Genomic DNA, 230,686 nt, shown 5'->3' on the forward strand with positions numbered 1-230,686 from the left:
GGGAGGCCGACGCCTGCCGCGCCTGGCTTGACATGGCCGTCAGGGTCACCGGCGCCGTCCAGGGACTGCCGGGGCCCGCGGTGAATCCGGAGAGCTCCATCCCCGTCAGCGAGTTCCAACGGGACCTGCGCGTGCTGTGCGAGCCGCGCAGGGCGGTCAACCCGCTGCTCGCCAGGTTCGTCGCGGGCCGTCCCCCGCACACGGACCCGGCCGCCGAGCTGGTCGGCCAGCCGGAGCTGGCCCGCGCCGTCCGCGACGTGGTCGAAGCGCGGTGGCGCGGCGAGAGGGAACCGGCACGGCTGCTGCTGGCCGGCCCCGGCAGCACGGGACGCATGACGGCGGTCGACATCCTGCGGCGCGCGCTCGCCGGAGGCGGCGACCCGCCCGGGGTGGTCCACCTGTCCGACCAGGTCTTCGCCAACATGAACGCCAGCGAGGCCGCGCTGCACGTGCTGTCGCGGACGCACGACCTCGACGCCGGCGATCTGCTGGTGCTGCAGGGACTCGACCGGATCATCGATCACAACCGCTGCGGCGCGGTCGCGCTGGAGGAGCTCCGGTGGCTGCTGCGCCGGCAGCCCGGCCTGCACGTGGTGGCGATCTGCGGGGCGGGCGGCGACCTCAGGCTCACCCGGGCCAACCCCGCCCTGCACAGCGACTTCCGCGTCGTGCGCACCCGCGAGTTCACCGAGGCCGAGCGGGCGGAGCTGTTCCTGCGGGCGATCGCCCGGCGGGGCGCCACGGCCCTCGACGACGCGGCGCGCTCGGCGGCGCGGCTGGCAGGCGTCGGCAACCTCCGCGGCGCCCGCCTCATGGAGCACCTCGCGCAGCACGCCGTCGCCTCCGCCCGGGCTCGCGACGCCGTCCAGGTGGCCGGCGCCGACCTGCCCGTTCATCCCGGACGGCCGCGGGCCGAGCTGGACGCGTGCCTCGGGCTGGAGCAGGTCAAGGCGGAGATCGCGCTCATCACCGCCGAGGCGCGCGCGGCGAAGCTGCGGCGTGACGCCGGGATGTCCGCGCACTCGCGGCCGGCGCACCTGGTGTTCACCGGCCGGCCCGGCACGGGGAAGACGATGGTGGCAGGTGTGCTCGGCCGGATGTTCGCCGATCTCGGGTTGCTCTCCTCGGGGCACCTCGTCACCGTCGACCGCGCCGACCTGGCGGGGCAGCGCGTCGGGGACGCCTCGATCAACGTCGGACGCGCGATCGACCGCGCGCTCGGCGGCGTGCTCTGCGTCGAGGACGCGGGGAACCTCGCCCGCCCCGGCATCGACATCGACAAGGCCCACAGCCGCGACGTCGTCGACGCGCTGCTCGCCGGAGTCCAGGCGCACCAGGAGGATCTGCTCGTCGTCCTGTGCGGGCCGGAGGGAGCGATGAACGGCCTGCTGAAGTCCGCCCCCGAGCTGTCGGCACACTTCCCGAAGATCATGCGCTTCCCCGACCTCACCGGCGACCAGGTCGTCACCCTCTACGAGACCAAGGCCACCGAGGCCGGGTTCACGCTGCGGCCGGGGGTGCTGGCCAAGGTCGGCGAGCTCGTCCGGTCGGCGCGGCCCGACGCGGTGGGCGCCCGCCTGGCGCTCAGCCTGCTGGAGCGGTCGGTGGCCATGCAGTCGCGCCGCGTGCTGGCCGACGGCGTCCTCGACGAGGGCGAGTCGCTGGACGAGATCCTCGTCGAGGACGTGCCCGACACCGTCCGCGCCGCCGTGCGCACCCAGCAGGCGGACGATCCGCTCGCCGCGATCGACGGGCTGATCGGGCTGGAATCGGTCAAGCGCGAGGTACGGCTGCTGGTGGCCGAGGCCGACGCCGACCGGTTGCGCAGGTCGGCGGGCCTGCCGATCGCCTCACCCACCCGGCATCTGGTGTTCACCGGCAACCCGGGCACGGCCAAGACGACCGTCGCCCGGCTGATCGCCTCGGTGTACGCGCGGCTCGGCCTGCTGTCGTCCGGCCACCTGGTCGAGGTCTCCCACGCCGACCTGATCGCGGAGTACATCGGCCAGACCGCGCCCAAGGTACGGGCCGCGGTCGAGAGCGCGCTCGGCGGCGTGCTGTTCGTCGACGAGGCGTACGCGCTCACGCCGGGCGGCTCGCACAACTCGTACGGTCCCGAGGCGATCGCCGAACTGCTGCGGCTGATGGAGGAGCACCGGGACGACCTGGTGGTGATCGTCGCCGGATACGAGAACAGGATGGCGGACTTCCTCGCGGCCAATCCCGGCCTGGCGTCGCGGTTCCCGACCACGGTGCGCTTCTCCGACTACACCGAGGAGGAGCTCGTCGCGATCTTCGAGAGCATGGCGTCGGCCGCCGGGCTCGTCCTGCGCGACGGCGTCCGCGACGAGGTGCGCCGCGCGGTACGGGCGGCCCCGCGTGGAGATTCCTTCGGCAACGGCCGGTTCGTCCGCAACCTCCTCGACCGGGCGATGGCGCTCCAGGCCGAACGCCTGCTGAGCCGGCCCGACCCGGCGAGGGAGGACGTCCGGACGCTGGTGCCGTCGGACATCGCGCCCGGCCCGTCGCCCGAGCCGGAGGAGGGTGGCACCGGTCAGTACCTGTGAAGGTCCGGGCGATTCGCGAACTTTGTGGCGACGCGGCACATCCAAGATCCCGTGACACTAGTTGCTGGAGATCCGCTGCGGATCGGGGATTACTGGCTGGCCGGACGGCTGGGCGCGGGCGGCCAGGGCGTGGTCTACGAGGCGTACGACCAGACCGGGCGCCGGGTGGCGATCAAGATGCTGCACGGCGTCGACGTGGGCCTGCTCCAGCGCGAGGCCACCGCGGCCCAGCGGGTCTCCTCCTTCTGCACGGCGGCCGTGATCGAGGCCGATCTCACCGGGCCCCGGCCGTACCTGGTCAGTGAGTACGTGGAGGGGCCCAGCCTGGGCGCCGCCGTACGCAACGGCAGGAGCTTCACCGCGGGAGAGCTGCACCGGCTGGCGACCGGCGTCGCCACCGCGCTGACCGCGATCCACGACGCGGGCGTGATCCACAGGGACATGAAACCGGACAACGTCCTGCTCGGCCCCGACGGCCCCCGAGTGATCGACTTCGGGCTCGCGCGGACACTGGAGATGTCGCTGACCGCGACCGGGCTGATCTCGGGGACGCCCACGTACATGGCGCCGGAGGTGTTCACCGGCGAGCGGGCCGGGGCGCCCGCCGACGTGTTCGCGTGGGGCGGGATCATGCTGTTCGCCGCGACCGGCAGGGACCCGTTCAAGGCCGAGACGCTCGGCGCGGTCATGCACCAGGTCATGTCGGTCGAACCGGACCTCACCTGCCTGCCGGAGTCGCTCCGCCCGCTGGTCCACGCCGCGCTGCGCAAGGACCCACTGGAGCGGCCGACGGCCCGCGCCCTGCTGCTCGCCCTGATCAGCGGCGACGGGCAGCTCGACACGGCCAGGCTGCTCGCCGAAGGCGGCCGGGCGGCACACCTCACGACGGAGGCGCACGACCCCGGCCTCGGCCCGCTCGCGGAGGAGGCCTACGGCATGCTCGGCCCGGCCGACCGCGAGCTGGCCGCGCAGGTGTTCCTGCGCCTGGTGACGGTGGACGAGGACGGCGAGCTGTCCATCAGGCGGGCCCGCCTGAGCGAGTTCGCCGAAGCGCAGGGCGTGCTGCGGGTCTTCGGCTACCTCCTGGAGATCAGCGGCGACGAGGTACGGCTGGCCCGGCCGGCCCTGCCGCACGCGTGGCCCCGGCTGCGCCGCTGGATCGAGAGCAACAGGGACGGCCTGGCCGCGCACCGGGACATCCTGGCGGCGGCTCGGCGGTGGGACGAGCGCGGCCGGCGGGACGGCGACCTGTTCGCCGGGCACTCGCTGGAGAACGCGCTGCAGTGGGCCGCCACCGGCCGCAAGGACATCACGCTGGCCGGCTTCGAACGCGACTTCCTGGACGCGGGCGCCGCGCTGGGCCGCCGCAGGGCGCGCAGGACCCGGCTGGCGTCGATGAGCCTGGCCGTCCTGCTGGTCGTCTCGCTGGCCGCGACCGGCGTGGCGGTGTGGCAGGGCAAGGTGGCAGACGACCGGTTCCGCGCCGCCGAGGCGGCCAGGATCGCGGCGGCCGCGGGGGCGATCCGCGCCACCGATCCCGGACTCGGCGGGCTGCTGAGCGTCGCCGCCTGGCGGCTCAACCCGACCGCGCAGACCCGCAAGGCCATGAACGACTCCCTCGCCAAACGCGAGACCGGCGTGTTCCAGGATCCGGCGGCCGAACCCGGCACGATCCGCACGCTCAGCGCCGACAGCCGGACCCTGGTCAGCGTCAGCGGCAACGAGGCGCGCCTGTGGGACGTGGTCGGCCGCCGCCAGGTCGGGAAACTGAAGCTGGACGTCAAGGGCACGCCGATCGACATGGCGCTGAGCCCGTCCGGCGCGGTGCTCGTGCTCCTGACCAGCAGGGGCGTGCACGCCTGGGAGGTGAAGACGGGCAAGGTCAGACGCGTTTGGCGATTCCGCAGCCCCATCGGTGGCGAGCAGGTCGACCGAGCCGCCATCAGCTTCGGCACGGTCGATCGCTATGTGCTGCTGGAACGGGAGGCCTTCACCCTCTGGGACCTCGAGACAGGGCGCACCGCGCGGCTCCCCGGCTACTGGAACGGCGCGATGACCCCGGACGGTTCGGCGGTCTACATGCAGTACCGAAACACCAAGAGAATCGGCAGATTCGCGTTGCCCAGCCTGAAACTCACCGGCACCAGGCCGGCACAGGGCTCCTGTGACTCCTGCCCCGACCCGCTGGCCGTCACCAAGGACGGATGGTTGCTCGAAGCGCTGCCGGGACGGCGGCTCGGCGGGGCCGACCTGAAGGACTCGACAGGGTTCGCGATCGCCGAGTGGATCGGCATCGGCCCGGACCCATGGAATCAGGGAAGCCTGGTCTTCAGCCACGACGAGAAGCTGCTCGCTTCGGCGACAGACGACCAGATCCAGCTCTGGGGTGACGGCATGCTCCTCACCACGCTCACCGTCAGCTCCCCGCCCGGCCCCTACCGATGGGCGGCCACGGTGATGTCGCCGCAACCGCGATTCGACCCGGACGGGAAGACGCTGCGCTACCTCACCGAGGACCGCGTCTTCTCCCTCGACTTCTCGGCGCTCACCGCACCGGCCGACCTCGAGTCCGACACGGCGGCCATCAGCCCGGACGGCACGCTCAGCGTGGACCAGCTCAGCACCGACTCGAGCACGGGCGCCGCCTACGTGCGGACTACGAAGAAACGAGAGCTGCTGCTGCGTGGCCGAGCCAGAGGACAATTCTCCCTCACCGGCGCCGCCTTCAGCCCGGACGGCAAGCTGATCGCGCTGACCACTTTCGAGATCTACGACAAGTCGCCCGACGACGTCGAGAACATCAGCCGCCTGCGGATCCACGACACCGCGACCAGGAAGGAGATCAAGCGCCTCACCCTGAGCGACAGCGGTGAGGCGTTCATTCGCGGCGTCAGCCCCGACGGCACCAAGGTCGCGGTGGAGCTCCGGCTATCGGACGACTCGACGAAGTCCACGCTCCAGCTCTGGGACTGGAAGGCCGGCCGCGCGCTGTGGTCGGCCCAGCTGAACAGCCTGACCGACGTCGCCTTTACCGCCGATGGGGCTCGGCTCGCCGTGCTGGCGCAGGAGCCGGGCCTGCTGGACGCCGCGACGGGCAAGCGCATCGGCCCGGCGCTGCGCGCCACCGGCCGGGCGACCAGCCTTGCCTACGGCGCGTTCACCCGGGCCGGACTGCTCGTCACCGCGGACAGCCGGGGACGCCTGACCGTCTGGAACCAGGACGGCTCACCCAGGACGGTCATCGGAGGCACGCCCGGCACGCCCACGACGCTCGCCGTCTCGCCGGCGGAGGACCTGGCCGCCCTGGTGGGCGGCGACGGCCGGGTCCGCCTCTACGACCTGACGCTGGGACAGTCGGTCGGCGCGGTTCCGGACGACGATCGGGGGGCCGTCCAGCGGGTGGCCTTCACTCCGGACGGCGCCCGCCTGATCACCTTCGACCAGTTGGGCGCGCGGCACGAGTACCCCGTGGCGCCGTCGGCCGTGGCCGACGCCCTGTGCGGCCGATCCGGCCGGACGCTCACCGAGCAGGAGTGGGCGGCCCACCTGCCGGACGTTCCCTCGGTGGAGGTGTGCGGGTGACGTTCAGGGGACCCCTCATTTAGGGGTGGCACGGCAGGGCGAAGCTCGTCACCGTTCGGCGACGCGTCGCCCTGGGACCTGCCCGACGACATCTGGACCAGGCGGCATTGACACCGAGCCTTCGGAGCGCAAACGTGTTCCGTATGCGGAACAACTCACGCTTCGCCCAGGTGCGGTCGTTCGACATCGACCGGGTCGCCGCGGCCGCCGGATCCGACCCCGACGTCCTGCGGATGGAGAACCTCGACACCGACGTGCCGCCGCCGCCCGCCGCCGTGGAGGCGACCGTCCACGCGCTGACCACCGGGCAGGGCAACAGCTGGCTGCCGTTCAGCGGGCTGCCCGTGCTGCGCGAGGCGATCGCCGCCGACCTGCGCCTGCGGACCGGTCTCGACTTCGACCCGGTCCGGCAGATCGTCGTCACCTCCGGCGGCACCTCGGCGGTCATGCCGGTGCTGCTCGCCACCACCGAGCCGGGCGAGCGCGTGGTGCTCACCGACCCCACGTACGCCGGTCTCTTCCAGCGCGTACGGCTGGCGGGCGCGCAGCCGTCCCTCGTGCCCCTCCGGGTCCGCGACGGGTTGTGGCGGCTCGACAGGGACGCGCTCCTGCGGGTGTCCGACGCGGCGGCGCTGCTGCTGATGAGCCCGTCGATGCCGTCGGGCGTCGTCCTCGACCAGGAGGACTGGGCGGCGGTCGCCCAGGTCTGCGAGCGGACCGGCGCGTACCTGATCTACGACGCGGCCATGGAGCGCATCGTCTTCGACGGGCACCCGCGTATCAACCCGTGCCGGGTCGACGGGCTGGCCGAGCGGACGATCGTGATCGGGTCGATGTCCAAGGAGTACCGGATGATCGGCTGGCGGATCGGCTGGGTGGCCGGGCCGCCGGACATCATGGCCCGCGTCATCGTGGCGGTCACCTACAACACGACGGTCTCCAGCGGGTTCGCGCAGCTCGGCGCCGCCGCGGCGCTCGCCGGGCCGAGTGGCGTCGAGGAGGCGGTGGCCGAGTACCAACTCCGCCACGACACCGTCATCAGGGAGCTGGACGGGCTGCCGGTGGTGCGGGCGGCGGGCGGCTGGTCGTGCCTGGTCGACGCGGAGGCTCTGGGGCTGGGCGCGCCGGAGCTGTCGGCGCGGCTGCTGGAGCGTGGGCGTATCGCCGCCACCCCGATGACCGCCTGGGGCGAGGCCGTCGCGGGCCGGTACGTCCGGCTGGTCTACAGCAACGAGCCGGTCAAGCGGCTGACCGAACTCCGCGACCGCTTCACCGCCGCCCTCGCCTGAGGGTCGGTCCTCACCCGACGGTCGCCCTCGCGGGCGGGCCGTAACCCTCGTCCGACCGCCCTCGTCCTCCGCGGGTGTGAGTCCGAAGGTCCGGCGAAGCCAGAGGAGGTAGTCCTGGCGGGCGGGGGAGGGGCGCTGTCCTCATCCTCGACGGTCATCGTGGCGAGGTAGGCACTGGCGTATTCTAGCTTTTAGTGCTCATTTGACTACCAATTGTGATGGCTGGGAGTGACGGATGGACGCACTGCTCGAGCGGGTACTCGACGCCCATGGCGGGCTCGACCGCTGGAAGAACCTCTCGGCCCTGAGCGCGAGGGTCACGTACGGGGGCCCGTTCTGGGAGTTCAAGGGGCACCCCGACTTCGCCGACACCAACCTCGTCGAGGCGAGCCTCCAGGAGCAGCACGTCCGTCAGATCCAGGAGTCGATCGGCCGTACGGTCGACTTCGACAAAAAAGCCGACCGGGTCATCGTCACCGGCGCGGACGGCGCCGTCATCGATGCCCTGGACCGCCCACGGACGACCTTCGACGGCTACACCCCGGACACGCGGTGGAGCATCGCGCAGATCGCCTACTTCCGCGCCTACGACACCTGGCACCACCTGGCCGAGCCGTACGTCTTCACCTGGCCGGGCGTCGAGGCGCACGAGGTGGAGCCGTGGACGGAGGACGGACAGGAGTGGCGCGTCCTCAGCGTGACGTTCCCCGGCTCGGTCGACACCCACAGCGCGACCCAGCTCTACTACTTCGACGCCGCCGGTCTGCTGCGCCGGATGGACTACGAGCCGGACGTCAACGGCCGGACGCCGGTCGCCCACTACATCCGCGAGGAGCAGACGTTCGACGGGATCGTGGTGCCGACCAGACGGCACGTCCACGCCCGCAACGAGGACCGGACGCCGGACCTGTCCTGGACCCCGATCACGCTGGACATCACCGACGTCACGTTCAGCTGACGGCCCGGCGCGACACCAGATGGGACATCACCACGTATGCGCTCAAACGCCTTCAGGTCCGCGGCTCGTTGCTCGTCGTCCGTCCTCGATGAGGTCGCGGCCGAGGCGGCTGCTCATGCTTGCGTGGCGGCGCGGGCCCGTTTCACCGTCCACCACAACGGAACCGCGGCCAGGCAGATCACCAGAGCGGAGAGGATGGCGGTCTCGTAGCCGAGGTCGTATGCCCGGAGGCCGATCTCGCCCCCCGCCACCGATCCCGCGCTGACCGCAGAGAGCAGCAGCGGCGCGGCCAGGTGCCTGCCGGCCCCCGCCAGCGTGATGAGGCTGTGCAGCACGGACGGCCCCAGCGCGCGCAGCGCGAGCTCCCACACCACCACACACGCGATCGCGATCGCCATCCCCATCGACAGCATCGTGACGGCGTTGGCCACGAAGAGCAGGGCCAGCGTGAGCGCCAGGATCGCGTTGGCGATCATCATGGCGCGCACGGCGTCGCGGTCCGCCGCCCAGCCGCCGGCGAACGTCGCGATCACGATGCCGACCACCAGCGCCACCAGGATGACGGTGAGCTGCGTGATCGACAACTCGCCCAGGTCGCCCAGCATGGGGACGACGGCCGGAACCATGGCGGCCTGCGCACCCATGAGAAGTGCGGCGACGCCCAGCACGGCCAGCACGCGAGGCGTGAACGCCGGCCGGAACCTCCCGCCCTCCTCCCGCGCGACGACGACGGTCGGGAGGAGCAGCCACAGGAACGGCAGAGAGACCAGGCCGACGACGGCGATCGCGAGCAGAGCGAGGCGCCCGGACAGGACCTCCGCCGTCCACGCGCCCAGTGTCGGACTCAGCACAGCCGCCGCCGCGCTGGCGCCGAGCAGGGCGGCGACCGCTCTGCCCAGCCACGCGGCCGGCACCGTCGAGGCCGCCATGACGCAGGAGGCCCCGAAGAACAGGCCGTACAGGGCGCCGGCGGCGACCGTACCCACCAGAAGCACGCCCGTGCCGGACGCCAGCGCCATGGCCGCGATGACCAGCACGGCCGCCCCCATGGTCAGGAGCAGCAACAGCCGGCGGCCGAGCCGAAGGCTCGCGGCGGTCAGCAGCGGCCCGCCGACGGCCAGCCCCAGGAGGTACGCGGTTCCGGTCGGCGCGAGCGGTGTCCCCTCGTCGGTGGCGAGCTGGGGCAGCACTCCGGCCACGAGCCCCTGGACACTGGCCAACAGGAAGGTGCCAAGGGATAACACGGCCAGGGCGGCGACAGTTCTCGGCCGGGAGGGGTGGTTCACGTTGAGCTCCATCCATCGGTGCGTCCGGGCGCGCGGGACCGTCGTTGGCCGAGACCCCGCAGTCGATCAGTCTGCTGGACGCCACCGACGTTTCTCACCGGAAGAACACTCGGACGGCGCGCCCTGTCTCTCCGGCTCAGCACTCCCCGGCGGCCTGGCACAGCCGGGCAGCCATCGCCCGGGCGTCGGCCAGCAGCCTGGTGAAGTCGTGCTTGCCGATCTTGCCATACGCCGTGAACTCGCTGTACACGAGCACGGCGCTGCCCTTCCTGACCACCACGGCACGCTCGGCGCCGCCGAGGCTCTGCTTCGAGACGTTCTGGGCGCTGACGGTGAGGGCCTCATCCCCCAGCTTCACGACCGGCGCGGTCTTGACGGCCAGCTCCTTCGTGGCGCACGACGCGGCCCCGGTCCGCAACCCCTTCATGACCTGCTGCGCGGCCGCGGGGCTGGGCATGATGACCACCTGCTCGGCATAGCGGTAGTCGCTGTCGCCACTGGCGTTGACCGTGCGGGAGTCCTCGGCCTTCCGCACGCTAGGCCGCTTCGCCGGGCAGTCGGTCAGCAGGGCGAGGGGCTGGGCCTTGTCGGTGACCTCCCAGGTCATGTACTTGTCCTGGGCCTTCTTGTGCTCGTACTTCAGAAAGCCCTTGGGGATCTCGCGCGGGGCGGCGGCGAAGGCGGGGGCGGTGGCGCCGAAGACGAGCACGGCACCGGCGACACCGGAGAGGATCAGCTTGATCATGGGGGATTGCCGCTTTCTTGATCAGTGAGTGTGCAACATCCCCTTTGATGCGATCAAGAAGCCGGAGGTTCGCGTCCGATGCGGCGGATTTTCGTCAGGAGGCGTCCCCTCGCCGGCCCTCCTCGGTTCCGAAGCCGTCGAGCGACTCGCGCTCCTCGAGGCTGCGCAGTTCCTGGAACACCGAGATGTGCAGGCCGGCGGGCGCGTCGAACCTCGCGTTCAGCGACTGCCACGGCGTGACCGTGGGCGGCGCGACCTCCTCGGCGCCGGCCGAGAGCAGCCGGTCGGTGGCGGCTCGAGCGTCGTCGACCTCGAACGCGACCCGGATCTTGGGTGCCACCTGGCGGCCCACCTCGACATCGTCGATCATCCTCTTCTGCGCGGGATTCGCGATTTCGAGCGTGGCCCGCCCGGCGTCGAGGATCGCCACGTGCGCGCCGTCTCCACCGGAGAAGGCGGCCTGCTCGGGCAGGCCCAGGGCGTCCCGGTAGAAGGCGAGGGCGGCCTCGTAGTCCTCCGCCTCGACCACCAGCCGGAGTTGGCGGACGGCCGGCGGCTTCCCGTTCTCGGCGGCGTCCTGGGAAAGGGTCATGGGATCTTCTCCTCAGCGTGAGTGATCGGCAGGACGAGCTTTTGTCACAACGGGACCGGCCTGCCGGTTATGCCATCCGATCGGCCACAGCCCCAGGCCGGCAGCCACGCGTCATCGAGCACGCGGCCGAACTGCACGTCGGCGAAGTGGTTGCCGACTTGCCCGCGTCGTCGAGGTACTCGGGATGCCCGGCCCAGAACTCGTCGGTCGTGGTCGGCAGCCAGGAGCGGCCGGGCAGCTGCACGTGCCCGTCGGGGACGTAGCTGATCGTGAGCCGGCCGAGCTGGATCGTGCGGATGCCGGCCGGGCGGGTCAGGCGGGGGTCGATGGTGGCGCTCGTCATGGCTGTCCTCATAAGTTCCTGACCACGCGCTCGCCCTTGGCGGGGCTGTCGCCGCAGGAGCAGGACAGTCTGCGCGACCTGCTCCTGCGCGCCGCCTCAGCCGCCGACGAGCGCTGACGCGAGCGCTGACGGGGCGCGTCGCCGCTCAGCGGGTGGTGTAGCCGCCGTTGACGAAGAAGGTCTGGCCGTTGGCCCACCAGCCGTCGGTGAGCAGGAACCGCACCCACGGCACGATGTCCTCGATCTTGGTGAGCTCGCCGTTCATCGCCGACGACTTGTGGTAGGCGATGGAGTCGTCGGTTTCGGCCGGGTAGAAGAACCCGGTGTCCATCGGCCCTGGCGCGATGTTGTTGACCGAGATGTTGCGGCCGAACAGCTCCTTCGACAGCGCACGGGTGTAGTGCTCGACCGGCGACTTGCTGCCCGCGTAGATCGAGTACAGGCCGGTGTAGGCGGCCAGCAGCGAGGTCACGATCGTGATGATCTTCCCGCCGTCCTCGACGCGGCGCGCGGCCTCCTGCATGACGAAGTAGGCGCACTTGGCGTTGACCGCCACCATCCGGTCGTAGTCCTCTTCGGTGGTGTCGAGCAGCGGCTTCTTGATGACCATGCCCGCGGTGTTGACGCTGGCGTACAGCGAGCCGTACTGCTTGAGGGTCTCGTCGAAGACCCGCCTGATCTCGGGGACCCGCGTCAGGTCACCCTGGATGGCGAAGGCGTCGCCGCCCGCGCCCTTGCACGCCTGTACGGTCTCCTCCGCGTCGCCCTTGGAGGAGTTGCTGTTGTAGTGCACGACCAGTTTCGCGCCATCCGCGGCCATCGTCCGGCAGATCAGGCTGCCCAGATTCCTGGACGCGCCGCCGACGAAGACCACCTTGCCGTTGAGTGAGCGATCCGGCATCGCGATCAATCCCCCTGAAGCTGTGATACGTGTTCGGGGGGAGTCGGTGGACACCATTACGGACATTACGGGCCTGAATGTCAGTGCGGGCCAAACCCCGGGTCAAAGCACGGCGGCCGCGTTGAGCCCCGGGCCCAGGCCCCGTAGCAGGGTGTCGACCAGGCGGGTGGCCAGGGTGTCGGCGTCGCCGTCGTGGTGCTGCGCCGCCTCGTGGATCAGCGCGTAGTACACGCGCCTCGCCCAGTCGACGTCGACGTCCGCACGGAGCACCCCCGCCGCCTGAGCCCGCCGGAAGAGCCGGTCGCACGAGGCCTCGACCTCCGCGTGCACCCTGCTCACCTCGGGGTCGGCGGACAGCGCCCGGCTCATCGCGAACCCCCAGTCGATCTTCACCCGCAGCACGTTCGCCGTGACCTGATAGAGCGCGACCAGCGGCGGCGTGGTCTCGGGATGCGCGGCCGCCACGGCCGCGGCGAACTGCCTGGTCGCCCAGCCCGCCATCGCGTCCACCAGCGCCTCGCGGGAGGCGAAGCGCCGGTGCACGGTCGTGCGCGCCACCCCGGCCGCCTCCGCGATCTGCTCCATGCTTGCCGCCGGATTCCTGCTCAGCACCCGCTCGGCCGCCTCCAGGATCGTCCGTACGGTGCGCTCGGCGTCGGACCGCCGCGCCCGCGTCGTCTCACTCACGCCACAGAGGATACGGCATCGTGCCGATTCAAGCCTGAGTTGCGTCATCAGTGTTGCAAGTCCTATGGTCAAGGCATCGTCATTGACGCACCTAAGAGGGGAAAGACCGCCATGGACATGCGACTCACCGGCAAGACCGCCGTCGTCACCGGCGCGAGCAGGGGCCTCGGCCTGGCCATCGTCAAGGCGCTGACCGGCGAGGGGATGCGGGTCGTGGCCGCCGCGAGAACCATCTCGCCGGCGCTCAAGGAGAGCGGGGCGAGCGTCGTGGCGGCGGACCTGTCCACCGCGCAGGGCCCCGCCGAACTGATCGACCAGGCGCTGGCCGAACTGGGTGAGATCGACCTGCTGGTCAACAACGTGGGCGGCGGCGACGGCGGCGAGGGGCAGCTCGGCGGCTTCCTCGGCTTCGGCGACGAGCAGTGGCACCAGGCCTACGACCTGAACTTCCTCAGCGCCGTGCGCGCCACCAGGGCCGCCATGCCCAGCCTGCTGCGTCAGCGCGGCGCGGTGATCAACATCTCCTCCAACGGCGCCCGCATGCCGCACGCGGGCCCGATCACCTACACCACGGCCAAGGCGGCGCTGACCGCGTTCGGCAAGGCCCTGGCCGAGGAGTTCGGCCCGCGCGGGGTGCGGGTCAACACGATCTCGCCCGGCGCGGCGCGCACCTCGATGTGGGAGGACCCCAACGGCTACGGCGCCGCACTCGCCGCCTCCCTGGGCGTCGAACACGAGCAGCTCCTGGCCGGGCTGCCGGCGAACATGGGAATGACGACCGGCAGATTCGTCGAACCGGAGGAGGTCGCCGCCCTGGTGACGTACCTGGCATCACCCCACGCCGGCAGCGTCAACGGCGCCGACCACATCATCGACGGCGGAGCCGTCAAAACAGTCTGACACCGCCTCCCCAAGGACACGGGTTCTCCCTGATCGCGCCGTTGACAGTGTGAATCAGGAAATCGTCAAGTGCTGGCCCCGCCCCGCCGTACGGCCGAACCTCCCGAGGCCCAGGGAACGGTGGGGTCGTGGTGTGACGATCACGTGGCGAGCGGCCTCTCCAAAACCGCTCGCCACGTGATCGTCGTGACGACGACCGGCGATTGGAGCGCCGACAAGCTCGCGCCGCCTTCTCAGCCGGTGCCGGCGGGTGGCTTCGTCGCGCGGAGTGAGTAGATCAGCGGGACTCTGGGCCGGCCGGCGGGGAAGCGGCGCTCGTCCCAGTTGGCGCGGTTGGCCGCACGCCAGTCGGTGGAGGTCCGGTGCGTTGTCACGACGGGCCACGGTAGTCAAGGGCGCTCGTGGGGCTCAAACCGTTTAACCGAGGTGCCAGTGCGAGGTCCGATTGTCGCCGTCGCCGCGGCCGGGCCATGGGGAGAATCTGGCGACATGTCTTTCTGGTGGGAAATCGCCCCATGACGACCGGCATCGGCATTCCGCCGTCCGACGGCCTAGCATCGCGCCCGAATCCGCCGACGGCCCGCCGCGACTTCGGCCTGCTCTGGGCCGGCCAGTCGCTCTCGCTCTTCGGCGACCAGTTCATGGCGCTGGCCCTGCCCCTCCTGGCCGTGACCGTGCTGGGTTCCTCCCCGGCTCAGGCGGCGCTGCTGCCGTTCGCGCTGTTCGTGCCGTTCCTGCCGCTGGGCCTGCCGGCCGGGGCCATCGTCGACCGGCTGCCCCGCCGTACCGTCATGCTGGTCTGCGACGGCGTGCAGGTGGTCGCGTTCGGCGGGATCTGCGTGCTGGCCGCCACCGGTGACCTGACGTTTCCGCTGCTGTTCGGGCTGATCCTGCTCAGCGGGTGCGCGGTGGTGTTCTTCCAGGTCGCCTACACCTCCTACCTGCCCAGCCTGTACGGCGACGCCGAGCAGCTGCATCGCGGCAACACCCGCCTGGCCCTGTCGGAGTCGACGTCCAAGGCGCTGGGCCCGATGGCCGCCGGTCCGCTCATCGGCGCACTGGGCCTGATCGGCGCGCTCGCGGCCAACGCGCTCAGCTTCGCGGCCTCGCTCGTCTCGCTGGCCCTGATCCGGCACAGGGAGCCCAGCCGGCCCGCCACCGTACGCCGGCGCGGCTGGCTGCGCCGCGACATCGCCATGGGCCTGCGCTTCGCGCTCCGTCACCCGATCCTCGAGCCTATCCTGTCGTGCGGCACCGTCTACGTGCTGTTCCTGTCCATGGTGGAGACGAGCCTGGTGCTCTACTGCCGTGACGTCCTCGGCCTGTCGCCGTCCTGGATCGGCGTCGTGATCGGCGCCGCCGCGGCCGGCTACCCGATCGGCAACCTGATGTCGGCCCGCCTGAAGCGCCGCCTCGGCGCGCCCCGGACGCTCGCGGCCGCCGCCACGGTGTCCGTCCTGGGCATCGTGAGCATGCCCGCGCTCGGCTCCCTCGGTGGCGTCGCGGGCACGGCCGGGCTGGTGGCGGGGAGCGTCGTCCACTGCGTCGGCGAGGGCGCCTTCAGCCCGACCTCGCTCACCCTCCGCCAGACGCAGACCCCCGCGGACCTGCTGGGCCGGGTCGGCGCGGTACAGAGGTTCCTGCTCTGGGGCGCGATCGCGCTCGGCAGCCTTGCGGCGGCCGGGACCACCGCCCTCGCGGGCCTCTCGGCCTCGGTGTGGATCGGCGCCCTCGGCACCGTCCTGTGCCTGCCCGCCCTGCTGAGAGGCGGTATCCGAGCAGCTGTGAGACGGGGCGCGTGAGCGGCGGCCTATCCCGCCTGGTCGTCCTCAAGAGCCGCGAGGTCGGCCGGCATCTGGTCGGCGCGGCATGGATCCTCCAGCGGTGGCGGACCTGGCTCCTGCATGGCCGCAGGGGGGTGGTCCGCCCGCGGGCGTCCCGGACGGAACGGCCACGGCGGGCGGATCGCCGGGGTGGTCGGTTCTCGGCCGTCAGCAGGTGGACTGGTCCGTCGCCGTGCCGGACTCGCAGGCCGAACGCTGCGCGCGAGCGCGGAGCTGGGCCAGCGTGGGGACGCCGGCGGACCTGACCTGCGGGTCACCGCCGAGAAGCTGTGCGGCGCGCTCCTCTTCCGCGAGCGGGGCGATCAGTGCCGCGCCGGGTGTCTCCTCAATGAACACGCCCTGGCCGATCGGGAGGTGCACGACCTCCTGGTACGCCTGGGCCGCCGGCGCGGGAGGCCGCCGCTTGGCCCTGTTCAGGGCGTTGTCGACGTAGAACAGGCCCTTGCCTGCCGTACCGAGTGACTGGCGCAGCCCGTCGAGGGTCGTGCCGGCGGGCTGCTCCACCCTGAGCCGGATCTGTCCCGCGTCGTAACCGCGGCCGAGCCTCCCTGCGAGGATCTTGTCGACCCTGATCACGACGCTGGCCCAGCGGATCACCGCCTGCTCGCTGTCATACGGCACGACCTGCGGGGTGACCGAGTCGTCGCCCGAGGCGTAGGCGATTCCCGGCTCGACGCCGACCACCGTCCCCTCGACGAGGGCGGCGGCCGGGCGGAACGAGCCGGACGGCTTGGCGCCGGGGGTGATGTCGTCGACGGAGTCGAACAGGTACTCTCCCGTCCCGCTGTCGGCGTGGAGCTGGGACCAGAATGAGGCGGGGGCGGCCTTGGCGGCGGGCTCCTGGGCGCAGCCAGTGAGGACGGCGAAGGCGGCGACGGCCGTGAAGAGCTTGATGTGTCTCATCGCCGGACTCCTAGTAGCGGCCGTTGATGTGGGCGACATCGTGCGAGCTGTACTTGATGGTGGTGTGGGCTCCGGTCCGCAGGCAAGACGACGACTCGGAGGAGTGGCTGAGGCCGACGGTGTGCCCCACCTCGTGGCACGCCAGGGCCTGCCGCTTGGTGGTGGTCATCCAGTCGATGTCGGCCAGGTCGTAGCGGACCTCGTACTGGTCGCAGCGCCACGGCTGGGTGCTGTCGGCGGGGGCGATGTTCTTCACGCACTTGGCGTAGGCGTACAGGTTGTAGCCCGTGCTCGAGCCGTCCCAGTCCAGGTCCCAGTGGTCGACGTAGTAGCGGTCATAGGACTCGACGTCGGTGCTGGGGTCCGGGGTGGTGTCGGGGGCCACGGTCATGTCGGTCTGGGCGTCGAGGTTGAGCAGCGCCGCCTTGACCGCGGTTCTCGTGCGGGTCTCCAGCGACGCGTAGTTGTACCAGTGCTTGGCGTTGTCGGCGAAGGGGCAGCAGCCGTCGGCGGAGCCGAAACCGTTGGCGCCGGCGGGGGAGGCGGTCGTGACGACCGTTGCCGCGAGGATGATCGCTGGCAGGAGCTTGCGATAGGACATGGGATCCATAAATGTCGGGAAAAGGACGACCGAATAGGCTGCCGGTAAGTTGAGCAGAAGATCAATGGGTATGTCCAACCGCTCCTCGGTCCCGCGTGGACAACCGGCGAGGTCGTCCGGATCCGGGGCGGACCTTCACGGGGCTTGTTCAGTGGCGGGTGGCGGAGTCGGCGCCTCTTCGCGGGCCCCGATTCCCGGGTTCTGCGGCCGCTCCCGCTCCCTCCAGCGGTCCGCGCCCGCCGTCCCGCTGCCCATCGGGGTCAGGTGTCGAGCGGGCCGGTGTTGAGGCGGCGGGCGTTGGCCAGCACCTTTCTGAGGGCCGAGGTCAACCCCGTCAGCTCCTCGTCGGACAGCCCGGCGGTGATCCGGCTCTCCAGGAACTCCCGGTCGGCCGTGACGGGTTCCCGCAGCGCCTGGCCCTTCTCGGTGAGATAGAGCCGGACCAGGCGATGGTCCTTCTCGTCGCGCCGCCGGGTCAGCAGGCCGGCCGTGGCCATCCGCGTGGCCGGTGAAAGCGGGAACGACGGGGCGGGGCCTTCCGGTAGGCGGTGGTGGCGGGCCTGGGTGGGCGGCCCCGCTCCGAGCCGTACTCAGAGGGCGTGCGCCTTCGCTCCCCGGGCCGTACCTCCGAGCGCGTGCGGCCTCGCTTCTCGGGCGTCCGCTGAGAGTGGGCGGCCGTGCCTCCGACGGCGCGGCCTCGCCCCCCGGGCCGCGCCGTCGGAGATCCGGAGGGGAGCGGGTCCTCGGTCAGAGGAAGAAGCTGTCGTGGCGGAGGAAGAACTCCGCCCGTTCCTCGTCGTCGAGTTCGGCGAGCCGGGTGATCCCTTCGAAGTACTCCTCGCGCGGGGCGCCGGGCGCGAACAGCATCAGCATGGACGCCGGCTCGCCCGACTCGTTGCGGAAGGCGTGCAGTCCGCCGACCGGGACGTACAGATAGTCTCCGGCGGTCGCGTCGACCCAGTGCGCACCGTCGAACAGCCGCATGGTGCCGGACAGGATGAAGAACGACTCCGACATCGCCTTGTGGAAGTGGGTGCTCGGGCCGCCGAACTCAGGGCCCATGTCCACGCGGTACAGGCCGTACTCCCCGCCGGTGGACGCGGTGGTGGACAGGTAGTGGTACGAGGTTCCCCTGCCGACGGTGGGGCCGGACGAGGTCACGGGTGTCGAGACGAAGTCGGGTGCGGTGGTGGCGGGCCGGAAGACCGCGTTGACCTCGCCGTCGCTGCCGAAATAGCGCGGATCTGGATAGGACATCTTTCGCTCCTGGGGTTGTAGGGCCTGACGACCTAGGCGGCCGCGGGGGCGGGCTCGTCGAGGAAGTCGCGGGTGAGGGCGATCAGCCGGGTGGGGTCGGCGAACCAGTCCATGTGTCCCTCGTCGATCTCGACCAGCCGGCTCCCGGGGATGGCGGCGTGCAGTTGCCGGGAGCCCTCCAGCGGGATCATGTTGTCGCCCGCGAACCCGACGACCAGGGTGGGAGCCGTGATCGAGGGCAGCAGCGCGCGGATGTCCACCTGCGCGCCCAGGTCGATCTGACGGCCGATGCCGGGCGGCGGCCACGCGTCGTCCAGTGACTGGGCGAGCCCCTGGTGGCCGAAGGAGTCCAGGGCGGCGGGGCTGAAGCCGGTCAGTGCCGAGAACCGCTTGAACAGGTCGCGGTCGGTGTCGAGCAGCTTGCGCGAGGTCTCGAAGTAGAACGTGTCGCGGGGACCGGTCGAGTGTGCCCAGCCGCCGACCAGGATGAGCCTGCGCACCAGGTCGGGATGGGTGGCCGCGACGGCTGCGGCGGCGACCGCGCCGAGTGAGAAGCCGAGCAGGTCGACCGGGCCGCGCACCGCTTCCCTGGTGGCCGTGGCGACCTGCTCGGCGATCAGGTCGACGCTCAACTCGGCGCCGTCGTCTACGGTCTGCCCGCTGCCGCTGAAGTTGGGCCGGACGACGGTCCTGGTCGCGGTGAAGTGGTGCACGACGTTGCCGAAGACCTTGTCGGCATCGCCGCCGGTGCCGTGGACCAGCACCAGTCCAGGGCCCTGGCCCTCGACTTCGTAGTGGACGTCGGTGTCACGTACTGAGGTGAAAGGCATGGTGACCGCCACTCATAGGGAGATAAGATGAGCGCTAAGATAATCAGCACTTGTGTGAGTGTCAACTAAATGAGCGCTCACCTAATTCCCTGGAGGACTCATGGCCGACGCGGTGGCAGCGGTGCTGGAGCAGTGGCGCCGTGAGCGTCCTGACATCGACAGCCAGCCGATCGGCGTCGTCGGCCGGATCATGCGGATCTCCCGCATGTGGGACAAGGAGATCAAGGACTTCCTGTCCGGGCACGGACTCGAGCCCGGCGAGTTCGACGTGCTGTCCACCCTGCGGCGATCGGGCGCGCCCTACGAGCTGACCGCGGGCGCGTTCCTCAAGGCGTCCCTGGTCACCACGGGTGCGATCACCCTGCGCGTGGACCGGATGGAGGAGAAGGGGCTGGTCACCAGGGTCCGCGACACGGCCGACCGCCGCTCGGTCAAGATCCGCCTCACCGACCACGGGCTCGAGGTCATCGACCGGGTGCTCCCGCTGCACGTGGCCAACGAGGCTCGCCTCCTCGAAGCCCTCGACGACGAGGACTGCCAGAGCCTCGCCGCGACCCTGGCCACCCTGCTGGAGTCGTACGGCGACACGCCGAGCAATGGACCCGAAGCCCGATAGGGATCCCGAGGCCCGAGGAGGGCCCCGCCGCGCATGGCGTGGCGGGGCCGGGTGGGTGCTGCCTCGGATCAGACGCCGAACGGCGGCGCGTAGACGATGGTGCCGCTCGGCACCGCGAGCGTCTGGTCGAACACCAGGGCCATCATCGCCTCGTCAGGCACCTCGAAGGACGGCCGGATGCCGTACCGGGAGGCCGGCACGAACCCGAACCGGGGGTAGTACTCCGGGTGGCCGAGGACGAGAACGAGGTTCTCGCCCAGGTCACGCGCGGCCTGTAGCCCCGCGCGAATGGCCGCCGAGCCCGCCCCTCGCTTCTGGTGGCGGGGCAGCACGGCGCAGGGGCCGAGGGCCAGTGCCGGGGCGTCGCCGACGTGGCAGCGGGTGAGCAGCGCGTATCCGGCGATCGTGCCGTCCGCGTCCTCGGCGACGATGGACAGGCCGGGCAGCCACGCCGGGTCGGCGCGCAGCGCCTCGACGAGGTCGGCCTCCAGCGGCGTGGGGAAGGCGCCGAGGTTGACCTCGCGGATCGCGGGGATGTCCCGATCGGTCTCCGGGCGGGTGGTCCAGGTCTGCGACATGGTGGTGCTCTCTTTCGTGAAGTCGGTGGTGGGGGTGGCCGCGACTCGCAGGACGTAGCCGGTGTATCCGTAGTCCGCGCCGTGTTCGCGCCGCAGTTCGATCTCCCGCCGTTCGGCGGCGACGGCCGCGGCCATGCCGGGTACGGCCGGGTCGGCGGCGGCGATCCGCTCAGCGATAGGGGTGTAGTACTCCTCGAACCAGTCGCTGTCCGAGCCCGGCCCCTGCCGGGGCAGGCCGCGGTGCAGGAGGTGGAAGGCGTCGAGCTCGCTCATGAGCGCCGCTGCCTCTCGCGGAAGGCATAGGTCTGGCGCAGAGAGCGGGTGATCGCCTTCTTGACGTCCTCCCGCTGGGCGCGCGCGTCGCTGCGGGAGGTCGCCCACGCGTTCTCCCGCAGCAACTTGCGGTAGCTGGCCAGGCGCCGTTCGTCCAGCTCTCCGGCGGCGATCGCCGCCCGCACGGCACAGCCGGGCTCGCGGTCGTGGGAGCAGTCGGCGAAGCGGCAGTCGAGGGCGAGTTCCTCGATCTCGGCGAACGCCTGCTGCAGGCCCTCGTCCGCGTCCACGAGGCCGATCCCGCGCAGGCCGGGGGTGTCGATGAGGACGCCTCCGCCCGGCAGCGGGACCATCTCGCGGCGGACGGTGGTGTGGCGGCCCTTGCCGTCCTGGGCCCGTACCGCCCCGGTGGCGAGCACCTCGGCGCCCAGCAGCGCGTTGCCCAGCGTCGACTTGCCCGCGCCGGAGGACCCGAGCAGGACCACGGTTCCGGTCAGCACGGACGCCAGCGCGTCGAGCCCTTCCCCGGTCGCCGCGCTGGTGGTGATCACGGTCACGCCTGGGGCCAGCCGTTCCGCCTCGGCCGCCGACTGCGCGGGGTCAGGCGCCGCGTCGGCCTTGGTCAGCACCAGGACCGGCACGGCGCCGCTCTCCCATGCGAGGGCGATCAGCCGCTCGACGCGGCCGGGATTCGGCGCGGTGGCGAGTGAGGCGAGTACCGCGACCGTGTCCACGTTGGCCGCCAGCGCCTGGCCGTACGACCTGCGCGAAGGCGACGAGCGGACGATGACGCTGCGGCGCGGCAGCAGCGCCGTGACCTGGGGTGCGCCGCCAGGCCGCACCGCGGCCCAGTCGCCGGTGCACGGGGCCGACACCGGGTCGGCCGCCCCGACCAGCGAGGTGCCGGCCCGCAGCGGGCCGGTTTCGGTCACCGCGTCGCACTGGCCGCGGTCGACGGCGGCGATGCGCGCGGGGACCAGACCCGCGGCGCGGTGGGGGGCGAAGGCTCGTTCGAGCTCCTCGCCCCAGCCATAGGCGGACAGACCGCCTGGAAGAGAGGTGAAGGAAGACAACAGTCTGGAACCCTTTGCCAGAAGGGCCCCCGGCGAAACGGCACGCGCGCCCGTGACGGGCAGCGGCTAGTGAAGGGTCAGCCGAGGACCAGGGACGTAAGGATGGACCTGGCGCTGCTCGAAGCAGTCATCGCCACGACGGTCATCAACCTCACCTCCCTCACTGGTTCCCGCTACCTGTTGCCGCCCAGAACCTATCACATCGACGTGCGCCGCCCTTGGCGGGCAGGGGTGCCGCAGGCGACACCCCTGCCCCACGTCACCGGGCCAGCGCGTGCCGATCTTCCTCCTCCTGGAGTTCGTCCAGGTCGGTGCTGATCACCGCCGACGGCAGGACGTCCGGCAGCTCGTCCTCGATGAGCCGCAGCCGCCTGATCCGCAGCCCGGCGACGCCCCACAGCGTGAGCAGCACGCCGGAGACGCCGAGGAGCACGCCGATCGACGGGCCCGTCGCGGCCCCGGTCAGCGACTCCGACCACGAGGTGAGCGGCGCGGCGGTGAGGTAGCCGATCGGGGTCATCGTGGTGGCCAGCATCTGGTTGGTGGACAGCACCCTGCCCTGCAGCTCGACCCTGACCTTGAGCTGGATGATCGACAGCCAGTGGGCGTTGATCACGCTGCTCGCGCCCCAGCGCAGCGCCAGCCCGACGGCGACCAGCGGGATCACCGCCAGCGCGCCGGCCAGCCCGACCGCCACGGTCGCCAGGCCCGCGAGGGCCACGAACCCGACCATCCCGTCGGCCAGCCGCCGGGTGCCGCCCCAGATCATCATGACGACGCTGCCGAGCACCGCGCCGAGGCCGCCCACGGCCGTCACCACGCCGAGATCGGTGGCGTCCCCGAGCGACAGCACCATGGGCGAGACCACGGCGAGCGTCAGGGCGGTGAAGTAGTTGACGACCATGAAGTACCCGGCCATCACCATCAGCGGGGGCCGCCGGACGAAGAAGCGCCAGCCGCCGGCCACCGAAGCGCGGAACGACTCCTCCCTGCGCCGGAATCCCCTGTTGGGGATCCGTACGGCGAGCAGCGAGAAGAACGCGATCGCGAACGTCACCACGTCGGCGCCGACCACGATGGGCAGCCCGGCCAGGGCCACGAGCGCGCCGCCCGCCAGCGGGGCGACCAGGTTGCCCAGGCCGAGGCCCGCCTGCGCCAGCGCGTTCGCCTGCGGCAGGTACGGCTTGGGCACCAGCTGGGCGATCGCCGCCAGGTAGGCCGGCCGATGGAAGGCCGTCACCACCGACGTGAGCGTCACGATCGCGCAGACCGCGACGAAGTCGAGCCGGTCCAGCCACAGCAGCAGCGCCACGGCGGCCATGCCGAGCCCGTTGAGCGCGTCGCAGACCAGCATGATCCGCCGCCGGTCGTACCGGTCGGCGACCGCGCCGCCCACCGGCCCCGCCAGCACGGACGGCAGCAGCGCCAGCATCGTGACCAGCGCGAAGTCGAAGACCGCGCCGCTGCGCTGGAAGGTCCACACGCCGAGGCCGAACGAGCTGAGGGAGCTGCCGACCATCGACACGAGCTGGCCGAACGCCACGGTGTAGAAACCACGCAGCTCGCGAGGGCCGGGCGCGGCCGACGCCACCTCCGCGGCAGCCGCGGGAGCGGCCTCCCGCTCCCCGTCCGGCGCCGCCCAGCGGCGCAGCGCCGCGGCCAGGTGGTCGGCGAGCTGGTCGGCCTGGTGCCGCAGGAAGTAGTGCCCCGCGTTCGGGATCACGGCGAGCTCCACCTGGTCGGCGAAGGCCGTCCACTCGCGGTAGCGCTCCTCGTACAGCTCCGTGGCCCGGTCGGCGCCGCCGATGACGACCAGCACCGGCGCGCGCAGCCTGGCGCGCGCCGGGTCGGCGAGCCGGCGGGTGAACCACGCCTGTGCCTGGCGGGCATCGTGCCTGAGCGCCTTGACGGCGGTCTCGACCGCGGCGCCCTCCAGGTCCTCGGGCAGGCCGCCCATCGCCCGCAGGACGTCACGGTAGGCGCGGTCGGACAGCCAGCGGTCGGCGGGCAGGTGCCGGTTGAACCACGCGGACAGCTTCCCCGGCAGCCGTGCCGTGGGGAAGCTGCCGCCCAGGAAGACGCCGGTGACCTGGACGCCCGCCGCCTCCAGGCCCAGGGCCAGGGCGGTGGCGAGCGCGGTGCCGACGCAGTGGCCGTACACCGAGATCGGGCCGCTCTCGCGCGCGGCGAGTTCGGCCACGCACCGCTCGACCACCTCCTCGAGGGGTTGCGGTTCCTCGTCGGGCCGGGCCGGATCGTGGCCGGGCAGTTCGAGCGCGAGCAACTCCACCCCGTCCGGCAGCGCCTCGGCGAGCGGCCGGTAGACGGCCGCCGAGCCGCCGCCGTACGGCACGCAGACCACGGTGGCGGTCGCCTTCGCGCCCGCCTTCGGCCCGCCGAGCCGGTGCAACAGCCCGCCCGGGCCGCCGCCGGAGCGGCCGTCGAGGTGGGCGCCGAGCTCGCGCACGGTCGGGTTGGTGAACAGGTCGATGACCCGCAGTCCCTCGTCGATCTCGTGCACGGCCTTGACGGCGGTGAAGGAGTCGCCGCCGAGCGCGAAGAAGTCGTCGGTCGCCCCGACGGACTCCACGCCGAGCAGCCGCGCCCAGATCTCCGCGATCCGCCGTTCGGTGTCGGTCGCGGGCGCCACCTGCTCGCCCACGCTGACCGCGGCCAGCTCGGCGACCAGGCGGGTACGGTCCACCTTGCCGTTGGCGTTCAGCGGGAAGGCGTCCATCAGCGTGATCACCGACGGCACCATGTAGTCGGGAAGGGCGTCCCGCAGCGCCGCGCGGACCTCGTCCACGGTCGGCGCCGCGCTCGACGGCGCGGGGACCAGCCAGGCCGCCAGCCGCCGTCCGGTGCCCTCGCCCACAGGGAGGACCACGGCCTCCGCGACGCCGGGCAGCGCCCGGCAGGTGGCGGCGACCTCGCCGGGTTCGACCCGGTAGCCCCGGATCTTCACCTGGTCGTCGATCCGGCCGAGGAATTCGACGAACCCCTCGGAGGTGATCCTGGCCCGGTCGCCCGACCGGTACCAGCGGCCGTCGTCCCTGGTCACGTAGCGCGGGTCGGCCGGATGGCCCAGATAACCCCGCGCCACCTGCGGGCCGCCGATCCACAGCTCGCCCGCCACGCCGTACGGCAGCGCCCGCCCCGCCTGGTCGGCCACGAAGCAGCGCGCTTGCGGCAGCGGAAGGCCCAGCGGGACGTTGGCGGTCGCGCGCGGCGCGGTCTTGGCGGAGCAGCCGAGGACGGCGACGGTCGTCTCGGTCGGGCCGTAGTGGACCTGGACCTCCAGATCGGGCCGCACCTCCGCGATCCGGTCCACCAGCGTCCACGGGACGGCCTCGCCCGCCAGGACCAGCAGGCGGCGCGGCAGCACCGCCGACAGGTCGCCGTGCGAGGCCAGCAGCTCGAGGTGGCTGGGCACGCACTTGAGGAAGTCGACGGCGTGCCCGCTCATGTGCGCGGCGAAGGCCGGCGGATCGGTCGCCGTGTCCCTGTCGAGCAGGTGGAGCGCGGCTCCCGTGGTCAGCGCGCCGAAGACGTTGAGTATGCCGAGGTCGGCGGCGGCCGTGGAGGCCAGCGCCCACGACTCGAGCGGTCCGGCGGGCTCGAGGCGGGACAGGATCCCGTCGAGGTAGGCCGTGATGTTGCGGTGCTCGACCGCCACGCCCTTCGGGGTGCCGGTCGAGCCGGAGGTGAAGATCACGTAGGCGAGATCCTCAGGCTCGACCACGACGGCCTCCCCTGGCGAGGGGGCCGCCTCCGGCGACCAGGGCGGAAGGGCGGTGACGTCCTCCGGCACCCGGACGGCCAGGTCGGGCGCGCAGACCGCGACGCGCGCCCCCGCGGTGGCCAGCACCGCCGCGATCCGGTCGGCGGGCGCCGCGTCGTCGATCGGGACGTAGCCCGCCCCCGCCTTCAGCACGCCCAGCATGGCCACCGGCAGGTCCCTGGTCCGCTCCATCAGGACGGCGACCCGGTCCCCGCGCCCGACCCCCGCCTGGCGCAGCCGGTGGGCGAGCAGGGTCGCGCGCTCCTCCAGCTCCGCGTAGGTGAGCGTGCCGTCCGCGGCGACCACGGCCGGCGCCGACGGGGTGCGGACCGCGTGGGCGGAGATCCGCCCGTGCAGCGTCGGCCCGCCGGCGGACGTGCCCTGCGGCCCGGTCAGCAGCGCGTCCTGGCCAGGATCGAGGTCCAGGTCGCCGATCCGGCGGTCGGGATCGGCGGTGAGGTGGTCCAGGACCGCCACGAAGAACCCGGCGATGCGCCGCGCCGTCGCCTCGTCGAACAGCTCGGGACGGTAGGCCAGGCCACCCCACAGCCCGGTACGGGTGTCCTGCACGGTCCAGCTGAGGTCGAACTTCGCCGTGACCGGCTTCATCTCCACGGCATGCGCCTCGAGGCCGGGGAAGCCGGTGATCGGGCCTGGCGCGTCGTAGACGTTGAGCAGGACGTGCGGAGCGGCCGAGCCCATCGGCTCGCCCGCGTGCGCGAAGGCGTCGAGCGCCTCCGCGCGGGCCCGCTCGACCAGCTCCCGTCCGGTGAGATCGTCCTCCACCGCGGTCCTGATGACCAGGGTCTGGAGGAAACAGCCGATGAGGCGCTCGGCCTCGGGATACCGGCGTCCGGACTCCGGCACGCCCACGGCGATGTCGGAGCCGCCCGACACCCGCGCGAGCATGGCCTGCAAGGCCGCCAGCAGGACCATGAACACCGTCGCGCCGCTCGCGGCGGCGAGCGCCCGCACCCGCGCGGCCAGCTCGTCCGGCAGGTCCAGGTCGAGCAGGCCCACGCCGGATCCGGGCGTGGCGGGCCGCACCCGGTCGGCGGGAAGCGCGATCTCGGCCGGCAGGCCGTCCAGCTTGGCCGCCCACCAGCCGGGATCCGCGGCCGCGGCGGCCAGCCGCTGCCACTCCACCACGTCCGCGAACTGCCGGTCGAGCGGAGCGGGCGCGGGCCCCGCCCCCGTACGCGCCGCGTACAGGCCGGCGAGATCCTCCAGGAGGACGCCGCGGGACCAGGCGTCGCTGGCGAGGTGGTGGAGCACGAGGGCGAGCACGTGCTCGCGCGGGCCCGTGGCGAGGATCGTCGCCCGCAGCGGATACTCCTCCGCCAGCCGGAACGGCCTGGTCGCCAGCTCGGCGAGCCGCCCTTCCAGCGACTCGTGACCGCCCTCCAGGTCCGTGACCAGGTCCACCAGGATCCCGGACGCGGGTCCCGTCACCGTGTACGGCTCCGCGTCGCGGACCTCGACGGTCGAGCGCAGCACCTCGTGCCGCTCGGCCAGATCCACGATGGCCAGTCGCAGCGCCGCCACGTCCAGCTCGCCGACGAGCCGGAGCACGACCGGCACGTTGTAGGCCGCGCTGTCCGGATCCACCTCGCCCGCCAGCCACATCTGGCGCTGGACGGGGGAGAGCGGAACCGGCCCGGTGCCCGCCCGGCGAGGAATCGCGACGGCCGCGGGAGCGGTCTCGTTGCCCGGCAGCGCGTCCAGCTCGGCGGCCAGCGCGGAGAGCACGGGATGCTCGAAGAGCAGCCGCAGCGGGACCGTGACGCCGAGCCCGGCGGTGAGCCGCCCGGCCACGCGCACCGCGGTGAAGGAGTCGCCGCCCAGCGCGAAGAAGTCACTGGTGACCCCGATCGGTCCGGCTCCGAGCAGCTCCGCCCAGATCTCCGCGATCAGCCGCTCGGTGTCGGTCTCGGGCGCGGGCCCCTCGCCACCGGCGGGAACACCGCCGGACGGGTCGGCGGCGAGCAGGCCGAGGAGTCTGGCCCGGTCCACCTTGCCGTTGGCGTTCAGCGGTAACGCGTCCAGCAGGGTGATCGCCGAAGGCACCATGTAGTCGGGCAGCGCGCGGCGCAGGGCCGCGCGGACGCCGTCGACGGCGACCGGGTCCCCGGTCGCCTCCCCGTGAGTATGCGGGACCAGCCACGCGGCCAGCCGCCGTGCCGTGCCCTCGCCCACCGGGAGGACCACGGCCTCCGCGACGCCGGGCAGGTCTCTGCAGGCGGCGGCCACCTCGCCCGGTTCGACCCGGTAGCCCCGGATCTTCACCTGGTCGTCGACCCGGCCCAGGAACTCCACGAACCCGTCCCGGGTGATCCGGACGCGGTCCCCCGAACGGTAGTGGCGGCCGTCGGCGCGCTCCACGTACCGCGCGTCGCCGGGTGCGCCCAGATATCCCCTGGCGACCTGCGGGCCGCCGATCCACAGCTCGCCCGCCACGCCGTGCGGCAGGGGGCGGCCGGCGGAGTCGGCGACGAAACAGCGGACGCCGGGGAAGGGCGTGCCGAGCGGCACGAAGGGTCCGGTTCGTGGGGTCGATCGGGCCACGCAGCCGAGCACCGAGACCGTGGTCTCCGTCGGACCGTAGTGGATCTGGACCTCCAGGTCGGGACGGACGTCCGCGATCCGGTCGACCAGGGACCACGGCGTGGCCTCGCCCGCGAGCACGAGCAGGCGACGGGGCAGCACCGCGGCGAGATCCCCGTGCGACGCCAGGAGTTCGAGCTGGCTGGGCACGCACTTCACCGCGTCCACCTCGTGCCGGCGCAACCAGTCGGCGTACGCCGCCGGGTCCACCGCCGTCTCCCTGCCGAGCAGGTGCAGCGCCGCGCCCGTGGTCAGCGCGCCGAAGACGTTCAGCAGGCCGAGGTCGGCGGCGATCGTCGACACCAGCGCGTACGAACGGGCGTCCGCTCCGACCCGGGGGAGCACCGCGTCGAGATACGCGATCACCTGACGATGCTCGACCGCCACGCCCTTCGGCGTGCCCGTCGAGCCGGAGGTGAAGATCACGTAGGCGAGGTCGTCCGGGCCTGCCGCGCCGCCGCTGGCGTCCGTGCCGCCGTCCGGCTGGTCGCCGGGAAGGATCACGGTGACGCCGGCGGGCAGGCGGCCGGCGAGCTCCGGCGCGCAGATCGCGACGCGGACCCCGCCACCGGCCACGACGGCGGCGATCCGGTCGGCGGGCGTGGCGTCGTCGATCGGGACGTAGGCCGCCCCTGCCTTGAGCACGCCCAGCAGGGCGACGGGCAGGTCGCGGGTCCGCTCCATCAGGAGGGCGACCCGGTCCCCGCGCTCGACTCCTGTCTCGCCGAGCCGGTGGGCGAGCAGGGTCGCGCGCTCCTCCAGCTCCGCGTAGGTGAGCGTGCCGTCCGCCGCCACGACGGCCGTGGCCGAAGGCGTCAGGGCCGCCTGGGCGCTGATCCGCCCGTGCAGGGTCGGCTCGCCGAGGACGGGCGGCTCCGGCGCGATGAGGACGGGGTCGGCGCCGGGCTCGAGCTCCAGCTCGCCGACCGGGCGGTCCAGCTCGGTCACGAGCTGGGCCAGCAGGGCGCCGAACCAGCCCGCCAGGCGGGCCGCCGTGTCGGGCTCGTACAGATCGGCCCGGTAGGTGAGCTCACCGTGCAGCGCGGTGCCGTCGTCGCGGAAGGCCCAGGTCTGGTCGAACTTCGCGGCGAACGGCGACACCTCGACCGTCTCGGCCGTCAGTCCGGGGAAGCCGGTGACCTCCGCCGGGGCGTCGTAGACGTTGAGCAGCACGTCGAACAGCGGCGCCGCCGTACCGGACCGGTGCGGGCGGACCCGCTCCACCACGCGGTCGAACGGCACGTCGGCGTGGCCGAAGACGTCGAGAGCCAAGGTACGCGCCCGCTCCACCAGCTCCCTGCCGGTGCGCTCGCCGTCGACCGAGCCGCGCATGACCAGGGTCTCGACCAGGCAGCCCACCATGGACTCGGTGTCCTGGTGCGTCCGTCCCGACTCCGGCACGCCCACGGTCACGTCCACGCCGTCGCCGCCGGCGCCGGACACGCGGGCCAGCGTCGCCTGGAGCGCCGCCAGCAGCACCATGAACATGGTCGCGCCGCTCTCGGCGGCCAGCGTGCGCACGCGGGCGACGGTCTCGGGGGCGAGGGCGACGTCCACCGCCGCGCCGCGCCATCCCGGCGCCGCGCCTGCCGCCTGACCAGCCGCCGGACGGTCCGGCGTCAGGCCAGGGACGGGTTCCAGCCCGGCCAGCCGCTCCTCCCACCAGTCGAGCAGCTGGTCGGTGCGAGGGGAGGCGGCACGGGCGTTCCCCCACGCGGCCACGTCGGAGTAGCGCAGGGCCGGCGGGGCGAGCTCGGGCCCGGTCCCGACCCTGAAGCGGTACAGCGCCGCGAGGTCGTCGAGGAGCAGCGGCTGCGCCCACGCGTCGATCGCGATGTGGTGCATGAGCAGGACCAGCACGTGATCGTGCGGGCCGGCGGCGAGGACGGCCGCGCGCAGCGGATACTCCTCCGCCAGCCGGAACGGCCGCAGCGCCAGCTCGTTGATCCGGTCGGCCACCGCCTCGGGCGCGACCTCCTCCACCGTGACGGAGATCGGTTCCACGCCGCCCGTGACCGCGTACGGCTCGCCGTCACGGACCTCCACGGTCGAGCGGAGCACCTCGTGCCGCTCCGCCACGTCGACCACGGCCTGCCGCAGCGCGGCCACGTCGAGCTCGCCGCGCAGCCGCAGCACCAGCGGCACGTTGTAGGCGGGGCTGTCGGCGTCCACCTCGGACGCGAGCCACATCCGCCGCTGCACGGGGGAAAGGCGCCAGGGGCCGTCGTCCGCACGGCGCGGGATGGCCGCAGGCGCCGTCTTGCGGGCCTGTTCGATGCGCCGGCTGAGCAGTTCGCGCAGCCGGTCGTCGCCGGATACGACGGTCATGAGTGAGTCTCCTGCCCGGCCATCTCGGCGATGGCCAGTCGTTCCGCCGCGGCGGCGTAGTCGGCGAGTACGGGATGGTCGAACAGCAGGCGCACGGGCAGGTCGCAGGCGAGCGCCTCGCGCAATCGGACCGTCAGCCGGGTGGCCAGCAGTGACGTGCCGCCGAGCGCGAAGAAGTCGTCACGCGCGCCGACCAGCGGGACCCGCAGCACCTCCTGCCAGAGCTCGGCCGTGAACTCCTGCATGGGGCCTTCCGGCGCGGTGTGCGGCGCGGCCGCCGGCTCGACGCCCTCCAGGGCCCGCCGGTCGAGCTTGCCGCTCACCGTGCGGGGGAGCGCCTCGTGCGCGGCCCATCGGCGCGGCACCATGTAGCCGGGCAGCCGGTCGCCGGCGTACTCCTCCAGCTCGGCGGTCCGCGCCTCGCCCCGCCAGACGACGTGCCCGATCAGATGGGCGTCGGGACCGGTCGTGGCGACGACCGCGGCGTCGGCGACGGCGGGGTGCTCGCGCAGCACGCCGTCGATCTCGCCGAGCTCGACGCGGTAGCCGCGCACCTTCACCTGGCCGTCCCTGCGGCCGACGAAGTCGAGCACCAGCCCGCCCGTGCTGTCAGGGACCCAGCGCACGATGTCGCCGGAGCGGTAGCGCCGCGCCGGAGCCGCGACGGCGCCGGTCTCGTGGCCGGGGCACCCGGTCTCGGGGTCGGGGACGAACGCGGCGGCGGACAGCTCGGGACGCCCTCGATACCCCCGCGCCACGCCGTGGCCGCCCAGCCACAGCTCGCCGGGCACGCCGGGCGGGAGCAGCCGGCCGAGCGGATCGACGACGTAGAAGCGCTCGCCGGGGATCGGGTGCCCGATGGGCACGCTGTCCGCGACCGGCCCTGCCACCGGATGGACGCTGGAGGCCACGGTCGCCTCGGCCGGGCCGTACGCGTTCCAGAGCGTCGCGACCCGGGTCTGGAGCTCGCGCGCCAGCGCGGGATCGAGCGGCTCGCCGCCGACCATGAGCCGCATCCCCTGACGGCCCCGCCAGCCCGCCTCCATCATGAGCCGCATCCGGCTCGGCGTGGTGAGCGCCAGTGTGACGCCCGCCGAGTCGCAGAGCTCGACGAGGGCGTGGCCGTCGAAGGCCGTCGCGGTGTCGGCCATGACCACGCGCGCCCCGGCGGTCAGCGTGGCCCACAGGTCGAACGCGGAGACGTCGAACACCATCGGGGCGACGGCGAGCACGGCGTCGTCCCTGCCCAGGCCCGGATCGGCCTGGATGGCGGCGACGAACGCGGCCAGCCCGCGATGGCCGATCTCGATGCCCTTGGGACGCCCTGTCGAGCCCGACGTGAAGATCACATAGGCCAGTCCCTCGGGGTCCGCCTCCGGGATCTCGCCGCGGGGCACCGCCATCAGCGTCGCGGCGTCGAGGACCGTCACGCCGCCGACCGGCGCGACCGCCTCGTGCGCCTGCTCGCCGAGCGCGAGCACCCGCCGTACGCCGCCGTCCTCGGCGATCGCCGCCAGCCGTCCGGCCGGCAGGTCGGGGTCCATCGGCACGTAAGCGCCGCCCGCCCGCAGCACGCCGAGCAGGACGGCCGGCAGGTGGTGGTCGCGGGGCAGGCACACCCCGACCGGCTCGTCCGCCGTGACGCCCTCGGCGACGAGTCCCGTGGCGACCCTGGCGGAGAGCTCCTCCAACTCGCCGTAGGTCAGCCGGCTCCCCGCCGCCTCGACCGCGATCCTGCTCGCGTCCTGAGCGAGGATCGCCTCCACGATCGTGGTGGGCGGGTGGACGTCCGCGCCGGTCCCCACCGCGAGCAGCGCCTTCCGCTCCTCCGCCGAGACCAGCCGCAGCGCCGAGATCGGCGCGCACGGGTCGTCCAGGCCGCGTTCGAGCGTGCGGAACAGCGCGTCGGCGACCCGTTCCGCGTCCGCCGCGGCGAACCGCGAGGTGGCGTACTCGACCAGCAGCTCGGGCCCGTCGGCCCCGGTGTTCACCAGGACGGACAGCTCCGCCATCGCGCCGCCGCAGTCCAGCTCGCCGACCAGCTCGATCCTGACCTTCCCGCCTCCGCCGGCCCCGTGACCGGCTGGCCCGCCGGGTTCCGGCGCGACCTCGAGGACGGCGGGCACGTCCTCCGGCTGCACCGACAGCACGACCGGCGTGGGCGCCGCCCCCAGCGGGCGGGGCAGCACGCCGGAGACCGCCGACCCGACCAGCTCCTGGTGGGCGAGTGCCCCGGTGATCGCCGCGCCCGCCGCGGTCACCAGGTCCCCGAACGCCGGATCGTCGCCGAAGCGCAAGGGGATCGGGAGCACGCCGAGCAGCGGCCCCATGACCCGGTCGAGGCCGGGCCGGTCCCGCTCGGCCGCGGCCAGGCCGATCAGCGTCTCGGCGCGCGCGGACAGGCCGCCCGTGACAGTGGCGAGCGCGGCCAGATGAACCGCCGCGGGGGTGACGCCGAGGCGGGCGGCGAGCCGCCTGATCCCCGTTTCGAGCGCGGGGTCGATCGGCCGCCTGAGCCTGCGCCCCTCGTGCGTCGCCGGCCGCTCCGCTCCCAGGAGGTCGTCGGGCACGGCGGCGTCGGCCAGCGCCTCCCGCCAGTGGGCGCCCTCGCGGTCCAGCGCCGCCGCCCTGCGCTGCTCCTCGTCCAGCGCGACGTCCCCGAGCTGGAGGGCGGGATCGGGCACCGGCAGGCCCGCGAGCCCGGCCGCGAGCTCGTCGATCAGGATCCGCGACGACCAGCCGTCGGAGGCGAGGTGGTCCGTGACGACGATCAGCTCGGCCGCCGCCGTACCTGTCCAGGCCAGGACGGCGCGCAGCAGCGGCACGTCCGCGGTCAGGTCGAACGGCGTCGCCGCGCGGTCGGCGAGGCGCAGGATCTCGGCCTCGCGCGCCGCCGGCTCCAGCTCGCGAAGGTCGTGCTCGTCCACGCGCACCGGCGCGGCGGCGCGCACGCGGACCACCGGCTCACCGTCGTGCTGCTCGATCACGCCGCGCAGCGACTCGTGGCGGCCGACGATGTCGTCGAGAGCGGCCCTGAAGCTGCCGGCGCTCACGGCGCCGTGCACGCGCAGCCGCAGGGCGATCGTCGTGGCGCGGGTCCCCGGCTCGATCTGCCGCAGGGCCCAGAGCTGGCGTTGCATGTCGGTGAGCGGGTAGCGGTCGCGGCCGGCGTGCCTGACCAGGGGAGCGCGCCCGGCGAAGCCGGAGCGCACCCGCCCGGCCAGCGCCGCCACCGTGGGCGCGGCGAGGAACTCGTGCAGCGGAACCTCGGTCCCGAGATCGGCGGCCGCCATCGCCACGACGCGGGCCGCCGCGAGGGAGTGCCCGCCGAGATCGGGGAACCGGTCGTCCACGCCAACCTGCGCGGCGTCGACGCCCAGCACCTCCGCCACGATCGCGGCGAGCCGGCGTTCGACGTCGTCGCGGGGCGCCACCGTGGCCTCGCGCGCGGCGGCCCGTACAGCGCCGAGGGCCTGTCGGTCGATCTTGCCGTTCGGGCTCAGCGGGAGGCGGTCGAGCAGGGCCAGGCGGTCCGGCACCATGTACCCGGGCAGCCGCTCGCGCAGGAAGTCCAGCAGCGCCCGCTCGTCCGTGCCGGCGGCCTGGGCGTAGCCCGCGAGCCGCCGCGTGCCGTCCGCGTCGGGCAGTGCCAGGACGGCGGCGGCCGTCACGCGGGGGTGGGCGGCGAGGACGCGCTCGATCTCGCCCAGCTCCACCCGATGGCCGCGGATCTTGACCTGGTCGTCGGCCCGTCCGGCGAAGTGGTAGACCTCGCCGTCGAACCTGACCAGGTCACCGGTCCGGTAGGTGCGCCCGCCCCCGGGGTGGTCGACGAACCGGTCCTCGGCGGGCCGGTTCAGGTAGCCGCGCGCCACCACGGGACCGCTCACCCACAGCTCGCCGATCTCTCCCTCGGCGACCTCGGCGCCGTCGCCGTCCCTGACGCTCAGCAGCGCGCCCGCGATGGGCCGGCCGATCGGCGGAACGCCGGTCGCCCCACGCGGGATCTCGTGCGCGAGGCACTGGATCGTGCACTCGGTCGGCCCGTACAGGTTGAAGACCCGCTCCACCTGCGGATTCCGGTGGATCGCCGCGATCAGTTCGGCCGACGCGGCCTCCGCGCCCGAGTGCACCAGGCGCGTACGGCCGGGCAGCGGCCCGGAGCGCAGCAGCGCGGCCAGCACGGAGGGCGGGCCGCCGAGGGTCGTCACCTCGTCGCGCGCGGGCAGGTGCGGCAGCGCGAGCAGGTTGTCGGCCAGGATGACCGTCCCGCCCGTCAGCAACGGCGAGAAGATCTCCATCACCGAGGGGTCGAAGCAGATCGACGCGGCGGCCAGCATGCCGGTCAGCGCCTCAGGCCGCCACGTCTCGATGATCCAGTCCAACTGGTTCAGCACGCTGCGGTGTTCGACGGCCACGCCCTTGGGCCGGCCGGTCGAGCCCGAGGTGTAGATGACGTAGGCCAGGTGGTCCGGCGACACCGCCATGCCGGGGTCGGTCTCGGGAGCCGCCGCGTCGTCGGTCCCCGCGAGGATCGGGCGGGTCTCCAGCATTCCGTCGAGCCCGGGAAGCGTGATCACTGTCTTCAGGCCGCTGTCGGCGGCGATGAGCCGGATCCGGTCCGGAGGGTAGGCGGGATCCAGCGGCACGTAGGCCGCTCCCGCCTTCATGACACCGAGCAGTGCCGGGATCAGGTGCTCGCCCCGGTCCAGGAGCACCCCGACCGGCTCTTCGGGGGCCACGCCGCCGCGTAGCAGAGTGTGCGCGATCCGGTTCGCGCGCCGATCCATCTCCTGATAGGAGATTCGCAGTTCACCGGCCACGTAGGCGATCGCGTCGGGTTTGCGCGTCGCCTGGGCCGTCACCGCCGCATGAATGGTCACGGCCGCTGACCCTAGACAGTAATGATCATCGGGCGGGCGGCGTGTCACATGTTCGCTGCCAAAACGGTATAAAACCGCATGTATTCCAATATTGCGGACAGTGAGGGATGGTCACCCGCCGTCCGCCGTGGCCATCTGACGGCGTTCCTCGCGGGTGGCGATGAGCCCGGCAGGCGCGAGGAGCTTCGACTCCTCGAACGGAGCCTCGGTGTCCGGCAGCGGCTGCTTGGCCGTGATCGCCTTCAGCCATATCCGGACGGCGTCCAGGATCACGATGATGATCAGAATGGCGAACAGCGCGGCGAGGATCCCGTCGACGGTGGAGTTGACCACGATCTGCCGCATCGCGTCCATGGTCTTGGCCGGAGCCAGGATCTGGCCCTGATCCAGCGCCGCCTGGAAGCGGTTGCGCTGCGCGAAGAAGCCGAGCGTCGGATCGCTGGAGAAGACCTTCTGATAGCTCGCGGTCAGCGTGACCGCGGCGTCCCAGGCGAGCGGTATCGCGGTCACCCACGCCCACTTGAGCCGCCCGCTCTTGATCAGCAGCGTGGTGGCGACGGTGAGCGCCACGGCGGCGAGCAGCTGGTTGGCGATGCCGAAGAGCGGGAAGAGCTGGTTGATGCCGCCGAGCGGGTCGTTGACACCCTGGTAGAGGAAGTATCCCCAGGCGCCGACGACCACCGCGCTGACCGCCGTCAGACCCGGCCACCAGCTCACCCTGCCGATCGGCTTCCACAGGTTGCCCAGCGTGTCCTGGAGCATGAAGCGGCCCACCCTGGTCCCGGCGTCCACCGTGGTGAGGATGAAGAGCGCCTCGAACATGATCGCGAAGTGGTACCAGAACGCCTGCAGCGCGGCGCCCCCGAGGAAGCCGGAGAAGATCTGCGAGATGCCGACGGCGAGCGTCGGCGCGCCCCCGGTCCGCGCGATCAGCGTCTCCTCCTGTACGGCCTGCGCCGCCGCCCGCAACTCCTCGGGCGTGATGACGAAGCCCATGTTACTGACGGCCTGCGCGGCGGACTCGACCGTGGTGCCGACGACCCCCGCCGGAGAGTTCATCGCGAAGTACAGCCCGGGGCTCAGCAGGCAGGCCGCGGTGATGGCCATGACGGCGACGAACGACTCCATGAGCATGGCGCCGTAGCCGATCATCCGGACCTGGGTCTCCTTCTGGATCATCTTGGGCGTGGTGCCCGAGGCGATCAGCGAGTGGAATCCGGACAGCGCTCCGCAGGCGATGATGATGAAGACGAACGGGAACAGCGAGCCCGCGAAGACCGGCCCCTTGCCGGTGAAGGCGAACTCGGTGAACGCGGTGTTCTGCAGCGAGGGCAGGGTGATGGCCACGCCGATGGCGAGCAGCACGATCGTGCCGATCTTCATGAACGTCGACAGGTAGTCGCGGGGCGCGAGCAGCATCCACACGGGCAGCACGGCGGCGCAGAAGCCGTAGGCGATCAGCCAGAGCGCCAGCGCCGACGGGCTCAGCGTGAAGGTGGCCGCCCAGCTCGACTCCTGGACCCAGCCGCCGGCCACGATCGCCAGGACCAGCAGCCCGACGCCGATCAGGGTGGTCTCCACCACCCGGCCAGGCCGGATCGTGCGCAGGTAGAACCCCATGAACAGGGCGATCGGGATGGTCATCGCGATGGAGAAGACGCCCCAGGGAGATTGGGCCAGAGCGCCCACCACGACCAGCGCCAGCACGGCCAGCAGGATGATCATGATGGCGAAGACGGCGACGAGCGCCGCCGCGCCGCCCACCGGGCCGATCTCCTCGCGCGCCATCTGCCCCAGGCTCTTGCCGTTCCGCCGCATGGAGAAGAACAGGATCACCATGTCCTGGACGGCCCCGGCGAAGATCACGCCGGCGACGATCCAGATGGTGCCGGGCAGGTAGCCCATCTGGGCCGCCAGCACCGGTCCCACCAGCGGCCCGGCTCCGGCGATGGCGGCGAAGTGGTGGCCGAACAGGATCCGGCGGTCCGTCGGGTGGTAGTCGATGGCGTTGTTGAGCCGCTCGGCGGGCGTGGCCCTGCGGCTGTCCGCGCCCAGCACCCTGTGCAGGATGAACCGGGCGTAGAAGCGGTAGGCGATGGCGTAGGAACCGAGCGCCGCGGCCAGCAGCCAGACCGCGTTGACGTTCTCGCCTCTGGACAGGGCGAGCACGCCCCACCCCGCGGCGCCGACGGCGGCGACCACCGACCAGATGATGATGGAGCGGGCTTTCACCGGTTACCTCCCCTGACGGGCCGGCCCAGGCAGCAGCGCAGCCCCGCGTCCGGTGGCAGATCGGTCGTGAAGCGCCGCCAGCGCCACAGCGGGCGGCAGTCGACCGTGACCGGCAGTTCGGCGAGGTGCACCCAGGCGATGGGATGGGCGTACACCGGCTCCGCCCCCAGCGGGCGGGCCCGCCGCGGCAGACTGGACCGTCGCAGCGGCCGGACCGAGAACTCCCCGGCGTCCGCGCAGCACAGGCCGGTGACATGCCAGTCGAAGAAGACCACTTCATCGGCGCGCAACGCCTCGCGGGCGGCGGTGGTGAGTGTGATCCTGGACATCCGCGGCTCCTGCATCCCAGGTAGCCCCAGCCGCTACCCGGGCACAGATGCCTGAAACACCACGCTGACATGCGGGAACGCATCTCCGCGTGGTGGATGCCTGGAGTCGGATCGGGGGTTCACGGCGGTCGTGAGGAGGCCCGTGCGGCGGCGTGCCGCCGCCCCACGGGCCGGGGGGTTCAGGCGCTCTCCGCCGCCTTCTTCAGGCGGTCGAGCCAGGCGGTCAGCGAGCCCTCGAGGGCGGCCCGCATGCCTTCGACGTCGGCGCGGACCGGCTCGCCGTCCCAGGACTCCTCGGTGTGCACGTGCACCACGCCGTCCTCCTCGGCGAACGTCCACTGGTGGATGCCGTCGATGCCGTGCGCGGGGCCGCCCCAGAGGATGCGGTGCGGCGCTTCGACGGCGTGGACGGTCGAGGCGATGTCCATGCCGAAGGTGGTCCAGTGGAAGACCGCGCCGGGAACCAGCGGACCATCGGCGCTCGCGGCGGTGATGTCACTCTGCCAGGAGGGCCAGGAGGAGACGTCGGTGTGCAGGTCCCAGACCCGCCGCAAGGGGGCGGCGACGGTGATGTGGCGGCGGACGATGACGGCCGCGGCGGTGTCGATTCCGATGATCACTTGGGGTCCTCGATCCAGTGGCCGTGGATGCCGGCGGGCACCCTGCGGGGGAGTTCGACGGTGGCGATGGGGTCGTTCTCGATGTTCGTGGCGTCGAGCACGAGCAGTTGGGAGGCGTCGGCCTTGAGGTCGCTGACGATGGTGAGCAGGTAGCCGTCGTCCTCCGCCGTCCCGCCGAGAGCGGGGACGAACACGGCCTCGCCTGGCATGCGGTGCTCGCCGTGGGACAGCAGCTGCTGACGGCCGGTGGCGGTGTCGAACTTGATGGTGTGGTAGCCGGACAGGCCCGCCCCGGGGAAGGCGATGGCGTAGCTGTAGCGGTTGGCCAGGCCGGTGTGGGCGTCGTTGATCGAGGGGAACTCGGTGGCCAGGCCGTCCAGGGGCTCGTCGGTGGCCTTGCCGGTGGCCGGGTCCAGGATCCAGCGGTGGAAGGTCGATCCGGCGTCGGGGCTGGTGCCGTAGCCGGGGGCGCCGACCCACCACTTCCAGGAGTTCTCCCAGGAGGCCCGGTCGTAGCGGGGACCCTCCAGGACGACGCGCCCCTGCTGGTCGACGTAGGAGTTGGTGACGTGCAGGAGCGCGCCCTGCTCCACCTCGAACCAGGTCACGCGGGCGGGGCCGGTGCGCGGAAGCACACCGATCCGGAACGGCACGTCGTCGTGCCAGCGGTAGGGAATGCCCGAGTGCTCGGAGTGATCGAAGACCACCGGTGAGTTGAGGAAGACCGCGTGCCGGTCGGTGATGGCGAAGTCGTGCATGAGCGACGGGCCCGAGCCGTCGACGACCTCCGAGCGGATGATGTCCCCCGAGGGTGCGGCGACGTGGTAGGTCAGGTAGGGCGGGAACGGGCTGTAGCTGAAGAAGTGCAGCTCGCCGGTGACCGGGTCCTCCTTGGGGTGGGCGGTCATCGCGCTGGTGAGCTTGCCGCCGAAGTCGTAGGGGCCGATGGTGTCGAGCTCGGCGCTGACCTCCCAGGGCAGGTTCGCCTCCTGCAGCGCCAGGTAGCGGCCGCCGTGGAAGACGATGTTGGTGGCCGCCGCGCTGACCTCCAGCTCGGTCCCGGTGAAGGGCACGCCGTCCAGGAACGGGGTGCGCACCCAGCGGTTGCGGTACCACTCGGCGCGGCCGTCGCTCAGGCGCACGCCGTGGATCATGCCCTCGCCCCTGAACCAGTGGCTGGGTGTGATGCCCGGCTTGGGGTTGTGGCCGTTGCGGAAGTAGCGGCCGTTCAGCTCCGGCGGCAGCGTGCCGTGCACGGTCAGCTCGCGGGCGGTGATCTCGTCGGCGACTGGGGTGAAATGGCCGGTGAGGTACGGCTTCGCCAGTTCGGTCATCAGAACGATCCCTTTCGAATGGAGAGGAGGGCGATCAGCAGGGTGAGCGCGGCGCAGGCGAGGAAGGCTGCGCCGTACCCGTTGAGGAGGGTCAGGAAGGACAGGCCGACGGCTCCGCCGACCTGCCGGGTGGCGTTGACCAGGCCCCCGGCCAGCCCGCTGTCGGCGGCCGGCACCCCGGCGGACGCCAGCGCGGTGAGCCGGACGAAGGCCACACCCAGCCCGGCGCCGATCAGCAGCGACGGCCCGAGCAGGTCGACGAGGAAGGCGCCGTCGGCCGGCGTCCGCGACAGCCAGGCCAGTCCTGCGGCCAGCGCGAGCAGGCCCCCTGGCAGGACGGCCCGGCCGGACAGCCTCCCGGTGGCCCACGACGAGACAGTGATCATGAGAGCGAGCGGCAGCTGGGTCAGGCCCGCCGCCATGGGTGTGTAACCGAGGACGCGTTGCTGGTAGAGCGGCAGGAAGTAGAACAACCCGAGCCAGACCGCGCCGAGCAGCGCCATGAGGACGTTGGCCCTCGCCACCGAACCGGTGGAGAGGAGCCGTCCCGGCACCAGCGGGTCGGGGGAGCGGCGCTGGAATACCACGAACAGGCCGAGCAGCACCAGCCCCGCGACCACGGCGGGCCAGGAGCCGGAGAGCCCGTAGGTGAGCGCGACCAGCCCGGCCGTCACCGTCACCGCCCCCGGGACATCGATGCGGCCCCCGCGCGGCCGGTCGGCGGTGACCATCACCCAGGCGGCCACCAGGACGGCGAGCGCGAAGGGAACCAGGACGAAGAACACCGCCCGCCAGCCGTACAGGCCGGTGAGCAGGCCGCCGAGCAGCACGCCCGCCGCCCCGCCCGCGCCGGAGACCGCGCCCCACACCCCGAGCGCGGCGCCGCGCCCCTTTCCGCTCGGGAACAGGGTCAGTACCAGGGCCAGCGCGGTCGGCGCCAGCAGCGCGGCGCCCACCCCCTGGACGGCTCTGGCCGCGATCAGCACGCTTGCGGTGCCCGCGAGCCCGGCGGCCAGGGAGGAGAGCGCGAACAGGGCGGTGCCGGCCAGGAAGACGCGGCGCAGGCCGTACACGTCGCCGGAGCGTCCGCCGAGCAGGAGCAGCGCGCCGAAGGCCAGCACGTAGGCGTTGACCACCCAGGTCAGTCCGGCGGGGGTGAGCCCGAGACCGGTGCGGATCTCCGACAGCGCGACGTTCACGATCGAGGTGCTCAGCACGACGAGGAACTGGGCCGTGGCCAGGACCGCCAGCGGTGTCCAGGCGGTCCTGGCGAGGGGGACGCTGCTCATGCCGACCACGGTCGCAGCGGCCCGCGGTCGCTCGCGTCGGTGGTTCTTACCTATCCGCCGGGGTCGGTCGTCACTTACGTACGGCATCCGGCATGATCGGGACATATATGGACATGTCGCTGGTAGGACGAAGAGATGAGATGGGGCGCGTCGGCGCGCTGATCGACGACGCCCGGCGAGGACGGGGCGGCGCCCTGGTGCTGCGCGGTGAGCCCGGCATCGGCAAGACCGCGCTGCTGAGACACGCCGAGGAGAGCGCGACCGGCTTCCTGGTCATGCAGGCCTCCGGCGCGGAGTTCGAGATGGAGTTGCCGTTCGCCGCCCTGCACCAGCTGTGCGCGCCGGTCCTGGACAACGTCACGGCGCTCCCCCCGCCGCACCGCAAGGCCCTGGAGGTCGCCTTCGGCCTGGACACCGGCACGCCCGATCCCTTCCTCGTCGGCATCGCGACCCTGGGCCTGCTGGTCGAGACGGTGCGCGAGCGGCCGCTGCTGTGCCTGGTCGACGACGCGCAGTGGCTCGACCACGCCTCGGCCAGGGCACTGGCCTTCCTGGCCCGCAGGGTCGCCGCGGAACGGGTGGCCGTGGTGTTCTCCCTGCGGGAACCCAGCCGGCTGCCCGAACTCGACGAGCTACCCGGCCTGACTCTCCAGGGTCTGGGGGAGACGGACGCCCGCGCGCTGCTGGCCGCCGCGATCCGCGCCCCGCTGGACGAGCGCGTGCGCGACCGCGTCCTGGCCGAGGCGCGCGGCAACCCGCTGGCGCTGCTGGAGCTGCCCAGGAGCGCGGGCCTGGCCGAGATGGCCGGCGGCTTCGCGCTTCCCTCCTCCGTGCCGGGCGTGATCGAGCAGAGCTTCCGCGCCCGGCTGGAACTGCTGCCGCCGCAGGCCCGGCTGCTGCTGACCGTCGCGGCGGCCGACCCGGTCGGCGACCCCGGCCTGCTGTGGCAGGCGGTCGACCTGCTGGGCATCGAGCCGTCCGCGACCGCCGCGGCCGCCTCGCTGGTCGACTTCGGCACCAGGATCCGCTTCAGCCACCCCCTCGCGCGGTCGGCGGTCTACCGGGCCGCCTCCTCGGCTGAGCGGCAGCGGGCGCACGAGGCGCTGGCCGCGGTGACCGACCCCGTCGCCGACCCCGATCGGCTGGCCTGGCACCGCGCGCAGGCCAGCGTGGGCCCCGACGAGGAGGTCGCGGCCGAGCTCGAACGGTCCGCCGCCCGTGCCCAGGCAAGGGGCGGCGTGGCCGCCGCCGCGGCCTTCCTCGAACGTTCGGCGGCGCTCACGCTCACTCCCGGCCTGCGGGTCGAGCGGGTACTCGCCGCGGCCCAGGCCAAGCTCTCGGTCGGCGCGTTCGACGTGGCGGCCGACCTGCTCACCACCGCCGAGACCGCCTCGCTCGGGGAGCGCCATCTGGCCAGGATCGACCTGCTGCGCGGGAAGCTCTCGTTCGTCCGCCGCCGGGGCGGCGAGGGACCCACGACCTACCTGCTGCGCGCGGCCGACCGGCTGGCCGGCGCCGATCCGGCGTGGTCACGGGCCTGCTACCTGGACGCGATGGAGATGGGCATCCTGATCGGCGGCCTCGACCCGGTGGTGGCGGCCGCCCGTCAGGCCCCGCCCGCTCCGCAGCCGCCCTCCAGCGCGGACGCGGTCCTGGACGGCCTGGTCAGCCTGGCCACCGACGGGCACCTGGCCGCGGCCGCCGTCCTGCGGCCGATCGTCGGGGAGGTCGACGACGAGGTGTGGACCCGGCGGCCGTCGCTGGGCTTCATGCTGGCCGCGGAACTGTGGGACTACGACGCCCTGCACGGCATCGCCGCCCGTATCGTGGCGGCCGGCCGCGAGTCCGGATCGTTCCACATGCTGCCGATCGGCCTGGCCATGCTGGCCACCGCCGCCGTCCACGCGGGCGACTTCGGCGCCGCCATGGAGATGATCTCGGAGGAGGAGGCGATCGCCGCGGCCACCGGCGCGTCGCCGCTGGTCTACCCGCGCATCCACCTGGCCGCCCTGCGTGGCCGCCGCAGGGAGGCCGTCGCGCTGTTCGAGGAGGTGCTCTCGGCGAGCCAGCGGATGAGCCTCAGCGTCCAGTGGGCGACCGCCGTCCTCAACAACGGCCTGGCCGACTACCCGGCGGCGCTGAACGCCGCCCGGCAGGCCGTCGCGCGCGGCGATCTGGGCCTGTCCGGGCTGGCGTTGCCCGAGCTCGTCGAGGCGGCCGTCCGCTGCGGCGAACCCGAGCTGGCCGGTACGGCGCTGCGCACGCTGGCCGAGCACACCCAGGCCGGGCAGCAGGCGTGGGGGCTGGGGGTCGAGGCCTATTCGCGGGCGTTGGTCACCGGTGACGAGGACGCCTACCGTGAAGCCGTCGATCACCTCGACGGCAGCCGGGTGGCGATCTACCGGGCCAGGGCGCACCTGCTGTACGGGGAGTGGCTGCGGCGGCAGGGACGGCGGCGCGATGCCCGCGAACGCCTGCGCACGGCGCACGAGCTGCTGTCCGACCTCGGCGCCGAGGCGTTCGCCGACCGTGCGGCCGGAGAGCTGCGGGCCACGGGCGAGCATGCCAGGAGCCGTTCGTCTCAGGCGTCGGACCAGCTGACGCTGCAGGAGGTGCACATCGCCCGTCTGGTCGCCGACGGCGGCAGCTCCAAGGAGGTGGCCGCCAAGCTCTTCCTCAGCCCCCGCACGGTCGACGCGCACCTGCGCAACATCTTCAGGAAGCTCGGTCTCACCTCACGCAGGCAGCTCAGGGACCTCCCCGACATCCGCTAGCCGCATCGTGGTCCCGGCGGCCTCGGGCGCGGTCATCGTCGCCACCGGGCCGGGCCAGGCCAGCGCGTACTTCGCCCGGTAGCCCGCGGAGACCCGGTGGACCAGCGCCGGCTCGTCCACCGGTTCCAGCCGCACGGGCAGGATCACCCCGCCCAGGTCGACCTCCGTCGCCGCGTGCGCGAGGACCCTGCGGTACCACGCGCCGCGGTGGCCGAAGGCGGAGCGGACATAGGCGTCGCCGTCGACCACCACCACCCAGACCGGTCTGGCCGACCACCTGCCGTCCGGGTGCCGTACCCGCATCACGATCTCCACGACGTCTGCGAAAGCGTTCATGGGCCCACGTTCTCGGACCGGGTCTCCTGACCGCGTCGGCGGTTCTCACCTATCTGGGACAGCGGGCCGGGCGCCGATAGGCGACTTTCACCGACGCGAGCCCCTCGCCATCGCGGCCAGGCTGAGCGTCATGACGAACACCCAGACGACCACGACCGCAACCCTTGAGACCCCCGACACCCCGGAGACTCCGCACGAGGTTTTCGGTGCGGCCCCGCACGAGAAGCGCGGGAAGGCGAAGAAGAGCAAGGCCAAGCGGCGCGTGGCGAAGGGGCTGGCCTGGTTCGCGCTGCTCTTCACCGCCGTGCTCGTGCTGGCCGAGCCGTGGCTGCTGGTCCCGGTGGCCGCCATGCTCGCGGCGATCGCCCTGGAGGACTGAGAGGCGATGTTCGAACCCCTCTTCCTCACCGACATGCTGCTGGCCTTCGCCGTCATGGCCGCCGCGGCGACCCTTGGCTGGACGGCCGGGCGGCGCCGCTGGGTCCTGTACGGCACGGCCGCCCTCGTCCTGGCCCGCCTCGTCGTGGCCGGCCTGCTGCTGACCGGCGGCCTGCCGCTGGCCGACACGCGCCTCTTCATCCAGATCCCACTCGCCGTCGTCCCCCTGGCCCTGGCCTTCCACCGGCCCGAGGCCCGGCGTCCCGCCGCGGTGGGCGTGGGCCTGTCCGCGCTGTGGCTGTTCTTCCCGTACGCCCAGCACGAAACGCTCTTCACACTGGCAGTCTCCCTGCTGGCGATGGGGGTGACGTTCCGGCTGACCCGCCGGCGAGGTCCCTGGGCGACGCTCGGTTTCCTGGCCGCGCCCGCCGTCCTCCTCATCCTGGCCTACCAGGGCAACGTGGCGGCGGCGGTCGGGCACCACGCCGTGCCCATGGCCTGGGACGGCGGCGCCGCACACGGCGGCCACGCGAGCGCGAGCCGGCCCGGGAGCGTCAGCGTCACCGAGCTCACCGGACCCAGAGACCAGACCCCGGACGTGCGGGTCACGCTGACCGCCGCGCACGGCAAGGTCACCCTGGCCTCGGGCCGCGAGATCGACGCGCTCACCTTCAACGGCCAGGCTCCGGGCCCGCAGATTCGGGTACGGAAAGGCCAGCTGCTCGAGGTGACCCTGCTCAACGCCGACGTCAAGGAGGGCGTGACGCTGCACTGGCACGGCATCGACGTGCCCAACGCCGAGGACGGCGTGCCCGGCGTCACCCAGGAAGCCGTCCTGCCCGGCGGGAAGCACGTCTACCGATTCGTGCCCGACAGGACCGGCACCTTCTGGTACCACACCCACCGCGACTCGTCCCTGACCGTCGAGCGCGGCCTGTTCGGCTCCCTGATCGTCGAGGACGGCCAGCAGGGCGTGGAGAAGACCGTCTTCACTCACCTGTGGCCCGGCGCGGACGACCCGATCGCCGCCTTCGGCACCGCCGACCAGCCGGTCAAGCAGGCCATCGGCGCGGGCAGGCCGGTCCTGCTGCGACTGGTCAACAGCTCGGAGGAGCCGCACCGCCTGCACATCGGCGGCACGCCGTACACCGTGACCGCCATCGACGGGAACCCGGTCCAGGGTGCGACACCGGTGGCGCAGGGCACCGACCTGCTGCTGGCCGCGGGAGGGCGCTTCGACGTCACGTTCACCATGCCGTCGAGCGCCGTCACCCTGTCCATCGACGTCAACGAAATCCCCAACACCGCCGCCCTGGCCTTCAGCCCCGACGGCGGCGCCCCGCCCGCGCCCGCGGCGACCGGCCCGCTGTTCGACCCTCTGACGTACGGCGCGGCGGCGCCGGTCAAGGCCGAGGCCTACGACCGCACCTTCGACCTCAGACTGGACGACGGCTTCGGATTCGCGCTCGGCTCGTTCACCTACGTGAGCAGCTCGATGAACGGCCGCCTCTACCCGTCGGTGCCCATGCTCATGGTCGCCGAGGGCGACAGGGTCAGGATGCGCATCGTCAACCGCAGCCTCATCGACCACCCGATGCACCTGCACGGCCACCGCGTCCGCGTGTTGTCCCGCAACGGCGTGGCCGCCACCGGCAGCACCTGGTGGACCGACACGCTCAACGTCGCGCCGGGCGAGATCTTCGAGGTCGACTTCACCGCCGACAACCCGGGCATCTGGATGGACCACTGCCACAACTTCAAGCACGGCTCCGAAGGCATGATCATGCACCTGGGCTACGCCGGCGTGACCACCCCGTTCACGGAAGACCACATCCCCGAATGACCGAGACCACGCCGCTGCCGGGGCAGCGTTCACAGGCCGGGCGGTGCAAGCCCGCGAGCACGCGCTACTTCAGCCCCCTGATGCCGCTGGGCCCCACGTGCCTTCCTGACCACCTCGAGTGTGGCCGCCAGCTCGGATTCGGGGACGAAGTGGCCGAAGGTGTCATTGGCGAAGAAGGAGACACCGGCCACGGACGCGGCGTGCGCGGCCAGAACCTCCCGCTGGTAGAGATAGGTGCGCCGGTCGTCAAGATAGGTGCGGTACCAGTACCAGGGGTCGACGAAGTCCAGGCCCAGCAGCGGGCGCGGCCCGCCCAGTGCGGCCTTGCTCAGCAGGTTGGGCACGATCTCGGTCCGCTCGACCAGTACGGCGAACGTGCTGACCAGAATCGCGTCGAGGGTCAGGTAGGCGGTGTCGGTCATGCCCCACGCCGCCCGTTCCACCTCGGCCCGCCAGTAGGTGTCCATCCAGTAGACGAGGCGCTCGCCCATGGCCTCGCGCAGCCGCAGGAAGAACCGCTCGACCCCGGCCGACCGCTCCGCGGTGAGCGGTGGCGCGTTGTCCGGGTGCCAGAAACCGACCAGGCCGAACTGGTTGCCGAGCATGACGCCGTCCAGCCCGAAGTCGGCCGCGAAAGCGGCCGTCTGGGCGGCGACGAAGTCTCCGGCCGGCAGCCCGGACGGAATGCCGGCCGGAAAGGCGGCGTACGGGCGGGAGTCGGCCACGAGCGGGGCCGTCACGTCGATCACGCCGGGGATCAGGTGGCCTCCGGCGTCGGCGGTCCCGGCGGCCGCCTCCGGGTGCCGTACGGTCTTCCACTCGCTGCGGCAGAACTCCGGGCCCGGCTCCAGGTACTCGAGGAGATTGACCCGCAGCCCGCGCCGCTCCGCCTCGGCCCGCACGGCCGAGTAGATCCCGGCCAGCGTCCGGTAGTCCATGGGCTGCTCGGAGACGGTGAACATCGGTCCCGCCGAGTACGGGTTGGCCGAGCGCTCGCCGCCGTCGCGCACCCTGGCCAGCCAGTCACGGTTGTGCTCCCTGCTGATGGCGGCAGGCCCGCCGGGGCCGAGCGCGAAGCAGTTGTAGCGGGCCCAGTCGAAGCGGTCGGCCCACGCCCGGCGGCCCGCGTAGTTGAGCACATGATCGCCGTTGCCCGCGCAGAAGACCACCGTGACCGGCCGGTCGGCCAGCCAGGCGGCGTGGTGGTCGAAGAACGCGGCCACCCCGGGTGCCGGGTCACGCAGGTCGTCGAAGATCTTGGGCGTGATCCACAGGCACGCCTCCATGGTCTGCTCCATCGCGGTCGTCACCGGGCGGGCGAGGGGTCGCCGGCCGCGCGGGCCGCGGGCCCCTGGCCCGCTCCCGCCTCGATCCCGTGCCCGCCGAGGTGCTGGTCGCGCGCGCCGAGCGGCGTCACGGGGAGGGGCGGGATTCCGTCGAACGTCATGGTGTCCTTCGTGGGTGGGGGGGCGGATCTAGTTGGCGGCGCCGAAGGCCTTGTCCATCCGGGCGAGCACGGCGGGCACGTCCACCGTCCCGTTGAACAGCTCCTGGATCGAGGTCAGGTGCTCCTGCTGGACCTTCGGGTTGGGCCAGGCCTGGTCCGGGTAGAGCGTGGACCGGCCGGCCTCGACCGCGTCGAGCACCGGCTGCTGCAGCGCGTCGGCCTTGAAGGACGGGCTGCTCAGCGCGGGGCTGCTGCCCGAGGCCGTGGCGTACAGGGCCTGGCCCTCGGGAGAGGCGAGGAACTGCATGAACTTCCTGGCCAGCGCCGGGTTCTTGGCCTTGGCGTTGACGCCGTAGACGATGCCCACCGACACCGGCACGTAGGTGCCGTCGGCGCTGTCGGTCGCGGGGAACGGGGACATGGAGAAGGTGGTGCCCTTCGGGGCGAACTCGAGCGCCGACTGCACCGCCGACAGCACGTGCACCACGCCGAGGGCCTTGCCCTGGCCGAACATCTGCATCTGCTCGTCGTAGCCGACGCCGTTGGGGCTGTCGTTGAAGCAGCCCTTCTCGCGCATCCGCAGGTACTTCTCCAGCGCCTGCTTCCACTGCGAGCCGGCGAAGGTGGCCGTGCCGTCCTTCTGCCGCTGGGTGAAGCCGGGGTCGGGGCCGTAGACGAGGGAGGCGGTCAGCGCGTACGGCACGAGCTGGGTCACCCAGGCGGACTTCAGGCCGAGCGCGAACGGCACGACGCCCTTGGCCTTGGCGTCCTCGCAGAACCGCAGGACCTCCGGCCACGTCGTCGGCTTGCTCAGCCCGCTGGCCCGGAGCGCCTGGTCGTTCCATACCGCGCCGATGGCGCCGATCGTCACCGGGACGGCTACCACCTTGCCGGACGGGTCGCTGGTCACGGACTTGAGGTCGGCGCTCAGGCCGCCGGCCCAGCCCTCGCCGGACAGGTCCATGAGCATGCCGTCTTCGCCCAGGTCCCGCACGGCCATCGTGTTGCCGCCACCAGGCCACATGCGGAACACGTCAGGCGCGGTCCCCGAGGCGAGCTGGGTGCGGAGCTGCTGCTGGTAGGAGGCGTCGTCCTCGGTGAAGCTCGTCTTCACGGTGACGCCGGGGTTGGCCTTCTCGAACGCCGCCACCGCGGCCTTGGCCGGGCCCTGGCCCGCGGCGGCCAGTGTCAGCACCTGGTCGGACGAGGCGGCGCCGGTGGTGCCGCCGCCCGAGGTGGAGCAGGCGGTGGCCGCCAGAGCCAGGCAGGCCAACGTCTTGATCATCTTCATGTCAGACTCCTCAGAATGGGGGGCTAGCCTTTGAGGCCGCCGGCGAAGCCCTTGATGATGTGCTTCTGCAGCGCGAAGTAGACGACCAGGATCGGGATGACGCTGATCACCAGGCCGGCGAAGATGAGCGGCCACTGGGAGACGTACTGGCTGACGAAGCCGTAGATGGCGACCGGAGCCGTGGTGTTGTCGCTGCCGCCCAGGTAGAGCAGCGGCGTGAAGAACTCGTTCCAGATGCCGACGGTGTTGAGGATCACCACGGTGCCGGTGACCGGCCGCAGCAGGGGGAACACGACGGTGACGAACGAGCGCAGCGGTCCGCACCCGTCGAGCAGGGCCGCCTCCTCGTAGTCGAGCGGCAGCTCGCGCAGGAACATCGTGTAGAGGAAGACCGAGAACGGCATCTGCTGCCCGACGTTGATCAGGATCACCGACCAGAGCGAGCCGAGCAGGCCGAGGTCCCGCATGGTCGCGTACAACGGGAGCAGCGCGAGCTGGCCGGGGATGAGCAGCCCGCCGATGACGAAGGAGAAGGTGTAGCGCGACCAGCCGCGGGTCACGCGGGCCAGCGGGTAGGCGGCCATCGCCGAGAAGGCGATGATCAGGACGACGCTGATGCCGGTGATGGCGAAGCTGTTGGCCAGCGCCGCGCCCAGGCTGGCCTGGTTCCACGCCTGCGCGTAGTTGTCGAGGGTCGGCGGGAAGTCGAAGGCCAGCGCGCTGGTCTGGCTGTCCTGCGACTTCAGCGACACGTTGAGCAGGCCGACGAGCGGGACGAGGAACAGCAAAGCGAGCAGGATCAGGGTCGCCTCGCGGGTGAGCGTCCGCCAGGTGTAGCGCGCGTACATCAGGAGCTCTTCCTCTGCGTCAGGCGGAACTGGATGCCGGCCAGCACCGCGATGACCACGGTCATGACGACCGCCAGCGCGATCGAGAACGGGAAGTCGCCCAGCGAGAAGGCGCTCTTGTAGATGGTCGTGGAGATCGTCTCGGTCGCGGTGCCAGGGCCGCCGCCGGTCATGGCCATCACCTGGTCGAACTGTTTGAGCCCGCCGATCAGGCAGAGCATCACGTTGATCACGACCGCGCCGTTGAGCAGCGGCAGCACGACGCGGCGGAACTTGCTCCACGCGCCCGCCCCGTCGATGGTCGCCGCCTCCAGCACCTCCGACGGGATCGCCTGCAACCCGGCCAGGTAGATGACCATCGAGTAGCCGGCGAACTGCCAGACGATCTCGGCGACGATCGCGTACAGCGCCGTGTCCGGGTCGCCGAGCCAGTCGTGGGCCAGCGTGCCCAGGCCGACGGCGCGCAGCGCGTCGTTGACGGCACCGTTGGGCGAGAGCAGGAAGCTCCACACGTAGCCCGCGACCAGCGGCGTGAGCACCACGGGCGCGAAGAAGATCACGCGGAGCAGGTACCGGCTCTTGACCATGCTGTTGACGCCGAGGGCCAGCAGCAGCCCGACGACGTTCTGGACCACGGTCGCCGCCGCGGCCAGGAGCAGCGTGTTGACCAGCGCGTCGCGGGCGGTCCTGTCCGCGAAGACCGCGGCGTAGTTGTCCAGGCCGACGAGCGACCAGCCGGGACGCAGTCCGTTCCAGTCGGTGAAGGAGAACAGCGCGCCGTTGACGCTGGGGACGACGACGATGAAGAGGTAGACCGCGATCGCCGGGACGACGAACCACCACGGGGCGCGCACGCCCACCTTGCGGCGGGTCCGTCCGGCCACGGCGGCTTCCCGCGCCACAGGCGGTGTCGTCGTCGCATGCGGCAAGGCCACGGGTGACTCCTCTCGCAGATGTCAGGAACGGCGCGCACGGTGTGAAGAGCCAGGACGGCGGTGGCACCCGGAGCTGTGAATCGATTCACAGCGTTTCGGGCAGGTTACGTGTCGCCCGGAGCGGTGTCAATGACTCCATCGTGAATCGATTCACGACTGCGCTAGGCTGGGAGACAACCCTTGATCGACTTCCGGCGGGCAGGACAGTGAGGAGCCCGATGACCTCTCAACCGGCGGCCAGGCGCGCCCAGGCCGAGGATTCCGCCGCCACGGTCGGCGATGTCGCGGCTCGCGCCGGGGTTTCGCGCGCGACCGTCTCCTACACCTTCACCCAGCCGAACCGGGTCTCGCGCGAGCTGCGCCAGCGCGTCCTCGCGGCCGCCGACGAGCTCGGCTATGTCGGCAACGACGCGGCGCGGAGGCTGCGGGTCGGCCACAGTCTCGCGCTCGGGTTGCTCGTCTCCAGCGCGCGTAACCCCGTCTACGCGGAGATCGCGGCGGGCGCCGAGGCGGAGGCCGCCGCGCACGGCCGCTTCGTCCTGGTCGCCAACAGTGACGAGAGCCCCGAACGTGAGCGCGCCTACCTCAACTTCTTCGAGTCCCAGCAGGTGAGCGGCATCGTCGCCGCTCCGGTCGGTGACGTCCCCGCCGAACTGCTCGGGCTGGAGAAGCGGGGGACGCCGTTCGTCCTGGTCGGCATGGCCCCCGGCCCGCACAGCTACCCGGCGATCTCCGGCGACAACGAGCGGGGCGGCTACCTCGCAGCCGCCCACCTGCTCGCCCAGGGCCGGCGGCGGCTGCTCTTCGTGGGCGGTGCGCACCCCCACGTCGACCTGCGGCTGGCGGGGGTGCGGCGGGCGGCCGCCGAGTCCATGACGCCGGCCTCGCTCGAGGTCATCCGCGTGCAGGTCCAGACCGCCAAGGTCGGCGAGGAGGTCTCCAGGACCCTTCTCGATCGGCCGGCGTCCGACTTTCCCGACGGGATCGTCGCCGGCAACGACCTGCTCGCCCTCGGTCTCCTGCACGGGCTCATCGTGGCAGGGGTCCGCGTGCCGGAGGATCTCTCCCTCGTCGGCTACGACGACATAGAGTTCGCCGACTTCGCGATCGTGCCGCTCACGACCATCCGGCATCCCTCCGCGGCACTCGGCGCCGGCGCCGTCCGGATCCTGCTCGGCCTCGAGGACGAGGCGGACATGCGGGGCCGGTTCGACCCCGATCTGGTGATCCGGGCGACGTCCCTCCCTCTCGTGGGATGCGACCGCGCGTAATGCGCTGTTGACATGGCCGCGCCGTCATCACTAGCCTCGCGCCACAGCTGCTGTGAATCGATTCACACTAGGAGGCAGGCCCATGAGAGCGAGTCGACTCGGCGAGGGCCCTCGCGCCCGCCGTACCACCGCAGTGGTCGTCACCGCCGCGCTGGCGCTGACCCCGGCCGCGCAGGCGGCCGCGGCGATGTCGCCGCGGCCGGACGAGGGGCCGGCGATCGTCTCGGGGCCGCTGCCCGAAGTCGCCGCCCTCGACCCGAGCACGATCGACCTGGCCGACTTCACGGGCCTGGAACAGCAGATCGCGCCCTATCTCGGCAACCTCGCGCGTCTGGCCAACAGCGTCAACGACGACAGCGCCACGAACTACGGATACATCACCTGCAACTGCTGGCGTACCGGGCAGGGGCCGAGCGACGCGCGCATCATGGAGAACGTCCTGACGCTCGCCTACTTCCTCACCGCCAACCGCCCGTGGAACCCCTACTACCGGGACGAGGCCCTGCGCAGGCGCCTCGAGGCCGCCCTGCGGTTCATGCTCAGCACCCAGAACGCCGACGGATCGTTCCCGCAGGGCGGCGGCGACGTGCGGTCGCGGGCCGCGACGGGCTTCGCGCTCGAACTGTACGCGATCATGCTGGAGCTCTTCGACGCCGACGGCACGATCGACCCGGCGCTGGTCTCCGCCGTGACCGAGGCCATGAGGCGGGCCACCCGGTGGTTCCTGGAGGACCAGGAGGTCTGGGGACCGCGCGGCTCGCAGTTCGCCAACCAGGTCGCGGGCGGGCTGGTCGGCATCTCCCGCCTCCTCGGCCGCCTGGACGACGCGGCGTTACGCGCGCGCTTCGAGCAGCGCCTCGCCGAGCACGAGAGGATCTCCCAGAGCGAAGCCGGGTTCTACCGCGACGGTACGGTCGCCCACCGCTACAGCCTCGAAGTGGAGGCGGAAGACCTCGCCGGCTGGGCCGACCCCGCGACCCAGGCCACGATCGACCGGATGCAGGCGCGCTACCTGGACTGGGCCCAGTACAACCTGCTCTACGACCGGCGACTCGACGGCTACTTCATCAACACGGCGATCGACTCGCGCCACCGCGGCTGGAACTACGCGGACGAGCTGCCGATCGGCTCCAACAACCTCTGGGGCTCGACGATCCCGCAGGCGCGCGCCTATCCGGCCACCCGGGAGGAGATCCAGGAGCGCCGCGCCGCCTTCGCCGAGGCGGGCTGGCAGACCTCGGTCGCGCCGCTCATCGCGCCGACATGGGCCTATCTCGATCCCTCGATCATCCGCGATGTCGCGCTGAAGCGGGAGTACTACCCGACCGCCGCCGAGCGCCAGGCGGCCATCGACACGCTCCGGCCCTACGCGGGCGCGCCGTACACCGAGTACCGCGCGGACTCGGTCACCGGACAGCGGTTCGTCTTCGCCAAGCGCCCCGCCTACGTCGTCGGCACGGGCTTCGGCAAGCACGTCAGCACGCAGTACGGCTTCTGGGACAACCAGCGCTTCGGACTCAGCTACCTCTACGACCCGAAGCTCGGCGTGGTCATCCAGGGCCAGAACGCCCCCCAGATCGGCGCTCCGCGCACCCGTCCGCTGGATGCCGAGCTGTCCTGGGGCACCGGCTGGCTCGCGGCGGACGGCGTGCACGTCGACGCCTACGACCAGCCGGTCCCCACGTTCTTCCTCGATGGTTCCCCTGTCGACCCTGCGACAGTGGACGACCTCGCTGCCCTGGAGATCCGCTACGCGGCGGCGGGCAGTCCGGTGGCCAAGTCCGTCACGCTCGGCGACAGTCTCGAGGTGCGGGTCGAGGGCGCGGGCGACTTCTTCGAACGCATTCCGCTCGTGCTGGAAGCGGGCGACACGCTCCAGTGGATCGGCGGCGGCTCCGTCAAGGTCGGTTCCAGGGCCGCCGCGGAGGGCGTCTCCGGAGTCGTCGTCAACCGCGACGGGCGGAGCGTGGAGATCCGCTGGACCGGCGCCGGCACGGCGACCCTGTGGCCCTCGGCCTTCCCCGTGGCGGGCGGCGACCGGACCCTCCAGGTCCTCGACCTCAAGGCCACTGGCACGCTGAGCTACGACATCCGCGTGGTCGACGACGCCTGCGCCGGCTCCGACGAGCGGGCGAACGTCCGCATCGGCGACCAGGACACCGGAGTCGCCAACGCCGACGACGGCACCGGCTGCACGGTCGCCGACCTGCTCAGGGCCGGCGAACAGTGGGAGAGCCACGGCGCCTTCGTCTCCCACGTCGCGAAGACGTCGGCGGCGCTCTCCCGCGCGCAGGTCCTGAGCCGCCGCGACGCCGCCCGTCTCGTCGCCGCCGCGGCCCGCTCCGACGTCGGCCGCGACCTGGTCACGGCCACGCTGGATCCCGCGAGCGGCGTGGCAGGGCACGAGCTCACCGTGCGGGTCTCGGGACGGAGCATCGGCCAGGTGACCGTCTCGGGGCCGTGCCTCACCGGCGACGTCACCGCCTCGGGCCCCGCCGACCTGAAGGTCACCGTCCGGGAGACGACGCTTCCCGGATCGTGCCGGCTCCGCGCCGAGACGCTGCGCACCACAGGGACGACCGAGATCGACACACTCGACCTGCGCATCGTGCCGGACGCCCAGGGCGTCGTCTTTCGCGACAGCTTCTCCTCGGCGGCGGCGACGTCCGAGGCGTGGAGCGCCGTCGACGGCACCTGGGCGGTCGTCGACGGCGTCTACCGCCAGCAGGACACGACCCGCACGGGCTGGAAATCCGTCGTGGACGATGTGGCGGTCGCCGACGGGTTCGTCGAGGCCACCGTCGACTTCCGTACGCTCGCGACCGCGACGGCCTTCGGCGGCGTCCAGGTACGGACGGCCAAGCCGGGCGACGCCTACACGCAGTCCGGATACCTGGTCTATCTCCGTCCCAACGGCACGGTCGACGTCTTCAGGGCCGGCACGGGCGTCATCGCGACGGGGACGGGCACGCGGGTCACGGGGCCGACGACGCTCCGCGTCGAGCTGCGCGGCGCCGAGATCCGCGCCTTCGTCGGCGGGGAGGCGACGCCGCGCGTCACCGTCACCGACCCGAACCCGATCACCGGGCCAGGGTCCGTGCAGCTCGTCACGGGCCGCGCGGCCGTCGACTTCGACAACGTGCGCGTGGCGACCGCGCTCGGGTGACTCCGGCGGCGGCTTTCGACGCGTGACACGCGCTACCGGGTGGCGATGATCCGGGCGGCCGCCGCGAGCGCAGAAGCTTTCTTGTAGCTTCACTACAAGAAAGCTGGCAGCCACCGCCCGGCCGAGTCCGTTAAAGGGCTCGGTAAGCCTCCGTAAGACTCGTGCCACGCGGCGAAAGCCCAGGCAGGGCCGGACCCCGTGCCGATGGTAGGCCGAGAGCATGAGGAAAGCACTGGCCGCACTGTCGGTAACGATCGCCGCTCTCGTCGCGACCACCGGGTGTGGCGGCGACCGCACCGAGGGCGCCACCCCACCCACCACACCTGCCCCCATGACGCCCGGCGAGACCGGCAACGGCACCCCCGCCGGGCGCGCGGAAGTCAAGGTCGGCGACACGAAGCTCGGCAAGATCCTGGTCGACGCCGAGGGGCGCACGCTCTACCTGTTCGAGAAGGACAAGGACCGGAAGTCGGACTGCTACGACGCGTGCGCGAAGGCATGGCCGCCCTACCTCACCACGGGCAAGCCCGAGGCCGGTGAAGGGGCAAAGGCCGACCTGCTCTCCACCACGACGCGCGACGACGGGTCCAAGCAGGTCGTCTACGGCAAGTGGCCGCTGTACTACTACCAGAACGACAAGAACCCGGGTGACACCACCGGACACGACATCGAGGGGTTCGGCGCCGAGTGGTACGCGCTCACCCCGGCGGGCAAGAAGGCGTCCGGTTAGGACGGGCACCGCCTTGACGACGAGTTAGCACCCGCCACACGAAGATCCTCAATCGTCGACGCGATGGGGCGTACCTGCTCGGACAGGTGCTCCCCACGCGTTCCCCCGACGAAGGGATCACTGCTGTGAATCGTGCGACTGCGGCTCGTGTCGCCGCTCTGGCCTGCGCGACGCTGATGCTCGGCGGCGCCGTACCCGCCGCTGCCGCCCCGCCCCGCCCGCCCGCGCCGGGTGATGTGCAACAGGCGCTGGAGGCCCTGGCGAAGACCGACGGAGTGGTGGGCGCCATCGGAGAGGTGTACGTCGACGGCAGGCGCGTCGGCCGGGGTTCGGCCGGCTCCCGTCTGCTCGACGGCAAGGGCGGGCGGATCCCGTCCGACGCCCGCTACCGCGTCGGGTCACAGACCAAGGCGATGACGGCCACGGTGCTGCTGCAACTGGTCGACGAGGGCAGGATCGGCCTGGAGGACAAGCTCGGCGACGTGCTGCCTGAGGTGGTCGAGAAGGACCTGGTGGAGCGGGCCGGCGAGATCACCGTACGGCAGCTGATCCGGCACACCTCCGGCATCCCCGAGTGGTTCAGGCTCGACCTCATCGACATCTTCGACACCACGACCTACTACCGCCCCCTCGACCTGGTGAAGATCTCACGCGGCCAACCCAGGACGCAGGAGCCGGGAGAGAAGTTCTCCTACTCCAGCACCAACTACACCCTCCTCGGCCTGATCATCGAGAAGCTGACCGGCCGGACGCTGGCCGCCGAGTTCACCCGGCGTCTTTTCGCTCCTCTGGGGATGAACCGCACCTACCTGCCCAGCGAACCCCCCGAGGGGATCAAGGGCCCGCACGGGCACGGCTACGCCCCGGGCCCCGACGGCAGGCCGCGCGACATGGACCGGCTGAACGCCAGCTACGGACACGGGGCCGGTGGGGTGATCTCCACTGCGCATGACATGAGCGCCTTCCGAAGCGCGTTCGTCCGGGGCAGGCTGCTGCCGCCGGCGCTGCAACGGGTGATCACCGACCCGCCGGAGGGCGCACCGCAACCGCCCGCACCCCCGTGCGGCGGCGCGCTGGCACAGCCGAGCAACGGCGGCGCGCCCGGCTTCACCGCCGCGACCTTCACCTCGCCCGATGGCCGCCGCCAGTTCGCCGTCTCCACCACCCTGAACCTCGAGCAGTCCCTCACCGTTCTCAGAGCCATCACCCGGACGGCCGAAGCGGTGCTCTGCCCCAAGTCGCCGGCGGCTGGACCACCATCTGCGTAGGCAGGGGGATGGGTCGCGTCTGCCTCCACATCCGGCCGGACGTGCTTCTCGGGCGCGATCCCTTCGGGCCAGGCGCTCTCGGCAACGTCACCGGGGTCAGCCGGACACGGCGTACCGCCGCTGCTCGACAGGGCGGCGCCGGCGCACGGTCACCGAGGCGCCGGCCGTACTCGGCGGATTCCGGGGGTGCGGGTTGGCGTCGAGCCGATCACGAGAAGGGTCGGGTTGTGCCTGGATGTGGAGGTGGGAGTCGAGCTCGAGCACGGCGAGCAGCCTCAGCACGGGCCGGCTGGGCTCCTTGAGCACCAGGCGGCCGCCGCGTTCGCGCATCTGGTTGTCGGCCCAGATGAGGAGACGGAGCCCGTAACAGTCGATGAAGGTCACCCCGGACAGATCCAGGGTGAGCTGTCGCGGCTGATGCCGGTTCAGCGCGTCCTTCAGCCAGCCCTGCAGCCGGCCGTGGCTGACGAGGTCGAGGTCACCGGTGACCGCGGCCTGGAGGGTCTGTGCCGATCTCGACATCCATATCTTCGCAGTCATCGGGGTTCCTGGTCGCTTCTCGGGGCTGATGGTTCTGCGAGGTGAAAAGAGGCCCCCGTGATCTCGGGCCGGCCGGCCCGAGATCACGGGGGATCGGGTATCAGGCGTGCACGGACCTGTGTCCCCGTGCCTGTGGCAGGGCGACCCAGAGTCCGGCGACGACGGCCACGGCGCCGGCGATCCACGCGGTCCACGCGGCTTCGGCCCACCCAGTCCTGCCAGCGGACCCACTTCCTGTCCATGGGTACCTCCTGTGTTACCTCTTCCTTGCGGTCTCTCGTGACACGCGGCGGTCACTTCGACACGCGGCCCGCTACTGCGGTTGGGGCGGGTGGGCGCGGGCCCGCTCCAGCTCGTGTCGCAGCTGCCTGACTTCCTGCTCCAGTTCGAGGATGCGGCGGATGGCGATGAGGGTCATGCCCTCATCGGTCATCCGGGTCACGTGTTGCACGGTCATGATGTCCCGGCGGGAGTAGCGTCGCTGTCCGCCGGGCGACCGGCTCGGGCTGACCACGTTGTGCTGGTCCAGACGGCGTAGGAACGCGTGCTGGACCCGCAGCATGTCGGCGACCTGGCCGAGCGAGTACAGCGGGGCGTGGTCGTCGTCGAAGGGCAGTGTCATGGGCGGCCTCCGAGTGGCGGGGGCGGGCCACGGGACCATGCGCGAAGCTCGCGCCATGGCCCGCCCCCGCCGGCGGGTCAGGCGTTGATGGCTTTGTTCTCGCCGCGGCTGATCTCCACCTTGCGAGGCTTGGCCCGCTCCGTCACCGGGATACGCACGGTGAGAACGCCGTTGTGGTACCCGGCGTCGATCTTGTCGCTGTCGAGGTGCTCGGAGAGGTAGATGCGGCGGGTGAAGGCGCCCATCACCCGTTCGCGGACGAAGACGCGTTCGTCCTCGCCGTACTCCTCCTCGCGGCGCGCTGTCACCGACAGCACCCCTCGGTCGACGGTGACCTCGATGGAGTCGGGGTCGATACCCGGCAGGTCGAACCGCAGCACCACGTCATCGGCGCGGCGGATTCCGTCCATGGGCATCACCGCTCCGCCGCCCTCGGCGGCGGCCTGGCGGGTCAGCCGGTCGAACTGACGCTCGAACTCCTGTACGAACGGGTCGATCGACGTCAGCAGCATCGTGCTTCACCTCCGAAGATCTCCGGGAGCCGGTGGCACCCGGAATGCCTGTCCTGCTACAAGAGGAAACCTCTAACTCAGATTATAGGTATCCTCCGTTTCGAGATGTCAACTCTTCGGGTGCCGATCCTCCGGCGGGCGTTCGCCGCCGCCGCGTCCGGGGCGGCCTCCAGGCGGTGTGCCGCTCCCTGGGCCGGTCGAGGCGCGCGCGAGCCACTGCCGGTTCGACCTCCAGTGAAGCAAGGCGGAAGCCAGGGGATGCCGAACAGCTCCCGGGTGCGGATCACGAACGGCAATTGTCGGCGGCCGTAGCGGCGCTGCCCGCCGGCCGAGCGGTCCGGCCGCACCGCGCCTGCGGCGTCCAGGCGGCGCAGGAACGCCTGCTGTGCGCCGAGCAGCTGGGCGGCCTGGCCGGTGGTGTCGTCGAGCTGTCCAACCGGCGTGATCACTTCCTGATGCGGTGGTCGCTCACATGGAGAAGGGGTTGACAGATTTCTGCAGTAGCGGGTATAGAAAAACTGTATCGGTCGATGACCTGGCGGCGCTACCAAAGGTTTCCGGGGAGGGATCGAGATGCAGGACCTGGCCACGCGGCGCGTGGACGGCGAGTTCGCAGAGCTGATCTGCGCCGACGACCAGTGGCTGCGCGACACGTTCGACGCCCTGATCGCGGCGAGCTATGGGCCGCCCCCCGCCCGCCCCGGGCCACCTGCCCCTCCTCGGACCCCGCCCTCCTGGCCATCCGGCCGACCTCTCCACACCTGGTGCCAGAAGCGGACGCCGGACGGGGTCCCGCTGGTGAAGCCGCCACGCATCCGGCGTGGACGCGCACCTCCGAGCCCGACATGACCTCGAAGGGGAACTCACGCGCGGGACAGAAAGGGGGGAGCGAACACACCCGAAGATCTACCCATACCTCGCTCACAACCTCATGTCACCAGGCCGGCGGGCCGGAGCTCCCTCCTCCCCGCCGGCCTCTTCCAGGCAACGGCGCCGGCCGCTGCCCCTGGAACGGTCGGGCGACCCTGCAGGCCGCGGCGCGATCGCAGGGAACGACGAGCCGTGAACGGCGAGCATGCCGCAGGCTGACCTGCCGTACGAAGATTCACCCCAGGTCGGCGGGGTCGACGGCGTGGGCCATCGCGCGGTAGCCGGCGTCGTTCAGGTGCAGATGGTCGCCGGAGTCGTAGGCGGGATCGAGCCGGTCCTCGTCGTCAGGCGCGGCGAGGGTGCGATCCAGATCGACCACCGCGTCGTACGCGCCGGACGTGCGGATCCAGGCGTTGACCGCATCGCGCTTGGCCTCGCTGCGGGCCGTGTGGTAGCGCGAGCCCTTCATCGGCGGGATCGTGGCGCCGATGGCCCGCACGCCCTTGGCGTGCGCCTGACGGATCAGCTCGCGGTGCCCCTCGATGATCTCCTCGGCGGAGACGTCCGTGGGCGGCGCGCCGATGGGGGAGGGGGCCTCGCTCATCCCGATGTCGTTGATGCCCTCCAGGATGATGACCGACCGCACGCCGGGCTGGCCCAGGACGTCACGCCGGAAGCGGGACGTCGCCTTGTCGCCGAGCCACGTCGAGTCGACCGTCACCCGGTTGCCGCCGATGCCCTGGTTCAGCACGGCGCGCGGCCGGCCGGTCGCGGCCAGTCGCTCGGCCAGCTCGTCGGGGTAGCGGTTGTCGGCGCCCGGGCTGGAGCCGTACCCGTCGGTGAGGGAGTCGCCGAAGGCGACCACGGCGCCCGGGCGGGAGGCGCTGCCGATGACGTCCACCCCGCTCAGGTAGTACCAGGACAGCGAGGTCTGGTCGAAGGCGCCGGCCCCGCTGTCGGCGCGGTGGTCCCCGGCGGCCCGGTAACTGGCCGCCATGGCCTGCGCGTGATAGGTCGCGGGACCGGTCGGCGCGGCGAGGTAGAGCGTGACCGTCACGGAGTCGAGATCGGCCAGGCCCAGCTTCACGGGGTCGGTGGCGAGTTCGGCGCCGGCGGGGATGGTGAACGCCCGGGCCCGCTTGACGGTGAGCTGCCGCAGCGAGGCCGGCTGTACGGCGGCGCCGCGCGCGGTACGGGCGATGGTGGCGCCGGCGACCTTCAGCGGAGCGGTGCCGTAGACGTTGGACAGCCGGATCCTGGCCAGCGCGCCGCCGGCGCTGACGCGGACCACCTGGCGGATCGTCTGGTCGGAGAAGCCCTGCTCGGACCAGTTGGGCGTGAAGTTCGCGCCGGGGCGCTGGGGCGACGCGGTCCAGGTGGCGGTCCAGGCCCGCGCCGGCGCCGGGATCTGCGCGACCGCCGTCCCCGAGCCGGCCAGGAGCGTGGCGAACGTGAGGGCGAGAAGGGACGGCAGCCGTCGTGGTACGGCGTTCATGGGGTGTCTCCTGACAGGGGAAGGCGGGGTGTCATACGGCGGGAACCCTCGACTTCAGGAGCCGATCACCCGCGACGACCACCACGACGACGAGGACGAACGCGACGAAGGCGGCGCTGGTCCGCACGACGTGGAACATCTCCCATCGCTGCAGGATCGCCGCGTGGTCCGCGGGGACGGGCCCGACGGCCCACCGCTTGATCAGGCCGTTGATGGGGACGTTGCCGAACCGGGTGACCAGGAACGAGGTCAGCGCCAGCACCGCCGCGCCCGCGGCCAGCAGCCGGGGAAGCCGGCGCGAAACGACGGCGAGCACGATCGAGGTGAGGATCGCCAACGCCATCGTCGTCTGCATGACGACCCCGTTGACCTGCATCAGCGCCGTATGGAAGGTGAAGCGCACGTCGAGGGGCACGACCCTGAACGCGTAGGCCACGTTCACGGCTCCGTAGCCGAAGGCCCCCGAGAGCAGGCCCGTGGACAGCAGCGCGCACGCTTGGACAACTGGCCGCAGCACGATGAGGTCTCCTGAAAGGGAAGGGGGTAACGGGAGAATCGTCGTCGCTCCGGCGATCGATGATCGTCCTCCGTACGTGCCCTCTTCTGCTACGTCAGGAGGCGCACGGGCATCTGTTTTCCCGTACGCCAGGGGGCGCACGGGTGTCCGTCCCGTACGCCAAGGGGCGCACGGTTTCCTTACGCCAGGGGGCGCAGGTTCGGCGGGACTACCGCCGGGGAGACCGGGCCAATGCGCTGTCCGCCTCCGGCACCGAGCCGCCATGGGGTGGGTGGGCACGGCGGGGAGAGCGAGCCGGAGCGCACCGCGTGGATTGCCGCGTCGGGACCCGGCGTGCCCGGCGACCCGCCCGCCGCGCTGGAGCAGGCCGACGTGCACGCGCACGTGCTGTTCGCCCTGGGCATCGCGCCGCGGCCGGAGTGGGCGCTGGCCGGGCGCCCGTTCTCGGCGCGCTCGCGCGTCGCTCATTGATCCGAAGAGGAGACATCGTGTCGTTGTCGATTCCGCTGGCCGACGGGTGGACCGTCCGCGCGGATTCACCCAGTCCGCTGCCGGCCGGGACCTTGGTGGCCGCCCAGGTGCCGGGGTGCGTGCACACCGATCTGATGGCGGCGGGGCGGTTGCCGGATCCGTTCCTGGACGACAACGAGCTGAAGGTCGCCTGGGTGGGACGGACCGACTGGCGGTACGAGACGCGGCTGCCGGAGCTGGACGACTCCTACGAGCGGACCGACCTCGTCTTCGACGGCCTGGACACGGTGGCCGAGATCCGGCTGGGAGATGCCTGCGCGTGACCCCCACCGAGACCGGCTGCGAGGTCACCGTCACGGCCCACGCCCTGATCCGCGACCTCTACCTGCATGCCGACCGGCTCCACCCGCGGGCCGGCACCGACACCGGACTGACCACGCTGCTCCCCGGCGACCGCCTCAGCATCGCCGTCCACGGCCGGCAGGGCGAGCAGGCGGAGGTGGCGGCGCGCTGCGCTGCGTCAACGGCAGCTGACGGGGACCACCGTGACCAGTCCCGATCGACGGGGAGCTTGTGTGCTTGTGCTCGACATCGCCTTCGCCGGGAGCTTCACCACGTCCACCGAGTACACCCCGGCCACCGGTGAACGCGGCCTGCTCGTCCGCATCACCGGGCTGGAGGCGATCCATCCGTGCCGGGGCCTGCTGCTGGCCGACCCGGCGCACGGGGTGCGCCTTCCGGTGGTGCCCGAGGAGCGGGGCGTGGCCGTCCGAGCCGTCTTCCTGCCCGAGGCGGGTACGGCGGAGGGCGAGTTGCTGCTCGTCCGGGAGCACGGCGGAGAGGCGGCCGCCGAGGGGATCGCCGTCGACGGGGCGGAGATCGTCATCAGCGGGCTGCGCGGCACGCTGCGGCGGGTGACGGTGACCGCCTTCGACGGCCCGTACCGGCCCGAGCCGAACGCGCCGGGCCGCACCGGGCACAGCGACGGACACAGCGGCGGAAACGCCCTGACGGACGGCGACCCGGCCAGCCCCTGGGCCTCGGCGGCCGGCGGGGTGACCTTCCCCGGCGAGTTCGTCGTGGACTACGGCAACGCGCGGCAGATCGCCACGGTCACTCTGCACACCGCCTGGGCCAAGGGCCAGGGGATCACCGATGTGTCGCTGGAGACCTGGGACGGCTCGGCCTGGGTGCCGCAGGTCGCCCACCACCTGATCGACTGGCGGGAGAGCAGTGCGAAGGTCGAGACCAGCACCGTCACCCTGCCCAAGCCGGTCACCACGCAGAAGCTGCGCCTGACCGTGCACAAGGCGAACCTCCAGTGGGGCAACCTCGCCCTCTACGAGATCGCCACGACCGCCCCTTGATCGGCACCGCGTAGGCGGCCCCGCCGTTCAGCTTGCTGTTCACGCCCCGTGCTGCCGGCGGTAGCCACCTTTTTGTGGGTACTTGTCGGCAGGCCGGGGCGGCCCGAAGCTTGGTCGTGGGCGGTCCGAGGGCCGTCGGATCCAGGGGAGAAGGGGAGGTCGGCGGTGTGTCAGGAGACCGAGCGGGACGCGGCCAGCTTCTCCAGACGGCGATGGCCCCAGTCGGAAAGGGGCCCCAACGCCTCTGAGAGTTCGCGGCCGAACGGGGTCAGGGAGTACACGGTCTTCAGTGGCAGCACATCGTGCACCTCCCTGTGCACCAGTCCGTCGGCCTCCATCTCGCGGAGCGTCTGAGTCAGCACCTTCTCGCTGAGGCCCGGCAGCCGCCGGCGCAGCTCGCCCGGGCGATGCGGACCGGCTTCCAGCATCCAGAGCAGCGTGGTCTTCCACTTGCCGTCGATCACGGCGATCGCGGCGGTGACTCCGCACACATTCGGGTCCTGGGCTCGGCTGCGCGTCATCTTCACCCCATTCGTAGCTCATTGCTGATTTTATTGAGGAGTTGAGGCATGACCTCGCACACCGAACAGTCTGCCGTCACCGTGCTCGGCCTGGGGCCGATGGGCCGGGCTCTGGCCGGCGCCTTCCTGGACGCCGGCGTGCGGACCACGGTCTGGAACCGGACACCGGGCAAGGATCGGGAGCTGGTCGAGCGGGGCGCGATCGCCGCCCCCTCGCCCGAAGCGGCGGTCGCCGCCGGCGGGTTGACCGTGATCTGCGTGGTGAACTACGACGCCGCGGACGCCATCGTGCGGCGCGACGCGGTCACCGACGCGCTCAAGGGGCGCACGGTCGTGAACCTGACCGCCGACACCCCCGACCGGGCCCGGGACCTCGCCGCCTGGGCGGCCGAGCACGGCATCGGGTACCTGGACGGCGCGATCATGACGCCGACCACCACCATCGGAACACCGGCCGCGGTATTCCTCCACAGCGGGCCCGAGGAGCTCTACCAGGAGCACCGCCCGGTGCTGGACGCCCTGGGCGGCACCCACACCCACCTCGGCACGGACATCGGCCGGGCGGCCGCATACGACATCGCACTGCTCGACATCTTCTGGACCGCGATGGCCGGCTACGCGCACGCACTGGCCGTGGCGAGAGCGGAAGGCGTCACCGCGCGGGAGCTGGCGCCGTTCGCCAAGGGCATCGGCGCGATCCTTCCGCCGATCTTCGAGGAGATGGCTGAGGACGTGGACAGCGGTACCTTCTCCGGGGAGGGCAACCCGATCACGTCGGCGGTGTCGTCCATGGCCCACATCGTCCACACCTCCGAGGCTCACGGCATCGACGCGGGCGTGATGCGTGCGGCCGAAGGCCTGGCGCGCCGCGCCATCGGACTGGGTCACGAGACAGACGGGTTCATGCGGGTCACCGAGATCCTGAACCCCCGCTGAGGAGGCGGCCCTCAGCACGCGCGCCCCGGGTTCTGTCGGAGCGCCGAGGTTGTGGGGGGTGAAACCGGCCTCGTCTGAGGCCGACCTCGGGTGCGGCCATCCGCAGCTGTGGCCACACCCGAGATCGCTCCGGAACGGTATCGCTACCACTCGCGATTGTCGGGCCCGGGGTCGCTGGTTATGCGCACGCTGTCGAACGAGGGCAACCCGAGATGGGTCCAGTCATTGAAGACGTTGCCCACCACGCTCAGCCCGAACGAACTCACGCCCTGTGTGACGAAGGCGACGATGTTCCTGAAGGGCGTCCTTGCAGTCGCCTCCCTGACGTCGCATCGCTGCATGGCGCGTCCGGCATGGAGTCGCGGTGCTGTTCATCGGGATCTCCTTGGGGCGCAGTCGCTGGGGAGGCCGGCATGAAGGGGCGGTCGGAGTGTGGCACCCCGCGTTCCGCGATTGCTTGAACAACCTTGCACGTGGCCGTCCGGCAGGGCCGTTGGCTCTCAGCCCGGCAGGAGGTGAACGGCGGCCTGTTCCTGGGACCACGAGGAGAGCGATAGCCACACGGCCTGGGCGCCGACGCCTGAGGCCTCAGCCGACGAACTCGACGACCGTGCGGGTGAACAGGTCAGGCTGCTCGAGGTTCCAGATGTGACCGGCTTCCGGGACCACCCGGAGCGTGGCGCCTGCGATGCCCCCGGCGATCTCCTCGGCGTGTGACAGGTTGGCCTTGTCCTTGGCCCCGTTGAGCACGAGCGTCGGCGCCTTGATCTCGCCGAGCCTGTCGCTCAGATCGAGCCTGCCCAGCTCCGCCAGTCCGGTGAGCACGGTGGCCTTCCCCGCGCGGCGCAGGTCCTGGACGGCCTGGTCCAGATGCTCGGCCTTGCCCCCGGAGTACATGCCCTTGAGGATGTTCACGATCATCCCCTCCGGCATGAGCCGCATCATCACCCGTTGTACGGCGTCGCCGCGCCGGCCGCGTGCCGTGCCCCCTGACAAGATCAGCCCCGCGACCCGGTCCGGCTCGGCGAGCGCGGTCAGGAGCGCCACGATGACCGACCCGGAGATGGCCACGAGGTGGACGGGCTCGGGCTCGTCCTGGATCAGCTCACGCACGGACGCGACCGCCCGCTCCAGCGAGAACGGCCCAGGCGTCGCGCCGTGACCGGGTAGATCAGGGGCCAGCGCGCGATGCCTGTCGCCGAGTTGGAGGATCTGCGGCTGCCATGCGCGGCCACTGGACCCGAACGCATGCAAGAACACGATTGCGGCCATCTCTCAATTCCTTGTCCGGGGCGGTGCGGGGGCGACCCACTGCTCTGCTGAGACAGCCGGCGGCTCGGCACGGGGTGCCACGTCCCGATCGTAGGCCAGAGCCACGACATACCCCCGACCGGCCAGGTCGAGGCGGGTCCGCACGGTCTGGAGAGACCGGGGTGAACGCCGCCCGGACGCTCAACGATCAAACGGCCGTGTCGGCCGCTCTGGGCCCCCGGGCAGGACGGCTGGGCGGCCTGCTCTCGCCCGGCGCATCCTCGCCGTGCAGATGCCGCGCGGCCATTACCACCTGGCCACGATGACGCGGCCGGGTGCCATGGTCATCTCATTCCCGGCCGGGTGAAGCCTATGGGGGTGCCACCGTACTCGGCGATCTTGACATGGGAGCCCGTCCTGGGCGCGTGGATCATCGTGCCCTCCTTGGGGTCGAGCACGATGCCCACGTGATCAGCGGTGCCGTCACCGTTGTTGTCGAAGAAGACGAGGTCGCCTGCCTGCGCATTGCCGTCGGGAATGCGCGGTCCGCTCATCCACTGGTCGTGGGCGACACGGGGGATGGTGGTCCCCGCCGATTCGTACGCGCGCAACGTCAGCCCGGAGCAGTCGAAGGAACTCGGCCCTGTCGCCCCCCATATGTACGGGTCGCCGATCTGCTTGAGGGCGTAGTCGATGACCGCCTGGGCGCGGGGGTTGGGCGCCAGGCTGTGGGCGTTCGGCGGGACGGCGAGCGAGGGTGCGCCCGCACCGCCGCCGCCACCACCCCCGGCACCGCCGCCTGACCCGTACGTGCCGTACCCGTTGCCGCCGGTCGGCGCGCCGTTCCCGGTGTAGGACGCCAGCTGGGTCTTCGTGGTGCGGGGCTGGAAGTCGGGGTCGGGGACCCAGCGCATCGCGGGGTTGTTGCCCGGGAAGAAGCCCCGGTCGCCGGGAGCGAGGATGCTGGTGAAGAACTTATCGCCGAGGTACTTGTCGATCTCGTCGGTCGCCTGCTTGAGGGCCTCGGTCGCCTGGCCTGTCGGCACCTTGGCCCGCGCGAGGGCATCGGACACCTGGGACCTGATGCTCGTCATGGAGATCGTGGTGGTGTCGGGGTCGTTGCGCTGCTCGTCCAGCCAGGCGCGTTTCTCGCGGTAGAGGGCTTGAACCTGCCCCTTGGCCGTTTCCAGCGCGGTCCCGGCGTCGTCCAGCTTGCCGGCGCAGCTGGTCAGGGCGTTGCTCAGTGCCGTACCGGACGTGGGGTACTGGGCCATGTAGGTGGCGAAGTCTTCGGCGGCGCGGCCGTTCCACGCGTTGTTCACCGTGTTGACCGCGCGTCTGATGGCACCGGTCTCCGTGGTGATGTCGGTGGCCAGCGCCCGCCAGCGCTTCGAGATCTTCGAGATCTCGGCCTGGTCGCCGCTCAGGTCGTCGATGACGCGCTGGATCGGGCTGAGGTATCGGTCCCAGATATCACTCACGCCCGCTCCGTCCGGGGAACGACGGGGAGGTCGGCCTTGCGGACGTTGGCGACGACCTGATGGAGGGCCGCCTCGACCTTGGTCAGGTTCTGATCGGCGTGGCGTGTCTCGGCGTCGATCTTCGCCTCGAGGGCGTTGACGGCCTTGACGAGCTTGTCGGAGAAGCCCTCGAGATCACCGAAACAGGTGGTGCCGACGCTCGCGGGAGTCTCGTCGGCCATGCCCTTGAACTGGTTCGCGACTAACTTGGCCTTGGTCGCGCACTCTTCGAGCGCGTCAAAGTAGATCTCGAACCCTGCCACGCGAGTCACGCCTCTCGTGTCACACCAACATCATTTCGCCCCGACAATCTAACACTCTTGGTCATTTATCGGCTGGGTTCGCCCGACCGTCCCGTCCGGCAGGACGCCCCCCGCTGGGAGCGCCGGCCGGCCGGTGGCTGCGCCCGCTGAGCGCCCGCACGGTGCGGCCGGCGTCGAGCAGGAGCGGCGTGACGAGACGTCCGAGTGTGCCCGTGCCACCGGCGAGTGGTCAGGCCACGGCGTACATGCGGATGGCGACGACACCGGTCTCCGCCTCGCGGGCGAGACCGACGAAGACGGTTTCGGCGAGCCACCGATGCGCGGGCCGGAAGGCAGGCGAGGTGCGGTAGTACACGCCGGCCTTGGACACCTGGAGGTCGCCGTCGTACTGGTCGGGGCTCGGCCCGCCTTCGTGGTAGTACCCCCGGTTGACGACGTCGATGACCGCGCCGTCCTCCGTTTGGAGGAGGTAGCGGGCGTCGAGTTCGCAGACCCGGCCGCGCGTGTTCGACCAGTCGCCGCCGCCGGGCAGGACGACCCCGCGCAGCCACGGGCCGTCGACCGTGCCGCCGATGATGGGGGTGAACTCGGTTTTCTCGCCGTCTCCGTGTCCGACGTGCAGGGTGGGGGAGAGGTGCGCGCGGATCTCGAAGGCGAAGGTCAGGGCGGGGGCGTCGGACATGGTGATCTCCTTGTGAAGGTGCGGAATCCTTGGGGCGGCTCAGTTGCCGCGTGCCTGCCGGAGCTGTTCGGGCTGCCACCTGCCGATGCGCAGGCACGAGGACGGGGAGCCGCCCACGGCGATCGCTCTGGTGGCCGGCTCGCCGGGCGGGCTCGTCCATGGATCGGCTCCGGCGGGGGCTTCGGTGACGAAGTCCAGGAAGTCACTGCTCATGATGTCGAGCCGCGAGGCGATGTGGGGCGCGCAGCCGGTAGGCGACGCTCTGCAGGTCTACGACGGCTCCCGCCCCGGACAGGGGCGCGTCGAGCCGCAGCTGGCCCTTGGCGATGAGGAACGCGCTGCCGTCGGGCGCCAGGTCGAGCAGCCGGGCGTGGACGTTCGCTCCGGCGGGGGCCGACAGGCGCAGCAGCAGGGTCACGGCGCCGACCAGGTCGGTGTCCTCGGGGGTGGCGGGCCCGGTGAAGCGGAGCACGTCCTCGCGCCGCCCGATGGAGCGCAGGTCCGAGCGGTCGACGGCCCGCATGGCCTACGAGGGCCTCACCACGCACGCCGCCATCGCCGCCGGCCGGGCCGCGACCCGGGCCGCGTCACCCCGGGCTACGAGGCCGACTTCACGATCTTCGGCGAGAATCCGCTGAGGCTCACCCCCGAACGGCAGGCCGCGAATCCCGTGATCGCCACGGTCGTCGACGGCCGCGTGCAGCACACCATCTCGACGAAAGCACTATGAAGGAAGAGATGAACACCGAAAGGCTCCACATCGCCGTGAGCGCCACCGCGCCCTTCGAGCGCGGCAAGGAACGCGGCGAGCAGCTTCGCAACACCCTCCCCGGCGGGCTCGAGCTCTACTCCGAGCTCTTCCGCCTGGCCGGTCTGACCGAGGATCGCGTTCGCGAAGACGCGCTCCGCACGGCGGACGTGATCGGCGCGTTCCGCCCGCGCGTGCGGGAGGAGCTGGACGGCGTCGCCGCGGGCGCCGGGCTCGACCTGTGGCAGGTGTCGGCGCTCAACGCGCGCACCGAGATCCTCGCGCAGAGCGGCGCGGGCCGTCCAGGCGAGTGCTCGACCATTGTCCGGCGCCTCGAGCCCGGCGCGAGCGGGCCGCGCACGTTCGGCGCGCAGACCTGGGACTGGCACGTGGAGCTCGCGCCGTACTGGCACACGCACGAGGTACGCGGCGGCCGGTACGACCTGGTCGGGATCACGGAGCACGGCATCCTCGGCAAGGTCGGCGTCAACAGTGCCGGGCTCGCGCTGCACTTCAACATCCTCGGGCATCGCGAGGACGGCGTCGGCGGCGTTCCCGTGCATCTCCTCGCCGCGACCGTGCTCGAGGAGGCCGGATCGGTCGCGGAGGCGCTCGACCTCGTGCGGTCGGCGCCGATCAGCGCGTCGAGCTCGTTCACCCTCTTCGACCGGGAGTCGGCCGTCACCACCGACGTCACCCCTGTCGGGGTGTTCGTCGTCGAGCCGGTCGACGGGACCGTCATCCGCACCAACCACTTCCTCTCCCCGGTGCCCCGCGCGGGCGAGAAGAAGGAGCTCTACCAGCCGGATTCGGGGGAGCGTTACGACCTGGTGGCCTCCCGCTTCGCGCGCCGTCCGGCACCGCGAAGCGCGTCCGGTCTGCTCGGCTTCCTCTACTCCGACCCGGGGGAGCCCGGGCTGTGCTGCGTGCCGGACATGACACTGCCGCTCGGTCAGCGCTGGGCGACCCTCTCCACGATCATGCTCGAACCCGCCGGCCGGTCGGCGCGAATCGCCGAAGGCTCACCGCTCGACGCCCGCGACCAGCCGTGGCGGACACTCGTGGCCTGACATGAACGGCGGCCGACGTTCCGGCTCGCCTGGCACCACGCGGTCCTCGGTCTCCATGCCGTCATGCTCGCGGGCGGCCACCGGATGAATCCTCCGCCATGTGGCGGTCAGTTCGCCCGGTTCATGCGACGATCGGCGCCATGGAAGCAGCCAGGCCTGCCGGGCCCGTTCGACGCACTGCTGCTGGACCGGCTCGCCCTCCGCTTCACCAGCCCGCGCGAGCCGGTCGTCCGTTACGCGGACCTGGGGGCGCTGGCCCTGCTGGCGGAGGCGCCCCGCGACGCCGCCGACCTCCTGCACCTGCACCACAGCACCGTCGCCCGCCGGCTCGAACAGATCGGGACGAGCCTCGGCGGCTGCCTCACCGAACCGGCCGGGCTGGTGCGCGCCAGGCTCGCCCTCGCCGCGTGGCGACTGCTCACCGGCTGACGGCCGGGCGGCGGCCGCGTCACACTGTCAGGACAGTCTGCAGGTGGCCTCCGGGGTGAACCCGTTGGCCGGCTGCTCTCCCACCGCGTTGGCGTAGGCCGGGTACTTCCACCGGCACAGGAGCGTCGGGTTGAGCACCAGGTCCGACTGGAAGCACCGCATGTCCATCCAGTTTCCAGACGCCATGGTGTATCCCTGCTCCTTGCAGTACGCGTGGCCGTCGTTCCAGGAGACCGTGCCCGTGGAGGGCGCGGGAGCCGGCCGGCCGGTGGGCTCCTCGCCGGAGGGCGGCTTGGGCGTCGACTTGTACGTCGGCTTGGGCTTGGGCGTCGACCCGGCCATCGTCTTGGACACGGTGGTGGGCTTCCTGCTCGGCGCCGGATCCGGGTCGCGCGTCGAGGTCGTGGTCTTGCGGGGCGCCCTGGTCTGGGGCGCCGCGGGGCTCTGGACGGGGTTGGCCTTCTTGCCCGGCGCCGCCGTAGCGGACTGCTTGCTCTTGGTGACGCTCGGCGTCGGGGTGTTCGAGATCATGGGCGAGGACGCCGGCGCCGAGACGGACGCGGTCGGCGTCGGTCCCGCCGCCGCCTGCTGCTGGGCGGTGGCGGGCGACAGGGCGTACAAGCCGACCCCGGCGGTGGTGAGCAGCGCCGCGGCCACCGAGACCCCGGCGAGCACCCGCCGGCTGACGGGTCGCCGAGCCGGGCCGGCCTGCCAGGCGGGGGCGGGCAGCACGCGGAGCCGTTCGACCACCTGGGCGGCGGTGGGCCGGCGAGCCGGATCCTTGGACAGGCACTCCTGCAGCAGCCGCCGGAACCGCCCCTCCAGCTGACCCAGGTCGGGTTCGTTCCGCAGGACCGCGTGCAAGGTGGCGGGGATGGTGTCCCCGCCGAAGGCCCGCCGGCCGGTGGCCGCGTAGGCCATGGTCGCGGCCCAGGCGAACAGGTCGACGGCCGGCCCGATCTCGCCGCCCGCGATCTGCTCGGGCGCCATGTAGGCGGGGCTGCCGATCGGCTGGCTGGTGACGACCGACTGGCTGAGGTCGAGGGCTCTGGCGATCCCGAAGTCGATCACTACCGGGCCGTCGGGGCCGAGCAGCACGTTGCCCGGCTTGAAGTCCCTGTGCACCACCCCGGCCGCGTGGATCGCCGCCAGCGCCGTCGCGGTGTTGACGGCCAGCCGCTGCAACGCCGCCGCCCCGCGCGGCCCGCCGTCCCTGACCGATTCCTGCAGGGAGGGCCCGTCCACGAACTCACTGACGATGTACGGCCTGGCGCCGGCGAAGCCGGAGTCGAGCATCTGCGCCGTGCAGAACGGCGCGACCCGCTTGGCCGTCCCGACCTCGCGCAGGAAGCGGACGCGCGCCTCGTTGTCGGCGATCAGGTGCGGATGCAGCAGCTTGACCGCCACGAGCACGCCGTTGGGGCCGCGGCCCGCGTACACAGCGCCCTGCCCACCCGTCCCGAGCCGGCCCTCAAGACGGTACGGCCCGGCCGTACTGGGGTCGTCATGGAGCAGAGCCATCAACTCGGGCACAAAGCCTCCAGTCAGTCAAGTCGGCCAAGATCGTACCAAGACCCTTGGCCGCTCACGGCCCATCACGACATTCGGTCCTGGCCGAGATCACCCCTGCTGGTCAGGGCTGTTGGCCTTGGCGGATGTCCACGAGGTGCGGTTACCTGCAGGGACTTAGGTACATGCATGTACGTATGTTAGATTCCGTCTTAGGTGCCGCCACGATGGCGCTCGCTCGAGAAGGAGGCAGGGAAATGAAGGCCAACCCAGGAACCGGCTCGGTGAAGAACGAGTCCGTGCTGCCCGTCTTCCAGCAGCACGACGTTCCCGAGGCGATCCGCGGGCTCAGCGCGATCGCCGACTCCGACTACGTCGACGTCTTCACGCTCGTGACGAGTGATGCCTCGGCCAGGACGCCGGAGCAGTGGGCCCGCGCGGCGTTCGAAGACGCCGCGGCCCTCCAGGGGCAGTTCGTCTGGCGGGTACTGCTCGGCCTGCGTCTCCAGCGGCGGCCGTCACGCGTGGCGGGATGGAAGATCGCTGATCGCGGTGGTGACTGGATCAGGCTCGAGGCCCGCTCCTGGATGCTCACCGGCCATCTCGTCATCCTCGTCGAAGACGAACAGGTGTCGCTGGCCACGGCCGTGCGCTACGACCGGCCGACGGCGGCACGCGTCTGGACACCGCTGTCCGCCATTCACCGGCGGTTGGCGCCGAGCCTGCTGCGCGACGCGTACAAGGCGGTTCGGCAGGCCGGGCCGCGCTGATCGTCCCGAGCGGCAGCGCTCGGCGCTCCGTGGTGAGCCCCCGGCTGACCGTCCGCCGGCCGCCGGGCGGCCTGGCGCAGCCGGTGCCGGCGACCGTCACCTGGTGGTCGTGGTCAGGCCGAGCGCCGGCCGTACGTCGATGACCCGCATGCCTGCGGCAAGCGCGGCGGCGGCCCCCTCATCGGTGTCCTCGTAGGCCACGCAGCCGACGGGGTCGACCTCCAGCCGCTCGGCGGCGAGCAGGTAGACGTCAGGAGAGGGCTTGCCGTACCGCACGTCGTCGCGGGTGACGACCGCGTCGAACAGCGGGCGCAGACCGGTGGCCCGCAGACTCTCCTCCACCCCCCGCCGCGAGCCGCCCGACGCCACCGCCAGCGGCACCCGCCCGTGGTGTGCCCTGGCGACGGCCACCACGGGCGCGTGCGGCTCCACGGTTCCGACCAGCCGGCTGTAGGCGTCGAGCGCGGCGGCGCGCACGGCGGCGCGGTCGAACCTCCGCCCTGTCTCCGCCGTCAGCTCGGCCATCAGGGCGTCGGCGGGCAGGCCGGTGCGGGCGCGGTACCACCCGGGGTCGAGTTCGACGTCCCACTCCGCCAGTGCGGTACGCCAGGCGCTCTCGTTGGCAGCGGTCGTGTCGATGAGGGTGCCGTCGCAGTCGAAGATCAGCGCAGCGTACGGCGGGGCGGGATGGAGCGGTGAGTCGAGCATGGGCGTCTTCCGGCAACGGGGGACACAAGGGCCCGCCCCAGCTTACGGCCGAGGATTCCCGTCCATGTCGCCGTGTATCGGGCAAGATCACCCTATGCGCTTGACTCGCGACCCCCGCACCCTGCTTTTCACCGGGGCCATCGGACTTGCCTCGCTCCTGACGCTCCTCGAGGCGAGCACTCCCGGCCTCACCTACTGGGCAGTGGCACTGGCGCTGTACTGGCTGGTGCTCGCCATCATCTGGTTCACACGGTTGTTCGCCCCAGGCGCCGGCAAGCGGGCGTGGGAGCCCTGGATGTTCGTCCCAGCCGTGCTGGTGCTGGGCACCGTGCCGCCGCGATCGCGACGGCACGACAGGCGCGGCTGCCTGTCAGGACCCAACTCGTGCGCATCTGGCGAATCGCAAGCGTGGCGTTTGCCGGGATCTGTCGTTTTAACGACATGGCAGACAAACGGCAGGTCTGAGTGCTGGCGGGCAGGGGCCGCCGGCACCCACTCTCGTGATCACTAGTTGTTGAGCCGAGAGGTTTGCCCCCATGCACTGGTCCGCACATGTGGCGGCGGTAGGAGTGTCCGCCGCCGCCCTGCTGAGCCCCCCGTTGCCCGCGGCCGCGCCGTCCGCCGCTTCCGGTGTCCACCGCGTCACCTTGATCACCGGTGACGTGGTGACCGTCAGGGAGGTGGAGCGGGGCAGGCGCGCGGTAGAGGTGAAGCCGGGGCCCGGCCGCGACCGGATGGGCTTCCACACCACCGAGGAGGATGGCGAGCTGCGGGTCCTGCCGGCCGACATGGTGCCCTACCTGGCGGCCAAGCGGCTGGATCCGAGCCTGTTCTCCGTCACCGACCTGATCGAGCAGGGCTACGACGACGCGACGACGGACCGGCTGCCGCTGCTGTTCGTCTACGACGCCACGGCCACCGGGACCGCGGCCGCGCTGGAGCTGGAGAGCGTCAACGGGCGGGCCGTCTCGGCGGACAAGAAGACGATAGGCCGGCTGTGGAAGTCTCTGGACGAGGAGCGGGCGAGCCTGGCCCAGGGTGTGGCGAAGATCTGGCTCGACGCCAAGGTCAAGGTCTCGCTCGATCACAGCGTGCCGCAGGTGGGCGCGCCTGAGGCGTGGCAGGCCGGGTTCGACGGCAAGGGCGTCAAGGTCGCCGTCCTCGACACAGGAGTGGACGCGGCCCACCGGGATCTCGTGGGCCGGGTGAAGCAGACCAAGGTGTTCACCGGCGACGAGAGCGTGAACGACGCCCACGGGCACGGCACCCACGTGGCAGCCACCATCGCGGGCGGAGCAGGAAAGAAGGGCGTCGCCCCGGGCGCGGAGCTGATCATCGGCAAGGTGCTCGGCGACGACGGGTCCGGCACCCTGTCCGGCGTCATCGAGGGCATGGAATGGGCCGCCGCCGAGGGCGCATCGGTGATCAACATGAGCCTCGGCGGTGACGTCACCGATGGCACCGACCCGCTCAGTGTCGCCGTCGACAATCTCACCGAGCGGACCGGCGCGCTCTTCGTGGTCGCGGCGGGCAACGACGGCGCGGCCTACTCCGTGGGCAGCCCGGGAGCGGCCACGTCCGCGCTGACCGTCGGCGCCGTGGACGGCAAGGACGCCATCGCGGACTTCTCCAGCAGGGGTCCGCGCCTGGACGACGCGCCCAAGCCGGACCTCACGGCGCCGGGTGTGGGCATCGTCGCGGCCAGGGCGACGGGCACCGGCATGGGGCAGCCCGTCGACGAGCACTACACGGCCGCGTCGGGCACCTCCATGGCCACTCCGCACGTGGCGGGGGCCGCCGCGATCCTCAAGCAGCGCCATCCGGAGTGGACGGCGGGGCAGATCAAGGACGCCCTGGTGGGCTCGGCCAGGACGGTGGCCGGCCAGCAGGTCGACGACGCGGGCGCGGGCCGGCTCGACGTGGCGCGCGCCCTGCGCCAGGGCGTGACCGCCACGGGCGTGGTCAACCTCGGCAGTCACCAGAAGGGTGAGGGGACGGGCACGGCCGAGGGCGTGATCACCTACACCAACGGCACGGCCGCGCCGGTCACGCTGGAGCTCTCCAGCACTCTTGAAGGCGCCGCGCTCAGCGCGCGGAACGTCACGGTCGCGGCCGGTGGCACCGCCGAGGTCCAGGTCCGCGTGGACTTGGCCAAGCTGTCCTTCGGCAGGTACGGCGGGCAGGTCATCGCCACCGCGGGAACGGAGAGCGTGCACACCACGCTGGCACTGACCTGGAAGGGGCCCCAGCACACCGTCCGTTTCACCGCCGTGGACGCGGCGGGCAGGCCCACCAGCACCGACACCCTGTCGATGTACGGCGCGTCGCAGCAGGACGACGTCTTCACCTGGGTGCCCGAGCAGGGACTGACCGTGGAGGTCTCCGAGGGCACGTACATGACGCAGGCGATCAACCTGGCGAGTGGCTGGGGCCGCATGCACCCGCGCGACGGGCTCGTCGTCATTCCGGAGCTCAAGGTCGACCGCGACCTGGAGGTGGTCCTCGACTACCGCAAGACCAGCCCCGTCACCGTCAAGGTGAGCGAGCCGGTGGAGCAGGTGGGCATCTTCACCTACTTCACCCACCGCGCCTTCGGCTCGCGCAAGATCTCCCAGGGCGTCATGAACTTCGACGTCGTCGAGGGGCTCAACGTCTCCCCGACGCGGCCGGTCAGCGAGGGCACGTTCGAGTTCGCCTCCCGCTGGCAGCTGGTCGCTCCGAAGATCACCGCGCGAGTGGCGGGTTCCCCGTACCCGATGGGCTTCCTGGGCGGCTCGCCCGGCGTGGAAGGCCGACACCTCTGGCGGCTCACGGAGGGGGCGGGCAACGCTCGCGGCAAGGTCGCCGTCATGAGCGACCCGTCCGTGCAGTGGGAAGACGCCGCCGAGGCGGCGGTGAAGGCGGGCGCGGTCGCCGCGATCATCGTGATGACTCCCGACGACGCGCTCGGGCGTGGCTGGAACCCGGTCAACGTGTCGCTGCCCATCCCGGTCCTGCTGATCGCCAACGATCACGGGCAGCGGCTGCTCGAACGGGTGAGGAAGGGGCACGCCCTGCTGGACATCAGCGGGACGATGGCGTCGCCGTACCTTTATGACGTCATGCAGGTCTCCGGCGGGCACGTGCCGGACACGATCCTGCACGAGGTGAGCAACCGCAACACCGCGCGGGTGGATACGAAATATCAGGACACGGGCGGGTTCGCATGGGCCAAGGAGCAGCGGTTCGGCTGGCGGCCCTGGCAGGCCTACTCCCTGGGCAACCAGATGGAGACGCAGCGGATCGTGAAGACGCCGTCGCGGCGGGCCGAGTACGTCAGCGCGGACGGCTCCTTCTGGCAGCACATCGTCAACCACCAGTTCACCTGGGATGACATGAACCGGTTGCAGGACGGGCTGACCGAGCCGCCCCGCACCTACCAGCCCGGTCAGCGGGTCAGCGAGAGCTGGCACGCGCCCGTCGTACGGCCGGCCATCCCCGACTGGCTGGCACCCTCCATCCGCACGGGTGACACCCTGGAGATCCGCGTCCCCGAGTTCGTCGACGCCTCCGGCCACGTCTCTCGCGCGGGGGTCGACAACGACAGCGCCTCGGCCAGGTTCCTGAGGGACGGCACGCTCGTGGAGGAACGCGACGCCGCGTGGGGCGCCTTCCCCGCCGTGCCGGAGGAGGCCGAGTACCGGCTCGAGCTGTCCACCACGCGCACCTCCGAGGAGTGGACGACGGCGATCGCGACCGAGACGGCCTGGACGTTCAGGTCGAAGCAGGGCCAGCAGGTGCTGCCGCTGCTGCAGATCGACTACGACGTGCGGCCCGGCCTGCTCGGCTTCGCCGTACGGCACCAGAAGGGCGTGAGCGGGCTGACCGCCAAGGACCTGCGGCTGGAGCTGTCCTACGACGACGGCGCGACCTGGCGCAGGCAGCCGGTTCTCTCGCTCGGCGACGGTCGCTACAGCGCGGTCGCCCTGCGTCCGCATCCGTCGCTGCGCGTCACCGCCACCGATTCCGGCGGCAACCAGGTCAGGCAGACGGTGATCAGGGCGTACTGACCGTCACAGCCAGTTCTCGCGGGCGGCGTGCCAGGCCAGCTGCATTCTGGTCTGGGCGCCGGCCTGCTCCATCAGGTGGGTGATCCGGCGCTGGACGGTCCGCTGCGACACCTTCAGCTGCGTGGCGATCGACTTGTCAGGCACGCCCGCCACCAGCAGCGACAGCAGGTAGAGGTGGTCGGAGTCGAGCGGGCTGCCCGGCGTCGTGAGACTGATGGGGGTGGCCCGCTCCCAGAGGCTCTCGAACAGTGCCTTGAGCGCGTCGAGCAGGCTGCTCGGCCTGATCAGCGCCGCGGTGAGCTGGGTCAGCCCGCCGGTGTGCTGGATCAGCGGGAGCACGCCCAGCTCGCCGTCCGCGATGATCATCCGTACCGGCAGGGTGGGCAGGGCACGCGCCTGCTCACCCAGCTCGATCCCGTCGGCGAGGTTGACCAGCATGCCCGGCTCCTCCAGCAGGGCGCGCTCGTACAGGACGCGGTAGCCCACCCCGCGTCGCAGCGCGGCCAGCTCCTCGGTGTTCTCCTGCGAGGTCATCGCCACGTGCCCGGCCCGGCAGAGGCTGACGACCTCATGGCGGGCGTTGTCCTGCAGCAGGCGCAACTGCTCGCGCAGCGCCGTCCTGCTGGTGATCACCTCGATCAGCCGGGCGGCCTCGCGGCGCCGCGAATGGGCAAGATACTCCGCTGTGAGCTGCTCCACGGCCTGCCTGGCCCGGTCCACCTCCTCCTGCCGCCGGTGCAGCCGGGCCGCGAGCGCCACGTCGGGCGCGACGGCGGCGAACCTGTCGGGCTCTCCTGGTACGGCTCGTGCCAGACCCTTGGCGAGCAGGGAGCCGAGCGCCCGCCGTGCCGCCTCGCTGTCGACGCCGAGCTCTTCTGCCAGCTCGGCGGGCTCGACCCCGGCGGTTCTGACCAGGAGCCGGTAGGCGGCCTCCTCCTCGGCGCTCAGCCCTGCGGCGCTCAGCACGTCATTCGGGAGATCCGGTCGAGGATCTCCGAGTCGAGTCGCCCGTGGTTCTCGCCGCCCTGGCCGGACGGCACGCAGTCGCCGACCGGCACCCTGGCCTCGTGCTCCAACTGCTCGGCCACGCCCGGCCGCCGAGGTCCGGCCAGGCTCCGCTCCTCGAATCGCCGGGAGTCGCTGTCGGGCGGCATCGGGACGGGCAGGTCCGGGCGGTCCATGTCGGCGACCCAGTCGGGAACCACGTCCGGGCCTACATCAGCCCACGTCACACCGTCACGTGGTGCTGTGAGGTCATTTACCCGGAATGCGTAATTCACCTGGCCATTGTAGGGAGGCCGTCGCCGGTCCAGAGGGCGGCGATGGCGCTACCGCACTGCACTTCGGTGGACACCTGGCGCTGAAGGCCGGTGCCGTCGCCGTGTCGTTGTCGGCCAGCGCGCCAGGCCGAGCGAGTCCTACGAGAACGTCACGCATGTACATGAGGGCGGCGCGGTCGTCGATGTGGCGCACGGATGCCGGTGCCGGATCTGAGCTGTGTCGGACGCTGGCAGCGATCTTGTCGGCGGCTTCGGTGACGAGAGTCCGGGCGGCCAGGGCGCCGAAGTCGTTGGCCGCCTCAAGATATCCGAGCATGCGGGCCGCCTCGGCGATCCGGTCGATCGCGGCCATCATGTTGATGAATTCGATGCAGATGACGCTGGCGGCGATCACGTTGTCGGTCTCGATCAGATCGTCGATGTGCGACCGGAGGAGTTGGAAGGCTCGCAGCCGGTCGCCTCGCCGGAACGCGGACCGGGCTTCGGTGGTCTTGTTGGCCGACAGTGCGCCCGCGGGGACGTCGACGCGGGCCGCCTCGTCGAAATACCGATCGGCCTCGTCGTGCCGGCCCTGGAACGAGGCGGAGTAGCCGAGGGTCTGCAGCGCCCAGTGCAGGAGGGTCGGCGGGCCGTGGAGCCGATACCGATCCGCCAGGGCCGAGACCGACGTATCGACCTGCTCGAAACGCCCGATGCCCAGCAACGTCCCCGCCGACGTCATGTCGAGGAACGCCGCCAGATACTGCTCATCCTGGCGGCGTAGATCGGCCATGGCCTCCGGCAGGTACCGCCGCAGGGCCTCGCCGTCGCCGGCTGCATACGCGTGCGCATAGCGGCTCAGCGGCCGGCCCGGTTCGCCGCACCGGTCCGCCACGTCACGGTAGCCCGCGGGGTTGGCGTTCTGGGTGTAGCGCTCGGCGACCCAGACGAGCCAGAAGGCCCGCAGGTCCTGATCCGCCGCCGACGTCGAGGCCAGGATGTGCTCGGCCCAGCCGCCGATTTCCTGCCGCCCCCGCAGGGGGAGTTCCGTGACGACCGGCCGGACCAGCGCGTCGGCCAGCCGCGGGTCTCCGGCCGCACACGCCCACGTGACGGCCGCACGCAGATTCGCCCAGAGGTCACCGAGGCGAGCGACGCCCTCGATCTCGGCCGGACCCGTGAGCAGGCGGTGGATGTGGGTGACTTCGCGCAGACACCAACGCGCGTGGCGTCCGGCGGCCAGGTCGGTGTGCCCATGCTCACGCAGGTGTTCGGCGGCGAACTGGCGCATGGTCTCCAGCAGCCGGAAACGCCGGCCCGACGGGCCGAAGGCGACGGTGACCATCGACCGCTCGACCAGGTCGCCCAGAAGGTCGTCGACGTCCTGCTCGTCGGCGACGGCCTCCGCCGCGCTGAGGTCGAACGGTGCGGTGAAGACGGACAGGCGTTGGAACAGTGTCTGCTCGGCGGGCGTGAGCAGGTCGTAGGACCATTGGATGGCGGCCCGCAGCGTGCGGTGCCGTGCGGCGCCGGTCCGGCGGCCACCGGTCACCCGGAGACGATCGTCGAGCCGGGCGACGAGGTCGACCGGCCGGTGGCTGATCGTCCGAGCGGCGGCCAACTCGATGGCCAGCGGTATGCCATCGAGCCGCCGGCAGATCTCCTCGACGTGGCGATGATGCGCACGCGCATCGTAGGTCCGGTCGGCGGCGAGCGCGCGGGCATGGAACAGCTCGGCGCCGGCGGCCGGATCCAGTGGTTCCACGACCAGCACCTGTTCGCCTGCGACGGCGAGACGTTCCCGTGCGGTGGCCAGCACGCGCACCTGCGGGCAGCCCGCCACGATGGCCTGTACGAGCTCGGCCGCGCCGTCAAGGACGTGTTCGCAGTTGTCGATGATCAACAATGCCCGGCGTGACCGCAGGACCGCGACGATCGATTGGGTCAGCGTGTGTCCCGGACGCTGCGCGACTCCCAGCACGTCGGCAACCGCGCGGGGCACGTCGGCCGGCGATGTGATCTCCGCCAGCTCGATCAGCCACCCGTCCCACCCGTGACCGGCTGCCGCCGTGCGGGCCGCCGCCAGCGCGAGCCGGGACTTGCCGATCCCTCCCGGTCCCACCAAGGTCACGACCGGGGACCGCACGAGCGCGTCGGCGGCGGCCCGCAGGTCCCCGTCGCGGCCGATGAGGCGGCCGACGCGAAGGGGAAGGTAACCCCGCCGGATCCCGGTCAGCCGTATCGGTGCGTACTCGCCCTCGCCGATCTGGACGATGCGCTGGTCGCCCGGAACGCCGTCCAGGCGGAAGCATCCGAGATCGTGCAGGTCGCTTCGTTCCAGCAGGCCGGCCGTCGCCCCGGACGCCAGGGTCTGTCCACCATGGCCGGCGGCAGCGATCCGCGCGGCCAGATCCACCGTGGCGCCGACGTACCCCGTGGCCGCTTCCTCGAGCTCCGCGGACTCGCCGGTGTGCAGGCCGATCCGCACGCCTGGCTCGGCGCCGTCCGGCCGGCGCTCGCCGGCAGCCGCCCGCTGCAGCCGTACCGCCCACGCGGCGGCGTCATCGGCTCGGTGGAAGGCCACCGCGACGGACTCGGCGCCGGCAGCGAAGACGTAGCCACCGTGCCGGTCCGCCGCCGCCCGGACGAGATGGTCCAGGTGGGCCATCGCCGAGCCGGTCGCCGGGTGGACAATCTGCGCGACGCCGAAGGTCACCGTCCCGCTCGGACGGCGTGGCGGCGCGTGCTCCGGTACGGCACGCCCGCGCAGCCGCTCGTCGTGGCCGAGGATGCGCGACTCCAGCTCGCGCAACGTCGGCCCAGGTTCGACACCGAGCTCGGTGACGAGATGGTGCCGGGCCCGCCGGAAGGCCGCGAGGGCGTCGGCCTGGCGGCCCACCTGGTACAGAGCCGTCATCAGCAGGGCACAGAAACCTTCGCGGAGGGGATAACGCTCCGCGAGCTCCGCCAATGAACCGATGACCTCCCGCGGGTCGGACTCGACACGGCGTTCAAGGTCGGCCTCGACAGCGCTCAGCCACTGTTCGGTCAGACCGGCCACCGCCGCCGCGAGGCCGGGCGCATCCAGACCGGCCAGGGGAGTTCCGCCCCACTGCGCGAGCGCCGCAGCGAGATCACCCTCGCGCACGTGCCGCTGAAAGCGCGTCACGTCGACCGCGTCAGGCGCTACGTCGAGGCGGTACGCGGCACCGACCCGCACGATCGTCGCGGAACCAAGGCCCTTGCGCAGTCGCGCCACGTGCCACTGCAGAGTCTTGTGCGCCGTTCGCGGGGGCGCGTCACCCCAAACGAGCTCCACCAGGCGCGACACCGCCAGCGGTGTCCCGGGCGACAAAGCCAGCGCCGCGAGCACCGTCTGTGACTTCGCCGGGCCGATGTCGATCTGCCGGCCGTCTTCGGTCGCGGCGCGGACACCACCGAGCAGACCGATCCGCACCACAGGGCTGCTCCAGGACGTTGACCTACGCCGAGACTGCCACAGGCCCAAAGACCGGGCAAGCCCGCCCCCACCCGCCGCACACCGGGAACCCACCGTCCGCACACCGGTGTCAGCGACCATCGGAGCGGCGGCCACGACAGGCCAACGGCTCCACGGCTTGCCGGCGTCCCCGGACGGCGGACCGGCCCGATCGTGCCGGGAAGAAACATCGAACTGACGGAGCGAGAGAATGCACAGGCAGACAACGGCACGGGTGGCGGGTTCTCTTTTCCTCACCGCGACGGCCGCGGGAGTGCTCAGCGCGGTCCTTCTCGGGCCGCTCGATACCCTGCACTCACCCCAGTCCATTGCCGACAGGGCGCAGAGAATATCGGCGGGCGCCCTCATGGTGCTGGTCATGACCGTCGCGATCGCGATGATCCCACCGACGCTGTTCCCGGTTCTCAAGAAACACGGCGAGGCACCCGCGCTCAGCTACGTCGCCGCCAGGATCATCGAGGTCGTCCTCCTGCTTCCCGCCGCCATCGGTCCCCTCATGATGGTGGCGACAAGCACCACCCAAGCGGCGCACCTGGACACCGTCCGGACACTGACACAGACATACGACCTCTGGGGCCACCCCAGCAGCCTGGTCTTCTTCTGCCTCAGCGCCCTGCTCCTCAATTATCTGCTGTACCGGTCAAGACTCGTCCCCCGATGGATATCCGGCTGGGCGCTCGTCGCGGTGATGCCGTACCTGGCCGATGCCTTCCTCGTCATGTTCGGCCTGCTCGCCCCGTCCTCGGCGCTCCATGCCGTTCTTGTCCTCCCGCTGGCGCTGAACGAGATGGTGTTGGCGGTTTGGCTGCTGGTAAGAGGATTCAGGGCACCGCAGTCGGCGCTCACGGCTCATGTCGCGGCCAGGCGGGGTGGGATCGACCACGCATGACAGCGAATCCCTCGGCGCGCGGCCCCCTGTCGGTGGAGCGGTTCAGACCAGGAGCGGTTGCTGAGCGGGCGGGCAGGGCGGTCATCGGTCCAACCCGCCCCCGGCCTCAAGGCCGCGAAGTCGCCGAGCTGATGGAACGTCTCGTACAGCAGGTCCTAGGCCCACGAGATCGACGTCCCATGCTGGACGCTTCGCCAATGGCTGTTCCGTTGTTCCCCGAGGCCGTTGTCGCGCCTGGCGGGCGCCGCCCTGATCACGTTTTCAGGGGACTTCATCATCCTTCGCGATGATCGCGCCTAGGATGTCGCCCCATGAAGATCATGACCCTCGCAACAATTGTCGCTGCCGCTGCGGTTGTCTCCCTCACTCCCGGTGTCGCGAACGCCGAGCCTATCCCGTCCGGATGCACGAGTGGGAACGGCTACCCCTCCGCCGGAAAGTACTACTACACCTGGGCCAAGTGCACGGTCGGGGGCGGATACGTCCAGGCTGTCGCGACATGCACCAACGGACGGGTCACCACAAAGGCTCGAGGCCCCTGGGTGTATGTCGGCTCGTACTCGACGGCTCACTGCCCCGACACTCACCAGAGGGCCATCGGCCACGCCTACACAATCAAGAAGTACTGACTGACAGCACCCTGAGGGCGACCTCATGCCCGCAGGGTGGCTTTCCCACGGGGATCGCGCCGAAGTCTTGATCACCGCGGGCGCCCCATGGCCCGCCTCGTCATTGGGGCCAGTTCGCGATGATTTCGGGCGTGATGGCGTCGACGTGGCAGTTGAAGGTCTTGCGCAAACCGAGGTCGTAGAGGCAGACCTTGACGTCCACCCGGTTGATCTCTCCGTCCGAGGTGAGCCGGAAGGAACTCCTGGCCGAGCAGGTCGAGCGGGGCCGGCTCCATCCGGTGCCACCGCCCACGTAGTGGAAGCGGGCACGGATAGAGGCACAGTGACCGCGATGCGTGTCGCGGTCATAGAGCTTGCCGTGCACGGTGAATGTCTCGGCACTGAAGTCGCTGATCCAGACGTCGGCCTTGGCGTGGCCGGAGTGTCCCGCTGACGACGTGACGGGGCCCCAATGGATGGGGGAGGCCGTTGTCGCCTGCGCCGAGGCCGGGACGCCTACGCCGATCACGAAGGCGAGGACCCCACCGATGGCATGTGTTTTTCCCATGACCAGGACGGTAGGGGACGCGACTTGGAGAGATCTTGCATCCGGCTGGGGTCTCCCAACCGACGTCCTGGCCCCGACCACCCGTGCCTCGAAACAGGCCTCCAGCGTCCGCCTGAGGGGGCCGTCACGCCTTACCGCCGACTGGCGACCATCGCGAAGGCCGCGTCCTCCTCGGCATGCTGCTGTGCCCGCTCCAGCAGCCATTGCCGCCGCGCACCGAGCAGCAGGACCAGCTGTCCGTGTTCGGTCAAGAGCCGTGGGCGCAGCAGGCGCCAGCCCGATCGAGTCCGGCTTGGTCTTGCCGACCTCGGCTGAGCTGATGGAGCAGGAGCGCCCCGAAGTCGGGATCGTATCGGGCTGATCACCGCCCCAGAGACCAAACTCCACCGCCTGACCACGCTCCTGACGAGAACCTGACAAGTCGTGATCTCGTCAGTGCTTGACGGTTCGCGACATGTGGATTCTCTGAGATCTTTGCCGCGATCACCCGACTCCCCCCTCAGGAGGCCCCCCATGTCACTGCGGACGCGCCTTGGCGTGTCGGCGCTGGCCATGGCCGCGCTCATCCCGATGGCCGGACCCGCCGCCGCGGCCCCGGCCTCCCCCGCCGCCGCCGTACCCGGGCTCCAGGGCCACGACGCGAGCACCGCCAGCGTCACCCTGATCACCGGCGACCGTGCCGAGCTCACCACCGGAGCCGACGGCAAGACCGCCGTGCACCTGTACACCGACGAGCCCTACGCCACCCGCCAGGACGGCGACGACCTCTACGTGGTGCCGCGCAGCGCCGCCCGGCTGATCGCCGCCGGACGGCTCGACGAGCGCCTGTTCAACATCAGCGGCCTGGTCCGGCAGGGCTACGACGACGCCCGTACGACCAAGGTGCCGCTCATCATCCAGGGCGCCGCCGCACTGCACCGCTCGGCCGTGGCGACCCCCCTCGGTTCGGGGGCGGCAGCCGTACAGGTCGAAAAGAAGGAGACAGGGGCGTTCTTCGCCGCCCTGACCGCCGCCCGCTCGCAGTACAAGATCTGGCTCGACGGCAAGGTCGCCGGCTTCGACTTAGACCCGGGCACCGGCGTCGGTCAGACCGGGGCCGAGCAGGCGTGGGCCGCCGGCTTCGACGGCAACGGGACGACTGTCGCCGTGCTCGACTCCGGCCACGACCCCGAGCACCCCGACCTGCGCGGGCGGCTGGCCGGGGAGCAGGACTTCACCGGCCTCGGCAGCGCCGCCGACGAGAACGGCCACGGCACCCACGTCGCCTCCACCATCCTGGGCACCGGCGCCGCCGACGCCACGCGCAAGGGCATGGCTCCCGGCGCGAAGCTGCTGGCCGGGCGCGTGCTCAACAGTGGCGGCTACGGCCAGGAGTCGTGGATCATCGCGGGCATGGAGTGGGCGGTCGCCCAGGGCGCCGACGTCGTCAACATGAGCCTGGGCAGCAGCGAGATCACTGACTGCACCGACCCGCTGGGCGCCACCGCGCAGCGGCTGTCCCGGCAGACCAAGACGCTCTTCGTCGTCGCCGCCGGCAACCAGGGACTGCGCCGGACGGTCTCCTCGCCCGGCTGCGCCGAGGGGGTGCTGACCGTGGGCGCCCTGGACGCCGAGGGCAAGACCGCCGCCTTCTCCAGCCGCGGCCCGGCCTCCGACGCCGCGCACCTGATCAAGCCCGAGATCGCCGCACCCGGCGTGGAGATCGTGGGCGCCGCGCTCGGCAGCGTGGCCGGCCTGCACTACACCCGGATGTCCGGCACGTCGATGGCCGCCCCGCACGTCGCCGGAGCCGCCGCGCTGCTGCGCCAGGCACACCCCGACTGGAGCGCCCAGCAGCTCAAGGCCGCCTTGATCTCCGGCGTCAAGTCGCGTGCCAAGGACGGCGTCTACGCCCAGGGCGCGGGTGAGCTGTCGGTGCCCGGCGCGCTGGCCGCGACCGTCCAGGGCCCCGGCACGGTCAGCCTGGGCGCGCTGGCCTGGCCGCACCCCCGGGGCCAGCGGGCGTCCAAGGAGATCGTCTACACCAATCTCGGCGACCGCCCGGTCCGCCTCCAGCTCCGCATCGACGACGTCGCGGGCAAGGGCGGCCACCGCGTGCCGTCCCGCGCCTTCAAGCTCGGCGCCCACCAGGTCGTCGTGCCCGCGCACGGCACCGCGAGCGTCGAGGTGACCGGCGACGCCGGGGTCCCCGTCCAGGACAAGGCGTACGGGGAGATCGGCGCGCGCGTGCTGGCCACCGGCCGCGGCGTCTCCGTCACCACCGCGGTCGGCTTCTGGGCCGAGCCCGAGCAGGTCACCCTGACCGTCAAGGCCACCGGCCGGGACGGCGGCGCCCCCGAGGCCCCGAGCTACCTCGACGTCATCGCGCTCGACGAGGTCGCCGCCGTCCGTTCCTACCTCGACGGCACCGGCGAGCAGAGCTACACCCTGCCGGTCGGCCGCTACGCGCTCAGCGCCTTCGTCTACGGCGGCGACACGCTGAGCTACCTGGGCGACCCTGAACTGGAGCTGTCGAAGGACACGACCGTCGTCTTCGACGCGCGCACCGCCCAGCGCATCACCGCGGCCACCGACCGGCCCAGTACCGTGGTGGCCGGAACCCTGCAGTACGGCCGCTGGTGGGACCGCTACCAGATCGGCGGCGGCGCGGTCGCCGGCCAGGCCGAGTACTACGCCGCGCCCACCAGCAGGGCCCGCACCGGCGGCTTCGAGCTGGTCGAGCACCTGCGCGCCACCTTCGACGGCGGCGTCTACAACCTCGCCTTCACCGAGGAGGGTGGGGTCGGCCGCTCGCAGGCCCGCGTCGTGCGCGACCGCGACCTCGCCGCGGTCAAGGAGACCTGGTACGGCAGGGCGGCCGACGAGCCCGGCGGCGATCTCCTGCACCTGTACCGCCCCTGGTCGGACGCCGCCTTCGGCACCTACGACGTGGACGCGAAGGTGCCCGGCGAGCGTCTGTCGCTCTACTCTCCCGGTCAGACCTTCCGCCAGATCACCTACCGCGGAGCCCACGTGTTGTTCCGCGAGACCTGGTACGACCTGCCGCGCGTCTACACCCGTGGGCAGCGGCGCGAGACCACCTGGTTCCGCATGGTCTCGATGAACGGCGTCTTCCCCGCCACCGACCAGGCCGGGACACGCATCGCCGAACGCCAGGCAGGCCTGATCGGGTACGCCGCGGCCACCTGGAAGGACGCCGAGCCAGGCCACTTCGGCTCGGGCGCCTACTTCGGCGACGTGGGCAACCTCGTGCTGCTGCGCGACGGGCAGCAGGTCGGGTCCAGCGCGTGGCCCTTCGGCCAGTTCCTGGTCGAGGACGGCGCCTACGAGCTGCGCAGCACCATGATGCGCTTTCGCGCCGAGACCACCGGCGAGCAGGGCGCGCTGGTCCGCACGTGCTACCGCTTCAGCACCACCAGGCCGCCTGGCGAGGAGGTCGCGGCCCTGCCGTTCCTCACCGTCCGCTACGACGCCGAGGTCGACGCCCGCAACTCCGCCGCACCCGTCACCGGCTTCCCGGTCACGCTCGACGTGCGCGGGCAGGTGGACTACGACCCGGGCAGCATCGCCAAGGTGCGGGCCTGGACCGCCACCGACGACCAGGCGGTCTGGAAGGACGACCCGGCCGCCTGGACCGAGGTGCCGGTCGCGCTGGAGAACGGCAGGTGGGTCGCCCGGGTGGACAACTCCGCGGCGACCGGCAAGCACGTCTCCATCCGCGTCGACGCGGTGGACGCGCACGGCAACGGCCTGACGCAGGTCGTCTCGCGGCTGTACGCGGTCAGGTAGCCGATTCGTTACGGGCGCCGGGCATACTCGGCGCCCGTGACCCAGAAGGAAGTTCGCGACGACGTGGATCTCCGAGCGCTCGGCCTCGACCGGGCCGAGGAACGCGCCTACCGGGCGCTGATCGATCTGGGCGCCGCCGCGCCTGAGGTGCTCGCCGACCGGCTGAGGCTGGCCGAGGGCGAGACGCGCAGCCTGCTGCGCCGCCTGGAGGCACTCGGGCTGGCCTCGCCGTCCGGGGCCGATCTCGACCGGTACGTCGCCTCCGCTCCCGACGTGGCGCTGCGCGCGATGCTCGTGCAGCGCCACGACGAGCTCCGCCGTACCGAACTGGCGGTCTCCGAGCTGACCGAGCTCTATCGGCGCGCCGCCGGCGGGCGCACGGTCAGCGACCTGGTCGAGGTGGTCACCGGAGCCGGGGCCACCCGGCAGCGTTTCGAGCAGCTCCAGCGCGGCGCGGAGCACGAGGTGCTGGCCTTCGTCACCCAGGGCCCCGTGGTGATGTCGGCCGAGGAGAACCTCGCCGAAGACGCCGCAGTACGGCGGGGCGTGCGCTACCGCGTGATCATCGAGCGCGCCGTGCTCGACCAGCCAGGGGGCCTGCGCCGCGCCGAACTGGCCACCGCCCAGGGCGAGGAGATCGCGGTAGTGGACTCGCTGCCGATGAAGCTCGTCATCGCCGACCGGTCGGTGGCGCTGGTGCCGCTCACCTCCGCCGGGCAGGAGCCCGGCGCGGTCGTCGTGCACGCCAGCGGCCTGCTCGACGCGCTCATCAGCCTCTTCAACTGGGCGTGGGACCGGGCCGGGGCGCTCCACCTCGCGCCCGGCGAGAAGCCGGGCGGGATCGCCGCCTCCGACGCCAGGATCCTCGCCCTGCTGTTCGCCGGGCTGACCGACGAGGCCGTGGCCAAGCAGCTCGGCCTGTCCCCGCGCACCGTGCAGCGCCGCGTGCGCCACCTCATGGATCTGTCTGGCGCCGGCACCCGCCTCCAGCTCGGACGGCACGCGACCGAGCGCGGCTGGGTCTGAGATCTGGTGGTTTGTGGTCGGTGGCCGGGTCTATGGCCTGCTCCATGAGCGACGTGCTGCTCCGCGGCGGCCTCAAGACCGGTACTCGCTACAGCGAGACGACCGCCTGGGCCCACTCGCTGGCACACGCCGCTTGACGCCAATACCCCTGGGATGTCTTTCTGCACTGTTCCGGCCGCACCCGCTGATCTCCCAGAGTTCATGCGAACTGAGGGGCTTTCAGGCTGAACCCAGGGATGTTCAGGGTCTATTGGGTGGTTCTGACCCTTGGGCTCGTGGGAATTGGCGGGATGGACCAACCAAAAGGAGACCGTAAGATGCAGGCGACCCACAAGCCACGCCACCACAGCCTCGACGTGGACGGACTCGAGGTCTTCTACCGAGAGGCCGGCGCGGCGGACAAGCCCTGCGTACTGCTGCTGCACGGCTTCCCGAGCTCCTCGCACACCTTCCGGCACGTGCTCTCGCCGCTGGCCGAGGTGAGCCGGGTCATCGCCCCGGACCTGCCGGGCTTCGGGTTCTCCTCCGCGCCCCGGGTCGACGAGTACGAGTACACGTTCGCCAACCTGGCCGACACCGTCGAGGCGTTCCTGGAGCAGATCGGCGTCGACGAGTTCTTCGTCTACCTGCACGACTTCGGCGCCCCGGTCGGCTACCACCTCGCCACCCGGCGTCCCGAGCGCATCCTCGGGCTCATCGTGCAGAACGGCAACGCCCACGAGGATGGCCTGGGTAGCCAGTGGGACAGCGCACGGGCCTTCTGGGCCGATCCTTCAGAGGCCAACCGTGCCCGGCTGCCCGAGTGGCTGAACTTCGAGGGCACTCGCGAGCAGTACCTGAGCGGGCTGCCGGAGCGGGTGCGCTTCCTCCCCCCGCCCGAGACATGGCACCTGGACTGGGAGCGGATGTCGCGGCCGGGCAACATCGAAGCCCAGTTCCAGTTGTTCTGCGACTACGCCAGCCACGTCGCCCGCTTCGGCGAGCTGGCCGACTACCACCAGACCCGCCAGCCGCCGTGCCTGCTGCTCTGGGGCCGCCACGACGTGTACTTCGACCTGCCCGAGATCATGGGCTACGCGCGAGCGCTCGACCGGCTCGAGATGCATGTCTACGACGGCGGCCACCTCCTGCTCGAGACCCACGCGCCCGAGTGCGCCGCGGCAATCAGGGCCTTCATCACCGATGTCACCGCCGAGCGCGCCATGGCTGACGATGTCACCAGTCGTCGGCGCTGACGTACGGCCGCGTCCACACGGTCATGTGCAGCATTGCCTTGATTCACGCGGCGTGCATCCGCTCCGGTGTCCGCCACCACCAGCATCCGGACTGCGAACGCAAGCTAGATGCCGAGACGCCCAGGGATCGTCGGCCATGAGAGCTGCAAACCCACCTGATCTGATGGCGAAGAAGACCAAGGCCAAAGCCGCGAGCCCCCCGGGGATGACCGTTAACGCTGTGTCGCGCACCACCCGCGACGGGGGCGGCACCACGACGCTCCGGCTCAGCCTGGTCCGCGCGCCACGATGCCCCAACCCCGAGGCTGACCAGGGCCTCCACGGGATGCGATACGCGCTGGTCGCCGGCGCTCAGGTGCGGGAGGTGCTCCCATAGGCCACCGTCCGTTGAAAAGACCATGGATGGCGGCCGATCTGGCCAGGCAAGCCCTAACGGGCGCAGTAGCCCGCGGTGAGCCCGCCGAGGAGCGCGGCGGGTCACGTGCCGCCACCCGCGCCCACTACGTAGGTACCTACCTGTAGCTAATAGGTACTCATACGGGGGTTTATCCCGTCTCGCTCGTATCGCCACCGGGGCAGGCTGAGTGTCTAGACATGAGCTCAGCAGAGCCACGGTCATAAAGAGAAGGGTACGAGCCATGTGCCAGCATCAACCACAGTGTCCGTCGGCGGACGCTTCGGATCACGATTCGGCCCGGATGGTTGCCTTTCACCCGGAACAGGGGTGGGGACTGCTCTGCAACGGTGTCGTCATCTTCGATGACGCCGGTGAACTCCTGCCGGACGGCCGGAGCATCTTCACCGGACCTGTGTGCACCGGGAATGCGGCATGAAACTCATGATCCCTAATCGGCTCTTGGCCTTCGCCGACGGCCTGCTCGCTCGCGTCCGGCCGGCCGGCGGCGACCGGACGGTCTCCTGGGCGCTCTCGCCCGAGCCTTCCGCCGAGCCCAGCGCACGGCGCATCGCCCGCAACCGCCTGGTGCAATGGGGACTTCAGGACCAGGCGCCGGTCGCGGACCTGCTTGTCGGCGAGCTGGTAACCAACGCCCTGCGTCACAGCTGTGACAGGATCCAGCTCACGCTCACCGCCGAGGACGGACTGCTGCGCTGCGAGGTCGAGCACGCAGATCCCTCGCGAGCCAGGCATCGCGTGGGCCGCGAACACCTCCTGCTCGCCGACTTGGCCTGCTGCTGGGGCACCGCCCATACCTGCGAGGGGAAGGTCATCTGGTTCGAGCTTCCCGCGCCCGGACTCGTCTGAAGGAAAGTGTCACGTGCGAAGGATCCGGATCCGTAAGGGCGGGAGGCCGACCGGCCCCCACGCCCAGGACCTGCGGACGCCGTCTGGGCGGCCGCTGCCCTATTGAACGCCGATGTCAGGTGGGGGGCTCGTCGTCGGCTGTGCGCGCCTGCTCGCCGACCCAGACGGCGATCTGGGCGCGTGAGTGGTAGCCGAGCTTGCTCAAGATGTGTTCGATGTGCCCCTCGGCGGTCCGCTGAGAGATCACCAGGGAGGCGGCGATCTCCCTGTTGGTCAGGCCCTGGGCGACGAGATCGGCGATCTCCGTCTCCCGCGGGGTCAGCGGCGACGCCTTCTTCTCGGCGGGCTGCTCGTCGACGTGCTTGTCCTCACGGAGCGCGTAGGCGAGCGCTTCGTCGTAGGTGAGCCGGGCGCCCCGCTTGTACGCGGTATCGAAGGCCGAATCGCCGAGCGCCTGGCGAGTGTGTTGCATGCATTCGTCGTGATAGTGGGAAAGATGGCCAAATCCCGACAGTGGCGCTCCGATCGCCTGCCAGACCGTTTCCAGGATGCCCAGCAGCCGGGCCGCTCGCTGGTACTGCTTCTCGGTGGCGGCGATCCAGGCCAGCACCTCCAGATTGACCCCGACCCCCAGCGGGTCGTCGAGCGCGCGGTTGAAGGTCAGGCTCTTCGTCTCGAGCTCGGTCGCGCGCCCGGCGTCGCCCTGCCGCCAGACCTCCACACCGAGCGCCATCATCATGTACGCCTTGTGCCAGCCTTCCCCGTGGGCGTCGGCCAGGGCAAGGCATTCATCGCCCAGCGAGATGGCCGCCGCCGAGTCGCCGCAGAAGGAGTACGCGAGGGACAGCCGGATGAGGGCCAGAGCCGTTCCCACGGGGTCACCGGTGGCCCGGTGCCCGGCCAGCGCCTCCTGGTAGAGCGTGATGGCGGACTCGGCATCGCCCTCGCACATGGCGATCATCCCGGAGAAGAGCGCGACGTAGGCGAGGACCGGGTCCAGCTCCAGCCGTTCCCCGATGGACCGGCTCTCCTCCAGCATCGCCGTGGCGGAGGTGAGGTCAGCCTGGATGATGGCCAGCCAGCTGTTGGCCCACAGTGCCCGGGCACGTGCCTCGCTCGGTTCGGTGTCAGCGGCGAGTCCCCGGTCCAGCCAGCGGCGGCCCTCTCCCAAGTAGTAGCCGCTGATCCAGTGGTAGAGCAGGTCGGCGGCCATGTCGAGGTCGCCGGCGACCTCCGAGGGATCGTCGAAGCAGTGCTCCAGTGCGGTGTGCAGGTTGGCGTGCTCGAGCCGCAGCCTGGCGAACCACGCCATCTGCGACGGCCCGAACAGCTCTGCTCGTGCCCGCGCCGACAGCGCGCGGTAGTAGTCGCGGTGCCGCCGTCGCAGCGTGGCCGCCTCGCCCGTGGCGACGAGCTTCTCCATGCCGTACTGACGGATGATCTCCAGCAACCGGTAGCGCGCCTGTGACCCGTGCTCCTCCCGGATCAGGATGGACTTGTCCACCAGGCCGCACACCAGGTCGAGGATCTCCTCGCGGGCCATTCCGTCGCCGGAGCAGACAGCCTCGGCCGCTTCCAGATCCAGGCTGCCGGCGAACACCGACACGCGTGCCCACAGCACCTGCTCCTTCTCGGAGCAGAGGGCATAGCTCCAGTCGATCAGCGCGCGGAGCGTCTGGTGACGCGGTAGTACGGCCCGCGAGCCGGCGGTCAGCAGCCGGAACCGGTCGTCCAGGCGCTCGTGCAGCTGCTGGACGGACAGCGCGCGCAACCTGACGGCGGCGAGCTCGATCCCGAGCGGCAGGCCGTCCAGCTGCCGGCAGATCCGGACGACGACGTCCCGATTGTCCTCAGTGACGGCGAACGACGGGAGGACGGCCCTGGCCCGCTCGGTGAACAGGCAAACGGCGTCGCACTTGGCGAGCGACTCGGTGGACACCCGCGCGCCGTCGACGTCTGGCAACGGAAGCGTGGGCACAGGTAGCGTCTGCTCACCCGCGAAGCCGAGGGCCTCCCGGCTGGTGGCGAGGATGCGCAGCTCGGGGGCGGAGCGCAGCAGCACCTCGGCCAGGACGGCGCACTCGTGCACCAGATGCTCGCAGTTGTCGAGGATCATCAGTGCCTGCTTGTCCCGCAGATACTCGGTGAGCACCTCCACTGGCGAGCTGAGGCTGTGGTCACGGATCTCCAAAGCCTCGACAACTGTCTGGGCGAGCATGTCCGGATTTTCCACCGCGGCCAATTCCACGAACCACACCCCGCCGCGGAAGTCTCGCGCGACGTCGAGCGCGACCCGGAGGGCCAGCCGTGTCTTGCCGACGCCGCCGACGCCGGTCAAGGTCACCGCACGTGAGATGGGCAGGCGTCGTTTGACCTCGGCCACTTCGTGCCTGCGGCCTACGAAGCTGGTCACCTCGGCCGGCAGTCGCGCCTTCTGCTGCCGCTTGGAGGCGCTGGTCCTCAGCGCTGTCATCGATTACCTCGCCAGGCTTGGTCACCGACGGAACAACCAAGCCGCGTTGTTCAGGTTATGCGCAGATCCCCACACGTCTGCAACCTCGGGATCCTTGTGGCAATTCCTTACAAAACGGTAAAACCTGGCGGCCACGGTCCAGGCGTAATCTGGATTTCATCGGCTCGGTCCCGATGGCAAGGGTGTCACGAGGGACTGCGCGGGTGGAGCGCTCATGGGGGTGGCGTCGAGGGGTTCGGAGATCCGTGGGTTGCCGGCCGAGCTGACCAGCTTCGTGGGCCGTCGGCGTGAGATAGCCGAGGTCAAGCGGCTGTTGGCCGGCTCCAGGCTGGTGACCCTCGTCGGCGTGGGCGGTGTCGGCAAGACCCGGTTGGCCCTCCGGGTCGCGGCCGACGTGCGGCGCGCGTTCCGTGACGGCGTGTGCCTGGTCGAGCTCGCGGGGCTCGAACGCCCGAACCTGCTCGTCCAGGCGGTGGTCGAGGCCCTGGAGATCGCGGACCTGTCCACGAGGCCCCTGCTCCAGGTACTTGCCGACCACCTGCGCGACAGGCAGACGCTGGTGGTCCTGGACAACTGCGAGCACCTGCTGCATGACTGCGCCGTCGTGGCCGAGACGCTGGTGCGCTCCGCGCCCGACCTGCGGATTCTCGCGACCAGCCGGCAGGTGCTCGGCGTCGCGGGCGAGCAGACGATGGTCGTGCCGCCATTGCCGCTGCCGGACGGCGACATGTCGCGGCTGTCCAGGGAGTCGTTGGAGCAGTCCGACGCGGTGCGGTTGTTCGCCGAGCGGGCCGGGGCCGTGCTGCCCGGTTTCGCGGTCACCGACAACAACCGGGAAGCCGTGGTACGGATCTGCCGGAGCCTGGACGGCATTCCACTGGCGATCGAGCTGGCGGCCGCCAGGCTGCGAGCAATCTCCGTTGAACAGTTGCTGGCCCGGCTGGAGGATCGGTTCCGGCTGCTCACAATGGGATCAAAGGTGGTGCTGCCCCGCCAGCGGACGTTGCGGGCGTTGATCGACTGGAGCTACATCCTGTGCACCCCGCAGGAGCAGCTGCTCTGGGTGCGCCTGTCGGTGTTCTCCGACAGCCTCGACCTCGAGGGGGCCGAGCATGTGTGCTCCGGCGACGGCATCGACACCGAGGAGATCCTCGACCTGGTGATCGGCCTGGTGGACAAGTCCATCCTCGTCAGGGAGGAGCATCAGTCGAAGGTGCGATTCCGGTTGCTGGAGACCATCCGCCAGTACGGCCGAGACCGGCTGCGCGAGTCCGGCCAGGAAGAGAAGCTGCGGCGTCGGCATCGCGACTGGTATCAGGACCTGGTGCTCCGCGCGCAGCAAGATTGGTTCGGACCGGATCAGGTGACCTGGTACGCGCGCCTGCGCACCGAGCACGGCAATCTCCGAACCGCCCTCGACTACTGCGTCGTGGTGCCGGGAGAGGCCGAGTGCGGCCTGATCATCGCCTCGGCGCTCCGGTTCTACTGGATCGCGGCCGACTCCCCGCACGAGGGCAGGAGCTGGTGCAACCGCCTGCTCGCCGCCGATGGGCGGCCGACTCCCGCCCGCGCCTGGGCTCTCTGCGTCGAGGCGCGGCTCGCGGTCCTGCAGAGCGACTTCACGGCGGCCGCGACCTTGCTGGACGAGTGCAGAGAGCTGGCCCGCCGGTTCGACGACCTGGCGATCACAGGGACCGCCACGTACGTCGCCGGCTTCGCGGCCCTGCTCCAGCAGGATCTCTCCAGGGCACTGACCCTCCTCAGCAAGGCGCTGGACTACAGCCGCACGGCGGACGACCAGATCGGCGTCGTCAACTCGTTGATCTATCTCGCCACCACGCGGTCGCTTCTCGGCCAGTCCGACCAGGCCGTCGAGCAGTTCGAGGAATGCCTGGCGATCTGCGAGCCGCGCCACGAGAACTGGTTCCGGTCATACACGCTGTGGACGTACGGGATCGAGGTGTGGAAGCGAGGGGACACGCAGCGGGCGGTCGAGATGGAACGCGAGGCCGTACGGCTGAAGGAGCCCTTCGACGACCACCTGGGCATCGCCCTGTGCATCGAGGCTCTGGCGTGGATGAGCTGCGGGGAAGGCGAAGGCGAGCGCGCGGCCCTGCTCCTCGGCGCCCTGCAGGAGATCTGGCGGTCCTTCGGCGGCCCCCTGTTCGGCTACCTGGCCGAACATCATGACGCGTGCGAGCTGGCGGCCAGGAGAATGCTCGGCGCCAGGGGGTTCGAGGCCGCCTTCCGCAAGGGCATGGGTCTCACCCTGGCCGAGGCGCTGGAGTACGCGATGCGGGAGGACATGCCGGAGACCGAGCCGCAGGAGAAGCCTTCACCGCTGACCCGCAGGGAGATGGAGATCGCCCGGTTGGTCGCGCAGGGCATGAGCAACAAGGCGATCGCGGCCGCGCTGGTGATCGCGCAGCGCACCGCCGAGGGGCACGTCGAGCACATCCTCGGCAAGCTCGGGTTCAGCTCGCGCGTCCAGATCGCCGCCTGGGTCAGCCGGCAGGAGCAGCCGGGGGATGACCAGAGCACTTCCGGAGGTGCGCCGTGAGCCGGACCGAGCGCGGTCCTGTGGCCAGGACCGAGCCGCCGATGGAGGTGTCCACGTTCGTCGGGCGCCGCCGCGAGGTGTCGGAGGCCAGGCGGATGCTGTCCCGCACGCGGCTGCTGACCTTGACCGGAGTGGGGGGTGTCGGCAAGACACGGCTGGCGGTCAGGGTCGCCGAGACGCTCGGGCGCACCTACAAGGACGGCGTGGAGACGGTCGAGCTGGCCACCCTGGAAGCCGGTGACCTGCTGGCGCCGACCGTCGCCGCGGCGCTGGGCCTGCGGGACGCGGGACCCGACCCCCTGACCATGCTGGCGGACTACCTGGCGGACAAGCGGATGCTGCTCGTGCTGGACAACTGCGAGCACCTGCTCGAGGACTGCGCCCGCCTCGTGGACCAGCTGCTGCGGCGCGCGCCCAGGCTGCGGATCCTGGCGACCAGCCGGCAGACCCTGGGGGTGAGCGGAGAGCAGGTGCTGGCGGTCCCGTCACTGCCCGTCCCAGATGACGGCCACCGGCCACGCGACATCGCCCGGCACGATTCGATACGGCTGTTCGTGGACCGCGCGGCGAGCGTGTGGCCGGGCTTCTCCCTTCACGCGAAGAACGCGGCGTGTCTGGCGAGGCTGGCCCAGCGCCTGGAGGGGATCCCGCTGGCGATCGAGCTGGCCGCGGTGCGGCTGCGCACGGTGCCGTTGGAGCAGCTCACCCAGGAGGTGGAGGAGCGCTTCGACGTGCTGGCGCGCGAGAGCCCGACCGGGCTGCCCCGCCATCGGACGCTGCGCGCGACCATGGACTGGAGTTTCGATCTCTGCTCGCCGGCGGAACAGCGGCTGTGGGCCCGTCTGTCGATGTTCCCCGGCGGGGCCGACCTCGACACCGCCGAGGCGGTGTGCGCCGGTGACGGGATCGACCGCGCCGATGTCATCGACCTGCTGACCGGGCTGGTGGACAAGTCGGTCCTGGTGGGTGAGCACGGGGAGTCCGGAGTCAGGTACCGCATGCTGGAGAGCGTCCGCGCGTACGGATGCGAGCGGCTGGAGTCTTCGGAAGCGCGGGCACTGCGCGGGCGGTACATCGACCACTACCGGGATGTGGTGGAGAGACACCGGATCGACCGGATCGTTCCGGACCAGCTCGAGCGCTACCGGCTCCTGCGACGGGAGCTGCCCAACGTGCGCGCGGCGCTGGCGATGTGCCTGAGCGAGCCGAGCACCGTTGTCGAAGGGCTGGAGATCGCGACGGCGATGTGGCTCTACTGGCTCCTCGCCGGTTCCCTCACAGAGGGCCGGTACTGGCTGGAGCGCGGTCTGGACCTGGTGCCCGGCGCGGTTGGCGCCCGGGCGATGGCGCTCTGGGTGGACAGCACGCTCGCCCTCCGCCAGGGCGACCTCGCCGTGGCGATGCCGAGACTGGAGGAATGTCACACCATGGCACGGCAGGCAGGCAACGAGGGTGTCCTGCCGTTCGCCATCCGGACCTCCGGTCTCGCCGCGTTCTCCACCGGGGACGCGCCACGCGGCCTCGCGCTCCTGGAGGAGTCACTCGCCCTCCACCGCGCCACCGGAGACATCGACAGCGTCGCCTTCAACCTCTACTACGCGGCCGCCTACGGCTCGATGGAGGACCCCGCGCGAGCCGCCAGGTTCGGTGAGGAATTGCTGGCGCTGTGCGAGACTCATCACGCTTCGATGTCACGCAGCCACGCCCAGCTGTCGCTCGGCATCGCCGTGTGGAACCTGGGTGATTGCCGCCGTGCCGAGGCGCTGGTGAGCGAGGTGGCCGAGTTCGCCCAAGAGATCAACGATCGGTGGACCCTCACGCAGTGCCTGGAGGTGCTGGCGTGGACGGCCGGCGCCAGGGGGGACCACGAACGGGCCGCCCGGATGCTGGGCGCCGCTCACGCGTTGTGGCAGGCGGTGGGCACCTCGCCGGCCCGGCTGGGGTACCACGCGAGGTGGCACGAGCGCTGCGCGGAGCAGTCCCGCCAGAAGTTGGGAGAGCGGGCGTTCACGGCGGCCTTCCGTGACGGGGCGAGGCACGGCCTGGAGCCGGCGAACGGCCGCGGCAGGTAGACGACCGGGTGAAGACCCGGTGATCAGGAAACGTTGTCCCTGTCGGGCTCAAGAACTCGATTCACTTCCAGCGCAGAGCCCTTCGTCCCATGGGCGGAAAGGCTGAGGGGTACCGAGCGGCTGGTCTGGGTCGCCTGGGATCCATCGCGGCACTCTTGCACCTGATACCCCGCCGCCAATGGGAGAAGATCTTCCCGATTACCCCATCTGCTCGGCGTCACCGCAAGCCCCACGGGCCCGTAGTGGGATGTCCCGGCGCGACAGCAGCCGGTGCAGCGTGGTCTTGGCGACGGCGCGGGTCTCGTCGGGGACCTCTTTGCGGCGTTCGGCCTCAGCCGACACCGACGGCGATCGCGGTGTGTGTGTGGCAGAGATGGTGCTGCTGGCAGTCCACCGCATGCGCCCCCGCCGGCTGTTATCGGTCTAGCTTGCCTGCCCTGTCCCGCAGGTAGCGCTGTTCGGGAAGGCTCGTGGTACGCCGGGCCGCCAGCCGGTAGTTCTCTCGCGCGGCAGCGTACTCGCCGGCCAGCTCCTGCAGGTGGGCGCGCACGGCGTACAGGCGGTGGTGACGGGCGATCCGGGGGTCGCCGTCCAGGCTCTCCAGCAGTTTGAGTCCGGCCTGGGGCCCGCGGGTCATCGCGACCGCGACGGCGTGATTGAGCGTGACCATCGGGTTCGGCGCGATCCGAGTGAGGATTCCGTACAGAATGCGGATCTGTTCCCAGTCGGTGTCCCCGGCCCGCGGCGCCTGGACGTGCAGCGCAGCGATCGCCGCCTGGAGCTGGTAAGGACCGAGGGGTGAGGCGGACATGGCGTCGGTGACCAGCGCGCTGCCCTCTTCGATCAGAGCGGTGTCCCACCGGTTACGGTCCTGCTCGGCCAGTGGCACGAGGGCGCCGTCCGGGCCGGTGCGGGCCGCGCGGCGGGCCTCGGTCAGCAGCATCAGCGCCAGAAGCGCGGCGACTTCACCGTCATCCGGCAAGGACCGGTGCACCATACGGGTGAGCCGGATCGCCTCTGCGGTCAGATCGCCGCGGTGCAGGTCGGGTCCGGAGCTGGCGGTGTAGCCCTCGTTGAAGATCAGGTAGAGCACGTGCAGGACGACGTCCAGCCGCTCGGCCCACTCCTGGGCGGTCGGCATCGCGAACGACGCGCCGACGGCCTTGATCCGCTGCTTGGCACGGCTGATCCGCGGCGCCATGGTGGCCTCCGGCACGAGGAACGCGCGCGCCACCTCGGCGGTGGTGAGCCCGCCGACGGCACGCAGCGTGAGCGCCACCTGAGAGGCGGGCGTCAGCGCCGGATGGCAGCACAGGAACAGCAGCGCGAGGGTGTCGTCGTGGTCGCCAGAGCTTTCGTCGCCGGGCGCCGGCGCGAGGCCGGCGTCCGGCGCCTCCCGTACCGCCGCGGTGGCCTCCCGGCGGCGGCGTGCCTGCTCGCTACGCACCTGGTCGACCAGGCGGCGGGATGCGACGGTCACCAGCCAGGACCGCGGGCTTTCCGGGACGCCCTGGGCAGGCCACTGCATCGCCGCCGCAAGCAACGCCTCCTGCACCGCGTCCTCGCACTCCTCGAACCCGCCGTACCGGTGCAGGAGCACGCCGAGGACCTGCGGCGCCAGTTCACGCAGCAGGTCCCCGAGGCGTTCGGACGCGCTCACATCTCCATCCCGGCCGAGTCCATCACAGGCCGCACCTCCACGCCGCCGACCTGACCACTCGATATCAGGGCGGCCAGTTCCACGGCGCGCTCCCGGCTCTCGCAGTCGACCACGTACTGGCCGGCGACGTGATCCGAGGCCGGCAGGTAGGGGCCCTCGGCCACCGTCACCACGCCGCCCCTGACCCTTATGGCGGCGCTAATGGAAGGATCGGCGAAAACGTGACCGCTGACCAGTTCCCCTGCTTGCCCGGCCGCGGCCAGGAACTCCTCATGGGCGAACCCTTCCCCCGGCAGGGCCGCGGCGCTCAGGTAGACATTCAGCAGGAACTTCACGGGTCATCAGCCGTCGGCCGTGCCCGCGAAGACGACCGGCCGCACCTCGATGCCGAGGCCCTCGACACCGGCGTCCGGAATGAGCGCGGCCAACTCCAGGGCACGTTCCCTGCTGTCGCACTCCACCAGGTAGTAGCCGCCGAGATACTCCTTGGCCTCAAGGTAGGGCCCGTCCGTCACCGCCGGGACGCCGCCCCGGACGCGGACCACAGCGCTCTGCGAGGGGTCGGCCAGCGCAGCGGTGCTGATCATCTCCCCGGACTTCTTGACGGTTTCCATGAACACGCCGTGGCCGCTCATCACCTCGGTGCGCTCCTCCTCGGTCAGCGCATCCCAGATCTGCGGGTTGCTGTGCATGATCAACAAGAATTTCATGTCGTCTCCTTCGATGGTCAGGCGGCACCCCTGAGGCGCCGTTCACCATGGAGTCGGAACCGGTGCCGCATTCTTGCGGGTCGGACCGCAAGAATCTCCCCACTGTTCCGACTACCTCCCCGAAGGGGCGCCTGGCCTGGGCGTTCCGTCAGAAGTTGCTTGTCAGCTCCCCAAGGAGGATGCATGTCGCAGCTGTTGAGGGTGCAGTGCTTCAACGTGTCGCGGGACGGGTTCGGTGCCGGTGAGGGGCAGAGCTTGGACCGGCCCTTCGGCCACGCAGACCCCACGCCCCTTTGGTCCTGGGCGGGCGCCACCGCCAGCTGGGTGAACCGCACCGACCCCGGCGGCACTCGCGGCCTGGACGACTACCTGACCCGCGACCACACCCGCAACATAGGAGCGGAGATCATGGGGCGTAACAAGTTCGGCCCCCAGCGTGGCCCCTGGGAGAACCACGAGTGGCAGGGATGGTGGGGAGACACCCCACCGTTCCACACACCGGTCTTCGTGCTCACCCACCACGAACGCCCATCCTTCACCCTGTCCGACACCACCTTCCATTTCCTCAACGCGACGCCAGCCGAGGCGCTGGCACGCGCGAAGCAGGCCGCCGACGGGCGGGACGTGCGCCTCGGCGGCGGAGTCGCCACCGTCCGCGAGTTCATCGAGGCCGACCTGGTCGACACCATGCACATCGCCGTCGCGCCCGTCGACCTCGGTCGAGGCGAACGACTGTGGGGGAGCCACACCGACCTGCTCGACCGCTTCCACCTTGAGACAGTACCGAGCCCCAGCGGAGTCACTCACCTCCTGTTCTGGAGACGATGACCACTGACCCCGCACGATCGCACGCACATGCCGCGATGAGGGCAGGTCATCAGTCCCGCTGGGCCATCCTGCCCGTGCAGGGCGAGCCCCGGGGATCAGGCGGCGCTGGGGTCGACGGGCAGGTACGCGTCCGTGAACACCGGAGCGGCCTGGCCTGCCCCAAGGAGGGGGCGATCCCCGGGGCAGGTCATCATCTTCGCCTGCCCGACTGCTGGCCTGCCGACTCGCGCCTCCCGGCGTTCTGGGAAGTCCGCGATGCCGCTCGCAGGCGTGAAACCAACGTGAAATTACTTCACGTAACTATATCGTCACTTTATGCTTCCGTGGTGCGGCGAGCGCGGTCCTCGGACGGAGCGTGGGGCCTGCCCCGAGGAGAGAGCTTCGGGGGCCGCTCGGGTCAGGTTTGCTCACCGGCGGGGGACGCTGTTCGACCAGCGCCCTGGATCACGCGTGTACATCGGCCAGCGCGTGCTCGGCGTCAGCCACCGTCAAATAGCAACGAAAGACCCGGTCCAGGCCGGTCCGGTGCAGGATCCGCGCGACCATGCCCTGCACTCCGACCAGCGCCAGCGGCCGACCGGCCGCCATCATCCGCTTGCGGATGCCGATCAACGCGCCCAGCCCGGAAGAGTCGCAGAAGCTCAGCTCCGACAGATCCACGACGACGCCCGGCGGGTACGCCTGCGAGGGGGACAGCACCTCATCCAGCTCGCCGAACAGCAGCGCCTTGGTGTACAGGTCCAGCTCCCCGTGCAGGGAGAGCACCACAGCCGCACAACCGCGGCGCACCCCGACGCGCAGCGGCTGCTTCAGTGTCCCCGGCATGTCCAGCAAGCTCATCACGGCCCACCCCCATCAGGGCACTTCCCCCACAACCAGGAAGAACTCCTCTGCGCGCGCGTGCGCCCTTGGGTAGAGCGAAAATGGGCGCGGGTTTATCCCGCTGGGGGTGACGGCGAGCCGCGGCTGTGCTGGCCTGCCAGAAAGACACATTCCCGAGTAGCCCTGGTGAGGCCGTGGATCCATCCGGAGATGCGTTGCAGCGGCTGGACGTCAGCGTGGAGATCGAGACCCGGCGCACCGTGGTGCGCGTGCGCGGTGAGGTCGACGTGGCCAGCGCCGAGCTGCTGGGAGCCGTGCTCGACGAGATCGCCGCGGTGGGCGGTCCCTGGGTCGAGGTGAATATGGGGCAGGTGCCGTTCATGGACTGCTCCGGGCTGCGCGTGCTCTTTCGAGCCAAGCAGCGCCTCCAGGAGCGGGGCGGCACGCTCACCGTGTTCGGCCTTCGCCCCCAGGTCGAGCGGCTGCTGTGCGCCGCCGGTCTCGATCATCGGCTGGATGAGTCATGGCGGCCGGCGCGTGGGCCGGTGACGCCGAGACGCAGCGCGGATGCCTGAGGCCCGGGGCGGCCTGGTGGGAGCCGATCAGTGGGAGCGGATCAGCTCGGTGTGCGCGGGCGAGACAGCACCACCAGCGTGATCAGCGCCGCGACGGCGACTGCCAGGACGACTAGCTTTGATCACGGCGCTGCTCGCAATCTGTGCCTTTCAGTGACTAAGAGTTATGGCGGGCATTGTCTCCGGCGCTCTCGCGGCGAAAACCCGCCCCAGGCCGGTCTCGCCCAGGCAAACATAGCCGCCTGGGCGCCGCCGGCCCGATCGTAAGGGAGTCAACCGAGACGGACCAGGCGTCCCCGCCTCCAACCTCCACGAGCCTGGAGGTATGGATTCAGCGGGTCTGCGGCTGGCCGGGGCCAGAGCTTCGACAACCACGCCCCCGCCAGGACCTGCCCGCCTCGCCGACTCCGACGACCCGCCTCACGCCGCACCGTGATGGAGCTACCGCATCTCCGACGAGACAGCAGTGCCGCACCCCCCAGCGCGACGGTCCTTCGAGCGGCGCAAGAGGCTGGTTGACGCCTCTCTCCGCCTTACGTACGGACTACCGCCACAGCGCAGCGAGCGTTGTGCAGAACGCCGCGGCTGACCGAGCCGAGCAGCATCGAAAGGATGGCACCGCGTCCGTGCGAGCCGACCACGATCAGGTCGCAATGCATGGAGGCGTCGGCGAGAGCCTCGACTGGGTCGGCGCAGCGCACATCCTCCACGTTGGGCACCTCCGGGTACCGCTTGCGCCACGGGGCGAGCCGGTCCGCCGCGACCTGGGTCCTGGAGGCGCGGACCTCGTTCATGTCGTAGGAGATTCCGGAGGCATGAACCGGCAGTTGCCAGGCGTGGACCGCGCGCAGTCGGCTACCGCGCAGCCTGCCCTGCTCGAACCCGTAGCCGAGTGCGGCGTCGTCGGCTTCGGAGTCCTCGATGCCCACCACGATCTCCCGGTGCGGGACATTCTGTTCTGGGCGCACCACCACGACCGGGCAGTGCGCGTGCCCGGCCACGTGGAGGGGTACCGAACCGAGCACCGCGCCGGCGTGCCCGCCGAGCCCTCTGCTGCCGAGGACGATCTCGGTGGCGTCGTTGGCCTGCTCGCGCAACACCGCCACGGGGTTGCCTTCGATGAGCTGGGTGGTGACCTCGACGTCCGGTTGCCGGGAACGCACGGTAGCCTCGGCCTCCGCCAGGAATTCGCCCCCGGCCTTGGCCAAGGCATCGTGCAAGTCGGGGGCAGCGAACCTCGAAGCGTCATCCGGCTGGCGATGGACCGCCGTAACGATACGCAGCGGCGCACGCATCCTGAAGGCGTCATCGGCGGCCCACGCCACCGCGGCGGTGGCGCTCGTCGAGCCGTCGGTACCTACAACGATCAGTCCAGACATGGTGACCCCCCTTCATCCCCATTTGACCTCCCCTGGGCGCGATATCCCAGGTTCACAGGTCCTGAATGGCCCGCGTGAGGCCGCGGCTGAGGAGGGACGTGCGGCTGGCCGGGGCCAGACCTTCGACGACCACGCCCCCGCCAGGCCCTGCCCGCCTCGCCGACTCCGACGGCCCGCCTCACGCCGCACCGTGATGGAGCAGAAGTGGCTGGTTGCCGCCTCTGCCCGCCGTAGACCCGACGAGGGCAGGCCCAAGACGGACGCCTCCATGCGCATCATCGCCCTGGATGCCGAAACGATCGCGATCCTGCGTGCCCACCGGCGGCGTCAGCGCGCGAAGAACGGCTCGCGGTGGGGGAGGCGTGGAAGGGAGCCGGCTTCGGGTCGATCCACGTATGTTCTGTGACGTGCCACGATTAATGTCGCTGTTTTTGCCGCACTTTTGTCGTGGTGGTTCAGATGCTGGTTGATGGATTGGTGGGCCATATGAAGGCCGTTGCCCGGCCCCCGAGTCCTCGGGCCGGGCAACGGCCTTTTGCGTGATGTGGTGGGGTGGTGAGCGACTTCTGGGTGGGTGTGCTTGGTGTGGGGTGGTCACATCGAGCCGATGACGAGGTTCTTGCGGGCGGCTTCGACGACTTCTTTGGTGACGGTGGACATGTTGTTGATTTTCAGGACGCGTTCGATCTGGCCGACGAGGCGGACGGTGAGGCGGAAGTTGCCGCTGGTGATGCGAGTGATGGCGGCGAGAGCTTCGGTGGTGGCGTAGTCATCGGCGTCGCCGAGGCTGAGGTGGGGCCAGGATCTGGCCAGGACGAAGGCTTGTTCATCGGCAGACATCGGCTTGTAGTGGTGAACGAACCCGACACGGGAGTAGAGCTGGGGGTAGCGGGCCAGGCGCTTTTCGATGCCGGGCATGCCGATCAGGATGAGTCCGATGCCGGTGCGGTCGTGGTGGTCGCGCAGCTGTTCCAGGGCGCCGACTTTCAGTCTGTCAGCTTCGTCCACGATGAGAAGTTCGGCGTGGGTGCTGGTGTTGAGCCTGCCGTGTTCATCGATGCCGCGGCCGGGGTTGAGCATGAGTTCGACGTTCCAGCCGAGCCGATCGCACAGGAACGAGATCTCTTTGTCGAGGTTGTGCGGGGTGTTGTGGACCTTGGGGGTGTACATGACGGTGCGGGCGGCCAGGATCTGCCCGGCGGAGGCCTCGCCGGCGACGCCGACGGGGCGGGTGCCGTCGAGGTGGCCGGCGAGCTGGTCCCATTGGGAGTAGTAGCGGGCCGACTGTGTCTTGCCCGCACCCGGGGCGCCGAAGCAGAGGCCGACGTAGCGCTCGCGCCGTACGCGTCGGCGAATTCGATGAAGAGCCGGTGCTCCTTGGTGATCACGATGGGGATGGTGACAGGCCGGTGCCCGTTGCCGCCCGCCGGCTGGCCGGGCGAAGAGCCAGGTCCGGGAGGTGCGGGCCGGTCGACAAGGTCGGGGCGGCCGTCAAGACGGTTGGGACTGTCGCGATCGTCGGGGCGAGCCTCGGCGGTTGGGCCACTCGCGGGATCGCGAGTGTCATCGCTCGGGGCGTCGGAGGGAGTTGCTGGCTCGGGGGTGTCGTCTGCTTTCACCTCTATCCGGGGCTCGGATGGCTCACTCATTCCAGTAGCGTTTGAGTCGCGGGCCGTCGCTGTGGGTAGTGGCGGTGTCCGTGCCCGTCGCTGGCTCGGTGCTGAGGCCGGGACTGTCCTGGGTGGTGAGAGCGCCGTCACCATCACCATCACCGTCGGGTCGGGTGAGGGTTGCCCAGTTGGCCAGGTCGGCGCTGGCCAGGGAGGCGGGCAGGGGTTCGCTGTGGGCGGCCAGCAGTCGTCGACGACGGCGTCGCGGCTGGTCAGGTGGCCGCGTAGCTGCTTGCGGCGAGCGTTGCGGGCGGCGGTGATCTCTTTGAGACTGATGGTGGCGCCCGAGAGTTCAGGGCAGATCGCCCGGCACAGGAATTCCTCGACGCCGTCGGGGAGGCGCAGGTAGACGCGGATCTCGGTGATGTCGCGGGGGTCGTAGCGGATGGTGGCCTGCTCCCGGATGTAGAAGGCCAGGACGGGGTCGAGGTAGCGCAGGTTCAGGAAGTGGATCCCGTCGGTGTGGATGACGCGGGGTTTGGCGACGGTGAGCAGCAGCAGGTCGAGTTGTTCGAGCGAGTCGGGCATGCGCGGGATGAACCCGCCGGCCTCCCAGCGGGCCTGCGGGGGTGTCTTGGTCTCGCTGTGGGTGCGCAGGTTGTAGACCTCGTGGATGAACCGGCCGACCGCGGCGTCCAGCTCGGTCAGGGTCAGCGTGGCCTGGCTGGCGCGGTCGGGGGTGCCCCGGGGCGCGTAGCCGGGCAGGTGGGCCAGGCACATCTGGTTGATCGTCTCGATCAGTCGCTCGATTTTCCCGTGGCCGTGCGGCTGGCCCTTGAGTGAGAAGACGGGCCGGACCCTCAGGTCTGCCATGACCTGTTCCAGATGCGCCGATGTGAAGTCGGAGCCGTGGTCGAGGTGGAACACCGACGGGATGCCGCACACGTGCCAGTCCGGTTCGACTTTGCGCCAGATCGCGTGCCGGAAGGCCAGCGCAGTGGTCAACGCCGAGGGTGCTTCCAGGTTGACGGCGTATCCGGCGATGGCGCGGGAGTGGTCGTCCTCGATAGCGGTCAGCCACGGCCGGGCCGCTCGGCCCTTGTCGTCGAGCACCCAGATGTCCAGTTCGGTGTGGTCGGCCTGCCAGATCTCGTTCGGAGCCTTGGCTTCGCGCCGGTAGACCAGGTCGTAGGTTTCCCGGTATTTCTTGGTGCCCTCAAGGCCGAGGGTGACCAGCGCGGGGTCCAGGTCGGCGACGATGCGGGCCACGGTCCGGTAGGCGGGCAACGGCCAGCGGCGCGCCTTGGCGATGCTTTCGGCCTGCCGGTGGATGACGGCCGCGCTGGGGCGAGGCGTGCGCAGGGCCAGCCCTTCGATGAACGCCACGAGCTCGTCGGGAAACCGGCGCAGCCCCTTGTCGCGGCGGCCCGGCCGCATCAAGGCGTCCAGACCGCCTTTCCGGTAGTCGGCCAGCCACCGCTGCAGCGTCCGGTAGGAGACGCCGCCGTCGTCCTGGGCGGCGGCCAGCTGCGCCAGCGGTACTCCCTCGTGCAGGTGCGGCGCGAGCATCTCGTACCGGCTCATGGCCAGGGCGCGCCCGGCTGCGTGACCGGACGCGCTGCCGGGGCTCCCGCTGCCCGGCCTGGCTTGTGCGTGGTGTTCGCTCGCGGTGCTCACCCCGTTATCGTCCGTCCCCACGATGACCGCCACCACACCCGCGGGTGCCGCGGTTGCGACAACCCGCGAAAGCGGTGACGCTGCCGAGCCGATTCCCGGCATTGCGGGACCCGGGGCTCGGGCGCCAGTCAAGCGACGAGGACGGTGGCGATCATCGTCGGTCGTTCCGGTCTCGCGGACGTGGCACAGCGCTGCCGTTCAACTGGTGCGCTCCCAGGTCAGCAGCTTGAAGGGGCCTTCTTTTCGCTCCCGGACGACGGGGGCGTCGTTCGTCAGGTGGAATCCCGCGGAGGCGGCGACCGCCTGGCTGCCTTCATTCGCGGGCTCGATGCGGAGAAGGATCCGGGTCATGCTCAGGTCCTGGAAAGCGTGAAGAGTCATCAGCTCAACAGCTCGCTTGGCCAGCCCCTGCCGTCTGTACTGGGAGCCGATCCCGTACGCGATCTCTGCTTCACCGGGGGTTCCCGTGTCGCGGAGAAGGACCTCTCCTCGTGGCCGATCTTCCTGGACGGTGATGGCCAGGTTGATGCCACAATTCTCCGCCCTGACCTGTTGGGCTTTGGCCAAGTACGCCGTGGCGGCGGCCAGGTCGAAGGGGGAGCGGAGTGGCGTCCAACGATCCATCTCCGGATCGTCGAAAAGCTCAACCATGACCGGTAGGTCCTCGTCCGTCCACTCACGTAACCGGAGGCCGAGCCCCCGCAGTTCAAGTGATCGCCGCGTCGGCGGGCTGGTGTCGGGCATGTATGTTCCTTTGGATATTGCGACAGAGGCGCACAAATCTAGGGGGACTTTACCGGGGTTAGGTATCTGTCGGAGTCGGCTGGACCGCGGTTTTCGGGGAGGGTCAGCGGTGCGGGGCGACGGTTCAGGAGTGGCGGTCTTGCGGGACGTGGCGTTTTCCGCCTTGGTGCGATTAGCTGGGCTGGGAGAAGTCGAGGAACTGCGGGAAGAAGTGCGCCACTTGGAAACGGAGCGGTAGGTCCTGAAAAGGGCGGCGGCGTGGTTTGGCCCCGCCTGCCCCCTGATGGCCGGCGAGACCCGGCCGTGTCAGCGGGCGTCCGGGACGCCGGTCATCTGTGGCTTTCCGGACGGTGCAAGGACCAGCGAGACCGCCGCGGCCACGGCGGCGACGACGGTGAACATGGTGTAGACGTTGGTGAACCCCTCGATCGAGGGTGTGCTGGTGAGACCCGAAGCGGCAACAGTGGAGCCCACCGCGACAAAGATGGCGGAACCGGTTGACCATACCCAATACCAACCCGGCCTCGTTCTGAGTGACTCGGCCGAGGGCAGCAGTGGTCGCGGCGACGAACACCGGGGCGCCACCCAGCGCGAACAAAACGGCGCCGGGAAGGGCTTGGGCGTAGACGTTGCCGTTTGGCCGACAAGCCGATGAGCAGCCCGTTGCCGATGGCGACCAGGGCCAGGCCGGCGACGCCGACGGGGCGGGTGCCGATGGTGCCGACCAGGCGACCGCCCACGATGGCACCGACCATGGTGGACAGGGCCGTGGGCAGGAAGAACAGGCCGGTCTCCAGCGCGCTGTAACCGCGAAGGTGCTGCAGATACTGCGAAGTGATGAACAGGTCCGCGACGGTCACGCCGGCCGCGATGAGCATGAGAAAGGCGCCGGTCGCGACCGGACGACGCACCAGCATGTCCGGGCGCATCAGGGGATTCTGCACTTTGCGTTCGACGACCGTGAACACCACGTACAAGACGACGGCGGCAGCGATGGACACCAGCGTGCCGGGATCCGCCCAGCCATGGTCACCGGCGTTGATCATGCCGTAGATGAACGAACCGGTGGCGGCGGTGACGATCACCGCGCCCAGCACGTCGATGCGCCGGTTGGCGTCCTCTGTCCGGCGCTCCGGCACCAGGGCCCGGATGGCGACCAGAGCGACGACGCCGATCGGAATGTTGATGAAAAAGACCCAGCGCCAGCCAGGGCCGCTGGTAAGCAGCCCACCAGCGAACACCCCGACGGCGAAGCCGATGCCCCAGAGGGAGGACCACACGCCCAGCGCCTTGTTGCGTTCGGTGCTGTGGAAGATGCCGGTGAGGGCCCGCAACGCGGCCGGGGACAGCACCGCGGCCCCGACGCCCTGACAGAGGCGGCCACCGATCAGCAGGGCCTCGTCTTGCGCCAAGCCACTGGCCAGCGAGGCGAGGATGAAGACCACCAGACCGGTCAGGATCATAGAACGCGCGCCGAAGACGTCGGCGAGCCGGCCGCCGAGCAGCAGCAGCCCGCCGAGGAACAGCACGTAGACGCTGACCACCCAGGTGAAGGCCCCACGGCTCAGACCCAGGTCGGCGCCGAGGTCAGGCAGGGCGACGTTGATCACGGTGAGGTCCAGCATCAACATGAGCTGCGCCGTGCATATCACCGCCAGCGCCTTCCAGCGGCGGGGGGTCCGCGGGCTCCCGCCGCTCGCGCGGCTTATCCGCGTCACGCACCGGATCTTGACGTTTGTGCATCATGTTGTTCCTTTCATAATCGTCGTCATAGCGGTCGGTCGGCTGCACGCCGTACCGCGCAGCACCGCGCCCGTAAGCGTGATCTTCTGTTGTTGGAGAAGCTCAGATGGATGGTGGGCAAACGGACGCGTCCTTCGCGCCCTCATCCGCGGCGGAGACAGCAGATCGCTATCCCTGCGCGGCGACGACGAACATCGGCACCGCGACGAAGATCCGGTTCGTGCGGGCGCGTTCGGCCTGCTCGGCAAGCCAGCCCTCCTCGTCGGTGATCCGGTGCAGCAGGGCGAGCGCGGTGTCATCGGTGAACACACTGGTGCGCACCTCGACGACCGGGTCGGTGAACCCGGCGTCGAGCAGCAGGTTGCGGTACCTGCGGGCGATGCGCGGCGACGGGAGCGAGTCCGCCTTCGCGTGGACCAGCCGGCGGGTGGTCTCCGGCTCGTCCGAGTCGATGACGAACGTGTCCCAGTCCTGGCCGAGCAGCACGGCCCGCCCGCCTGGCGCGAGCACCCGGCGGGCCTCGGCCACGGCTCGCGCCGGGTCGGAGAGCGTGTGCAACACCTTGTCCGCGCGGTAGCCGGCAACCGACCCGGACTCCAACGGCAGCTCGCAGGCATCGCCGACGTGGAACTCGCCGGCCGGCCAGCGCTCCCGGGCCACGGCGATCATCTCGGGGTCGAGGTCGACGCCGACCGCGCGGGCCCCGCGCTCGGCCAGCTCCGCGACCGCGCGGCCACCGCCGCAGCCGACGTCGACCAGGGTTCGGCCGGTGAGGTCGCCGAGCAACTCGTAGGAACGTGCGCGCAGCTCGACGGACATAGGCTGCGCGTCGACGGCATCGAGGACAGCAAGCAGATTGGACATGCCCGCCATGGTGGTACTTAATGTCGGCATGAAGTCAAACTCGATGACAATCGGCCAGGTGGCCGACCACTTCGGCCTGCCGACACACGTACTGCGGCACTGGGAGTCGGTGGGCCTGCTCTCCCCCGACCGCGTCGCTGGCGACCGCCGCCGCTACACCCGCGACGACCTGTTCCGGGTGGCGTCGATCGTGATAGCGAAGCAGGCCGGCCTGCCGCTGCCGGACATCCGGGAGTTCCTCGCCGCGCGCGACCCAGCCGCCCGCAAGGACGTGCTGCGCCACAACCAGCGCGCGCTGCAGGCCAGGATGGCGGCCCTTCGCTCAGCACTCGATCTCCTCGAAGCCGGAATGAACTGCTCGCACGAGGACATCACGACGTGCCCGAACTACCGGGCCCACCTCGCGGGGACGGTACTGGCAGAGGCCAATGATGAGGCCGAGGCACTGGCCGACGCGATCCTCCACGGCATCGTTCAAGCCGGGCTGCCCGAGAACCCGTTCCACGACGGCAGCGCACCACCGCCCGCTTCCTGACCGCTCAGCGGGTCATGGCGGTCTCCCGATCCACGCGCGACAGCTTCTCGGGATTACGCACGTGGTACGTGCCGGTGACGTAGCCGTTCTCCACGCGTACCGCCACCACTCCGTCGATCTCCCCGTCGATTCGCACGAGCAGCCCAGGGCCGCCGTTGATCTGAACCAGCTCGACCGACCTTTTCCCGTCACGCTTCCACCAGCCGGTGGCCAGCAGGCGAGCCACCTTGTCGACCCCCACAACGGGCCGCAGCAGGGCATGCTTGACTCCCCCGCCGTCGCTCAGGTAGACGACGTCGGGTGCGAGGACGTCGAGCAGGCTCTGCAACTCGCCGGTTTCGACCGCTCGCTGGAAGGCCTGGAGTGCGGCTCGGGTCTCGGCCGCGGAGGCGGTGCCGCGTGGCCGGCGCGCGGCGACGTGGGCCCGCGCCCGGTAGGCGAGCTGGCGGCCCGCGGCCGGGCTCTTGTCGACGACGTCGGCGATCTCGTCGTAGTCCAGCGAGAACATCTCGCGCAGCACGAACACCGCCCGCTCGATCGGCTGAAGCGTCTCCAGCACCAGCAGCATCGCCATCGAGACGCTTTCGGCGAGCTCGACGTCCTCGGCGACGTCAGGCGCGGTCAGCAACGGCTCGGGCAACCATGGCCCGACGTAGGACTCCTTGCGCCGACCGAGCGCACGCAGCCGGTCCAGCGCCTGCCGGGTGACGATCCGCACCAGGTACGCGCGCTCCTCCCGCACGCCGACGAACTCGATCAGACACCCCAGCGGTGATCCGTCTGGATCATGACTCCGGGATCCCGGTGAACTCCCCGCGTTTTCAGTTCTCACCAACCGAACTCACGTGTGTTCCCGATGAATGTGCTTCAGTCTGGCTGAACTCACGGCAGACGTGTCGGTAAGACTCGTGCAACCAGGTACACGCGATTGAGTCCGCCCAGGTCAGCGGTGCCCTACTGATCGGTGGGGAGGTGGCTGACGGCGTCTTCGAGGTCGGCGTGGGTGGGCAAGGTGTACCGGGCGTGGCCGAGGAGTTCGGCGACGACGACGATATCGACGCCCGCGCGCAGGAGGTTGGTCGCCAAGGTGTGCCGCAGAATGTGGGCGGACAGGGCGAGGGTGCCCGCGTCGTTGAGGATGTCGGCGTCGGTGGCGAGTTCGTCCATGAGCTGGTCGACCGCCCGGGTCGACAGACGCCCGCCGCGGCGGTTGAGGAACAGCGCCGGGGTGTCGGCACCGGGCCAGGCGGCGCGGTCGGTGCGCCACTCGGTGATGGAGGTCCGGGCGGTGCCGTCCAGGAGCGGATCTCGCGGGAGGTCTCGCCCTTGCTGGAGCGGACGATGACCTTGCCCTTGCACGCCGAGAGCGGGACGTCGTCGTGGTTCGCTGCTCAGGTGCGTCTATTCGAGCCGCTCAGCCATGACGAGGGCGGACGGCCATTTGGCCGACTTCAGCCAAATTTCGATCACGTCCTCTGTCGCGTTTCCTCTCGACGTTGAACGGTGCGTGATCATCTAACGGTAACCAGTCAAGGCGAACAGGTCGACGGCGTCGGCCATGGCCTGATAGCCGGCCGGGCTCGGGTGCAGGCGGTCACCGCTGTCGTAGGCGGGCAGGAGTTCACCAGCGTGGCCAGGATCGGGGTTGGCCAGGGCCCGGTCGAATTCCCTTGAACGGAGGCAAGGTTCCGCCGATCATCCGCACCCCGCGTGATCGGGCGGCGTGGATCAGAGCGCGGTGCCCGGCTATCAGCTCTTCCGCGCTCACCTGCGGGTTCGGTATGGCGCAGGCGGCGGTGTTCTTCGGGAACATGATGTCGTTGATGCCCTCCAGGACGATCACAGTGCGCACGCCTGGCTGGGCGAGCGCGTCGCGCTGGAAGCGGGCGGTGGCCTTCTCACCGAAGCATGCGGAGTCGTTGAGCACCCGGTTGCCGCCGATTCCGGCGTTCAGCACAGGCACCCCCGATGCGGCCAGGCGTTCAGCGAGCCGGTCGGGGTAGCGGTCGTCGGCGTCGTTGGTAGCGCCGTATCCGTCGGTGATGGAGTCGCCGAAGGTGACGACCGTGTTCTTCCTGCCGGAGACGTCGAGCCCGGACAGGTAGTAGCGCGACAGGCTGGTCTCGGTGAAGGAGCCGGCGTCGGCGTCGCGCAGATGGTCGCCCTTGGCGCGGTAGGTGGTGGCCATGGCGATGCTGTGGAAGGTGGCCGGGCCGGTGGTTCCCCGGAAGTACAGCGTCACCGTGAGCTGCTCCAGCGCGCGAACCGGGAGCCGGACGGCGTCGCTCACCGCCTGTCCGCCCGCGGGCACGGTCACCGAAGCCGAGCGGGCGAAGGTCAGCGGCCGGACCGTTCCCGGACGCACCGCCGCGCCGGTCTTGGGCTTGGCGATGCTGGCTCCGGTGAGCCGGAGTGGAGTCGTGCCGTAGGCGTTCGACAACCGGATACGCAGGTGTGTGCCGCCGACCGAGGTTCTGATCACTTGGCGGACGGAGTGGTTGTCGAAGCCCTGCTGCGACCAGTTGGGAAACCAGGTGGCGGTGGGCTGCTGGACGGCTGTCGCCCACCCGCCGCCCCACCTGCCGCCATCCGCGGTGGCGGGCAACGGTGCGGTGGCCAGGGGCAGCGCGGCCAGGAGAGCGATCAGGAAGGGTTTGACTCTCATGAGATTCTTCTTTCGTGACGCTGCGGTGCCCGAAGTCACTCCAGACATGGGAGCACACACGCCCGGGGCAGGAGCTTGCTCCCCGGGCCCCACCCGGCCGAGGCGTACGCCGGGCGGGCCGTTGTCTTGGTCGGAGGGGGTGGCGCGACCGGCGCCTCTCCGGCAGGCCGTCGCCGGTTCAGGCGACCGGGGCCGCGGAGGTGTGTCCGTGTGCCTGCGCTGACAGATCCTGCCAGTCGGCCCAGGTCTTGAGCCGGTCGGCGTAGACCTGGGGGACCACCTGGTTGCCCAGGATGCCGAAGAACACGCGCAGGGGCGGGTTGTCCGCGTCAGCGATCTTGAGGATGGCCTGGCCCGCAGCGGCCGGGTCGCCGAGATCGAGTGTCGGGGCGAACTCGGCGAAGCTCGCTCGCAGCTCGTCATACAGCGGGTTGGGCTCGGCGTTCACGCCGCCGGCGGCTTCGGTGGCGTAACCTGCGGTGGCGTAGGAGCCGGGCTCGACCAGGGTCACTTTGATACCGAACGCGGCGACTTCTTGGGCAAGGGTTTCACTCAGGCCTTCCAGAGCCCACTTGGAAGCGGCGTATCCGCCGCCGAGCGGGAACACGGTGAGGCCGGCGAGCGAGGAGATCTGAATGATGTGCCCGCCGCCCTGCTGGCGCAGATGGGGCAGGGCAGCCTGGACGACCCAGAGCGGGCCGATCAGGTTGGTCTCCATCTGGTCGCGCAGTTGCTGCTCGGTCAGCTCTTCCACAGCGCCGAACAGGCCATAGGCCGCGTTGTTCACGATGACGTCGAGACGACCGAAGTGTTCCTTGGCCCGCTTCACCCGGTCGAAGACGGCGGCCTTGTCGGTCACGTCCAGCGCGAGCGGAAGCACCGCGTCGCCGTAGGCGGCGACGAGCTCGTCAAGATGCTGGGGGTTGCGGGCGGTGGCGGCCACCTTGTCGCCGCGCGACAGGGCGGCCTCGACGAAGTTGCGGCCCAAGCCGCGGGACGAACCAGTAACGAACCAGACCTTGCTCATGATGTCGTTCCATTCTTCGGTAGTCGGGGTGGAGATTCGCCGCTTACCTCCAGGCCACGAACGAGCGCCCGCCCGGGGGACAACCCGAATCAGAGACTTTCGAGCCCATCGGGCCGAGGCGCGGCAGACGATTTCGGCGTCCGTCGAAGGCTTACAGCGGGCGGATGTTGTGGTTCCTGGAGAACAGGTTGCCGGGATCGTATTGACGCTTGACCGCCGCCAGCCGCTGGTACGTGCGCGGCGGATAGATCGCGGCGACGTCCTCCTCGGTAGCGGAGGCGAGGAAGTTGGCGTAGGCACCGCTGACATGAGGCGCGAGTCTGACCCAGATCGCTTCCAGGGCCGGACGAGCAGTCTCGATGGCCGGCGGCGGGCCCACGGTGGTGGTCACGAACATCAGCTCCGCCTGGCGGTGCGCGTAGGCGGTGGCGTCGTCGGGAAGCCTCGACACCGCGCCGCCCACACTGCGGACGGAGATCTTCGGCGCGGACGCCGATGCCCCGACCTCGGAAAGGATCCGGAGAACCCCGGGCACCGATGCGGTGTCGACGAACGCGCTTCTGGTGACCAACTGGATGCCGGGCGGCGGCGGCGCGAAGTCCACGAGCACGTCCGCGTACGGCTTGAACACGACATCGTCGCCGACCACCGTACCGAGCCGACGGATCGGATCGAGGACCCGGGCGGCGAGCTCAGGGTCATCGCCGTCGAAGGCGACCTGGATCTCGACGGGTGCATCGGATCCGCCAGCGAAGGGATTGGCGAGGTCCACGATGGAGGTGAGCTCTTCGGGCGCGGAGCGCAGGTAATCCGCCCAGCCCTGGAGCACGGTGGCCGCCTCCGAGGCGGGGAAGGTGATCGTGCCGAAGAAGACGTCCGTCGTCGGGTGCGCGACGAACTCGAAGGCGGTCACGATCCCGAAATTGCCGCCCCCGCCGCGAAGCGCCCAGAACAGCTCCGGGTTCTCGGCCGCGCTTGCCCGCAGCAACTCGCCGTTGGCGGTGACCACCTCCGCGGCGACCACGTTGTCCAGGGCCAGGCCATACTTCCTGACCTTCCACCCGATGCCGCCGGTCAACGTCAGCCCGCCGACACCGACGGTCCTGGTATCGCCCGCCGAGATCGCCAGGCCATGCGGAGCCAGCGCGTCGGCGACCTGACCCCAGGTGGCGCCGCCGCCGATCCGCACCAGGTGACGTTCCTTGTCGATGATCTCCACGCTCGCGAGCTCGCCGAGGTCGAGTACGACGCCGCCGTCGTTGGTGCCGAAGCCCGCGAAGCCATGGCCGCCGCCTCGCACGGACAGCACCAGCCCCGTGCTGACGGCGAACCTGACACCGGCCTGCACGTCCGCGACGCTCGCGGGCCGCAGGACATAGGCTGGACTACCAGAAACCAGCATCGAACGGCTGGCCGATTCGTAGCCGGCCGAGCCCGGTTCGATGATGTCCCCGCGGAAGTCACGGCGAGGGGATTCAAACGCTGAACTCATGATGTTCCCTTCACAGGATCAGTTGGTCCTGCCGGCGAAGATGCCGGGTTCAAAGAAGCGCACGGGTTGCTGACGGCGTCGGCGCAGGCCATGCCGGACACCGGGGCGGTGAGCTCTGAGCAGTTCCTGAGGCAGGAGCGTGGCTCTACCAGGCGTAGGGGCCGAATCGGGCCCAGGCGACGAACGCCGCCAGCACGAACAAGACAGCCGTGACCGTGAGGCCGGAGGTCTCCTTGCGGCGGATGTGCATGGTCGCCGCAAGTGCCGTCAGGATCGCCAGTCCTGTCGCGGCGATCGGCGTCAGGATCGGTGCGATCCCGGTGGCGGCGGGTACGATCAGGCCGAGCGCGCCGAGCAGTTCCGGCACGGCGATCAACCGCACCACCGCCTGGGGATAATGCCCCATCCACGGGTATTTCCTGGTCAGCTTGTCCCAGGGCTGGGAAGCCTTCTCCAAGCCGGACATGGCGAACATGACGGCCAGCAGGATCTGGAGAACCCACAGGAAGACGTTCATCGCAGGTGGTCTCCCGTGGTCGCCTGGCGGTCCGGCTCGAGGTCGGTCATGCCCTTGCCGCTCTGGACGTCGAGCGGCACCGAGACCTGGTCGTGCGTGATCCACCAGCTGCCGTCGATCTTCCGGAAGCCGTAGGAGACCCTCACCCACATGCCGCTCGTGACCGGTCCGCCCTTCAGCGTGCCGCTGAGCCGGCCGAAGGCATGCCCGAAGGCCACCTCATCGCCCACGGTGAGTGTCAGGTCGCGGATCTCGTAGTTCACGCTCTCGAAAAGAGAGAACACCTTCGCCCAATTCTTGAGCTTCGCCTCAAGCCCCACATCCTGGAGCTGCGAATCGATGTCGAAGGACACGATGTCGGTGGCGTAAACCAGCTTCAATCCCTCGAGATCCCTGGCGCGGAGGCTTTCGATGATCTTGTCGATCTGCCCGCGGATCTCGGCCTCATCCATCTCGCGCTGCGTTGGCATCGCTACCCCTCCTTGATGGTGGAAGTTCGTCGCTTACATCCAGGCGACGAACGAGGACCCTGCGGGGGGACAACCCGGATCAGAGATTTTCGAGCCGCTGGTTCAGGAATCGCCGCTCGGGCGTCGAGGTAGCCAGTTCCAGCGCCTTGCCGTACGCCGCTCTGGCCTCGTCCGTTCGGCCGAGCCGCCGCAGCAGCTCGGCGCGGGTGGAGTGGAAGTAGAGGTAGTCGTGCAGGTCAAGGGTGTCGACAGCGCGCAGCGCGGCGGCAGGGTCGCCGGCCTGGGCGAGCGCCGCCGCGCGGTTGAGCTCGACCACCGGCGAACCAGTGAGTTCCACCAGACGCCGGTACATCTCGGCGATCTGTCGCCAGTTGATTCGCTCGTGGGTCTGCAGGGATGCGATCACGGCCTGGACGACGTAGGCGCCGCGCCCGCCGAGCACGAGCGCCTGATCGAGCACCGCCCGTCCGTCTTCGATCTGGCGCATGTCCCAGAGCGAGCGGTCCTGATCGTCGAGCAGCACGAGATCTTCGCCGGAGAACCGGGCCCGCCGCCGGGCGTGGTGGATCATCATCAGCGCGAGCAGCCCGTGCGCCTCGGGTTCGTCCGGCAGGAGCCTGATGAGCAATCGGCCCAGGCGGATGGCCTCGGCACCGAGATCGACGCGGCCGCTGTAGCCCTCGTTGTAGATCAGGTAGATGACGGTCAGCACCGCGTCGAGGCGCTCGGGAAGCTGGCGGGCATCGGGTACCGCGAACGGCATCCCGGCTGCCTTGATTTTGCTCTTGGCTCGGGACAAGCGGCGTTTCATGGTCTCCTCGGAGACCAGGAACGCCCTGGCGATCTCGGCGATCTGCAGGCCGCCAAGGGCGCGCAGGGTGAGTGCCACCTGTCCTTCCAGCGGCAGCGCGGGATGGCAACACATGTAGATCAGCTCGAGCCGTTCGTCCTTGATCACGCTTTCGTCGAGCTCGTCCATGACGGCCTCCGGCACGGGCAGCAGGGGAATCTTCTCCGCCAGGGTTCGCTCGCGGCGGATCCGGTCGATCGCCCGGTTGCGAGCCGTGGTCACCAGCCACGCGCCCGGGTTGGGCGGCATGCCCGATACGGGCCAGCGCTCCGCCGCGATCGCGAACGCCTCCTGCGCGGCTTCCTCGGCCTTGTCGAAATCCCCGAGATAGCTGACCAGCGAGGCCAGCACCTTGCCCCATTCGTCCCGGAAAACCGCGTCGAGCGGCATCAGCGCTGCACCAGCGGCCTGACCTCGACTACGGCACCGAGCCGGACAGCCGGGATGCGGGCCGCCAGGTCGAGCGCCTCCTGCAGGTCGGCCGCCTCGATCAGGCAGAGGCCGCCGAGGACCTCCTTGGTGTCGGCGAAGGGGCCGTCGGTCGTCAGCCTCCGGCCGTCGACGACCCGTACAGTGGTCGCCGTCTCGACGGGCTGCAGTTGCGCGCCGGCGCTGTAGCGAGCATCGTCGGCCAGCGCGAAATACTCCGCGTAGGCCTCCTCGCGCTCCACATCGGACAACGCCTCGTGAAAGCCCTGCTGAGTGTAGATCAAGAGGGCGTACTGCATCGCGACCTCCGGGGTTATGGGTCTGCACGTGCGCGACGAGCGGGCATACGTACCTGGGACGCTGTCGGAATATCCGGCAATTTCAGGACACCCGAAATCCTAGCTCCTGGGCCAGGGCCGAAGCGTTCTCGACCGGTGAGACAGTCACACCGCTGGGACGGACGGGCAGTTGAGGGCGCCGGGAGCGGCGGGACCACATCCGCACCAGTGCACGCAGCGCCCCGCTCATCGCCCCCGCCTTCGCCAGCAGCCACCCCGGGGATGCCGGGCGTGTCAATCCCCTGAAATCGTGGAGACTTGGTTATGCGGCGACGGTCTCCTGAAGCCTCTCCCTGGCCGCTATACGAGCGGTCATGATCTGCTGTTCGTAGACGATCGGGGGGAGCCCGTCAGCGGCGCTGTGTCGGCGGCGGGCGTTGTAGAAGTCGGCGATCCACGTCGCGATCTTCAGACGGGCTTCGGCCCGGGTGTGGAAGCGGTGCCGGCGGACGTATTCGATCTTAAGGGTGGAGTTGAATGCCTCAGCGGCGGCGTTGTCGAGCGCGCAGCCGACCCGGCCCATCGACTGGATGACGCCCCAGTGCCGGCACGCGGCCTGGAAGCGGGCGGCGGTGTATTCGCTGCCGCGGTCGGTGTGGAAGATCACCCCGTCGACGTTCCCGCCGCGGGTGACGGCGGCCATCTGCAGGGAGGCGATGGTCAACGCCGCGTCGTGATGCTCCGACATCGCGTAGCCGAGCATCCTGCGGGAGAACAGATCCTCGACGGTGGCCAGGTACAGTGTGCTCGTCCGTGACGATCTCGGTCACATCGCCGCACCACAGCACGTCCGGTGCGATCGCGGTGAACGTGCGCCGTACCAGGTCGGTGGCGGCGGGCCGTTTGCCCTGCCGGGTCAGCGACCGGCGTTTCTTCGGCGCTCTGCCGGCTAAGCCAAGCTCGGCCATGCGCCTGGCGACGGTGTTCTCCGAGATCCGCCATCCTGTTCGTGCAGGTCACGGGTGATGCGTGGGCTGCCGTAGGTGCCGCCCGAGGCGGTGAACTTCGCCTCGATCACCGCGTCCAGATCCGCGCGGCGCTGCTGACGGGCCGTCGGCGCCCGATCGCGCCACTTGTAGTACCACACCTGCGAGACGCCCAAGGCCCGGCAGGTCAACGCGTGGGGCACGCCGTAGTCGGTCTTCTGGGAGCTGATGAAGGCCGCCACGTCTACCGGCCCATCGCCTCTCGAACCCACAAGACCACCGAGCGTTTGAGGACATCCCGCTCCATCTCCAGCTCGGCGCGTTCCTTGGCCCATTCGGTCCGCTGCCTGCGCAGTCTGGCGAGTTCCTCCCGCTCGGATTCGGCCAGCTCCCTGGGTCTCCCCGGCCCGCCCGCCGCACCCGGCGTGCGCGTCTCCACGCACCGGGCGCTCCACGTGCCTTGCCCGTTGGTCAGCCGCCGGTGGCGGCTGCCGGTGTCGGGGTCCACGGGGTCGCGATGTTGCCAACGTTCGCTCACAGCGATCGTAATTATGTAAGTAGTCCTTGGGAGTGACCCTCTCAGGGGTGATGCGATCCAGGTCAGACAGCTCGTAGGCTGGTCCGGTGATCTCGGCCGTCTTGAACGCCCTCTGGGACACGCTGGCCCGGGGCGACGCGGACCCGCCGACTCCTCGCTCCCCCCGCCTGCGCTGGCCCATGCCCCGGTGGGCGGGGCCGCTGCCCTTCCGGACGATCGACGTGGTCCGGGTCGGGGACCTCGTCCTGGCCGGTCTCTTCTTCGGCTCGACGCTCTCGGAGTTCCTCAGCGCCAACGAGCTGCTCTGGGCCACCCGCCCGCTGGTGGGGTTGGAGGTGCCCCCCCTGCTGGTCTACGTGGCCGCTCTGGCCTTCTCCGTGCCGCTGGCCCTGCGCGACCGATGGCCGCTGGCGGCCTGGCGGACCGCCGCACTGTCCTACCCGTTCGCGATCTACGTCACGACGCGGCTCAACCCCGACGATCTGCCGTACTCCACCCCGGCGGCGATCACCTATCTGCTCGTGCTCTACGCCGTGGGCCTCCGCGCGAAACCCGCGGTCTCCCTGGTCGTGTGGTTCCTCACCGTCCTCACCCTGTGGGTGGGCAACCCCGACACGGGCGTGGTGATCGAGATGATCGTCGTGACCGTCGCAGTCCTGTTCGGCTACAACGTGCGCGTACGGCGCAGCGCCACGGCCAAGCTGGTGGAGGGGGAGCGGCGCACCGAGCTCGCCGAGGGGGCGCAGGCCGTGCTCGCCGAGCGGACGCGCATCGCCCGCGAGCTGCACGACGTGGTCGCCCACCACATGTCGGTGGTCGCGATCCAGGCCGAGGCCGTCCCGCTGGAGGCGCGGGGCGACCCCGAGCTGCTGGAGAAGGGCCTGGCGCAGATCCGAGGGCTGTCACTGGAGGCGATGGCGGAGCTGCGGCAGGTGCTGGGCGTCCTGCGTGATGAGGAGGGTCGCACCGACACCGCGCCGCAACCCGGCCTGGACCGGCTGGAGGACCTGGTCGCGACCACCCGCGCGGCCGGGATCGCGGTCACGGTCAAGCGCTCGGGCCCACTGGAGGGACTGCCCTCGGCGGTGGAGCTGGCGGTCTACCGGATCACCCAGGAGTCGCTGAGCAACGCGATGCGGCACGCGCCGGGTTCGGCCGTAGCGGTGGAGATCACGCGGACCGCCCAGGAGGTACGGCTGCGCGTCGTGAACGGGCCGGGCGGCGCGTCCCCGGGACCCACGGGGGCCGGGCACGGCCTGCTCGGCATGCGCGAACGCGCCACCCTGCTGGGCGGCACGCTGGAGGCGGGACCGCTGGCGGGCGGCGGGTTCGAGGTGCGGGCGGTCCTGCCCGTGCCGGACGAGGGAGAGGTGCGATCGTGATCCGGGCGCTCATCGCGGACGATCAGGGGATGGTGCGGACCGGGTTCACGGTGTTCCTGAGCAGCCAGCCGGACATCGAGGTGATCGGGGAGGCGGCGAACGGACGGGAGGCCGTCGAGCGGGCGGCGCTGCTGAAGCCGGACGTGATCCTCATGGACGTGCGGATGCCGGAGACGGACGGCCTGCAAGCGACCCGCCAGATCCTGACTTCTGGCGATTTTTTACCAAAAATCTTGATCTTGACCACTTTCGATCTGGACGACTACGTCTACGAGGCGTTGCGGGCCGGGGCGAGCGGGTTCCTGCTCAAGGACGCCTCCGCCCTGCAGCTCGCCGAAGCCGTCCGGGTGGTCGCGGCGGGTGAGGCGTTGATCGCCCCGGCGATCACCAAGCGGCTCATCACCGAGTTCGCCCGGCTGGGCGGCCCCCGCGCGCCGACGGTGCGGCGGCTGGCCGAGCTGACCGAGCGGGAGACCGAGGTGCTGACGCTGATCGCGCAGGGCCTGTCCAACCAGGAGATCGCCACCCGGCTCATCGTCTCGGAGCAGACCGTCAAGACGCACGTGGGCCGGGTGCTGGGCAAACTCGACCTGCGCGACCGCGCCCAGGCGATCGTCTACGCCTACGAGACCGGACTGGTGCGGCCGGGTGAGTGAGTCCCGCTGGCATGTGTCGCCGCTGATGCTTCAGCTCATCGACGTGGCCGTGGCCGTGACGCTGTTCTTCGTCGCCCTGGACGGGCTGATGGACGCCCAGGCCCAGAACTACCTGCGATCTCCCCAGCCCTACCTCGGCTGGCACCCCCAGGACAACGGGCTCCTGTCCCTGGCGGCCGCAGCCACGACCCTGCCTGTGATCCTCCGACGGCGTTGGCCGCTGCCCGCCTGGGCCCTCACGACACTCGGCCAGGTCTACTCCATGGGCCCGGTGCTCCACATTCAGGATTCCGGGCTCACGATCGGCGGCCTCGCCGCCTATCTGCTCTGCCTCTACACCGTGAGCGCCCGCCACGGCTGGACGGTGTCGATCGTCGTGGGGGCGGCGTCGACGGTGTGGGCCGCGGCGCATGCCGACGCTGACATCGTCCTGCCGCTCCTGGTGCCCGCGGTGGTCGCCGTTGGGCGGTTCGCGCAGGCGCGCCGCCGTACTCTGGCGCGGCTGGAGACCCAGGCCGAGCAGGCTCTGGCCGCGCAGGCGGTGGCGGAGGAGCGGTTGAGGATCGCCCGGGAGTTGCACGACGTGGTGGCCCACCACATGTCGGCGATCGCCATCCAGGCCGAGGCCGTGCGCATTCAGGCCGACGGCGACGCCGTGCTGCTGGCGGCCGGTCTGGCCGACGTGCGGGCGGTGTCGCTGGAGGCGCTGAGCGACATGCGGCAGATCGTCGGCGCCCTGCGTGAGGCGGCCCCGCCCGGCCTGGAGCGCCTGGCGGAGTTGGTGGAGTCCGCCCGCGCGGCCGGGCTCACGGTCGAGGTGTCGGGGCCGCCGGACGGGATCGCGGCCGAGACGGGAGCCGCCGCGTACCGGATCGTGCAGGAGGCGCTGAGCAACGCGATGCGGCACGCGCCGGGCTCGGCGGTGTCGGTGAAGGTGCGGCGGACGGACGCGGCCCTGCTCGTCCACGTGGCCAACCGGCCGCCCGCCCGTCCCCCGACCTCCGGCGGGGAGGGAGGTCACGGGCTGAAGGGCATGCGGGAGCGCGTCACGCTGCTCGGCGGCACGCTGGAGGCCGGTCCCACACCCGAGGGCGGCTTCGCGGTCACCGCCAGCCTGCCTGACCGCCGTACCCCCTGAGAGTGACGCGCGAAGACCACTCCATCCGGCGACGCGGACGACCAGGCCTGATTCGTAGCTTCAGGTCCCTCATCCACAGAGGGACAGGAGGATCCGATGATCAGGCAACTCATCGCGGCGGGCGTGGTGGTCCTGGGGGCGACGGGAGCGGCGCAGCCCCCGGCGGGCGAACGGCTCGTCAAGGTCTACGGCGATCTCGCCACGGCCGAGCGGGTGGCGATCATCGTGCCCGGCTCGGACACCACGGCCGCCACGTTCGAGAACAGCACCCACCGTCCAGGCGGCGCCGCGCGGGCCCTGCTCGCCGAGGCCCGCCGCCTGGACCCCGGCGCCCGCGTGGCGGTGGTGGCGTGGCTGGGCTACGACAGCCCGGCCACGTGGAGCACCGATGTCCTGACCGAGGGCGCGGCCGACGACGGCGCGCGGGCCCTGCGGCAGGAGGTCACCGGCCTGCGCGCCCGCACGAGTGCCCCGATCAGCCTGCTGTGCCACAGCTACGGCTCGGTGGTCTGCGCGAAGGCCACCCCCGGCCTGCCCCTCGCCGACGTGGCGCTCTTCGGCAGCCCCGGCACCACCCGGCCCACCGCCGCCGCCCTGACCTCCGGACCCGCCGACCCTTCCGGACCCGCCGACGCCTCCGGCGGCTCCTGGTCCTCCGGTGGTGAGGCGCCCCGGGTGTGGGCGGGGCGGGGGGACCGCGACTGGGTGTCGTACGTGCCCGATCTGAAGCTCGGCCCCTTCGGCTTCGGCGGCGACCCGATGGACCCGGCCTTCGGCGCCCGCCTCTTCGCCACCGGCCCCGGCGGGCACAGCGACTACTTCACCCCCGGCACCGCCTCCCTGCGCAACCTGGCTCTCATCACCCTCGGCAGGGCGGCGGAGGTATCGCATGGCGGAGCCGCTCGCGCGCCGGCCGCTGGGCCTGGCACGTGGAGAGGATGTCCACCTACCCGGTCTCGGCGCCCTGTCCTGGATCTTCCAGGCGCTGGCCCTGTTCTTCTTCGTGATTCGCGCTGCTGACCGCGTGCAGCCCTCTCCTCCTGCGGGTACGGCCCGGCGTCGCCGTCGCCGCGATGGTCGCCACGGTGGCGGTCGTCGACGTGGCCCGCTTCGTCCTCGGCGCTCCCCGAGCAGGTCGGCTGGCTGAACCTGCTCGCCGGGTGGCTGCCCTGCTGCTGCGCGAGCCGCTGGCCGCCCTGATGCGGCGGCCCCGGCTCTGGGCGGATGAGACGGGGATCCGCTGCCTGGCCTACGTCGAGGACCGGCGGCGGGACTCGGCATGGTCGGCACCCCGCATCCGGCCTTGATCGGTGCCGCCAGGACGACTAGCCTGATCGCCGTGCTGCCGGAAGGCGGGGCCGAGGCGATCGCGTCACGCGGGAAGAGCCCCGACCACGACGAGCTGCTCGACCACGCCGCCATGGAGTTTGGGACCGACTGACGATGAGCGCGGAAGAGGATTTCAAGCAGGTCGGCGCCGAGCTGGCCGACCTGGGTGTACGGATCTCCAGGATGATGGGGAGTCCCGCGCTCAAAGATCAGGCGGGGAAGGTGTTCGCGAGCCTGCAGCGCGACGGCGCGATGGTGTTCCGGCTGGTCAGGGACACCCCCGAACACACAGCCGCGCTCCAGCTGGCCGGGGCGTCCCTGTTTGACCCCTCGGGGCAGGGCAGGGCGATAAAGGACTGGGTGGTCGTGCCCCACTCCTCGGCCGAGAAATGGACGGATCTGGCCGAGGCCGCCCTCAGCCGCCCACGCTGATCAGTAGGCCACGTCGACGGTGTGGCGGTGGGTGCCTGAGTCGGGCAGAACGCGGAGCACGGCGTCGGCGAGGTCGGCGCGGGCGATGGTGGAGCCGCCGCGCACCGCGTCGTCGATCCGCGTGCGGTAGTCGCCGCGCGCGGGGCGGTGTCGAGCAGGCGCGGCAGGCGCACGATCGTCCAGTCGAGCGGGGCAAAAGACCAGGTCAGCGGCTAGATGACCTGGTCTGGGTAGCGCCCTGCAGGATTCGAACCTGCGACCGTCGGATGAGAAGCAAGATCGTTTGCTGATTCGTGGTGTCAGTCAGTGTCGGTCCGTCCCGCGCTGGGTTGATTTCAGTGTCCGACCGCGACGGGACCTGTCAGTACGTTCCGGGGCGGACGAGCACGGGCCGAGCACGGCTGACCCACCGGTGCACATCACGCGTCCGTGTCACTGATGTGTACGAGCAACATGGCCAACGCCGTGAAGTATCAGGTCAGCTCTGTGTGATGAGTTTTGATGCGGTACAAGGTGAAGCCACCTCCGTTCCGCAGGAGCGGCCGCGACCCGTGCCGCTGGGGACAATCGATGGAGCGTCATCAGCCGGTGGCGCGACAGGGAGGGTAAGAGAGTCATCCTGCGCAAGGAGTAACCGAGCGATGACCCGCTCCGATCCCGGCCATGTCTCCAGCGTCCTCGCGCTGCTGGATGATCTGGCGGCCTTACAGCGAAGCAACGCCGACGGCGTGATCTTCAGCGAGATCGTCTTTACCGAGCCCGGAGCGGTCATCACCGCACGTTGGCCTGACGGCTAGACGAGTAAGTCCTAAGTCGGGTTAGTGGTCATAGGCGATCAGTGACCGGGTGACGGGCTGGCCGGTAGCGCGGTTGTGCCAGATAGCGGCGGTCAACGCCAAGATGCGCTGGGCGATGCGCGCGCCGACCCCCTCAGGGCTGCGTCCGCCGTGGAGTTCCAGGTCGAGTTGGCCTTTGAGGGTGTCGTTGACCGATTCGATGAGCTGGCGGATGGGTTTGAGGAGCTGCTCGCCCGGGCGGGGTGTGCGGTTGCGGTAGGACGGCCGCAGCAGCCGCACGCCCCGTTCGGCCAGGTAGTGGTCCAGTTCGGCCGAGACGTAGCCCTTGTCGGCGATGATCAGCAGCCCGGGTCGGGTGGCGAGCAGATGCGGGTCGTGGTCCAAGACGGCCATCAGCACCTGCCGTTCGTCGATCTTCGGGGTGGCCAGGGCCCAGGTGATCGGCAGTCCGGCCGGGGTGCAGACCAGGTGCAGCCGCAGACCCCAAAACCAGCGGGAGTGGGAGCGGCAGTAGCCGTAGCCGGCCCAGCCGGCCAGGTCCGAGCGCTGCGTGGTGGGGCGGGAGCGGCCGCATTCGACCGGGGTGGAGTCGACCACCCAGACCGGGTCGGCCCACAGATCGGTGTCGAGGGCCAGGGCCCGGATGGCGCGCTGGAGCAGGGGCAGGGCCGCGCGGAGCCGTTTGTTGTAGCCGGATTGGCCGGGCAGGTAGGGGAAGGCGCCGGGCAGGTGCCGGGGGACGAACCGCAGCCAGCGGGCCTCGGAGCCGATCCCGAGCAGGACTTGGGCGACCGCTAAGGTCAGCAGTTCGGCGTCGGTCAGCTTGGGTGGGCGGCCGAGGCGGGGCGCTTTGCCGAGCCAGTCGTCGATCTTCACGTACAGTGCGGTGAGAAGGGTGTTGAGGTCTGTCGTCACAAACGGATCATCAACACCCTTCGTCGTTCCCGCAGCCGAAACGACTTAGGACTTACTCGTCTAGGTGCGCAGCGCCACTGTGAACCTGGACGTCAGCCGTGAGCAACTGCGATCGGCCTTTCTGCCTCACGCACTGCGCCCTGAGTTCGATCATCACAATGACACGTTCTGGGTACCGCAGGACAGTGACCCACCCGCACTTCACTACGCATGGATGCTCGCCGACATCGCCGCCTACCCAGATGCGTGGCAGGGCTATCAGGTCGGTCGGGCCAATCGAGTATTCCTGGCCCGCATCACCACCGACGGCCTTCGACGAGCCCACGTTCTTGTGCGCGTCAACGGTGGAGACGGCCACGAGGAGGAAATCGACATCGCCTGCGGCGCAGAACCCGATGTCGGGCTTGGGTACAGCATCGTCGATCGTGCAAGCCGGTCGAGTTCGTAGTCGTCGCTGCGCTTGCCGCCGTGGTGCGCCCCAGACCGTCAGCAGGCGTCAGTTCCATGGCCGGAATTCTCCGTATCTCGGCTGGACCCGAGGCCAGGCTCCCTGCGCTTAGGGGCCTGTTCAGAAGTGGATCAAGGTCTATCGACGAGCTTGATGAGGTGTCGGGCGGTGCCGATAGGGTCGACGATCTGAACTCGACCGCGTGGGCGCAGGTAGACACGGTTGGCGCGGGAGCCGTTGGGCGTTCACGGTGGCCTTCCGCGACGGGGCGAGGCGCGGCCTGGAGCCTGGCGTCATCTCCGCGATCGGCGCATGACCGGGCGCCGATCGGGGTGAACGGGACGCTGACCAACTCCGCCACCTTCTACCCGTTCGGGCCGTTCGAGAGCGGGAAACGCGGCCAAGCCCCCAGCCGTCTGGGTCGATTCACCCGCCGCACATCCGCCGGCCACCGCGAGGGCGACCTAAGGTGAAGGGAGACGGTGCATCAGCACCGCCGGGCGAAACGGGGTGGCGGGCATGGAGCTACGCCAACTCCGTTAACTTCGTGACGCTGGCCTGACAGCAACCGGCTCTGACGAAAGGAGCCGACCGTGCTTGACAAAACCGTACTGATCATTCGATTTCACTCGCTGGGCGGTGAAGACATCTCCATGATCAGTGGAGATTTCGACGGAGAACAAGGGGCGTTGGAAGTGATCGCTCGCGCTCTTGACGAGCGGCGCAGCCTGGTGTTGACCCGGGCCCGGTACGACCGTGAGACCGAGATGAATGGCGTGGTCATCAACCTGGCCAACGTGGTGTTGGTACGAGTGTCGAAGACGGACAGCGCCGAGGCGGGGCAGTACCTGTAGCGGGAAAACCCTTAGCGGACCGATCATCATGCAAGCCCTGCAGGTTGCCTGTCAGTCCAAGCGCCGCTGAGCGACTACAGCAGGATGCGTTTGCGCCTTGCCTGCCTGGGATGGAGCTGGACTCTGGCGAGTTCGTGCAGGGCTCGCAAGGCACCGGTCTGCCTGGCCAGGACAAGAGCCTGACGGGCCGTTTCGACCGCCCGCTCGCGCTCGTGGGCATCGGCGTACGCATGGGCCATGCGAGCCATGGCATAGGCGGTAGCGTAAGTCGACAGCGCCTTCGGCGGTTCCTGTTCCAGGATCTCGATCGCGCTCCGGGCGTAGCCGAGGTCGACGAGACACCCGACGCACAGCGTGTTGTGGGCTTCGATGGAACAGTCGAACCGGTAGCGCGTGTCGTCGCCCGGTTCCGCGAGTGACTGAGCGGACTCCTCCAGGCGCCGGCGGCACATGTCCCGGTCCCCGGCGAGGGCGTGACCTTGCGCTTCATGATGCCGGGACAGTGCGTCCATCCGCGGGGGGAGGTTGACGCGTTCACGGGCGGCGACGGCGAGGTCGACGATCTGTCCGGGATCATCGGCGGTGTCGGAAAGACCGCCCCGCTGGGCGAGTGTGTAGGCCTCGAGCAACGTGTCCGCTGCTTCACGAGCGTCGCGTATGGCCTCATCCGACCACACCAATGCCCCGCCCGGGTCGCCGGCCTCGTGGTGCATGCGACTGATCAGCTCCGCGTTCTCCGCAGCGAGCAGCAGAAACGCACGCCGTACAGGCGAACTGGCATCACGGTGGAATTCCTCGATCCCCTCGAAGACAGGCCGCAGGACGTTGATCACGTCGGCAGGTCGGAGATCGGTTCGGGTGTAGGCGTCAAGGACCGCTTTGAAGTAGCTGATCGTTCCGTCGTCGGCCCGCTGGGGGGCCTCGATCGCTCGGCCGGTACGTTCCTCCTCTTCGGCGGTGAACATCCCCGACAGCAGTGGAATGCCTGTCAGATAGTGCCACAGGGTGGTGCCAGCCGCGTCTCCGACGAACAACTCCGCCTCGTCCACGCCGAACGCCCGGCAGAGCAGCTCCGAATACCGCTCGTCGGGCCGCCGCTCTCCAGCCTCCCAGAGCCGGATCAGCCAGGTGAGCGTCTCAAGGGTGGGCAGCCGATCACGCGTCGCCTCGTCCGCCGCATCGGCCAGCCGTTTCCCGAGCTCCCTGCGGCTCCACAGCCGCGCGCGGCGCAAAACTTGCAGACGGGCAGACCATATCGGAACATCGATGGCAACCATTGGTATTTCTCCCACCGTCCGAGCGGGTCAGCGACAACCCCCTCGTAGGCATTTGTTCCCATTATCCGCTTTCTGGAGCCGCCTCGATAACCCCGAACCTGAAGATGCGCCGAACAGTGTCATACGCCCCGCGGCGCCTTCCGGAGAAGGTCAGCCTGCCGCACCATCAGGCATGCGAGTCTCGCCGGGTTGCGTCCACGGAGGCCCAGGACCGGCGCGTTGGCTCTCACGGTTAGCTTCCCCATGCGTCTCAGGAAAGCAGCAGGCCGCCCCGCTCTACGTGGGAACTGCCGGACTGGTCGGCGTGTCGCCCAGTCAGGTGTCACCTGCCACTCGCCGATCGCCGTCACCCTGACCCTGCGCATCCCTGTCTGCGCCCGCCGATCAGGTGCGTGGCGAGTTTGTCGCCGTTCCAGGAGGCGAGTTCGGTGCGGACCTCGTCGACGAGTGAGGGTCCTACCGTCGCTCACCAGCGAGCCCTTGGGCCGACGGCGGAGTGGTGTAGCCGCCGGTTGTGGTCAGAGGGCGATGGAGCCACGGAACTGGAAGGAGAGCAGTCGCCGACGATATGGGCGAGCCGTCGCCCGATGAACGCAGGCGCAACACACCGTGCCCGGATCTCCCCGGGGAGAGCAACCTGGGCTCGTAGGTTGTGAGCAGGCACGATGTCGAGCCGAGGAGTACGACAGATGACCAGCACGCCTTCATCCGAGCTCGCGCAGGACACCATCCGCTCGGGGCTGTGGTTGCCGCTTTTCGATGAACTCGCCGATCCACTCGTCGTCGCCCGGCTGGCGGCGGAGGCCGAGGAAGTCGGGTGGCATGGAGTGTTCGTGTGGGACCACCTGCGCTGGAGTGAGCCCGTCGAGGAAATCGCGGATCCGTGGATCACGCTCGCGGCGGTCGCCACCGCCACCGAGAACGTGCGGATCGGGCCGATGGTCACACCGCTCCCTCGTCGCAGGCCCGCCAAGGTGGCCAAGGAGACGGTGACCCTCGACCAGCTCTGCAATGGCCGCCTGACGCTCGGCGTCGGCCTCGGCAGCGACCGCTATGGCCGCGAACTGTCGATGATGGGAGAGGAACTGGACGACCGGGTGCGAGGCCGGATGCTCGACGAGTCGCTCAGCGTGCTGGCGGCCGCGTGGTCGGGTGAACCGGTGTATCACAGGGGCGAGCACTACAAGCTCGACGGCATCAGGCTGCTGCCCAGGCCGGTGCAGCGACCGGGGATCCCCGTGTGGGTCGCGGCGCTGCCGGGGAACTCCAGGCCGTTGCGGCGGGCCGCCCGTCACGACGGGTTCTTCCCGGTATTGGTGGCCGGTGTCGACCAGTTCGCGGAGATGGTGGGCAGCGTCAGAGAACTGCGCGCGGCCGAGGGTAAGGACCCCGCGGCGCCGTACGACATCGTGGCGGCCCTGGTGCCCGGCACCGATCCCGCGCCGTACGCAAGGGAGGGTGCGACCTGGTGGATGACCGAGTTTCCGATGGGCGCGGTGTCCTTGGACATGGTGCGCGGCGTCCTGCGCGAGGGCCCCGTAGGGCGGTGACCCACAGCACAGGTCCCCTGCAAGCAGTGCGGAAACGGATTCTGGCCAAGGCGCCAGATCGGGACCTCGGAATAATGTGAAGCACTACCCAGCCGCTCCGAAGCCATGATCGACCTCATGACCCGCCGCCTCGCCGGAGAAACCACTCCCACCTGGCGCGACACCTGAACCTAGGATCAGGCAGGACGAAACACCCTTTGAGAACACATTTGGTCAATCCAGCGGTCTGGCGTAGATAATCGTCACCCGATGGGCGGAAGCGAGCAGGAGGAGCGCGTACCGGTGGGGGATCGCCCGGACCCGGATCTGGTGGCGAGGTCCCTGGGCGAGGCTGAGCCCGGAAGCGTCGCCAGCACTCCGAACCGGACGGGGTCGGGGCCGGGGGTGGCCGAGCGAGAGCTCAACCGGGCGGCCGTGCGTTACGCGGTGTGGCTGCGTTCGGCGGTGATCGTGCCCTGCGTGGTTTTCGGGATCCTCGCGACACCGGACGAGCACAGATTGGCGACGCTCTCGATGGGGGCCGTCGCGATCGTGTGGTGCGCGCTCCGCCTGGTCTGGACGCGGAATCGGACGCTCCCGCGCTCGTGGGTCCCGGTAGCGGTCGACGCGACCGTCCTCGTGGCGGTGGGGCTCGGCCAGGCGGTGACCGGCGCCGGGGACCCGGGCGGCTGGGTGGTGGCGCTGGTCTCGATCACAGCCGTGACGTGTCCGTACGAGTGGCCCACCCGGCCGCTGGTGGGGTGCGGCCTGGGCCTGCTCGGGGCCGGTGCCTTCGTCGCGGGGGCCTTCGCTCACTCGGGCCAGTGGTCGCCGGTCGCGCTGGCCGGGGCGCGCGTGCTGCTGGAACTTATGCTGTCCCGGCTGTCTTATGTGCTCGTCCGCGCCCAGGCGCGCTCGGCGGACCGGCTCACCGAGCGGGTGGCGGCCCGGCGCCGGCACGCCGCCGTCGCCGCGGCCAGGCGCTCGAGCGAGCGGGAATACCTCGCGACCCTGCACGACACGGCGAGCACCACGCTACTGATGGTCGCGGTGGGAGCTCGCGACGGAACCCGGTGGGTGCCCGAGCGCGCCCGCCACGATCTGGAGGAGCTCGCCAAGGTGCCGGGATCGGGCGACGGCCGCATCGAGTTGGGGCCGCTGCTGAGCACCGCGACCCACCACCCCGCCGTCCGTGTCGAGGTGGAGATCGACGCTCTGCCTCCGCTGCCCGCGTCGCCGGCACTCGCGATCTTCCACGGCGTACGGGAGGCGCTGACGAATGTGGAGCGGCACGCGGGGGTTCCGGAGGCGTCCCTGCGGGCGGGGCTCGACGAGAGCGGAAGGATCGTGGTCGAGCTGCGGGACCGGGGCCGCGGTTTCGACCCGCGGCATGTCGCCCCGCACCGTCGCGGCCTCTCCGGTTCGATCGTGGAGCGGATGACCAGGGCGGGCGGCCGGGTGCTGGTCGCCTCGCGGCCGGGCGCCGGCACCACGCTGAGATGGACGTGGCCGGATGACGCAGACTGCTGAGCGCCGCCGCGGCAGGTCGGCCGTCCGCGTCGAGGAATTGCTCCTGCGCGGCGCCCGCGCGTCGGTTCTGGCCGTCACGGTGGCCGTTCAGTTCGGCCTGTGCCTACCCACGCTCATCGAGCACAGCCGGCGCTACGAGCCGCTGTGGCTAGAGATCGCCGGATTTGTCCTGATGGCCGGCGTCGCGGCCGGCGCGGCCGTGTGCCTGGCTCGATACGGCGGGATCCCGCCGCCCGTACGGCGCGCCGGCGCGGGGCTGGTGCTGCTCGCGGCGGGCGCGGCGGCGGTCGCCGCGCCGCCGGGCAACTATCTGGATCGGGCCCACTGGTACTTCGGTATGGTCGGCTGGTACGGCGTTCTGTTGCTGTTCGACCGGCCGCCCGCGCGACTGGCCCTCTTCCTCGGCGCGAACCTTGTCGTCGCCCTCGCCAAGGCCATCGTGTCCGGGTCGCCCGACCCGCGGGCATGGGCCGCGATGGCGGTGTCCGTGGTGTCCGTCTACGGGTTCCAGCTCGCGCTGAGCCTGGTGATCCGGGAGGTGTGGCGCGTCGCCGCGCGGGCGAGGGCGGCGGCGGAGGAAGAGGAGCAGTTCAGAACGGCGGAGGCGGTGGCCGAGCACGTCCACCGCGATCATCAGCAGCGCTACGTCGCGCTGCTGGGCACCGCCGTCCCGCTGCTGGCCGGGCTCGGCTACGGCTCGCTCGACCCGTCGGATCCTGACGTCCGGCGCCGCTGCGCGCACGAGGCGGCCAGGATACGGCGCCTGTTCGCGGAGAAAGACGACGTGTCCGACCGATTGGTGCACGAGTTGCGGGCGGTCATCGAGGTCGCCGAGCGAAGCGGGATCACCGTCCAGTTCGCGGCGCGGGGCGAGCCGCGGGAACTCTCCAAGGACGTGCGGCGCGAGCTGATCGACCCAGTGTCGGCCGTGCTCGCCGCGGCGGCGTCCAGCACCCGGGTCACGGTGGTCCGCACGCCCCACCGGGTCCGGGTCAGCGCCCTCGGCGACGGGCCGGGACCGCTGCGCCTGGAGTTCGGATCGCGGCACGTGGAGGTGCAGGGTGTGGTTGCGGAGAATCGACTGTGGGTGGAGGCGGTGTGGCCACAAGGGACGCCATCACGGTGACGCTGATCGACGACCATCCGGCGGTCCTGGCCGGGATGGAGTACTGGTACTCGACGGCGGATCCGCCGATCAAGGTCGTGGCCTCCGGCGCCACCGTGCAGACCGCGTGGGCGCCGCCAGGTGACGCGGCCGCGGTCGTCGTGCTCGACCTGCAACTGGGTGGCCGCCCGCCCGCCTACGACGACCTGCGACGGCTGGTCGACGCGGGCCGGCAGGTCATCGTCTACACCATGCGCGACGACGAGAAGACCGCGCTGACCTGCATGGACCTCGGGGCCTTCACCTTCCTCACCAAAGCCGAGGGAGAGGAGCACCTGACCGCGGCCACGGTCGCGGCCGCGCACGACCTGCCCTACACGCCGCCGGCGCTGGCCGGGGCGTTCGGCGCGGACACTGCGCCCGATCGGCCGAATCTCTCTCTGCGGGAGGAGGAGGTGCTGATCGAGTGGTTCCAGTGCGAGTCGAAGGAGCTCGTCGCGCGGAAACTCGGCATCACGCCGCGGACGGTCAACTCTTATCTCGACCGGGTCCGGATCAAGTACGCGAACGTGGGGCGGGAGGCCCGGACCAAGGCGAACCTGGTCGCGCGAGCGATCCAGGACGGACTGATCGACGTGGACGATCTGTGATCACATGATCACGGTGTGCATTGCGGGTCGAACGACCGTCACTCAGGACAGGTCCGGTTCCCTAGGGTGGTCGCCGCGTCACCGAGGCGGCCTTGGCACGCGCCTTTCGAGGCGTCGGCGGGGCGGTGCACCGGCGCGTATGCGCCCGGTCGATGCCGCTGAGGTCGCCGAGTGCCGAGCGCATCGGACGGTGACGGACTCGAACAGGCAATCACAAGAAGATTCGGGAGTTTGTGTCGTGAGGCGAGTTCGAAGGCGTTCATTCAAACGGGCGACCGTGCGCGGGGCAGGAGTGTGTGCGATCCTCGCGGCGGCGGTGGCGTTGCCGCTGTCGCCTACGGCTCACGCGGTCACCGCCGACAAGACGGACGACAAGCTGACCGCCGGCGAGATTCTCAAGCCGAATGAGTCGGTGAAGTCCGAGAACGGCCAGTACAAGCTGATCCAGCAGGTCCAGGGCAACCTCGTGCTGTACGGCCCCGGAAACAAGGCCCTCTGGGGGACGCCCACGTCGGGCACCACCGCGTACGCGACCATGCAGCGCGAGGGCAACCTCGTCATCTACAACGCCTCGAACCAGCCGCTGTGGGGAACCAACACCGCCGGCAACCCCGGCGCTTACCTCGAGGTGCAGGACGACGGCAACCTCGTCATCTACTCAGCGAGCAACGAGTTCCTCTGGTCGCGGCACGCCTACGTCGGGTCGCTCCCGTCCGGCCACACACTCAAGACCGGACAGTGGGTCCAGTCACGGAACGGCGAGTACAGGCTGCTCATGCAGAAGGAAGGCAACCTCGTCCTCTACAACCGGGCCGACAAGGGCCTGTGGACGACCCCCACAGGCGACAGGCCGGGGGCCTATGCCGCGATGCAGAGGGAAGGCAATCTGGTGATCTACAGCTCGTCGAACAAGGGCGTGTGGACCACTAAGACCGCGGGCAACTCCGGCGCGTATCTGGCAGTGCAGAACCAGGGCAAGGTCGTGATCTACTCCAAGGACGACCGGCCCCTCTGGTCGGTGAACTAGCGCTCTCGCCGTGACGCCGGGATCGCCTGCGGTGGCCGGGCGATCCGCGGCGTCACCCCCCTCATGCCGGAGGTCCGCGGGGCCAGAAGCAGTCGGCCCTCCTGTACACGGCGCGCGGATCTTCGGCGACGGCCCCAGCCCTGCCTGCCAAGCCCTGCTGGTGGCCCGCCTCCGCCGACGAGGCGTCGCATGTGCCCGCCCTCGAAGCCGTCGTCACGTATTTGCTTTGCGCATCCGTGAGCTCGAATGCTTCGGGCATCACCTCCTCAAGGGCCTGGACACCGATATCAACCTGCGCGTCTTCACCGCCGGAGCGTCTGAGATCGACCGAATGCCGCGCTTGCGCGACCGGCTCCGCGCCGGCGCCGAGCACCGCGATCACCATGTGCGGGCCAAGCGCGCCGGTGCGACGCGTGTGGCGGTAGTTGGCGAACCAGCGTTCCACCAGGCCGCGGGCGTCTTGTGAGTGGTGTAGTTGTCGCAGATCCGGTGGATATCGGGCTCTGCCGGAACCTCTTTGTCCCCTGCGACCAGTGAGACGTGGATGATCAGAGTGTTGGTAGTCGACGATCAGGCGCTCGGCCGCGCGGGCATGGCGGCCCTGATCCGCACGACCCCCGGGCTGGACGTCGCCGGTGAGGCCGGCACGGGTGAGGAGGCCGTGTCGCTCGTGCTGGCCACCAGGCCCGACGTTGTCCTCCTGAGCATCCGGGCGCCCGGCGCCGACGCCATCGCCATCATCGAACGGCTCCTCCGCCTGGCCGAGGAGCCCGCGCCCAGGGTTCTGGTTCTGGGCGGCGGCGATCCGCACGGCCACGTCTATCCGGCGCTGCGTGCCGGAGCGGCGGGGTTTCTCCTCAGGGACACCCCGCCGGCGCGGCTGCTGTCGGCCATCCGCACGGTGGCCGAGGGCGATGTGCTGCTGGCCCCCAGCGCGATCAAGGCGCTGATCGAGACGTGGGGGCCGGCCGGTCCGATCGCCTCGGCCCCGGACCTCGGGGCGCTGACCCGGCGCGAGGCGGAGGTGCTCGCACTGGTGGGACGCGGGTTGTCCAATCGGGACATCGCCGGCTTCCTGTCGGTCAGCGAGGCCACGGTCAAGACGCACCTCAACCGGGCGATGGCCAAGCTGGGGCTGTCCAGCCGCGCCCGCGTCGTGGCGATGGCCTACGACCGGGGGCTGGTCAAGCCCCGCCGTATGCAGGCCTGAGGTCCCGGCGGGCCGTGGGGCGGCCACGGCCCGCCGGGGCGGCTCAGAGATTCTTCCCCCAGTTCAGCGCCCGGGCGGCGACCTCACTCAGCTTGATCACGACCACCTTCCACCTGGCACCGTGGACCGGGAGCTGGGTCTCGAACTTGAACGTCTCCAGTCCGTACATCACCTCCGGCGTCTCCGACGACCTGGTGGTCGCCGTGCCGTGCTGCCTGCTCGCCATCGGGTCGATCTGTTCGTGCACCGTGCGCCAGTCGTAGCGCTGCACCGCCTGACTCTGCTGCACCGGCGTGCGCTGGGTCTTGGGCGGCGACAGGCGTTGCAGGGCCTTGCGGCTGATGGGCCGGTGGGGTGGTCGCGTCCGCTCCTTCCTGGGGAGGTCCCTTTCCGCGCGCTTCCTCTGGATGGTCCGCATCCGCTGGATGGCCCGGCGCGCCCGCGCCGCCGCTGCCGCCCGCTGCCTGGCCGCTGCCCGTGCGCGGGCCGCGGCCGCGGCGGCGCGCCGGCGGGCTGCCGCCTCGGCGGCCTTCCTCGCCTTCTCCGCCGCCCGCCGCTGGGCGAGCGCGGCGGCACGCCTGCGGGCCTGCTCCATCGCCTGGCGCCTGGCGATCTCGATGGCGCGTCTCCTGGCCAGTTCGGCGGCCTGGCGCCGGGCCGTCTCCATGGCCGCGCGCCTGGCCGCCGCCGCCGCTGCCCGCTGCGCCGCCCAGAGGGCGGCCCGCCGGGCGGCGAACTGCAGCCCGACGCGGACGGCCGCGATGACGAGGAACCACCAGAGCTGCCCGTCGGGGTCGCTCATCGAGACGGGGTTGTTGTTGGCGTAGGCGTAGGCGTTGAGCTGCTGCGGGTCGGACTCGTCGATGACGGGGTCCACGGAGAGGAACCGACCGGTCGCCGGGTCGTACTCGCGGGCTCCCAGGTGGACGAGGCCGGTGGTGGGGTCAGCCGTGCCGCCGACGAACCCGTTCTGGCCCGGCCACCATGGCGGCGCGGGGCCCCGGTCGGCGCCGAACGGGGTCTGGCGGCGAATGGCCAGCTCACCGGAGGCGCCGTCCACGGCGGCGTGGGCCGTGCCGTGGTGGTCGTTGCCGAAGAAGTACACCTTCCCCGCCGAGCTGCGCATCGCCACCGTCTGGCCGTTGACGGTGTAGTAGCGGCTGCCCTCCACGACGTCCTTGGCGTGGTCGAGGCGCAGCTCCAGGTCGTCCACGTACAGGGTGGTCTCGCCGGCGGTCTTGCGCAGCAGCCGGTCGCCGTCGGCGTCGTAGACGAACGACGTCGTCTTGCCGCTCTCGGTGACCGACTCCAGGTTGCCTTCGGCGTCCCAGACGAGCTGCTGCTCCGAGGAGCCGATCCGCCTGGTGACGGTGTTGCCGGCCGCGTCGTAGGCGTACGAGTCCGTGGTGGGCCCGCCGGTGACGGAGGTGAGTGCGTGCGGCCTGGCCGCGCCAGGCTCGGGGTAGGCGTAGGTGCGGGTCACCTCTGACCGCCCGCCGAAGGCGTGCCGGACCTCCTTGGTGCGGTTGCCCGTGGCGTCGTAGGCGTAGCTGACAGCGTACGGGGCCACGCCGCCGATCTTGTCCGGCTGCGGGCCGCCCGCGGCGCAGTCGTCGGTGGCCGTCCACGCCGAGGTCATGCGGCGCAGGTGATCGTAGGTGATGCACTGCGTGTCCAGGCCGCCGGTCGCCCTGTCGGCGATCCTGGTCACGTTGCCGGCGGGGTCGTAGCTGTAGTGCAGGTCCAGGTCCGAGCTCGAGCCGGTGTCCCGGTCGAGCTGGGAGCGGATCATCCGCCTGGTGCCCTCCTCATGGGTGAAGGTGAGCCAGGTCTTGCGGGTGCCGGTGCTGAGTTCGTACTGGAGCGTCTCGCCCAGCTTGCTGTAGCGGGCGTCGGTGACGTACGACGACAGGCCGGTGACCCGGACGGGGCGGCGCAGCCCGTCGTAGCCGTAGGTGACGGTCTCCGCCGCCAGGCCGCCCGCCTCCGGGAAGGTGACGGACTGGACCTGGTCGTCGGGGGTGTAGCGGGTGTTGAAGACGTAGGAGCCGGCGAGCTTGCCCTCGCGCTCGGGGATCGTGATCGTCTGCCGCAGCGGGCGGTAGTCCCGGTCGATCGCGTTGATCTCGGCCTTGTACGCCTGCCCACCCGCGTACCGGATGGTGGCGTTCAGGTGCCCCTTGGCCAGGGCGTCGTACTTCCACTCGGCCAGCAGCGGGCCGGTCTCGGACCCCTCGCGCAGCGAGGTCTTGCGGCCGAGCGCGTCGTAGCCGTACCACAGGGTCCGGCCGCGGGCGTCGGTCGTGGAGACGACCTCGTCGGTGTCGTTGTAGACGGTCGTCGTGATGCCCTTGTCGGGGTCCTCGGTCCTGATCTCCCGGCTGCGCAGGTCGTAGTGGTGCCGCCAGACGTTGCCCGTCGGGTCGGTCACCGTGGCCAGGCGGCCGGCCTTGTCGTAGGTGTACTTGGTGGACTCGTACTCGCCGGTCGGGGTGGGTCCCTTGTACTGGCGCAGCTCGACGACGCGGTCCTCGGCGTCGCCGATGTGGGTGGTGGCGGTGCCGCCGGGCGGCGGGGTGATGTCCACGCGGTCGCCCTGCCGGACGGCCTTGGTGGCCCACTTCTCGACGCCCTTGACCCGGAAGCTCTGCTGGACCAGCTCGCCGGTGCCGTCGTAGACGCCGACGATCTGGCCGGCCATGTCGTCGTCGGAGACGGCGAGCAGCTCGGTCGAGGGCTCGCCGGTGCTGTAGTAGCCGGTGTTGGTCTTGGCGATCTCGCCGAGCGAGTTGTGGAAGGTGTCGGTGAGCACCCGGCCGCCGCCGGTGGCCGGCTCCTGGGTCTGGCGCTCGCGCATCAGGCCGTCATACAGCTCGTGGCTGGTGATGTACGTGCCATCGGCGGCCAGCGTTCTGGTGGTGATCACATTGGGGCCGTCGGAGCGGACGATGTACGCGTACTCGGTGTTGGGCGACTGGCCGGCCGCCCTGTCGCGGTCGGGCTGCCAGACCTTGACCAGCCGGCCGAGCGGGTCGTGCTGGAGGTCGGTGCGGCGACCGTTCTCGTCCACCTGGGCCACCGCCTCGCCCCAGGCGGGGTCGAGGTAGGTGACGTCGGCGTGGCCGAGATGGTTGACGGTCCTGACCTCGGTCGCGGGCGAGCCGGAGGCCGGCACGTACGTGGTGGTCAGCTTGCCGCCGGCCACGTCGGTCTCGGAGGTGAGCCGGCCGTAGTCGTCGTAGGTGCGGATCATCTCGGGGACGTACCGGGGCGTGGCCCCGTCGTAGCCGGCCAGTTCCTCGGTCCTGGTGACGTCGCCCTTGACCGGCGGCTGCCCGAAGGCCCGCCCGTCGAAGTGCGTACGCACGTCCGACAGCACGTCCTGGGGCCGCTGCGGCTCGGCCGAGCAGGGCTTGGCCACGGTCTCGACCCGGCTGACGAAGTCCAGCATCCAGGCCGCGGTGTCGCGGGTGTGCGTGTAGCGGGTGCACACGTCGTCGCCGGGCACGGCCACGTCGCCGAGGTCGTGGACCTGGGTGACCAGGCCGTGCTCGTCGTACGCGCGCTCCTCGGAGGTGCGCCGCCACGTCCCGTCGTGCAGGAGGGTGCGGGCGAGCGTGGCCTTGGTCTCCACGAGGTAGGCCGTCTTGGTGACACCCTCGAACGTGGAGGTGGCTGTCTGCCGCCACCACGGCTCCTCGACGGTGGCCGAGAGGATCTTGCCGCCGTCGCCGTCGTGGACGACGGTCTCCCTCTCCATCCCGGCGAGCTGGTCGTGATCATCGCGCGTGACGCCCTCGGAGTCGACGACGTGCACGTCCTTGCGTCCACCATCGGCCAGGCGGTCACCGTCCATGCCGCGGAAGTAGACGTGCTCGGTCAGCGTGCGCTTGCCGTCCTGGCCGTCGCCCTGGCGCACCCGTACCTTGCCGAAGCCGCGCCAGTCGGACCAGGTCCGCTCGGCGGGCTTGGTCAGGATGTTCTCGGAGTAGCGCCAGGCGGCGCCGCCCACGTACTCGTAGTCGGTGACCACCCACGGCGAGCGAGCGGTGCGGTCGATCTCCACGGTCTGGGCGACGACGTGCTTGTGGAACCAGTCCAGCACCTCCGTCTCGTCCTGCGGCACCCAGCGCTGCGGGTAGCAGCGCATGGTGTTGCGGTCCGGGGCCGGCAGGTTGGACGGGGTGCACTCCTCGGGCGCGTACGTGACCCGCAGCTCGGCTCCCGCCTCGGTGTAGACCGACTGGACGCGCCACTTGATCAGCGGTGCGCGGCCCTCGTCGGCGTCCACCCGGTTGTCGAGCTGCACCCCGGCGAAGGTCACCTTGGGAAGGGTGACGGTACTGCCGACGTGGCCGGCGTGCTGGATCGAGGCCAGCCACAGCGCGGGGCTGAGTCCGTCGCCCGTGGCGGGGAAGGAGTGGGTCAGCGTCCAGGAGTCGACATCCTTGTACGCGCCGCCGGACAACACCTGCGTGGTGACCTTGGCCAGCCGCTTGCGCGTCCAGAAGGTGGGCGAGGTCCGATCCTTGCACACCTCGCCGGCCGCGCAGTTGCGGTCGAACGGCACGTCCGGCCAGTGGGCCGCGGTCTCCTTGGTGAGCTGGCCCGGCTCGCAGGTGATCGCCCCGCTGGGCAGGCACCGCTCGGCCGTCGTGAACACCACGCGCGCCGACGGCGCCCCGGTGAACAGCTCGCCCGAGCGGTAACCGTAGTCGATCCTGGCGAGCTGGCCGCCCCGGTCGTAGGGCGTGCCGAGCTCGGGCTTGCCGTCACGGCCGTAGTGGTTCTGCTCGCGCTCGTACCAGTACGTGGTGGCGTTGCCGTGCCGGTCGGCCACGTGGTCGAGGTTCCACCGCCACGCCTGCTGGCACCAGGCGTCGGCGGCCACGGCGTTGTGGCAGGGCTCGCCGGCCTCGTTGCCGAACACCGGCACGGTCCAGGCCGACGCGGTCTCCGGCTTGCCGCTCACCCAGCCGGGCAGCCGGTTGAGGCCGAAGGTGTACTGGGTGCCGTCGGCGGTTGTGACCCGCCAGTGCTCGCCGTTGTCGTCGCCGTTGGCGGCGCCGGTCAGGTGCTCGACGCGGGTGCCGTCGTCGCGCTTGAGCCGCCACTGGCCGCCGGCGGCGTCCTTGACGAGCTCGTTCGCCGAGCCGTTGAGCACGAGCGTGGCGTTGTCGTGGTCCCAGCACAGGTCGCCGGTCTGCTTGCCGTCGGCCGAGCAGGACTTGTAGCGGCGCTCGATGTAGCCGCCGGGCGTGAGGTCGAAGCCCTCGCCGGCCCAGGACGCCTGGTTGTTGGTGGCGGAGGTGCGGCCGTCCACGCTCTGGGAGGAGTAGCCGAGCGCCACCGTCGGCTCGTCGCCGCCGATCGCGGGCGGGACCCGCATCGGGTAGTTCCAGGAGAAGTCGCCCGACTGGGGGCCGACGCTCCAGGTGGCGGACTGGGCCAGCGGCGTGGCCTTGTAGTCGCCGGACGGACCCGCCGGGGTGCTGGTCAGGGCGTAGAGGCGGGTACCGGTGGCGGCGACGTCCATGTCGGCGGTGAGCGTGCCGGCGCGCGCGTCGTTCTCGGCGCGTACCGGCTCGGGGGCCGGGCAGTCCCGCACCGCCGCGTCCAGGGCGCAGTCGGGCAGCTTGACCAGGGCGAGGCGGGCGGCGTAGTCGCCGCCGAAGGCGTGGCGGAAGCCGGAGTAGTCCATCCGCATGCGGGCCTTGCCGCCGCGGGTGGCGGCCTGCCCCGGCGAGACGCGCAGCACGACGCCGGGCACCGCGGCGGACGTGGCCCGCTCCAGCACCTCCAGCTTGACCTGCTCGGGCGGCTTGGCCCGGCCGGAGGGGGCGTCCATGCGCACGGCCAGCGAGCCGGCCGCGACCTTCGCGGACCGGCCCGGCGACAGCTCCACCGCCCCGGCGCGCGGCCAGGTGACGGCGAGGGCGGCGGTCAGCGCCTGCTTGGCGGCCGGGTCCTCGCGCTTGGGCAGCACGGGCACGGGCACGCCCGGCACCGGCTCCTCGCGCTGCACGCCGGGCCGCTCCCGGCGCTCGGCCTGGGCGGGCAGCGCCGGGGCGAGCGGCACGGTGACGAGCACCGACAACGCCGCGCACGACCGGGCGAACCAGCGGAGCAGCCGGGGATGGAAATCGTAGATCAATAAGCTCGAGCGTCCGGTCTCCGGGAACTCCTCAGAGACGTCCATCGTCACCATCCATGGGGGATCAGGCGCGGGCCGGCGGGGCGAGCACCCCGCCGGCGGGCGGGTCATTCTGCGGCGAGCCGGGCGATGTCGTCGTCGCCCAGAGCGCCCTGGTAGGTGCGTACGTCGTCGAGGACGCCCGGCCAGTGGGCGGTCATGGTCCCGGCGAAGATGCCCCTGCCGAGCTGGAGCGGCCCGTCGGCGTTCCACGTGCTGTAGTGGTCGGCCTGGGCACTGGCCACGAGCTGACCGCCGACGTAGACGCGCAGCTTGCGGGCAGGGGCGTCGTACACGCCGGCCAGGTGGGTCCACTCCATCGTGTGCGGCACGGCGTCGGAGCGGGCCATCACGAGCGTGGGCGCGTCGGCGTCGGCGTCGATCATGGCGAAGCCCCAGCGGGGCCCCTGCGCCGTGTAGCCGAGTGCGAATGCGCTGGTCCGCTTGCCGCTCTGGGCCACGGCCACGCTGTCGGCCGCGGGCAGCGTGTCGAGCTGGACCCAGGCGCTGGCGGTGAAGCTCTGGTCGGTGCGGATCGCGGGGCCGGCCGCCGCGGCGTACCCGGCGGTCCCGTCCACGGCCAGCGCGCCGCCGAGCCAGCCCTGTGTCCACGCCGCGCCACCGCCGAGGGTCAGCGGCCCGGTACGGCCCGCCGCGTCGGCGGCCGTGGTGCCCTCGCCCTCGTCCAGCTTCCAGTGCCCGGTCAGCGTGGAGCCCTGGTTGACCAGCCGGACGATCTCCTCGGCGTACACCGCCCGGTCGTGCATGCGCACGTCGTCCACCTCGCCCGGCCAGGGGTCGGCGAAGCCCCCCTGGTGCTGGGCGCGCCCGAACTGCAGCGCGCCCGCCGGTCCGGTCCCGCCGTGATAGGCGACGGGACCGGCGGCCAGGTGGCCGTTGACGTACAGGTACATGGCCCTGGCCGCCGCGTCGTAGACGCCGGTCAGGTGGGTCCACTCCCCAGCCCTCGGCGTCACGGCGGGGTTGTCGGCCCACACCGACTGGGACGTGCCACCGGAGTTGTTCATCTTGAACGACCACGACCTGGTGGCGGCGCGGTAGCCGAGCCAGATCCCGGCGTGCAGCTCACCGTCCTGGCTGACGGCGGCGGCGTTGTGCGCGGGCAGCTCGGTGAGCCGGACCCAGGCCGAGAGGGCGAGGTTGTTCCCGGTGGAGACGACCGCCCCTGCGGTGGCGGCGTGTTGGCCGGCCGCCGTGAAGCGCAGAGCCGTGCCCTGGCGTCCGTCGGTCCAGGCCGGGCCGTTCAAGGTCGCGGGATGGGCGCCCGCCGTGTCGGCTGCGGTGCCTCCCTGGCCCTCGTCGAGCGTCCAGTGGCCGACGGGTCCCGTGCCGTCCCTGACGTTGAAGACATAGCTGCGGATCGGGCCCTGCTTGCCGGCGGCGTCCTTGCTGCGTACCGACAGCACGTTGGGGCCGTCCTCGTCCGGGGTGAGCCGGACGGTGGCCTTACCGGCCACGGTGTCCGCCTTCACCTCGGTCTCGGGGTTGGTGTTGAGGCCGTACACGAACGCGGTCACGTCGGTGACGCCGTTGGCGTCGAAGGTGAACTCGCCGGCTCGGCCGAGCCCCTCGCCCCAGGCGTTCTCCGGATACTGGGCCGAGGTGACCAGGGGTTCGCGGCCGGGAGCGGTGGTGTCGATGAGGATCTCGCACCACGGGCTCCACGCGCTGGTGGCGAGGCCGTCCTCGGCGCGTACCCGCCAGCGGATCGTCGAGCCGTCCGCGTACGCGCCCGCCGGGATGTTCGCGTAGAACGCGTTCTCGGAGGAGGCGGCGGGGGTGAGGTGCTCGCCCACCTTGGTCCCGGCGGCGTTCCACCACTCGAAGCGGCCCCTGACGGAGTTGTCGCCGTCGCGCAGCTTGGCCCAGAGCTTGGGTGTGGCGGTGCCCACGGCGGGCCGGGCGGTGCCCGACAGGCAGCCACCGCCCGGGTCGGACCAGGCGTCCGCGGCCAGGGGAGCGGCGGGCGGGCTGTTGTACTCGATGACCAGGACGGGGTTGTTGTGGAACTTCTTCCACGCGTACGTGTCGCCCTCGTCGGTGGCCCGCAGGCCCAGCGTGATCGTCGGCCAGTTCTCTGCCGCGGCCCGCACCGCCGCGTGCGTGGCGTCGAACTCCACGCCGCCGGCCGGGCAGCCGGTGCTCCAGCCCTTGGCCACGTGCTCGGTGTCCAGGTGCGTCACCCAGGCGGGCTGGTTGTTCCAGGTGGTGCCGCTGCCGATGACGCTGGTCAGCCAGAGCTCGACCGGCCGGGCCGAGCAGGACCAGGACCAGCTCTCGTACGTGCGCAGCGTGGCCTTGAGAATCTGCTTGCCGTGAATGGCCGAGCCGTTGTTCATCTGGAAGAACGAGCGGTTGGTCTGGCCGGTCTGGTTCTCGAAGCCGACGCGGGCCACGTCGCCGGAGTTGAGGTAGTTCGTGTTCGGGTACTTCTCCCATACCGCCGTCCACGCGCCGCGTGGCGCGGACACCGACGGGTCCAGATAGACCGGGTAGCGGGTGCCGGGCGCGGTGAGCATGGCCTTGTCGGGAGCGAGGGTCAGAGTGTCTCCGCTCACTTCCAGGCCCATCCGCTCGTGCCGGGAACCGGGCGCCGGCCCCTGGCCGGAGGCCATGGTCAGGCGGCGCCCTTCCGGGGTGGCGGGCGAGTCCCACATGAGCGGGGTCGGGGCGACGAACATCGCGGCGCCGCCGCGGTCCACTGCCTGCAGCCCGCCTCCCTTGCCTTCCCGTACGGACAGGTTGCGGGAGCTGAGCGAGTACCGCAGTCGGTCCAGCCGGCCGTTGAGCGCCGCCTGCCGGTTCTTGACGACGAGCACGTGCGAGAAGCCGTCCACGTCGGCGGTGACCTGGAGGTCCACGCCCGGCAGCACCTCGGCGTAGGTGGCGGTGGGGCCGTCCAGCGTCGGGGTGGGCAGCGGGCCCGGCCAGCCCACGGAAAGTGACCGGGTGCCGCGCGAGACGGTGGCCATCGTGGTCCGGCCGCCGCCGGAGAAGCGCAGCCCCACGGCCGTCGCGCCGGGGGCGATCGACCCGTCGGGCAGGCGGCGCAGGGTGGTGTCTACCGGGGTCCAGCGGCCGCCATGGCGGACGCGTATGGGGCGGGCGTGCTGCTCCAGCACGAAGGTGCTCTCGGGGGTGGCGTGCACGGTGCGCGTCTCGGTGCGCAGGGAGGCGACCTCGACCCGCTCACCGACGCGCCGCGCCGCGACGAGGGCCTCCCCCTCGGTCGCGGCGGCGGTCTGGCGGGGCGGCGTCGCGGGCTCGGCCGCCCGGGCGGGCGGGCCGCTCAGCAGCAGGCCCTCACCCAAAAAGAAAGCAGCCGCGGCGGCGACTGCTGCGATGCGTCTCACGGTGGGGCGATGGCCGGGCCCGGTATGCGTGCTCCTGGCCATCACCACTCCGCTAACGCGGCGGGCGGGTTACTGCGTGCGTCCACGATCTCTCCGAACTCTCCTTCGGCCGAGGTGGGCCGATCTCGCTCGAAATATATGGTCGCGATCACGCTGAGTCGTCAACCCGCCGCGGTAGATCGGCTCAACCTTCGCTGTAGGACTCCCCAGCACCACCGCCTTGGGCCGCCCCGGCACGCCCGATGCCGCCGCCGAGCTGCGTGCGCAACTGAACCCACAGGGGAATCCCCGAAAATCCCGTCGCCGCCAGGAAGGTGGCGATGAGCGTGTACGGCACGAGCGTCAGCCTGCCGCGCCAGGACTGGAAGTACGGCGCGCTGCCCGGCGAGGCGAAGCAGCCCGGTGTCCACCTCATGCGCTCGGTCAGCTGGGCGGTGAATGCCAAGACCAAGCATCCGCGTGAGGCTGTGCAACTGGTGGACTTCCTGCTCAACGACCCGGAGGCGGGCAAGGCGCTGGGCCTTTCGCGTGGCGTGCCACCCAACTCGGCCATCGCCACATCGCTGGTGCCCGGCCTCGACCCGCGGGACAAGCAGATCGCCGACTACGTCGAATACCTGCGCAAGCCGGGGAACAGCGGCAAGGCGCCCGCTCCCGACCCGGCCGGAGGCAAGGAGATCCGCTCGGATCTGCTCACCCGGCACACGCAGGACGTCTGGTTCGGCAAGAAGAGCGTCGAGCAGGCGGCCGAGGCGTTCGTCCAGGAGGCGGCCAAGGTCATGGGGCGCTCGAGTTGATCAAACGTGACCTCGCGGCCTACGCGTTCCTGATCCCTTGGTTCGCCGGGTTGCTCCTGCTGGTCGTGATGCCGCTCGGGTGGTCGCTCTACCTGTCGTTCACCGACTACGACCTGCTGTCGGATCCGACGTGGGTGGGTTTCGGAACTACGTGGAGCTGTTCACCGCCGATGACAGGTTCCTGCACTCCGTCGTGATCACGGGTGGCTACGTGCTGGTGGCGGTGCCGTTGCAGCTGGCAGCGGCGTTGGCCGCCGCGCTCCTGCTGGTCAGGGATCGGCGGGGCAAGAGCGTTTACAGGTCGCTGTTCTACCTGCCGTCGCTGCTGGCGGCGAGCGTCGCAGTCTCGATCACCTGGCGCGCCATGTTCGACTATGGCGGAGCGGTGAACGGCGTGCTCGGCTGGTTCGGCGTCTCGGAACGTTCCTGGATCAACGATCCGGCCACCGTGATCTGGACGATCGTGGCGCTGGAGGTGTGGCGGTTCGGCGCTCCGATGGTCATCTTCCTGGCCGGACTCAAGCAGATCCCCGGCGAGCTGTATGAGGCCGCGGCTCTCGACGCCCCGCCGGCCGAGCTCGACGACATGTATCTGGCCAGCAATGCCAAGCGGCACCTGGTCTACGACTACACCGACGACGACTCCTGCGGGTACAGCTGCGGCCGCAATGCGGATCACACGATCGACACGGTCGCGCTGGCGGGTGACGGCGGCTACTACGGTGAGGGTGGCATCCAGGGGTACACCTTCGCCATCGAGAACTGGGTCTTCGACCGCTACGACGCCTTCATGGCGGACCTGCGCACGGGAAACCGCACGCCTGCGCAGCTCAAGGCCGATCTGGCTGCCTGGCAGCAGTCGATGGCGCAGACCATGAAGACGCACTACATCAACGGCACGACTCCTTCATAAAACCCTGCCGATCTGTCGATTATTCTACCCCTGGGTCATCCAGGTGATAAGGAATCTGGTGATGGATCTGGAGGATGTTGGCTGCCGGGCGCGCTTTCTGATCCGAGACCGGGATGGAAAGTTCCCGGCCCTCATGGACGAGATCCTCGCCGAAGTAGGTATCCAGAACGTGCTCACCGGTATCCGGATGCCGCGGATGAACTCGATTATGGAGCGGTGGGTGCAGTCGTGCCGCCACGAGCTTCTGGACCGCTGCTTACTGTGGAACGAACGCCATCTACGTCACGCCCTGCACGAGTATGAACAGTTCTACAACCAGCATCGAGCCCATCAAGCTCTGGACCAGGCGGCTCCATTACGCGCCGTCCCGGATCCGATCACCAATCCAGCCCGAATCGTCGACTTGAATGTACGCCGACGAGATCGGCTCGGCGGAGTCCTCCACGAATACTCACACGCAGCTTGAGCACTGCGAGTGGCCGGGTCCGCCGCGCTCGCGGCGGACCCGGCTTCTTCAGGAGGCCGGACCCACCTTGATGGTGGTTCGCAGGCCCCTGTTCGCTTCCTTCACCACGTCGATCCTGGTGTTGGTGTCGGGCGGGATGACGCCCTGCTGGGGGTTGGTGCTGTACCAGTAGACGCCGGTGCGGTCGTTGAAGGAGGAAACCCCCGGCAACGACGGGAAGATCGTCTTCGCACCGTCCTTGTGCAGCGCCACCCGGTCGGTCGGGGTCAGTCCGAAGGGCGAGTCGAACACCTGGATCCGGCTGTTGACCCTGGTGTAGTCCTTCCAGAGCAGGGGCACAGCACGGGCGTCGATCGGCAGAATCATGCCCTCGCCGACGTGGTTACGGGTGGCGTTGTCGGTGTAGGAGGTGTCCCACAGCCAGATGAGCAGGCCGTCCTGATAGGGGTAGTGCTCGTAGATCTCCCGCCGCGCGGGGTCGTTGGAGAAGCCGGCGCTGTACGGACCGGTCTTGAGGTAGGCGCCGTAACCGGTGTAGCGCCGGTTTTCGGCGATGTAGGCGCGCGGGTGGTCTTTCTTGCCGGTCTTTCCGGTACGGCTGAAGCCCACGGCGGTCCAGCCGTTGTCGCCGCCTTCGACGTCGTCCTGGACGACGCCGGTGATGGAGTCGATGAGGAAACCGTTCTCGACGGTGTTGGTGTCGGTGAAGTAGCGGAAACGGAACTGGACCTTCTTGCCCGCGTAGGCGTCCAGGGGCAGGCTGAGGTCGGTCCAGCCGCTGCGGCCGGTGATCCCGGGGACGCCGTCGACGGAGGGAATCGGCTGCCCGCCGGCGGTGCCGCCGATCGGTTGCCATAACTTGCCGTCCTCGGAGACCTCGGCGTAGAGATAGTCGAAGTCCTGCTCGATCTGGTACCAGACCTTGGCGTCGAGCTTGGCCGTCGTCAGCCCGGTGAGGTCGAGCTCGCGGGTGAGCGTCTCGTTGAGGTAGTCGCCCTTGCCGCTCCACCACTGGAAGGACCCCTGGGCGGGGTCGACCAGCTCGGTGGTGACCGTGTGCGGTGGCAGGTCGACGATGACGGCCTGCGGATCGGCGGTGTTGTAGGAGCTCACCCCGAGGGTGTGGGTGGAGGCGGTGGCGGCTTTGGCCCTGTCGTGGCTGAGCCAGCCGAGCCGCAGCTTGCTCCACGCGTCCAGGTCGCCGGGGAACTCCCCGGTCTGCCCGTTCTTCTTGCCCAGGTAGGAGCCGCTCGACATGAGCGACCAGAATTCGACGCTGTTGCTGCCGCCGCCGTCGTACAGGTCGGGCAGGCCCAGGTCGTGGCCGTACTCGTGGGCGATCAGGCCGACGCCGCTGTTCTCGCCCGCGGTCAGGAACTTGCCGACCCAGATGCCGGTGTCGCCGATCTGGGTGCCGCCGCGCAGGTTGCCCGCGGGACCCGAGTGCCCGCGCAGGTTCCAGAAGGCGTCGTGGCTGACCGCCCAGAGCGCGTCGGCGCCCTGCGCGCCCCCGCCCCATGTCTGGTCGACGCCGGCGTGGATCACCTGGAAACGGTCGAGGTAGCCGTCGGGCTCGTCGAAGTTCCCGTCGAAGTCGTAGTCGTATCGGTCCCAGACGTCGAAGCTCTTGAGCTCCGCCGTGATGTCCTCGACGCTGCGGCCCTTGGCGCGTTCGGCGTCGTACCAGGCGTTGGCGGAGTCCTTGACGAAGTCGAACAGGGGCGTGTCGCAGTCCAGGCCGCTGTCACATCGCGGCGTGCCGTACCGAGACTCGTTGTAGGGGACCTTCACCCAGTCGGAGACGTAGCCGTCGACGTCATAACGGCCCGAGGACTGCAGCCGGTAGAAGTTGCGCAGCGAGTTGGCACCCTCGGCGTCGTTGAAGTAGATGTCCTGGTAGTAGGCCCGGTTGAAGTCCAGCTGCCAGAGGGTGTGGTTGTCGTAGCTTCGCTGCGGTTTCGGGATCTGGTTGTGCAGTGGGCCGGGCACGCCGCCGTAGCGGATCTGGCCGTTGTGCAGCGTCTGGTTGTCGATCTTGTCGCCGAACTCGGCGAGCACGGTGAAGATCTTGTCTTTGCGTTCGAGGGCGAGCTCGACGTACTGGTCGCCGACCTTCACCGGGCCGGAGGCTCGCGCGCTCACCTTGGGGCTCGAGAGCACCTGCTCCATGGCCTTGTCGCGTAAGGCGCGTTCCTGTACGGCGATCGGGTTGAGGACGTCCTCCTGGTGACGTCCCTCGCCCGGCGGGGTGGCGGTGACCTTCGTGGAGGGGGTGGGCGTCGGCGTCGGATCGGCGGAGGCAAGCCCTGGCAGCGCCGAGGCGCCCAGGACCGTTCCGGTCAGCCCGATAACGAGCATGGCGGTGAGCTTACGCACGCGGGGGGTTCCTTCCGTCATGGGCCAGATCTCTGGCCACGCGGGTGGTCGCGCGTAATATGTCACATGTTAGTAATCTTGCGACAGGGGCGGAATGTGAATCGATCGAACCCCATTGACGTCCGCAAGCTACGAGTCGATAACGCCTCTTGCTAGTGCTATTTCACATTATTATGTTACAGGTCAACTCAGATCGTTCAAGCGATCCACTTGGGGTGACAAATGGCTGGAACCAAGGGCGGCGGACGCTTACTCGCGCTCGCCACCACGCTCGTGCTCGGGCTCGCCGCCTGCTCCGGCGGGGGAACTTCGGGTAAGAACAACGCCGCGGGAACCGCCACATCGGGGGAGGGGCCGGTCAAGGGCGGAACCCTCTACATCCTGTCCAACCAGGACTTCGTGCATCTCGACCCCGCTCGCAACTGGACCATGCGGGACATGGGCTTCGGCACCCGGCTCCTCTATCGCACGCTGACCACCTACAAGGCGGGCAGCGCGGAGATCGTGCCCGACCTGGCCACCGACCTCGGCACGCCCTCCGAGGGAGGCAAGGTCTGGAAGTTCACGCTTAAGGACGGCGTGAAATACGAGGACGGAACGCCCATTAAGGCCCAGGACGTCAAATACAACGTTGAACGTTCATTTTCTCCGGAGCTTCCCGGCGGTCCGAACTACGCGATCCTCTACCTCGCGGGAGGGGAGAAGTACAAGGGCCCGCTCAAGGGCGAGCACCTGTCCTCGATCGAGACCCCGGACGACAAGACGATTGTCTTCAAGCTCAAACGCCCGGTCGCGGAGTTCGGCCAGACGGTGACGCTGCCGACGTTCGCGCCGGTGCCGCAGGCGCAGGACAAGGGCGTCGACTACGACAGCCGCCCCTTCTCCTCGGGTCCGTACAAGATCGAGAAGTATCAACGCAAGGCTGAGCTGATCCTGGTCCGCAACGAGCACTGGGAACCCGCCACCGACGAGGTGCGCAAGGCCTATCCCGACAGGATCGTCGTCAAGCAGACGGTGGGCGGCGGGACCATCGACACCCGGCTCATCGCCGACCAGGGCCCTGACCGCTCGGCTGTGGGCTACGTCGACGTCGCGCTCGCGAGCCTGCCCAAGGTCCTTTCCAACCCGCAGGTTCAGAAGCGGATGGTCAGCTCGGTGGACGGCTGCACGGGCCTGCTGTACTTGAACACCTCGCGCGCCCCCTTCGACAACCCGAAGGTCCGCATGGCCGTGCAGTACGCCGTCGACAAGGAGGCGTTGCAGACGGCGTCGGGCGGCCCCCAGATCGCCGAGATCGCGGGCGCGATCCTGCCGCCCGGCCTCACCGGTGGCGTGAAGCGCGACATCCTGCGCATCCCGCCGACCGGAGACGTGGAGAAGGCCAAGTCCCTGCTCACCGAAGCTGGAGTCACCGGCGGTCTGAAAATCAAACTGGTGACGTCCACCGGTGGCAAGCCGGGAGCGGAGGCACTCCAGACCGCGCTCAAACGGGTCGGCATCGACATGCAGATCGATCTGGTCGAGGCCTCGGCCGTCGGCGGCATCACCAGTGACCCCACCAAGGCGCCGGACATCCAGATCGGTGGCTGGTGCCCCGACTACCCGTCGGGCTCGACCTTCCTGCCGATCATCTTCGACGGCCGCACGATCACCGAGAACTCCAGCGGCGGCAACAACTCCTTCTTCAAGGACGAGGAGGTCATGGCCAAGATCGATGAGATCAGCGCGATGACCGACGCCACGGCCGCGAACAAGGCATGGCTCGACCTCGAGGACCTGATCATGTCGAAGTCGCCCGTGGTGCCGTACCAGTGGGCCAAGCAGAACAACCTGTTCGGCTCGAACGTCGCGGGCGCCGTAGGCCACCCGATCTGGGAGGGCAACCCCGATCTCGGCGTGATCGGCCTGAAGAACCCGAGCCTTTCCCAGTAACGAGCCTTCCCAGCAAGAGGACACGCATGAAGACTCCGCTCGACGCAGCGGAGACGGCCGGGGCGGCGCGAGACTCCGCCACCCCGGCAGGGCGTTCCCCGTGGGGGCTCGTCCTTGACCGTCTCCGCACGAACCGTGCCGCGATGACCGGCCTCGGTATCGTGATCTTCTTCCTTGTCGTCGCCCTGGCGGCCCCGCTGCTCACCGCGCTGAGCGGGTGGGATCCCGCCCAACCCGACAAGACCGCCATCGACGCCAACCTCGCCGGGATCCCCAGAGGTGCCCTGGGCGGGATCAGCGCCGAGCACTGGCTCGGCGTCGAGCCGGTCAGCGGCAGGGACATCTTCAGCCGGATCGTCCAGGGCGCCCGGGTCTCCCTGTTCATCGCCTTCACCAGCGCGGCGGTCGTGATGGTGCTCGGCACGTTCTTCGGCATCGCGGCCGGCTACTTCGGAGGCTGGGTGGACATGGTGATCAGCCGGCTGATCGACCTGCTGATGTCCTTCCCCGGCCTCATCTTCATGATCGCCATCATGGCGGTGACCCCGGACGTCAACCGGATCGTCCTGCTCATCGCTGTGATCGGATTCTTCAGCTGGCCTGGAATCGCGCGCATCGTCAGGGGCGAGACGCTCTCGGTCAGGCGACGGGAGTTCGTGGACGCGGCGAGGACCAGCGGCGCCCGCGATCACAGGATCCTGCTGAAGGAGATCCTGCCCAACGTCTCCGGACCGATCATCGCCTACGCGACGCTGCTCGTCCCCGGGCTGATCAGCGCCGAGGCGGCGCTCTCGTTCCTCGGCATCGGCATCCGGCCGCCGACACCCTCGTGGGGCGAGATGCTCTCCAACGCGGTGACGTACTACCAGGTCGACCCGATGTACTTCGTCATCCCCAGCCTGTCCCTGTTCCTCGTCGTCTTGGGGTTCAGCCTGCTGGGTGACGGGCTCAGGGACGCCATCGACCCCAAGGGCGCCCGCAAATGATCATTTACCTCGCGCGCCGGCTGGCCGCGGTCGCCGGCGTCCTGCTGGTGATTTGCGCGGTGACCTTCGCCATCTTCTACCTGCTGCCCACCGACCCGGCCGTCACCGCCTGCGGCAAGAGCTGCTCCCCCGAGCGGATCGCCGAGATCCGCAACCAGATGGGCCTGGACCGGCCGCTTCCCGCCCAGTTCTTCGACTACGTGACCGGTATCTTCGCCGGACGGACCCTGGGCAGCGGCCAGTACGCGATCGAATGCGGCTTCCCCTGCCTCGGCTACTCCTGGCAGAGCGGCCAGCCGGTCTGGGACCTCCTTCTGGAGAGCCTGCCCGTGACCTTCTCTCTGGCCGTCGGGGCCGCCACGCTCTGGGTGATCGGCGGGCTGAGCGTCGGTGTCGTGTCGGCCCTGCGCAAGGACACCCTGCTGGACCGGACGCTGGTCGTGTCGACCGTCGCCGCGGCGGCCCTGCCCATCTACTTCGTCGGGCCGATGCTCCTCTACGTGGTGGTCCAGGTGCTGCAGCTGATGCCGTACCCGGGCTACACCCCGTTCGGCGAGGGCCCCCTGACCTGGGCGCAGAACCTGGTGCTTGCCTGGATCGCGCTGGCGATCCTGTCCGCCGCCATGTACGCCAGGCAGAGCCGCTCCTCCATGATCGAGACGATGGGCGAGCCGTACATCCGCACCGCCCGCTCCAAAGGCCTGCACGAGCGGACCGTCGTGGTCAAGCACGGGCTCCGGGCCGCGCTCACCCCGATCGTGACCATCTTCGGAATGGACCTCGGCGGACTGATGGGCGGCGCGATCATCACCGAGTCCATTTTCGGCCTGCCCGGCATCGGCAAGCTCACCGTGAACAGCATCACCGCCCAGGACCACCCGGTGGTGCTCGGCACGACGCTGCTCGCCGCGTTCTTCATCGTCATCGCCAACCTGGTCGTGGACCTGCTCTACGGCATCGTGGACCCCAGGGTGAGACATGCTGCTTGAAATCAAGGACCTCGGGGTGGCCTTCGGGGGTCTGCGGGCGGTCGAGAACGTCGGCTTCCGCCTGGACAAGGGCCGCACGCTCGGCATCGTCGGCGAGTCCGGTTCCGGCAAGTCGGTCACCAGCCTCGCCATCATGGGCCTGCATCGGGGCGCCGAGGTCTCCGGGGAGATCCTCTTCGACGGGCAGCAGCTCGTGGGGGCCCCGCCGGAGAGCCTCCGCAGGCTGCGGGGCCGCCGAATGGCGATGATCTTCCAGGATCCGCTGTCGTCGCTCCATCCTCACTACTCCGTGGGCGAGCAGATCGCCGAGGCCTACCGGCTCCACTTCGGGGCCTCGCGCCGGGCCGCCAGGACACGCGCGGTGGAGATGCTCGCCGAGGTCGGCATCGCGTCGCCGAAGGACCGGGTGGGGGATCACCCCCATCAGTTCTCCGGGGGCATGCGCCAGCGGGTGATGATCGCGATGGCCCTGGCCTGCGAGCCGGACCTGCTCATCGCGGACGAGCCGACGACCGCACTCGACGTGACGGTGCAGGCCCAGATCCTCGAACTGATCAAGAAGATCCAGGACGACCGCGGGCTGGCGGTCGTCCTGATCACCCACGACCTCGGCGTGGTGGCGCGGGTCGCCGACGAGGTGCTGGTCATGTACGGCGGGCGCGTCGCCGAGCAGGCCTCCGCCGACGAGATCTTCGACAGCTCCCTGCACCCCTACACCCGCGGCCTCCTCGATTCGCTGCCCCGCCTGGACGAAGACGACGACACGCCCATGCGCACGATCCCCGGCTCCCCGCCGTCTTTGCTCGCGCCGCCGCCCGGCTGCCCCTTCCACCCCCGATGCCCGCAGCGTATGGAGGTCTGCGAGCGGGACCTGCCGCTCCTCAGCCGGACGTCTCCCGGCCACCTCGCCGCCTGTCACCTTGGGAGCCCCTGATGGACGACCTGCTGCGGGTATCCGACCTGCGCATGAGCTTTCCCCTCAATGTCCCCTTCGCCCGCCGGCGCGACCTCGCGGTACGGGCGGTCGACGGGGTGTCCTTCGAGGTACGGCAGGGCGAGACGCTCGGCCTGGTCGGCGAGTCCGGCTGCGGCAAGTCCACGACAGGCCGCATGATCGTGCGGCTGCTGGAACCCACCGCCGGCTCGATCACCTTCGCGGGCAGGGACATCACCCATGTGAGCCAGGGGGAGATGCGTCCACTCCGCCGCGACCTTCAGATGATTTTTCAGGATCCGTATTCGTCGCTGAACCCCAGGCAGACCGTCGGCCAGATCATCGCGAATCCGCTGGTCGTCCAGGGCGTCTCAGGGGTGCGCGCGAAGGTGAAGGACCTGCTGGACCTGGTCGGCCTGATCCCCGAGCACATCGACCGCTACCCGCACGAGTTCTCCGGTGGCCAGGCCCAGCGCATCGGCATCGCGCGGGCCCTGGCCACCCGGCCCAAGCTGGTCATCGCCGACGAGCCGGTGTCGGCGCTGGACGTCTCTGTACAGGCGCAGATCGTCAACCTGATGGAGGAGCTTCAACGCGAACTTGGGTTGACCTACGTCTTCATCGCGCACGATCTGTCCGTCGTGCGCCGGGTGAGCGACCGGGTCGCGGTGATGTATCTGGGCCGGATCGTGGAGATCGGGGATAAGCACGAGGTCTATCGGCATCCCGCGCACCCTTATACGAAGGCCCTGCTCTCGGCCGTGCCCGTGCCTGATCCGAAGATCGAGCGCAAGAGGGAGCGCATTGTGCTGCGCGGAGATCTGCCCTCTCCGGCGAACCCGCCCTCCGGCTGTACTTTTCATCCCCGCTGCCCGAAGGCCGCCCCACTCTGTGCGGAGGAGAATCCGGTGCTGCGGATCCACGAGAAACGTCAGGTCGCCTGTCACTTTCCCGATTGAGCTTGGGGGAGCGTCCAGCCCAGGCCGGATTGGCCTGATCGGGCGCTCCTGCTGGCCGCGCTACTGATAGGTGAGGCTGCCTGGGGAACCGTGGAGTGGCTGCGGCACGACCCCGTTCCCGAGCGAGTGTCGCCTGGATCGAGGCGGCGGGTACCGCGCGGTCGGCTGCGGCCGGGCTCGGCGCGGCAGCGACGTTGAGGCTGCTCATCCGTTGGCAGCAGGCCGCGCGACGAACCAGTGATGAACCAAACCTTGCTCATGATGCCGTCCATTCTTTCGGTGGTGGAAGTTGTTGCGGTGAGTGTCGGGGCGGTCGGGGCACGGTGACGGTCACAGCAGCGCTGCGCATGGTCATCGAACCCGGTGGTGTCATGGACCCTCGTCCCCTGAACCGGTCCGGGATCGGTGGGGAGACATCAGAACACGGGCCGTCAGAAGGCGGGGAAGGCCCAGCCCGAGGGGTGAAAGGGCTCGCGCTCGCCACGGAAGGCGAGCGAGGCGGCGGTGACCGCGCCGCGGCGCAGTTCCTCAACCCGGCCCGCGGCGGCCAGGGACGACAGGGTGGTGCCGCCCAAGTAGGCCGCACCCAGTTCGGCGGAGGTCAGCCGCAGGTCGGGCCGGGCCTGGGTGCGTTCGCAGGTGACGAACTCGCCGTCGGCCCGCAGGTCTCGAGCGTCGGCCTGCGTCAGGGGGTCTTCTGCGGCGGGGTGAGCAGACGGTCGAGTAGGAGGTGGAGGTGCCTGCGGAAGTCGATGCGGGCTTGCTGATCGTCGGGGCCGAGGCGGTTGCCCTCGTCGTCGAGTACGTCGCCGCAGCAGAAGCCTTCGACGCACCAGATCATCGTCCAGAGGACGTATCTGAAGTCGGGAGCGTCGTCGATGTGTCCTGCCTCGAGGGCGGGCTGGATGCTCTTGTGGATTCGGGCGTGCAGCGGCCAGACGTAGCGACGCTCGAGGTCGGTGATGTCCTGGGCGTCGAAGAGGCTGCGGTGCGCCCAGAGTGCGGGGACGTTCGGGTTGGACATGCAGAAGTCCAGATAGTCGTCGGCCAGCGCGTGGATCATCTTGGGGGCATCGGCGGGGGACAGCGGAGTGAATCGGGCCATGACCGCCTCGATCGCGGTGCGGTCAGCCTCGTGGGCACGTTCCATGACGGCGAGGTAGAGGTCCCGTTTGCTCCCCAACAGGGAGGTCACCGTGGCGATGTCGAACCCGGCGGCCTCCGCTATCTGCTGAAGGGAAGTCCCGTCATATCCGAGAGCCGCGAACATGCGGGTCGCGATCTGCAGGATCGTCTCACGCTGGTCGGCAGCTGAGCTCATGAATCGGACGGTATGGATGGACTTCGGCAGGGTCAACCATGTGGCGGGCAAGGGCAGGCCATCTGTCGGCCCGTTCGTGGAGCATCGGCAACAGCCCAGCGAAGCGAGCGCATTCGTGACGGCGCCGCGGTCGTTGTAGTCGACGGTGAGGTCGCTGATGTTGGTTCGACGGCCTCTCAGGTCGTAGCCGAAGGTCCGTGGCCCTCATCCTCGATCGGGACGCCAATTTCACTGCCGTCTTCGATGAGATCTTTGCCGCCGCGGGCATCACGGTGCTGAAGACGCCGCCGCGGACACCTCGGGCGAATTGCTATGCCGAGCGGTGGATCCGTACGGTGCGCGCCGAATGTAGCGACCGCATGCTGATCTACGGTGAACGTCACTTGCGCGCGGTCCTGGACGAGTATGTCGGTCACTACAACGGCCACGGACCTCACCAGTGCGGCAGGCCGGGGCAACGACCACCCGATCAAGACGAACAGGTGGTGGTGCCGATGGAAGGCCGGATCGAACGCCGCAAAGTGCGCGGCGGCGCGATCAACGAGTACCGCCGAGCCGCATAAGCCAGGCGGAGAAACCCCAGCTCAGACCGTACATGCGTTTTGAAGCACTACAGGCGAACTCACATCGCTGATGTTCAAGGCCGGGATTTCTGGTCACTCAGAGATGAGCCCGGCGTTGTTGAATCGCTTGATCAGGCTCGGCTTGCTCTGGTGCTGTTCCCGAAGGTGGGTGAAGCGTTGGGTGAAGGTGCCGGCGTGGTCGTCGCGGATGGCCAGGGCCTGCAGGTCGCGGAGGAGATCGACGGCCTGGTCGTACTCGCGTGGCTTCTTGGTGTTGATGCACGCCTCCACCTGTGCCCACGCCGCTTCGAGATCCTGGGCGAGCCGGTTCAGATGAAATTCCCGGGCCTGCCTTCGCTCCTCTTCCCTGCGTGCCAGCTCCTCGGCGCGCCGAGCTGCCTCCTGCTGCTCACGGGCGTGGCGGCGAGCGGCGGCGGCGTCCAGCAACTCGGCGACCGTCCGCCCCGCCTCCACCTGAGAGGCGGTGTTGCCGCCGAACTCGCGTAGCAGTTCCCATCGGACCCGCGTGGCGTCGTCCTCGGCCACCCGCAGCAGCAGCGCGGTCTTTCGTTCGGCGGGCAGGCTGCCGATCCAGGCGGCCAGAACAGTCCGATCATGTTGTACGACTTGCGCCGGTGGGCTGGCCTCGGCGGCGGCTGCGAGGAGGTCGTCGTCCAGGCGCAGGAAATCGGCCAGGGCACGCTGGGCGGCACTGAGCGAGCCCAGTCCCGGCGGGATAGGTGGCTCCGGCTCGCCCTCTTCGGCGTAGTCGAAGGCGTCCTCGTCGCGCTCCCATGTTCCGTAGGCCGACAGCCAGGCCAGATAGAGCGGACGCAGATCGCCGGCGGCCAGTTCGGCGCGGATGCCGACGATCGCCGACAGGGAGCGTTCGAGGTCGTCTTCCCAGTACTCCTCTTCCGCCTCGCTGGTGAAGTTGAGGATGATGTGTTCGCCGCTGGTCCAGGCGCTGACCCGGTCGCCTGCGCAGTAGCGTTCGGCCAGTGCGGGATCCAGCACGGTCTGGGGGAGACGAAGCATGACCTGGTGAGTTCCCCAGTTGGCCAGGTACAGGTGGGCGTCGTAGTAGCGCTCCATCATGCGGTGCGGGTCGCCGCGGAAGTCGCCCCAGTGGTACTCGTTGGTGAAGCTGGTAGCGGTGATGTGGGCCCGGGTGGACAGGGCGCGGACCTCGGCCTGCTGCCGGTCGGTGAGTGGCCGGTCGATGGCCAGGAACTCGTAGTACTGGTACTCGCTCACGATCTCACCCGGCCCAGCGCCGGAACGCGTCGATCCATTCGGCGCCGGCCGGTGGCGGGTCGGGCAGCGGCAGGTCGAGGATGCCGATCGCCTGCCGGTGCCGGCCGTGGCGGCAGATCGCCACGATGCCGCTCCCTACGCGGAAGTCGAGAGCGGTGACGGTGACCCGAAGGCCGAGCACGGTCGTCTCGAACGGCCCCCGCCAGGTTGTCGCCGATCATCACGTGAAAGCTGTAGAGCTGCTCATCGTCGGTGTAGGCGTCCACAATCGCCTGCTCGATCAGCTCATCCAGGTGATCGTCAGGAGGGCGGCGAGTCACAGCAGCACACGATACTCCTCCGAGGACCCCTGCGATCACCCTCGGGCACGGGTATTCGTTGACCGTCATGGCTGTGCGGGGGTGATGTCGGTGTGGGGGAAATCCTCGCCTTGAAGAGAAGAGGCTGGGCGAAGTCCTTGGCGAGAGCGTAGGCGAAGCTGGTGGCCTCGGGTTCGCCGTTGATGACGGCGATGATGGCCCTGGAATCGATGATCAGCATCCCGTCCACGTCATGAGGTGCGAACCCGAGTCATGGGTTCTCCTCAGGCTTGGTCCCGGCGGCGACCTGCCAGGCCTGCCAGACCTCCGGGCGAAGCCTGCCCCGGTCGGCGACAGGCAATCCCTTGCATGGACGGAGTTTTCGGCAGGCGCAGGCCCCGGATGGGTGACTGGGAGCGGTCGCAGGTCACCGGCGGCCAGTTCGGCCCGGACACCGACAATCGCCGGCAGGGATCGTTCGACGTCGTCTTCTCAGTCTTCCTCTTCGGCCTTCTTCTTGAGGTTGTGGAGCCACGTGTCCAGGGACGCGTCGAGCGCCTTCTGCATAGCGGCGACGTTCGCCGACACCGGCTCGCCGGACCATGACTCCTCGGTGTGCACGCGCACTCCGTCCTTGGTCGGGGTGAACGTCCACAAGTGGACGGCGGTGACGCCCTGGGCAGGGCCGCCCCAGGCGATGCGGCGGTTCGGAACGACCTGCTTGACCGTTGAGGTGATGTTCTCGAGCCCCTCGACCGACCAGCGGAATCTGGACCCCTTCCGCAGCGGGCCCCGAGTTTCCTTCTTCACCGTAATGACGTCGGGCTGCCACTCCGGCCACGCCTCGACATCGGTCTGGATCTTCCAGATCCGGTGCAATGGCGCGTGGATGACGATGTCGTCGCGGGTGATCACGGGAGCGTCGTGGTCGATCTCCACGTTCGGGTGGCCGGCATTCAACGGGGTGAGCGCGAAAACGATGGACAGGGCCGTGGCTTTCGCGGTTACCAGGGTGAACATGGGTTTCTCTCCTTGCCTTGATGTTCTGAACGTGCCTTGCCTTGCTCCGAGGCGGGATCGCGTGCCGCCGAAACTCCGGACGAGGCCCATAAGGGACTGGGCCGTGGGCGGGCGGCGGCCACGCGGCTCAGACGGCCTGGAGCGAGCCTTCGGCGGTCTTCCTCAGCAGCGCGAGCCAGGCCGTCAGGGACTGCTCGAGCGCGGACCGCATGTCCTCGACGTCCGCGCGGATCGGCTCGCCGTCCCACGACTCCTCGGTCTGCACACGGGTCCTGCCGTCTTCCTCGCGGAAGGTCCAATCATGGATGCCGGTGATCCCGTGGACGGGACTGCCCCACAGGATGCGGTGCGGCGCCTCGACCACGTGCACCCCGGGTGCGTCGATGGTCGTGTCAAGCCGGACGACCACGGCCGCCTCGGTGTCGATGCCTGTGATCACGGTCGTCTTCTCAGTGGTTGTCGGTAAGCCAGTTGCCGTGGATGCCGGCCGGGACGCGGCGCGGCAGCTCGACCACGGCGACGGGGGCGCGGCCCAGGCCACGGGCGTCCAGGATGAGCAGCTGCGAGGCATTTCTTCGCAGGTCGCTCATGATGGTCAGCAGGTAACCGTCGTCCTCGGCGGTGCCGCCCTCTGCCGGGACGAACACGGCTTCGCCGGGCATCTGCTCCGGTCCGAACGGCTGGAGCCGGCGCTCACCGGTCCGGGCGTCGTACTTGACCACGGCGAACTGGTCGAGCCCGGAGCCAGGGAAGGCCACGGCGTAGCTGTAGCGGCTGCTCCTGCCCAGGTAGGTCTCGTTGATCGTGGGGAACTCGGTCACCAACGCATCCAGCGGCTCCTCGATGGCCCGGCCGGTTGCCGGGTCGAGGATCCATCGGTGGTGGATCGACCCGGCTTCGGGTGTCGTGCCGTGGCCGGGCGCGCCGATCCACCACTTCCAGGACGATTCCCACGCCGACCTGTCATAGCGGGGGCCTTCGACGACGACGCGTCCGCCCGGGTCGGTGTAGGCGTTGGAGACGTGCAGGAGCGCGCCGGGCTCGACGTCGAACCAGGTGACGGAGGCCGGGCCGGTGCGCGGCATGACGCCGATGCGCGGCCGGTAGGCGTCGCTCCACCGGTAGGGGATGCCGGAGCGCTCTGCCGAGTCGAACACCACGGGCAGGTCGAGCCAGATGACGTGGTCGGCGGTGATGGCGAAGTCGTGCATGAGGGACGGCCCGGCTCCGTCGATGACCTCAGCGCGGGTGATCTGCCCGTCGGGCGAGGCGACGTAGAAGGTGAGATAGGGCGGGAAAGGGCTGTAGCCGTAGAAGAACAGCTCGCCGGTGACCGGGTCCTCCTTGGGGTGGGCCGTCATCGCGGTGGCGAGCTTGCCGCCGAAGTCGTAGGGGCCGACGGTGTCGAGGTCGGGGGTGACCTCCCACGGCAGATTGGCCTCCTGGAGGGCGAGGTAGCGGCCGCCGTGCTGGATGATGTTGGTGCCGGCGGCGCTGACGTCGAGTTCCGTGCCGGTGAACGGGATGCCTTCCAAGTAGGGGGTACGGACCCAGCGGTTGCGGTACCACTCGGCCCGGCCGCCGCTGAGCCGAATCCCGTGGATCATGCCAGTGCCCTTGAACCAGTGGGTCGGGGTGATGCCGGGCTTGGGGTTGTGGCCGTTGCGGAAGTAACGGCCCTCCAGCTCCGGCGGGATCGACCCGTGCACGACGAGGTCTCGGGCGGTCGTTTCGTCGACGACCGGCTCGTAGTGACCCGTCAGGTAGGGCTTGGCCAGGTCGGTGCTCATCTTGTCGAGCGTCATGGTGTTTCCCTTCTTCGGTGCGGTGTGCGGTCACAGCAGGCTGTGAGTGCGCGATCACCGCTGCCGCCGGACAGCGCGGTGAGCAGAGCAAGCCCGAGTGCTTCGCCGATCAGCAGGAACGGTCCGGCAGCCAGAGCCGCAGAGGGCAGCAGCTCGCCGCGTGCCGCCGCGATCACTGTCGCGCCGCCGAGGGGATCGTCGCGTCGGTAGAAATCACCGATCTCGCCAGAACTGGCCGGCCTAGGTGATGACCGCCGATCTGGGCGCCGGTACCCCGCGACCACCATGGCCGTCAGCCCGTTTCAGCCCCGATGGACACACAGAGGCGCGTCGAGAGAAGAGCGGGCCGGAGCCGGCGCATCGGGTTGCCGGGAGGTGCGGCAGGGGCCCCGTCATCCCGCCGGGCCGGCCGACTGTGATCGGCCGTCGCGGGCGGGTGGCCCATTAGGCGTGGGCGAGATCGTCCAGCGGCATGCCGCGCAACTGACGACGCGACGTGATGGACAGCTTGCGGAAGATATTGCGCAGGTGCGCGTCTACGGTTCGCGGGCTGACGAACAGCTCTGCGGCGATCTCCTTGGACGTCGCTCCGGCCGCCACCTGGCGGGCGATGGCCAGTTCCTGAGCGGTGAGCCGGTCGGTGTCCCCGGCGGCGCGTTTGCGGGCGCGTTCACCGGTCGCACCCAGTTCACGGGCGGCGCGCTGGGCGAAGCCCTCGGCTCCCATCGCGGTCAGCGCCTCATGCGCTTCGCGCAACTGTTTGCGGGCCTCGGAGCGGCGGCCCTGGCGCCGCAGCCACTCTCCGTACAGCAGGCGGGCGCGTTCGAGGTCGCCCAGGCAGCCGCTGGCCGTCAAGGCTTCCAGCGCTGCCTGGTAATGATGGTCGGCCTGTGCGCCGTGCGTGATCAGGCCGGCGCACAAGTGCTCGGTGCCGGCTGCGAAGTCGGTCGTGGATGCCTGCGTGGTCTCGCGCAGGTCGGCGAATGCCTGCTGCGCGATGTCCGGGGCATCGGCGCGGGTCGCGGCCTCGACGAGTTCCCGTGAGGCCGCGCCTTTGAACACCAGGACGAGGTGGGAGGAGGCGTACTCGGCCGCGGCCAGGGCGCCGGTGTAGTCGCCATGGCCGTTGCGGTGGATGGCCAGGGCAAAGTGGGCGAAGGCCACGAGCAGGCCCTCTCCCCGGGCTGTGGCGTCCTTGACGGCGGCGCCGACCATGTCCTCGGTGGCCGAATCACCCTGCCAGGCGGCCAGCGTCAGATGGGGGTAGCTGGGGGCGGTGCCTGTGGCGGCGACCAGTTCTGTGGCCTGGTCCAGCAGGGAAGCGGCCGTGTGGAGTTGCCCCAACCTCAGATGGGCGCCGGCGACCGTGCTGAGCGCCTGCGGCAGGAGAGTCAAGGCGCCCAGGGTGCGGGCCCGGCTGATCTGCCGATTCAAGATCGAAACATAGGAGTCCACGTCCCAGACCTCGAACGCGAGAGCGCCGACCATCTGCACCCGGCGCGCCCACATCGCGTCATCGCCCTCGGCCAAGGCCTGCCGTACGAGCGCCGCCCCGACGGGACGGTCACCGGTGAGGATCAGGGTCAGCCCGTCCAGCAGGACGTCTACGACGGTGGGAGGGTGTGGAGCGGGAACCGCCGCACGGGCCGCCTGGACGGCGGTGTCGATGTCGCCGCCCAGGTGGCCGGCCAGGACGCTGGCGAACAGGGCGTCCAGGTGGATCTCGCGGGCGAGCCGGGCGTTGAGGGGCTCCACCCGCTGTGCGGCACGCAGGAGCGGGGCGGAGGCGTCCATGCCGCGCCGGACCGCGAACGCGATCCGGCCGCGCAGCGTCTCCACCTGAGCCTGCGCCATCGGCGACAGGACGGCCTCGTCGACGTGGGCGAGCAGGGCGACCGCGTCGTCGGGGGCGCCCGCGTCCAGTTTGACGCCGGCCGCTGCCAGCAGGCGAGTCAGGCGGGTGGAGGGGTCGGTGGTCAGGTGGGCGGAGCGTTCCAGGAACGCGGCCGTGGCGGCGAGGCCGCCGCGCATCCGGACCCGGTCCGCCGCGGCCGCGAGGTCGGCCGCGATGTCCTCGTCAGGGCCGGCGGCTGCCTGTGCGCGGTGCCAGGCTCGCCGGTCGGGATCGAGGGCGGGGTCGGTCGCCTCCGCGAGCGCCTTGTGGACGGCGCGCCGCTGGGAAGGCGAGGCCGACCGGTACGCCGCGGAGCGGACCAGCGGGTGCCGGAATCGTACCCGTGCGTCGATCTCCAGCAGCCCGGCGTCCTCCGCGGGCGCGGCCGCGGCGACGTCCAGGCCCAGCCGGCGTACGGCGTCCCACAGCAGCAGCGGATCGCCGAGAGGCTCGGCGGAGGCCGTGAGCAGCAGGAGCCGGGTCGGGTCGGGCAGATCGTCCAGGCGGCGGCGGAACAGCTCCTCCATTGCCCCGCCCCGGACCGGCAGGCCGAATCCGCCTGCCATCTCCCCCGGCCGGATGCCGACGGTGAGTTCCAACAGCGCGAGCGGGTTGCCGCGGGCTTCGGCGACGATCCGGTCCCGGATCGGTTCGTCCAGCGGGGCGTGCAGGGCCGCAGTCAGGAGGGCGCGCGCGTCGGAGTCCGACAGCTCGGGCACGGTCAGGGACGGCAGCGAATCCAGTTCGGGAATACGGACGGGGTCGCGCAGCCCCAGCAGCATGGCCACGGGTTCGGCCGCGATCCGGCGGGCGGCGAACGCCAGGGCCTTGGCACTGGCCTCGTCCAGCCATTGGACGTCATCGACGAGGCACAGAACCGGCCGTTCCTCGGCGATCTCCGATATCAGGGTCAGCGTCGCCATCGCGACCATGAGCCGGTCCGGCGCGTCGGCCGAACGCAGGCCGAAGGCCGTCTCCAGCGCCTCTCGCTGCCGGTCCGGGAGCCGCCCCAGACGGCCGCTCAGCGGTGCGAGCAACTGGTGGAGCCCGGAGAACGGCAGGCCCATCTCGAACTCCACCCCGGTGGCGCGCAGCAGTCGCATCGCCGAACCGGTTTGGGCCGCGTGCTCCAGCAGCGCGGTCTTGCCGATGCCCGCCTCACCGCGCACGATCAGGGCGCTGCCCCGTCCGGCCCGTGCCTCATCCAGCAGACCTGTCAGGGTTCCGATCTCACGCTGTCGCCCTTTGAGCACATCCAGATCATTCCATAGCTCCCACATGGGCGTTTTCCGCCGTCATCGCGGCGAAAGGTGATCTTCGCCCGTGCATCTGGCGCGGGACACGGGAAGCGAGCAGGGGTGAGCATCGCGTGGACTGGTGCGTGAGCAATCATCGCTGCCACGGTGTGCCCGACAGATCAGGCCAGGGGGACTTCCGGTTACGGGCTCCGGGGCGGTTCATCGTTCCAACGCCTGCCACTGGAGCCGGACGCGTATCCGGATGGCTGTGTGCCTCAGCGGGCGCGACGGCCGAGGGCCAGAGTGAGCTCGCGTAGGGCATCTGCCGCCTGGCGCAGAGTCGACTCGGGCACACCAGCCATCGCCTCGGTGTGCGCGCGACTGGATCCCTCCAGCGCCAGGTTCGCCACGCGAAGGCCCTCGGAGGTGAGCTGTACCCACCGGCTGCGGGCGTCGCCGGGATTGTCCTCGCGCTCGACGTATCCTGCCGCAGTCAGGCGCTGCAGGACGTTGCTGGTGCCGCCCGAGGTCAGGAACAGCGCGCGGGCCAGCTCGCTGGGCTTCAGCCGGTGCGGCGGGCCGGTACGGGCCAGCGCGGCGAGCACGTCGAACTCCGCGTAGGTCAGACCGAGTTCGGTCAGCTCCGCCTTCACCGCCTGCTCAAACAACAGGTTGACGCGGGACATTCGCTTGCTCAGCTCCAGGCTGGCGATGAGCGACGGCGAGAGTCCGGCCGCTCGCCATCGGGGCACCAACCCATCGACCTCGTCCTGGTTCACGCCTCGAGGATACCCGCAGGCATCTTGCTTTTGAAAAAGCTTCTTTATAAGCTTTTTCTGTGTACAACTCATGGATCATCAGGGGCGGGCTGGTCATCGACACCGAGCCACAGCCCGCAATGCTCGGCAAGGTCGACGTCCTCGTCAGGGAGGGCAGGATCGCCGCGATCGGACCCGCGTTGAGCGCGGACGGGGTTGAGGAGATCGACGCGACAGGCATGATTGTGCTTCCCGGCTTCGTCGACAGCCATCGGCACACCTGGCAGGCGACCCTTAGGGCGGTAGCCCCCGACACCACGCTCGGCCACTACGCGGCCTACGTCCTCGGCGAGTTGGCACCCCGCCTTAGCGCCGAGGATGTGCACACGGGCATCGCGGCGGGCGTGCGTGAGTGCCTCGACGGCGGCATCACCACCATGCTCGACTGGTCGCATGTCCAGTTCACGCCTGAGCACACCGACGCCGCGATCGATGCGCTCACCGCTTCCGGCGTCAGAGCCGTCTTCGGCTTCTGCTATGGCGGAGCGGACCAGAGCCTGATGGCGCCCGAGGGGCGGCGCGTCCAGGAGCGGCTCACCGGAGACCTCCTGACCATTGCTATCGCCGCGTTCGGCCCCGAGTTTGACGGTCCGGACAGGGCGGCGGCCGAATGGCGGCTCGCGCGAGAGCTCGACGTGCCGGTCAGCGTCCACATGGGCGGGCTCGGGGCCGAGAGCGCCGCGAATGGTCTGGCCTTCCTGGACGAGCACGGCTTCATGAGCCACCGCATCGCCTACATCCACGCCAACCACTACACCGATGAGCACCTCAAGCGGATCGCGGACAGTGGCGGCAGCGTGTCGGTCTCGCCGTTCAGCGAAATGGCGCTAGCCATCGGATATCCCATCACCGGCAGGGCGCGCGCGCTGGGCATCCCTGCGTCGCTCAGCGCGGACGCGGTGACCAGCGGCCCCGGCGACATGTTCGGCATGATGCGCGCGGCCCACGCGCTGGAGCGGGGCAGGCCGGAGGGAGCGGGGCTGGGATTCACTACCCGCGACGCGCTGCGGATGGCGACGATCGAGGGGGCCGAGGTGGTGGGGCTCGCCGACGTGACCGGGTCCCTGCGGATCGGCAAGCAGGCCGACCTGCAGCTCCTGCGGACAGACACGCCGTCGATGGCGGGCTCGCAGGACATGATCGGAGCCGTCGTGCTCAGTGCGGACACCAGCACGGTCGACACCGTCCTGGTGGCGGGCCGGGTGCTCAAGCGGGCCGGTCAGTTGGTCACGACCTGACGCCGCTGGCTCACACCATCCCGATCTCTGTGCGGCCCACGCCCGTAACCCAGGGAAGCCTACTGGCCAGTGTGCCCTGTTCGGTGCCAGACCTGACGCAGACGCAGAGGGTCGGACCTGGTCTTCCAGCCTCAGCTTTCGTGCTCTTTCGCCTTGTGTATCTGCTGGTGGGTCGGGTGTTCGGCTGGTTGGCGCTGCTCACTCGGGGCGCCGCTTCCAAAGAGGTGGAGATCTTGGTGTTGCGGCATGAGGTCGCGGTGCTGCGTCGCCATTTTTCCGGCGTGGCCGGAGCCCGAGCCACCCGAAGATCCCGCACCACCCGCCAGCGCCAACCCCGGCCACCTCGCCTTCACCGTCACAGCAAGACGAACGACCAGGACGATAGACCTTCAGAATCTCCGAAGTCCCATCAACACCTTAAGAAGCCGGAGCGCCAGCAGATAATCCCAGGTCCTGCGGCTAGAGGGGCTGAAGAAGCCCATAGGAACTCAAGGGTTATTTGTCATACGCCCCGCAAGGTCCCGGACCGGACGTCAGCGACTCGTCAGGGCTCGAGGTCGGTCACCCCTCTGCTGCTCTGCACGTCGAACGGCACGGACACCTGGTCGTGCACGATCAGCCATTCGCCGTCGATCTTCCGGAAGCCGAAGGTGGCCCGGACCCACATGCCCTTCGTGACCGTCCCATCCTTCAATGTGCCGCTCAGCCGGCCGAAGCAGTGCCCAAACGCCACGTCATCGCCCACGGTGAGCGTCAGGTCTCGAACCTCGTAACTCGCCTCCTCGAAGAACATGAACACGTTCGCCCAGTTCTTCGCCTTCGCCTCCACCCCCACGTGCTGCAGCGGCGGCTCCACGTCGAAGGAGACGACGTCCGTCGCGTAAAGCCGCTTCAGGGCCTGGAGGTCCTTGGCCTGGATTCCTTCGACGATCTTGTCGATGTGGCGCCTGATCCTGGTCTCGTCCATCTCGCGTTGCGTCGGCATCGCCATTCGTCCTTCCTTTCAGTGTGAAAACTCGGCTTTCCACTCCTACGACGACACAGCACCCCGGGGCGTGAGCCCCGGGTCCTCGGAATCGTTCGAGGTCCTTGCACCGGTAGACGACGCAGCCGTCTGGAATGTGACGTGCCGCTACCGGCTGATCTGGCGGGGTGCCGCCAGTGCAAGGAGCTTGTCGGGGTTGCGGATGACGTAGAAATTGGTGATCTTCCCGTCGGCGATGTCGGCCAGGAAGACGCCCTCCAGGTGATCCCCGCTGTAGGCGGCGAGCGCCGGCGCGTTGTTGCAGTTCACCAACTCGATCCGGACGTGCGCGCGGATGATGTTCAAAAGGAGCGCGGCCACCTTCTCCGCGCCCACCACGGGCCGGCGCGCCGCGATCACCTTGCCGCCGCTGTCGGCGGTCCAGGTGACGTCCGGCGCGAGCAGCGAGAGCAGCCCCTCCATGTCGCCGGTGGTCACCGCGGCCATGAACCGCTCGGTGATCCGCGCGGTCCTGGCGGAGCCTCCGGGTTCGAAGCGCTTGCGCCGCGCCCGCACGTGCTCACGGGCGCGGTGCGCCACCTGGCGCACCGCCACGACCGACTTGCCCACCGCTCCCGCGATCTCGTCGTAGTCGAAGCCGAACACCTCGCGCAGGACGAACACCGCGCGCTCATCTGGGCTGAGCGTCTCGAGCAGCACCAGCATCGCCATCGACACCGACTCGGCGAGCACCACGTCCGCCGACGCGTCGTGCTCGTCGAGCAGCAGCGGCTCCGGCAGCCACACCCCGACGTAGTCCTCCCGGCGGCGCGCGCCGACCCGCAACGCGTTGAGCGCCTGACGGGTCACCAGCCGCGCCAGGTACGACTTGGTGTCACGGACCGTCGCCAGGTCCACGGCCGCCCACCGGAGATAGCTGTCCTGCAGCACGTCGTCGGATTCCGTCGCCGAACCGAGTATCTCGTAGACGATCGTGAACAGCAGCGGCCGCAACAGAGTGAACCGCTCGGCGTGCTCGTCAGCGGTCATGATGCCGCGGCCATCCCGGCAGCCTCCTGCCCGGCATTCTTCAAGACGATGACACCGGGGTTACGGGCCTCCATGGTGATACCCATCACCGCTCTGCGGCACAGCTCCTCCTTGATCTCCGCGGCCTTGGGCCCGTCGAGGACGGAGTCCAAGGGGGTGTCGTCCTGATCGGAGTACTGCATCGTGCCGGCATGCCGACCCAGGCTAATGCACGATCCGTTGAAGACCATCTTCACCACGGCAGGCGTGGTTCCCGCGATGCGGCTCAGCACGGCGTCGGCGGCCTGCACGCCAAGCCACCCCGCGGCCTGACAGCTCATCCGCAGCGGCCGGCCCGACGGCGAAGCGGCATCGCCCGCCGCGACGATGCGGTCGTCATCGACGCTGACCAGCGCTTCGTCGGTGAGCAGCCGGCCGAGCGCGTCGACGCGCAACCCGCTGGCCGCCGCCAAGCCCGGCACCCCGAAACCGGCCGTCCAGATGGTGAGTGCGCCCTGCCGTACCGAGCCGTCGGTGAGAACGACCGCGTCCCGCCGTACCTCGGCCACCACGCCGGCCTCCAGCACGGTGACGCCGTGCTCGGACAGCCACGTCGCGACGGATCGGCGGCCGGCAGCGCTGAGTGCCGGAGCCAGGGTCCCGCCGCAGACCAAGGTGACCGCGCGTCCTTGCTCGGCGAGCTCGGCGGCGGTCTCGATGCCGGTCAGTCCGCCGCCGACCACGGTGACCGCGGCGTCGGCCGGCAGCTCCGCCAGCCTGGCGCGCAGCCGCTCAGCGAACTCGAACTCGGCGACGGAGTAGGCGAAGTCGACCGCGCCTGGCACCGAGGCGGGGACCGCGCCGGTGCTGCCAACCGCGTAGATGACGTAGTCGTAGTCCAGCGTGCGGCCCGACGCCAGCTCCACCGTGCGGGAGGCGGTGTCGATGCGCGTGGCGTTGTCGACCACCAGCTGGACATCGTCACCGAGCAGCGTGCCGTAGTCGACCGCTGCGTCGTAATTGCCGGCCACGAACTGGTGCAGCCGGATCCGCTCGACGAACTTCGGGCGGGAGTTGACCAGGGTGACCCTGACGTCGGTGCGCATGCGCAGGCGGTTGGCGGCGAGCGTTCCCGCGTAGCCTCCGCCGATGACCACGACCTTGTGAAGTGTGCTGTGTTCGACCATGCCCTCAAGACACTGAGGACCGACGCGACGTGACACGAAGTGGCGCACATCACACCCAACGTGCCAATCGTGGTGACGTCCTCACCACACAGCGGTCCGGCTTCCGCTACGTCACACAGATCCAAGGCTCGGACGGCAGAAACCCTGGTCGGGAGAGTGACGCCGAGTCGCAGCTCAGGCCTCCGGACTCGTCACTCCTGTGACAGATTATTCACGGAGAGTGAAGCGCTGCGCGCACGCGGTCCGCGAACGGCTCGCTGACGCCGGTGCCGGTGCCCCAGGCGATGTGGAACCGCGGCACGGAGTTGCCGTGGCCGCCCGCGGTCCCCGAGCCCCGCTCGGCCCAGCCGACGACCGGCGTGAACCGGACGCCGCGCTCGACGAGCCAGGCCCGTTTCTCCTCGGCCGCGAACTCCACGTATGCCCTGGCCCAGCGCTCGGCCCACTCGTCTTCGGGCAGCTCGCCGTCCAGCCGATCCCACCCGGCGCTTGCCCGCCAGTCCTGCCAGGCCAGGCCGAACGAGTCGCGCACCCCCAGGCGGCGCTGCTCGGGGCTGTTCACCAGGAACAGGCCGCCGAAGGACCAGTAGGCCTGGCCGCCGAGGTTCGCCTCGCTCTCCTGGTCGACCAGCACCACCCGTCTCCCCTCCCGGACCAGCTCGTCGGCCGCGACGAGGCCGGATAGCCCGCCTCCGACGACGATGACGTCAGCGTCCATGTGTGTCTCCGTTCTCCCGCTCGTTGCCGTCAACCCGTCGCCGTGCCCAGCCACCACGTCCAGGAATACGAGCCTGGACCGACGCGGTAACGGCTGGGCAGATCCGGTCCGACCGAGGCCGTGCCCAGTCCTCGGTGCGCGACGTCGAGGTGCACGATGGTCTCCTGCCGCTGCCTGAGCCGCCACACGTGCGTGGCCGCGGCGAGATCGGCCGTGGTCACGTGCGCCACGTTGAGCTGCATCGGCCGGTCCGCGTCCAGCACGACGACTGCGCCGTCGTCCCGTCTCAGCTCGACATGCACCACGCCGGTGCGCCCGCCGTTCTCCTGAGGCCTGATGTACGGCACGGCCAGCTCCGCCACCCTCGCCGACCAGCGGCCGGTCAGCGCCGAGGAACGCCGGTCGGGGTAGCACTCGTGCGGTCCGTCGCCCACCCAGGCCACCTCGGTGAACCCGGGAACGGTGGCCATCTGCACACCCACCCGCGGGATGTCGGTCAGCGCGGCCGGGACGACGACCCGCTCGTCGACCCTCAGTCTCCCGCCGGGTTCGACGGTGACGGTCTGCTCGTGCTCGACGACGTGACCGGTCGCCGAGACGTACCGGGCCCGGACCGCCACCCGGCCGCGCCCGCCATCGACGTCCACGAGTTCGCGGCGCACGTCGTCCAGGCCGGTGGCCGCAAGGCGCCCGCGCACGAACCGGGACCGGTCGTTGTCGGTCATGGCGCGCCAGAAGGCCAGGCGCGGCCCGGCGGACAGCAACGGGTGTGCCAGCAGGCCCTCGTCGTCGAGCTCGACGTCCGCCCGATCGTCGCCCGCGGGGCCTGGCGGACGCGGACGCGTCCACGGCTCCGACACCACCACCTGCTGCACGCTCAGCGTCGTTCCGGCGGGCGCCCACGGCTCGTTGTCGGCGGTGCTGACCTCGAAGCGTACGGCCAGCACGTCCGGATCCCCGACCGCCAGCGCTCCGGGGAGCTCGACGCGGGCACCGCCGCCCGGGGCCAGCGGGGGGAGGGGGACCTCCACCGCGGGCCCCGCCCCGGCGGCGGTCACGACCCGCGCGGCGAGCCGGAGATCGTCGAGAGTGGCGAACGATCGCTCGTTCCGCACCTCGACCAGGCCTTTACGCGCTCCGGCCCCCGTACCGGTGATCCGCAGTGGGGCGAAGACGTGCCGGAGCTCGAACATCGCCGGATGGGGGGTGCCGTCGGGAAAGAGCAGGCCGTCGAGGCAGAAGTTGCCGTCGTTGGGCTGGTCGCCGAAGTCCCCGCCGTACCGGTAGCGCCCGTCGCCGTCGGGATCGAGGCCGTGGTCCCGCAACTCCCACACGAACCCGCCCTGCAAGCCCGGCGTCGAGCGGATCACCTCCCAGTACTCGTCGAGAGAGCCGTTGGAGTTGCCCATCGCGTGCTGGTACTCGGACATGATCAGCGGTCGGTCCGCCCGCGGGTCGGACCCGTACGCGCGCAGCGCGTCGACGGTCGGATACATCGGGCATACGATGTCGGTCTGGCTGCGCCCGCCGTACCAGTCTCCCGAGATGGCGCCCTCGTAGTGCACCGGCCGGGTGGGGTCGAACGCGCGCGCCCACGCCGCCACGGCGTCGTGGTTGGGCCCGCTGCCTGTCTCGTTGCCGAGGGACCAGGCGATGACGCTGGGGTGGTTGCGGTCGCGCAGCACCATGCGTGAGACCCGGTCGGCGAAGGCGCCCAGGTAGCGGGGATCCCGGCACAGCGTCGAGGCGTAGGCGTGCCCCTCGATGTTCGCCTCGTCCACGACGTAGAAGCCGTACTCGTCGGCGATGTCGAGCAGCTCGGGATGGGCGGGATAGTGGGAGGTGCGGATGGCGTTCACGTTGAAGCGCTTGAGCAGTGCCAGCTCCGCCGCGATCTCCTCCCGGGTCTGCGTCCGGCCGGTGCGGGGGTCGAAGTCGTGCCGGTTGACGCCGTGGATCCACACGCGCCGGCCGTTGACGAGCAGATCCCGTCCCGCTGTCTCGACCCGGCGGAATCCCACGCGCACCATGGCTGCGTCCGCCACGGTGCCGTCGTCGTGCAACAGCTCGATCACGACGTCGTGCAGAACGGGCCGCTCGGCGTTCCACGACGCCACCCCCGGGCCAGGGATGGTCACGGTGGCTCGCCTGGCCGGGGCGGGGAACATGGCGGCGGCGATCATCTCGCCGGCCGCCGCCACCGGAGCGGGGATCGGCACGCCCGCGGCGCGCCCGCTGTAGAGGCCGAAGAGGTCGACCTCGGCGAGTTCCGGCGGGATCTGCGTTCCCTCGGAGGGCAGCGCGCGGTGCCGTCGCATGGCGATGCTCTCTTCCGCGGCCACGCCCAGCGCGCGCACCCGCACCCGCCAGGTGGCCTCGGTCGCGGGATCGCGGCTGTCGAGCTCGGCGGTGACGGTGAGCGTGCCGTCCCCCGTGCCGGGGTCATAGTCCGCCACGACGTGCACGTCGGCCAGGTACGTCACGGGTGTGGCATACAGGTACACCTCGCCCGTGAGGCCCGCGTGCCACCACTGGTCCTGGTCCTCGATGAAGCTCGCGTCCGACCACTTCACCACGGTGAGGACGAGTTCGTTGTCCCCAGGACGGAGGTGGTCGGTCACGTCGAACTCGGCGGCCAGCCTGCTGTCCTTGCTCACGCCGACGTCGCGTCCGTTGAGCCGTACCACCAGGACGCTCTCCGCCGCGCCGACATGCAGCACCACCCGGCGGCCGGCCCATCCCGGATCCGCCTGGAACACCCGGCGGTGGACGCCTGTGGGGTTGCGCGCCGGCGTCGAGGGCGGGTACTGACGAAACGGCATCTGGACGTTCGTGTAGTGCGGGAGGTCGCCCACCCGCTGCATCGTCCACGCGCCCGGCACCGTGACCGGCCGCCACCGGCCGGAGGGCGCCTCGTCCGGATGGCCGAGCAGCTCGAAATCCCACTCGCCGCCGAGGTCGACCCGCTCCCGGCGCGGCACCGCGCCGATGCGCTCGCGTGCCACAGCGATCAGCTCGGGGCTGTTCCAAAGGTTCATTCACTCACTCCGGACGATGCTGTGGCTGCGGGGGCCGGCATCAGCGCACGGCCTTGACCCGCAGTACGGCGAGGCCGCCCAGGACGCCGAACACCGGCCCGAGGTGACGACGATCATCCCGGCGATTGCGGGCGCCAGTCGGGTACGCGGCGCTGTTCCCCGTCGGAGGCACCTGCGGCAGCGCCTGCGCCATGTTGACGATGCCCAGGTCCTTGGCGTACGAGGTCTTAGAGGGCAGCACCTCCGAGATCAGCGCGGTGTCCACGGCCTGGAAGCAGCCGAAGCCCAGACCCGCCACGCCGGCCATCAGGAGGATTCCGGTGACGGTCGGCAGGGCGAGCGGGATGAGCAGCGCCCCGCCCACGATCACCGCGGAGACGAGCACGAAGATCTTCCGGCGGCCGAGGCGGTCGGAGAGCCGCCCCCCGAGCACGGTGGTCAGCAGCAGGCCGCCGAGCGCGACAGCGCCCATGAGCGGCAGCAGCGCGACGGCGTCCGCGCCGAGCCCGACGTAGTCCTGCAGGATGTACAGCTTGTAGGCGACGACGATGTTGTAGCCCAGGTACAGCGACAACCGGCTGCCGAAGGCCCAGGCGAAGTCCGGGTGCTTGGCCGGACTGACCCAGAACGCTCGCAGGAGGTCACGCGGCGAGAGCCGCTCCGCCGAGGCGTCCGCGCTCGACCGGTCGGGATTGAAGACGGCGAAGAGGGTGAGGCCGACGATCCCGACTCCGGCGAGCAGCATGTAGGCCAGCGGGATGTTCTCGGGACGCGGCGTAGATCTGGCCGCCCAGCGAACCAAGCATCCCGCCGACGCCCAGCGCCGCGGCGAACGTGCCGCGGACCGAGCGCGGCACCCGGTCCGGCATCACAGCGCTGAGCGGACCCTGCGCGAGGTTGAAGCCGATCTGGACGCACACCCAGGCGATCACGAAGTGGGCCAGCGTGCTGCCCAGCGCCATGCCTATCAGGGAGAGGCCGCCGACGAGGCCGCCGAGGACCAGCCAGGGCGCGCGCCTGCCGTACCGGCTGCGCGTGCAATCGGAGATGGCGCCGGCCATGGGCTGGGTGATCACCGAGACGAGGGCGCCGACCGTCGTGATGACGGCCAGGTTCGCCGCCTTGTCCTCCTCGCCCAGCGATCGCTGCACCTGCAGCGCCAGGAGGACCGACGGCACCGCGCCCCAGACGAGGTAGATCGACATGTTCGCCGGCACCTGTCGCCCCACACCGTCCGGGCGTACCTCTCCGACGACCTCCTTGCTCGCGCTCCTGGACCTGGGGATGGCCGGGCTCGATACGGCGGCGCTGCGCGAGTGGCTGGCCGGGCAGCACGCCGCGGGCCTGTCACGCGCGACATTGGCACGGCGTACGGCCTGCGTGCGTACGTTCACGGCCTTCGCACACCGGCGCGGATGGTTGCCCGACGATCCCGGGCTGCTCTTGGGTAGCGCGAAGGCGGCGCGATCGCTGCCCGCCGTACTCGATCAGAAGCAGGCGCAGGCCGTGCTCGACGTGCCGCCGCAGTCGAGCGAGCCCAAGGAACTGCAGGATCAGGCGGTCATGGAGCTCCTGTACGCGACGGGCGTCAGGGTGAGCGAGCTGTGCGCGCTGGACGTCGACGACGATCAATCACGCCGATCGCGCCAGAGCCGTTTCAAATGAGCACCGTCATCGTGTCGTACACCTGGCCTGATCCTGCTCGCCAGCCCTCTGCGCCGACTTCACGGCCTGCCGACCGGCCAACTGAGCACCCAGCCGTCACAGCTTCGAGCGGGCCGTACCTGCCGACCGGCTGGTATCGCGTGCCCGTACGGGGCCCCTGAAACAAGAGTCCCCAGGTCGATGATCTGGGGACTCTTGTGGTGTGAATTACTTAAGCGCCGTGGCGCGGTCCAGCGGGGGCGGTGTCACCGTGGCGCTGCGCACGAGATACTCGCGGAATGCCTCGTAGTCACGGTTGCCGCGTACGGCGTCGGTGAAGCCGGTGAACGCGCTGAAGCCGTCGGCCCCGGTCAGGGTGTAGGCGAGACCTGCGACCCGGTAGCTCCGCCCAGTGTCCAGGGGCTGGTCGCCGATCAGGACGTCTGCGGGGTTCACCCGGTCACCGACCGGCCGGGATGCGTCGTAGGAGTAGCGGACGTTCCCGGAGACGGCCAGCGGGCCGAAGCGTACCGTGCCGTTGGGCTGGATCTGCCACTGCTGTTCCAGTGCCTGGTCCAGTTGGGCGCCGGTGACCGACACGGTGAGCACGGGATTGGCATACCCAAAGGCCGCGCGGGCTTCGCCGTACAGCACGATGCCGTCGCTGTCGGCTGGATTGGCGCCCTTCGCGTGGAGCAGGTCGCCGCGCAGGGAAGTCGAGCCCTTCTGCGGCGCGACGGCGACGACCGCGAGATCGGCGACGCCGCCGGGAGTCCGCTGGGAGTCCGCGAGCTGCGCGTCGGCGATGACGTTGCCCAGTGTGCTCTCACCGTCGGCGTCGCGGACCCGGGTGAGGTCACCGGTGATCGTGCTGACCGGCCGGGCGAAGGTCTGTGCGCCCTTCGCCACCCAGTGGTCGACGAGCTTCACCATCGCGGGGTCGGGGGGCACGTCGCGGGTGACCGGGTGGTTCACCGAGGTGGTGGCCGAACGGATGACGTCGCGGGTGCGCGGGTCGATCCGCAGGTTGATCTCGTTGATCAGCCGACCGTGGTTGGCAGCCTCCACCACCGGGCGGAGGTTGCCGTCAGGGTCCGGCACGGTGCAGTTGAACAGAGCGTGCCAGTGCCCGGAGACGATCGCGTCGATCTCCGGTGAGACCTGCCTGGCGAAGTCGAAGATCGGCCCCGTCGGGTTGGTGCACCGGTCGTAGATGTCTCCGGCGGTTCCGCCCTCGTGCACGTTGGCCACGATCGCCTCCACGCCGCGGCGCTTGAGTTCGGCGACGTATTTGTTCGCGGTCTCCACCAGAGGCAGGTTGTCCAGTGCCGGCTGGTAGGAGGTCGTGCCGGTGACAGTGGTGGGCGTGGTCAGGTTGATGAAGCCCACGGGGATCTGTCTGCCGCCCGACTTGACGTGCTTGATGACGTACGGCGGCAGCAGCGGCTTGGTCGAGCCCTTGAGGGTGACGTTGGCGGAGGAGATGGTGTAGACGGCGCCGCGGAAACGACGGCCGGTGGAGTCGGTGAAACAGCTGTCGACGTCGATCTGGCCGAAACAGTGCCCCTTGCCGATGTGGTTCTGGACGAAGTCAGCTGAGAGGTCGAATTCGTGGTTGCCGGCCGCGGTGAATTCCACGCCGATGCCGTTGAGGAACTCGACGGTCGGCTCCTCGGCGTGGAAGGAGACCTCGCTGGGCCAGCCGCTGAAGTCGTCGCCGGTGGTGAAGGTGATGGAGTTCTGGTGGCCGGAGCGCAGGTTCCGCAGATGGGTGGCGATGTACGGTGCTCCACCGACCACGATGCTGTTTCCCTGAGCGTCCTTGACCGTGCCGTCGGACGTGGTGTTGTGCGGTCGGATGTAGCCGTGGAAGTCGGTGATGGACAGTAGCTGGACGTCCACTGGAAGCTCGTGCGGTTGAGCCTGAGCCGTACCCGGCTGGGCCGCGGTTAATGCCGAGACGGCCAGCACTGCTGTCAATGCGATCCTGCGAGGGAAGAGGGGGTGCACGTATTCTCCTGATGTGACTTATTGGGGGGAGCACGCCATCTGATCAGTCGTCAGGGACGGCCTAGATACGAGTGACGGCTGAATGTGTGAATGCTGGAGAAACTGATGGGTCCGCTACGGGAACGACTGCCAGGTCAGCTGGGCGTCGTAGCGCCTGTGATCGGAAAGCAGGCCGGAGGAACTGTCGCCGGGGGTGCGGTACATGGTCGTCGCCTGGGCCGAGGGGGAGTGCCAGTACTCGGTCTGGTACACGACGTGGTCGAGTTTCACCGGCGTGTAGTCGGACTGACAGGAGACGTCGACCGGCGGTAGGGCGTTCGTGGGAACGCCGGGGACGCTGCAGAAGGTCCACGGGTTGGCGGCCATCCCCGCCTCCCGGTAGTGGAACTTCAGGGGAACCGTTCCGGGCAGCTGGAAATCGGAGAATCCGAAATAGCGGCGGCTGGGGGTGACCTGCGCGGCACGCTGCTGGACCTGCGGGTAGGAGGTGAAGGCCACTTCGTCGAGTCTCTGATTCAGGTCCCCTGCGACCAGAAGGGGGGCATAGTGTCCGTTGGCGTCCGGGATCATCATGTTCTCTTCGAGCCGGGCGCGGATCACGCTCGCCTGGCAGTGCCGGATGTCCTCCCCGGGCCAGGTCGCGGTCTTCGGCAGGCAGAACGAGGTCCAGCCGTCCACCATCCTGGCCGGGTCCACGACTCCGCCGATGGGATCCAGATGCGTGACGCAGACCTGGGAGTACTGGTTTCGCGCCGGTGACTGTTCGACCGGCAACCAGGTCTTCACGCAGAGCATCTTGTACTCGGCGCCGTCGCTGCGGATGAATCTCGGCAGGTCCCACACCTTCCGGTTGCTCGCGCCCAGGCGCGTCAGGATGGCCGACCCGACCGCCAGGTGGCAGGTGCCGGCGGCGTAGCAGGGCTCACTCGTCCCCTTGAGGCCCAGGCAGCGGGTGTACTTCAGGCTGTCGGCCTCGGCGTGGAAGTCCCATCCGCTGATCCGCCAGCCGTTGCCGTCAATGGGCTTCAGCATGTCCCGCAGGGCTTCGTACTGGTCGCGACAGACCTCGTTAAGCGTGATCACATCGGGTTGGACCTGCCGCGCGGTGGCGGCGATCGAGTTGACGACAGGACTCTTGGTGCCCTTCCACCACTCTCCACCGGCCAGGTTGAACTGCATGACCTTCGGTTTGACCGGTACGGCGGCGCGGGCCGGTGCGGGCTGCACGACCAGCACCGATAAGAGGGAAATAGCGATGAATACGATTAATCGGGGGGTTTTTGACATCGCGCATCGCCCTTCGGGGGGTAGGGAGACCGTTGATCAGGCTTTGCCGCCGGTGTTGGCGATACCCTCGATGATCTGTTTCTGCAGGATCGCGAAGATGACGATCACCGGCGCCGTGGCCATCAGCGAACCTGCCATGAGGGCGGGGTACTCGATGTTGTGCTGACCGCTGAGCGCTGCCAGGCCTGCCGAGAGGGGCATCATCTCGGGATCGGTGTTGACGATGAGCGGCCACATGAGGTCGTTCCACGACCACAGCAGGGTGAGCACGGCGAGCGCGATCAGCCCTGGTTTGCTCAGCGGCAGCAGGATGCGCCAGTACCTCTGTAGCGGTCCGCACCCGTCCAGCTCGGCCGCCTCGTCCAGCTCCCGGGGCAGGCCGGCGAAGAACTGGCGGAGCAGGAATGTGCCGAACGCGCTGAACATGCCCGGCACGATCAGAGCCTGGATCGTGTTGAGCCAGCCCAGCTTCTGCATGATGAGGAACTGGGGAATGACGAACAGCTGCGACGGCACCATCAGCACCACGAGGAACAGCCCGAAGAAGAACCGGCGTCCGGGAAACTCCAGGCGGGCGAAGGCGAAGGCCGCCAGCGAGCAGAAGATCAGCTGGGCGATGGTGCGCCCGCCCGCCATCAGCACGGTGTTGACGAACTGATGGCCGAGCGGCATCAACTCGAAGACCTTGGCGTAGCCCGACCAGTCCCACGGGGACGGCAGCACCGTCGGCGGGATGCGGACCGAGTCCTGGAAGGACTTGACCGAGGTCAGGGCCTGCCAGACGAAGGGGCCGACGACGACGAGGACACCCATGACGAGGACGGTGTAGGAGGCGGCCAGCACCCACCGGCGGCTATGCATAGTGAACCCATCTGCGCTGGATCCGGAACTGCACCGCGGTCAGTAACGCGATGACCACGAACAGGAGGAAGGCGATCGCCGCGCCGTACCCCGGGTCGTTCTTCACGAAGGACGTGGAGTAGAAGAGGTGAACGATCGTCTGGGCGGCCGGCAGCGCCGGGCTGCCCGGCGGCATCATCAGATAGACCAGATCGAACATCTGCAACGTGCCGATCACCGAAATGACGGAGACGAAGAAGATGGTCGGGCTGAGCATGGGCACGGTGATGGAGAGGAACTGGCGGACCGGGCCCGCCCCGTCGATGGCGGAGGCCTCGTAGAGCTGCTTGGGCACGTTCTGCAGCCCTGCCATCAGGATCACGAGGTTGTACCCGAAGGCCATCCACACCCCGATTACGGCGAGGGCGTAGGGGGCGGTGCGGGGATCGGACATCCACGACGGGCCGTCGACGCCGACCAGGGCGAGTAACTGGTTCAGCACGCCGAAGTCGCCGTTGTACAGGTACTGCCAGAGCATCGCGATCGCACTCGGCATGGTGACCACTGGCAGGAAGTACAGCGTCCGGAAGATCCCGCGGCCACGCAGCCTGCTCTGGTTGAGCAGGGCCGCGAACATGATGGCGACGGGGACGCCCAGGAGCACCAGAGCGGTGTAGACAAGGCTGTTGCGCAGGGCGGTCCAGACCTCCGCGTCCGCGAGGAGACGCTCGTAGTTGGCCAGGCCCGTCCACTCGCTGCCACCGAACGGCCCCCACTTGGTGAACCCGAAGTAGAACGTCTGCGCGATCGGCCACAGGTAGAAGAGCAGGAGGCCCAGACCCAGAGGGGCAATCATGACCAGGCCCCAGCGGGCCTCGCTGCGGCGGCGTACGGTGAACGCCCGCCGGCTCGGCGGGCCCTCCGAGCCGGAGGTGGAAGCCCTCCGGCTCGGCGGCGCCTTGACCGACGCGGGTGCCGTCATCACTTTTCCTGGGCGAGCGAGGCGTTCATCGTCGCCGCGAGGGCCTTGGCGGCCTCCTCGACGGTGACCTCGCCGGCCCAGGCCTTGGACAGGTGCTTCGGCTCCTCATCCATCCACCCGGCGGTGTTCTTGGAACTGGGGTAAGGGAAGGAGATCGAGAGCTGGTCGATGAAGATCTTCAGGTTGAACTGTGGTGCCGAGTCGATCCACGCCTGCTGCGTTCCGGCGTGGGCGGGAATGACAGCACCGGAGCGGCCGATGATGTCGGCGGCCTCTTTGGAGCCGAGAAAGCGGACGAACTTCCACGCTGCGTCCGCATGCTTCGACTTGGCGAACACCACGTTGGCGCCGCCGTGGGTGACGACCGCCCTGATCTTGCCGCCCGGCAGCGGGGCCACGTCGACCGTGTCCTTGGTGGCCGTGTTCTTGTTGAACCGGCCCGCGTACCAGCTGCCCGAGTAGTACATCGCGACCTTGCCGGACTCGAACATCTCGACGGGCTTGCTGTCGGTCATCTGCTGCTGGGTCGGAGACAGGCCGTCCTTGATGAGGTCGGTCCAGAGCTTCAGCCCCTCGATGGTGGCGGGCTGGTCGTAGCCGGACTTGGTGCCGTCCGGAGACAGGGCGTAGCCGCCGGCCTGGGCGATGGTGTTGTAGAAGGTGGCCTGGTTGTTGAGCTCCGCCGCGATCCCGTGGACGCTCTTGTCCGCCGCCGTCAGCTTCTTCGCCGCGGCCCGCAGGTCGTCCCAGGTCCACGACTCGTCCGGATATTTCAGGCCGGCCGCGTCGAAGAGCTTCTTGTTGTACCAGAGGCCGATCGTGTCAAAGTCCTTCGGCAACCCGAAGGACTTGCCCTCGTAGGTGTAGAGATCCACCAAGGACTTCGGGTACACCGACAGGTCCACCTTCTCGGCCGCGATCCTGTCGGCCAGCGGCATCAGCATCCCGTTGGAGGCGTACAGCTTGAAGTTCGGCCCGTTCATCCAGAAGACGTCGGGCGCAGCACCACCGGTCGCCGCCGCCTTGAGCTTGGCCCAGTACTCATCCCAGCCGGTGGCCTGAATCTTGATCTTGATGTTGGGGTTGTTCTTGCTGAACGCGGTCGCCGCCTGCTCCAGCGCGGGCTGCTGCTCGATGTCCCAGATGCCGTAGGAAAGTTCGATGGGACCGTCGCCGCCGGCATCATCTCCGCCGCAACCGCTGAGCACGGTGGCGGCGACCATGGCGCCGGTGATCAGGCACGACAAACGTCGGGCCATGGGGACCTCCAGGGGGGTGTACGCACCTGTCGCCGTAGGGCGGCGATGCCATCGACTTTCGATGGTCTGCTACGTAAGTATGGAGATCGTGGTCTTTACGTCAATAGATCCGTGCAAACTCGTCCTCTGAGTGCCGGCACGTCGGCTTCCCGCATCCCGTGATCGAGGAGGTACGGCAGTGCGCCGCCGTACCGGCTGTCCAGGTGATCCAGCGTGGCCAGCATCGTCTCTGGACGGGTCTGCTCGAAATGGGCACGAGCCATGTCGTCCGCGTCCTCCTCGAGCCCGAGATGGGCAGCACTGAGGGCGTAGTCCTCGGCGACGAGTGCGCGGGGCACCCCGGCGAGCGTCAGGGCGAGAGCCGTGACGATGCCCGTGCGATCGCGTCCGGAGTGACAGTGGAGGACCACCCCGCCCGGCGGGGCCTGGGCGATCGCCACAACGGCCGAGGCGACATGTGGGGCGAAGTCGTCGAGGATCACTCGATAGATCTCGGCGAGGTCGGCCCCCATGCCACCGTCAGCTGCTCGTGACCCTCCGACCGGATCAGCGCGCGCTCCCGGATACCTGGCAGGTCTCCGAGGTCGCGGGCGTTGCGGCAGCCTGGCCACGGCAGCGGTCGCCTCACCTGACACCTTCAGGAGAGCTGAGAGCGAGCAGGGGGTCGTCGGCCGAGAGCAGGAGCCGGTTCACGTGGTCGATGGCCAGGCAGGCGGCCCCGAGCACCACGCTGTCCTCGCCGAGGGTCGACAGCCGGATCTCGGGCATGCGCAGGCACAACGGCTCCAACGCCTGTCGCAGTGGCTGGAGCAGGACGTCACCTGAGCGGGAGAAACCGCCGCCCAGGACGACCAGTTCCGGGTCGAGGGAGAGGATCAGTGCCGCCGCTCCGACCGCGAGATCGGCCACGTACCGCCCGACGGCGTCGAGCGCCGCGGGGTCACCCGCACGAGCCGCCTCGAAGACCAGGCCCGCGATCTGGTCCGGCGGATGACCCGTGAACCCGGGACATCGTTCGAGGTGCTCTGCCATGTGCAGCCAGCGCACCGCCTCCAGCAGGCCGACCTCACCAGACGCGCCGCTGAAGCCCAGGTGGAGCTTGCCGTCGACGATCAGCGCGGCGCCGGGTCTGCGCCCCGCGTGCAGGTAGACGAGGTCGCGCACGTCGCGCGCCTCTCCGCGCCTCTGCTCGGCCAGGGCGGCGAGCTTGCTGTCGTTGGCGACGAGCACCAGTTGCCCGAACGTCTTGCGCAGGTGCCCTGCCAGGTCTACCCCCGCCCAGTCGGGAATCGAGTAGACCGTGGTCACCCGGCCCTGCCTATCCACCACGCCGACGGTGCCCGCCGCGACCGCCCAGATGTCCGCCACCGGCACGTTCGACATGGCCAGGCACGCCGCAATCGCCCGGTCCACGGCGGCCAGCCGTTCCTGCCGGGGGGTCTCCGCTCCCACGGCGGTCCGGCCGCTGGCGATCACCTCACCGTTCAGGTCCGTGATGGCCGCGAGCACCTTGTGCACGCCGATGTCCAGGCCGAGCACGTATCCGGCATCTGACCGGAATCGGTATCTGCGCGCCGGCCGGCCCATGACACCGGGAGCCGGCGGCACCTCGGTCACCCACCCCCGGCCCATCAGATCCGCTATCACCTCGTTGATCGAGGCCCGCGACAGGCCGGTGCGCCGCGCGAGTTCCGCGAGCGTGAGCGGCGGCGAACCGCGTAGCGCGTGCAGGCTGGCGAGCGAATTCAACTGGCGCAGCCTCTGGAGGTCGCCCCCGGCGCTTTCCATTCCATCACCTCTTGACTCCTTCGCCATGGCACTACTAATAATGCACTCCATTATTAGTGACCTTGACATGTCGGAGATGCGAGACAATGACTGTGAGCCTTGCTGTGATCGGTGCGGGGATGCGGGGACTCATCTACGCCAGGGAAGCGGTGAGGAGCGGACGTGGTCGGATCGTGGCCATCGCCGAACCTGACCTGGGACGCAGGCGAAGATTCGCCGCCGAGTTCGGCCTCGCCTCCGAAGACGTCTTCCATGACTGGGCTGACCTGGCCGGAGTCGGCAGGCTCGCCGACGCCGTCGTGATCGCGACCCAGGACCACCTGCACGTCGACCCCGCGGTGGCTTTCGCGGAGTTGGGTTACCACATTCTGGTGGAAAAGCCGATGGCGCCGACGGAGACCGACGCCCGGCGGATCGTCGCGGCTGTCCAGCGCCATTCGGTCGTCTTCGCCGTGGGACATGTTCTCCGTTATACGCCCTACACCCTGGCGTTGAAGGCCGTGATCGAGCAGGGCAGGATCGGCGACCTGGCGAGTGTCGAGCATCTCGAGCCGGTCGGCTGGTGGCACCAGGCGCATTCGTTCGTGCGTGGAGACTGGCGACGGGCCGACACCTCAGCACCCATGCTGCTGACCAAGTCCTGTCACGACATGGACTGGCTGCTGCACGTGATCGGCCTGCAGCCGGTTCGCGTAGCCTCCTTCGGAGGCCTGCTCCACTTCCGGCCGGAGAACCGCCCAGAGGGCGCAGGCGAGCGGTGCACCGGATGCGCCGTCGAGGCCGACTGTCCCTACTCGGCCACCCGCTTATACCTGGGCTGCCTGGGCGATCCGAACACCGAGTTCTGGCCTCTCAGCGCCGTCACCGCCGAACCGACGGCCGAGGCCGTTCTCCATGCGCTGGAGACCGGCCCCTATGGCCGGTGCGTCTACGACTGCGACAACGATGTGGTGGATCAGCAGGTGGTGATGCTGGAGTTCGAGGGCGGAGTCACCGCATCGTTCACCATGACGGCGTTCACACCGCTGGAGCATCGCAAAACCCGCCTTTTCGGCACCCACGGCTATCTCGAAGGGGACGGCATGACACTGCGGATCGTGGACTTCCGTACAGGCAAGGAGGAGTGGATCGACACGCGAACCGAAGCGGGGCCGTCGGCGGCGGACGGCCACGGGGGAGGAGACGCGGGCCTGACGGCGGCCTTCCTCCACGCCGTGACATCAGCAGACCAGACGCTGCTCGGGTGCGACCCACAGGAGGCGCTCGCGGGGCATCTGCTCGTCTGGGCCGCCGAGCGCGCTCGCGAGACCGGGACGGTACAGGCACTGTGAACTCCGCATCCCCCTTTGAAAGCCCCGCCGAGAGCCCGATCGGCGACCCGATGGGCGGCGCCGACACCGTGATCCCCCGGCCGGTCCTGATCACCACGGCCGAAGGCTGTTTCGTCCTCAGACATGACACCGTCATCGCCTCCGACCCGGCGTTCGAGCACGCGGTCCGCTGGTTGCGGGGCGCGCTCGGTCCCGCGATGCGGCTCACCCTGCTGCCAGGTCCGCGCGGTCCCGGAACGATCCAGCTCGTCCGTGCGGCGGATCTGGCCGAAGAGGCCTACCGTCTCCAGGTCACCTCCGGCGCCGTCCGGATCGAAGCGGGTGGCCCCGCAGGCGCCTTCTACGGTGCCCAAACCCTGCGCCAGTTACTCCCCCCCGAGGCCTTCCGCGCCGGACCGCTCGGGCATGGCCCGTGGTCCGTTCCGGCCGTGACCATCGCCGACGCGCCCCGCTTCGCCTGGCGCGGGGTGCTGATCGACGTCGCGAGGAGGTTCCTCCCCAAGAATGATCTGCTGCGTTACATCGACCTGCTGGCGATGCACAAACTGAACGTGTTGCACCTGCATCTCACCGACGACCAGGGCTGGCGTCTGGAGATCAAGCGCTTCCCCCGGCTCACCGAGGTCGGCGCGTGGCGCCGCGAGTCGAACGTGGGCGCAGCGGTCCACGAGAAGTACGACGGACGGCCACACGGCGGTTACTACACCCAGGACGACATCCGGGAGATCGTCGCCTACGCCGCAGATCGGTTCATCACGGTGGTGCCAGAGATCGACATGCCCGGTCACACCCAGGCCGCCATCGCCGCCTATCCCGAGCTCGGCAACCTCGACGAATCCCTGCCCGTCGGCACCAGCTGGGGTGTTATCGACAATGTTCTCAACGTCGAGGACCACACCATCGCCTTCTTCAAGGCGGTCCTCGACGAGGTGCTGGAACTCTTCCCCGGCGACTACGTCTGCATAGGCGGCGACGAGGTTCCGAAGGAACAGTGGCGCGACAGCCCAGCGGCGAAGGAACGGATGCGCGAGCTCGGGCTGCGAGACGAGGACGAGCTGCAGAGCTGGTTCGTCCGCCAGTTCACCGAGTACCTCATCGCGTGCGGGCGCAGGCCGTATGGCTGGGACGAGATCCTGGAAGGCGGCCTGCCACGCGGGACGACCGTGGCGTCGTGGCGGGGGACCTTCGGGGCCGTCACCGCCGCCAGGCTCGGGCACGATGTGGTGACCTGCCCGTTCACCGAAGTTTACCTTGACTTCCGGCAGTCCGGCGATCCGGCGGAGCCGGTGCCCATAGGCAGCATCATCAGTCTTGAAAGCGTCTACGGGTTCGAGCCCGTGCCGTCCGAACTCACCGAGGAGGAGTCGCGGCACATCCTCGGTGCGCAGGCGAACATCTGGACCGAGCACATCGACTCCGTGCGGCATCTCGACTACATGGCCTTCCCGAGGCTGGCGGCCTTCGCCGAGGTCGTATGGGGGCCGCGACGACGCGACTTCGCCGACTTTCGCAGACGCCTGCGATCCCACGAGCGCCGGCTCGAGGCTCTCGGCGTGGAGTTCAGACCCGAGAGCGGGCCTCGCCCGTGGCAGACCCGGCCCGACGCACCCGGCCTGGCTCGTGACTTCGCAGAGGTCAACGCGCGAGTCCAGGAGTGGACCGCGAACATCGTCGCTCGATACGGCTGGCCAAGAACCTGACCGACCTGTGACCCCAGGTACCGGCGCCTTTCCTCATGAGGCCGTAGAGAGCCGTCCGCGTCGCTCGGCGTGAGAACGGTAAAGGATGCCCGGCGGGGGTTGTCCCTCGTTCGTGTGCGACGCCAACGTAAGCATGTCGGGATCGGCGACGGCCCTCCCGACATCCTTGGGCAGGGTCTGCGGGAGGGCCGTGACTGGCGCACGGAGGCGCTGTGCTCACGGTAGGCAAGGATGCGCCGGAGGTCGAGCGCCGGTTGAAGGCTGGGCTGGTGGAGTGTCCGGGGTGCGGGGCGCGGCTGGCTCCGTGGGGGCATGCTCGGCAGCGGCAGGTGTTCGGCGAGGGGAAGATCGTCTGGCGGCTGATCTACGAGTACCGGCGAGCCGCCTAGCAATCAAGTAAAAGCCCAGGCTAGCGGCACTTCACTGGTTTCTGGCACCCCACAAGTCACTCGGTCGTCTTGCGGTCGGTGATCTGCTCGACGAAGTGGCGCTGGTCGGCGAGAAATCCGGGCGTGTACAAGCGTCGCGGGGCGAAGACGGCGGTGAGAGCCAGGCGCGGCTCGGAGTTCTCGACAGCGTTGTCGACCAGCGAGTGGGTGGCGTCGGGGTAGTGCCGCACCGTCAGGGAGGCAGTGGGCAGGATGCGCCGATAGGCGGCCTCGGTGTCGGACACGTCGACGTTGATGTCGTGCCCGGCCAGCACCAGGAGCGTGGGAGTGCCGCGCATGGCGCGCAGGTCCTCGCTCGCGTTGGAGCGGTAGTTCTTGGCGATGAACCGCCAGCGTTCGGCGGTCATGCCGTCGGTGTCGCCGACGGCGGTGCGGTACTCCTCGAAGGTCGCGTTCTGCCGCAGCATGCGCAGGCTCGCCTCGCGCCGTCGCAGCGCTGTTTGTTTCTCGTCCTGGGTGGCACCGTTCTTGCGCAGGTCGGCGAGGAGGTTGTAGCGCCCTTGCTGTTGCCAGTCGACGGCCGGTGAGACCGCGACGACGAACCGCACAGCGCGGTCGCGGGCTGCGACCTTGGGCAGCACCCACCCTGCCTGACTGGCTCCCCACAGACCGATTCGCCGACCGTCGATGTCGGGACGGGTGCGTGCCCAGGTGATCGCGGCGAGGGTCTCGTCGGCTCGGTCGTCCATGCTTTGGTCCAGCCAGTTTCCCTCGGAGGCGCCGATGCCGGGCTTGCTCAGGGAGAGCGAGGCGTAGCCGGCCTTAGCGAAGGACTCCCACAGGGGCCGGTAGAAGGTGTCGTGCGTGGCGTCGATGGGCCCGTCGCCGTGGACGAAGACCACCAGGCCGAAGGGGCCGTCGCCGCTCTCCGGCCGCGCGAGGACGCCGTCCAGCAACCGCCCGTCGTGGCGTACGGTGATGCGCTCCTCCCGCAACGCGTAGGTGTTCTGCCAGACCGCGACACCGCCGAGACTCGCGGCCACCAGCAGCACAGCGCCCAACGACCACACCAAGACGCGCCAGCGGCGCCAGGTACGCGTTGCCATCCTTCGACTCACACCCGCCCCTAACTATCATTACTGATACGCTCGTATCTAGAATGAGCGTAATACGGTGGATAGTGCAAATGGTCGAGCGTGCCGGCCCGCAACGCAGGAGGAATGCCGATGGACGCGACGAAGCCGGGGACCAGGCCGGGACATCCGGATGGCCCTGAGGTGTGCAGGGACGTGCCCGAGGGCAGTGAGTCACGTGTGGCCGCGCTGTACTGGCAGGCGTTCGGACGGAAGCTCGGCGCAGCCCTGAATCCGCCGGACAAGGCCCACGCCTTCCTCGCGGCCCATCTCCACCACGACCGGGGTGTGGCCGCCGTCGTCGACGGCGAGGTGGCAGGCGTGGCCGGCTACCAGCTCGGCGGACGCGGCCTGATGGGCGGCGACGCGGGCGACGTCCTGTCCGCCTACGGGACCTTGCGCGGCCTGCCCCGCCTGGCCCTCCTCGCCCTGATGGAACGGCGCCCCGCCGACGGCGAGCTCGTGATGGACGGCATCGCCGTCGCCCCCGAGCACCGGGGCAAAGGCGTCGGCAGCCTCCTGCTGCGCGAGATCGCGGCCGTGGCCGCCGAGCACTCCTGCCGGCGCATCCGCCTGGACGTCATCGACGTCAATCCGCGCGCCCGCGCCCTGTACGAACGGCACGGCTTCATCGCCGTACACACCGAGAAGACCCCGTACCTACGCAACCTGATGGGCTTCGGCGCCGTTACCACCATGCACCTCCCCGTCACGCCGGCCGTCTCGACGAACCGCAGGGAGGCTTGATGAGCACCCTCCGGAACACCCCGATGGGCACGCGTGCTGACGCGGGCAGCGCCGCCCCTGCGTCCGTCCCCACCCGCCTACTGGTGCACGCGCTGGTCCGCGAAGACGGCACCGTCGACGCCGGTGAGCTCTACACCGTCGCCGGCCTTCTCGGCATGAGCGACCAGCAGGTCCGCCTGTGCATCAAGCGGCTTGTCGCCGAGGGCCGCTTCAGCCACGAAGGCCGCGGACGCAAGGCCCTGTTGAGGGCGGTCGCCGACGCCACCGGCTCGCTCACCCCCAACGTCGCCTACGTCCGCCACGCCTACCGCCAAGACCTGGGGCTCGCAGCCTGGGACGGTGTCTGGCACCTGTTCGCCTTCGCCATCCCCGAGTCGAGCAGGACTTCCCGCGACGCCCTTCGCGACACCTTGCGCCACCTCGGCGCCGCTCCCATCCAGAGCGGCCTCTACGTCAGCGCCAACCGCATCGAAGAACTCGTCGAAGCCCAGGTCCGCCACCTCGACGTTGCCCACGCGGTCACCTGCCTCACCAGCACCGACCTGCGCATCGGGGGCCACGATGACCCGCCCGCCCTGGCCGCCGCCCTCTGGCCCCTGGACGACATCGCCGCCCGCCACGACCGCCTCGCCGAATTCGCCCGGGTCTGCCTCGACCGCCTCGCGCAGCCGGACACCCTCACCGGGTCCGAGCAGCTGACCATGGCCATCCAGCTCGCCGCGGCCTTCACCCACGCCATGGAACCAGATCCCCTCCTGCCCCCCGAACTCCTCCCACGGCCCTGGCCCGGCGCCCACGCCCGCCGGCTCACGGCCGCCTGCTGGACCGCACTCACCGAGGCCGACACCCACGCCACGACCGGGACCCCTGTCCCACGCCTGTTCGTCCAATACGAGGACCTACTCGCATCGATCCCGAGCGCCTGACCTGACACACGGCCGGCCGGTCACCAGAAGCCGCTGGCCACCTCCGGCGCCACGCATCCTGCAGATGCAGAACGGTCGCGCCGGGGGGGCGGCGTCGCCCACGATGATGGTCAGTTCTTGCATTCCTGCGCGCTCAGGCGCAACGTTGGCGCGTCGGCCTTTCTCGAAACCATCAACGGATGATCCGGGAAGGCACCCCCCTTCCCGGCAGATCCACAGGTTTCGATCATTGCTCGCGTTACACACGCAGACCACGATGAGCACTGGAGAGCCAGCTGCCACGGAAAGCGGGCACGGCTGGTTCGGAGGGGGCCGTCGAAAAAGGACCAGATCAACTGGCACCTCGTCGGCGGCCTACCCTACTTCACGTACGGATCGCGGGAGCCGGGAGGTGAAATCCCTCCCGGCCACCCGACAGGTCCAGGCGATCGAGGGGCCGCCGGTGGTCCAGGCGCAGTAGCGTTCGGACGGGTGGGATCAGGCGCTTGCTCGGCAACTGCGTGCGCTGACCCAGAACCCATCAAATCGCTACTGTGGCCTCATGCTGAAGGGTCGCGGCCCAGAGCGGAATCGCCTGGAGCGGATGCTTGCGAACGCCAGGGGAGGACGGAGCGGGGCGCTAGTGGTGCGGGGTGAAGCGGGGATCGGCAAGTCCGCCCTGCTCGACGACCTCGCGTCGGCTGCCGACGGGATGCGGGTACTGCGGGCAGTCGGCATCGAGTCCGAGGCCGAGCTTCCGTTCAGCGGCCTGCACCTGCTGCTGCATCCGTTCGCGGACCGGCTGGAGGTGTTGCCGAGTCAGCAGGCGGAGGTCATGCGGTCGGCGTTCGGGCTGGCGGAGGTGCCGGTGCGCGACCCGTTCCTCATCGGCGCTGCGACGCTCACCCTGCTCTCGGACCTGGCAGCGCAGCGACCGCTGGTGTGCCTGCTCGACGATGCCCAGTGGCTGGACCGGGCGTCCTCGGACGCGCTGTTCTTCGCGGCACGGCGGCTTCATGACGATCCGATCGCGATGGTTTTCGCGGTTCGGGACACCGTGCAGCCCTTCCCCACCCCTGGGATCGACGCCATGCGACTGGACGGGCTGGATCGCGCCTCCGCCACGGACCTGCTGGCGGAATGCGCGCCCGAGCTGACCGTCCCGGTGCGCGACAGGCTCCTGGACGAGGCGGGCGGCAACCCGCTGGCCCTGATTGAGCTGGCGCACGCGCTGCGGGACGGCCTCGTCGAGCAGGCAGGCCCCCTGCGGGTCACCGGCCGCATCATGGATGCCTTCCGGGCCCAGCTGGGGGAGCTGCCCGCGGCCACTCGCCTGCTCCTACTCCTGGCGGCGGCCGACGGTGCCGCCGAACTGGGCGTGATTCTGCGGGCGGGCGAGACTCTCGGGGCGTCCCCTGTTCACCTCGGCTCGGCTGAGGAGGCCCGTCTCGTCGTCACGTCCGGGGAGGAGATCAGGTTCCGTCATCCGCTCATTCGCGCGGTCGCCTACCAGAGCGCTCCCCACCACCAGCGCATCGCGGCACACAGAGCGCTGGCCGAGGCCATGTCAGCCGCAGAGGACGCCGACCGCAGGACCTGGCATCGGGCCGCCGCCGCCACCGGCCCCGATGAGGAGGTCGCGGGTGAGCTGGAACGCACCGCCGAACGCGCCCGACACCGTGGCGGGACGATGGCCGTCGCCTCGGCGTACGAGCGTGCCGCCCGGCTCAGCGCCGACCAGGAAGGCAAGGCCCAGCGAATCGTCCGCGCGGCGCGGTCGGCCTACGACGCGGGCCGCCCGGACTGGGCGACCCGGCTCGCGACCGAGGCCGCGGCCCTCACCGGTGAGCCCGGTGTCGTCGCCGAGGCGGCCTACGTGCGTGCGCAGGTCGAGTACGAACGTACCTCGCCGGCCGCCGACGCGGCTCTGGCGCTGGAGGGCGCCATGCTGATCACCCGGAGCGATCCGGAGCGGGCCGTGTCCATGCTGACTGAGGCGGTGTGGGCGGCTCGTGACGCCTGCGCTCACGATCTCCTACGGCGTAGTGTCACCCAGCTGGAGACCGTCCCGCTGCCTGCGGGCTCACCGCTCACACCGGTCACCGCGGCGCTGATCGGCTACGGAAAGCTCAGCGACGGGGACCCGGGCACGGCCGTCGCGCCGATGCGTGCGCTGGTCAAGGCCGTCCAGGCCGGAACCGTCCAGGACTTCGTGGAGCGGGTGATCGCCGGCTTCATGGGCTTGCTGATCGCCGACGACGAGGCGGCGACGGAGGTGCTGGAAACACTGGCCGCCGACGTCAGGGCGGCGGGGTCGCTCGGCTGGCTCCCCTACGTCCTGGAGCCCTTGGCGATCGGACGACTGCTGCGCGGTGACTTCCGCGGTGCCCAGGCCGACGTCGCCGAGGCCACCTCACTGGCGTCCGACATCGGCATGGACATGCAGGTGACCGTACTGAAGGCCATCTCGGTGTGGCTTGCCGCGGTGACAGGTGACGCCGACGAGTGCCGGGCGCTGGCCGGCGAGGTGCTGGAACACGCGGCACTGCACCCCACCAACGCGGCCCTGGCCTCGTGGGGCGTGGGCCTGCTCGACCTCGCCGACGGGCGTTGCGAGCAGGCGCTCGACCGGCTCGACGCGGTGTGCGCGGGACCCGCCCGGCACGATCTGCTCATCCGGGCCGTACCGGATCACGTGGAAGCCGCGGTGCGCTCCGGGCGCGCCGACCTCGCCCGGCGGCACCTGCCGACCTTGGCGGCGTGGGCCGAGCACAACGTGCTCGGCAGCGCGCTCGAGCTGCGCTGCCAGGCCATGCTCAGCGACGGAGAGCAGGCCGAGGAGCACTATCGCGCCGCGCTGGCCCTCATCCCCGGCCGGCCGTATGAGTTCGCGCGGACCAGGCTCGCCTACGGCGAATGGCTGCGCCGCCAGCGCCGCCGCTCCGAAGCCCGCGCCATCCTGGTCCAGGCGGAGGACGCCTTTGCCCGGCTCGGCGCGGCGCGGTGGGCCGAACGCGCCCGCGCCGAGCTGACGGTACTCGGCGACCGGCCGGTAGCCCGCGCCCAGGCCGATGACCCGCTCCAGCGGCTGACCCCGCAGGAACTCCAGGTCGTACGGCTGGCCGCGGCCGGGTACAGCAACCGGGAGATCGCGGCGCGGCTGTACCTCAGCCCGCGGACCGTGGGCCACCACCTCTACCGGGCCTACCCGAAGATCGGCGTGACCCGCCGGATGGAGCTCACACAGCTCGAGTTGTGAGCCCGTATCAGTCGACGTACTTACCCGCGGCCCGAGGCCGGACTGGCCTTGGACCGTGACAGGGTACGGCGTCGCCTTCGTCAACCGTCCTGATCAGCGGGTCTGCCCGTACGGTCATCCGGCCGATGCCCGCCCTGACGGTCCGCTCCTAGATTCGAACCATCGAACCCAACGGACGGAGAAGGTAATGCTTCTGGAGAACAAGACCGCGGTGATCTACGGCGGCGGCGGATCCATCGGCGGTGCGATGGCGCGGGCCTTCGCCGCAGAGGGAGCGAGAGTCTTCCTCGCCGGCCGTACCCCCGGCAAGCTCGACACCGTCGCAGCGGAGATCCGCCGCGACGGCGGCCTGGCCGAGACGGCGATCGTGGACGCCCTGGACGAGGCCGCCGTCAACGGCTGGGTCGACTCCATCGCGGCACAGGCCGGCAGCATCGACGTCTCGGTGAACCTCATCTCCCAGGACGCCCTGTTCGTCCCGCTACTCGACATGCCCGTCGCCGACTTCGGCCAGGCGATGGACAAGGTCGCGCGCTCGTTCCTGCTGACCGCCAAGGCCGCCGCCCGGCACATGGTCAAGCAGGGCTCGGGCGTCATCCTGCACTTCGGCGGCTCCCACCCCACCAACTCCACGCCAGGCCTGGGCACTGTGCAGATCGGCTGCGACCTGGTCGAGGCCATGCGCCGTCAGTGGGCCTGCGAACTCGGCCAGCACTCCGTCCGCGTCATCTCGATGCGGACCGGCGGGATCCCCGAGGGCATGCCCGACCTTCCTGAGATGGAGCCTTACAAGCAGAAGATGGTCGACGCCACCCTCCTCAAGAGGGCCGCGACCCTGGACGACGTCGGCCGGGTCGCTGTGTTCCTGGCCTCCGAGCACGCCAGGACCCTCACCTCCACGCAGGTGAACATGTCCTGCGGCGCCTTCGTCGACTGACACCGGAGAGGACCCCGAAATGAGCGATGCGGAATTCGGCAAGGCCGTGGAGGAAAACGTCCCCTTCCACTATCAGCCGATCGTGGCGATGCTGCGGCGGCTCGTGAGTGAGGAGGCGCCCGCAGCCCAAGAAGTGACCCTCTACGGATCTCCCGCGTGGAAGGGCGCCAAGGTGCTGGCCATCATCAGCGTCAGCAAGACCCATCTAACCTTCGCCTTCGAGCGCGGCGCCGAGTTCGACGACCCCCACGGCCTGCTGGCCGGAGTGGGGAAGAAGACACGGCACGTCAAGCTCAAGACCCTCGAATCGGCCGACCAGGACGCGTTGCGCCACTACATTCGCCAGGCCGTCGCACTGGACGCCCAGTAGACGTGCCAGCTCGTTTCCAGGAGCCGGCAGGCCATGCCCGGCATCGACCCCTCGTGGCTTGCAGGGTGCGGCGATCTTGTACCGCGTCCGCCGGCTGAGCTATCCGGCTCGGAGGTACTCGTTGATCGCTCCTCCGAGTACCTTGCGGCGTTCGATCCGGCCTTCCATCAGCACCACCAGCTCGTCGTGATCGGGTGGTCGTTGCCCGCGCGCCTGGCGAGGCCGATGGCCGTTGTAATGATCGATGTACTCGTCCGGGACCGCGCGCAGGTGGCGTTCGCCGTAGATCAGCAGGCGGTCGGTGCACTCGGCGCGCACCGTACGGATCCATCGCTCGGCATAACAGTTCGCCCGAGGTGTGCGCGGCGGCGTCTTCAGCACCGTGATCCCCACGGCGGCGAAAATGTCATCGAACACGGCGGTGAACTTGGCGTCCCGATCGCGCCCCGGGTCATGGATGCGTGGTGCGCACCGGCGGGTCCGCTGTGCTCGGTCCGTGCTCGTCCGCCCCGGAACGTACCGACATGTGTGCGCGGTTGTGCGGGCGAGCACTGCGCGAGCACGGCCGGGCGACGACCCGAGCATGGAGCACGCGCGCACCGCGCTCGGCCACATCCTGACCGACGGGCCACCCTGGTCTCGATCGCGTCGTACCCGCGGGCCTCCAGGGTGGTGGCGTCGAAGCCCAGCTCCGCGGCGGTCTGCCTGATCTCCTGCGGTGGGCCGAGGACGTGCTCGCCGCCCTCGGCCCACAGCTCCTGCACGGCCTTGCGGCGCAGCTCGGCGTCAGGCTCGATCCAGAGCGCCGATGTAGCGGTCCGCCAGGTCCTGCGCGTGCGTATCGGTCACTGCTTGTCCTCGATGTCGGTGTTCCTCCCCGATCCTGGAAAACCGCGTGCGCATCGACAATTCCTCACAGGGAACGGCGGACGTTCAGCCGCCCCGTGTGCAGGTACCGCGCCCGCTCGCCCTCGCCCAGGAACGCGACGGCCGAGTGAACTCCGCCCCTCGCCTGAGCGAACACGAACGTGTCCTGGCGCAGCCTGACCAGCTCGAACGTCTGCGACCCTCCGTGCGCCGCCATCGCGCCGAGCGGCGTGACCGTCACCCACAGCCGTCCCTCGTCGTCGCCGGCCACCTCCCAGGCCATCACGTCCGACACGTACCGTCCGGCGTAGCGCTCGACCACGAAGGGCAACGGCGGGTCGGGAGGCGTCGGGGGCGCGGGCGGGACGACCCCGGCGATGCGGCTGAGCACGGGGGCGACCAGCTCGGCCACCAGCGGGTCGGGGTCGCCGCCGTTGGTCAGCAGCACCGCGGCCACGCCCGCCTCCGGCACCAGCTTGAGCACCGCGGCCTGGCCCGGGGTCGAGCCGTCGTGCCCGACGACCGTGCCGCCCGCCCACTCTTGCAGCTCCCAGCCGAGGCCCCAGCGCGACGGCCTGCCGAGGTCGGGCAGCGTGACCTGCGGCTCCCGCATCATCCTGGCCAGCCGGGCGGGCAGCACTCCTGCGCCGTCGGACAGATGGGCGCGGGCGAAGGTCAGCAGGTCGCGGGCGGTCATGGCCAGGCTCGACCCCGCCGGATCGTTCGAGCGCATCAGCGACCACGTCGGGACGGGCTCGCCGCCCGCGTGGCCGACCGCCGTGCTGTACAGGATGGCCTCGTCGGCGCTGGTGGCCGTGCGGGTCAGGCCCAGCGGACCGATCAGGTGGGTGCGCAGCGCCTGGTTGTACGGCACGCCGCGCAGCACCTCGACGACCCGGCCGAGCACGACGTATCCGGCGTTGTTGTACGACCAGACCGCCCCAGGTGGCGACAGCCGAGGCACCTCGCCGAGCAGCGCGACCAGCTTCTCGATCGCATCGTCGCCCCTGCCGGTGTCGACGAACACGTCGCCCTCGAACCCGCCCGTGTGCGCCAGCAACTGCCTGATCGTCACCGGGTCGGGCAGCGCGAGCCCGGGCAGCACCGACTGCGCGCTCTGGTCGAGGTCGAGCCGCCCCTCGTCGACGAGCTGCATCACCAGCGTCGCCGTCCAGGCCTTGGCGACCGAGCCGATCTGGAACAGCGAACCGGTCGTGGCGGGGTGGCCCGTACGGGAGTTGAGCACGCCGGTCGCGGCCTCGGCCACCTCGTCGCCGGCGGCGAAGGCGACGACCGCCCCCGTGATGCCGTGCGCCTCGGCCAGCGTTTCGAGGTCGGTTCGCAGGTCGGGCAGGTCGAGGCTCATGCGGACGCTCCGAAGGTCGGGTCGATGCGGTAACCGGCGGGGGGCTCCGCGCCGATCAGGTGGCGGGTGAGGAAGTCCCACTGGCGGCGCAGCACGTGCGCCTCGGCGTGCAGATAGCCGTGGGCGGCGTTGGGCACCATGAGCATCTCGAAGTCGGCGTCGGCCTCGATCAGCGCGTTGACCAGGCGCAACGACAGGGCCGGGTGGCAGTTGTCGTCCATCTCGCCGAAGACGATCAGCAGCTTGCCGGTGAGCGCGCCGGCGTGCGGCAGCATCGAGCCCTCGGCGTAGTCCCTCGGCGGCGGCCCCTGGTAGGTCTCGCCCCAGATCGCGTAGTAACCGTCGTGCTCGTAGTCGCCGGCGGAGGCGACCCCCACGCGGAAGAAGTCGGGGTACGTCAGCAGCGCCCTGGTCGTGGCCGCGCCGCCGCCCGAGTGCCCCGTGACGCCGACCCGCTCCAGGTCGAGGTAGGGTCGTTCGGCCGCCAGCTGGGTGATCGCGGCGACGTGGTCCCCCAGCCCCACCGACACGGCGGGGTCGCCGTAGGAGACCTCCTGGAAGGCCTTCCCCCTGTACGGCGTGCCGCGCCCGTCGAGCACCACGACCGCCATGCCGAGCGCCGCCAGCGAAGGCGCGCCGCCCGCGGGGTCGAGCAGCCAGGGGTCGAGCGTGTAGCCGCGCAGCGTCGTGCGCAGCTGCCGGGGGATCTGCGGCCCGTTGTAGATCGAGTCGAGGATCGGGTACCGCTTCGAGGGATCGAAGTCGGAGGGAAGGAACAGCAGGCCGTGCACGTCGGTGACGCCGTCGGCGGCCTTGGCGGTGAACCGCTCGGGCGCCCGCCAGCCCGCCTTCTCCAGCGCGGACAGCTCGGCCCGCTCCAGCTCCATGACGACCGCGCCCGTCGCGTCGCGCAGCACGCTGACGCTCGGCGTGCCCGGTGTGGCGTAGGTGTCGACCAGCCAGCGGCCGTCGGGGGAGACGTGCGCCTGGTGGTCGGCGTCCTCGGGGGTGAGCACGGTGACGCCGCCGCCGTCGAGGTCCGCGCGGCACAGCCTGCGGTCGTAGGGGTTCGAGCCGTGCCCGCCGGACAGGAACAGCACCTCCCTGGCGGCCCAGTCGACTCTGAGCAGTTCGCGGACGAGCCACTCGCCCTCGGTCACCGGGTTCTTGAGCTCGCCACCCTTGTACAGGTAGAGGTGGCCCCATCCGGAGCGGTCGGAGTACCACAGCACCTCGTCGCCGCCGGTGCGCACGAGGGGGTGCTCGACGATGGTCGGGGCGGTGCTCATGATCGTGTCGGTGTGCTCCTCCATGAGTATCTCGGCCCGTCCGGTCCTGGCGTCGGCGCGGTAGAGGATGGCGCCCCTGTGGCCGCGCGTGCCGTACAGGATCCACAGCGTGTCGTTGTCCTCCCACCAGATCCGGCCCAGGTTGAGCGGGGCGTCGTGGGTGAAGGGCAGCGGCTCGACGGCCAGGTCGACCCGCTCGCCCGTCTCCGCGTCGAAGATCGCGTGGGTGAAGGTGGGCAGGGGGTCGCCGGGCATCTCGTAGTGCATCGTGTGCGCCAGCGGGCGCCCGCCGCCCGGCGGGCACGACTGGGTGATCGTCAGCGTGGGCACGTGCCGCTGGTCGACGCGGTGGGTGACGAACCTGCGCCCGTCGGGGGCCCAGGCCAGCAGCGGCGGCGTGGTCATCCCCTGCTGGGTGGCCACGATCGGCAACCGGTTCTGGTCGCTCGGCAGGCCGTAGGCGTGGCCTGGCTCGCCGTCGTGGGTGAGCGGCCTGCCGTTGACCAGGAGGTCGCCGTCCGCGGCGGTCACCGTGTAGCGGCCGTCGGGCGAGGTCTGGGCGCCGGTGACCTCGGGAGGCAGGGTGGGTTCGGCCGCGGCGGCGGGCGCCTCCCGCGTCTCTACCCGTTCCTTTCTGTCCGGAAATATCCGGACATAGGTGGGGCCTTCGGGGCTGCTCGCCTCGTACCAGAAGGAGTCCTCCTCCCAGACGGGTGTCACGGCCGAGCGGTGCACCAGCTTCGCCTCCTGGGAGACGTGCAGCGCCTCGGCGCGGCGATAGGCGTCGATCATCGGGTTTCTCCGATCGCGTGGTCGATGAGGGCGTCGAGATCGCCCATGAGGGTTTTGTGGATGGTCGCGATGAACCACGACCCGAGGGCCGCGGGGACGAGCAGCAACAGCAGCGCGCCCCGCAGGTCGAGGAAGGTCGTCGCCAGGGCCAGCAGGCCGGCGCCGATCAGGCCGCCGCACGCGATGACCAATCCCATCGCGGCCATGGCGTGCGACCTGTCGGCCGGCCGGACGACCGACAGGGCGCCAATGAACAGGCAGGGCCCGATCACCGCCAGCAGCGCCTGACCCAGCGCGAGCAGGGCGAGCAGCACCCAGAGGCCTGGCGCGAGCGCCGACAGGCCGAAGGCCGCCGCCGACGTGGCGAGCGCGCCGCCCGCCAGCGCCATGAACCGCGCGGGCCCGGCCCGGTAGGCCGCCTCCGCCCTGCCCCCGAACACGGCCAAGGCCACGATCGACGCCGCGGCGGCCGCGCTGGTGAACAGCCCGCGCTGGCCGGGCGTCAGCGCGAACTCCTGCTCCAGGAGCGTCGAGACCACCACCGCGTACGGCGCGGCCAGCGCCCCGATCGCGGTGAACCCGACGCACGTCCTGCGGATCGTCGGGATGCGCCCGACGCGCAGCACCGTGGCCGCGAAACCGTTCCGCTCCTCGCCCGCGCCGGTCACGGCCGCGCCGGACCTGGCCTGGAGCTCGGCGACGTCCCACCGGCCCAGGACGGGCTCACGCAGCCGCAGCGCGTACAGGCAGGCCACCAGCGACAGCGCGCCCAGCGTCGCGAACACCGCCCGCCAGTCCATGCCGAGCCACGACACCAGCCCCGCGATGACCAGAGGCGCCAGGATGCCTGCCAGCGGCGACGACGCCGAGTACAGCGACATCACCCGCATCCTGGCGGGCGGAGGGTAGGCGTCCACCAGCAGCGGCGGGTGCAGCACCGCCACCGTGCCCGTGGTGGCCCCGTTGACCAGCATGAGCGCGGCCAGCGAGACCGGACCCACGACCGAACCGGTGAACAGCGTGGTCAGGCTCCAGGCGAACCCGGTGCCGACCGCGAGCCGTACCCGGTGGGGATAACGGCGCAGCAGCGCCGCCACCGCGATGGGGGCCAGCCCCGCCGCCACGCCCTGGACGGCGACGATCCCCGACAGGGAGCCGACGTCCATCCCGAGCGACGCGGCGACCTCCGGCGCGAGCACGCCGAACACCTGGGACTGGAAGTTGTCCACGACGGCCAGCACCGTCAGCGCGACCATGAAGGACAGGCCGACGCCGTGCTCCCTGAGCGTGCGCAGCAGCGGGGCGGTGTCGCCCCTCCTGCCGGTCACGCCCAGGACCGCGCGGGCGTCCTGCCTGCTCAGCGGGTCGTCCTCGGCTGATAGATCGTTCACGCATCCGAGGATCACGCGCCGCCGAGGGGCGGCACGAGCCCCCGATGGGATGCTCGCCGATGGGGAAGGTAGGCGGCGGCGACCTACTTTCGTCGCATCCGGCACGCGGTCCCTGCTCGGTAGCGTGGCGGTATGAAAGTGGGGGTCAGCAGGCTGATCGGGGACGTCGCGCTCGCCGCGGCCGTGGGCGTGGTGGGTGTCACCAGCGATCTGGCGATCAGCGGCGCGGTGCCGATGGCGCTGGTGCCCGACGTGCCGTGGCAGGGGCTGTGGGTGCAGGTCGCGGGGGCGGCGCTGCTGCTGGCGCGGCGGCGCCTCCCGCTCGCGGTGACGCTGGCGATGATCCCGCTCGGCTACGTCGAGGTGCCGGTGGCGATGCCGTTCGCCCTCTACGCCCTCGGCGCCCACCGCGGCGACCGGCGGCTGCTCGTGGCCGTGGCGGGGCTGGCGCTGCTCGTGCTGTCGCACCTGTGGGAGGCGGCCGACCTGGCCACCGCGCTGCACATCCTGTCGATCTGCGGCCTGGTCGTGGTGCCCTCGACGCTGCTCGGTCTCTACGCCGACAGTCAGCGGCGGCTCAATACCGCGCTGGCCGAACGCGCCGAACGGGCCGAGCACGAGCAATGGCTGCTGGTCGAGCAGGCCAGGGCCGAGGAGCGCACGCGGCTGGCCCGCGAGATGCACGACGTCGTCACCCACCACGTCAGCCTGATGGTGCTGCAGGCGGGTTCGCTGCGGATGTCCGCGCCCTCGCCCGAGGTGCGCGAGGCGGCCGAGGACCTGCGCGCGACGGGCCGGCGGGCCCTCGGCGAGCTGCGCGAGATCGTCGGCGTGCTGCACGACTGTGAGCCTGCCGACCTTGCGCCGCCGCCGACGCTGCTCGACGTCTCCCGCCTCGTCGCCGAGTCCGGCCTGCCGGTGTCGCTCAGCCAGGACGAGGAGATCGAGGTGTCGGCGCCGCTCGGCCGTACCGCCTATCGGGTGGTTCAGGAGGCGCTGACCAACGCGCGCAAGCACGCTCCCGGCGCCCCGGTCTCGGTACGGCTCAGCCACGACGGCGGCGGCGTCCGCGTCGAGGTGAGCAACCCCGCGTCCGGCGCGGCGCCCGCCGACCTGCCGCCGTCGGGCACGGGGCTGCTCGGGCTGCGCCAGCGGGTGGAACTGGTCGGCGGCGTGTTCAGCGCCGGGCCGACCGAGGAAGGGGGCTTCGCGGTACGGGCGACGCTGCCGGCGAAGGGAAGCACCCGGTGATCAGGATCCTGCTCGTGGACGACGAACGCATGGTCTGCGCCCACCTGCGGGCGATCCTGTCGCGCGCCGACGACCTGGAGGTGGTGGGCGAAGCGCACGACGGCGCGGAGGCCGTCGAGGCGATCGTCCGGCTCTCGTCGTGCTTATGGACATCAGGATGCCGGGCGTCGACGGCCTGGCCGCGACCGAACACGCCTGCCGGCTGCCCGACCCGCCCAAGATCATCGTGCTCACCACCTTCGACCTGGACGAGTACGCGGTGAGGGCGCTGCGCGCGGGCGCGGTCGGCTTCCTGCTCAAGGACACCGACCCCGAGGACCTCACCGGCATCGTCAGGGTCGCCGCCGACGGGCACGCCGTCATCTCGCCCGCGCTGACCAGGCGGCTGATCTCGGCCTTCGCGCCCGGCGAGCCCGCAAGGCAGGCGGCCAGGGCGCGCGTGGCCGAGCTGACCGAGCGCGAGACCGAGGTGCTGATCTGCCTGGCCGAAGGGCTGTCCAACTCCCAGACGGGCAGCAGGCTGTTCCTCAGCGAGACGACGGTCAAGGGATACGTGTCCCGGCTGCTCCTGCTCGACTGCGCCAACCGCACCCAGGCCGCGCTGCTGGCCCACGACGCCGGTCTGGTCAGCCGAGCCTGAGCTCACGCCATCCTGCGGGCGGCGAAGCCGCCGCTGACCAGGCGCACGGCCCGCCCCTGACGGACCACGAATGCCAGGTCCCAGCCCCGCCCGCCGGACAGGTCCCGCTCGGGCAGGAACCTGTCCCGCTCCAGCGGTAGCAGCGCGACCGGCGGGCTGACCCGCCCCGAGGCCACCTCCTCCAGCGTCACCGTGAGCACTCCGTCCACCGCGCTCACCTCGTAGCGCAGGTCGCACGCGGCATAGCGGCCCACGTACGGCTCCGCGTCGGCGGTCAGCCGCGTGACGGGCTCCACGTCGTACGGCGCTGCCCCCAGCACCTCGGCGGCCACCTCGGCGGCCAGCGGATACCCCGCGTGCGGCGTGTTGCACACCACCCCGACGACCACCCCGGTGGACGGCGCCCACAGCAGCGTGGACGAGCCCCCGTAGTTGGTGCCGCTGTGCCCGAACACGGCCGTCCCGCCGAAGTCGCGCCGGTATGGGCCGAGGCACCACTCGCGCGCGAACCGCCTGGTCGGCAGCGACACCTGCGGCACGTGCATGGCCGCGCACGCCTCGGCCGACAGCACACCCGCGCCGCCGCGCACGAACAGCTCGCCGAATCTGGCCAGATCGCCCGCCGTCGAGCACAGCGTGCTGCCCGCCGGTCCCGAGGCGCGCGAGAACGTCCACGGCCGCACCACCGAGCCGTCGGGCGCGTGCCCGACGGCGACCCTGTGATAGGGCAGCTCGTCCCACAGCGTCGTGCAGTCGCGCAGCCCGAGCGGCTCGAACACCCTGCGCCGCAGTGCCTCGTCCCAGCTCAGCCCGGTCAGCCTGGCCACCAGCGCGCCGGAGACGACGGTGGAGGCGTTGCTGTACGAGTAGCCGTCGCCCGGCGCGAACAGCATCTCCATGCGCGAGAGCGTGGCCAGGTAGTCGGCGGGATCGTCGTAGAACCCGTTGTCGATCCCGCTGGTCATGGATAGCAGGTGGCGCGCCGTCACCGACGCGGTGGCGGCCTGGTCCGACAGCCGCAGCTCGGGCAGATGACGCACCACCGGCTCGTCCAGGTCGAGCAGACCCTCGTCGACCAGGCTCATCACCAGCACCGCCGTGTGCAGCTTGGTCGTCGAGCCGATCTGCATCAGCGTGCGCGCGTCCATCGGCGTGCCGAGCTCGGCGTTGGCGATCCCGGTCGCCGCCTCGCGCAACTCCCCGCCGACCAGCACGGCGACCTGCGCGCCGCGCACGCCCAGCCGGCACGCTGCCTCGGTAAGCATCTCTTCCATGGCGACCGAGTCTCAGCCGCCTCGACCTGCCCGATCAAGACGGTGGCGGGCGAAGGCGACCTTCGCCACGGCCGAACCGTACTTTGGTATGCGGCCGGAATGCCGGGCGCGAGACGTCTGTCAGAAGCCGAACTGTGCGAACGTGCCCCCTTCGCGCATCGCCATGATGGCCGCCTCGGGATAGTCGACCGTGCCGTCGGGAAGTCGGTCGAGCGGATGCCACTCCAGCGCGATCGCACTTGCCAGGCTCGGCGTTGTACGGCTCGCCGTCCCACCGCTCGGCTCTCTTCACCATCCGCCACCGCCATGCCGAGGGGCGCTGACGTGGTACTGGACCTGAACAAGCTCGAGCACCTGGTTACCGTCGCAGAGGAAGACAGCCTCACCCGTGCCGCCGCTCGTCCGCCTCTGTTGTCGGTGAGACGGGGCCGAACTGGCGAAACGGTCAAGAAGTACCTTGCGGAAGACGGTCCCGTCGCGCCACCGGTGGCGGCAAGCCGGCAGCAGCAGAAACATGCCCAGCGCAATGGCTGGGTAGATGAACCAGCCGAGTGCGCCGCCAAGTGCGTAGCCGATCACGTCGGCGGTAGAGTGCAGTCGGCCGTGGCGGACGTAGCGCGGATCAGCGATCCGAGAGCAGACCGGGGTTGCGGGCGAGATGAGTATAGATCCATTGCCGGCTTGCCACATGGCTGCGTGGCGATGAGCGTATACCGGGCGACCGCGGTACAGGGGTCTGCGCCGATGGGGTCGGACTGCACGGTTTCGGAGAACACCGCGGTGGGGAAGGTCCGTGCAGCGGTTGTCAGGAGGAGCGAGATTGGCCGCCTGCAGGCCAGGGTCAACGCCACCACCAGGGGCAACGTCGACACCTTCAACGCCAATAACCACACAGCACGCCTGGGTCGGTATCGCTCCCTCGAAGCAGGAACCAAACGATGGGAGACTGAGATGCGCCGCGAAGATCTCCCGGCCCCGCAGACCGGGATCCTGCTCACGCACTTCCTCACCGTGGCCGACGTGGCCCGTTCGCGGGCCTTCTACACCGATGTGCTCGGTGGCGAAGCGGTACTCGACGAGAACCCATGCATCGTCAAACTCGCCAACGCGTGGATCATCATGAACCCCGGGGGCGGCCCCACTCCCGACAAGCCCGACGTCACCCTGCATCCACCCTCCGACCCCGGCACCGCGACCAGCTTCCTCAACATCCGCGTGGCCGACATCAACAGCTGCTACCAGGAGTGGAGCGCCAAAGGCGCCCAATTCCTCACTCCACCCATCGACCGCAAGGCCGAACTGCGCTGCTACATGCGCGACCCCGACGGCTACCTCATCGAGGTCGGGCAGTCCACCGGCCTCCTTCAGGGCATCCTGGCCGACCCGCCCGCCGAAAGCTGACTACGGCCCCGCCACGCCGGGAGAAGATCGCAGCTGGAGGCAGGACGCCGTGAGCGAGCAGGGCGCGGCGCAGGTGCGCGTCACCGAGCCTGCGAACCGATCCGGTACAAGATGGCATCGGAGGATGGCCAGGTGGCCGGATCACCCAGTGCCAGCACCTGCGGGGCGGCATACTCGGCCACCCGTTCGCGGACGGATGCATGTCCGCGAACATCGCAGCGGGAAACAGCGCGGCATAGGGTTCTTGCCGCCCGCTCGGCGCCCGTCCTGAAGTCCGAGACCAGGAAGCAGGGCCTTGGCAAAGTGGCGTTGAGGAGCCCGATGTCCGGTTCGTGGAGGTGGCGTGCACCGTGCCAATACTCGTGTACTGGCTCTCACCTGGGATGCCAGAGATCGCTAAGCCGCTCGCTGATACTGATTGATCAATCCCGAGACAGCCGGCGTATGACGAGGTCACGCACCTCCTCGGCGATCGGCGGGCGGCCGGTGTCGCCCGGGTAGGTCCAGTGCCGTTTGACCAGCCTGCGGTGCCAGGCCAGCAGGGTGCCCGGCGTGACGATCCGATGCACCCGAAGCCAGCGCTGAAGACATCGTGTGAGCGCGGCAAGGATCGCCCGGTCGGCCCAATCCGGCCGCGGATGAGCGCCTGGCGGCGCAGCACCGCCACCTCATGCCGCAGCACGAGGATTTCGACTTCTTTGGAGGCATCGCTGCGGGCCAGCAGGATCAGCCAGCCCACAACCCGGATGAAGATCAGATACAGCAGACGGAAGCACGCGAGGAGCGAGGATAAGGGCAGGTCAACCACCGTGCACGAGTATTGGCACAGCACACGGTCTGGACCCCCGGCACGCCGCCCGCTACCCGCACCAGTTCTCCGGCGGGCAGCGGCAGCGGGTCGGCATCGCGCGTGCCCTGGCCCTGCGCCCCGAGATACTCATCTGCGACGAGCCCGTCTCCGCCCTGGACGTCTCCTCCATCCAGGCCCAGGTCGTCAACCTGCTGAAAAGGCTGCAGGACGAGCTCGGCCTGGCGTGCGTGTTCATCGCCCATGACCTGGCCGTGGTGCGGCACATGGCCGACCGGGTCGCGGTCATGTACCTGGGGAAGATCGCCGAGATCGGGGCGGGCGAGGACCTGTACGGCGAGCCGGGCCATCCCTACACCCGGGTGCTGCTGTCGGCCATTCCCGTGCCCGACCCCGAGGTCAGGCGGGAGCGGAAGCGCAACATCCTGCAGGGCGATCCGCCCTCGCCAGCCGACCCGCCGCCCGGGTGCCGCTTCCACACGCGCTGCCACCTGGCCGACGACACCTGCCGCCGGGTGGAGCCCGGTCTGGAGGAACGGGCGGGCCTGCGCCAGCTCGCCGCCTGCCACCACGCCGGCCCCTAAGGGGTCCAAGGTTGTTTACCCCCTGCCACCAGACCTGCGGCGCGGCAGGGGTTGCTGGCAGCTCACCTGGGCCTTTGGAACATTCCCACGTTTTGTCCTTCACCGAATATTCAACGTCTGTCATCAAAGCCACAGCTAGACGGAATGATCCATTCATTTGGCGGCTTGTGTGCTTTTTGTCAGTCTTGTTCGGCTTGATCGCGAGCCACAGAGTCCTGGGACATGAGACATCCCACGCGTCTGATGGCCATCCTCTTCCTGCTCATGGCAGGACTGGCCACCACAACCCCCCAAGCGGCGAACGCGCAAGCCGCCACCCTGCAGGAGGCGGTCATCGCCGCCATGACCGAAACCTCGCAGTCAGCCGGCTCCTCCCTGGCCGCCGCCGGTGCGGGCTTCGAGGTCAACATCCAACGCCAGGCCCCCGGCTGGGCTTTCGGCTCCGGCGTCATCAAGGCGCCGGCCGAGGAGGGAGCCCACCCCGAGGGCTGGATGTTCCTGGCCCGGCTCACCTACGGCTCCTGGACGGCCGCGCTCGACGGCACCGCCGCCTTCGCCGACCTGGCCACCGCGGCTCCCGAGGGCGTGGTCTCCTTAGGGGAGAAGCAGACCTTCGCGAGCAACGCCCGGCAGCAGAGCCAGTCGCTCGCAGCCACCGTCGACACCGGCCTGGGCCTGCCCTGGCGGCAGGGCGCCTCCTGGCTGCTGATCGGCGGCCCGCACGGCTGGTCCGGCAGCCCCCGCCCCTGGTCCAGCCTGGACTTCGACTCGCGAGCCGCCAACCGCGACGTGCTCGCCGCGAGCCCCGGCCGCGCCTACTGGGTCTGCTCCAACGGCGGCCACATCCGCATCATTCACGACAACGGCTACACCACCGAGTACTACCACCTGCTCAACGAGATCAAGCCGAACGGCGAGCGCGTCAACACGGGCGACTACCTGGGCATGACCTCCACCCGCGTGCCCTGCGGCGGCTCGGCGGGCAGCAACCACGTGCACTTCTCCGTCCGCGAGAGCGGCCAGTTCATCTCCCTCGAAGGCCGCACGGTGGGCGGCTGGACCTGGCACGAGGGCGGCGCCGCCTACGGCGGCTACGCCACCCGGGGCACCGAACGCAGGAACGTGGGGACCTATCTGGTCAACTACGGCCCGTCCGGCGGGCCCGGTGAGCCGAAGGTCTTCGAGAACCAGCAGAACTGGAACATCCCCGACCTCAGCTGGGCCGAGTCGTACATCACCGTCTCCGGCGTCGGCGGCAATGCCCCTGCCAACCTGCAGATCTACGCCGACGTGCACCATGGCTGGCGTGGCGACCTGCGGCTGCGGCTGATCGCTCCGGACGGGCGCTCCTACCTGCTGCGCACCCCGGACCCGGACGACAACGGCACCGTGATCCACGAGATCTACACCCGCGACGCCAGCGCCACACGCGCCGACGGCCGGTGGATCCTGCGCGCCGAGGACGTGGACGCCAACCACTCCGGCTACATCGACGCCTGGCGGCTGACCTTCCCGGCCAGCTGACGGTTCGCCTGGACCTTGCGGTGGGAGGATTGTACCCTCGGGAAGATTCCCCCGATCAGGGTAGAAAGCACCATGGCGCACTCCTTCCACCAGGCCCTTTCCGCCGCCATCGAAGCCCGCGGGCTCACCCTGGAGCGCCTGCGGGCGCACCTGGCCGAGCAGGGCCACACCGTCAGTGCCGCCACTCTGTCCGGCTGGCAGCGGGGCCGCATCCGCCCGGGACGCCATCGGTCGGTGCGGGCCATCGCCGGCCTGGAAACCATTCTGGGCCTGCCCGAATACAGCCTGGTCTCCCTCATCGGGCCGCCGCGCCAGGCCGGGGCGGCGACCCCCGGCAAGCCCGTGGCGCACGAGCAGCTCTGCCCGGCCGGTCCCAGCGTGCGCCCCCTGCTGGCCGGTCTCGGCGGAGAGCAGCGCCCCCTGCTGCGCACCCTCACCTGCCATGACCACATCGTCGTCGGCGAACGGCGGGACGAGCGCCTCGTGCGCACCACCCTCACGCTCAAGTCCGTCGGCTCCGGAGTCGACCGCTACGTCGCCATCCACTACAACGAGCACGGTCGCCCGCCGCACGACCTGCACGTGAACGCCTGCCAGATCGGCGAGGTGCGCACGGATCCGGCCAACGGCCTGGTCGCCGCCGAGTTGCTGTTCGACCGGCCGCTGGCGGCGGGCGAGACCTACGTGCTGGACTACACCTTCTCCTACCGGCCGCCCGGCCCGCCCGCGGACTGCCGCTACCGCTGGTTCCGCCAGTGGGCGGGCTTCTACCTGCTGACGGTCGAGTTCACCCGCCCCGCCATACCGGCCAAGTTGTATCGAACCTGGCAACCCTCCGGCACCGCACCGCTGGTGAGCCTGGCTCCCATCCGGCTCATCGCCGGAACCAGCGCGCACATCGCCGAGACCGACCAGCGTCCTGGCCTGGCCGGACTGCGCTGGGAATGGAGCTAAAGGAGGCCACCGGCGACGAGCTCCGCCACCGCGTTGGCCGTATCCGGGCTGTGACCCACAGCGGCAGCCGCCGGGCCTGAAGGCGCATTTCGAATCGGAACGAGTTGATCCGCCTTCGACACGCTCGCCTACAAGGACCGCAACCTGGTCGAGCGGTGTTTCGCCAAGCTCAAGCAGTGGCGAGCCGTCGCCACCCGCTTCGACAAGCTCGCCGACCGCTACCTCGCGGGCGTCACGATCGCATCGATCATGCTCTGGCTCCGCCAAACCGAATTATCAGACAGGCCTTAGCACGAGACCGTAGGCCGCGGCGGTCCTGGTGTGGACGGTACGGGTCTGGTCGAGCCAGAACGCGTAGCCGGACTGGCGTGAACTGGCGGGCAGGAGCTTGGCGACCCCAATCATCAGCGGGTTGAGCCCTTGCCCGTCGAGCGCTTCACTCTGGCGCTGCTCCTTTCGCCCCGCCTCAGGCACGCCACGCGACCGTGCTGATCAGCGAGGCGTTCTATGGGCCGCTGCAGTACCTGGAGAGGTCCATACGCACCGCCACGAGCAGCCGTCCTGATCGTCATGTTCGTAGACGCAGACTGGTGCGTGACCCAAAGCGACTGCTCCGGAGCGACGGTGATGGGTGCGGGCGGCGACCGCGACGGCTGGGCCGCAGCCGTCGAAAGCTGTTCTGCGTCGGTCACAGGCGCGAATTCATGCTATTTATCGCACACTATTTCGGAGTTATCCTTTCGCCAATCTCACAGATTCATGCTCTTCATTCGGCGTGAATTTCTTTCCGAAAGGCGACGAGATGGTACGCGCAATCCTCGTGATGTTACCGACGCTATCCCCAGCCGCCGCTGACGCTTCACTGGCACGGGCGATCTGGCTGTGGGGCAGGGCGACCGCGTCGGCGGTTGTCGTCGACTGGTCCGTCCAGCACGGCTTCAAGGAGATCTTCGGCTCCGTCCTCCGTGACGTGACCTCCGGCCTGCCACTGCTCCAGACTCTGAAGGCCAGGGCGCACGGGGCAGGGATCGAGCCCTCCTACGCGGGCGTCGCGATCCGCCACTACGACGCCTGGCGGAAACTGTGATCCTGATGGTCGCCGCGCTCGCGCTCGCGGCCACCATGGCGATTCCTGTTCCAGCCGCGGAAGGGCCCGCCGTGACGATCGACTCCGCTGTCGCAGAGCACGGGGTGGTACGACTGGTCGGGCGCTTTACGGGTGCCTACGACGTGACGCTCGTCGTCGACGGCCGCCGGATCGAGCGTGTCAGGACCAAGGACGACAATGCCGACGACAGCGGGTCCTGGTCGCACGAGTTCGACACCGGCGGTCTCGACGGCGAGGTGGAGATCTACGCCAAGGCCACCAATGCGGCCACCCGCTACGGCGTGTGGTCTGCACCCGTCCAGATCAGGGTGGGTGACCCGGCCCCTCGAGTCGGCATCACCGAACCCGCGGACGGCGCGAGGCTCACCCAGCCCACGCCGGTGCGGATCTCGGCCAGCGCCGACGCCCGCGTGGTCCGGGTTCGAATCAACGGCGGACCATGGCGGCGAGCAGCGGGCGCCCACGGGCGATTCGTCACGCTGATCAACCCTGGACAGTACGGCGACGTGATGGCGAGCATCGAGGCGGAGGTTGTCGGCGCCGACGGTGACACCACCAGGTCGGCCACCCGCTACGTGGCGCTCGGTAAGGCGAGTCCGCAGCGCCCGGCGCCACACAAGCAGGACAGGGCGATATGGATGTGGGAGCAGGCTTCCTACAACCTCGTGCTCAACCCTGGATCGCGCCGCCTGTTGGAGACCGCCGTGCCCGAGGTGACCACGCTCTACCTGGGCGTCGACACCTACGCGGGCAGGGATCTGCTGGAGGACGCCCGTCAGGAGCTGCGCGACGTGCTGGCCTGGGCACACGGGCGGGGCATGAAGGTGCACGCCACCGTGGCCGGCGGGACCCGCCCGCCGTACCTCGGCGCACTGCCCCGCTACCGCGACCGTGCGGTGGGCGAGATGGAGCGGGTGCTCAACTACAACCTGTCCTCCAAGCCGGAGGAGCGCTTCGACGGCATCAACGTTGACATCGAGCCGTACAGCCTGCCGTGGTTCGGCACGGCCAAGCCCGAGGTTCAGATCCAGTGGCTGGACACGTTGCGGGCGATGATCAGGCGACGGGACGCGTCGGGACAGCCGCTGCTGTTCGGGCCGGCCGTACCGCGCTGGCTGGACACCTCGGCGTGCTGCACCGGCATCTCGTACGGCGGTGCGACGCGCAGCATGGCGGAGCACATCCAGGCCATGTCCGACTACATCGCGATCATGGACTACCGAGACCAGGCGCTGGGCAGCGCCGGCATCGTCGCGCACGCGGCGACCGAGCTCGCCTTCGCCGAGCGTATCGGCAAGCCGCTGTCCGTCGTGGTCGGCGTGGAGACGCTGGACATCGCCTCCAGCGGCGATCCCTCGAGCATCACGTTCAGGGAAGAGGGCAGGACCTTCATGGAGGCCGAGCTAGGGCAGGTCTACCAAGCCTTCGCCGCCTCTCCGGCGTTCGCGGGCGTCGCCATGCACCACTACGACTCCATCCGCGCGCTGCCCACCGTCTGGGGGCCGTCGGCCGAATTCCCGCCCATCCCCGCGGACTCCGCGCCGCCTTCGGGCGTCGCCACCCCGCCCGTGGCCATGGCCTTCGACCATGCGAGCGTCGACCTGTCGTACGGCAGGGCTTCCGACGACACCGAGGTCGAGGCGTACGAGGTGCACCGGTCGACCGAGGCAGGGTTCACCCCCGGACCGGAGACCATGGCGGCCAGGGCGCGCGGGCTCGCCCACACCGACGTGGGTCTGCTGCCGGGCACCACGTATCACTACCGGATCGTCCCGGTCGACGTGGCAGGCAGACGCGGTCCCGCCTCCGCGCCCGTCGCCGTGACGACGGCGGCGACCAACCTCAGGCCGGTGGTCGTCCGATCCATGGCCGTCACCAGGGCGGGCGGAGTGGCGAGGGTACGGCTGCGCGTCACCGACCTGCGGACGGGCGAGCCCGTCGCGGCCACGGTACGCGGCCGGTTCACCCTGTCGGCGGGCCGCTACGTCACCGTCCTCGCGGGAGCCGACGGCTGGGCCACCGCCGACTCCGAGACGCTCAAGCAGTCCTCGGGCGAGGTCGGCTTCCTGGTGCACAGGATGAGCGTGCCCGGCGGCTACTGGGCAGCCGCCTACGACCGCGATCGCGACATTACCTATAGGTGGTGAGAGAAGGAATTCATTCCTATAAATGCCGAAAATAGGAGTGAATAAGGGATTGACACCCTGATTTGTGCCGAGAAGAATCCCGTTATGGAGGCATTAAATGGAATGAATTCCCTCCCCCGAGGGAGACGATTCCGCACTCTCGCCGCACGGCTGCGACAGGAAATCGCCCAGGGTCAGTGGCCTGTGGGCGGCAGGCTACCGACAGAGACCGAACTGGCGAAGACCTACGCCATCGGCGTCAACACCGTGCGGCGAGCGGTCGACCTCCTGGTGGAGGAGGGGCTGGTACGCCGAAAGCAGGGTTCGGGAACGTTCGTGACCGCCGGTCCTGTCGCGAGCGGGATGACCCGGCCGCGCTTCATCGGCGTACTGGTCCCCTCCACCACCTACTACTTCCCTCGAGTCGTGCAGGGCATCGAACGAGCGGTCAGCGCCGCGGGCGCTCAACTCGTGCTGGCCTGCTCAGACTACGACCTCGACGTGGAGCTGGCGCAGACCAGGCAGCTCGTGGATGCCGGGATCTCGGGGCTGCTCCTGGTGCCGAACCTGCACCTCAGCGACGACCCGGCGGCACACCTGGCCGGGCTGCGCTCGCTGCCCGTGCCGTACGTGCTGGTGGAGCGCCGGCCGCAGGATCCCAGCCTGGCCGATCCCACCTCCTACGTCTGCACCGACGTGCTGGGCGGCGGCTACTCCGCCGTCCAGCATCTCCATGGCCTCGGCAGGAGCCGGATCGGCTACCTCGGCAGGATCGGCACCGCCACCTCGGAACAGCTCTTCGACGGTTACCGCCGTGCGATCGCCGATCTCGGCCTGCCGGAGCTTCCGGCGGCCGTGGCCAGACAGCCTTCCTGGACCGGACCCGACCTCCTCGCATACGCCAACCAGTGCGTCAGGGAGAAGGTGCGCGGCGTCGTTTGCCTCGGCGACCGCGAAGCCACCGCGCTGCTGCCGTACTTGCGCAGAGTCGGGCTGTCCGTCCCCGACGAGGTCGCGCTGATGGCCTACGACGACGAGGTCGCCGACCTGGCGGAGGTGCCGATCAGCGCCGTCTCTCCGCCCAAGGAGGAGGTCGGCCGTATGGCGGCCGAAGTGCTGCTCCGCCGCATCGAACTGGGACCCGTCGCGCCCGTCTGCCGCGTCGTGCTGCAGCCCAGGCTCGCCGTCCGAGCCTCCTGCGGCGCGGCCGCCGGCGCGCTCGTCGAGGTCCGCGTCCCCACCTGATCGCTAGAGACCCCCAAGGAGCACGACCATGAGATTTCGCATGCTCGTTTTCGGGCTGGCGACCGTTCTCACCGTCGCAAGCACGGCCGCCTGCTCAGGATCCGGCCAGGAATCCGGCCCGGTGACCATCCGGCTCGGCTTCTACGCCGCCGCCGGAGACCCCGCCGACAAGACCATGCGGGAGCTGATCAAGGAGTTCCAGGCCGCCAACCCGTCGATCAGGGTGGAGCTGGAGGTCGCGCCGTACATGCAGTTTTTCCAGCGGGTGCGCACCCAGATCGCCGGCGGCAAGGCGCCCGACGTGTGGCTGTCCGACGGCGTGCTCGTGCAGGAGTTCGCCGCGCGCAACGCGCTCACCGACCTGAGCGAGCGGATCAAAGGCGTGAACGCCGCCGACTTCCACGGCCTCGACCTGGCCAAGGACGCCAAGGGGCGGGTCTTCGGCTTTCCGCAGGGCGCGCAGACGCCGGTGCTCTTCTACAACAAGAAGATGTTCGCCGAGGCCAAGGTGGAAGAGCCGACGGCCGAGTGGACCTACGACGACCTCGCCGCCGCCGCCAAGAAGCTCACCAAGGACGCCAACGGCGACGGCAAGCCCGAACTGTACGGCCTGCGCGCCTACTCTCCCGGCTTCACCGAGAGCTGGTGGCCGATCATCAAGGCGTTCGGCGGTGACATCGTCAGCGACGGCAACAGCAAGGTCATCATCAACAGCCCGCAGTCGGTGGCCGCGCTCGAGTGGATGCGCACCGCGATGGGCGAGGGCGGCTTCGCGCCCGACGTGGTGAACACCCACTCGATGGGAAGCCCGCACGCGATGTTCGCGACCGGACGGGTGGCCATGTCCTACGGCATCTACGCGCGCAGCCTGACGGCCAAGAACGCGGGCGTCGACTACGGGGTGGCGCCGCTGCCCAAGGGCCAGGCCGGCCGAGGCAACGTGGCCATCGTCAACTCCTGGGTGATCAGCAAGACCGCCCAGGGCGCCAAGGCGGACGCCGCCTGGAAATGGATCACCTACTTCTCCGGTGAGGGCCCGCAGAAGCGGTGGGCCAAGCTCGGCGAGGCCATCCCGATCAACAAGAGGGTCGCAGCGGCCGAGACACCCGGTGTCTTCCTCGACGCGCTCGCCGACGCTGACGATCTCGGCACCAACGCCGTCTGGTCGGAGTACACGGAAGCGCTGACCAAGCGGGTCAACGAGGCGCTGTCCGGCACCACGCCCGTCGCTGACGCGCTGGCGACCGGGCAGAACGAGGCGCAGCAGGCCATCGACCGCTTCATCGCGAGCCAGCCGAAATGACGGCCGTGCTCACGGCGGACAAGGCTCCGCCGCGTCCGACGGCCTGGCGGGGCAGGGCCGACGAGCGGGTCTGGGCGCTCGCCTTCGCCTCGCCGTACCTGCTGCATCTGGTCGCGCTCACGGCCTGGCCGGTGCTCGCCTCGCTGTACTTCAGCATGACCGAGTACGACCTGGTGACCCCGCCGAGATTCGTCGGCTTCGACAACTTCGCCAGGCTCTTCACCGACCGGATCTTCTGGCAGACGCTGGGCAACACCACCTACTTCGCGGTGCTGTTCGTGCCGGCGCAGACGATCCTGGCCCTGCTGCTGGCGGTGGCGCTCAATCAGAAGCTGCGCGCGGTCGCGCTGATCCGCGCCGCCTACTTCGTGCCGGTCGTCTCGTCGTGGGTCGTCATCGCCTACGTCGCGGACGCCGTGTTCAACCCGCAGTTCGGCATCGCCAACCAGATTTTCCCCGCGCAGGACTGGCTCCAGGACTCCGCGCTGGTCATACCCACGCTGGCGGCGGTCGGCGTGTGGAAGGGCGTGGGCTACATGATGGTGCTCTTTCTGGCCGGCCTGCAGAACATCCCGCAGGAGCGGTACGAGGCGGCCAGGATCGACGGCGCCTCGGCCTGGCAGAGTTTCCGCTACGTCACCATGCCCGGCATCTCCGGCACCACGTTTCTGGTGCTCGTCCTCACCTCGATCACCACCCTGCAAGCCTTCGAGCAGATCTTCGTCATGACCAACGGCGGCCCCAACGGCGCCAGCGAGCTGACGGTGCTCTACCTGTACCGGCAGGGCTTCCAGTTCTTCCAGATGGGCTACGCCTCGGCCATCGCGTGGGTGCTGTTCGTGCTGGTGCTCGGGCTCACGCTGGTGCAGTTCAGGCTGCAGCGCAGGTGGGTGCACTATGCGTAGGACCGTCGCCTACATCGTGGTGCTGCTCGGGGCGTTGGTCATGCTGGTGCCATTCCTGGCCGCGACAGGCAACTCACTGAAGAGCTTCGCCCAGTACATCCAGATCCCCCCGGTATGGGTACCCAGCCCGGCGCGATGGGACAACTACGCCGAGGTCTGGCGGCGCACCCCCTTCGGCCGCTACCTGCTCAACAGCCTGGTCATCGCGGTACTCGCCGTCGCCGGCAACGTGCTGACCAGCGCGATGGTCGGCCACGCCCTGGCTCGCATGCGGCTGCCCGGGCGGCAGGTGCTGCTCACCGCTGCGCTGGGCACCATGATGCTGCCCACGGTCATCACGATCGTGCCCAGCTTCGTGCTGTTCCGCTCCTTCGACTGGCTCGACACCATGCTGCCGCTGATCGTGCCCTACTGGCTGGCGACGCCGTTCGGCATCTTCCTGATGCGGCAGACCTTCCTCGGCATTCCCAAGGACTTCGAGGAGGCCGCCTCCCTCGACGGGGCCAACCCGTGGCAGGTGTTCTGGCGCGTGCACCTGCCGCTCGCCAAGCCCGCGCTGGCCACCCTGTCGGTCTTCACCTTCATGGCCTCGTGGAGCGCGGTGCTCGAGCCGACGATCTACCTCACCTCGCCGGAGAACTACACGCTGCCCATCGGCGTGATGAGCCTCAAGGGCGAGTTCCTCGGCAACGACCAACTGGTCACGGCGGCGGCGATGATGAGCCTGCTGCCGATGCTGATCGTGTTCGTGCTGGCCCAGCGATATTTCGTCCGTGGCGCCATGTCCGCGGGAATCAAGGGCTGACTTCAGGGAAGGACATCGTGGCAACTACTTCCAGATTGCGTCTGGGCCTCATCGGCGCGGGCACGATCTCCGAGCTCCACGTCGCAGCCGCACGCAGACTCGGCTCCCGCGTGGAGATCGTCGCGGTCTGCGACGTACGGACGGAGGCGGCGGAGAAGGTGGCGGCCGAGGCCGGCGCCAGGGCCTACCCGGGCCATCTCCCGATGATCGAGGCGGGCGGGCTCGACGCGGTCGTGGTGACCGTACCGCACGCCCTGCACGCCCCCATCACCCTCGACGCCGCAGCGGCCGGGCTGCACGTGCTGGTGGAGAAGCCGATCGCGACCACGCGCGCCGACGCAGTGCGCATGATCGAGGCGTGCGCGAGGGCTGGCGTCCTGTGCGCCGTCGGTCACGTGCTGCGCTTCGTGCCCACCCTCCGCTCCGCCGCCGACTACCTGCGCTCTCGCGAGCTCGGCGAGGTCGTGGTGGCCGCCGAGCGGCGCACCTCCGACTACGCCGACACCGACCGGCCACGCTGGTTTCTCGACGCGCAGATGGCGGGTGGCGGGATCGTGCTCAACGTTGGCACGCACAGCATCGACAAGCTGCAGATGCTCGTCGGCTCGCCCGTCGTCAGGGTCACCGGGCACGTAGCCGGATCCGGTGCGGTCGAGGTCGAGACGGAGGCGGTCGCGCTGCTGGAGCACGAGAGCGGCGTGCGCGCCACGCTCTCTGTCACGGGCACCGGGCTGCCGTTCACCGACGAGACAGAGATCGTCTGCGAGCGGGGCGCGTTGCGGATCAGCCGCGGCGACGGCGTCTGGTCGTACAGCGGCGGCGTCGCCACCCAGGTGGCTGCATCGGAGCGCGGGGAGATGGCCCTCGCCTTCGCCGCCCAGCTGTCGGACTTCGCGCGGGCCTGCCTGGGTGGCGGCGTGCCCGAGGTCACCGGTGAGTACGGCCTGTCCGTGCTGGACACCGCGCTCGCCCTGTACGCTTCCGCCCGCTCGGGCGGGACCGTCGATGTGAAGGAGACCCGATGAGACCGCTCGCGTTCAGCACGCTCGGGGTGCCGGGGGCGCCCGTTGGCGAAGTGCTCGCGCTCGCGGCCGAGTACGGCTGCGCCGGGGTGGAGCTGCGCTGCGCCGACGGCGAGCTCATCACGCCGGACTCCCGCCCGGAAGAGCTCGAACCCCTGACCCGGGTCTTCCAGGAGGCCGGGGTGGAGATCGTGGCCGTGTGCGGCTACACCCGCATCGCCAGGCCGGACGGCGACCCGGTGTCAGAGGTGCTGCGGCACGTCGAGATCGCCGAGGCGCTCGGCGCGCCCTTCGTGCGGGTCTTCGGCGGGGTGGAGGGGCAGCCCGACCCGGCCACCGCCGCGACTCGGAGGCTCGCCGAGGTGGCCGAGCGGCTGCCGGACAACGGGGTACGTGTGGTGCTGGAGACGCACGACGTCTTCCTCACCGGTACTGCGATCGCCGGCGTGCTCGACGGGGTGGGCTCCCCGAGGATTGGCGCGTTGTGGGATCTGGTCAACCCGTGGCGGGCTGGAGAGGAGGCCGCCGTCACCGCATCGGCACTGGCGCCTCACCTGATGCACGTGCAGGTGAAGGACGCGGCCTCCCCCACGGTCCTCGACCCGGTATTGCCCGGTAAGGGGAGTATCGGGGTGGCGGGCGTGTTGCGTGAGCTGGACCGCATCCACTATTCCGGATATCTCGCTCTTGAATGGGAAAAAGCATGGTATCCGGATGTGCCTCCGCTCAGTGAGGCGTTGTTCGCTTTCCGGTCATTGCTCAGCTGAAAAGAAAAGAAAGGTCCGGCCTCCCGGCCGGACCTTTCCGCTACGTGCTCCAGGTCTGTACGGCAAGCCCGCGCACCGCCTCCTCGTCCACTTCGACACCGAGGCCGGGACCGGTCGGCACGCTCGCCACCCCGTCCTTCACCTCCACCGTCGCCTCCGTCACGTACGCCGATCGCACGAACTGGCGCCCGTTGAGATCGACCGGCGTGTCGATGCCGAAGGCCGCGAACAGGTGCAAGGAGGCGGCGAACCCCAGATCGGTGTCGGTCAGCCCGGAACCCATCAGCCGCAACCCCGCGTCCTCGGCCAGCTGGCACAGCCGCCGCGACAACACCAGCCCGCCCGAACGCTGCACCTTCGCGATCGCGATGTCCACCGCGTCCAACTTCACGAACGTCGCCAGATCGGACGGATGGCGCAAGCTCTCGTCCAGCGCCACGGGCAGCGGGCTATGATCGCGCAGCCGCCGCAACCCCGTGAAGTCGTTGGCGGGCAGCGGTTGCTCGAACGCGATCACGTCGAGATCCACCAGCCTGCGCGCCATACGCAACGCGCCGTCCACCGAATAGGCCTGGTTGGCGTCCACCCAGATCGGCGCGCTCGGCGCGGCCTGCCGTACCGCCGCCACCACGGCGGCGTCGGTTGACTCGTCGTGCAACCCCACCTTGACCTTGAAAGCCTGATAGCCCTCGGACTGGCCTTCCCGCACCGCCTGCCGTACCTCATCAGGCGTCTGACCCGACACGATCCAGCCCAACTGGATCCGCTCGGTCCTGCGCTGGCCCCACAGCACGCCCACGTTCTGCCCGAGCGCCCGACCGAGCAAGTCGTGCAGGGCCAGGTCGAGCGCTGACTTGGCGATGGGCGAGCCGATGGTCAGCCCGCGATTGATCGTCTTGTCGAACACCGCCACGGCGCCGTCGAGATCCCAGGCGGGGCGCCCGATCAGAGCGGGCGCCAGGTAGCCCGCGATGGTCGTGGAGATCGTCTCCACGGTCTCATAGGTCCAAGCCGGAGTGGGCGTGGCCTCACCCCACCCGGACAACCCGCCCGCGGTCACCTTGACCAGCACCCGCTCGGTCGGCTTACCCGCCTTGGTGACGCTGCCCCCCGAAATTCCAAACGACCGAATGGCAGGCAATCTCACGACATAAGTCTCAACGCGCTCAATAACCAGCGCTTCCATAGCTCTCCCAATCTAGTCCGGTCCCCAAATTACCAGGAATGCGCTATTTTCACTATTTACCAGAGGAATTCCTCCTCATCGTCGATCCGGATAACGCGAACGCTGGGTGTGCTTGATCTGCGTGGCATCCTCCTGCCTGTTGACCCGGGCGGAAGGGCGGGCAGGACGGCGTGGGATTTCCCAAGCCGGCCAAGATGGCGAGGATCTTGCCGCACGCCCGAGGATGCTGCCTGGCAGCCACGGTCATGTCTCCCGGTCCTGGCAGTCGTCGGGGGTATCGCACGAGCACTGGCGCGTCTTCCAGGAACCGGCCGTCGTTGTCCTTGTACATCGCTCACGCCGCCTTGCGGTGCCCCCGGCCACCCAGGCGCCGGGCGCGTGGCTGGGCAGCAGCCTTCTGGCTGTCCACCCCCAGCGCGGTGCGTTCTCTCGCCACGTGATGCCGGCGCGCTGTCAGTGGAGCGTCGGCCCGGGCTAGGAAGGATCAAGTATGGACGCGGGGACGCGATGCGACCCGCGCCCCCGCCGGGCCGGGGCTTCAGCCCCAACATCCGTCAACGGCCCCCGGGTGGTGGCGGCCGGGAATCCTCCGTGGCGGGCTGTCAGCGGACGCGTTGTCCGATGGCGACCAGTACCGCGACCACCGTGCCGACGACGAAGGTCAGCGGGTCGAGCGCGTCGGCGAAGAACAGGGCGGACCAGTATATGGTCAGGATCGGCTGGATTTGTTGCACCTGGCCGACGCGTGCGATGCCGCCTCGGGCGAGACCGGCGTACCACGCGAAGTACCCGAGCAACGTCGAGGCAAGCGAGGTACAGAAGCCCGACGGTACTGCGAACGGTCCAGGCCGGCTCCTGGATGACCGCGGTGACGATGCCCGCGGGGATGCTCAGTGGCAGTAGAACGACCAGGGTCCAGCACATGCTCTGCGGGGCGCCGATGACCTTCGCCCGGTCGGCGCCGAGGACATAGGCCAGCGCGGAGCAGCAGGTCGCGCCGAACATCGCCAGATCGCCGCCGCCCAGCGCGAATCCACCGGCGCCACCGCGGGTCACGAGGTAGGCGAGGAGCACCGTCAGGCCCGCGCCGCTGGCCACGTCAGCTCCGCGGTATCTCGCACCGGGCAGGCCGCATCGATCAGCTCCCGGATCCGTAACCGCGAGCAAAATTCGGCCACCACCGGCAACGCTCCGAGCATCTTCTCGATGCTGGCCTGGCCCCACTGCGCACGCTGTCTCACGAGCCCAGGTCATACCGTGCCGACGATCAGCACAGCAAACTCAACGATCTTCAATTACCTCGACGTGCGGAAAACGGGGCTAGCGCCAAAACCTCACTTCGGGGTAGCGCCGGGAGGGCCGGTCGAGCAGCGGCTGGAGTCGCCCACCGAGGTGCAGGTCGAAGAACGCACCCACATACTTGCGGGTGATCTCCACCGCGCGGGACCCGGAGAGCGGGGTGCCGAGGTCGATGCCGCCCTGCTCCAGGAGCAGCGGATAGTCGGTGAAGGACCCGTGGTCTCCGCCGTCCACGGTGAGCCAGCGCTTCCAGCCCGTCATGCGCTTCCAATCACGCCCCCACGTGAAGTCCTTCCCGCCGGGCTCGTGGACCTTCCCCGCGCCCATCATCAGGAACGGGCGGGCGAGCCCCTTGTCGGGAGCCGGGACGAAGAACGGGCCGTCCATGTTGACGCCGGCCTTCACCCGGGAGTCGTTGAGCACGGTCCATGCGGCGCTGCTGCCGCCCAGGGAGTGCCCCGCCACCCCGATCCTGGAGCGGTCGATCAGCTCGCCGCCCTGCCAGGCGGGACGTCGCCCGGTCAGCCGGTCGAGCACGAAGGCGATGTCCGCCTGACGGCCCCTGGTCGCCTTGTCGCCGAACTTCCAGACCTCCTTCTCCTGCTCGGCACAGGCGACGCAGGTCGCGGTGCGCCCGTCGGGAAGGCTCGTGCCGAAGGACTCGTAGGTGTGGTCGATCCCCGCCACGACGTACCCCTTGCTCGCCAGATCCTCGGCCATGATCGTCAGCGAGGAGCGGGGCATGGTGAACCCCGGCGACAGCACGACGAGGGGCAGACTCCGCCTGCGGCCGACCGGCGCGGCGTCGGCGATCGCGTTGGTCCGGGTCCTGCTCAACGTGTCTCCGGGCACGCCGGTGATCTTCTGCCCCTTCAGCAGTAGCGCCGACTCCTCCGCCGTCATGTACGGCGCCCGCCGTCGGGTGGACGCCTTCGCCGGGTACCACAGCGACACCATGAGCTGGCGCGCCTTCTCCTCGGGCACCCACGGGTCCGGGCGGGAGTCGTCCACCAGGTGCAGCGTGGTCGTGCCCACCCGGTGGGAACCGGTCGGCTTGGGCAGGACGGACGGCGAGGCAGGGGACGGTGAGGTCCGCGAAGCGGAGGGCAAGGGCGGTTCGGCGGTGTGAGCGGCCGTGGGCAGTGTCGCGAACGCGAGCAACGCGATACCAGCGGCCCACGCGCCGCGGATGGTCGTCTTTGACATGGCGACCATGCTCCTGGCACATGGCCGGGGTTCACCTCGCCCCAAAGATCCATTATGGGATACGACTTTCGTAGCGGGACGCCGCGGCGGATACATCCTGAATCGGAGACGCGTGGGCGACTTTCGTCCCGAACTGAGTCGTCCAGCTAATGATCAACTCGATGGCCGTCCGCCTGGATCACTGCGATGCTGGCCGGGCATGTTTCCTCGTCGAAGCGGAGGATGGTAGCGGCCGATGCGGATGTCGGCCGCGGGCCGGTCGGGGCCGACCGGGGCGAGCGGAGGGGTGCCGGGCCGCCAGGGCTGGCCGGGCCTGCGGTCGGCAGGGGTCTGGACGCGCAGCCGCTTGGCCAGCCGGGCCACCTTGGTGAACCGGCCGGTGTCATAGGTGCCGGCGACGGCGCCGGACCGCGACCGGCAAGGCGATCCGGGCTCGACGTCGCACCGTGGACAGGAGTGACGTTCGACCTCATCGGCGTCACGGGTAACGTCGTCGGCGGTACCGAAATCGCCGGCGACCTCGGTCGAGAACTTGAGTGAGAAAGGGTTGCGAGAAGGATTCGAGGCCTCCAGCCGTCCCATGCGGCCTGCTGGTGATCTTCTCTCGGAATCGCTCGTTTGTGAGAAGGCTCGACGCCAGAGATGCACGCCGACACCGGAGCAATGGGAGACGGCGCTGCACTGGCTGTGGCGGCTGAGTGATCGGGGTGAGTTCATCACGGCCAAGGTGAGCGCGACGGCGGCCCGGCTGGATCTGGCCGAGCGGACGGTGTGGCGTCGGCTGAGCCGCCCGCGGAGGCCGCGGCCGCCACATCCCGGACCTACCGCAGCTCCGCCAGGGCGGCATTTCGAAAAAGCCGGAGCGTCAGCATCTAAGCCCAGGTCCTGTGCTAGGAGGCCGAAGAGGCTCCAAGGAACTCAAGGGATATTTCTTAGTAGTCCCCACTTCTTGGCCACGTGTTTGCGGTACCAGGCTGGCTGGCGTCGTCGGGCTGGGTAAGGGGCCGGAGTCAGTGTCGGAGCTTACGGAAGAATGCCTGTACGTCACTGACCAGTGAACCCGGCTGCTCCATGGCCGCGAAGTGCCCGCCCCGGTCGTACTGCGTCCACTGTCTGATGTTGTTCGTCCGATCCGCGATGTGCCGCAGCGGAATGAAGTTGTCCCGTGGGAAGTCGGCCAGCGCGGTCGGGGTGGTCGACGGCTCGGGCGGCGTGCCCCAGTAGGCCGCGTGCGCGCGCTCGTAGTAGATGCGGGCGGACGAGCCGGCCGTACCGGTCAGCCAGTACAGCATCACGTTGGTGAGCATCTGGTCACGGTCGACGGCGTCCTCCGGGCGGTCCTCGGAATCCGTCCACTCCTTGAATTTCTCGGCGATCCACGCCAGCTGGCCCACCGGCGAGTCGGTCAGGCCGTACGCCAGCGTCTGCGGCCGGGTGGCCTGGATGTCGGCGTACCCCTGACGGTCACGACTCCACGCCCGGATACGTTCCCAGGAAGCCAGCGTGCGCTCGCGCTCAACCGGGCTCAGCGCCTCCAGTTCGTCCGCGCCGGGCTCCTGGGCCTGGAACGAGTTCGGGAGCAGATTCAGATGTACGCCCATGACCCGGTCGGGCCGGGTGCGGCCGAGCTCCCGGGAGATGAGCGCTCCCCAGTCGCCGCCCTGCACCCCGTAACGCGGGTAACCGAGGCGCTTCATCAGCTCGGCGAACGCGGCGGCCACCCGCTGGAACTCCCAGCCTGTCTCCCTCGTGGGCCCGGACAGCCCGAATCCGGGGATACTCGGCAGCACCAGGTGGAATGCGTCGGCGGGATCGCCGCCGTGGGCTCGCGGGTCGGTGAGCGGACCGATGACCTCGGCGAACTCGACGATCGAGCCGGGCCAGCCGTGCGTCATGAGCAGCGGGGTCGCGTCTGGTTCGGGCGAGCGAAGGTGCGCGAAGTGGATATTCGCGCCATCGATCGTGGTGGTGAACTGCGGCCACCGGTTCAGCGCAGCCTCCGCGGCCCGCCAGTCGTACACGTGCCGCCAGTAGTGCGCGAGCTCCTTCAGGTAGCCGCGCGGGATGCCGTACGCCCAGCCCACACCCGGCAGTTCGTCGGGCCAGCGGGTCCGGTCGAGGCGCTCGTGAAGATCGTCCAGATCGCTCTGAGGTATGTCGATACGGAACGGGTGAATGCTCTCATCAGCCAACGTCGTCATGCCCACGAATGCTATGTCCGCCTCCTACAGCTAGATCCGTAGGGCGAGAGGCCGTGTCCCGCCAGGTCACTCCCTGGGCGGCTGAGGGTCCTTTTCATTTCGTGTCGGTGGCAGCGCGGGGGCTGTTGGGCAGTAGGCACACCAGGACGGTCGCCATGATCGCGACGATGAGGGTGAATAGCGAGGACATCGCCAATGCGTGCGCTGCCGCCTCGGTTTTGTCGTGTGCGGAGGGATCGAAGGAGTTGAAGAACACGATTCCGATGATGGCGACGCCAAGTGCACTGCCGACCTGTTGGGCGGTGGAGAGGACTCCGGAGGCGACGCCCGCGTCCTTGGGGTCGATTCGGGTCAGGACCGCGTTGAGCGACGGGGTGATGAGCAGTCCGCCACCGGCGCTTTGCAGCATGAGTGTCGGGATGATCAACCCTGGCGTGAACGGGAGGCCGCCGGTCAAGACGATCGCGGTGGACGCGTAGCCGGCGGTGAGCACGATCGCCCCGATCTCCAGGACGCGGCGGCCGCGCTTCGGTACGAGTCTGCTCGCGATCACGCTGAAGACGAAGAAGGTCGCCGCCGCCGGGGCGTAGACCAGTCCTGCCCCGAGGGCCGACATGCCGAGTCCGTCTTGCAGCGTGATCGACAGGACGAGGTAGTAGGAGGTGAGGACGGCGTAGATGGCGAGGATGAGGACGATGCCGACGGAGAATGACCGTGTGGCGAAGAGGGAGATCCTCAGGAGGGGGTCGCCGCCGCGATCGCCGGTCCTGCGTTCGATCTGGACGAAGAGGGCGAAGCCGAGGGTGCTCGCGGCGAGGCTGGCCCACGTCCACCAGGGCCAGCCCGCTTCGTGGCCCTGGATGAGCGGGAAGGCGAGCAGGAACAGCGCGGCGCTGAAAACCACGACCCCGGGGACGTCGAGCGTGCGGGGGAGCTCCGCCCGGGATCCCGGTAGGTGTCTGGCCGCGAGCAGGACGGTGATGAGCCCGATCGGGAGGTTGATCCAGAACACCGATCGCCAGCCGGAGCCGAACAGGTCGGCGCCGATCAGCAGGCCGCCGACGAGTTGGCCGCCGATGCTGGCGAGCCCGATCACGACTCCGAGCATGCCGAAGGCGCGGTGCCGGTCTTTCTCTCCGACCAGCACGGTGATGACGGCGTAGACCTGGGGGAGCATCAACGCGGCTCCCAGGCCCTCGATGAGACGGGCCGCGACAAGGCCGGCAGCTGTTGGCGAGAGGGCGCACGCGACCGAGGCCAGGGTGAACAGTGTCATGCCGGCGATGAACATACGTTTGCGCCCGCACATGTCGCCGAGGCGGCCGCCGGTGACGAGGAACACCGCATAGGTGAGTTGGTAGCCAGCCAGGATCCATTGCAGCTCGCCGCCGGATGCGCCGAGGTCGGCTTGGATCGCCGGCCCGGCGACGATGACGATGAAGGAGTCGAGGGTCGCCATGAACGCGCCGACCAACACGATCGACACCGCTGCCCACGGTGTGGGGGCGGCGGCCGGCGGCGCGGTGGTTCGGGCGTTTGCCCTTGTGACGTTCATCCGCTCGTCTCGCGATGCGTGCCGAGCACGCGCGCGAGTCCCTTGACCAGCTCGGAGGCCATCACGGCCTGGCCTGACGTGGAGAAATGAACGCGGTCCGGGCTCAGCAGGTTCGGACGGGAGTTGACCGGGTGGCTCCACATGTCGACGAGCACGGCATCGTGGTGGAGAGCCAGTTCGCGGGTGATCGCGTTGAGCGCGCGCACCCGGTCGTGCCAGTCCGGGAATCTCGGCACCACGAAGGCCCTGCCCAGCGTGAACGTCGTCAGCTGCGCGCCGGTGCCCGCGGCGAGTTCGAACACGCGCCGCAGTGTCCGCTCGATGGCGGTGAAGTCGGGCTCCGGATGAAACAGATCGTTCGCCCCGCAGGGCACATGGACCAGGTCGGGGCCGAATGCGATCATCCGGTCCGTCTGCGTCGCCAGTGTCCTGGCGGTCGTCGCCCCGATCTCCGCGGTGTTCAGGTAGGCCAGATCGGGATGCACGCGGCGAAGGATGTCCGCGACACGATCAGCCCACCCGAGGTTGGCGTAGCCCGGGCTTGGATCTCCGGTCCCGGCCGAGAGGCTGTCGCCGATCGTGGCGAATCGACGCCAAGGCGCGCCGGCGAGGAGCCCCGCGGCGCTCGCCGGCGACAGGCAGAACGGATCGGACTCTTCGGTGAGGAGGTTCACTGCGATAGTCACAAAGTAAACGTACGATCGTTCGTACGTATACGGCAAGGCGTGACAGGATGGGAACATGAGCGAGCTGGAGCAACAACCGGGGTCCGATCGAGCCGGCGCGGAGACATCCGACCAGCGCCGCCTGCGTGGCGCGCGGGCCAGGCAGACGATCGCTCGCCACGCCGCCGACGTCGCGTCGCTGGAGGGGCTCAACGGGCTCAGCATCGGCCGGCTGGCCACCGACCTCGGGCTCAGCAAGAGCGGCGTCGCGACCCTCTTCGGGACGAAGGAGAGACTGCAGCTCGCCGCCGTCGCGTCGGCGCGCGAGGCGTTCCTCGACGCGGTCGTGCGACCCGCGTCGGCCACGCCACGCGGTGCCACCCGGCTGCGCGCGCTGACAGAACACTGGATCTCCTACGCTGAGACACCGCTGTTCGCCGGCGGCTGCTTCTGGGTGGCGAACCTCGCCGACTTCGACAGCCGGCCGGGACAGGTCCGTGACGTGCTGCTCCGTCAACACCAGGACTGGCTCGCTCTCATCGCCGGCGAGCTGCGACACGCCGTCGACGTCGGGGAGATCGCCGACCTGGACGTCGATCTCGCGGCCTTCCAGATCGACGCGATGCTCACCGCCGCGAACATCGCGTTGCGCCTCGGCGACGATGACGCTGTGAACAAGGTCCGTCGCGTGGTCGACGGATTCCTCACGCCTCACCGCTGACCCGTTGTCACCACACCCCGGATCCCACCTGGTGAGCCGCCGCGCCCACTGTCAGTAGCCCGTGCGAGCATGTGCGCTATGCCCGTTTCTCCTATCCTTGTCACGGTCAGCGAGGGCCACAGGTTGGCAGTTCGACGCAGCGGCCACGGCGGCGTGCCGTTGCTTCTCCTGCACGGCTTTCCCTGCACGAGCTTGATCTGGTCCCACAACATCGAGCCGCTGGCTGAGGCCGGCTTCGACGTCGTCGCGCCGGACCTTCGCGGCTACGGCGACTCGGATTTCGCGCCGGACGGCTTCTAGGACTTCGCGGCGTTCAACGCGGACCTGATCGGCCTGTTTGACGCCTTCGGCTGGGAGCGCACCGTCGTAGCGGGCCATGATCTCGGCGCGATGGTGGCCATCGACATGGCCAACCGTTACCCGGATCGGGTCGACCGCCTTGTGGTGCTCGCTGCGGAGACCTCCTGATGCAGGGAAGCCGGCACTAGCACGGACCCGAGCGGAGGGCATTGTTCTTGCGCGCGAACGAACCATGACCCGTGGGGTGGCGGATGGCGGCCCGTGGCCGGTCCTCTAGCTTCGGCGTTGGCGCACCAGCGGCCGGTGGACGGGGGCACGGCCATGAGCGCAGCGGCAGTCGCCGCGACGGCAGTCTGTCAGGGTGAGGAAGCCCAGCGCGCTCAGCGACACCAAATAGCGCCACGACACGATGGTGTGCACCGCTTGCATAGTCACCCCGGCGCCACCTGTTGCGATCAGCCGGAGTCCGGCCGTCTTCCGCAGCAGCAGCAGCGCGCCCGTGGCGAGCACGACCGCCTCGACCACGCACATCGCCACGCCCAGTTCTTGACGGCGGTGTTCCTGGGCTGTTCTCCATCCTCTGGCTGCGCCGCTACCGCCAGGGCCCCATCGAGTGGCTCTGGCGCTGGGCCACCTGGGCCCACCGCCCAGCGGATACGGGCATCCCTGTTGTGGTCATGGCTGGGCGTGGCGTGAGCGTGTGACGGCTTCGGTGAGGGCCGTGACGTGGGCGGCGAGCGCTGCGGCAAGAGCGGGAGGGGTCCTGATGGTGAATCGCCAGGGCAGGCCGGCGAGTATCCGGGCCATTGCCGGCAGGTCTTCTGCTCCGCTGACCAGCAACACTCCGCCTTCCGCACATGGTTGCAGCTCGCCGAAGGTGGCCGTAAGCCGGGTTCGGGCGGTGGCCAGGTCGGTGTCGAGCCAGATTTCGGCGCGGTGTGTCCACGCGCCGAGCGTCAG

At 70.1% G+C, this 230,686-nt stretch carries 196 protein-coding genes and 7 pseudogenes (2 of these 203 only partly in view); 88 read left to right on the top strand and 115 right to left on the bottom strand.

The window, feature by feature from the left end:
* The 4 genes from H4W81_RS00525 to H4W81_RS00540 form a co-directional block, all read left to right on the top strand.
* Positions 1-2,567, top strand: partial view of an AAA family ATPase gene (locus H4W81_RS00525; RefSeq protein WP_192772974.1) — the 3' portion only. It extends 949 nt beyond the left edge of the window; 2,567 of the gene's 3,516 nt are visible here — the last part of the coding sequence; its start codon lies off the left edge, out of view; its stop codon occupies positions 2,565-2,567.
* Positions 2,568-2,618: 51 nt separating this feature from the next.
* Positions 2,619-6,149: a protein kinase domain-containing protein gene (locus tag H4W81_RS00530; protein WP_192772975.1), complete on the top strand. Its 3,531-nt coding sequence runs from the start codon at positions 2,619-2,621 to the stop codon at positions 6,147-6,149.
* A 143-nt stretch (positions 6,150-6,292) separates the two neighbouring features.
* Positions 6,293-7,438 (top strand): pyridoxal phosphate-dependent aminotransferase, encoded by a 1,146-nt coding sequence (locus H4W81_RS00535; protein WP_192772976.1) that lies wholly within the window; start codon positions 6,293-6,295, stop codon positions 7,436-7,438.
* Positions 7,439-7,673: 235 nt separating this feature from the next.
* Complete coding sequence (locus tag H4W81_RS00540) at positions 7,674-8,396, top strand: hypothetical protein (RefSeq protein ID WP_192772977.1); 723 nt, start codon at positions 7,674-7,676, stop codon at positions 8,394-8,396.
* 113 nt (positions 8,397-8,509) lie between these two features.
* On the opposite strand, the gene H4W81_RS00545 is transcribed toward H4W81_RS00540, so the two are convergent.
* The 6 genes from H4W81_RS00545 to H4W81_RS00570 all read right to left on the bottom strand — a co-directional run bounded on the left by H4W81_RS00545 (position 8,510) and on the right by H4W81_RS00570 (position 12,950).
* A complete protein-coding gene (locus H4W81_RS00545; protein WP_192772978.1) occupies positions 8,510-9,682 on the bottom strand; it encodes an MFS transporter in 1,173 nt (390 codons plus the stop codon).
* A gap of 136 nt (positions 9,683-9,818) precedes the next feature.
* A complete protein-coding gene (locus H4W81_RS00550) occupies positions 9,819-10,427 on the bottom strand; it encodes a hypothetical protein (protein ID WP_192772979.1) in 609 nt (202 codons plus the stop codon).
* 94 nt (positions 10,428-10,521) lie between these two features.
* A complete protein-coding gene (locus H4W81_RS00555; protein WP_192772980.1) occupies positions 10,522-11,019 on the bottom strand; it encodes a VOC family protein in 498 nt (165 codons plus the stop codon).
* Positions 11,020-11,086: 67 nt separating this feature from the next.
* The gene (locus H4W81_RS00560; protein ID WP_192772981.1) at positions 11,087-11,362 is read right to left on the bottom strand and encodes a hypothetical protein; all 276 of its coding nucleotides are present in this window, start codon (positions 11,360-11,362) and stop codon (positions 11,087-11,089) included.
* A gap of 145 nt (positions 11,363-11,507) precedes the next feature.
* Positions 11,508-12,263, bottom strand: coding sequence for an SDR family oxidoreductase (locus H4W81_RS00565; RefSeq protein WP_192772982.1), 756 nt, complete (start codon positions 12,261-12,263; stop codon positions 11,508-11,510).
* 102 nt (positions 12,264-12,365) lie between these two features.
* The gene (locus H4W81_RS00570) at positions 12,366-12,950 is read right to left on the bottom strand and encodes a TetR/AcrR family transcriptional regulator (RefSeq protein WP_318781438.1); all 585 of its coding nucleotides are present in this window, start codon (positions 12,948-12,950) and stop codon (positions 12,366-12,368) included.
* Positions 12,951-13,061: 111 nt separating this feature from the next.
* On the opposite strand from H4W81_RS00570, the gene H4W81_RS00575 reads away from it, so the two are divergent.
* Positions 13,062-13,850: an SDR family oxidoreductase gene (locus H4W81_RS00575; RefSeq protein WP_192772984.1), complete on the top strand. Its 789-nt coding sequence runs from the start codon at positions 13,062-13,064 to the stop codon at positions 13,848-13,850.
* Between the two features lie 233 nt (positions 13,851-14,083).
* Here the strand turns inward: H4W81_RS00575 and H4W81_RS00580 are convergent, their stop codons facing one another.
* Complete coding sequence (locus H4W81_RS00580) at positions 14,084-14,224, bottom strand: hypothetical protein (RefSeq protein WP_192772985.1); 141 nt, start codon at positions 14,222-14,224, stop codon at positions 14,084-14,086.
* A gap of 141 nt (positions 14,225-14,365) precedes the next feature.
* Between H4W81_RS00580 and H4W81_RS00585 the strand changes: the two genes are divergently transcribed.
* Complete coding sequence (locus H4W81_RS00585) at positions 14,366-15,652, top strand: MFS transporter (protein WP_192772986.1); 1,287 nt, start codon at positions 14,366-14,368, stop codon at positions 15,650-15,652.
* Between the two features lie 189 nt (positions 15,653-15,841).
* Here the strand turns inward: H4W81_RS00585 and H4W81_RS00590 are convergent, their stop codons facing one another.
* From H4W81_RS00590 to H4W81_RS00610, 5 genes are all read right to left on the bottom strand, one after another.
* The gene (locus H4W81_RS00590) at positions 15,842-16,597 is read right to left on the bottom strand and encodes a hypothetical protein (RefSeq protein WP_192772987.1); all 756 of its coding nucleotides are present in this window, start codon (positions 16,595-16,597) and stop codon (positions 15,842-15,844) included.
* Between the two features lie 10 nt (positions 16,598-16,607).
* Positions 16,608-17,198 (bottom strand): matrixin family metalloprotease, encoded by a 591-nt coding sequence (locus H4W81_RS00595; RefSeq protein WP_192772988.1) that lies wholly within the window; start codon positions 17,196-17,198, stop codon positions 16,608-16,610.
* Between the two features lie 260 nt (positions 17,199-17,458).
* Positions 17,459-17,695: a MarR family winged helix-turn-helix transcriptional regulator gene (locus H4W81_RS00600; protein WP_192772989.1), complete on the bottom strand. Its 237-nt coding sequence runs from the start codon at positions 17,693-17,695 to the stop codon at positions 17,459-17,461.
* Positions 17,696-17,945: 250 nt separating this feature from the next.
* On the bottom strand, positions 17,946-18,455 hold the full coding sequence (locus H4W81_RS00605) for a cupin domain-containing protein (protein ID WP_192772990.1): 510 nt from the start codon (positions 18,453-18,455) through the stop codon (positions 17,946-17,948).
* Positions 18,456-18,487: 32 nt separating this feature from the next.
* Complete coding sequence (locus H4W81_RS00610; protein ID WP_192772991.1) at positions 18,488-19,285, bottom strand: alpha/beta fold hydrolase; 798 nt, start codon at positions 19,283-19,285, stop codon at positions 18,488-18,490.
* A gap of 100 nt (positions 19,286-19,385) precedes the next feature.
* On the opposite strand from H4W81_RS00610, the gene H4W81_RS00615 reads away from it, so the two are divergent.
* Entirely contained in the window at positions 19,386-19,901 is a 516-nt protein-coding gene (locus H4W81_RS00615; RefSeq protein WP_192772992.1) for a MarR family winged helix-turn-helix transcriptional regulator, read from the top strand.
* A 68-nt stretch (positions 19,902-19,969) separates the two neighbouring features.
* Here the strand turns inward: H4W81_RS00615 and H4W81_RS00620 are convergent, their stop codons facing one another.
* The 9 genes from H4W81_RS00620 to H4W81_RS00660 form a co-directional block, all read right to left on the bottom strand.
* Complete coding sequence (locus H4W81_RS00620; RefSeq protein WP_192780521.1) at positions 19,970-20,479, bottom strand: GNAT family N-acetyltransferase; 510 nt, start codon at positions 20,477-20,479, stop codon at positions 19,970-19,972.
* A 269-nt stretch (positions 20,480-20,748) separates the two neighbouring features.
* Positions 20,749-21,825 carry a ribosome small subunit-dependent GTPase A gene (rsgA, locus tag H4W81_RS00625; protein ID WP_225958370.1) on the bottom strand — a complete coding sequence of 359 codons (1,077 nt, stop codon included), beginning with the start codon at positions 21,823-21,825 and terminating at the stop codon, positions 20,749-20,751.
* 259 nt (positions 21,826-22,084) lie between these two features.
* A complete protein-coding gene (locus H4W81_RS00630) occupies positions 22,085-30,538 on the bottom strand; it encodes a non-ribosomal peptide synthetase/MFS transporter (protein WP_192772993.1) in 8,454 nt (2,817 codons plus the stop codon).
* Positions 30,535-35,421 carry a non-ribosomal peptide synthetase gene (locus H4W81_RS49100; RefSeq protein ID WP_192772994.1) on the bottom strand — a complete coding sequence of 1,629 codons (4,887 nt, stop codon included), beginning with the start codon at positions 35,419-35,421 and terminating at the stop codon, positions 30,535-30,537. The genes H4W81_RS00630 and H4W81_RS49100 overlap by 4 nt, the downstream gene beginning before the upstream one ends.
* A 111-nt stretch (positions 35,422-35,532) precedes the next feature.
* Positions 35,533-37,653: a carbon starvation CstA family protein gene (locus H4W81_RS00640; protein WP_192772995.1), complete on the bottom strand. Its 2,121-nt coding sequence runs from the start codon at positions 37,651-37,653 to the stop codon at positions 35,533-35,535.
* Complete coding sequence (locus H4W81_RS00645; protein WP_192772996.1) at positions 37,650-37,982, bottom strand: hypothetical protein; 333 nt, start codon at positions 37,980-37,982, stop codon at positions 37,650-37,652. The genes H4W81_RS00640 and H4W81_RS00645 overlap by 4 nt, the downstream gene beginning before the upstream one ends.
* A 179-nt stretch (positions 37,983-38,161) precedes the next feature.
* On the bottom strand, positions 38,162-38,602 hold the full coding sequence (locus H4W81_RS00650) for an SRPBCC family protein (protein WP_192772997.1): 441 nt from the start codon (positions 38,600-38,602) through the stop codon (positions 38,162-38,164).
* The gene (locus H4W81_RS00655) at positions 38,599-39,936 is read right to left on the bottom strand and encodes a carotenoid oxygenase family protein (RefSeq protein WP_192772998.1); all 1,338 of its coding nucleotides are present in this window, start codon (positions 39,934-39,936) and stop codon (positions 38,599-38,601) included. Before H4W81_RS00655 ends, H4W81_RS00650 begins: the two co-directional genes overlap by 4 nt.
* The gene (locus H4W81_RS00660; RefSeq protein WP_225958371.1) at positions 39,936-41,225 is read right to left on the bottom strand and encodes an MFS transporter; all 1,290 of its coding nucleotides are present in this window, start codon (positions 41,223-41,225) and stop codon (positions 39,936-39,938) included. The genes H4W81_RS00655 and H4W81_RS00660 overlap by 1 nt, the downstream gene beginning before the upstream one ends.
* 113 nt (positions 41,226-41,338) lie before the next feature.
* Here H4W81_RS00660 and H4W81_RS48265 point away from each other — a divergent pair, with 113 nt between their 5' ends.
* Positions 41,339-43,999 carry an ATP-binding protein gene (locus tag H4W81_RS48265; RefSeq protein WP_192780523.1) on the top strand — a complete coding sequence of 887 codons (2,661 nt, stop codon included), beginning with the start codon at positions 41,339-41,341 and terminating at the stop codon, positions 43,997-43,999.
* Here H4W81_RS48265 and H4W81_RS00670 read toward each other — a convergent pair.
* Entirely contained in the window at positions 43,961-44,335 is a 375-nt protein-coding gene (locus H4W81_RS00670) for a DUF2255 family protein (protein ID WP_192773000.1), read from the bottom strand. The genes H4W81_RS48265 and H4W81_RS00670 overlap by 39 nt on opposite strands.
* Before the next feature lie 130 nt (positions 44,336-44,465).
* Between H4W81_RS00670 and H4W81_RS00675 the strand changes: the two genes are divergently transcribed.
* Together H4W81_RS00675 and H4W81_RS00680 are read left to right on the top strand one after the other, a co-directional pair.
* Complete coding sequence (locus tag H4W81_RS00675; protein WP_192773001.1) at positions 44,466-44,714, top strand: hypothetical protein; 249 nt, start codon at positions 44,466-44,468, stop codon at positions 44,712-44,714.
* 6 nt (positions 44,715-44,720) lie between these two features.
* The gene (locus H4W81_RS00680) at positions 44,721-46,556 is read left to right on the top strand and encodes a multicopper oxidase family protein (protein ID WP_192773002.1); all 1,836 of its coding nucleotides are present in this window, start codon (positions 44,721-44,723) and stop codon (positions 46,554-46,556) included.
* Positions 46,557-46,585: 29 nt separating this feature from the next.
* On the opposite strand, the gene H4W81_RS00685 is transcribed toward H4W81_RS00680, so the two are convergent.
* The 5 genes from H4W81_RS00685 to H4W81_RS00705 are packed head-to-tail and all read right to left on the bottom strand — an operon-like array spanning position 46,586 to position 51,077.
* Entirely contained in the window at positions 46,586-47,866 is a 1,281-nt protein-coding gene (locus tag H4W81_RS00685; protein WP_192773003.1) for a hypothetical protein, read from the bottom strand.
* Positions 47,863-48,003 carry a hypothetical protein gene (locus H4W81_RS00690; protein ID WP_192773004.1) on the bottom strand — a complete coding sequence of 47 codons (141 nt, stop codon included), beginning with the start codon at positions 48,001-48,003 and terminating at the stop codon, positions 47,863-47,865. Before H4W81_RS00690 ends, H4W81_RS00685 begins: the two co-directional genes overlap by 4 nt.
* Before the next feature lie 28 nt (positions 48,004-48,031).
* A complete protein-coding gene (locus tag H4W81_RS00695) occupies positions 48,032-49,294 on the bottom strand; it encodes an ABC transporter substrate-binding protein (RefSeq protein ID WP_192773005.1) in 1,263 nt (420 codons plus the stop codon).
* A 23-nt stretch (positions 49,295-49,317) separates the two neighbouring features.
* Complete coding sequence (locus H4W81_RS00700; RefSeq protein ID WP_192773006.1) at positions 49,318-50,142, bottom strand: carbohydrate ABC transporter permease; 825 nt, start codon at positions 50,140-50,142, stop codon at positions 49,318-49,320.
* A complete protein-coding gene (locus H4W81_RS00705) occupies positions 50,142-51,077 on the bottom strand; it encodes a carbohydrate ABC transporter permease (protein WP_318781439.1) in 936 nt (311 codons plus the stop codon). Before H4W81_RS00705 ends, H4W81_RS00700 begins: the two co-directional genes overlap by 1 nt.
* A 218-nt stretch (positions 51,078-51,295) precedes the next feature.
* Between H4W81_RS00705 and H4W81_RS00710 the strand changes: the two genes are divergently transcribed.
* The 4 genes from H4W81_RS00710 (at position 51,296) to H4W81_RS00725 (ending at position 57,512) form a co-directional block, all read left to right on the top strand.
* Complete coding sequence (locus H4W81_RS00710) at positions 51,296-52,348, top strand: LacI family DNA-binding transcriptional regulator (protein ID WP_192773007.1); 1,053 nt, start codon at positions 51,296-51,298, stop codon at positions 52,346-52,348.
* 82 nt (positions 52,349-52,430) lie between these two features.
* Positions 52,431-55,514 (top strand): hypothetical protein, encoded by a 3,084-nt coding sequence (locus H4W81_RS00715; RefSeq protein WP_192773008.1) that lies wholly within the window; start codon positions 52,431-52,433, stop codon positions 55,512-55,514.
* Positions 55,515-55,734: 220 nt separating this feature from the next.
* Entirely contained in the window at positions 55,735-56,244 is a 510-nt protein-coding gene (locus H4W81_RS00720; RefSeq protein ID WP_225958372.1) for a COG4315 family predicted lipoprotein, read from the top strand.
* 125 nt (positions 56,245-56,369) lie between these two features.
* Positions 56,370-57,512 carry a serine hydrolase domain-containing protein gene (locus tag H4W81_RS00725; RefSeq protein ID WP_192773009.1) on the top strand — a complete coding sequence of 381 codons (1,143 nt, stop codon included), beginning with the start codon at positions 56,370-56,372 and terminating at the stop codon, positions 57,510-57,512.
* Positions 57,513-57,608: 96 nt separating this feature from the next.
* On the opposite strand, the gene H4W81_RS00730 is transcribed toward H4W81_RS00725, so the two are convergent.
* The 3 genes from H4W81_RS00730 to H4W81_RS00740 all read right to left on the bottom strand — a co-directional run bounded on the left by H4W81_RS00730 (position 57,609) and on the right by H4W81_RS00740 (position 59,186).
* Positions 57,609-58,052, bottom strand: a complete 444-nt coding sequence (locus tag H4W81_RS00730) for an STAS domain-containing protein (RefSeq protein ID WP_225958373.1) — start codon at positions 58,050-58,052, stop codon at positions 57,609-57,611.
* A 313-nt stretch (positions 58,053-58,365) separates the two neighbouring features.
* Entirely contained in the window at positions 58,366-58,674 is a 309-nt protein-coding gene (locus H4W81_RS00735; RefSeq protein WP_192773011.1) for a MerR family transcriptional regulator, read from the bottom strand.
* A gap of 77 nt (positions 58,675-58,751) precedes the next feature.
* Positions 58,752-59,186: an Hsp20/alpha crystallin family protein gene (locus H4W81_RS00740; protein ID WP_192773012.1), complete on the bottom strand. Its 435-nt coding sequence runs from the start codon at positions 59,184-59,186 to the stop codon at positions 58,752-58,754.
* 296 nt (positions 59,187-59,482) lie between these two features.
* Here H4W81_RS00740 and H4W81_RS00745 point away from each other — a divergent pair, with 296 nt between their 5' ends.
* A complete protein-coding gene (locus H4W81_RS00745; RefSeq protein ID WP_192773013.1) occupies positions 59,483-59,674 on the top strand; it encodes a hypothetical protein in 192 nt (63 codons plus the stop codon).
* A 617-nt stretch (positions 59,675-60,291) separates the two neighbouring features.
* On the opposite strand, the gene H4W81_RS00750 is transcribed toward H4W81_RS00745, so the two are convergent.
* Both H4W81_RS00750 and H4W81_RS46510 read right to left on the bottom strand, forming a co-directional pair.
* Positions 60,292-61,551 carry an SGNH/GDSL hydrolase family protein gene (locus H4W81_RS00750; protein ID WP_192773014.1) on the bottom strand — a complete coding sequence of 420 codons (1,260 nt, stop codon included), beginning with the start codon at positions 61,549-61,551 and terminating at the stop codon, positions 60,292-60,294.
* Positions 61,552-61,582: 31 nt separating this feature from the next.
* Positions 61,583-62,068, bottom strand: a complete 486-nt coding sequence (locus H4W81_RS46510) for an anthrone oxygenase family protein (protein ID WP_318781440.1) — start codon at positions 62,066-62,068, stop codon at positions 61,583-61,585.
* 267 nt (positions 62,069-62,335) lie between these two features.
* Here H4W81_RS46510 and H4W81_RS00760 point away from each other — a divergent pair, with 267 nt between their 5' ends.
* The 3 genes from H4W81_RS00760 to H4W81_RS00770 all read left to right on the top strand — a co-directional run bounded on the left by H4W81_RS00760 (position 62,336) and on the right by H4W81_RS00770 (position 63,906).
* Positions 62,336-62,539, top strand: coding sequence for a hypothetical protein (locus H4W81_RS00760; RefSeq protein WP_192773016.1), 204 nt, complete (start codon positions 62,336-62,338; stop codon positions 62,537-62,539).
* Between the two features lie 17 nt (positions 62,540-62,556).
* Complete coding sequence (locus H4W81_RS00765; protein ID WP_192773017.1) at positions 62,557-62,862, top strand: glycosyl hydrolase 2 galactose-binding domain-containing protein; 306 nt, start codon at positions 62,557-62,559, stop codon at positions 62,860-62,862.
* Between the two features lie 252 nt (positions 62,863-63,114).
* Complete coding sequence (locus tag H4W81_RS00770) at positions 63,115-63,906, top strand: discoidin domain-containing protein (protein ID WP_192773018.1); 792 nt, start codon at positions 63,115-63,117, stop codon at positions 63,904-63,906.
* A 170-nt stretch (positions 63,907-64,076) separates the two neighbouring features.
* Here H4W81_RS00770 and H4W81_RS00775 read toward each other — a convergent pair whose 3' ends face one another.
* Positions 64,077-64,427: a winged helix-turn-helix transcriptional regulator gene (locus H4W81_RS00775; RefSeq protein ID WP_192780526.1), complete on the bottom strand. Its 351-nt coding sequence runs from the start codon at positions 64,425-64,427 to the stop codon at positions 64,077-64,079.
* Between the two features lie 48 nt (positions 64,428-64,475).
* Between H4W81_RS00775 and H4W81_RS00780 the strand changes: the two genes are divergently transcribed.
* Positions 64,476-65,363, top strand: a complete 888-nt coding sequence (locus H4W81_RS00780) for an NAD(P)-dependent oxidoreductase (RefSeq protein ID WP_192773019.1) — start codon at positions 64,476-64,478, stop codon at positions 65,361-65,363.
* 588 nt (positions 65,364-65,951) lie between these two features.
* Here H4W81_RS00780 and H4W81_RS00785 read toward each other — a convergent pair.
* The 6 genes from H4W81_RS00785 to H4W81_RS00810 all read right to left on the bottom strand — a co-directional run bounded on the left by H4W81_RS00785 (position 65,952) and on the right by H4W81_RS00810 (position 69,602).
* Positions 65,952-66,635, bottom strand: coding sequence for an alpha/beta fold hydrolase (locus H4W81_RS00785; protein ID WP_192773020.1), 684 nt, complete (start codon positions 66,633-66,635; stop codon positions 65,952-65,954).
* A 323-nt stretch (positions 66,636-66,958) separates the two neighbouring features.
* Entirely contained in the window at positions 66,959-68,095 is a 1,137-nt protein-coding gene (locus tag H4W81_RS00790) for a bifunctional WXG100 family type VII secretion target/C40 family peptidase (protein WP_318781441.1), read from the bottom strand.
* A complete protein-coding gene (locus tag H4W81_RS00795; protein WP_192773021.1) occupies positions 68,092-68,397 on the bottom strand; it encodes a hypothetical protein in 306 nt (101 codons plus the stop codon). The genes H4W81_RS00790 and H4W81_RS00795 overlap by 4 nt, the downstream gene beginning before the upstream one ends.
* 229 nt (positions 68,398-68,626) lie before the next feature.
* Positions 68,627-69,079, bottom strand: coding sequence for a DUF3237 domain-containing protein (locus tag H4W81_RS00800; protein ID WP_192773022.1), 453 nt, complete (start codon positions 69,077-69,079; stop codon positions 68,627-68,629).
* Between the two features lie 39 nt (positions 69,080-69,118).
* Entirely contained in the window at positions 69,119-69,292 is a 174-nt protein-coding gene (locus H4W81_RS00805; RefSeq protein WP_192773023.1) for a hypothetical protein, read from the bottom strand.
* Positions 69,282-69,602 carry a CocE/NonD family hydrolase C-terminal non-catalytic domain-containing protein gene (locus H4W81_RS00810; protein ID WP_192773024.1) on the bottom strand — a complete coding sequence of 107 codons (321 nt, stop codon included), beginning with the start codon at positions 69,600-69,602 and terminating at the stop codon, positions 69,282-69,284. The genes H4W81_RS00805 and H4W81_RS00810 overlap by 11 nt, the downstream gene beginning before the upstream one ends.
* 215 nt (positions 69,603-69,817) lie before the next feature.
* On the opposite strand from H4W81_RS00810, the gene H4W81_RS00815 reads away from it, so the two are divergent.
* Together H4W81_RS00815 and H4W81_RS00820 are read left to right on the top strand one after the other, a co-directional pair.
* Positions 69,818-70,897, top strand: coding sequence for a C45 family autoproteolytic acyltransferase/hydrolase (locus H4W81_RS00815; RefSeq protein WP_192773025.1), 1,080 nt, complete (start codon positions 69,818-69,820; stop codon positions 70,895-70,897).
* Positions 70,898-71,020: 123 nt separating this feature from the next.
* On the top strand, positions 71,021-71,326 hold the full coding sequence (locus H4W81_RS00820) for a helix-turn-helix domain-containing protein (protein WP_225958374.1): 306 nt from the start codon (positions 71,021-71,023) through the stop codon (positions 71,324-71,326).
* A 27-nt stretch (positions 71,327-71,353) separates the two neighbouring features.
* Here H4W81_RS00820 and H4W81_RS00825 read toward each other — a convergent pair whose 3' ends face one another.
* Positions 71,354-72,859: a serine/threonine protein kinase gene (locus H4W81_RS00825; protein WP_192773027.1), complete on the bottom strand. Its 1,506-nt coding sequence runs from the start codon at positions 72,857-72,859 to the stop codon at positions 71,354-71,356.
* A 233-nt stretch (positions 72,860-73,092) separates the two neighbouring features.
* On the opposite strand from H4W81_RS00825, the gene H4W81_RS00830 reads away from it, so the two are divergent.
* Complete coding sequence (locus H4W81_RS00830) at positions 73,093-73,605, top strand: hypothetical protein (protein WP_225958375.1); 513 nt, start codon at positions 73,093-73,095, stop codon at positions 73,603-73,605.
* Positions 73,606-73,701: 96 nt separating this feature from the next.
* Here the strand turns inward: H4W81_RS00830 and H4W81_RS00835 are convergent, their stop codons facing one another.
* Positions 73,702-74,313 carry an HAD family hydrolase gene (locus H4W81_RS00835; RefSeq protein ID WP_192773028.1) on the bottom strand — a complete coding sequence of 204 codons (612 nt, stop codon included), beginning with the start codon at positions 74,311-74,313 and terminating at the stop codon, positions 73,702-73,704.
* 536 nt (positions 74,314-74,849) lie between these two features.
* Between H4W81_RS00835 and H4W81_RS00840 the strand changes: the two genes are divergently transcribed.
* The gene (locus tag H4W81_RS00840) at positions 74,850-78,362 is read left to right on the top strand and encodes a S8 family peptidase (RefSeq protein ID WP_192773029.1); all 3,513 of its coding nucleotides are present in this window, start codon (positions 74,850-74,852) and stop codon (positions 78,360-78,362) included.
* A gap of 3 nt (positions 78,363-78,365) precedes the next feature.
* Here the strand turns inward: H4W81_RS00840 and H4W81_RS00845 are convergent, their stop codons facing one another.
* Genes H4W81_RS00845 through H4W81_RS00855 form a run of 3 tightly spaced genes read right to left on the bottom strand, consistent with a single transcriptional unit; the run spans position 78,366 to position 83,078 of the window.
* Positions 78,366-79,328, bottom strand: coding sequence for a helix-turn-helix domain-containing protein (locus H4W81_RS00845; RefSeq protein ID WP_192773030.1), 963 nt, complete (start codon positions 79,326-79,328; stop codon positions 78,366-78,368).
* Positions 79,322-79,567: a hypothetical protein gene (locus tag H4W81_RS00850; RefSeq protein WP_192773031.1), complete on the bottom strand. Its 246-nt coding sequence runs from the start codon at positions 79,565-79,567 to the stop codon at positions 79,322-79,324. Before H4W81_RS00850 ends, H4W81_RS00845 begins: the two co-directional genes overlap by 7 nt.
* Positions 79,568-79,616: 49 nt before the next feature.
* Positions 79,617-83,078, bottom strand: a complete 3,462-nt coding sequence (locus H4W81_RS00855; protein WP_318781442.1) for an AfsR/SARP family transcriptional regulator — start codon at positions 83,076-83,078, stop codon at positions 79,617-79,619.
* A 232-nt stretch (positions 83,079-83,310) separates the two neighbouring features.
* On the opposite strand from H4W81_RS00855, the gene H4W81_RS00860 reads away from it, so the two are divergent.
* A complete protein-coding gene (locus H4W81_RS00860) occupies positions 83,311-84,009 on the top strand; it encodes a DUF4386 domain-containing protein (protein WP_225958376.1) in 699 nt (232 codons plus the stop codon).
* Positions 84,010-84,320: 311 nt separating this feature from the next.
* Positions 84,321-84,638 carry a hypothetical protein gene (locus tag H4W81_RS00865; RefSeq protein ID WP_192773033.1) on the top strand — a complete coding sequence of 106 codons (318 nt, stop codon included), beginning with the start codon at positions 84,321-84,323 and terminating at the stop codon, positions 84,636-84,638.
* Between the two features lie 100 nt (positions 84,639-84,738).
* Here H4W81_RS00865 and H4W81_RS00870 read toward each other — a convergent pair whose 3' ends face one another.
* Complete coding sequence (locus tag H4W81_RS00870) at positions 84,739-85,146, bottom strand: hypothetical protein (protein ID WP_192773034.1); 408 nt, start codon at positions 85,144-85,146, stop codon at positions 84,739-84,741.
* 552 nt (positions 85,147-85,698) lie between these two features.
* Here H4W81_RS00870 and H4W81_RS00875 point away from each other — a divergent pair.
* The 6 genes from H4W81_RS00875 (at position 85,699) to H4W81_RS00895 (ending at position 92,499) form a co-directional block, all read left to right on the top strand.
* Complete coding sequence (locus tag H4W81_RS00875; RefSeq protein WP_192773035.1) at positions 85,699-88,974, top strand: S8 family serine peptidase; 3,276 nt, start codon at positions 85,699-85,701, stop codon at positions 88,972-88,974.
* A gap of 36 nt (positions 88,975-89,010) precedes the next feature.
* Positions 89,011-90,000, top strand: coding sequence for a helix-turn-helix domain-containing protein (locus tag H4W81_RS49105; protein ID WP_318781443.1), 990 nt, complete (start codon positions 89,011-89,013; stop codon positions 89,998-90,000).
* Between the two features lie 317 nt (positions 90,001-90,317).
* Positions 90,318-91,235 carry an alpha/beta fold hydrolase gene (locus H4W81_RS00885; RefSeq protein WP_192773036.1) on the top strand — a complete coding sequence of 306 codons (918 nt, stop codon included), beginning with the start codon at positions 90,318-90,320 and terminating at the stop codon, positions 91,233-91,235.
* 220 nt (positions 91,236-91,455) lie between these two features.
* Positions 91,456-91,611 carry a hypothetical protein gene (locus tag H4W81_RS00890; RefSeq protein WP_192773037.1) on the top strand — a complete coding sequence of 52 codons (156 nt, stop codon included), beginning with the start codon at positions 91,456-91,458 and terminating at the stop codon, positions 91,609-91,611.
* A 262-nt stretch (positions 91,612-91,873) separates the two neighbouring features.
* Positions 91,874-92,068 carry a DUF5999 family protein gene (locus tag H4W81_RS46520; protein WP_225958377.1) on the top strand — a complete coding sequence of 65 codons (195 nt, stop codon included), beginning with the start codon at positions 91,874-91,876 and terminating at the stop codon, positions 92,066-92,068.
* Entirely contained in the window at positions 92,065-92,499 is a 435-nt protein-coding gene (locus tag H4W81_RS00895; RefSeq protein ID WP_192773038.1) for an ATP-binding protein, read from the top strand. Before H4W81_RS46520 ends, H4W81_RS00895 begins: the two co-directional genes overlap by 4 nt.
* 115 nt (positions 92,500-92,614) lie before the next feature.
* Here H4W81_RS00895 and H4W81_RS00900 read toward each other — a convergent pair whose 3' ends face one another.
* A complete protein-coding gene (locus H4W81_RS00900; RefSeq protein WP_192773039.1) occupies positions 92,615-94,972 on the bottom strand; it encodes an ATP-binding protein in 2,358 nt (785 codons plus the stop codon).
* A gap of 214 nt (positions 94,973-95,186) precedes the next feature.
* Here H4W81_RS00900 and H4W81_RS00905 point away from each other — a divergent pair, with 214 nt between their 5' ends.
* Together H4W81_RS00905 and H4W81_RS00910 are read left to right on the top strand one after the other, a co-directional pair.
* Positions 95,187-97,532, top strand: coding sequence for an ATP-binding protein (locus tag H4W81_RS00905; RefSeq protein ID WP_192773040.1), 2,346 nt, complete (start codon positions 95,187-95,189; stop codon positions 97,530-97,532).
* The gene (locus tag H4W81_RS00910) at positions 97,529-99,604 is read left to right on the top strand and encodes an ATP-binding protein (RefSeq protein WP_192773041.1); all 2,076 of its coding nucleotides are present in this window, start codon (positions 97,529-97,531) and stop codon (positions 99,602-99,604) included. The genes H4W81_RS00905 and H4W81_RS00910 overlap by 4 nt, the downstream gene beginning before the upstream one ends.
* 198 nt (positions 99,605-99,802) lie before the next feature.
* On the opposite strand, the gene H4W81_RS00915 is transcribed toward H4W81_RS00910, so the two are convergent.
* The 4 genes from H4W81_RS00915 to H4W81_RS00930 all read right to left on the bottom strand — a co-directional run bounded on the left by H4W81_RS00915 (position 99,803) and on the right by H4W81_RS00930 (position 101,974).
* Positions 99,803-99,946 (bottom strand): hypothetical protein, encoded by a 144-nt coding sequence (locus tag H4W81_RS00915; RefSeq protein WP_225958378.1) that lies wholly within the window; start codon positions 99,944-99,946, stop codon positions 99,803-99,805.
* Positions 99,947-100,019: 73 nt separating this feature from the next.
* Entirely contained in the window at positions 100,020-101,264 is a 1,245-nt protein-coding gene (locus H4W81_RS00920) for an RNA polymerase sigma factor (RefSeq protein ID WP_192773042.1), read from the bottom strand.
* The gene (locus tag H4W81_RS00925) at positions 101,261-101,599 is read right to left on the bottom strand and encodes a YciI family protein (RefSeq protein WP_192773043.1); all 339 of its coding nucleotides are present in this window, start codon (positions 101,597-101,599) and stop codon (positions 101,261-101,263) included. The genes H4W81_RS00920 and H4W81_RS00925 overlap by 4 nt, the downstream gene beginning before the upstream one ends.
* 6 nt (positions 101,600-101,605) lie before the next feature.
* On the bottom strand, positions 101,606-101,974 hold the full coding sequence (locus H4W81_RS00930) for a YciI family protein (RefSeq protein WP_192773044.1): 369 nt from the start codon (positions 101,972-101,974) through the stop codon (positions 101,606-101,608).
* Between the two features lie 183 nt (positions 101,975-102,157).
* Here H4W81_RS00930 and H4W81_RS00935 point away from each other — a divergent pair, with 183 nt between their 5' ends.
* Positions 102,158-102,802, top strand: a complete 645-nt coding sequence (locus tag H4W81_RS00935) for a dihydrofolate reductase family protein (protein WP_192773045.1) — start codon at positions 102,158-102,160, stop codon at positions 102,800-102,802.
* A 444-nt stretch (positions 102,803-103,246) separates the two neighbouring features.
* Here the strand turns inward: H4W81_RS00935 and H4W81_RS00940 are convergent, their stop codons facing one another.
* Positions 103,247-103,642: an STAS domain-containing protein gene (locus H4W81_RS00940; protein WP_192773046.1), complete on the bottom strand. Its 396-nt coding sequence runs from the start codon at positions 103,640-103,642 to the stop codon at positions 103,247-103,249.
* 218 nt (positions 103,643-103,860) lie between these two features.
* Here H4W81_RS00940 and H4W81_RS00945 point away from each other — a divergent pair, with 218 nt between their 5' ends.
* On the top strand, positions 103,861-104,199 hold the full coding sequence (locus tag H4W81_RS00945; RefSeq protein ID WP_192773047.1) for an STAS domain-containing protein: 339 nt from the start codon (positions 103,861-103,863) through the stop codon (positions 104,197-104,199).
* 533 nt (positions 104,200-104,732) lie between these two features.
* On the opposite strand, the gene H4W81_RS00950 is transcribed toward H4W81_RS00945, so the two are convergent.
* The 6 genes and pseudogenes from H4W81_RS00950 to H4W81_RS00980 all read right to left on the bottom strand — a co-directional run bounded on the left by H4W81_RS00950 (position 104,733) and on the right by H4W81_RS00980 (position 112,216).
* The gene (locus tag H4W81_RS00950; protein WP_192773048.1) at positions 104,733-105,578 is read right to left on the bottom strand and encodes a universal stress protein; all 846 of its coding nucleotides are present in this window, start codon (positions 105,576-105,578) and stop codon (positions 104,733-104,735) included.
* 594 nt (positions 105,579-106,172) lie between these two features.
* A complete protein-coding gene (locus H4W81_RS00955; protein WP_318782485.1) occupies positions 106,173-106,934 on the bottom strand; it encodes an AAA family ATPase in 762 nt (253 codons plus the stop codon).
* A gap of 632 nt (positions 106,935-107,566) precedes the next feature.
* A pseudogene (locus H4W81_RS46525) lies at positions 107,567-108,967 on the bottom strand (transposase); the annotation flags it as partial.
* Between the two features lie 96 nt (positions 108,968-109,063).
* The gene (locus H4W81_RS00970) at positions 109,064-109,609 is read right to left on the bottom strand and encodes a GNAT family N-acetyltransferase (protein ID WP_192773049.1); all 546 of its coding nucleotides are present in this window, start codon (positions 109,607-109,609) and stop codon (positions 109,064-109,066) included.
* A gap of 329 nt (positions 109,610-109,938) precedes the next feature.
* Positions 109,939-111,240 (bottom strand): MFS transporter, encoded by a 1,302-nt coding sequence (locus tag H4W81_RS00975; RefSeq protein WP_225958380.1) that lies wholly within the window; start codon positions 111,238-111,240, stop codon positions 109,939-109,941.
* 280 nt (positions 111,241-111,520) lie between these two features.
* The gene (locus H4W81_RS00980; protein ID WP_192773050.1) at positions 111,521-112,216 is read right to left on the bottom strand and encodes a methyltransferase domain-containing protein; all 696 of its coding nucleotides are present in this window, start codon (positions 112,214-112,216) and stop codon (positions 111,521-111,523) included.
* Here H4W81_RS00980 and H4W81_RS00985 point away from each other — a divergent pair.
* Positions 112,215-112,751 carry a MerR family transcriptional regulator gene (locus H4W81_RS00985; protein WP_225958381.1) on the top strand — a complete coding sequence of 179 codons (537 nt, stop codon included), beginning with the start codon at positions 112,215-112,217 and terminating at the stop codon, positions 112,749-112,751. The genes H4W81_RS00980 and H4W81_RS00985 overlap by 2 nt on opposite strands.
* Before the next feature lie 4 nt (positions 112,752-112,755).
* On the opposite strand, the gene H4W81_RS00990 is transcribed toward H4W81_RS00985, so the two are convergent.
* The 12 genes from H4W81_RS00990 to H4W81_RS01040 all read right to left on the bottom strand — a co-directional run bounded on the left by H4W81_RS00990 (position 112,756) and on the right by H4W81_RS01040 (position 122,003).
* A complete protein-coding gene (locus tag H4W81_RS00990) occupies positions 112,756-113,493 on the bottom strand; it encodes a sigma factor-like helix-turn-helix DNA-binding protein (protein ID WP_318781444.1) in 738 nt (245 codons plus the stop codon).
* A gap of 212 nt (positions 113,494-113,705) precedes the next feature.
* Positions 113,706-114,110, bottom strand: a complete 405-nt coding sequence (locus tag H4W81_RS00995; protein WP_318781445.1) for a tyrosine-type recombinase/integrase — start codon at positions 114,108-114,110, stop codon at positions 113,706-113,708.
* A gap of 262 nt (positions 114,111-114,372) precedes the next feature.
* Positions 114,373-115,416: a GDSL-type esterase/lipase family protein gene (locus tag H4W81_RS01000; protein ID WP_225958382.1), complete on the bottom strand. Its 1,044-nt coding sequence runs from the start codon at positions 115,414-115,416 to the stop codon at positions 114,373-114,375.
* A gap of 178 nt (positions 115,417-115,594) precedes the next feature.
* A complete protein-coding gene (locus tag H4W81_RS01005; protein ID WP_192773052.1) occupies positions 115,595-116,443 on the bottom strand; it encodes an SDR family NAD(P)-dependent oxidoreductase in 849 nt (282 codons plus the stop codon).
* Between the two features lie 151 nt (positions 116,444-116,594).
* Entirely contained in the window at positions 116,595-117,935 is a 1,341-nt protein-coding gene (locus H4W81_RS01010; RefSeq protein ID WP_192773053.1) for an FAD-binding oxidoreductase, read from the bottom strand.
* 145 nt (positions 117,936-118,080) lie between these two features.
* Complete coding sequence (locus tag H4W81_RS01015; protein WP_192773054.1) at positions 118,081-118,452, bottom strand: DoxX family protein; 372 nt, start codon at positions 118,450-118,452, stop codon at positions 118,081-118,083.
* Positions 118,449-118,922 carry a YybH family protein gene (locus H4W81_RS01020; protein ID WP_192773055.1) on the bottom strand — a complete coding sequence of 158 codons (474 nt, stop codon included), beginning with the start codon at positions 118,920-118,922 and terminating at the stop codon, positions 118,449-118,451. The genes H4W81_RS01015 and H4W81_RS01020 overlap by 4 nt, the downstream gene beginning before the upstream one ends.
* A 79-nt stretch (positions 118,923-119,001) precedes the next feature.
* Entirely contained in the window at positions 119,002-120,162 is a 1,161-nt protein-coding gene (locus H4W81_RS01025) for an RNA polymerase sigma factor (RefSeq protein WP_192773056.1), read from the bottom strand.
* Positions 120,162-120,500 carry a YciI family protein gene (locus tag H4W81_RS01030; protein ID WP_192773057.1) on the bottom strand — a complete coding sequence of 113 codons (339 nt, stop codon included), beginning with the start codon at positions 120,498-120,500 and terminating at the stop codon, positions 120,162-120,164. Before H4W81_RS01030 ends, H4W81_RS01025 begins: the two co-directional genes overlap by 1 nt.
* A gap of 301 nt (positions 120,501-120,801) precedes the next feature.
* Complete coding sequence (locus H4W81_RS46530; protein ID WP_225959135.1) at positions 120,802-121,281, bottom strand: DDE-type integrase/transposase/recombinase; 480 nt, start codon at positions 121,279-121,281, stop codon at positions 120,802-120,804.
* Between the two features lie 147 nt (positions 121,282-121,428).
* Positions 121,429-121,707: a hypothetical protein gene (locus H4W81_RS46535; RefSeq protein WP_225958383.1), complete on the bottom strand. Its 279-nt coding sequence runs from the start codon at positions 121,705-121,707 to the stop codon at positions 121,429-121,431.
* 2 nt (positions 121,708-121,709) lie between these two features.
* Entirely contained in the window at positions 121,710-122,003 is a 294-nt protein-coding gene (locus H4W81_RS01040; protein WP_192773058.1) for a hypothetical protein, read from the bottom strand.
* Positions 122,004-122,089: 86 nt separating this feature from the next.
* Between H4W81_RS01040 and H4W81_RS49110 the strand changes: the two genes are divergently transcribed.
* The 8 genes and pseudogenes from H4W81_RS49110 (at position 122,090) to H4W81_RS01080 (ending at position 127,737) form a co-directional block, all read left to right on the top strand.
* Positions 122,090-123,385: a sensor histidine kinase gene (locus H4W81_RS49110; RefSeq protein WP_192773059.1), complete on the top strand. Its 1,296-nt coding sequence runs from the start codon at positions 122,090-122,092 to the stop codon at positions 123,383-123,385.
* Positions 123,379-124,041 carry a response regulator gene (locus H4W81_RS01050; RefSeq protein WP_192780531.1) on the top strand — a complete coding sequence of 221 codons (663 nt, stop codon included), beginning with the start codon at positions 123,379-123,381 and terminating at the stop codon, positions 124,039-124,041. Before H4W81_RS49110 ends, H4W81_RS01050 begins: the two co-directional genes overlap by 7 nt.
* Positions 124,034-125,179: a sensor histidine kinase gene (locus H4W81_RS01055; RefSeq protein WP_192773060.1), complete on the top strand. Its 1,146-nt coding sequence runs from the start codon at positions 124,034-124,036 to the stop codon at positions 125,177-125,179. Before H4W81_RS01050 ends, H4W81_RS01055 begins: the two co-directional genes overlap by 8 nt.
* Before the next feature lie 96 nt (positions 125,180-125,275).
* Positions 125,276-126,199: an alpha/beta hydrolase gene (locus H4W81_RS01060; RefSeq protein ID WP_192773061.1), complete on the top strand. Its 924-nt coding sequence runs from the start codon at positions 125,276-125,278 to the stop codon at positions 126,197-126,199.
* 53 nt (positions 126,200-126,252) lie between these two features.
* Complete coding sequence (locus tag H4W81_RS01065; protein ID WP_192773062.1) at positions 126,253-126,486, top strand: hypothetical protein; 234 nt, start codon at positions 126,253-126,255, stop codon at positions 126,484-126,486.
* Positions 126,447-126,620 (top strand): annotated as a pseudogene (locus H4W81_RS01070) (argininosuccinate synthase); the annotation flags it as partial. The gene H4W81_RS01065 and the pseudogene H4W81_RS01070, both read left to right, overlap by 40 nt.
* 2 nt (positions 126,621-126,622) lie before the next feature.
* Complete coding sequence (locus tag H4W81_RS01075; protein ID WP_192773063.1) at positions 126,623-126,940, top strand: hypothetical protein; 318 nt, start codon at positions 126,623-126,625, stop codon at positions 126,938-126,940.
* Between the two features lie 641 nt (positions 126,941-127,581).
* Positions 127,582-127,737: a hypothetical protein gene (locus H4W81_RS01080; RefSeq protein ID WP_192773064.1), complete on the top strand. Its 156-nt coding sequence runs from the start codon at positions 127,582-127,584 to the stop codon at positions 127,735-127,737.
* A 21-nt stretch (positions 127,738-127,758) separates the two neighbouring features.
* Here H4W81_RS01080 and H4W81_RS01085 read toward each other — a convergent pair whose 3' ends face one another.
* Entirely contained in the window at positions 127,759-128,652 is an 894-nt protein-coding gene (locus H4W81_RS01085) for an IS982 family transposase (RefSeq protein WP_192773065.1), read from the bottom strand.
* A gap of 79 nt (positions 128,653-128,731) precedes the next feature.
* Between H4W81_RS01085 and H4W81_RS01090 the strand changes: the two genes are divergently transcribed.
* Together H4W81_RS01090 and H4W81_RS01095 are read left to right on the top strand one after the other, a co-directional pair.
* A complete protein-coding gene (locus tag H4W81_RS01090; RefSeq protein WP_192773066.1) occupies positions 128,732-129,100 on the top strand; it encodes a hypothetical protein in 369 nt (122 codons plus the stop codon).
* A 593-nt stretch (positions 129,101-129,693) separates the two neighbouring features.
* Positions 129,694-129,954, top strand: coding sequence for a hypothetical protein (locus H4W81_RS01095; RefSeq protein ID WP_192773067.1), 261 nt, complete (start codon positions 129,694-129,696; stop codon positions 129,952-129,954).
* 74 nt (positions 129,955-130,028) lie between these two features.
* Here the strand turns inward: H4W81_RS01095 and H4W81_RS01100 are convergent, their stop codons facing one another.
* Positions 130,029-131,231 carry an NsdA family TPR-like regulatory protein gene (locus tag H4W81_RS01100; RefSeq protein ID WP_192773068.1) on the bottom strand — a complete coding sequence of 401 codons (1,203 nt, stop codon included), beginning with the start codon at positions 131,229-131,231 and terminating at the stop codon, positions 130,029-130,031.
* Positions 131,232-131,920: 689 nt separating this feature from the next.
* Here H4W81_RS01100 and H4W81_RS01105 point away from each other — a divergent pair.
* The 5 genes from H4W81_RS01105 (at position 131,921) to H4W81_RS01125 (ending at position 137,072) form a co-directional block, all read left to right on the top strand.
* Complete coding sequence (locus H4W81_RS01105; RefSeq protein ID WP_192773069.1) at positions 131,921-132,781, top strand: LLM class flavin-dependent oxidoreductase; 861 nt, start codon at positions 131,921-131,923, stop codon at positions 132,779-132,781.
* A 282-nt stretch (positions 132,782-133,063) separates the two neighbouring features.
* On the top strand, positions 133,064-134,290 hold the full coding sequence (locus H4W81_RS01110) for a sensor histidine kinase (RefSeq protein ID WP_192773070.1): 1,227 nt from the start codon (positions 133,064-133,066) through the stop codon (positions 134,288-134,290).
* On the top strand, positions 134,274-135,416 hold the full coding sequence (locus H4W81_RS01115) for a hypothetical protein (protein ID WP_192773071.1): 1,143 nt from the start codon (positions 134,274-134,276) through the stop codon (positions 135,414-135,416). The genes H4W81_RS01110 and H4W81_RS01115 overlap by 17 nt, the downstream gene beginning before the upstream one ends.
* A complete protein-coding gene (locus H4W81_RS01120) occupies positions 135,389-136,045 on the top strand; it encodes a DNA-binding response regulator (protein WP_318781446.1) in 657 nt (218 codons plus the stop codon). The genes H4W81_RS01115 and H4W81_RS01120 overlap by 28 nt, the downstream gene beginning before the upstream one ends.
* Before the next feature lie 277 nt (positions 136,046-136,322).
* Positions 136,323-137,072 carry a curculin domain-containing protein gene (locus H4W81_RS01125; RefSeq protein ID WP_192773072.1) on the top strand — a complete coding sequence of 250 codons (750 nt, stop codon included), beginning with the start codon at positions 136,323-136,325 and terminating at the stop codon, positions 137,070-137,072.
* 61 nt (positions 137,073-137,133) lie between these two features.
* On the opposite strand, the gene H4W81_RS01130 is transcribed toward H4W81_RS01125, so the two are convergent.
* Positions 137,134-137,517, bottom strand: coding sequence for a hypothetical protein (locus tag H4W81_RS01130; RefSeq protein ID WP_192773073.1), 384 nt, complete (start codon positions 137,515-137,517; stop codon positions 137,134-137,136).
* Between the two features lie 99 nt (positions 137,518-137,616).
* On the opposite strand from H4W81_RS01130, the gene H4W81_RS01135 reads away from it, so the two are divergent.
* A complete protein-coding gene (locus H4W81_RS01135; protein WP_192773074.1) occupies positions 137,617-138,282 on the top strand; it encodes a LuxR C-terminal-related transcriptional regulator in 666 nt (221 codons plus the stop codon).
* Positions 138,283-138,325: 43 nt separating this feature from the next.
* On the opposite strand, the gene H4W81_RS01140 is transcribed toward H4W81_RS01135, so the two are convergent.
* Positions 138,326-144,481, bottom strand: coding sequence for an RHS repeat domain-containing protein (locus H4W81_RS01140; protein WP_192773075.1), 6,156 nt, complete (start codon positions 144,479-144,481; stop codon positions 138,326-138,328).
* Positions 144,482-144,543: 62 nt separating this feature from the next.
* Positions 144,544-147,849, bottom strand: coding sequence for a LamG-like jellyroll fold domain-containing protein (locus H4W81_RS01145; protein WP_192773076.1), 3,306 nt, complete (start codon positions 147,847-147,849; stop codon positions 144,544-144,546).
* A gap of 320 nt (positions 147,850-148,169) precedes the next feature.
* On the opposite strand from H4W81_RS01145, the gene H4W81_RS01150 reads away from it, so the two are divergent.
* The 3 genes from H4W81_RS01150 (at position 148,170) to H4W81_RS01160 (ending at position 150,025) form a co-directional block, all read left to right on the top strand.
* Positions 148,170-148,646 (top strand): hypothetical protein, encoded by a 477-nt coding sequence (locus H4W81_RS01150; protein ID WP_192773077.1) that lies wholly within the window; start codon positions 148,170-148,172, stop codon positions 148,644-148,646.
* 130 nt (positions 148,647-148,776) lie between these two features.
* Entirely contained in the window at positions 148,777-149,559 is a 783-nt protein-coding gene (locus H4W81_RS01155; RefSeq protein WP_192773078.1) for a carbohydrate ABC transporter permease, read from the top strand.
* Between the two features lie 61 nt (positions 149,560-149,620).
* A complete protein-coding gene (locus H4W81_RS01160) occupies positions 149,621-150,025 on the top strand; it encodes an integrase core domain-containing protein (RefSeq protein ID WP_192773079.1) in 405 nt (134 codons plus the stop codon).
* A gap of 48 nt (positions 150,026-150,073) precedes the next feature.
* On the opposite strand, the gene H4W81_RS01165 is transcribed toward H4W81_RS01160, so the two are convergent.
* Complete coding sequence (locus H4W81_RS01165; protein ID WP_192773080.1) at positions 150,074-152,401, bottom strand: immune inhibitor A domain-containing protein; 2,328 nt, start codon at positions 152,399-152,401, stop codon at positions 150,074-150,076.
* 222 nt (positions 152,402-152,623) lie between these two features.
* Between H4W81_RS01165 and H4W81_RS01170 the strand changes: the two genes are divergently transcribed.
* Genes H4W81_RS01170 through H4W81_RS01190 form a run of 5 tightly spaced genes read left to right on the top strand, consistent with a single transcriptional unit; the run spans position 152,624 to position 158,201 of the window.
* Positions 152,624-154,333, top strand: coding sequence for an ABC transporter substrate-binding protein (locus tag H4W81_RS01170; protein WP_192773081.1), 1,710 nt, complete (start codon positions 152,624-152,626; stop codon positions 154,331-154,333).
* A gap of 26 nt (positions 154,334-154,359) precedes the next feature.
* Entirely contained in the window at positions 154,360-155,319 is a 960-nt protein-coding gene (locus H4W81_RS01175) for an ABC transporter permease (RefSeq protein ID WP_192773082.1), read from the top strand.
* Complete coding sequence (locus tag H4W81_RS01180; RefSeq protein WP_192773083.1) at positions 155,316-156,308, top strand: ABC transporter permease; 993 nt, start codon at positions 155,316-155,318, stop codon at positions 156,306-156,308. Before H4W81_RS01175 ends, H4W81_RS01180 begins: the two co-directional genes overlap by 4 nt.
* Positions 156,298-157,242: an ABC transporter ATP-binding protein gene (locus H4W81_RS01185; RefSeq protein WP_192773084.1), complete on the top strand. Its 945-nt coding sequence runs from the start codon at positions 156,298-156,300 to the stop codon at positions 157,240-157,242. The genes H4W81_RS01180 and H4W81_RS01185 overlap by 11 nt, the downstream gene beginning before the upstream one ends.
* Positions 157,242-158,201 (top strand): ABC transporter ATP-binding protein, encoded by a 960-nt coding sequence (locus H4W81_RS01190; RefSeq protein WP_225958384.1) that lies wholly within the window; start codon positions 157,242-157,244, stop codon positions 158,199-158,201. Before H4W81_RS01185 ends, H4W81_RS01190 begins: the two co-directional genes overlap by 1 nt.
* A 431-nt stretch (positions 158,202-158,632) precedes the next feature.
* On the opposite strand, the gene H4W81_RS46545 is transcribed toward H4W81_RS01190, so the two are convergent.
* Both H4W81_RS46545 and H4W81_RS01200 read right to left on the bottom strand, forming a co-directional pair.
* Positions 158,633-158,890, bottom strand: a complete 258-nt coding sequence (locus H4W81_RS46545; RefSeq protein ID WP_318782486.1) for a sterol carrier protein domain-containing protein — start codon at positions 158,888-158,890, stop codon at positions 158,633-158,635.
* Positions 158,887-159,522, bottom strand: coding sequence for a TetR/AcrR family transcriptional regulator (locus H4W81_RS01200; RefSeq protein ID WP_192773086.1), 636 nt, complete (start codon positions 159,520-159,522; stop codon positions 158,887-158,889). Before H4W81_RS01200 ends, H4W81_RS46545 begins: the two co-directional genes overlap by 4 nt.
* Before the next feature lie 197 nt (positions 159,523-159,719).
* On the opposite strand from H4W81_RS01200, the gene H4W81_RS01205 reads away from it, so the two are divergent.
* Positions 159,720-160,085, top strand: coding sequence for an integrase core domain-containing protein (locus H4W81_RS01205; protein ID WP_192773087.1), 366 nt, complete (start codon positions 159,720-159,722; stop codon positions 160,083-160,085).
* Between the two features lie 93 nt (positions 160,086-160,178).
* Here the strand turns inward: H4W81_RS01205 and H4W81_RS01210 are convergent, their stop codons facing one another.
* The 7 genes from H4W81_RS01210 to H4W81_RS01240 form a co-directional block, all read right to left on the bottom strand.
* The gene (locus H4W81_RS01210; RefSeq protein WP_192773088.1) at positions 160,179-161,342 is read right to left on the bottom strand and encodes a hypothetical protein; all 1,164 of its coding nucleotides are present in this window, start codon (positions 161,340-161,342) and stop codon (positions 160,179-160,181) included.
* A 4-nt stretch (positions 161,343-161,346) separates the two neighbouring features.
* Positions 161,347-161,523, bottom strand: coding sequence for a hypothetical protein (locus H4W81_RS46550; RefSeq protein ID WP_225958385.1), 177 nt, complete (start codon positions 161,521-161,523; stop codon positions 161,347-161,349).
* A gap of 610 nt (positions 161,524-162,133) precedes the next feature.
* Positions 162,134-162,661, bottom strand: a complete 528-nt coding sequence (locus tag H4W81_RS01220) for an SRPBCC family protein (RefSeq protein WP_192773089.1) — start codon at positions 162,659-162,661, stop codon at positions 162,134-162,136.
* A gap of 127 nt (positions 162,662-162,788) precedes the next feature.
* Positions 162,789-163,100 carry an SRPBCC family protein gene (locus H4W81_RS01225; RefSeq protein WP_192773090.1) on the bottom strand — a complete coding sequence of 104 codons (312 nt, stop codon included), beginning with the start codon at positions 163,098-163,100 and terminating at the stop codon, positions 162,789-162,791.
* Between the two features lie 10 nt (positions 163,101-163,110).
* Positions 163,111-164,466, bottom strand: coding sequence for a carotenoid oxygenase family protein (locus tag H4W81_RS01230; protein WP_225958386.1), 1,356 nt, complete (start codon positions 164,464-164,466; stop codon positions 163,111-163,113).
* Positions 164,467-164,910: 444 nt separating this feature from the next.
* Entirely contained in the window at positions 164,911-167,613 is a 2,703-nt protein-coding gene (locus H4W81_RS01235) for an ATP-binding protein (RefSeq protein ID WP_318781447.1), read from the bottom strand.
* 260 nt (positions 167,614-167,873) lie between these two features.
* Positions 167,874-168,377, bottom strand: coding sequence for a MarR family winged helix-turn-helix transcriptional regulator (locus H4W81_RS01240; RefSeq protein WP_318781448.1), 504 nt, complete (start codon positions 168,375-168,377; stop codon positions 167,874-167,876).
* A gap of 59 nt (positions 168,378-168,436) precedes the next feature.
* Between H4W81_RS01240 and H4W81_RS01245 the strand changes: the two genes are divergently transcribed.
* Positions 168,437-169,654, top strand: a complete 1,218-nt coding sequence (locus H4W81_RS01245) for an amidohydrolase family protein (RefSeq protein WP_192773092.1) — start codon at positions 168,437-168,439, stop codon at positions 169,652-169,654.
* A gap of 544 nt (positions 169,655-170,198) precedes the next feature.
* Here the strand turns inward: H4W81_RS01245 and H4W81_RS01250 are convergent.
* The 7 genes and pseudogenes from H4W81_RS01250 to H4W81_RS48275 all read right to left on the bottom strand — a co-directional run bounded on the left by H4W81_RS01250 (position 170,199) and on the right by H4W81_RS48275 (position 177,795).
* Positions 170,199-170,639, bottom strand: coding sequence for a YybH family protein (locus H4W81_RS01250; protein ID WP_192773093.1), 441 nt, complete (start codon positions 170,637-170,639; stop codon positions 170,199-170,201).
* Positions 170,640-170,786: 147 nt separating this feature from the next.
* Complete coding sequence (gene sigJ, locus H4W81_RS01255) at positions 170,787-171,668, bottom strand: RNA polymerase sigma factor SigJ (RefSeq protein WP_192773094.1); 882 nt, start codon at positions 171,666-171,668, stop codon at positions 170,787-170,789.
* Positions 171,665-172,834: an NAD(P)/FAD-dependent oxidoreductase gene (locus H4W81_RS01260; protein ID WP_192773095.1), complete on the bottom strand. Its 1,170-nt coding sequence runs from the start codon at positions 172,832-172,834 to the stop codon at positions 171,665-171,667. Before H4W81_RS01260 ends, sigJ begins: the two co-directional genes overlap by 4 nt.
* A 223-nt stretch (positions 172,835-173,057) precedes the next feature.
* Positions 173,058-173,552: pseudogene (locus tag H4W81_RS01265) on the bottom strand (FAD-dependent oxidoreductase); the annotation flags it as partial.
* A 29-nt stretch (positions 173,553-173,581) separates the two neighbouring features.
* On the bottom strand, positions 173,582-176,590 hold the full coding sequence (locus H4W81_RS01270; protein WP_192773096.1) for a glycoside hydrolase family 2 TIM barrel-domain containing protein: 3,009 nt from the start codon (positions 176,588-176,590) through the stop codon (positions 173,582-173,584).
* A gap of 40 nt (positions 176,591-176,630) precedes the next feature.
* On the bottom strand, positions 176,631-177,335 hold the full coding sequence (locus tag H4W81_RS48270) for an MFS transporter (protein ID WP_264083237.1): 705 nt from the start codon (positions 177,333-177,335) through the stop codon (positions 176,631-176,633).
* On the bottom strand, positions 177,232-177,795 hold the full coding sequence (locus H4W81_RS48275; RefSeq protein ID WP_264083123.1) for an MFS transporter: 564 nt from the start codon (positions 177,793-177,795) through the stop codon (positions 177,232-177,234). Before H4W81_RS48275 ends, H4W81_RS48270 begins: the two co-directional genes overlap by 104 nt.
* On the opposite strand from H4W81_RS48275, the gene H4W81_RS01280 reads away from it, so the two are divergent.
* Positions 177,794-178,255 (top strand): tyrosine-type recombinase/integrase, encoded by a 462-nt coding sequence (locus H4W81_RS01280; protein WP_225958387.1) that lies wholly within the window; start codon positions 177,794-177,796, stop codon positions 178,253-178,255. The genes H4W81_RS48275 and H4W81_RS01280 overlap by 2 nt on opposite strands.
* A 207-nt stretch (positions 178,256-178,462) precedes the next feature.
* Here H4W81_RS01280 and H4W81_RS49115 read toward each other — a convergent pair whose 3' ends face one another.
* The 7 genes from H4W81_RS49115 to H4W81_RS01315 form a co-directional block, all read right to left on the bottom strand.
* The gene (locus tag H4W81_RS49115; RefSeq protein WP_318781449.1) at positions 178,463-180,136 is read right to left on the bottom strand and encodes a bifunctional metallophosphatase/5'-nucleotidase; all 1,674 of its coding nucleotides are present in this window, start codon (positions 180,134-180,136) and stop codon (positions 178,463-178,465) included.
* Positions 180,137-180,358: 222 nt separating this feature from the next.
* Positions 180,359-181,531, bottom strand: a complete 1,173-nt coding sequence (locus tag H4W81_RS01290) for an endonuclease/exonuclease/phosphatase family protein (RefSeq protein WP_192773099.1) — start codon at positions 181,529-181,531, stop codon at positions 180,359-180,361.
* Positions 181,532-181,567: 36 nt separating this feature from the next.
* Positions 181,568-182,392 carry a carbohydrate ABC transporter permease gene (locus tag H4W81_RS01295; RefSeq protein WP_192773100.1) on the bottom strand — a complete coding sequence of 275 codons (825 nt, stop codon included), beginning with the start codon at positions 182,390-182,392 and terminating at the stop codon, positions 181,568-181,570.
* Complete coding sequence (locus H4W81_RS01300; protein ID WP_225958388.1) at positions 182,385-183,353, bottom strand: carbohydrate ABC transporter permease; 969 nt, start codon at positions 183,351-183,353, stop codon at positions 182,385-182,387. The genes H4W81_RS01295 and H4W81_RS01300 overlap by 8 nt, the downstream gene beginning before the upstream one ends.
* On the bottom strand, positions 183,353-184,612 hold the full coding sequence (locus H4W81_RS01305) for an ABC transporter substrate-binding protein (RefSeq protein ID WP_192773101.1): 1,260 nt from the start codon (positions 184,610-184,612) through the stop codon (positions 183,353-183,355). Before H4W81_RS01305 ends, H4W81_RS01300 begins: the two co-directional genes overlap by 1 nt.
* 95 nt (positions 184,613-184,707) lie before the next feature.
* Complete coding sequence (locus H4W81_RS01310) at positions 184,708-185,247, bottom strand: tyrosine-protein phosphatase (RefSeq protein WP_318781451.1); 540 nt, start codon at positions 185,245-185,247, stop codon at positions 184,708-184,710.
* Entirely contained in the window at positions 185,237-186,400 is a 1,164-nt protein-coding gene (locus H4W81_RS01315; protein WP_192773103.1) for an ROK family transcriptional regulator, read from the bottom strand. Before H4W81_RS01315 ends, H4W81_RS01310 begins: the two co-directional genes overlap by 11 nt.
* An 86-nt stretch (positions 186,401-186,486) precedes the next feature.
* Between H4W81_RS01315 and H4W81_RS01320 the strand changes: the two genes are divergently transcribed.
* The 3 genes from H4W81_RS01320 (at position 186,487) to H4W81_RS01330 (ending at position 189,820) form a co-directional block, all read left to right on the top strand.
* A complete protein-coding gene (locus tag H4W81_RS01320) occupies positions 186,487-187,731 on the top strand; it encodes a Gfo/Idh/MocA family protein (RefSeq protein WP_192773104.1) in 1,245 nt (414 codons plus the stop codon).
* Between the two features lie 50 nt (positions 187,732-187,781).
* Positions 187,782-189,431 (top strand): beta-N-acetylhexosaminidase, encoded by a 1,650-nt coding sequence (locus H4W81_RS01325; RefSeq protein WP_192780537.1) that lies wholly within the window; start codon positions 187,782-187,784, stop codon positions 189,429-189,431.
* 212 nt (positions 189,432-189,643) lie between these two features.
* A complete protein-coding gene (locus tag H4W81_RS01330; RefSeq protein ID WP_192773105.1) occupies positions 189,644-189,820 on the top strand; it encodes a hypothetical protein in 177 nt (58 codons plus the stop codon).
* 56 nt (positions 189,821-189,876) lie between these two features.
* Here the strand turns inward: H4W81_RS01330 and H4W81_RS01335 are convergent, their stop codons facing one another.
* Positions 189,877-190,890, bottom strand: coding sequence for an alpha/beta hydrolase family protein (locus H4W81_RS01335; protein WP_420538737.1), 1,014 nt, complete (start codon positions 190,888-190,890; stop codon positions 189,877-189,879).
* Between the two features lie 156 nt (positions 190,891-191,046).
* Here H4W81_RS01335 and H4W81_RS01340 point away from each other — a divergent pair, with 156 nt between their 5' ends.
* From H4W81_RS01340 to H4W81_RS01360, 5 genes are all read left to right on the top strand, one after another.
* Complete coding sequence (locus H4W81_RS01340; protein WP_192773107.1) at positions 191,047-191,700, top strand: GNAT family N-acetyltransferase; 654 nt, start codon at positions 191,047-191,049, stop codon at positions 191,698-191,700.
* A complete protein-coding gene (locus tag H4W81_RS01345) occupies positions 191,700-192,626 on the top strand; it encodes a PaaX family transcriptional regulator C-terminal domain-containing protein (protein ID WP_225958390.1) in 927 nt (308 codons plus the stop codon). Before H4W81_RS01340 ends, H4W81_RS01345 begins: the two co-directional genes overlap by 1 nt.
* A 541-nt stretch (positions 192,627-193,167) precedes the next feature.
* Complete coding sequence (locus H4W81_RS01350) at positions 193,168-195,864, top strand: ATP-binding protein (RefSeq protein WP_192773108.1); 2,697 nt, start codon at positions 193,168-193,170, stop codon at positions 195,862-195,864.
* Between the two features lie 187 nt (positions 195,865-196,051).
* Entirely contained in the window at positions 196,052-196,801 is a 750-nt protein-coding gene (locus H4W81_RS01355; RefSeq protein WP_192773109.1) for an SDR family NAD(P)-dependent oxidoreductase, read from the top strand.
* A gap of 19 nt (positions 196,802-196,820) precedes the next feature.
* Entirely contained in the window at positions 196,821-197,171 is a 351-nt protein-coding gene (locus H4W81_RS01360) for a DUF1801 domain-containing protein (RefSeq protein WP_192773110.1), read from the top strand.
* Positions 197,172-197,270: 99 nt separating this feature from the next.
* On the opposite strand, the gene H4W81_RS01365 is transcribed toward H4W81_RS01360, so the two are convergent.
* The 4 genes from H4W81_RS01365 to H4W81_RS01380 all read right to left on the bottom strand — a co-directional run bounded on the left by H4W81_RS01365 (position 197,271) and on the right by H4W81_RS01380 (position 202,876).
* Entirely contained in the window at positions 197,271-197,588 is a 318-nt protein-coding gene (locus H4W81_RS01365; RefSeq protein WP_318781453.1) for an integrase core domain-containing protein, read from the bottom strand.
* A 496-nt stretch (positions 197,589-198,084) separates the two neighbouring features.
* A complete protein-coding gene (locus tag H4W81_RS01370; protein ID WP_192773111.1) occupies positions 198,085-199,404 on the bottom strand; it encodes a serine hydrolase domain-containing protein in 1,320 nt (439 codons plus the stop codon).
* Positions 199,401-201,485, bottom strand: coding sequence for a S9 family peptidase (locus tag H4W81_RS01375; protein ID WP_192773112.1), 2,085 nt, complete (start codon positions 201,483-201,485; stop codon positions 199,401-199,403). The genes H4W81_RS01370 and H4W81_RS01375 overlap by 4 nt, the downstream gene beginning before the upstream one ends.
* Complete coding sequence (locus H4W81_RS01380) at positions 201,482-202,876, bottom strand: MFS transporter (protein WP_192773113.1); 1,395 nt, start codon at positions 202,874-202,876, stop codon at positions 201,482-201,484. The genes H4W81_RS01375 and H4W81_RS01380 overlap by 4 nt, the downstream gene beginning before the upstream one ends.
* A gap of 132 nt (positions 202,877-203,008) precedes the next feature.
* Between H4W81_RS01380 and H4W81_RS01385 the strand changes: the two genes are divergently transcribed.
* Together H4W81_RS01385 and H4W81_RS01390 are read left to right on the top strand one after the other, a co-directional pair.
* Positions 203,009-204,127, top strand: coding sequence for a sensor histidine kinase (locus H4W81_RS01385; RefSeq protein WP_192773114.1), 1,119 nt, complete (start codon positions 203,009-203,011; stop codon positions 204,125-204,127).
* Positions 204,124-204,767 (top strand): annotated as a pseudogene (locus H4W81_RS01390) (response regulator transcription factor). The gene H4W81_RS01385 and the pseudogene H4W81_RS01390 overlap by 4 nt, the downstream one beginning before the upstream one ends.
* A 2-nt stretch (positions 204,768-204,769) precedes the next feature.
* Here H4W81_RS01390 and H4W81_RS01395 read toward each other — a convergent pair.
* Together H4W81_RS01395 and H4W81_RS01400 are read right to left on the bottom strand one after the other, a co-directional pair.
* Positions 204,770-206,041 carry a serine hydrolase domain-containing protein gene (locus H4W81_RS01395; RefSeq protein ID WP_192773115.1) on the bottom strand — a complete coding sequence of 424 codons (1,272 nt, stop codon included), beginning with the start codon at positions 206,039-206,041 and terminating at the stop codon, positions 204,770-204,772.
* Between the two features lie 288 nt (positions 206,042-206,329).
* On the bottom strand, positions 206,330-206,620 hold the full coding sequence (locus tag H4W81_RS01400) for a hypothetical protein (protein WP_192773116.1): 291 nt from the start codon (positions 206,618-206,620) through the stop codon (positions 206,330-206,332).
* A 372-nt stretch (positions 206,621-206,992) separates the two neighbouring features.
* Here H4W81_RS01400 and H4W81_RS01405 point away from each other — a divergent pair, with 372 nt between their 5' ends.
* On the top strand, positions 206,993-207,442 hold the full coding sequence (locus H4W81_RS01405) for a VOC family protein (protein WP_192773117.1): 450 nt from the start codon (positions 206,993-206,995) through the stop codon (positions 207,440-207,442).
* 422 nt (positions 207,443-207,864) lie between these two features.
* Here the strand turns inward: H4W81_RS01405 and H4W81_RS46560 are convergent, their stop codons facing one another.
* Complete coding sequence (locus H4W81_RS46560) at positions 207,865-208,011, bottom strand: hypothetical protein (protein ID WP_225958391.1); 147 nt, start codon at positions 208,009-208,011, stop codon at positions 207,865-207,867.
* A gap of 265 nt (positions 208,012-208,276) precedes the next feature.
* Here H4W81_RS46560 and H4W81_RS01415 point away from each other — a divergent pair.
* The 11 genes and pseudogenes from H4W81_RS01415 to H4W81_RS01470 form a co-directional block, all read left to right on the top strand.
* Positions 208,277-208,834, top strand: a pseudogene (locus tag H4W81_RS01415) (oligopeptide/dipeptide ABC transporter ATP-binding protein); the annotation flags it as partial.
* Positions 208,835-209,056: 222 nt separating this feature from the next.
* On the top strand, positions 209,057-210,358 hold the full coding sequence (locus H4W81_RS01420) for a proprotein convertase P-domain-containing protein (RefSeq protein WP_192773118.1): 1,302 nt from the start codon (positions 209,057-209,059) through the stop codon (positions 210,356-210,358).
* 72 nt (positions 210,359-210,430) lie between these two features.
* Complete coding sequence (locus H4W81_RS01425; RefSeq protein WP_192773119.1) at positions 210,431-211,312, top strand: helix-turn-helix domain-containing protein; 882 nt, start codon at positions 210,431-210,433, stop codon at positions 211,310-211,312.
* Between the two features lie 823 nt (positions 211,313-212,135).
* Positions 212,136-212,399 (top strand): hypothetical protein, encoded by a 264-nt coding sequence (locus tag H4W81_RS01435; RefSeq protein ID WP_192773120.1) that lies wholly within the window; start codon positions 212,136-212,138, stop codon positions 212,397-212,399.
* Positions 212,396-214,567 carry a fibronectin type III domain-containing protein gene (locus H4W81_RS01440; RefSeq protein ID WP_192773121.1) on the top strand — a complete coding sequence of 724 codons (2,172 nt, stop codon included), beginning with the start codon at positions 212,396-212,398 and terminating at the stop codon, positions 214,565-214,567. Before H4W81_RS01435 ends, H4W81_RS01440 begins: the two co-directional genes overlap by 4 nt.
* A gap of 102 nt (positions 214,568-214,669) precedes the next feature.
* Positions 214,670-215,791: a GntR family transcriptional regulator gene (locus H4W81_RS01445; RefSeq protein ID WP_225958392.1), complete on the top strand. Its 1,122-nt coding sequence runs from the start codon at positions 214,670-214,672 to the stop codon at positions 215,789-215,791.
* A gap of 28 nt (positions 215,792-215,819) precedes the next feature.
* Positions 215,820-217,094, top strand: coding sequence for an ABC transporter substrate-binding protein (locus tag H4W81_RS01450; RefSeq protein WP_192773123.1), 1,275 nt, complete (start codon positions 215,820-215,822; stop codon positions 217,092-217,094).
* Positions 217,091-217,999, top strand: coding sequence for a carbohydrate ABC transporter permease (locus tag H4W81_RS01455; protein ID WP_192773124.1), 909 nt, complete (start codon positions 217,091-217,093; stop codon positions 217,997-217,999). The genes H4W81_RS01450 and H4W81_RS01455 overlap by 4 nt, the downstream gene beginning before the upstream one ends.
* Complete coding sequence (locus tag H4W81_RS01460; protein ID WP_192773125.1) at positions 217,992-218,804, top strand: carbohydrate ABC transporter permease; 813 nt, start codon at positions 217,992-217,994, stop codon at positions 218,802-218,804. Before H4W81_RS01455 ends, H4W81_RS01460 begins: the two co-directional genes overlap by 8 nt.
* 17 nt (positions 218,805-218,821) lie before the next feature.
* The gene (locus H4W81_RS01465; protein WP_192773126.1) at positions 218,822-219,829 is read left to right on the top strand and encodes a Gfo/Idh/MocA family protein; all 1,008 of its coding nucleotides are present in this window, start codon (positions 218,822-218,824) and stop codon (positions 219,827-219,829) included.
* Positions 219,826-220,593, top strand: a complete 768-nt coding sequence (locus tag H4W81_RS01470; protein ID WP_192773127.1) for a sugar phosphate isomerase/epimerase family protein — start codon at positions 219,826-219,828, stop codon at positions 220,591-220,593. The genes H4W81_RS01465 and H4W81_RS01470 overlap by 4 nt, the downstream gene beginning before the upstream one ends.
* Before the next feature lie 40 nt (positions 220,594-220,633).
* Here H4W81_RS01470 and H4W81_RS01475 read toward each other — a convergent pair whose 3' ends face one another.
* From H4W81_RS01475 to H4W81_RS01505, 7 genes and pseudogenes are all read right to left on the bottom strand, one after another.
* Entirely contained in the window at positions 220,634-221,779 is a 1,146-nt protein-coding gene (locus H4W81_RS01475) for a mandelate racemase/muconate lactonizing enzyme family protein (protein ID WP_192773128.1), read from the bottom strand.
* A gap of 602 nt (positions 221,780-222,381) precedes the next feature.
* A pseudogene (locus tag H4W81_RS01480) lies at positions 222,382-222,597 on the bottom strand (EamA family transporter); the annotation flags it as partial.
* 502 nt (positions 222,598-223,099) lie between these two features.
* A complete protein-coding gene (locus H4W81_RS01485; protein ID WP_192773130.1) occupies positions 223,100-224,284 on the bottom strand; it encodes an alpha/beta hydrolase family protein in 1,185 nt (394 codons plus the stop codon).
* A 153-nt stretch (positions 224,285-224,437) separates the two neighbouring features.
* Entirely contained in the window at positions 224,438-224,866 is a 429-nt protein-coding gene (locus tag H4W81_RS46565) for a zinc finger domain-containing protein (RefSeq protein ID WP_225958393.1), read from the bottom strand.
* Between the two features lie 428 nt (positions 224,867-225,294).
* The gene (locus H4W81_RS01495) at positions 225,295-226,485 is read right to left on the bottom strand and encodes an epoxide hydrolase family protein (RefSeq protein WP_192773131.1); all 1,191 of its coding nucleotides are present in this window, start codon (positions 226,483-226,485) and stop codon (positions 225,295-225,297) included.
* A 94-nt stretch (positions 226,486-226,579) separates the two neighbouring features.
* Positions 226,580-227,971, bottom strand: a complete 1,392-nt coding sequence (locus H4W81_RS01500) for an MFS transporter (RefSeq protein ID WP_318781455.1) — start codon at positions 227,969-227,971, stop codon at positions 226,580-226,582.
* A 65-nt stretch (positions 227,972-228,036) separates the two neighbouring features.
* Positions 228,037-228,714, bottom strand: a complete 678-nt coding sequence (locus tag H4W81_RS01505; protein ID WP_318781456.1) for an SGNH/GDSL hydrolase family protein — start codon at positions 228,712-228,714, stop codon at positions 228,037-228,039.
* A gap of 67 nt (positions 228,715-228,781) precedes the next feature.
* Here H4W81_RS01505 and H4W81_RS01510 point away from each other — a divergent pair, with 67 nt between their 5' ends.
* Both H4W81_RS01510 and H4W81_RS46570 read left to right on the top strand, forming a co-directional pair.
* Complete coding sequence (locus H4W81_RS01510; protein WP_192773133.1) at positions 228,782-229,426, top strand: TetR/AcrR family transcriptional regulator; 645 nt, start codon at positions 228,782-228,784, stop codon at positions 229,424-229,426.
* Between the two features lie 78 nt (positions 229,427-229,504).
* Positions 229,505-229,894 (top strand): annotated as a pseudogene (locus H4W81_RS46570) (alpha/beta fold hydrolase).
* Positions 229,895-229,999: 105 nt separating this feature from the next.
* Here H4W81_RS46570 and H4W81_RS01525 read toward each other — a convergent pair.
* The gene (locus H4W81_RS01525; protein WP_192781452.1) at positions 230,000-230,263 is read right to left on the bottom strand and encodes a hypothetical protein; all 264 of its coding nucleotides are present in this window, start codon (positions 230,261-230,263) and stop codon (positions 230,000-230,002) included.
* On the opposite strand from H4W81_RS01525, the gene H4W81_RS46575 reads away from it, so the two are divergent.
* Positions 230,176-230,430: a DUF418 domain-containing protein gene (locus tag H4W81_RS46575; protein ID WP_225958394.1), complete on the top strand. Its 255-nt coding sequence runs from the start codon at positions 230,176-230,178 to the stop codon at positions 230,428-230,430. The two genes, H4W81_RS01525 and H4W81_RS46575, sit on opposite strands and share 88 nt — an antisense overlap.
* On the opposite strand, the gene H4W81_RS01535 is transcribed toward H4W81_RS46575, so the two are convergent.
* On the bottom strand, positions 230,402-230,686 hold the final stretch of the coding sequence (locus H4W81_RS01535; protein WP_192773135.1) for a helix-turn-helix transcriptional regulator. Its footprint extends 669 nt past the window's final position; 285 of the gene's 954 nt are visible here — the last part of the coding sequence; its start codon lies beyond the right edge, outside the window; it ends in the stop codon at positions 230,402-230,404. The two genes, H4W81_RS46575 and H4W81_RS01535, sit on opposite strands and share 29 nt — an antisense overlap.

The sequence above is a fragment of the Nonomuraea africana genome, assembly GCF_014873535.1.
GTDB lineage: Bacteria > Actinomycetota > Actinomycetes > Streptosporangiales > Streptosporangiaceae > Nonomuraea > Nonomuraea africana.

Excerpts from the sequence above, each read along its gene's own strand:
- H4W81_RS00540 (WP_192772977.1), top strand. The coding sequence starts at position 7,674 with ATGGACGCACTGCTCGAGCGGGTACTCGACGCCCATGGCGGGCTCGAC.
- H4W81_RS00605 (WP_192772990.1), bottom strand. The coding sequence starts at position 18,455 with ATGTCCTATCCAGATCCGCGCTATTTCGGCAGCGACGGCGAGGTCAAC.
- H4W81_RS01030 (WP_192773057.1), bottom strand. The coding sequence starts at position 120,500 with ATGCAGTACGCCCTCTTGATCTACACTCAGCAGGGCTTTCACGAGGCG.
- H4W81_RS01150 (WP_192773077.1), top strand. The coding sequence starts at position 148,170 with ATGAGCGTGTACGGCACGAGCGTCAGCCTGCCGCGCCAGGACTGGAAG.
- H4W81_RS01180 (WP_192773083.1), top strand. The coding sequence starts at position 155,316 with ATGATCATTTACCTCGCGCGCCGGCTGGCCGCGGTCGCCGGCGTCCTG.
- H4W81_RS00780 (WP_192773019.1), top strand. The coding sequence starts at position 64,476 with ATGACCTCGCACACCGAACAGTCTGCCGTCACCGTGCTCGGCCTGGGG.
- H4W81_RS01270 (WP_192773096.1), bottom strand. The coding sequence starts at position 176,590 with ATGAACCTTTGGAACAGCCCCGAGCTGATCGCTGTGGCACGCGAGCGC.
- H4W81_RS01370 (WP_192773111.1), bottom strand. The coding sequence starts at position 199,404 with ATGAGCCTCGACCTGCCCGACCTGCGAACCGACCTCGAAACGCTGGCC.
- H4W81_RS01345 (WP_225958390.1), top strand. The coding sequence starts at position 191,700 with ATGAGCACCCTCCGGAACACCCCGATGGGCACGCGTGCTGACGCGGGC.
- H4W81_RS01305 (WP_192773101.1), bottom strand. The coding sequence starts at position 184,612 with ATGGCCCGACGTTTGTCGTGCCTGATCACCGGCGCCATGGTCGCCGCC.
- H4W81_RS01290 (WP_192773099.1), bottom strand. The coding sequence starts at position 181,531 with ATGTCAAAAACCCCCCGATTAATCGTATTCATCGCTATTTCCCTCTTA.
- H4W81_RS01385 (WP_192773114.1), top strand. The coding sequence starts at position 203,009 with ATGAAAGTGGGGGTCAGCAGGCTGATCGGGGACGTCGCGCTCGCCGCG.
- H4W81_RS01260 (WP_192773095.1), bottom strand. The coding sequence starts at position 172,834 with ATGGTCGAACACAGCACACTTCACAAGGTCGTGGTCATCGGCGGAGGC.
- H4W81_RS00895 (WP_192773038.1), top strand. The coding sequence starts at position 92,065 with ATGAAACTCATGATCCCTAATCGGCTCTTGGCCTTCGCCGACGGCCTG.
- sigJ (WP_192773094.1), bottom strand. The coding sequence starts at position 171,668 with ATGACCGCTGACGAGCACGCCGAGCGGTTCACTCTGTTGCGGCCGCTG.
- H4W81_RS00560 (WP_192772981.1), bottom strand. The coding sequence starts at position 11,362 with ATGACGAGCGCCACCATCGACCCCCGCCTGACCCGCCCGGCCGGCATC.
- H4W81_RS00775 (WP_192780526.1), bottom strand. The coding sequence starts at position 64,427 with ATGACGCGCAGCCGAGCCCAGGACCCGAATGTGTGCGGAGTCACCGCC.
- H4W81_RS01340 (WP_192773107.1), top strand. The coding sequence starts at position 191,047 with ATGGACGCGACGAAGCCGGGGACCAGGCCGGGACATCCGGATGGCCCT.
- H4W81_RS00750 (WP_192773014.1), bottom strand. The coding sequence starts at position 61,551 with ATGAACGCCGTACCACGACGGCTGCCGTCCCTTCTCGCCCTCACGTTC.
- H4W81_RS00720 (WP_225958372.1), top strand. The coding sequence starts at position 55,735 with ATGAGGAAAGCACTGGCCGCACTGTCGGTAACGATCGCCGCTCTCGTC.
- H4W81_RS00950 (WP_192773048.1), bottom strand. The coding sequence starts at position 105,578 with ATGTCTGGACTGATCGTTGTAGGTACCGACGGCTCGACGAGCGCCACC.
- H4W81_RS00695 (WP_192773005.1), bottom strand. The coding sequence starts at position 49,294 with ATGAAGATGATCAAGACGTTGGCCTGCCTGGCTCTGGCGGCCACCGCC.
- H4W81_RS01510 (WP_192773133.1), top strand. The coding sequence starts at position 228,782 with ATGAGCGAGCTGGAGCAACAACCGGGGTCCGATCGAGCCGGCGCGGAG.
- H4W81_RS01295 (WP_192773100.1), bottom strand. The coding sequence starts at position 182,392 with ATGCATAGCCGCCGGTGGGTGCTGGCCGCCTCCTACACCGTCCTCGTC.
- H4W81_RS01455 (WP_192773124.1), top strand. The coding sequence starts at position 217,091 with ATGACGGCCGTGCTCACGGCGGACAAGGCTCCGCCGCGTCCGACGGCC.
- H4W81_RS01360 (WP_192773110.1), top strand. The coding sequence starts at position 196,821 with ATGAGCGATGCGGAATTCGGCAAGGCCGTGGAGGAAAACGTCCCCTTC.
- H4W81_RS46520 (WP_225958377.1), top strand. The coding sequence starts at position 91,874 with ATGTGCCAGCATCAACCACAGTGTCCGTCGGCGGACGCTTCGGATCAC.
- H4W81_RS01485 (WP_192773130.1), bottom strand. The coding sequence starts at position 224,284 with ATGTCAAAGACGACCATCCGCGGCGCGTGGGCCGCTGGTATCGCGTTG.
- H4W81_RS01250 (WP_192773093.1), bottom strand. The coding sequence starts at position 170,639 with ATGCCGACGCAACGCGAGATGGACGAGACCAGGATCAGGCGCCACATC.
- H4W81_RS01450 (WP_192773123.1), top strand. The coding sequence starts at position 215,820 with ATGAGATTTCGCATGCTCGTTTTCGGGCTGGCGACCGTTCTCACCGTC.
- H4W81_RS01420 (WP_192773118.1), top strand. The coding sequence starts at position 209,057 with ATGAGACATCCCACGCGTCTGATGGCCATCCTCTTCCTGCTCATGGCA.
- H4W81_RS00565 (WP_192772982.1), bottom strand. The coding sequence starts at position 12,263 with ATGCCGGATCGCTCACTCAACGGCAAGGTGGTCTTCGTCGGCGGCGCG.
- H4W81_RS01200 (WP_192773086.1), bottom strand. The coding sequence starts at position 159,522 with ATGAGCTCAGCTGCCGACCAGCGTGAGACGATCCTGCAGATCGCGACC.
- H4W81_RS00575 (WP_192772984.1), top strand. The coding sequence starts at position 13,062 with ATGGACATGCGACTCACCGGCAAGACCGCCGTCGTCACCGGCGCGAGC.
- H4W81_RS00970 (WP_192773049.1), bottom strand. The coding sequence starts at position 109,609 with ATGCCCGACACCAGCCCGCCGACGCGGCGATCACTTGAACTGCGGGGG.
- H4W81_RS00865 (WP_192773033.1), top strand. The coding sequence starts at position 84,321 with ATGAAGATCATGACCCTCGCAACAATTGTCGCTGCCGCTGCGGTTGTC.
- H4W81_RS00590 (WP_192772987.1), bottom strand. The coding sequence starts at position 16,597 with ATGAGACACATCAAGCTCTTCACGGCCGTCGCCGCCTTCGCCGTCCTC.
- H4W81_RS01435 (WP_192773120.1), top strand. The coding sequence starts at position 212,136 with ATGTTACCGACGCTATCCCCAGCCGCCGCTGACGCTTCACTGGCACGG.
- H4W81_RS01080 (WP_192773064.1), top strand. The coding sequence starts at position 127,582 with ATGACCCGCTCCGATCCCGGCCATGTCTCCAGCGTCCTCGCGCTGCTG.
- H4W81_RS01350 (WP_192773108.1), top strand. The coding sequence starts at position 193,168 with ATGCTGAAGGGTCGCGGCCCAGAGCGGAATCGCCTGGAGCGGATGCTT.
- H4W81_RS00815 (WP_192773025.1), top strand. The coding sequence starts at position 69,818 with ATGAACACCGAAAGGCTCCACATCGCCGTGAGCGCCACCGCGCCCTTC.
- H4W81_RS00940 (WP_192773046.1), bottom strand. The coding sequence starts at position 103,642 with ATGAGCTTGCTGGACATGCCGGGGACACTGAAGCAGCCGCTGCGCGTC.
- H4W81_RS01105 (WP_192773069.1), top strand. The coding sequence starts at position 131,921 with ATGACCAGCACGCCTTCATCCGAGCTCGCGCAGGACACCATCCGCTCG.
- H4W81_RS00835 (WP_192773028.1), bottom strand. The coding sequence starts at position 74,313 with ATGCTCGACTCACCGCTCCATCCCGCCCCGCCGTACGCTGCGCTGATC.
- H4W81_RS00670 (WP_192773000.1), bottom strand. The coding sequence starts at position 44,335 with ATGAACGCTTTCGCAGACGTCGTGGAGATCGTGATGCGGGTACGGCAC.
- H4W81_RS00675 (WP_192773001.1), top strand. The coding sequence starts at position 44,466 with ATGACGAACACCCAGACGACCACGACCGCAACCCTTGAGACCCCCGAC.
- H4W81_RS46565 (WP_225958393.1), bottom strand. The coding sequence starts at position 224,866 with ATGGGACGGCTGGAGGCCTCGAATCCTTCTCGCAACCCTTTCTCACTC.
- H4W81_RS00615 (WP_192772992.1), top strand. The coding sequence starts at position 19,386 with ATGGCCGACGCGGTGGCAGCGGTGCTGGAGCAGTGGCGCCGTGAGCGT.
- H4W81_RS00620 (WP_192780521.1), bottom strand. The coding sequence starts at position 20,479 with ATGTCGCAGACCTGGACCACCCGCCCGGAGACCGATCGGGACATCCCC.
- H4W81_RS00985 (WP_225958381.1), top strand. The coding sequence starts at position 112,215 with ATGCCCGCCATGGTGGTACTTAATGTCGGCATGAAGTCAAACTCGATG.
- H4W81_RS01175 (WP_192773082.1), top strand. The coding sequence starts at position 154,360 with ATGAAGACTCCGCTCGACGCAGCGGAGACGGCCGGGGCGGCGCGAGAC.
- H4W81_RS01395 (WP_192773115.1), bottom strand. The coding sequence starts at position 206,041 with ATGGAAGAGATGCTTACCGAGGCAGCGTGCCGGCTGGGCGTGCGCGGC.
- H4W81_RS01470 (WP_192773127.1), top strand. The coding sequence starts at position 219,826 with ATGAGACCGCTCGCGTTCAGCACGCTCGGGGTGCCGGGGGCGCCCGTT.
- H4W81_RS01280 (WP_225958387.1), top strand. The coding sequence starts at position 177,794 with ATGTTCGCCGGCACCTGTCGCCCCACACCGTCCGGGCGTACCTCTCCG.
- H4W81_RS00875 (WP_192773035.1), top strand. The coding sequence starts at position 85,699 with ATGTCACTGCGGACGCGCCTTGGCGTGTCGGCGCTGGCCATGGCCGCG.
- H4W81_RS01315 (WP_192773103.1), bottom strand. The coding sequence starts at position 186,400 with ATGGAAAGCGCCGGGGGCGACCTCCAGAGGCTGCGCCAGTTGAATTCG.
- H4W81_RS01100 (WP_192773068.1), bottom strand. The coding sequence starts at position 131,231 with ATGGTTGCCATCGATGTTCCGATATGGTCTGCCCGTCTGCAAGTTTTG.
- H4W81_RS01325 (WP_192780537.1), top strand. The coding sequence starts at position 187,782 with ATGGGCGGCGCCGACACCGTGATCCCCCGGCCGGTCCTGATCACCACG.
- H4W81_RS00930 (WP_192773044.1), bottom strand. The coding sequence starts at position 101,974 with ATGAAATTCTTGTTGATCATGCACAGCAACCCGCAGATCTGGGATGCG.
- H4W81_RS01065 (WP_192773062.1), top strand. The coding sequence starts at position 126,253 with ATGGTCGCCACGGTGGCGGTCGTCGACGTGGCCCGCTTCGTCCTCGGC.
- H4W81_RS00810 (WP_192773024.1), bottom strand. The coding sequence starts at position 69,602 with ATGCGGGCCGTCGACCGCTCGGACCTGCGCTCCATCGGGCGGCGCGAG.
- H4W81_RS00975 (WP_225958380.1), bottom strand. The coding sequence starts at position 111,240 with ATGTTGATGCTGGACCTCACCGTGATCAACGTCGCCCTGCCTGACCTC.
- H4W81_RS00935 (WP_192773045.1), top strand. The coding sequence starts at position 102,158 with ATGTCGCAGCTGTTGAGGGTGCAGTGCTTCAACGTGTCGCGGGACGGG.
- H4W81_RS00700 (WP_192773006.1), bottom strand. The coding sequence starts at position 50,142 with ATGTACGCGCGCTACACCTGGCGGACGCTCACCCGCGAGGCGACCCTG.
- H4W81_RS00555 (WP_192772980.1), bottom strand. The coding sequence starts at position 11,019 with ATGACCCTTTCCCAGGACGCCGCCGAGAACGGGAAGCCGCCGGCCGTC.
- H4W81_RS01115 (WP_192773071.1), top strand. The coding sequence starts at position 134,274 with ATGACGCAGACTGCTGAGCGCCGCCGCGGCAGGTCGGCCGTCCGCGTC.
- H4W81_RS00710 (WP_192773007.1), top strand. The coding sequence starts at position 51,296 with ATGACCTCTCAACCGGCGGCCAGGCGCGCCCAGGCCGAGGATTCCGCC.
- H4W81_RS00785 (WP_192773020.1), bottom strand. The coding sequence starts at position 66,635 with ATGGCCGCAATCGTGTTCTTGCATGCGTTCGGGTCCAGTGGCCGCGCA.
- H4W81_RS01460 (WP_192773125.1), top strand. The coding sequence starts at position 217,992 with ATGCGTAGGACCGTCGCCTACATCGTGGTGCTGCTCGGGGCGTTGGTC.
- H4W81_RS00860 (WP_225958376.1), top strand. The coding sequence starts at position 83,311 with ATGCACAGGCAGACAACGGCACGGGTGGCGGGTTCTCTTTTCCTCACC.
- H4W81_RS01190 (WP_225958384.1), top strand. The coding sequence starts at position 157,242 with ATGGACGACCTGCTGCGGGTATCCGACCTGCGCATGAGCTTTCCCCTC.
- H4W81_RS01220 (WP_192773089.1), bottom strand. The coding sequence starts at position 162,661 with ATGTTCACCCTGGTAACCGCGAAAGCCACGGCCCTGTCCATCGTTTTC.
- H4W81_RS00660 (WP_225958371.1), bottom strand. The coding sequence starts at position 41,225 with ATGAGCAGCGTCCCCCTCGCCAGGACCGCCTGGACACCGCTGGCGGTC.
- H4W81_RS00630 (WP_192772993.1), bottom strand. The coding sequence starts at position 30,538 with ATGACCGTCGTATCCGGCGACGACCGGCTGCGCGAACTGCTCAGCCGG.
- H4W81_RS01025 (WP_192773056.1), bottom strand. The coding sequence starts at position 120,162 with ATGCCGCTCGACGCGGTTTTCCGGGACGAATGGGGCAAGGTGCTGGCC.
- H4W81_RS00905 (WP_192773040.1), top strand. The coding sequence starts at position 95,187 with ATGGGGGTGGCGTCGAGGGGTTCGGAGATCCGTGGGTTGCCGGCCGAG.
- H4W81_RS00805 (WP_192773023.1), bottom strand. The coding sequence starts at position 69,292 with ATGAGCAGTGACTTCCTGGACTTCGTCACCGAAGCCCCCGCCGGAGCC.
- H4W81_RS01230 (WP_225958386.1), bottom strand. The coding sequence starts at position 164,466 with ATGACGCTCGACAAGATGAGCACCGACCTGGCCAAGCCCTACCTGACG.
- H4W81_RS00610 (WP_192772991.1), bottom strand. The coding sequence starts at position 19,285 with ATGCCTTTCACCTCAGTACGTGACACCGACGTCCACTACGAAGTCGAG.
- H4W81_RS00730 (WP_225958373.1), bottom strand. The coding sequence starts at position 58,052 with ATGACTGCGAAGATATGGATGTCGAGATCGGCACAGACCCTCCAGGCC.
- H4W81_RS00900 (WP_192773039.1), bottom strand. The coding sequence starts at position 94,972 with ATGACAGCGCTGAGGACCAGCGCCTCCAAGCGGCAGCAGAAGGCGCGA.
- H4W81_RS01355 (WP_192773109.1), top strand. The coding sequence starts at position 196,052 with ATGCTTCTGGAGAACAAGACCGCGGTGATCTACGGCGGCGGCGGATCC.
- H4W81_RS00600 (WP_192772989.1), bottom strand. The coding sequence starts at position 17,695 with ATGGCCACGGCCGGCCTGCTGACCCGGCGGCGCGACGAGAAGGACCAT.
- H4W81_RS01185 (WP_192773084.1), top strand. The coding sequence starts at position 156,298 with ATGCTGCTTGAAATCAAGGACCTCGGGGTGGCCTTCGGGGGTCTGCGG.
- H4W81_RS00830 (WP_225958375.1), top strand. The coding sequence starts at position 73,093 with ATGAAGGCCAACCCAGGAACCGGCTCGGTGAAGAACGAGTCCGTGCTG.
- H4W81_RS00740 (WP_192773012.1), bottom strand. The coding sequence starts at position 59,186 with ATGCTGCTGACGTCGATCGACCCGTTCGTACAGGAGTTCGAGCGTCAG.
- H4W81_RS01425 (WP_192773119.1), top strand. The coding sequence starts at position 210,431 with ATGGCGCACTCCTTCCACCAGGCCCTTTCCGCCGCCATCGAAGCCCGC.
- H4W81_RS01135 (WP_192773074.1), top strand. The coding sequence starts at position 137,617 with ATGATCAGAGTGTTGGTAGTCGACGATCAGGCGCTCGGCCGCGCGGGC.
- H4W81_RS00800 (WP_192773022.1), bottom strand. The coding sequence starts at position 69,079 with ATGTCCGACGCCCCCGCCCTGACCTTCGCCTTCGAGATCCGCGCGCAC.
- H4W81_RS01060 (WP_192773061.1), top strand. The coding sequence starts at position 125,276 with ATGATCAGGCAACTCATCGCGGCGGGCGTGGTGGTCCTGGGGGCGACG.
- H4W81_RS00840 (WP_192773029.1), top strand. The coding sequence starts at position 74,850 with ATGCACTGGTCCGCACATGTGGCGGCGGTAGGAGTGTCCGCCGCCGCC.
- H4W81_RS01015 (WP_192773054.1), bottom strand. The coding sequence starts at position 118,452 with ATGAACGTCTTCCTGTGGGTTCTCCAGATCCTGCTGGCCGTCATGTTC.
- H4W81_RS01160 (WP_192773079.1), top strand. The coding sequence starts at position 149,621 with ATGGATCTGGAGGATGTTGGCTGCCGGGCGCGCTTTCTGATCCGAGAC.
- H4W81_RS00655 (WP_192772998.1), bottom strand. The coding sequence starts at position 39,936 with ATGACCGAACTGGCGAAGCCGTACCTCACCGGCCATTTCACCCCAGTC.
- H4W81_RS01005 (WP_192773052.1), bottom strand. The coding sequence starts at position 116,443 with ATGAGCAAGGTCTGGTTCGTTACTGGTTCGTCCCGCGGCTTGGGCCGC.
- H4W81_RS01405 (WP_192773117.1), top strand. The coding sequence starts at position 206,993 with ATGCGCCGCGAAGATCTCCCGGCCCCGCAGACCGGGATCCTGCTCACG.
- H4W81_RS00585 (WP_192772986.1), top strand. The coding sequence starts at position 14,366 with ATGACGACCGGCATCGGCATTCCGCCGTCCGACGGCCTAGCATCGCGC.
- H4W81_RS48270 (WP_264083237.1), bottom strand. The coding sequence starts at position 177,335 with ATGCTGCTCGCCGGAGTCGGGATCGTCGGCCTCACCCTCTTCGCCGTC.
- H4W81_RS01075 (WP_192773063.1), top strand. The coding sequence starts at position 126,623 with ATGAGCGCGGAAGAGGATTTCAAGCAGGTCGGCGCCGAGCTGGCCGAC.
- H4W81_RS01020 (WP_192773055.1), bottom strand. The coding sequence starts at position 118,922 with ATGCCAACGCAGCGCGAGATGGATGAGGCCGAGATCCGCGGGCAGATC.
- H4W81_RS01475 (WP_192773128.1), bottom strand. The coding sequence starts at position 221,779 with ATGGAAGCGCTGGTTATTGAGCGCGTTGAGACTTATGTCGTGAGATTG.
- H4W81_RS00715 (WP_192773008.1), top strand. The coding sequence starts at position 52,431 with ATGAGAGCGAGTCGACTCGGCGAGGGCCCTCGCGCCCGCCGTACCACC.
- H4W81_RS01000 (WP_225958382.1), bottom strand. The coding sequence starts at position 115,416 with ATGAGAGTCAAACCCTTCCTGATCGCTCTCCTGGCCGCGCTGCCCCTG.
- H4W81_RS00680 (WP_192773002.1), top strand. The coding sequence starts at position 44,721 with ATGTTCGAACCCCTCTTCCTCACCGACATGCTGCTGGCCTTCGCCGTC.
- H4W81_RS00690 (WP_192773004.1), bottom strand. The coding sequence starts at position 48,003 with ATGACGTTCGACGGAATCCCGCCCCTCCCCGTGACGCCGCTCGGCGCG.
- H4W81_RS01495 (WP_192773131.1), bottom strand. The coding sequence starts at position 226,485 with ATGACGACGTTGGCTGATGAGAGCATTCACCCGTTCCGTATCGACATA.
- H4W81_RS01140 (WP_192773075.1), bottom strand. The coding sequence starts at position 144,481 with ATGGACGTCTCTGAGGAGTTCCCGGAGACCGGACGCTCGAGCTTATTG.
- H4W81_RS00980 (WP_192773050.1), bottom strand. The coding sequence starts at position 112,216 with ATGTCCAATCTGCTTGCTGTCCTCGATGCCGTCGACGCGCAGCCTATG.
- H4W81_RS48265 (WP_192780523.1), top strand. The coding sequence starts at position 41,339 with ATGTCGCTGGTAGGACGAAGAGATGAGATGGGGCGCGTCGGCGCGCTG.
- H4W81_RS00550 (WP_192772979.1), bottom strand. The coding sequence starts at position 10,427 with ATGATCAAGCTGATCCTCTCCGGTGTCGCCGGTGCCGTGCTCGTCTTC.
- H4W81_RS00595 (WP_192772988.1), bottom strand. The coding sequence starts at position 17,198 with ATGTCCTATCGCAAGCTCCTGCCAGCGATCATCCTCGCGGCAACGGTC.
- H4W81_RS00535 (WP_192772976.1), top strand. The coding sequence starts at position 6,293 with ATGCGGAACAACTCACGCTTCGCCCAGGTGCGGTCGTTCGACATCGAC.
- H4W81_RS00820 (WP_225958374.1), top strand. The coding sequence starts at position 71,021 with ATGCGACGATCGGCGCCATGGAAGCAGCCAGGCCTGCCGGGCCCGTTC.
- H4W81_RS01010 (WP_192773053.1), bottom strand. The coding sequence starts at position 117,935 with ATGAGTTCAGCGTTTGAATCCCCTCGCCGTGACTTCCGCGGGGACATC.
- H4W81_RS01300 (WP_225958388.1), bottom strand. The coding sequence starts at position 183,353 with ATGACGGCACCCGCGTCGGTCAAGGCGCCGCCGAGCCGGAGGGCTTCC.
- H4W81_RS01320 (WP_192773104.1), top strand. The coding sequence starts at position 186,487 with ATGACTGTGAGCCTTGCTGTGATCGGTGCGGGGATGCGGGGACTCATC.
- H4W81_RS48275 (WP_264083123.1), bottom strand. The coding sequence starts at position 177,795 with ATGTCGATCTACCTCGTCTGGGGCGCGGTGCCGTCGGTCCTCCTGGCG.
- H4W81_RS01445 (WP_225958392.1), top strand. The coding sequence starts at position 214,670 with ATGAATTCCCTCCCCCGAGGGAGACGATTCCGCACTCTCGCCGCACGG.
- H4W81_RS01375 (WP_192773112.1), bottom strand. The coding sequence starts at position 201,485 with ATGATCGACGCCTATCGCCGCGCCGAGGCGCTGCACGTCTCCCAGGAG.
- H4W81_RS00885 (WP_192773036.1), top strand. The coding sequence starts at position 90,318 with ATGCAGGCGACCCACAAGCCACGCCACCACAGCCTCGACGTGGACGGA.
- H4W81_RS01170 (WP_192773081.1), top strand. The coding sequence starts at position 152,624 with ATGGCTGGAACCAAGGGCGGCGGACGCTTACTCGCGCTCGCCACCACG.
- H4W81_RS00645 (WP_192772996.1), bottom strand. The coding sequence starts at position 37,982 with ATGTCCAGGATCACACTCACCACCGCCGCCCGCGAGGCGTTGCGCGCC.
- H4W81_RS00735 (WP_192773011.1), bottom strand. The coding sequence starts at position 58,674 with ATGACACTGCCCTTCGACGACGACCACGCCCCGCTGTACTCGCTCGGC.